Raw genomic sequence first — 223,754 nt, 5'->3', positions numbered from 1 at the left:
CACGAGCAGCCAGTCCCTGCAACGTCGTTTCTTCGGCCCCAAGCGAAGCTTCTCGGCGAAGGAGATCGATTTCTTCATGAACATCGATTTCACCAATCACGTCGCCTTGATCGCGCTTGCTGACGAGCACGATCACGAGGTGATCATCGGCGGCGGCCGCTACGTCGTCGCGAATCCCGGAACGGCCGAAATCGCCTTCGTGACCATCGACGACTATCAGGGACAGGGCGTCGGCACCTTGCTCATGCACCACCTTATTGTCCTGGCGCGCGCGGCCGGGCTCGAGCAGCTCGTCGCCGAAGTCCTGCCGGAGAACACGGCAATGCGAAAAGTTTTCACCAAGTTTGGCTTTCAGGTCCGAGGCGATGGGGATCCGCAGGTCATTTGTTTGGCTCTACCGCTGTAAACGCGGCTCTTCGCCCGGCGGTTGTAGCCTAACGATCGCCGCCCGCAAACTGCCCAGTGACCCAAAGGACCTAGCCATGAGGAAAGCACCTGCAGACGAACGAGCCACGAGCAGCCCCCTAAGCGTCCGCCGCGCCGAAAGACGCGACACATCGGAACCAAATGACGTTCAACCGAGCATCGAGATTTGGGACTGTGCGACCTTCAACTTGATTGACTGGCTCCGCAAGAACGGTACTTGGCAAGCCCTTCTCAAGAAACCGCGGGTCTAGCCCTTTATCTTCCGGCGCGTGCCATCAGTTCTTATCATTCGCGCCGGACGTTCAGACGCAGATGCAAGCAGATTTCCTGCACGAATGAGGCCAGTCAGCTGCGACCGCCGCGCTATTTTGACTCGAAGCAACGCGCTGCGAACTAGCACTACTTTGGCAGATTGTGTTTTCGCCACTGTTTTTCAAGGATTTGCTTTCGGCAATGTGGGCATTCCTGAGACGGTGGCCGCAGGATGAGATCGACGATGGCGTGACGTACGGCGGGCATGGTTGGTTGAGGCGGAGGCCCGTTGATTCTTTTTTTTCCGCCCCGCGTGTGCGAGGCGACGATGTTGCAGGAAGGCGTAGGCAATCATTGTCATCAGCGCGTGACGATGGAGACCTTGCCATGATCGCCCTTCGAAGTGATCAAGTCCAAGCTCCTCCTTCAACTGCTGATGCGCCTGCTCACAAATCCACCGTGCCTTGATGGTTGCGGCCAGCGTGCGCAGATCCGTCGCCGCCGGAAGGTTGGCCAGATAGTATTTCTTCTCCCCGGACGCACGTTGCTCGCCAATGAGCCAGGCTTCGTCGCCTGGGAGATGCTGCTGACCTTTATCCCATATCCGCTGCGGAGGGCCGTCGGCGGTCCGGACACGGAGAGCAGCAAATTGGGCTTTAAGCCGACCTTTCGTCCCGCTACGCCAACTCACGGTTTTCCATTTGGCGCTGGCGAGCATTTGTTCTGCGGCAATCGATAAGATATCGGGCACGTGGTGCTTTCGTGGTTTTCCGCGGACTTTGGTAATCGGCCAAATGAGCTTCACATCGACCGGATACACTTTCTGGTGCCGAGGGATGCCGACAGCCCAGGTCAGCCCGCGCTCTGTTAGCCCTTGTCGAAACGGTGCGCTGAGGCCGTATCCTGCATCCGCCAGCACACATCCAAAGCGCACGTTGGCTGCCATCGCGCGGTCAATCCCGGCTAGAGCAATCTCGGGCTTGGACCGTGCCGTTCGATGTTCGACTGGCACGCGAGCGCGCTTCAAACGAGATATGTCGCTTGTCCAACTGTCAGGCAGAAAGAGACGTAACGCGACCATCACGGGCACTTCGCCGCGAGCAAGCGTCAAAGACACCAGCGTTTGGCAATTTGCCGTTTTACCGAGAGCCGACGCGTATTGAGCCGCAACACCGACCGAGCGCTCACCCTTCTTGGGAAGTGAGGTGTCATCAATAACCAGCACCGCATCCCTGCCGCCGACAAGTCGGTCCGCCTGGTTGAGCAGCTCTGTCTCCAGCGGCGTCGCGTCCCAGACACCGTCCGCAATGAAATGGTGCAACTGGTCGTAGTTGCTCGTGGCAAGGCGTTCCGCCATCGGCTGAACGCTCTTGCGATCGCCCGGACCGATCAATCCCGCAACATACAGAGGACACATCCGCTGCCGGGTCTTATGACCCAGCCGGTCCAAGAACGGCATCAGCCAGCGTTCGAGTTCGTCTTCCCATCCCGGCATGGTCAGCCCTCCCAGAGCCGACCACCCATGAATCATTGAAAAATTGATTCGGGAATCCTATAAAACCCGGCAAAATCAACAATCTGCCAAAGTAGTGCTAGGCCGTGTACCCATAAGCATGGCGGCGTGATGCGAGGAGGCTATGGGCGCTTTGCTCCTAGAGCGACCATGTTCGTGCCGCAGCTCGAGACGTCGCGATGGGCCACAAGTGGTCCATCAAACGCGAAGTTCTGCCCTCTCGGTATTGGACCGGCCCGGCGTCGTGCGCAGTTGAACTTCGGGACATGATCTATGTCAAAGGCCTTCCATTTTAGCCAACTAGCTTTCGAAGTGGCAAGTTGAGGAGTAAGCGAGCCCCCGAACGTTTGCCGCGAATTCTTCTCTCATTGCGACTATTTCTCCCTGAGAACGGAGTAAGAAGGTGCTCAAGCGGCTTCTGATTCCTCTAATCCTGCTGACGTTTCTGCCGATACGTTCCCCGGCTGTAGAAGGTGTTGCTGGATCGCCAAAGATCCAGGAGGAAATCTGGGCGCTCCCCTTTCCATTGCCGGCGCTTGCCTTCGTAGTAAGACCAGTTGGCGATGGCCCGTTTCCGCTCGTGATCATGAACCACGGGATTGCGCTGGGCGTCCAAGAACGAACAATGTTTCCGGCGCTCGAATACCGCGCCGCCGCACAGTGGTTCGCGAGCCGGGGCTATTTCGTCATTTCCCCAATGAGGTATGGAGCCAGCAGCCTTGATTACAAAGATCAGGGAATTTTCGGCTCGGTGTTTGCGCATGTCGGTAGTTGCGATAACCCGAACTTCCGAGGACCCGGCCTCGCGATCGCCACTCTGAATGAGTGGGTCATCGACTACATGAGTAAGAAGAAGATCGTTCAGCCCGGCAGAGTCGTCGTTGTGGGGCAGTCGGGCGGGGGCTGGGGATCGATCGCTCTCGCGAGCCGCAACCCGTCATCGGTTCACGCCATCATCACCTTCGCGGCGGGACGTGGAGGCAGAGTAGACGGCAAGCCCAACAACAATTGTGCTCCCGATAAGCTCGTCGCGGCTACAGGCGAGTTCGGCCAGACAGCGCGCGTGCCGATGCTGTGGATATACGTGGAGAACGACAGCTATTTTGGGCCGGGGCTGGCGAAGCGGATGCATGACGCCTTCGTCGTGGCTGGAGGAAATGCGGAGTATCGCATGCTGCCGGCGTTCGGGAGCGACGGCCATTTCATGATCGACGCACCGGATGCGGTGCCGATCTGGTCCCCGCTCGTCAGCCAATTTCTCGAGAGGCATTCCGCAACCAGCAACGCTCAACAACAAGCGAGCAGCCGCTCCTCCGCAGAGAAGCTTCAGGCAAAGCCTCCGCGACTGAGTCTTCCTCAGACGATCCGGTACTCCGAGTGGCGAAAGGTTTGCTTTGACTCGTCCGACGGAACGACGATCTGCCGGACCACATCCAGCGGGACCGATGAGCTCGATCAGGTCGTGGCGCGTGTCGATCTGATCCAGCGCGCCGTCGACGGTCCGGCTCGCCTGCAATTGTTCGTGCCACAAGGAGCGGACCTGCGGCGTGGCGTCCGTGTATCGGTAGACCAGCGGCCGCCAACCCAAATCCCGTTCAATTGGTGCCTCACCAACATCTGCATCGCGGCGGCCCCGGTGGATGCGCGCCTGTTAGCGGAACTGGAATCCGGCAAGGATCTCAAGCTTGAACTGACCGATCTGACCTCTGCATCGGTTGCGTTGACTCTAACGCTCGATCAATTTGCCGCTGTGCGCAAGGGGGCAGCTGCTCAAACCTTTGAGTTCGGGTTGGATGAGGAATGAGAACCCCATTTGCGTTCATCGCGACATGGCCGCGGTCTACTACCATAGCGACGCGTTACGATAAGCTCGCCGCCAACTACCTTGCTTTCGTTCAACTCGCGTCAATCAGGATTTGGCTGCATTTTAAGGAGTCCACGTCCTAGCACTACTTTGGCAGATTGTTGATTTTGCCGCGTTTTATAGGATTCCCGAATCAATTTTTCAATGATTCATGGGTGGTCGGCTCTTGGAGGGCTGACCATGCCGAGATGGGAAGACGAACTCGAACGCTGGCTAATGCCGTTCTTGGACCGGCTGGGTCATAAGACCCGGCAGCGGATGTGTCCTCTGTATGTTGCGGGATTGATCGGTCCGGGCGATCGCAAGAGCGTTCAGCCGATGGCGGAACGCCTTGCCACGAGCAACTACGACCAGTTGCACCATTTCATTGCGGACGGTGTCTGGGATGCGACGCCGCTGGAGACGGAGCTGCTCAACCAGGCGGACCGACTTGTCGGCGGCAGGGATGCGATGCTGGTTATCGATGACACCTCACTTCCCAAGAAGGGTGAGCGATCGGTCGGTGTTGCGGCTCAATACGCGTCGGCTCTCGGTAAAACCGCAAATTGCCAAACGCTGGTGTCTTTAACGCTTGCACGCGGCGAAGTGCCAGTGATGGTCGCGTTACGTCTCTTTCTGCCTGACAGCTGGACAAGCGACATGTCTCGTTTGAAGCGCGCTCGCGTGCCAGTCGAACACCGAACGCCACGGTCCAAGCCGGAGATCGCTTTGGCCGAGATTGACCGCGCGATGGCAGCCAACATGCGCTTTGGATGTGTGCTGGCGGATGCAGGATACGGCCTCAGCGCACCGTTTCGACAAGGGCTAACAGAGCGCGGGCTGACCTGGGCTGTCGGTATCCCTCGGCACCAGAAAGTGTATCCGGTCGATGTGAAGCTCATTTGGCCGATCACCAAAGTCCGTGGCAAACCACGAAAGCACCACGTGCCCGATATCTTATCGATTGCGGCCGAACAAATGCTGGCCAGCGCCAAATGGAAAACCCTGAGTTGGCGTAGCGGGACGAAAGGTCGGCTCAAAGCTCGATTTGCTGCTCTCCGTGTCCGCACCGCCAACGGCCCTCCGCAGCGAATATGGGATAAAGGTCAGCAGCATCTGCCAGGCGACGAAGCCTGGCTCATTGGTGAGCAACGTGCCTCCGGGGAGAAGAAATACTATCTCGCCAATCTTCCGGCGGCGACGGATCTGCGCACGCTGGCCGCCACCATCAAGGCACGGTGGATTTGTGAGCAGGCGCATCAACAGCTGAAGGAGGAGCTTGGACTTGATCACTTCGAAGGGCGGTCATGGCAAGGTCTTCATCGCCACGCCTTGATGACAATGATTGCCTACGCCTTCCTGCAACATCGTCGCCTCGCATACGCGGGGCGGAAAAAAAAGAATCAACGGGCCTCCGCCTCAGCCAACCATGCCAGCCGTACGTCACGCCATCGTCGATCTCATCCTTCGGCCGCCGCCTCAGCAGTGCCCATATTGCCGAAAGGAAATCCCTGAAAAACAGCGGCGAAAACACAATCTGCCAAAGTAGTGCTAGTTGTAGTTCGGGCACACAACGGGCAATGGATGCCCACGCGTGCTCGGTGAGGAAGACCGCCGCAGAAATTCTTCGTGCAATCGGGGTTTTTCCCAGTCGTATCGGGAGGTCTGGAAATAAAGGAAGGCCGTGAGATATTCTGTCCGGCGGCTGGGCTAACCAAAAGTCCCAATAAAAGGAGAGCGGCACATACCTTCATGCGAGCACACTGCCTTTGAGGAAGTGGCTAGACTGCGTAGGCGCGCGAGCCGTTGGATTGATCAGATCAAAAAGTTGGGCGCGTGCAGGGCGCCGCCAGGCGCGGCGGCACATATGGCCCAATGCTTTACTGCACGAACATCGCGATGCCGATGATGACGAGCGGGCTTAGCCCAAAGAAAACAATACAAACGCTTTTCAGCAGGTCACTGCCCATGACCGCAACTCCCGCGTTGCAGTCGGCACTCTACACCCGATGGAACTCGGTTGCATAGTGCAATTTGTGTCACCGCAACTTTGAGAAACAAACTTGTCTGGATCAAACGCACATCTGCGAAATAAGAAGAACGAATTGTGACCCACAAGAATTTATACGCCTAGAACGGTGAAGAGGCCTTTCGATAGTCCTTGAGAACATCGGCCCTACTTTACTTGCCATAGGGTTAAACCCAAACCAGGCCACTCCAAAAATCAAGCCGGGCCGCTGTGGATGGAAAGAGGTCAGCACGTTCAAAGCCGGGGTCGCTGGTTGGTTCGGCCATCCAGCCCCCAGACCCGCTGGCTAGTTTAAGGCCAGTGAGCCCACGCTAGCGACCTACGGTCAGCCGGCCCGTGGGTGTGGTCTTCAGCGCGGCAGCCCCGCTGGTGTTCGGCAGCACGCCTCCGGACGCGGCCCAACCATCATATGACCGAAACTTGAGGCCGAGCCGGGAATAGTTGACGCGGAGATATCCGTCGCGGCCGCGTGTGACCGCGTCGGGTCTCACCGCCCCCACTTCCTGCGCGATCACTCCGACATAGGCCTTGTCGCTACCGTTGTATGCGAAGCGATAGTAACCGAGACCGTTGTCGAGCCGACCGAGCAGCACCACGTCATGCTTGAGGTTGATGTCGGATCGCCGCCCGCCGCCACGGCCGCCACCGCCCCTGAACCCGCCGCCACCGCCACCGCGAAACCCTCCCCCACCGCCGGCACGAAATCCCCCGCCTCCGCGACCACCGCCGCCTCGGAATGCTGCAGCGCGATGTCCACCGCCTGCGAACCGCGCACCGCCGCCGCGGCCCGCCGTGTGCCTGAAATGGGCAGCTCTGGAAACTCCACGGTGCGCCGCACCACGACCAACAGACCTTGCGTTCCTTGCCGCCGTCGAGCGGTTACGTGCTTGGCGGTTGCCGGCCGTCCTGCCCGCGCCAGCCTGCCTGTTTGTTGCTCGGCCGCGGTCGGAGCGTTGAGCGCGGTCGGCGCGCTGGGCCCGGTCACCGACATTCGGACGATCGGCGCCCGCCCGCACTCCCTGCCGATTGCCACCGGGCCCCTGATTGGCGCTGCCGAACCTCTGTTGCAGGCTCGAATTGTTGTAGCGTGCACCCTGTCGATGCCTTACGTCGTGTTGCCAGTGCTCAACGCGAGCGCCGCGATTGATGTCGATAGCTCCACCACCCCAGTTGACCCGGCTGCCGCCCCACCATCCGCCGCCGCCCCAGTAGCCACCGGTGGCCCACCGCCCCAGTGTGTAGGCTGTGCCGAAGGCTACGCCGGCTGTGATGATGCCGGCACCGATGTAGTCGGGATAGCCCCAATAATAGGGATAAGCGGGATAGTCGGAGTAAGGCCAATCGCCGAAAACCACCTGCGGTTCGTAATAAGGAACGTAGATGCTGTCAGCCACGGCGGGCTCAATGTAGATGAACTGCCGGTTCTGCTCTGCCTTTACCGTCACTGTCTGCTCTTTCGTGGTGACCAGCTTCTTCCGGTCGTAGGCTTTTGAACGCAACCGCTGCACGGCATCCATTACGTCCTGTTGCTGAGCCAAAAAAGCTTCGCCCAGCTTTTGCGTCCATTCGAGCCGCTCGTTCATCATCTGGAGTACAGACGGTGTCGCAATCAGCGCCTTGACGCTCGCGTCCCAATCCTGCTTCTCCGCAGCGGCCTTGAGGGCATCTCCCTTGAGGTTCTTGTTCTGCTTCATCCAGCGATCCGCGTGCACCACTTCCAGCGGATAGGTCGATGCCATCAGAACATTCGACATTAGCGTATCGGGATACAATGCAATGGGTGCTACCAGCGCCTCGAGCTCAGCTGGCTTTAGCACCGGCTGCTCGGGAACCGGCGCGGGTGCATTGCTCGGCGTTTGCGGCCCCTGGTCGTTTGTCTGGGCTCGCGCAGGAAGGCCGACAAGCAATAATCCGAGGAAGGCGCATATCCAGCATATTGTTCTGATGATCCGCATGTCGCGCGTCCCTCCTCATAACAACGGCGAACCAGCAACAGCATCCAGTGTCCCTGTCACGCGTTCTTGACTTAGATCAACGTAGCTGCCTGCCGCGCGTGTTCCCGAAGGGAACGGAGCGACGATCCGTTCCTCCACCTGCCTAGCGGCTCAGTTCATCCGCTCATAAGCGTCGGCAAGAAAATGGTCGAAGCTCTCGATTCGAATGAGACCGAGGCGCGGATACTCCATGTCCGTGACGATGTAGAGCGCGACCGTCAGGGTTCCTGCAAATATCACCATGTGTATCCAACTGCGCCCCGCGTTCGCCGCCATGCCGAAACCAGCGAGCAGTGAGCAACCGAGACCAAGCCCGAACAGCATGAAGTAGACGATCTGCGGCGGATGCTTTTCGGCTGCGCCAGCGCGCTGAAGCGCCACCTCGAAGAGACTATTCAACGCCGGGAGCGATAACGCGCATGCAGGCCGGTAGTTTGGCTGCGGGCAGGCCACGACCGCCGAACCCCACAACTGGTTCTTGAGGTCTCGTACCTTCTTTTCCTGTTGGTCTGAAAACTCTTCCGCTCGCTGCAGCACAAGAAAGTCATGCGGCATACGATACAGCTCGATCCGAGCGCTAACGTACTCCTTAAGGCTACCCTGGAGCCTGTGTCCATCGTCCCCGGCGAATAGGCTCAGCCTGTCGTACGCCGTGGTGGCCGCCGTCGCCTCCTGAATGACCAACTGACGGCGATCATCGAAGCGCTGCAGGGCACCCGAAATCGTGAATGCCAGCAGAAGGCCCATCAAGCCGAAGATTGCCCCCTCGACAGTCGCCAACCCTCCGGTTCCCTCGCTCCGTTCACGATAGCGCCAGCCCAGATGCTGACCCCAACGGAGCAAGGCGAGCGAGCCGACAAAAAACAGGGCGGCTATGGCTATAGCAAACAACATGAAGATCATCGCCGATCTCCAAGGGATGATCCTGACGGCGACAGTTTGGTTGCACATCGTGCAAGCAGTTTGACGAAGGCAATCGTCTCAAACCCCAAAGGAAATTGGTGACAGAACGGAAGCAATGCTGACGGTCTGCGGCCTAGCATGATGCCGGAGCCGCACGCCTGTCGACGTAAGCAAGGCCGAACGCACCGCTCGTTGCCGCGCGCGGTCATTTCCGGCCACCAAAAACAGTCAAGATCATCCCAGTGCCGGATGTAGCTTTGATTGCATTGCTGAAAACGCAAGGCGCGGCACGCGCCCCGACCGACCGGCACGGTAGAACCCAAGCCATGCCAATGGCTTGCGGTTCGACCGGCGAGCCCCTTTTATCTCGCCTTCCTAATCGGGCGTTCAAAGTCAACTCATTCCTACGCTTTTCCTCGACTCCTCGCACAACAAGCATCGCTGCTTCCCTCCATCAAAAACGCACAAGCTTCATCACAGCCGCGGACCGCGACATGCATTCTCCAGGCGGGGTCCATGCGTTCCTTCGCGTTCAGCACTTGGGCCGTCGCATGCTCTTCATCAGGCTCGTAAACAGGGCTGTCCAAGCAGTCAGACGCTCTCGTCCCCGAAGGGCGGCTGCAGGCAAGAGATAGCGGACATTCCCCATTTCGCGGCCCCGCCAGGGGACGCTCACCGCGCGCGCGGATCGCTAAGTTTGCTCCTCTTCAACATGCCGGATGCGATGCCAGCGCAAATTCCTCGTGATCCGTGCAGCGGTTACTGCACAGGCTTCAACCGCACCCGCTGCGTGACCTTGGCGCCAAAGCCCTACATGGAAGTCGGTCTCGCTGACCCGCATCCGGTGCAGAATGCTTGCGAGCTTGCGCGACCGCAGTGATCACGCACAGCATGCTCGACCGTTTGGCGATCCGCAGGCCCCACGCGCGCAAGGCTGACCATTTCCTCACTCGCAGCAGCGGGCTTGCAGCCGCCTCGCACAGCGCCCTACGCACGGCAAAATATCGCCTTGCTTGCTGATGCGCCCTTCATAGTCGATCGACGTGCCAGACTTGTGCAGCCTCGGCGCCAGGTCAAAAATGCGCGCCTACTGTTCGCGACCGCGCAAAACGACGGGGGTCATCGACGCCGACCTTGAACGAAAGAGCCGCAACGGGACCGACACCGGGAACCGTCATCAGGCGCCGGCAGACGGGATCATGCTCGGTGTAGCCGATCGTAGGCCTCGAGGATCGCGCGCCGCACGTCCAGCATGGCTTCGATTGTCATCGCGAAGATCGGATCGCTGCACTCGATCAGCTCGCGGACGCGTGCCTCATAGGCGCCTCGGGCGACAGCTCCAACCAGCAACCCATAGGCCCGCAGCGAGCCACGAATGTGGTTTTCGACGTCGATCAGCTTGCGCTTCAGAAGCTTCCTGTTGGCGAGAAGCGTGCGCATCTTCTGCATCTCGATGTACTTGACATGGACGGCACGACACCAGCCCAATTGTATCATCTGCGCGACGCCGCGGGCATCGTTTCGGTCGGTTTTGTTGCGCATTGTCGAGAGCGAGACGCGCATGTGACGCGCTTCGACAACAATGATCGGCATCCCAACTGGCTGCAATTCGCGATAGAGCCAAATGCCAAGCGATGACGCCTCGACTCCCACTCTATCGAGGCGATCCGCGTAGCCCTCAAGAGCGGAGCGGATCGCCCCATTCGCCGCGGATCTGGCGCGATCGGCTCGACGACTCCGGCGGCGAGATGGACTGGCGATTGTTGCTTTCATCCGAGTGCCCAGGCTCAATTGACCAGTGCTGCCAATTGCGCGCGACGCAGATACCGCTTGACGCCGGAAGCGCTGGACGGGCGGTCGAACCGGCGTCGGCTCAGCAATAAGCAGAAGCAGGCGGTCGTGCAGCAAATGGAGAGGTCCGACGTCAGCGTGGCGCAGCTTTGCCGGCCATGGCATCGCCACCAGCACGGTGTTCTGCTGGCGGGTCGAGTTCGGCCTGACCGCTCGCAAGGTACCGCAACTCGCGACGGTGACGCTCGCCGACGGCGCGGCCCATGAGTTGCCGGCGCTCACCGCCTCGCACAATCTGGTGCAGCATGATCGCGATCGAGCGGGCTAATGGACGGCGTATCTTCGCGCCGGCTGGCAAAACCGGATCACGAAATACGGGGCTGCCGTGCGCTCGTTCATCGCGTGCCAAGCCGCCGTGCCGCAAATGCGCGTTCTTCGAAACCACCGTCAAACGGCGGCTCGGCGGTACGAGTGCCGACGGCTGGCGGCTCATTCGACCAGATACGCTCGTCCACGGCGCAGATGCGCAGCACCGCGTGCCACCCGTCAGCGGCGCGGCTAACCTCGCCAGCCGCGAGATCGAGCAACGGCTGAGCGGCAGCGCAGTGCTAAGGGGCGACACGGCCAGTGCGACTGGTACAACGGTCGGGAGAAACCTCGGGCGCCCAAAAGATCGCCTGCTCGTTGAAGGACCTCAGCCGGCCAAGGGCGAAATCAGATGCCCCACCTCCTCCTAAATTCGGCGGTCATTTGGCCATGCAAACTGTTAGCGATCATTGCTTGGTAGTCGCGCCGGTAGTCCGCGTTACGACGAAGACATTCCCAGGCGATGCCGGTAATCTCTGCGTCCTGAAGACTCTCGTAATGTCCGGCGACCGCCAGTCGAACTCGGGCATCGCTTCCACCCATTCGCACGTAGCTAAATAATTGTGAACGAGTGGGTTACAGGAAGTCCCTAGTCTGGCACCACGTGGTGCTCCCGGGTGACCACGTATTGGCTCATGAAGACGATTCTAAATCGACGCCCTGACCGGGGAATTTCTTCTAGTTGCCGCCCCTGCCGCGCAGGAGACGCCCCTGTTCGGTTATCCACTTAGCGCGAGCGAGATGACTCTGGTATGCGTTCCGCGCGCGGTCTTGTTCACCCTCCGGATCGATGTGCAGGATTATTCGAGACGCTTCCCGCCAATCCGCTCCCTCGCCCTCGGCCTGCAGAAGGCGCATATAGGTCACCACGTGCAGCTCATCATAAGCCGTCATCGCTACGTCGGCCGGCGCGACGTCGGCAACCTCAGGATTGATCGGAAGTTTTGGCATGGCGCTTGTCGGTATCCTGCCTGATTGAAGGTTTGGGCAGCAACTAACCCCGCCAATCGAACAGGATGGCGTGGATACGGAGCGATGACGGCCACATCTCGTTTGACATTGCTGTTTCTCCTTCCGTTTGCCCTAGGTCGAGTTGAGCCTACTTAGCTCTCAAGTCCTGGCGCAGCCCATTATCTGGTCATCGTGAGACGAATGTCGGGTTAATCCGGTGGGTTTATATCAGACATAAGGCTTGGGTTAAAGACATGGATATTCGCCATGTCTTCGCAGCCAACTTGCGCCGGCTTCGGCATGAAAGAGGCTATTCTCAGGAAGACTTGGCTTACGAAGCCAACATCAATCGGACCTACATGAGTGCGCTGGAGAAAGGCAGCCATTATGTTGGACTGGAAATCATCGAGAAACTATCGAAGGTCCTGGCAGTCGAACCAGCAGACTTCCTTAAGCCCGCTGCCAAACCCTCTCGAAAGCGAAAAACCGCGTCGGTCTGACGTGGCCGGAATTATGCGACGTCTTGTGAGCATTCTTCGGTGACTTTTGGAGCTTTTAGGCCGCTTGAAGGTCTCGGTTCTGCTCGCTAATGGCGCCGCTTACCCGCCGATAGTCACGGGCGCTCCGCGCCTGCAACCTGCCCGTCGGCGAGACCTGGGGTACAAGGACGGGCGGAGCCGAGAGGACTCCCCACCTTTTGCATGCATAGAGTTCATACTGGCGGTTATTCCGAGACGCCGAGGCGCAGGCGTTCTGCAGAACTACCGTCCGATTTCCCCTCCAATCTAGCCGAATACACGACAATCAGCTTGTCGCTCTCGTGTGCAGCTTTCTCGACTTCCATATCGATACTCAGCCCGTCAGGGCGCGACGCACAGCGATGATCAGGGCCATGAGCGCCCGGCTGCTTTGGGGCTAACGGACATCGCGTGATGTTGGGGCGCTTCGTCTACTCGGTGCTGCTGAGTTTCGAACAATAGGAGAAGGACATGCCGCGACGTCCGGCCAAACTTACACAAGCAGACATCGCTCGCGCGATCCGCGCCGCCAGGCAAGCGGGCGCCAGCGCGGTCACGGTCGACGGCGACGGCGTTATTCGGATCGCGCTTACGGCAGGCGCTCCACCGATCAAGCCCCCAAACGTTCTCGACGAGACCTGGGTGCCGTCAGAAGCGTTGCAGCGCTACCTGAAACGCACTGAAAGCGGGTGAAACGCACCTTATGCAATTGATGCGGAGTCACCGCATCGTTAGACTCCAAGCATTGGTCCACGGAGACAGCCAATGCCTGGAACGGAAAAACGCGATCCCCGCGCGCCCGGGGATCGGCGAATGTATCTTTACTTCAACTACTCCGAGTCCGGCTCGCTGCGCTGGTACGTGAAGGTTAGCCGCAAGGGCCGCAGGATCGGGATCAGTGAGGAATACGGAACGCCAGCGTTCGACGCCGCCTATGGAGCTGGTGTCGCGACGCTTGGGGGAGTGATGCGTATGCGTCGCGTCAAGGCGACGACGAACCCGTGTCAACCGGAACGCCGCTACCTGCATGTCGACGTCAGTCAACGCGGGCAAATGCGGTATTATGTGCAACTACGAAACAAGCTGCCCAAGATCCGCATCAAGGCCGAATTCGACACAGCTGAGTTCAACGCCGAAGTCGACGGCGCGATCGCCGCCCAAATAGCGCAGTATGGCAACGAGGGCGACTACATCAACGCGCAGAAACAGCGCAACGAGGTGCGCCCTGCTCCGCCAGCGACGCCGGCGCAACCAGGCACACTCCGCTGGTACTGGAACGGCTACAAGCAAAGTGATCACTGGCTCGGCGATCTCAGTGTCGGCCACGAGGGTTTGGCGGAGTCGACCCGGCTCCAGCGCACGGGACTGATTGAGTTGCTACTGCCCGAGAATGGCGAGAAGCCGTTCGCGGTGTTGACACGCAAGGTTATCAAGGCGGAGATGAAGGCGCGCACGCCGTCACAGGCGGGCAACTTACTGTCGGCAGTGCGCGGCATGATCCGCTGGATGATCGACGAGAACCATCTCGATGAAGACGACGATCCAACCATTGGACTGAAATCCGGCAAAGCGAAAGCAAGCCGTGAGACCGGCGGCTTTCTGCCCTGGACCGAAGATGACATGGCCAAGTATCGAAAGAAGTGGCCGCTCGGCACCGAGGCGCGGCTGATGTTCGATATCCTCCACTACACGTTCCTGCGGCTCGGCGATGCGCACCGTTTCGGACCACCTCACCTGCGCCAGATCGTCCGGAAGATGGCGGTGCAGATTGCGACCGAGAAAAGCCAGGGCAACACCACCGTCACAGTACCCGTACATCCGGAGTTCGCCGAAAGCCTGCGGGCGGCTCGCGCCGCGGGCATCGTCGGCGCGGAGGTATTTACCGGCAAGATCGTACGTGGTCGCATCCAGCCGATGAACAAGAAAGCATGGGCAGCCAAGTTCAAGAAGTATGCGGTCCTGGCCGGCGTCAACGAACCGAAGAAGAGCTGCCACGGGGTCCGTAAGGCGCGCGCCGAAGTCGCCGCCTACGCCGACTGCACCGAAAGCCAGATGATGGCAATGTTCGGCTGGACGGATCCGAAGATGCCCGCGCACTACATCGCCCAAGCGAATCGAGAGAGGCTCGGAATCAGCGGAATGGAGAAGATCGTGACTTATGATCAGAACCAGCCGCTAGACGACCGCCTGGCGGGATCCGAGGCAAACAGAGCGCGAACACCGCGCCGGAACGGAGTGGTAACATTTCCGGGTAACACTTGGAAAAAAGCCTAACAATTTCAATATGAAATGTGGGTTTATGGTGCGCTCGGAGGGACTCGAACCCCCACGGTGTTACCCACTGCCACCTCAAGGCAGCGCGTCTACCAATTCCGCCACGAGCGCTTGGGATACCGGATGGAACCCCGAAGGCCCCGCCGGATCGACGGGGCCATGTAACAAATCACGGATGCAGGGACAAGGCGATTAATGCGGGAATTAGCCGCGAACCCCGGGAGATTTCGGCAGCATCTGCTTGACCTCGACCGCAATCCGGTTGCGGTCGACCAGGACCACGCCGCTGGCCACCGGCAGGTTGTTGGCGAGGATCTTGACCTCGTCGGCCTCGGTGGCATCCAGTTCGATGATGGCGCCGCGGGACAGCCGCATGACCTGGTGAATCGGCATCGTCGTGGTACCGAGGACCACCATGAGATCAACGCTGACTTTATCGAGGGTGGGCACTTCTGAGCCGCCGAACGGGAACTAGATTGTAGGTTCACCTGACCACGTTAGGGTTAGCTAATGGTTAACGACCGCCAAAGCCTCGATTTGACGACCTTTGCGCGCCCTCCGGGCGGCGAAGCGGTCGAATGGCGGATTTCCGACCGCGCGGTGCCCTACCCCGATTCGCTCGCCGCAATGGACGACCGGGTGGCGAAGATCGCGGCGGGCTCGGCCCCCGAACTGGTATGGCTGCTGGAGCACCCGCCACTGTATACCTCCGGCACCAGCGGCAAGGCCGACGATTTGCTCGCGCCGCGCTTTCCGACCTTCCAGAGCGGACGCGGCGGCCAGGTCACCTATCACGGCCCGGGCCAGCGCGTCGCCTATGTGATGCTCGATCTCAAGCGGCGCCGGCCCGATGTGCGCGCCTATGTCGCCTCGCTGGAAGAATGGATCATCCGCACCCTCGCCGCCTTCAACGTCCGCGGCGAGCGCCGCGAGGACCGCGTCGGGGTCTGGGTGCGGCGCCCGGACAAGGGACCGGACCATGAGGACAAGATCGCCGCGATCGGCGTGCGGCTGCGCCGCTGGGTCTCGTTCCACGGCATCGCGATCAATGTCGAGCCTGATCTTGCGCACTTCCAGGCCATCGTGCCCTGCGGCGTGGTCGATCCGCGCTATGGCGTCACCTCGCTGGTCGATCTCGGATTGCCGGTCACGATGGCCGATGTCGACGTCGCGCTCCGGCAGGCCTTTTCCGAGGTGTTCGGCGACACCGCAGCGCGCCTGCCGGAAGCGACGTCATAGGCTTCACGCCGCCTTCTGCGGCGCGACCTCGAGCTTGCTGGCGATGTAGCGGCGCTCCTGGGTGAGGCCGCCGAAGCCGTAGGCGTCGCCCTTCACCTCGTCGACATGGGCGTAGCTCTCGGTGTGGAGCGGCCCGAGCAATTCGCCCATCCGCTTGAACAGCGCCGCGAGATAGGCCGCCTTCTCGTCCTTGGTGTTGGTGCCCTCGGTGACGTGGATGTCGAGCCAGTAGCTCGCGAGCCCCTGCTCGGCGAGCGACTTGCCGCCCGCGAACCAGTCGGCCGCATCGGCGGACTTCACAATGATCGCGGTGACCTTGGGATCCTTGTGCAGAATCCCGGCGGTCAGGTCCGACACGGCGGCGGCGATGTCGGATTTCAGCGACGGCCTCTCGCGCGAGGTCGCGTAGGTGACGGTGATGAGCGGCATGATCGGTCTCCTTGAATCCGGTTGGCGCGGGTCAATCGCGCCTCCTCTAGCTAGACCTTCGCTCATCATCTTGGTATCTTATCTATATTGATAGCAATGATAGCGATCATTGATCATGACCGCCACGCTCGATATCGACACCGTGCAGGCCTTCCTCCTGGTCGCCGAGCTGCAAGGCTTCACCCGCGCCGCCGAGGCGCTTGGCACCACGCAAGCGGCGATCAGCATGAAGTTGCAGCGGCTCGAAACGGTGCTGGGCAAGCGGCTGGTCGAGCGCTCGCCGCGCGCGGTGCGGCTGACCGCCGACGGCGCGACCTTCCTGCAGCACGCCCGCGCGCTGATCGAGGTGCATGATCGCGCGCTGGCCGGCGAGAAACCCGCGCGGCAGCAGCTCACGCTCGGGATCAGCGATCACGCCGCGGGCCCGGAGCTGGTGCCGCTGCTGGAGCGGCTGCACGCGATGGCCTCCCAGCTTGCCCTATCCGTGACCATCGGCTTCTCGCGCGAAATGCTCGACGCTTATGATGGCGGCGAGCTCGACGCCGTGATCGTGCGCCAGGAAGGCAGCCGGCGCGGCGGCGAGAAGCTGACCGAGGACGAATTCGGCTGGTTCGCCGCCAAACGCTTCGTCTGGCCGCGCGGCGATGCGCTGCCGCTCGCGACCCTGGCGCCGCCCTGCGGCGTGCGCGCCCTCGCCGTGCGCGCGCTTGACAAGGCCGGCATCGCCTGGACCGAAAGCTTCGTCGGCGGCGGCGTCACCGCGGTGGTGGCGGCCGCGCTTGCAGGGCTTGCCGTCGCGCCCCTCGTCCGCCGCATCGCGCCGCCGGGCCTGGTCGATATCGGCCCTGCCCACAAGCTGCCGCGGCTCGGCACGTCGAAGGTGATGCTGCATTCGAAAGTCAGCGATCCCGCCAAGCTCGCGGCACTCAGGACGCTGGCTGCGACGTTTCGGAGCGTGGCGTCTGCGGCATAGGTTGAACATCGTAGCGGTTCACATCGAGTCTTCGCTTGCCGCCAGTTCGCACATGACGAACCAGTAGGTCAGGCCGGCGACAAACCCGGCCACGACGAACAGGCAAACCAGTCCGGATGTCCAGACAGCCGGGGATCGTAGAAGGACAGTGATGCTCAACGCACCGATCGCCGCGCCTGCGCAGGCGAAAAATCCCGCGGCCCTGATATGGAACTCCTCAGTGAACCAGACGACGATCGCAGTGGGAATTGCTGTGAGCAGACAGGTGATGATGAAGACCGCGGCCGACGGAAGCAGCATCATGACGATGCCGTAGAGCAGCCGCGCGACATCGCCGTGCGACGTCATCATCAGAACGGTCTGACCGACTGCGGAAATCACCGCGGTCGCGGCGCCACAGCCCGCAAGCCAGCCTCCGAATGCACGGGAACAGGTGCTGCACATCGAGGCCTCCTCACAGGATCGCATCGAACGCGCTGCGCAAGGTTTCGTGACGGAACACAAAGCCGTTGCTCAGCGCCTTGTTCGGCAGCACGCGCTGGCCGCCGAGCAAGAGCTCGTCGGCGAAGTCGCCGCCAACGGCGCGGAGCAGCGCCGCCGGCACGCGGAAGATCGCCGGCCGGTGCAGACGGCGTCCGAGCTCCTCGGTGAATTTCGTGTTGGTCACCGGGATCGGCGCGGTCGCGTTGACAGGACCGGACAGCTCAGGTCTCGCGATCACATGCGCGATCAGACGCACGAGGTCGTCGCGCTCGATCCACGACATCCACTGCTTGCCCGAGCCGAGCGGGCCGCCGAGGCCGAACTCGAACGGCGTCAGCATCCGCGTGATGAAGCCGCCATCGGTGCCGACCACGAGACCGATGCGCAAATATACCACCCGCACGCCGTGATCCGCGGCCGGCTTCGCCGCATTCTCCCAGGCCTCGCACAATTCGTGACTGAAGCAGGCGTGGGATTTCGCCGACTCCGTCAGCACCTGGTCCTGCCAGAGCCCGTACCAGCCGATCGCGGAGCCGCTCACGAGTACCGACGGCTTGCGTTCGAGGCGCGCGATCAGCTTGACCACATCAGACGTCATCTCGATGCGTGAGGCGACGATCTTGCGGCGCTTGGCCTCGGTCCACAGGCCGTTGCCGATCGGCTCGCCCGCGAGGTTGACGATGGCGTCGATCCCGGAGTCGGCGGGCAATTGGTCGAGGCTCGTGATCAGCGTCACCGGCGGCAGCAGCATGTCGGCCTTTGCCGGATTGCGGATCAACGCAATCACCTGATGGCCGGATGCGGTGAGGCTCGCGACCAGGCGGCTGCCGATGAAGCCGGTGGCGCCGGTGACGAGCACGGTCTGCCGCGCCGGCAATTTCTCGACCAGAGTCGCGGCCGGCACGCTGGCCATCCGTCCGAGGCGCCTCGTCGCGGCAAAGTCGCGCGCGCCGAACAGCGCGACGCCGAAGGCCGCAGCCGTCGCGAACAGACTTAACGGACCCGCATAGGCCGGCGCGACGGCGGTCGGCAGCATCGCCCAGCCGATCAGGACCGGCACCAGCAGCACGAGGATGGCGCCGTAATTGATCGCCAGCAGCGTGTGATTGATCCGCTCGCTCGGCGGCAGCTTTCGGCTCAGATCCTCCTCGACGAAATCCATCAAGGTGATGACGACCTCGACGACGAGGACGGCCATGATCGCGATCGCAAGGATGCCGTGCACTTGCAGCCAGCCGAGCACGAGGAACAGCAGCGCATAGAGCATGTTGCGCACGCTGTGCAGCTGCAGCTCGTGGCGCTGCGAGGGACGCCAGGCCAGCCGCTCGGTGAATTCGTGGTGATAGAACGTATCGAATGCGCCCATCGCAATCTGGATGGCGACAAGTGTCCAAAGCAGCGGCGTCATGGAGTGGCCTCCCTGAACACGGCGGACTGACGGATCAGCCTGCCGAAACGCGGGTGGATGATCTCCAGCGTGAAGCGGAAGTCACCGCAGCCGAGATCGGAATGGGTCACGGTGAGATCGCCCGGCGTAAGCCATTCGGGCAGCGGCAGGCGAAACGGACCGAGTTGCAGCGAATAGCCGACGCTGCGAAACACCAGCGCCTCGTGCTCGACCGCGATCCGCAGCGCCATGCTGACGCCGAAGCCGACATATTCCTCGAGCCCGGTCGAACCGGCAAAGCGCTTGGCGGAATGAATCACCTGCGGGAAGCCGTCGCGGCGCGCGCAGATGCGGGTCCAGACCTGGCCGCCGCTTGCCGCGTCCTCGGTGACGGTGACGATCATCGCCACGCGCGTTTCGGTGCCGGTCGGGAACGGTCCGCCGATCAGCCGTGCGGCCTGCGCCAGCCACCAGCCGATGCGGCTGCACGCCGCCTCCTCGACCTCGCCGACATAGACGACGGTGTTGCCGTCCTCGAACCGTTTCGAGAAGCGCCGCCAGATCGCAACCGGCAGGCGGCCCCAATCCTCGTCCGACAGCAATGCGCGGAAGCGATGGTCGTCGAGCAGCTTTGTATCGGAAGCCGGTGCTGTCTTTAAGGTGGATATCCTTGCTGACGCCATCGCACGCTCCCGTTACGCCGCCGCCTTTATTTGGCCCTGCTCGTGGGCAGGAAACTCACGATCTTCTCGCCGAGCTTGATCAGCGCGACCAGGCGCGGCCGCGGCACGTTCAGCATCTGCGTGTACCAGCGATCGACCAGCTCGGTGAATGTCAGCATCTCCTTCAGCCGCTTGCTGGCGAGCGGGCTGATCGCGGGATCGTCGGCCGCGTCGGAGACACAGGCGCGCAGCGCTGCGAGCGCGGGATCGATCTCGCGCTCCTTGCGTCCCGCCGCGATCTTGGCCGCGACCTCCCAGATGTCGGTCTCGGCCTCGAAGTGGTCGCGGCGATCGCCAAGGATCGGCACCCGCCGGATCAATCCCCAGGACAACAGCTCCTTGATCGAGTTGGAAACGTTGGAGCGCGCCATGCCGAGGGTGTCGGCGATGTCTTCCGCCGTCATCGGCGCTTCGGCAAGGTAGAGCAACCCGTGGATCTGGCTGACCGAACGGTTGACGCCCCATTCGTCGCCCATGTCGCCCCAATGCAGGATGAAGCGCTCGACGACGGCGGGAAGTTTTTTCTTGGCGGTTATTTCTGTCATGACAGAAATATCAGACGGTTCGGAGCAGAAGTCAAGGCTGGCCATGCTGTCCACGACGGCGCACGAGACATGGCAGGTCTCCTGACCTATCCGGCGCCTCGGCGAATGCCGTGCATCGGAGGTGAGGAGTTTTCCTTTGTGGCCCCCGAGCTCTTCGTCCAAGTTGATCCGGGTGGATGTTTTTGGGCCGTGCACCGGGTCGCCCGCGTCACGGCCGCAAGGGAGATTGCGCATGCCAGCGTCCGACAAGGAGTTCGTTGGGTCCATTCCAGAGCTTTACGACCGGCTCCTCGTGCCGATGATTTTCGAACCCTACGCACGCGATCTGGCGCAACGCGCCAAGGTGCTTGGCCCGCGCGACCTGCTTGAGACGGCAACCGGCACCGGCGCCGTCACCCGCGCGCTGGCGTCCGCGCTCGGCAGCGACGCCAGGATCGTGGCGACCGACCTGAATGAACCGATGCTCGAACGAGCGAAGTCACAGATGCCGGGCCGGACCGCAATCACCTGGCGGCAGGCCGATGCGCTGAACCTGCCGTTCGACAACGCGAGCTTCGACGTCGTCGCCTGCCAATTCGGCGCGATGTTCTTCCCCGACAAGCCCAAGGGTTATTCGGAGGCGCGCCGTGTGCTGAAGCCAGGCGGCCGTTTCCTGTTCAGCATGTGGGGTCGCATCGAAGACAACGAGTTTGCCGACGTGGTGACCCAGGCATTGGCGGAGGTCTTTCCGGCCGACCCGCCGCGCTTCCTGGCGCGCACGCCTTATGGCCACTACGCGGCCGACCCGATCCGGGCCGATCTTGCAGCCGCGGGCTTCAGCAAGATCGAGATCGACGACGTTCGGCTGCAAAGCCGGGCGAATGCGCCGCATGATCCTGCGATCGGCTTTTGCCAGGGATCACCGTTACGCGGCGAGATCGAGGCGCGCGGCGGTATCGGCCTTGATGCCGCGACCGAGCACGCCGCGTCGGCGATCGCGCGCCGCTTCGGCAACGGCGCGATCGAAGGCCGGATTCAGGCGCTGGTGATCTCAGCGGTCGCGTAACGACGCGCTTCAGATCGTGGGCAGGACCGAGAACCGCTCCCCTGCCCGGCGCTGGTTCAAAAGATCGGAACTGCCAGATGCGGCGTGCACGGCAGCGACGCGCGCCGAGAACGGACCGCGGCCACATGCCGTGATCATTTCAGTGACGACGTCGTCGGGGCCGGCGAACACCGCCTCGACGCTGCCGTCACGGCGGTTGCGGACCCAGCCTTCGAGGCCGCGCGCGTTTGCCTGCTCGTCGACCCAGGCGCGATAGCCGACGCCCTGGACGCGGCCGCTGATGGTGACGTGGCGGATCACACCGCTCATTTCTTCAGACCGAGAAACTCGCCGCTGCGCGCCTTGGTCTCCGCCTCGCGCATGACGCGGCCGGTCAGTTCGGACGAGGCGATACCCTTGAGGTTCTTCGGCGAGGTGCCTTCGCGCAGCGCCTTCAGCGTCTCGTAGACGGCCTGGGTTGCGGCCGCGAATGGCGCGTGGCCTTGCAGCGCGATCCTGACGCGCCGGCTTGCCAGATAGTCGAGCGCGGTCATCTCCTCCGGCGCGCCGCCGAGCACGATCGGCAGCGTCGTCGCGGCCGAGAGCGCCTCCAACTCGCCACGCGATTTGATGCCGGTGAAGAACAAGCCATCGACGCCGACCGCCTCATAGGCCCTGGCGCGTGCGATCGCATCGTCGAGACCGGTGATCGAGACGGCACCGGTCCGGCCCAGGATGACGAGCGACGGATCGCTGCGGCCGTCAAGCGCCGCCTTCATCTTGCCGACGCCTTCCTCCAGCGAGATCAGCTGGGTCTTGGCCTGGCCGAACGCCTGCGGCAGCAGCGTGTCCTCGATGGTGAGGCCGGCCGCGCCGGCGGCCTCCACCTCCTGAACCGTGCGGCGGACATTGAGCGCGTTGCCGTAACCGTGGTCGGCATCGACGAGCACTGGCAGCGTCGACGCACGCGACATGCGGCGTATCTGCTCGGCGAATTCGGTCAGCGTGATCAGCGCAATATCGGGATCGCCGAGCACGGCGAGCGACGCCACCGAGCCGCCGAACATGCCGAGCTCGAAGCCGAGATCCTCCGCAATCCGGATCGAGGTCGCGTCATAGACCGAGCCCGGGCGGATGCAGGTCGATCCGGTGAGAATCGATCGCAGGGCTTCGCGGCGTTTGCGGAAGGCCATTTGCTATGTCCTATTCTCCGTCATTCCGGGGCGGTGCGAAGCATCGAACCCGGAATCTCATCTCGCTCTCAATCTCGAGATTCCGGGTTCGCGCGTACCGCGCGCCCCAATATGACAGGGTTACGCGAACTCCAGGATCAGCGCGTCGACCGCGAGCGTGGCGCCGGCGGCGGCGTGGATCTTCTTGACCGTGCCGTCGCGCTCGGCGCGCAGCACGTTCTGCATCTTCATGGCTTCGACCACCGCCAGGGTCTCGCCGGCCTTGATCTCCTGCCCCTCGGTCACCGCGATCGACACGACGAGGCCCGGCATCGGGCACAGCAACTTCTTGCCGGTGTCGGCGGCCGAGACCACCGGCATCAGCCGCGCCGAGGTCGCTTCGGTCTCGGTGAAGACATAGACCGGCACCTCAAAACCCTGATGCGCGAGGCGGAAGCCGCTGTTGATCGCCCGCACCTGCACGGCAACAAAGTTGCCGTCGATGGTGCCCTGCCAAACCGGATCGCCCGGGACCCAGCTCGATACGAGGTTATGAGGGTTGCCCGGCAGCCCGTCGGCGCCGATGAAGCGCACTGCAATCGCGTCACCCTCGCGCGCCACGTCGAGCGCGATCTCGGCACGGTCGAGCCACACCGCGCGGCGGCGCTCGCGCAGCACCACGCGGCCGCCCATCTGGCCGGAGATCTGCCGCTTGCGCTCGCCCAGCACGTGATCGATGGCGGCACCGACCGCGGCCAGCCGCCGCGCGATCTCGCCCTCGGGCGCGCGCGCCGAAAACCCTTTCGGGAATTCCTCCGCAATGAAGCCGGTCGACAGCCGGCCCTCGCGCCAGCGCGGATGGTTCATCAAGGCCGACAGGAACGGAATGTTGTGCCGGATGCCGTCGACATAGAAGGCGTCGAGCGCGGTCGCCTGCGCCTCGATCGCCGCGGCGCGCGACGGGGCGTGGGTGACGAGCTTGGCGATCATCGGATCGTAATGGATCGAAATCTCGCCGCCTTCCTGCACGCCGGTGTCGTTGCGGATCGTGATGCCGTCATGGCTGGCCTCGGCCGGCGGACGGTATTTCACCAGGCGCCCGATCGACGGCAGGAAGTTGCGGAACGGATCCTCGGCATAGACGCGGGATTCCACCGCCCAGCCGGTCAGCGTCACGTCCTTCTGCGCGATCGCGAGCTTCTCGCCGGCGGCGACGCGGATCATCTGCTCGACGAGATCGATGCCGGTGATCAATTCGGTGACGGGATGCTCGACCTGCAGGCGGGTGTTCATCTCCAGGAAGTAGAAGCTCTTGTCCTGGCCTGCGACGAATTCCACGGTGCCGGCCGAATCGTAGTTCACGGCCTTCGCCAGCGCGACGGCCTGCTCGCCCATCTTGCGGCGGGTGGTCTCATCGAGCAGCGGCGACGGCGCCTCCTCGATGACCTTCTGGTTGCGGCGCTGGATCGAGCACTCGCGCTCGCCGAGATAGATCACATTGCCATGCTTGTCGCCGAGCACCTGGATCTCGATGTGCCGGGGATCGACGATGAATTTCTCGATGAAGACGCGGTCGTCGCCGAACGACGACTTCGCCTCGGCCTTGGCGAGGTTGAAGCCTTCGGCGACCTCCGCCTTCGAATGCGCGATGCGCATGCCCTTGCCGCCGCCGCCGGCGGAGGCCTTGATCATCACGGGGTAGCCGATCTCGTCGGCGATCTGGACGGCGTGCTTGTCGTCCTCGATGACGCCGAGATGACCCGGCACGGTCGAGACTTTCGCCTTCGCCGCGGCCTTCTTGGATTCGATCTTGTCGCCCATCGCGGCGATGGCGCCGGGGTTCGGACCGATGAAGACGATGCCGGCGGCTTCCAGCGCGCGCGGAAACGCCTCGCGCTCGGACAGGAAGCCGTAGCCGGGATGCACCGCCTGCGCGCCGGTCTTGCGGCAGGCCTCGACGATCTTGTCGATCAAAAGATAGCTCTCGGCCGCGGCGGGCGGTCCGATCAGCACGGCCTCATCGGCCATCTCGACATGCAGCGCGTCGCGGTCGGCCTCGGAATAGACGGCGACCGTCTCAACCCCCATACGGCGCGCAGTCTTGATGACCCGGCAGGCGATCTCGCCGCGGTTGGCGATCAGGATTCGTTTGAACATGCTCTTCTTGCTTGGGCTTTTTCGGACTTCGAATTGTCCATTTGGCAGGATTCCTCCCCGCGCAATCTGGCACGGGCGATTGGGCGTAACCACTCCGTTGGTACAGCAAATTGCCCCGGAGGCAACGGTCTAATGCAGACCCTGCCTACTGCCCGGCCAGTCCAAGGTCAGTCCTCGGCAGTAGCCCGATCGGTATTTCAGCCCGAATAGGTCTTGAAGCGGCCACGCGAATGAGCCTTCGCGACGGCCTTCATCAGCTCGCTGACCTCGTTCTCCAGGAATTCATTGGCCACGATCAGCGCCCGGATAGTGGCACGCAGATTCCCCCCGCAGGCGGAAATGGCCTGATCGACAGCGGCTTCCAGCCCGTCATCGTCGTCAGATTCGGGCCGTGCAGACATCATGGGGTATCCGGGATTCAGGTGGCGCATCATGTTCCTATTTTGTTCCCATCAAGTCAATTGGATCTTTGATCGGGCGCGGCCTCCTGGGCCGTCTTTCTCTTCCGCCGCCAGCGCGCGAAGCATTGCAGGCTCCAAATGCCGGTGATGATTTCGGCGGAGGACGTTGATAACGAAACTTGCCCATGCGCACCGCTTCAATGGCAATTGTCCGGCCGTTCTACGTCGCGGAATGCCGATCGGGACGTGACGGTGCGCACGCCCCCACTCGCGAACAGTCCTTGGTTGGATCGTACCGGCTTGTGCTAGAAGTTCGGCTGCCCGCCAAAGATCTGAAGTTGAGAAAATGCGGTTTCGAAATCCGGTCGCCACGACGCTTCTCCTGGCCTTCCTGTCTGCAACTACCAGCCTGACTGCAACCGCAGGCCCCACGGCCACTGCGGTCATCAAGGACGCCGGCACCATTCAGCTCGGCAACACGACCTATCGGCTCGACGGCATCGACGCGCCGGCGGTCGATCAGCTCTGCATCGACGAGCACGCCGACGCCTGGACCTGCGGGATCGAGGCGCGCGACCAGCTGACCAGGCTGATCGGCGGCAAGCCAATTCACTGCGACGATATCGGCGTCGATCCGACCTTCAAGAAGCGCCGCCTCGGCGTCTGCAAGATCGAGGGCGACCCGACCAGCCTCAGCCAGGTGCTGGTCCAGAAGGGCTACGCTCTCAATGTCGAAAACTCGGCCACTGGCCGATTCAAGCCGGATGAAGCCACCGCCAAGGACAATCGTGCCGGGCTCTGGAAGGGCTGCTTCGTGGCGCCACGCGATTTTCGTACGGCCAGGAAGGACGGCGCCCTGCTCGGCAACGCCTGCCCCGCCGACCGCGACCAGCAGATCCGCAACGCGCTCTTCCCCGACGACCTGCCGATGCCGGCCAGCTGCAACATCAAGGGCAAGTACGCCGTGCGGGCCCGCGTCACCGGCAATGTCGGCATCTACCACCTGCAGGCGTGCCGCAGTTATCCAGGCCTCGGCAATCCGGATCGCTGGTTCTGCTCCGAGGAGGATGCACAGGCCGCCGGGTTCCGCCGGGCCTATAATTGCCGGCCGCCCAAAGCCAAGTGAAGGGCAAGTGATCGCGATAAATCAAGCTGGCAAAGCCGCCGCGTCCTGTGTGAGACTGCACCGAGAGGTTGCCGGCGCGTATGACCCCATCCGATCCCGCTGATGTGCTTCCCGAAGCTGCGGCAGCCGAACGGCTGCGGCAGCATCTTGAGGAGATCGCGCGCGAACGCGATCGCGCCCATCGCGAGCTCCAGGAGCGCGAGGCGGAGCTGGCGCGGATCCAGCGCATCGCGCGGGTCGGCGGACTCGAGATCGATTTCCGCGACGGCGTGCGCAACCGCCGCTCTCCCGAATATCTCCTGGTGCATGGGTTGCCACCCGAAGAGGTCAACGAGACCTATGAGAACTGGGTCGCGCGCATCCACCCCGAGGATCGCGAGCGCACGATCCGGCACCTGTTCGGCGTGCTCAAGGCCGGCGGCGAAGACTACACGGCCGAATACCGCATCATCCGCCCGAACGACGGCGAGAGCCGCTGGATCCGCGTCGTCGCCAAGATCGAGCGCGACCGCAGCGGCCGTGCGCTGCGGCTGGTCGGCGCCGATCTCGACGTCACCGATCAGATGCTGGCACAGGAGACCCTGCGCGAGAGCGAAGAGCGCTTCCGCCTGATCGCCGACAGCGCGCCGGTGCCGATCTGGGTGACCAAGCTCGACCGCACCCGCTCCTTTGCCAACCAGGCCTATCTCGACTTCCTTGGACTGCCGTTTGAGGAAGCGATCGTGTTCGACTGGCGCAAGGCGCTGCATCCGGATGACCTGCCGCAAATCCTGCAGGAGCAGATCACCGGCGAGCTCTCGCTGAAGCCATTCGTGCTCGAGGCCCGCTATCGGAACGCCGCAGGCGATTGGCGCTGGCTGCGCTCGGAATCGCAGCCGCGCTGGGACCCGAACGGCAAGCACATCGGCTTCATCGGCGTCGCCCACGACATCACGGCGGCCAAGGAAGCCGAGATCGAGCTTCGCAAGCTCAACGAGTCGCTGGAGCGGCGCATCCTGGAGCGCACCGCGCAACTCGAATCCCGCGAAGCGCAGACGCGCGCGATCCTGGAAACCAGCCATCAATACCAGATGCTGCTCAACCGCAATGGCGGCCTGCTCTACAGCAACCAGACGGCGCTGGCCGGTATCTGTACCGATGCCGCCGACGTCGTCGGCAAGCCGTTCTGGGACACGCCGTGGTTCGCCGCGACCGAGGGCATGCCGCGCGTGATCCAGAATGCCTTCGCGACCGTGATGCGCGGCGAGGAAGTCAAGATCGAGATGCAGCTGCGCCTGCCGATCGGCGAGCGCTATTTCGATTTCGCGATGCGGCCGCTGCAGGACCAGCACGGCACCATCGTCGGCGCCGTTCCGGAGGCCGTCGATATCACCGAACGGCGCCGCGGCGAGGAAGCCCTGCGGCAATCGCAGAAGATGGAAGCCGTCGGCCAACTCACCGGCGGCGTCGCGCACGATTTCAACAACCTGCTCACCATCATCCGCTCCGCGACCGACTTCCTGCGCCGCCGCGATCTGCCGGATGACCGGCGCCGCCGCTATATCGATGCGATCTCCGAGACCGTGGAGCGGGCCCTCCAAGCTCACCGCCCAGCTATTGGCATTTGCGCGCAGGCAACCGCTCAATCCGGAAGTGTTCAATGTCGGCACGCAGGTCGACAGCGTGACGCAGCTGATCCGCCCGCTGGTCGGCGCGCGGATCCACATCGAGGTCAGGATCGAGGATCCCGACTGCTTTGCGATCGCCGACATCGGCCAGTTCGAGACCGCGCTACTCAATCTCGCGGTCAACGCCCGCGATGCCATGAGCGGCGAAGGCCAGCTGACGATCGGCGTCCGGAAGGTCAAGAATATCCCTGCCCTGCGCGCCCAGGCCTCGCGCAGCGGCGATTTCGTCACGGTCTCGATCCAGGACACCGGCACCGGCATCTCGCCGGAAAACCTCGACGCGATCTTCGAGCCGTTCTTCACGACCAAGGAGGTCGGCAAGGGAACGGGTCTCGGATTGAGCCAGGCCTTCGGCTTCGTCAAGCAATCCGATGGAGACATCGAGGTCACCTCTACGCCCGGGCACGGTGCGACCTTCACCATCTATCTGCCGCACGCGATGCGCCCGGCGGACGCCAAGGTCGCAGCCCGCGCGGGCACCGAGCAGGCTTCGATCGGCCGCGGCTATCGCGTCCTCGTGGTGGAGGACAACGACGATGTCGGCCAGTTCTCCACCGAGCTGCTCGAGGATCTCGGCTATTCGGTCAAGCGCGCGGCCAATGCCAATGCCGCGCTCTCGATCCTCTCGGAGAACGAGTTCTCCGCCGACTTGGTGTTCTCCGACGTGATCATGCCGGGCATGAACGGCGTCGAGCTCGCCGGAATCATCCGCGATCGCTTTCCTGGACTGCCGGTGGTGCTGACCAGCGGCTACAGCAACGTGCTCGCCGAGAACGCGCACAGCGGCTTCGAGCTGATCCAGAAACCCTATTCGGTCGAGGCGCTGTCACGGACGCTCCGCAAGGCGATCGCCGAACAGCGGGCGACTGCTTCCAGGCCCTGATCCTGCCGCCGGCCGCGCTCTACTGGATCACGACATGCGCGACGCCGAGCTGAAGGATGCCGAGCGCGCGGGCCGCCGTGGTCGACACATCGATGATCCGTCCACGAACGAACGGGCCCCGGTCGTTGACGCGGCACCGGATCGATTTTCCCAGATACGAGACGGTGATCATGCTGCCGAATGGCCGCTTGCGATGCGCGCAGGTCATCTCGCCACTCCTGCCGATGCCACGATAATAGGACGCAAGGCCACTCTCTGCGTTTGCCATGCACGAGGCAAACAGCAGCATGGCCGCGGACGTTGCTGCGGTTTTCATTGATCGCCTGCCGGTCGAGCCCCGCAAGGGAACGCGGTTCCACGGGTTCGGTTCCGCGCCTCAGCGTCGGCAGGTCGATTTTTAGGAACTTTTCGGCGGAAAGCGTCAGGCGGTCGCGGCTGGATCGATCAGGGCGATGCCGAGCTCGGATCGCTTCCGCCGGCGAAGCCTGGCGGGGGCTTCCGTGACCACAACCTCCAGCGTCGGCCGAACGATGCCGGCAAGCAGATGGCCGCCGCGTGTCGATCCATCCGACAGTCCGAGCACGATGTGAATATGCAGGCTGGCCTTGCCGTCGTCGCCGGTCGCGATATCGCCGATCGCGCACAGCAATTCGCATTGCTCGTTGATCTCGATCTTCCGGTAGCTCTTGGATGCGAAATCGAACCAGCCGACGGTTGCCCGCTCGAACGCGCCGATCGCAGTGAGCGACGCCGCCGTCACCTTCGCATCATTGGCGAACTTCGTCAGCGCGCCGAACGCTTCCTCGCCGCTGTCGAGCACGACGACGTGAACCTGCGCGCTCGGCGCATCGGACACGAGCTTGCTTTTCATGGACCGCCTCGCCTCTCAAGAGCTTCCACTCTCAATCGGAGACGGCGACGATTGTTCCTGACGGACCGGATCGGCAGGCGCTCAGGCGGCGACGCAATCGGCCGCGAGCAGCGTCCGCAGGTCCCGCGCAGGAACCGGCCTGCTGAACAGGTAGCCCTGCATCTGCGTGCAGCCGAGCATCTGCACGGTGTCGCGCTGCTGATCGGTCTCGACGCCCTCGGCAGTGGTGATCATGTTGCGGTCGGCTGCGATCGAAACCACGGCGCGGATGATCGAGGCCGAGCCGCTGTTGCGGGTCACTTCCTTGACGAAGCTGCGGTCGATCTTGATCTTGTCGAACGGGAAGCGTTGCAGATATTGCAGCGACGAGTATCCGGTGCCGAAATCGTCGAGCGCGATGTGGAGACCGAGCGCGCGGAGCTGGCCGAGCGTGACCAGCGCCGCATCGTCGTCGGCGATCAGCACCGCCTCGGTGATCTCGAGCTCGAGCCGGCGCGGGTCGAGCCCGCTGTCGGCAAGCGCATTCGCAACCTTCAGCGCCAGCGTCTCCGACTTGAACTGGATCGGCGAGACGTTGACCGCGACGCACACATGCGCCGGCCAGGCTGCCGCCTCGGTGCAGGCGGTGCGCAGCACCCACTGCCCGATCTCCTCGATCAGCCCGGTCTCTTCGGCAACCGGTATGAACTCCGCCGGCGAGATCATGCCGCGCACGGGATGCCGCCAGCGCAGCAACGCCTCGCAGCCGGTCACCTCGTCGCTGCGCAGGTCGACCAGCGGCTGGTAGTGCAGCTCGAAGCCGCCCTCGGCCAGCGCGATACGCAAATCGGCCTCCAGCACGCGGCGCAGATTGGCCTGCGCCTCCATCGCCGGATCGAAGAAGCGATGGGTCCTGCGGCCCGCCGCCTTGGCGGCGTACATCGCAAGGTCGGCACATTTGAGCAGGCGGAACAGATCGGAGCCGTGGCGCGGGGCGATCGCAATGCCGATGCTGGCGTCGCTCGACAAATGGTGGCCGAGGCAGTCGAACGGCGTGCGCAGCGACTGATAGATGCGTGCGACCAGGTCGCCGACGTCGTCGTTCGAGGTGATGTCGTGCTGGACGATCGCGAACTCGTCGCCGCCGAGCCGCGCGATGAAGTCGTTCGACCCGACCGACTGGCGCAACTTCTCGGCCACGCGCCGGAGAAACTCATCGCCGATCAGATGGCCTAGCGTGTCGTTGATCCGCTTGAACTCGTCGATATCGATGTAATGGATGGCGAACTCGCGCGTGGCGGCCTCGAGCAGCAGCCCTTCCGCGTGGCGCTGGAACAGCGTCCGGTTTGGCAGATTGGTCAGCGCGTCGTAATGCGCGAGATACTCGATCCGCGCCTGCGCACGCCGCCCGTCGGTGACGTCCTCGAGAGTGGTGGCCCAGCCGCCGTCGGGCGCACGCTTATAGATCAGGCGGATGCTGCGACCGTCAGGCGTCATGATCACGGAGTCCCGAACCTCATCGCCCCTCGGGTTGGTGAAGCGGGCGCAGTACTCGTCGACGTCGCCGACAAACGAGCCGATCGCCTGGCGATGCAGGATCAGCTCGCGCAGATGGCAGCCCGGCCTCGCGACATCAGGCGAGAGGCCGAACATGTCGATGTATTGCTGGTTGCAGATCACGAGCCGCGCCGAGGCGTCGAACAGCAGCAGCCCCTGCGTCATGGTGTTGATGGCGGTGTCGAGGTGCTGGCTCTTCTCGGACAGCCGGCGGCTTGCCGCATCGTGCTGCCGCTGCAATTGGCGGACGATCAGGAAGACCGCGAAGCTGATGATCAGTACCGCCAACACGGCCGCGCAGAATTGCAGTTTGGTCTGGGTGCGCCAGTCCTCCAGCGCGCTCGATGTCTTCGTGGTAGCGAGGATCAGGATCGGAAAATGCGACAGCGATCTGACCGCGCCGACGCTCTCCTCGCCCGAAGCGCCAACGAACCGTCCCGAGGTGTTGCCGCCAAAGCTGATGACCTTCTGGAACACCGGCAGGTTGATGATGTTGCGACCGATCACGCTGGCATCCTGCGGATAGCGCGCGATGATGGTGCCGTCGCGGTGGATCATCGAAATCACGGTGTCGCCGCTCAGTGCCAGCGAGGCGACGAAATCCTCGAAATGGCTCGGCTCGACACCGCGGCTCGCGAAGCCGATGATCTCGCCGTTGCGCCCGGTGATCTTGCGCGCAAAGATCGTGGTCCAGTTGCCGGTCACCTTGCTCATTGCGGGCTCGACGATCACGGGTGAGGTCGGACGCCCCGAAGTGAACTCGTGGAAATAGCGCCGGTCCGCAACGCTGATGTCGGGCACCGGCCACATCTCGGATGAGTTGATCAGCCATCCCTTGGCGTTGAACAGATTGAGCCCGCCGACATGCGGCAGCGCCGCCAACCGCGTGCGCAGCATCTCGTGCGCGCTCAAGAGCGACATATTCTTTTCGAATTGATCGGCGGTCTCGACCTGCTCGGCCCGCAGGTAATTCACGATGTCGTCGTGGACATGCTGGAGATCTGTAAGCTGCTGGTCGAAATGCCGCGACAGCAGCAGCGCAGTGTTGTTGAGCTCGCGCTCGGACATCTCCAGCGCGCGCTCGCGAAACTGCAGCGCGAGATAGCCGGTGCCGAGCGTGATGGCGAGCACCAACAGCGCGGCGCTCAAGACGAGCCACTGGATCGCGCCCATCCTGCTGGCGCGCAACACACCCTTGATCGACAGCCGCCGGTATTCCGGCACGCTGCTCGTTGAGACAACCGACATTTTCCTGCCCCTGTGGATGCCCTTGTACGGGAACACAACCCAAGGGGTGGTTAGGAAAATCAGTTATCGGACGGTTAAGGCCAACGTGGACTCGCGCAGAGCCGGCCCCTCGGCCGCTCCATACTCACGAGCTGCAGCAAGCCGAAGCCTCCGGCGGCGCGGCCTTGGGCTGTGGGGCGCAACACGCGCTCTGTTTGTCTTCCTGCTTCTCGTGCGCCACTCGCGCGGTCCGCTCGCCGGTGCCGTCGCCATAGACGATGCTCTCACAGGTCGTATGGAACGTCTCCCAGGCGATCCCCGCGGGATCGTCGATCCACGACTTCTCGGACTTGGCATAGCAGCACACCGTCTGGCCCTGCTCGATGACCTCGCCGCCGGCCTTGCGCAGCCGTCCGTACACCTCGCCGAGCTCTTCAGCGCTCTCGACCTGAATGCCGAGATGGTCGAGGCCCGGTTCGCGGCCGCGGCTCGAGATCGCGAAGTTGACGCGGGGATCGTCGAGCATCCATTTGGCATAGTCGGATTTCACGACCGTCGGCTCGGCCCCGAACAGCGCCGAGTAGAAGCCGACCGATTGCGGGATATCCTTGACCGCGACGTGAACATGCATGCGCTTCATGGGGCAGTCCTTTCAGGGCGGCGACGCTGGATGGATATTCCATCCCAAGCATGCTCAGATATCAACAGCGTTACAACAGGAGTTCTGCTGCGGAATGGATGCGCTGACGCTGTTCGGGTTATTCGCCGTGACCATGATGCTCGTCTGCTATGCGGCCGAAGATCGCAGCCCCTGGTTCATCCTGGCCTTCGCTGTCTCCTGCGCGCTCGGCTCGGCCTACGGTTTCCTGCAGGGCGCCTGGCCGTTCGGCCTCGTCGAAGCGATCTGGGCGGTCGTCGCGGCGCGCCGATGGCTGCTGCGCCGAACCGCAGACAGCGCGTAACGTTATAGTATCCACGGCCAATCTGTCGCGGACGCGAACTTGAATGCGCGCTAGCACGGCGCTAAGTAGGCCTCATGGACGCTTCGCGCACCATGATTCAGTCTTCCCCTCACGCGACGGGATCGCGCCGCTGGCGCAGCCTGCTTGCGGGACTGATTTCGCTTGCGCTGGTGCTGTCGTTCTTCCACGGCTGGACCTCCGACGGCGATGCCGACGCGGCTCCCGGTTTCTCGATCGCGCAGCCGATCAACGACGCCGGCGGCAAGGCTCCGGCGCATCCCGCCTCGCCTCACAGCGACCATTGCCTGACGCACGTCGCCTCCGTGGCTCCGCAGGAGGCCGCGTTCCCGATCGCCTATGCACCGCACAGCTACGGCGACACCAACATCGGGCTGCCGGCTTCGGCCGATCGCCGCTCGCCCTTCAAGCCACCCCGCGCCTGATCCGGTCGACATGACCGGCCGTGCGCTGCTGCCATTCGGCAGCGCGCACCCTTCCGCACAGATCGATGTCGCGACAGCGCAGGGCCATCGGCCTGCGCTGCGGAGAGGCGCATATGAAACGGGTTGTTCTATTTTTCGCCGGCGTGGCCGCCGGCATTGCACTGGTCGTTGTGGCGGCCGGATGGATCGGTTGGCCGGTCAGGTTCCCGGCCGCGATGCAGGAGACTGCGACGACAGACACAAAGGCCGAGGCCCGGCACGAGGCCCCCGGACATATCGAGCTGAGCGAAGACCAGGTTCGCGAAGCCGGCATCACGTTCGCGCAAGCCAGCGGCGGCATGCTGAAGCGGCATTTCCTCGCGCCGGGATCGCTGATCCCCGATGCGGATCACATCGGCCGGGTATCGGTGCGCGTGCTCGCGACGGTCACGGAACTGCGCAAGCGCCTCGGCGATGTCGTCGAGAAGGGCGAGATCGTCGCCGCGATCGAAAGCCGCGAGGTGGCCGACGCCAAGAGCGAATACCTCGCCGCACGGCTCACCAACGATCTGCAGCAGACCCTCTACGCGCGGCAGAAGACGCTGGTCGAGACCCGCATCGTGTCGGAAAACGAGTTCCTGCGCACGCGGCTGACCGCGAACGATGCCCAGATCAAGCTCGACGGCGCTCGGCAGAAGCTGTTTGCGCTTGGTCTCTCGGAGGCCGAGATCGCCGACCTGCCGAACCAGCCCCCGGAGAGCCTGCGGACGCAGTTCTTGCGCGCGCCGATCAGCGGCCGGGTGTCCGAGCGGCGCGTCGATCTCGGCGGATTGATCGGGCGCGAGGGCCAGGAGAGCGAGCTCTATGTCATCGTCAATCTCGATGACATCTGGGTCGACCTCGCGGTCTCACCCGAAGACATCGGCGCGGTCCGCGAAGGCGTTTCGGTAAGAATCCGGGCCATCGGCACCGAAGATGAAGCCAATGCCGGTGTGATCTTTGTCAGCCCCCTGCTCGACCGCGAGACCCGCAACGCGCGCGTGATCGCGACCATGCCCAACAAGGACCACCGCTGGAAGCCGGGTACCTTTGTCACCGCCGAGGTCCCGCTGTCAGGCGCGCCGTCGACCGTGATCGTCTCGAAGAAGGCGCTTCAAACCATCAAGGGAACGCCGACCGTGTTCGTGCGCGATGCCGACGGCTTCGAGGCGAGATCGGTGCGGACCGGCCGCGAGGACGACGACGATATCGAGATCGTTGCCGGCCTCACAGCCGGCGAGACCATCGCGGTACAGAACACCTTCACGCTGAAGGCGGAGTTCGAGAAGGACGAGGCGGAGCACGACCATGATTGAGCGCATCATCGGTCTTGCGATCCAACGGCGCTGGGTGGTCGTCACATTGGCGGCGATCGCGATGTTCCTCGGCGGCCTTGCGCTGACCAGGCTGCCGATCGACGCGGTGCCCGACATCACCAACAAGCAAGTCCAGATCAACACCGTGGCCCCGGCGCTGTCGCCGGCCGAAATCGAGAAGCAGATCACCTTCCCGATCGAGACGGCCCTGGCCGGCGCGCCGGGGCTCGAGAGCACGCGCTCGCTCTCCCGCAACGGCTTCTCGCAGATCACGGCGGTGTTCAGCGAGGCCACCGACATCTATTTTGCCCGCCAGCAGGTTGGCGAGCGCCTGACCGAGGTCCGCGCGCGGCTGCCGCAAGGCATCGAGCCGCGGATCGGCCCGACCTCGACCGGCCTCGGCGAAATCTACATGTGGACCGTCCATTATTCCGGGCAGAAAGTGCAGGCCGACGGCGCGCCGGGCCTGCAAAGCGACGGCCGCTTCCTGACGGCGGACGGCCAGATGCTGCAAAGCGAGGTCGAGAAGGACGCCTATCTGCGTACCGTGCAGGACTGGATCATCAAGCCGCAGATCAAGATGGTGCCTGGTGTCGCCGGCGTCGATACGATCGGCGGATACCTCAAGCAGTATCAGGTCCATCCCGATGCGGCGAAGCTGATCGCGCTCGGCCTCACCTTTGCCGACGTCGCCAAGGCGATCGAGACCAACAATGTCAGCCGCGGTGCGCGCTATATCGAGCGCAACGGCGAAGGCTTCGTCGTGCGCTCCGGCGGCCGGCTCGAGAACATCGACGAGCTCGGCGCCGTCGTCGTCACCACCCGCGGCGGCGTCCCGGTCCGGATCCGCGACCTCGCCACGCTTTCGATCGGCGGCGAGACGCGCACCGGCAGCGCCAGCGAGAACGGCCGCGAGGTCGTGGTCGGCACCGCGCTGATGCTGATCGGCGCCAACAGCCGCACCGTGTCGGCCGCGGTCGACGCCAAACTGCTGACAATCATGCCGTCCTTGCCGGCCGGCATCGAGGTCAAGACGGTGCTGGATCGGACCCAGCTGGTTGATGCAACGATCGGCACGGTGGCGCGCAACCTCAGCGAAGGCGCATTGCTCGTGATCGCCGTGCTGTTCGTGCTGCTCGGCAATTTCCGCGCGGCATTGATCACGGCGCTGGTGATCCCGGTCGCGATGCTGATGACCGCGATCGGCATGTGGCAAGGCCGGATCAGCGCCAATCTGATGAGCCTCGGCGCGCTGGATTTCGGCCTGATCGTCGACGGCGCCGTGATCATCACCGAAAACAGCCTGCGTCACCTCGCCGAGAAGCAGCATGCGCTCGGCCGCGTGCTGACGCGCGATGAACGGCTGGCGACGGTGCAGGCCTCCGCGGTGGAAATGGTGCAGCCGAGCCTCTACGGCCAGGCCATCATCCTCCTGGTCTATGTGCCACTGCTGACCTTCACCGGCGTCGAAGGCAAGATGTTCGAGCCGATGGCGCTGACCGTGATCCTTGCGCTCGCGGCCGCCTTCGTGCTGTCGCTGACACTGGTTCCGGCGCTGATCGCGATCGGCATCACCGGCCGCGTGCAGGAGCAGGAAAACCGGCTCGTTGCCGCCCTGAAGCGCTGCTACAGCCCGCTGCTCCGGCGCGCGGTTGCAACGCCGATCCCGGTCATCGCGGTGGCGGTCGTGCTGTTCGCGACCGCCCTGTTCGGGTTCTTCCGCCTCGGCCAGGAGTTCATCCCCTCGCTCGACGAGAAGAACATCGCCATGCACGCGCTCAGGATTCCGAGCACAGCACTGTCGCAGTCGCAGGCGATGCAGCTGTCGGTCGAGAAGGCCGTCAGCCGCTTTCCGCAGGTGTCGTTCGTCTTCTCCAAGACCGGCACCGCGGAGGTGGCGAGCGATCCGATGCCGCCGAACGCGTCCGACACCTTCATCATCCTGAAGCCGCGCGAACAGTGGCCGGATCCATCGCTGACCAAGGAGCAACTGATCGAGGACATCTCGAAGGCGGTTGGCCGGCTGCCCGGCAACGTCTATGAATTCACCCAGCCGATCCAGATGCGCTTCAACGAGCTGCTCGCCGGCGTTCGCGGCGACATCGCGGTCAAGGTGTTCGGTGACGAGTTCGGGCCGATGCAGAAAGCCGCCAACCAGATTGCATCAGCGCTGCGCAGCGTGCGCGGCGCGACCGACGTCAAGGTCGAACAGGCCGGCGGCCTGCCCGTGCTCGAGATCAAGGTCGACAAGGGGGCGATCGCCCGGCGCGGCCTCAGCGTCTCTGCCGTGCAGGACGTGATCGGTGCCGCGGTCGGCGGCCAGGATGCCGGCGTTGTGTACGAAGGCGACCGCAGCTTCGACATCGTGGTGCGATTGCCGGAGAGCGTGCGCTCCGATCTCGAGGCGCTGAGCAATTTGCCGGTCGCGTTGCCGAAGGCAACGCCGAGTTCGCCGGTGCAGAGCCTGCCGCTCAACCGCGTCGCCCAGTTCTCCTTCACCGAAGGGCCGAACCAGATCAGCCGCGAGAACGGCAAGCGCCGCATCGTGGTGACAGCCAATGTTCGCGGCCGCGATCTCGGCTCGGTGGTCGAGGAAGCCCAGGCAAAAGTCGCGCAATCGGTGCAGCTGCCGCCGGGCTATTGGATGACCTGGGGCGGCCAATCCGAGAATCTTGCCGCGGCGCGACAGCGCCTGGCCGTGGTGGTGCCGGCGTGTTTTGCGATGATCTTCCTGTTGCTGCTGGCGGCGATGGGCTCGGCCCGCGATGCGCTGCTGGTGTTCAGCGCGGTGCCGCTAGCGCTCACCGGCGGCATCGCCGCACTTTGGCTGCGCGGCATGCCGTTCTCGATCTCGGCGGCGGTCGGCTTCATCGCACTGTCGGGCGTTGCGGTGCTGAACGGGCTCGTGATGCTGAGCTTTATCAGGCAATTGCGCGAGCGCGGCGTGCCGATGCGGGAAGCCATCGAGCAAGGCGCCCTCACCCGCTTCCGCCCCGTGGTGATGACCGCATTGGTGGCCTCGCTCGGCTTCGTGCCGATGGCGTTCGCCACCGGCACCGGCGCCGAGGTGCAGAAGCCGCTCGCTACGGTCGTGATCGGCGGGCTGATCAGCGCGACCCTGCTGACGCTTGCCGTGCTGCCGGCGCTCTATGCCCGGTACGGGCATGCCGGCAGTGCTGCGCGCAATGGGAGAACCGCGATTCAGCCTGCCGAATGACGGTGTGTTGACCGACCGTCCGCGGGAGAAATCCGGCCGTTACAGCGCCGAACAAGCGCTGTAACATTTCTGTCATATGGCAAAACTAAACGAAGACTGCGGCGGGCTGCCGCGGGGCTTCATCAGGGGGAATAACAATATGCGTCGTGCCATTACCTTACTGTCCGCGAGCATGATCGCGCTTTCGGCGGGCGCCGCCTCGGCGCAGAACGCTAACCCCCGCAACCTCATCCTGTTCGTCCCCGACGGTCTGCGCGGCGGCATCGTGACGCCGGAGACGGCACCGGCCATGGCCGAGATCCGCGACAAGGGCGTCAATTTCAAGAATTCGCACTCGCTGTTCCCGACCTTCACGATGGCTAACAGCTCGGCGCTGTCGACCGGCCATTATCTCGGCGACACCGGCACCTTCTCCAACACGATCTATACCGGCTACACCTCGGTGCCCGCCGGCGACACCGTGGTCCCCTTCATCGAGAACGACGCGGTGCTCGCCGATGTCGACGATCACTTCAACGGCGACTACCTCAACGAGGAGACGCTGCTGAAGATGGCCCGCGGCCAGGGTTTCAGCACCGCCGCCATCGGCAAGGTCGGCCCGACCCTGCTGTTCGACCACACCGATCGCGGCAAGAACACGATTGTGATCGACGATTCCACCGGCGGCAAGACCGGCGTGCCGCTCTCCGACGAGATGAAGGAGGCGCTGACCAAAGCGGGCCTGCCGCTCGCCACCCCGAGCCGCGGCGACAACGCCAAGGCGGGCGACGCCAAGACACCCGGCACCACGGTCGCCAACGTGGCGCAGCAGGCCTACATGGCCGACGTCGCGACCAAGGTCGTGCTGCCGATGTTCAAGGCGCGCAACAAGCCGTTCGTGCTGGTGTTCTGGTCGCGCGATCCGGACGGCAGCCAGCACAACACCGGCGACAGCCTCAACACCATCACCCCCGGCATCAACGGCCCGACCTCGATGGCCGGCATCAAGAATGCCGACAACAACCTCGCGCAGCTGCGCAAGGCGCTCGACGAGCTCGGGCTTTCCGCCGACACCAACATCATGGTCTCCTCCGACCACGGCTTCTCGACGATCTCGAAGGAGAGCAAGACCAGCCCCTCGGCCAAGATCGTCTATGGCGACACGCCGAAGGATTTCCTGCCGATGGGCTTTCTGGCGATCGACCTCGCCAAGGCGCTGGACCTGCCGCTGTTCGACCCCAACGACAAGAACGCGAAGGTCGCCGACAATGCCCACCCGAAGGCCGGCAACGGCGTGCTCGGCCAGGATCCGGCCAAGCCTGACGTCGTGATCGCGACCAATGGCGGCTCGGATCTGATCTATCTGCCGAACCGCGACAAGAAGCTCGCCGACCGCGTCATCAAGGCGCTGCTCGAGCAGGACTATGTCAGCGGCCTGTTTGTCGACGACAAGCTCGGCACCTTCCCCGGCACGCTGCCGAATTCGAACCTCAATCTGAAGGGCAAGGCGGTGACGCCGAACCCGTCGATCGTGGTCAATTTCCGCTCCTGGTCGAGCGGTTGCGAGATCCCGACCAACTGCTCGGTGCAGGTCGCCGACACCGTGCTGCGCCAGGGCCAGGGCATGCATGGCAGCTTCAGCCGCGGCGACACCTTCAACTTCACCGCGGCGATCGGCCCCGACTTCAAGGCGGGCTATGTCGATCCGCTGCCGGTCAGCAACGCCGATGTCGGCATGACCGCGGCCCAGCTGCTCGGCCTGCGCGCGCCGAACAATGGCGGCTTGATCGGCCGGGTGATGTCGGAGGCGCTGCCGAACGGCATCGTGCCGAAGATGGCCGAGGGCACCATCATGTCGAAGAAGCCGTCGGCCAACGGCCTGCGCACCGTGCTGAAATTCCAACGCGTGCTTTCGACCCGCTATTTCGACGTCGCCGGGTTTCCGGGGCGGACGCTCGGGCTCGAGGAAACCGGTGGCAAACAGAAAACGGCGGGGAAGTAATCCCCGCCGCTCTGCTCGAATTCCAGTCACGCGGGATGATGGTTTACATCATTCCGATGTCGAACACGTTGGGGAGCTGCGCCGCGAGCGGCAGCGCAGTCGCGCCGACCAGCGTCGCCACCATCGCCGCCAGCGCGCGGCCGGTGCGGCGCTGACCGCGCATCTGGCCCGCGATCCACTCCAGAACCTTGGTGTCCATCTTGGCGCCCTGCCTCGGCGCCCAGCGATCGATCTCGGTGTCGGGCGACAGCGCCACCGTGCGCGGCGGCACCGGCAGGCCGGACTCGGAGGCGGCATGATGGGCGATCGCCTTGGCGAGCAGATCGTCGAACCGGCCGCCATCGCTGCGCTCGGCGGCGGCCTCGTTGATCGCGAACAGCGCCTCGATCTCGGCCCGGCTGACCGGCTGATGCTCAACCGCGGCCGCCGTCAGGATGCGCGCGCACCAGGCAGCGTCATCGGCATCGAGCGACCGGGAGAAATGGATGCGGCCCTTGGTGGTCGGGCCTTCGCCGGTGATCACGCCGTCGCGCACGATGGTGAGCGCATGGGCGGCAGTCTTGCGGCAGGACGGATGCAACGCACCGCTGAGAGGCTCAGCGGTCTTGGTACTTGGGGTAGACATTGTGGGAGCTTTCAATTCCTATCTCAGGCCAGCTTTTCCATGCGGGCGTAAACGAGTGGTTAATGATTCGGAACTTGCGTTCCGAGATTTTTAGATGGTTGCTATTTGGTCGCTTTAAACGTCGTCACGGTTCAGTCCTATAGCAGCCAGGGCCGGCGTGATGACTGCGATAAGCGGCATTATCTGGGCATTTCCAAGCCTTTGTGCCGCAGCTGATATTTCGCCGTAGGGATCCGGATCAAAACAAGTTGCTTGGAATTCCACCCTCAAGGAGAAATGTTTCACCTTTTTTCAGAACCCGTTCACTTAAGCCTTATCCCGTCCTATACTGGAACAGACAGCCTCAAATACAAATTCAATCGCAACTTCAAAGAGATGAGGTAAAATCATGGCACTTCAGATTGGCGCCGTCGCCCCCGACTTCGAAGCCGAGACCACCGAAGGAAAGATCAAGTTCCATGACTGGATCGGCAACAGCTGGGCGCTTTTGTTCTCCCATCCCAAGGACTTCACCCCGGTCTGCACCACCGAGCTCGGTGCGCTCGCCCGCCTGAAGCCTGAGTTCGACAAGCGCGGCGTCAAGCTGATGGGCTTGTCGGTCGACCCGGTGGACCGCCACGCCAAATGGTCCGACGACATCAAGGAAACCCAGGGCGCGGCGCCGAACTATCCGATGATCGGCGACACCGATTTCAACGTGTCGAAGCTCTACGACATGCTGCCGGCCTCGACCTCGGGCGATCCCCTCACCCGCACCCCTGCCGACAACCAGACCGTCCGCAACGTGTTCGTGATCGGACCGGACAAGAAGATCAAGCTGGTGATGGTCTATCCGATGACCACCGGCCGGAATTTCCAGGAGATCCTGCGCTCGATCGACTCGCTGCAGATGACCGCCAAGCATCGCGTCGCCACCCCTGCCGACTGGAAGCAGGGCGAGGACGTGATCATCGCGGGCTCGGTCAGCGACGACGAGGCCAAGACGATCTACCCGCAGGGCTGGAAGGCGCCGAAGCCTTACATCCGCATCGTGCCGCAGCCGAAGTAACGGCAGGCTCACTGCGTCCGGGTGACCCGCGCACAGCCGATCATCGTCTGGTTTCGCGACGATCTGCGGCTGTCGGATCACCCGGCGTTGCATGAGGCGGCGGCAAGCGGCGCGCCGGTCGTCGGCCTCTATGTGCGTGACGAAGAGAGCTGTGCATTGATGCCGCCGGCCGTACGTCGGCTCGGGGGTGCGACGCGCTGGTGGCTGGCGCAGTCGTTGCGCGCACTCGGCAAGAGCCTCACCATGGCAGGCGGATCGCTGGTGCTGCGCACCGGACCGGCCGCGTCGGTGATCGCCACGGTGGCGCGCGAAATCGGCGCACGCGCCGTATTCTGGAACGACATCGCGCAGGCACCGCATCAGGCCGTTGCCAGAGAAGTCGAAGCCGCGCTCGCAAGTGACAGCATCGACTCGCAAATTTTCCGCGGCGATCTGCTCGTCGAACCGAAGGCGATCCGCAACAAGGACAACCGGGCCTTGCGCGTGTTCACGCCGTTCTGGCGGCGCGTCCAAGGCCTCGGCGATCCGCCAAGGCCGTTGCCGGCGCCGAAGAGACTCACATCCATCGGCGGCATCGCGAGCGACGCCCTCGATGACTGGGGTCTCGAACCGACACGGCCGGATTGGGCCGGCGGCCTGCGCGAGACCTGGACACCGGGTGAAGCCGCGGCGCAGGCGCGGCTGAAGCGATTCCTCGATGAGGGGATCAGCGGTTACGCCGACGACCGCGATCGGCCCGACCGCGACGGCACCTCGCGCCTGTCGCCGCATCTGCGCTTCGGCGAGATCAGCCCGCGGCAGGTCTTTCACGCGGCCCGCTTCGCCGCCGCGGAAGACTCGCGCCTTGCCGGCGACATCGACAAGTTCCTCAGCGAGCTCGGCTGGCGCGAATTCTGCCGCCATCTGCTGTTCGACGTCCCCGATATGGCGGATCGGAACTTGCAGGAGCTGTTCGATGCCTTTCGGTGGAGGCGCAACGCTCTCGCCCTGGAGGCGTGGCAACGCGGACTCACCGGCTATCCGATCGTCGATGCCGGCATGCGCGAGCTCTGGCACAGCGGCGTGATGCACAACCGGGTGCGAATGGTGGCGGCCTCGTTCCTGGTCAAGCACCTCTTGATCGACTGGCGCACAGGCGAACAATGGTTCTGGGATACGCTGGTCGATGCCGATGCCGGCTCCAACCCCGCCAACTGGCAATGGGTCGCGGGCTGCGGCGCTGACGCCGCGCCCTATTTCCGCGTCTTCAATCCGGTCCTGCAGGGCGAGAAATTCGATCCCGACGGCGGCTATGTCAGGCGCTGGGTGCCGGAGCTCGCGCAGCTCTCCAACGAGCTGATCCATCAGCCCTGGACAGCGACACCGATCGAGCTGGCGAGCGCCGGCATCGAACTCGGCAAGACGTACCCGCCGCCGATCGTTGATCACAAGCAGGGGCGCGAACGCGCGCTTGCAGCTTACGCGAAGATCCGTCGCAAAGACTAAGCGCGGCGATTGACCAGCAGCACCGCCGCGGCGCAGGCGGCCATGCCGGCAATGGCGACATGATCCAGCCGCTCGTCGAACAGGACGTAGGCCATCAGCGCGGTCACCGCCGGCACCAGATAGAACAGGCTCGCGACCGAGGTCGCGGCATGGTGACGGATCAGCCAGTACAACAGCCCGATCGAACCGATCGACAGCGCGAACACGAGCCAGGCCAGCGCCAGCACGAACTCGCCGGTCCAATGCACCACATTGGTCTCGAACACGAAGGCGCCGATACCGAAGAAGATCGTCACCGCGATGTACTGCACCAGATTGCCGGCGCGCCAGTCGATCCGGTTGCAATAGCGCCGTTGGTAGAGCGTGCCCAAGGTGATGCTGATCAGCGAGACGCCGGAGGCGAGCCAGCCCCACCCCGCCTCGCTCGTCATCGGCCGGTTGTGCAGGATCAAGACGACGCCGGCGAGGCCGAGCACCAGTCCGCCCCATTGCAGCGGCGTGACGCGCTCGCCCAGCCAGCGGTTGGCAATGGTCGAGGTCAGGATCGGCTGCAGGCCCGGGATCAAGGCCGAGAGCCCCGCCGGAACCGAATGCGCGATCGCAATCGCGGTGCCGCCGAGATAGAAGCCGTGCACCAGGATGCCGGCGACCGCGCTGTGGAAAATACCAGTCCGGTCCGGCCAGTTCGGCCGCGCGATCGCGGCGATGACCGCCATCACCACCACCACGAACGCCATCCGGATTGCCAGATAGGTCAGCGGCTCCGCATTGTTGATGACGTATTTGGTGCCGATGAATCCGGTGCTCCACAGCACCACAAAGATCGCCGGCGCCAGACGAGCGGCAGTTTCCTCGAAGCTCTTGTTCATTGCAGGCTGTCATTGCCCGAAGATGAGGCAGCCAGCAATCGCGAATTTTGGCGGGGTGCCGCGCCCGTTTCCGCAAGCACACTTTCGTCCCGGCGCAAGCAGGGACCCATACTCCGCGGCGGTTGTTGTGAACGGGACCCGTCGTATCAGCATCGCGCAATAATCAGCATTCGTGGTTACGGGTCCCTGCTCCCGTGCGCAATTGCGCACTAGGCAGGGACGACACTGAGTGTGTTGCGCGGTCAGTGGTGTGCGCGAGGGGTTGCCCGTCGGGTCGACTTGCCGCGGTAACAGCGGCTCGCGAGCTCGCCGGCTCGTCAGCCCTCTCATGCGATGCGAAGCGCCGGCCGCACGCGCTGCCAATCACGACGATTTGTCCTCAGGGATGCCATGCGCGTTTGTCGGATGCGACATGCCGCCCTCGCCGATACGCTTCGGTAGAATCTCGCAGCCGTCGGTCGCGGCACGTTCCGGATTGCACTGGAATATACCGTCGCCGAATACCGGCGGCCAAAAACACTGCACAAGAAGAACCGGCCACGAGCCGGACAAGAAGAAAAACAATGGATCAAGTGGCGTTGGTCGTCGTTCGGGCGGTCGAGAGCGGCGCGACGACGACGAAAGATATTATCGGCGTGACCAGATTGTCGCGTCTCAAGGTCGAGCGTGCACTGAGCACGCTGGAGAAGCAGAAGCTGCTCCTCCGCGAACGGCAGGGCTCGTGGGCCCTCGGCTTTCCCGTGGCTCCGACGGTCAGGCAATGTGGATCATGCACCCTCTGCTGCAAGGTGCTTGAGGTGACCGATCTCGGCAAGCCGGTGAATACGGTCTGCAGCCACATCCTGGCGGGCGGCGGATGCGAGATCTACCACGAGCGTCCCCGGCAGTGCCGCTCATTCAGCTGTGCCTGGCTGCAAGGCCACCTCGATGATGATTGGTTTCCCGAGACCACGGGCATGGTGCCGCATTTCGGGCTCGACGCGCTGAATGTGCAGGTCGACCTCGATGATCCCGACCGCTGGCGCGAGGAACCCTATTTCAGCAAGCTGTGCGAACTTTCGTTGAAGGGCCTCAGGGTAAGTGAAGGGCGGCCGTATGCCACCCTCGTCATCGTCGGTCAGGATCGCTACCTGCTGCTCGGGCGGACCATCGTGCCCGATCCAACCCTGTTCGGCACCGCCTTCGTGCCGATTTCGCTCGACACCTTCCGCTACTGGAAGGCAACATCGCTTGAGCATCTGCAGCGGTTGAACGATCGGGTCATGGAGATCCAGCGCATCCAGCAGGAGTTCGGCCATTGCGCCATCCCTGACGACGACGATCCCTCCCCGCCTTACCGGCCGGCTCTGCTCCAACGGTCGAAGGAACTGGGCGTGATACGCACGACGTGACGACAGCCGGACACAGCGCAGGTCAGCTCGTCATCTCAGGTGATACTTCCTGCCGTTGGTGTTCGGGTCGGTGTTGTCGCTTGTCGAGAACATCAAGGCCGGGCCGAAGTAATTCCAGGTGTCCCGGTAAAATGCGAAGCGGCCGGCACCCTTGTCGATGATCTCTTGCTGGGTGGTGTTCGCGGGGCCGAGAAGCCGGTCGTCTTCGTACAATCGGGCAGTCTCGAGCGTGCCGTCCACGTATTTGACGGGGATGAGATACGCATATCCCTTGTAAAGACGGAAGGCGCCACGCAACAGGTTCCTGTCGATCGGACTCGGAGGAACCAGAAAAAGGAATGCGCTCGACGCCAAGGCAAAGAGCGTCGATCCGATCGCGATGCGCGTGCTGGCAGATGTCCTCAACGATACTTTTCCCTTGGCTCTTGCTTGCGAGGCTTCCCGCCTTCTGTAGCGCGCGCCTGCGGCGCAGACAACCGACCGCCCGCCGCCACGCCTTGTTGCGAGCCGGATCTGGCTCGCGATATTTCCGCATCGAAGGACAATCAGATTGTCGCCGCGCGGCCGGCTGATCGGCCCAGGACTGCCATCAACACCGTCGCGACGGCGCAGCACGCGAGCGCAACCTCCCAGCCTCCGGTCGCATCATGGGCAAGTCCGGCGAGCGGCGGGCCCGCGGCGGCGAGCGAGTAGCCGAGGCACTGCGCCATGCCCGACAGCACGGCCGCCTGCTGGCTGTGCGAGGTTCGCAGGCTGACGAATGTCAAGCCGAGGATGAAGGCTGCACCCGCCCCGAAGCCGAACAGCGCGACCCACAGCATTGCGAGCGACGGACACTGCCACAATCCCAGCAGCGAGAGGCAGGTCGCAAGCGACACGGTGATCGCAATCCCGCGCTGGTCCTTCATGCGCCGGACCATCGGCCCGAGGATCAGGCCGGGGACCGCGGTCGCCAATTGCAGCACACCGTGCAGCGTACCCGCCGTCGCCGCCGCGTAGCCTGCCTGAACGAGGATGGCGGGCAGCCATCCGACGATGATGTAGAACACCAGCGAGGTCAGGCCGAGGAAGCCGGTCACCTGCCAGGCGAGCAGCGAGTGCCAGATGCGCCCGCGATGCGGCGAGGAGGCCGGCTCGACTGTCGGGGCCGAGTGCGCCCCCAGCTGGGGTGCCCAGGCCATCAGCGCCACCAACGGAAAGATCAGCGTGCTGGCAAGCGAGAGATGCCAGTTCGATCCCAGCAATTGCGCGAGCGGGATGGCCACGACCGACGCGAGCGCCTGGGCCAATGCGGACGTGATCGCGTAAGCGCCGGTCAGGCTGGCGATACGGGTCGGAAAGTCCCGCTTGAGCAGGCTCGGCAGCAGCACATTTCCAACGGCGATTCCGGCACCAATGGTGGCGGTGCCCGCGAACAGCGCCCAGACCGGACCGGACGAGCGCAGCGCGATCCCGGCCGCGATGACAAGCAGCGCACCGAACAGCGACCGCTCGATGCCCCATTTGCGCCCGAGCACAGCTGCAACAGGTGAGATCGCGGCGAACGCCAGCAAGGGCAGCGTCGTCAGGATTCCGGCCTCGGCCGCGCTGATCCCGCTGGTCTCACCGATCATGCCGAGCATCGGCGCGACGCCGGTAATGGGCGCGCGGAGCGTCGAGGCGATCAGCAGGATCCCCGTCAACAACAGCCCCTGCCCGCCCAGCGTGCGCATCGGCGCTATCATCGTCATCGCATGCTCCTGCCCATCTGCATCGCCAGGCTATCGACTTGGCTGTCGGAAGAATTTACATATCTGTTCTATCGATCGCTAAATTCGGTCACTCGACGGGTTTCCGGCTCCCTTATGGGCTTTCAACTTCGCTATCCCTGGCCGGACCTTGATCCGGATGACGTCGCGGCGGCGGCCATCGCCGTGCGCCTCGACGTCACCGAAAACAAGGTCGAGGCGGCCGAGCATGCGCACCGGAAGGGACAGCTCGTCTTCGCGCTCGGCGGCGGCGTGATGTGCCGCGTTCCGAACGGGTTGTGGATGGTGCCGCCGCATTGCGGCGTCTGGCTTCCCGGCGGCACGCGCCACACCAATATCGCAACCGCCAATGCACGAATCTTCTTCGTCTTCATCGAGCCCGGTGCGGCCGACCTGCCCGACCGCTGCTCCACATTGTCGATCTCACCCTTGCTGCGAGAGCTGATCATCGCGCTTTCCGACCGTATGCAGCAGGACCACGGCACTGAAACCCTCGTTGCGCAATTGCTGCTGAGCGAATTGCCGCACATGCCGCTGCAGCAGCTGCATCTGCCGATCTCGCCCGAGCCACGCTTGCGACGGATCGCGGCAGCGCTCGCCGACGATCCGGCCGATCGCCGCACGATGGCCGAATGGGCCGAACGCGTGGCGCTGAGCGAGAGCAGTCTCGCGCGGCTCATCCTGAGGGAAACCGGCCTGACATTCGGACGCTGGCGTCAGCAACTGCATTTGATCGTCGCGTTGCGCGAACTCTCCGCCGGCGCGAGCGTTCAGCAGGTCTCGTCCGAACTCGGTTATGGATCCGTCACAGCCTTCATCACCATGTTCAAGAAGGCGCTCGGCAAGCCACCGGCGAAATATCTCAGCGATATCATGCAAGGGAGCGGCTCGGCGTTCGCGGCCGGCGGGCGAATTTAGGAACACCGGTCGGCAACGGACGTTTTCGACATATCGGGCGAACGACAAGCGAGCCGCCTGCGCCAAGCCAATGCAGCGAGGATGCCAGATGCCCTACGCGCTGTTCGATCGCGACAGACAGATCGACAAGGCTTTTCCGACGGAGAAGCAAGCGTGGGAACATGCACTGATCTGCGGGCTGGTCTTCGACGTTCCGGTCGCGGATGAAGCGCCGGGCCAGGTGCTGCCGACCGGCTATCACATGAAGCGAATTCCCGCCGATAGCGAAGTGTTCGAACCGGCGCCCGAATGGAAGTTACCGAACGAAATTTCGTGATCGGCCCGCGGCAGGGTTGCCGGTTGCGATCGTGACGTTGCGCGATAAGTAACGCCGAACCAGACCAACAATTCAGGATGAGCGCATGGCCGAAACCGGCAAGATTTTTCACGTTCGCTGCGTCGACAACACGTTGCAGCGGGATACGCTCTCGCTCGGGCGCGTCTACGAGGTGACAAGGGATATCGAACGTGACGGCTATTACGAGCTCAGCGGATTGGGCCGCTTCAGCCGATCCAGATTCGAGGTTGTCGAGACGAGCGACGACACGGCCGAAGTCCGGCAGACGTCTCGATCAAAATAGACAGGAGAGCGCGATGCCCAGAGGCGACAAGTCGAGCTATACCGACAAGCAGAAGCGGCAGGCCGAGCACATCGAGGAAGGCTACGAGACGCGTGGTGTTCCGGATCGCGAGGCCGAGCGGCGCGCATGGGCGACCGTCAACAAGGAGACCCACGGCGGCAAGAAGAGCGGCTCCGGCCGCGGCACGCGCGAGGATCATTCCCCGTCGCGCAAGGGCGGCAAGCTCGGCGGCAAGGCAGCCGCGAGCCGCCCCGCGGCGGAGCGGTCGCGTTCGGCGAAAAAGGCGGCACGCAGGCGCCGGGCCGCCTGACCGGCACGGACGTGGCCCCACAGACAGGAAGACAATACCGCAAGCCGGAGCATGATCCGGGAAATGCGCGGCGGTTTTCCGAAAAAATCATGCTCAAACAATGAGCTAGAGCGCGATGACGACGGCACACGATCTCATCGCGCGTTAGGCGACGGCTCGCAAATGCGTGATCGGGCGCCACCACCGGTTGCCTTCATTTCGGCACCTATCGGGAACAGGCTGTCGGCCCAGGAAGCAAAAGCGAAGCAAAGAAGCAAAGAAGCAAAAGCGAAGCAAAGGCGGCCGCCGCAGGGGGTGCCTGCAATTGACGTATCGGTCCCATAGCAGCTGGCAGGACGTGGATCTGCGCAATCTCGTCCGGGTCATATCGGCCTGCACCCTCGGGCTTTGGGCATTTGCGGCCGGCCTCCTGATCGGGACCTTCCTGCTTTGATGAATCGGCGCAGCACGCGCCGCCTTCCTACCCGCCGCTCAGGTGATGCGCGGCGACGAATAGGACGAGCGCGCTAAGCACCAATGCCGATGTGGCGCCGGCAACGCTACGCGCGAGTTCAGCCTTCGAAAGATTGGATCTGGTTGCCATTGCAGCCTCCCGTTCGCGCGAGCTGAGCCATAGCCGCTCCGGCGGTCAGGCTCGCTCATGGAGACATTCGCATCACCAGGATGAACGCATCATGAGCGAAACGAACCGCCGGTGCGTCCGTTCCAAAATCTGACCCAGTGGATCGCTTTCGGAACCCGGGCGTTGACCGCATGCGGCAAGCCGGCCGAGCCGCGCTGGAATTGGAAATCGGAGATGCCATGGTGATCCGCTGGGGGCGGCTTCAACCGGCGATTTGGGCGACCGTCATCCTGCTCGTGAGCATCACGGCAGCCGACGCTGCGGGCGACAAGGCGAGCAAGCCATCCGAGTTCATCCTGCTCGTCCAGATCGCGCTCCTGATCGCGGTCGGGCGCGGTCTCGGCGAATTGATGCAGCGGATCGGCCAGCCCTCCGTGGTCGGCGAACTGCTGGGCGGCCTGTTGCTCGGACCATCGCTGTTCGGCTGGCTGTGGCCATCGGCGCACGGCGTGATCTTTCCGCCATCCGGCGAGCAGAAGGCGCTGATCGACGGCATTGCGCAGTTCGGCATCCTGCTCCTGTTGCTGCTAACGGGCATGGACACCGACCTCAAGCTGGTGCGGAAGGTCGGCCGCGCCGCGACCACGATCTCGGTCGCGGGCATCGCGGTGCCATTCGTGTGCGGCTTCGTGCTCGCCGAATTCCTCCCCGACGGCCTGCTGCCGCATCCCGAAGCACGGCTGATCGCCTCGCTGTTTCTCGGCACGGCGCTGTCGATCTCCTCGGTGAAGATCGTCGCCGTCGTGGTGCGCGAAATGAACTTCATGCGCCGCAATGTCGGCCAGATCATCGTCGCCAGCGCGATCATCGACGACACCCTCGGCTGGATCATCATCGCTGTCATCTTCAGCCTCGCCTCGCGCGGCAGCCTCGACATCCTCTCGGTCGCGCAGGCGCTGTTCGGCACGCTCGCCTTCCTCGCGGTCAGCTTCACGATCGGCCGGCGGCTGGTGTTCCGGCTGATCCGCTGGGCCAACGACAATCTGGTCTCTTCGGCGGCGGTGATCACCGTGATCCTGCTGCTGATGTGCGGGATGGCGATGATCACGCATCTGATCGGCGTGCACACCGTGCTCGGCGCTTTCATCGCCGGCGTGCTGGTCGGGGAATCCCCGATCCTGACCCGGCAGATCGACGAACGGCTGCGCGGGCTGATCTCGAGCCTGTTCATGCCGGTATTCTTCGGGCTCGCCGGCCTCAGCGCCGACCTCACGGTGTTGAAGGATCCGTCGGTGCTGGGGCTGACCGCGGCGCTGGTGCTGATTGCGAGCATCGGCAAATTCGGCGGCGCCTTTGCCGGCGGTGCGCTCGGCGGGCTGACCCGGCAGGAGTCCTATGCGCTGGCGAGCGGCATGAATGCGCGCGGCTCGACCGAGGTGATCATCGCCACCATCGGCCTTTCGATGGGGGTACTGAGCCAGACCATGTTCTCGATGATCGTGACCATGGCGATCCTGACCACGATGGCGATGCCGCCGATGCTGCGCAGCGCGCTGGCGCGGCTGCCGCTCGGCCAGGACGAGAAGGATCGGCTGGAGCGCGAGGAATACGAGCAGCGCGGCTTCGTCGCCAATCTCGAGCGGCTGCTGGTCGCGGTCGACGAGAGCAGCAACGCGACATTCGCCGCGCATCTCGCCGGCCAGCTCGCCGGCGGGCGCGGTCTGCCGATCACGGTGCTGCATGTCGGCGCCAACGCCAAGCTGCAGGAGAAGAACCGTGCGGATGAGGAGAGCCCCGAGGCGGCGGTCATCAACGCGGCCAAGGCGAGCGCCGAAGCCGATGCCGACGGCGGCGGCAATGTCGACGTCATCAGCCGCGCCCGCGAGGAGACGGCGGCGGAGGCGATCGCCGAGGAAGCCAAAAAAGGTTTCGACCTGCTGGTGGTCGGCATGGACGCGGTCGCCGGCCCCGATGGCGGCTTCGACCGGCGGCTCGACGACCTGACCTCCGGCTTCGACGGTCCGCTGGCGATCGCGGCCGCCAAGGGCGTGCACGAGAAGGAGCCGACGGCGAATGCGCGGAAGATCCTGGTGCCGGTCTCGGGCAGCAACGTCTCGCGGCGCGGAGCCGAGGTCGCGATCGCGCTGGCGCGCCTCTCGAGCGAGCCGCTGCAGGTGGTCTACGTCTCGACCACGCGCGACAAGGGCGCCCGCCGCACCAGCCCCAGCATGTCGCTGGCGCATGAGGAAGCCATCCTGAAGGACATCGCGGCGACCGCGGCGCGCTACGACATCAACGTGACGACGCGGCTACGTGCCAACACCGCACCAGAGGTCGCGATCCTGCAGGAGATCGCGTCAAGCCGGGCCGACCTCGTCGTGATCGGTGTCGACCGCATCCAGGGCGACAGCCTGAATTTCGGCAGCGTCGCCGCGGCCGTGCTCGGCAAGTCGAAGGCGTCCGTGCTGCTGGTGTCGGATGGCGACGTCAGGCCCAAGACCTGAAACCCCACACCTGAATCTCCCAAGACTTGAAACAAAGACCTGAGCAAGGAGGTTCGAAGCGCGAGCGCGTCCGCGCCTACCACTCTTCCGGACAGGGATCGACGATCTTCCAGAGATCGACCCCGTTCTTGATCTTCTTCATCTCGGTGGTGAGCCCGCCATTGCGGCGGATCCAGTCCTTCACCGTATCGGGGTAGTAGGACATCAGATCGGAGGTGCCCTCGAGGCTGGTGACCTTGATGCCGAAGGTGAAGGCCTTGTCGTAATAGGCCTGGTGGAAGCCGATGCTGGCCCGCGGCGTGACGCAGATCTTGTTCAGCGGCACGATGCCGAACACCAGCGTGCAGGCCGAGTTGCAGATGCCGTCGATCACGACGCGCTCGCGGCGCTCGCGGATCTGCTTGTACTTGGCCTTGTACTCCTCGACATAGCCGCCATGGTCGCGCGTGATGTGCAGCACCGCCCGCGCAGGCGTCGCGGCCAGAACCGAGAGCAGCAAGGCGACAAGGGGCGTGATGCGCATGGATCGTTCGAAACCGCGGGAAAGGCCGGGCCCGGGCGGACCTGACCGCAAGACTCTGGCCGGACTGTGTTGGCAATCCGTTAAGCATCCGCAAAAAGGCAAAATTTGGCGCGCTGTGACTGATTTCCCGCAGCTTTTGGCCCCGATTCCGGGTTAGATGGGCCCCCGGGGCGGCCCACAATGCCGATTCCCGTAAATGCCCGGAGGCCGCCCATGACCAAGACCAAGCTTTTCGCCGCCCTCGCTGTTGCCGTGATGGCCCTGACCCCGGCGGTCGCGGCCGATCTCACGGCCCATCCGCGCCACCACAGGCATCACCACCACGCCCATTGGGGCCTGCCCTACCACATCAGCTATCTGCACAATTACGGCCCGGGCCCGACTGCCGGCAGCTTCGCCTATTACGACGGCTCCCCGCGCAACAAGTGCTACCAGAGTGCGGCCGCCTATATCGGCCAGGACCACCGCCGGCATCCCTGCTTCTGACGGCTGTAGGGGAGACGGCGGGACGTGCCGGCACCGCCGGGTGCCGCGCTCCGTGCCTGCTGGCCCTCCCCGCCCAAGTCTGATAATCGACCCGCGACGCGCTCGTAGCTCAGCTGGATAGAGCATCGGATTTCGATTCCGAGGGTCGGGAGTTCGAATCTCTCCGAGCGCGCCAAGCCCGCTTTTGCCGCCCTTCGCTCATCGTCGCCCGCGGCCTCCACCAACCAACTAAGCGCCTGTTTTACATCTCATTTTCGCGTCGCCGAGCGTCGTCGTCCGTCGCTCGTCGTCGCCGGCGATCCCGCGCCGGAACGCCCCTTTTGCTGTCCCTCGATCTGAGTTAGAATCTCCCATCGCCGAGAGCCGCATTATTTTGCGAGGGACAGGAGTTCGAATCTCCCATGCAGATTCCAACTGAAAAACCGGAGATCACCGCAAAGAACTACCTTTCCGTCGGTCCCGGCGAGTACCCGTGCGGCAACAACCTCTATCTGATCGTCACCCCCAGCGGCGGCCGGCGCTGGGCGTTCCGTTACCAGCGCAATGGCATCGTCAGAAAGATGGGTTTCGGCTCGGCCAAAGCTGCAGGCCTCAAGCCCTCAGAGGCCAAGGACAAGGCGATCGACGCCCTGCGGCTTCTTGCCAAAGGGACCGATCCGCGAGATCAGCGCGACGAGGACAGACGCCGCGAGCAAGGATCGCGTCTGTTTGGTGAATTCGCCGAGGAATGGCGGCAGACTTATGAGACCGGCCTGAAACACAAAGCTGCGCGCAACAAGCTTCGGCGCATCGTACAGGTTACCTGCCAACCGCTGCACAAGTTGCAACTCGACCAGATTGAAACCGAACATGTTAGCGGAGTCCTGCGGAAGGTCTGGCATCAGCGCGAGATCTCTCGCGATGCACGCCAGCGGATCAAAAAGATTCTGGACGCGGCGATAGCGCTGAATCCACGGCCGAAACACAACCCGGCGGACTGGGACAGCCGACTGAAGCCGATTATGCCGAAGCAGCGAAAGCGGGGCACGATCCGCGGCAGTCATAAGGCCATGGACTACCATGATCTGCCGGCATTCATGCAGAAGCTCAACGCTGATCCCGATCAAAGCGCGCGGGCCCTCGAGGTCGCAATCCTCACGCTGGCTCGAACCAATGAAGTGCAGAACATGCGCTGGCCGCAACTCGATCTCGAAGGCGGGCTTTGGGATCTGAACACGCTTGATACCAAAAACGAACGGCCCAAACGGACGCCGATGCCCCGACAGACCTTAGCCTATCTGCGCGAGGCCTATCAGAGCCGCGTTAGTGACGAGTTCGTATTTCCAGGTCGCAGCCTAAAGCAGCCGATCTCAAATATGACCATGCTCAAACATCTGAAGGAGATCACCGGAGACGAAACACTGACGGTCCACGGCTTCCGGACCACGTTCCGGACCTGGGCACAGGAGGAAACCGACTTCGAGGAGGAGATCGTCGAGCATTGCCTACATCACATCACCGGCGATGATGCTGAAAAAGCCTATAAGCGCGGTGAGGCGCTCAAGAAGCGTCGTGTCGTGATGCAGGCGTTTGCTGACTTCGCGACGCGACCACCAAAAAACAACGTCAAATCGATAAGGGCCGCCTAACTGGCTGTCTCCGCCCGCCGCTAGGTATCAGGCTTCTAAGCCATCGCGACCATCGGGTAGGTTCTCCAAGAAGGACGCCAGGTCGGCACGCGTGATGATGGTTCGTGTGCCGTACTTGCGAATTCGCAAGCGCCCTTCCCTAATCGCCTTATAGACCGACGTCTGGCCGAGTGAGGAAAGCACTGCAGCTTCTGCAACAGTAAGACCGAGTCTTTCCAAGGTAGGCCGGACGGGTGCGTCGCGTTTTGCTATCGTCATCGATCTTTGCTTTGAAAGCGGCTCGTCGGTCGCGTGTGTTCGCCTTACCGATGCATGAGACCTTCACTGCGGTCTCTTCAAGAGAAGCGGAACAGCCATAGATTCAAGGCGAGCGCTCGACAACGAACCGATACAAAACGGCGCAGTTTCGGACGCATTTGCGTACAATTCGGATGGTTATCAAAGGGTACTGCGATACGGTGCACGAGGACGCCGCTTGAAAGACGCCTCATAAGTCTCCCCATGGACGAGGTAGTTTCGCTTTGTCTTGAGAGCCCGCATGTCCGCGTAGATGCGCGTCAGCTCGCTCGCCGGCCGTTTGTGAACCAGTTCACAAATCGTCCCCCGTAAAACCACGGCATCGCACTCCCTTGCGCTCGACCAAGAGGTCTATCGATCGTTGTCGGCGTCGCCGCGAATGCGCGCGGTCGCAATGGAGCAGGATGGTTCATCCTTGCGTTAATCATCTCCCCACTGATCGCGCTTTTGCTGGTGTTGGTCATAGAGCGCAAGATGAGCTCAGGCAGTGACGCAGGGCGCAAAGACACGCCCAGCCGTTCTGAGGTGATCCGCCGGCTGGTCGAGATCAGTCTGGGGAAGGCCAAATGAGGCGCGCGCCCGCGGGTCACGCAAACTCGGGGTACCGTCCTAGTTAGGACACCCGCAGATCGGAACTAGGACACCCTTCGGTTGTTAATGGCCACAGCGGTCATTTTATCGCTGGGGAATTTCAATGCGGCTGTACTCTGATCTGATCGGATAGACAGCGTGGAGATCGCCCTCGCCAGCACTGTAGCAGTGTCATTCATTGCGCTTCTTGCCAGTATGGCGTGGCTTCTGTTTGGCTGACATGCTGATCGGTTCCGCTCCTCGGAACACCGTGCTCTCCCGGAATCCTCAAGCCTGTGGATAAGAGTAAAGTAGGTTCTTGCCGAGGTGAGAGCATTTCAGTGCGTGAGATTTTCGAGAATTTCCTTGGCTGGGGGCCGTAAGACGCGAACGGCCCCCTCTCGATTCAGCCGGCGCGGTGAGACGGCCCCAGCATTAAGCTCCAAGGGTGCTCGGGCCGTTTCTTTTGGAAAAAAGTGACGCGCGAACCGGAACGGCCCATGTACGCTCCCGGCAGTGAGCGACTTATCCCGCCCTTCAACACGCAACGCATTAACGATTTGGTACCAATTGGTGTCAGGCTAGGCTCACTGCAGACGACAGCGAATTCGGAAAGGCTTAACCGACTAGCCCAGTTGGCGGTCTCTCAATGGGGCCCACTATGATCAAAGGCTTCGCAATTGCAGCAATCGCGGTGCTAGGCACATCGCAAGTAGACCAGTATTTGACCCACGGTTTTTATACCGATGCCGTGCTAGCGATGCTGAGGCAGATGAGGCATTGGTTCGGAGTTTGAACCACGCGGATCGATTGGGCTTTCCAAGCGGCTTAAGATCGGTGTGAACTCAAGCCGCCGATTGATTATTCTCCGAATAATCGGTGTTGCAGGCCCTGAAATGCGCTGCAATTTCGGCCTCGGCGATCTGCTCCCAACGCTCAGCTTGGCAGAGCCACATCGATCTTTCGGTAGGACGCAATGCCGCTTTCTGGCGGCACAACGTGCTGAGTGCGCGGTAGCTCCGAATATTCTCCATTGCCACACTCCTCGCTGAGACCTTCGAGCATATTTCAGCTTAATACGTCACGGCGATTACAATTGTCGGACAGCCTTCCGTGCGCACCTTGAGGGTTTAGCGGGACCGCCTGCCTTGCTTTAAAATTCAGGCGGCCCCTACCGGCCACATCAATTATCCTGGCAGCGGCCATAGCCGGCCGACAAAAGTATGAGCAAAGCTATTTGACCCTCTTATGACAAAGGCAACGCATGGGCCCATGTGTCAGGGCTGCGGAATAGTATCGGACACCGAACAGACTGCTAGTTCTACATGTTGCAGCCTTAGCTGCCGGGATTTTGCAGAACCTTCCCGGGGCTGGACCAACGCCGCTCGCGATCATTTCAAGCGGGCGGCGTTGTTGTTTGAGTGAATCCGCATGTTGCCGATCGGCGGCTGATTGCCTCAGCCGGGCGGAAGGTAACCGCCGGGCTGCAGCTGCTTCACCATCGCAAGATTCTTGTCGATCGCCGCCAGCAGCTTGTCGTAACGCATTTGCAGGAACTCTGACCGGGCTGGACGGCTTACCTCCCGAAACTGCTCCCGGCTCGTCGGCTGACAGTTCACGAATGCTCGTCATCTTCATCTGCTCTCCCTCCTGTTGCCGGCGGCTCCATTGCGACCGGTGCAGGATGGATATGAACTCCAAGCGTCCATCGCTGTGACGTAAGCCGCGGAGGCCCCCGCTGAGTTGATGGGTGCGTCAGGGAGCCTTCGTCGTGGTGTTGGAGGGGCCAGCAACTAAGACCGACGTGAGGCGTTTCCAAGTCGCCCCTACCGCGGCGGCCGGTGTGCGCACTGGATCAAGGTCAAGAACCGAATTCACCCGGCCATGTATCGACAGCTCGAATAATGGAAATGGACCGGTCCTTCTATCTCGTGGGCTTTGCGCTCGTCCTGATCATCCTCGTCTATGGCCTGTGTGGCAGCCTCAGGAGAAGAAGAGCGCGGCGGGACGAGGAAATACGTCGGCTGATCGACGAACGCATCGACCGCATGGACATGAAGCGCGACAAAAAGCACGATTAATCGCATTAACGCATGTCAGTCAGCGCTGGTGTCTAATCTCCGCCAACTGAGACGGTTAATCTGGATTCTCATATCAGCGGTGACGCAGACCGCCGTGCACATTCTGAGAGTGGGCCGTGACCAAGTTTTTGCGGTGCTTCCGGGCCGCCGCTTCGGCCTCACGGGCCAGTCGTTCAGCCTTTAAGCGCTCGCGGTTTGCATGAAACGCCGCTTGGGTGCGTTGATACTCGGACATCGCCGGCTTGGCATCGGTTTCCTTGAAGACCTTTTGCGCCTCACGTTGGGCGGCAGTAGGCGGCCTCCATCCGGAATTATGAGCGGTCATTCCCTCCTCCTTCGGTGATAGCCGTGGGGCTTGTTGTGGGTTGATAGCGTGCGCCCTGCGTACCGCTAGGGCGCATGCGCAACTTCTAAAGCCGCGGGGACCATCAAATTCTCTGCCTGTTTTCCAGTTGCCGCAATCGAATATTTGCCTAGGGTTCGCAAATCCAGGGTCCGATAATTATCTGTCCAGACATGCCCATCCGGAGACCGCTGGAAATCCCGCCTGCGGTAGCCCGGCAGTTCGCCGCCAACATGCGGGCGTTTCATGTCGAGCACGATCCGCTCAAGCGGGACGAGATCGCAGCTGATACCAGTCATCTCCTCCTCGAGCAGATGCCCAAGGGCGCGAAGCTGCGGCTTGCCGACGTGCTTGAGCTGTTCAGGCTGATGCGATGACCTGAGCCGGCTCGCATCGTTTGGGACGCAGGTGGCGCTTAAAACTTTCGTCTGTCGGCTTCCATTTTTTTGTATTCCCCGTTGCAACATTCCTCGAGGTGAGTGCCACAGGGCCGTGCCCACAACGGCTGATCGCTTGCACCAACTACCTCCCGTGCTAGAACGCCGCCACGAAAGTGGATGAAGGATCGATGCCTTGGTCAAAAAGAAAAAGAGTGCTCGTCGTGAGTGGACGAAGGATGATGTTAAGACGCTGAAGTCGCTTGCCAAGCAAAAAGCTGGCGTCAAAAAAACTGCAAAGACGCTGAAGCGAACTCCCGCCGCCACAGCCGCGAAAGCGCATATCCTCGGGGTATCGCTCAGCACGCAGTAGGTGGACGCAGTGTGAATGGTTTGGCTGCACCGAGCCTTAGGGTGCTTAGAACCAGCCCTACATCCCTCAACATTGGTGCCCCGGAGACGGGACCACGGACGTGATTGGACAAGCTCAAATATTCAGCGCACCGGCTAATGATCGTCGGAGCCCCCAGGGCGGCATTGTGCTGAGCAGCAGGCCCAAAAAGGCCCTGGCGATGGGGCCGGGGCCAGTTGTTCCTATGCCGAATCGGGAGCGAGCCCCGACCGCCTACGCTACGTGACATAAAACCTTGGCACGTTTTGTGCTGAATGATCGGCACCGGGTTTTGCGTGACCCTCCCGGGGGCTGGGAAGCCGCCGCTCGCGATTTATTTCAAGCGAGCGGCGATTTTTTTGTCTCCAAAGCTCTTCACCGCGCCGCCGATCTCCCGAACGACAGCTCGCAAGATCAAGGCGACAAATTTGATTGACTGACCTCACTGCCAGCCCCTCGACTTGCCCCTCGAACAAAATCGAAGCAAAAATTCATTGGTGCCTGAACGACTTAGAGGGAAAATTCGAACCTCTCCGAGCGCGCCAGCGATTTTACCGATAGATCAATAATTTAAGCCGCGCTCATTTCGTTCTGAGTGAGCGTTTTCGCGTTGCGAGCCAGCTCAACTCGCTGCAAGTAAAATCAACGCGCTACCAGCCGCTACAAATCACTCCGCGCAACACGGGCGCAATACGGCGGTTTAGCGTCTGTTCTGAAGCGACGCTGCAAGATGAGAACGACCCCGACGCCACGCGCCGAGGCCGCCCCTGTGGCTCCCAGCCGGGTTGGGGGTATAGAGCCGGGAGCCGGAAGACACTACTTCCAAAACCACCGCTCGTTCCTGCCGCCAATAGCACCAATAGGGATTACCTCCCGGCCAGGCTCGCCGAAAAACGATATCGGAACTCGAGTGATGGTATCGGCCGCCCTGCCGACGAGAGGGACGGTTAGCAAATCGGCAACTAGATCGGCGCAGGCTTCTCTGAGGGACGGGACCGTTGGGGACGCAGCACGGTCACGTTTCGGAGGAGCTGACGTGTAGGCCCTGGCGTCGGCTCCTCTCTTAGAAGCTTGTGTGAGTTCGGCAACAGCCGTCTCTCCGCGGATCTGCTAAGGAAATGACACTGGGAATTTCAGGGCCCTAGCGCTGGGAATGACAGGGCGCCGCCGGGACAAACCATTTCGGGCCCGGCGGCGTAGCTTTTAGGTCGGCGTCACAGTATCGATGCCGAGCGATCCGAGCACCGCGCGAGCTCGATCCGGCAGCCGATCGTTGCAGCGATCCTGCCGCGAAACCATTTTCATCAGCGGACGAAACCGGGCGGAAACAATTGACCGGTACCACTTGTCCCAAACAATAATGGGGAAGTGTCATGATGGAAGCGACCATTGTCGCGCTGCTGCTCCTCAGCGCCGCTGTGTTTTTTGCCCACGCCTACGACGCCCTGCATACGCATTGACGGGATCGGCATCGTTTAGGTCTGCGTACCGTCCACCAGGGTCTGTGGACTTGCGCGAGCCAACAATCGCGCCCTAACCCCGCCCGTTCTTCTCGCCGAACCACCGCCGGCACGCCCGGCTGAAGCTCGTCGCATCGGTGTAGCCGAGCGCGGCCGCCATTTCGTCGCGCGATTGGGTGCCGGCCGCGAGCATGATCCTCGCGCGCTCGCGCAGCACGCCGTCGAGCAGCGGGCGGAAGGCGCTGCCGGTCTCGGCGAGCCGCCGCACCAGCGTTCGCCGCGAGGTGCCGATGAGGCGCGCGGCCTCCTCCTCACCAAGACGCTGCGGCAGGCGCGCCGCGATCAGGCGCTCGACGATCCCCGCCAGCGCCGTGGTGTCGGGCTGCGGATTCTCGATCGCCTCGAGCGCTTCGATGGCCTTGGCGTGCAATTGCGGATCGGCAAACGGCGACGGCCGCGCGCCAAGCGCTTTCGGCACCTCGAAGATGAAAGCGGCAGCGTTGAACTTCACCGCGCAGGAATAATGCTCGAGCAGCCGCGCCGCGCCCGCAGGCGGCGGCCAGGGAAATTGCAGCGTCGCCTGCCCGATCGAATCCTCGAGCAGCTGGACGTACACGGCGTGCACATTGAGGCTGACCGCCAGCGCCACGGCGTGCCACAGCGCTTCATCCATCGCGACGGCGGGAGAGATTTCAATCTGGATCGCTCGCGCGGTCTTGCGCAGCCGGTTACGGACGAAGGGCGCGCGGGTCGACCCGAAGCGCGCGCCGGTCGCCAGCGCGTCCGCGATGGTCGGCGCCGTCCTGGTCGCGACGTCGAGCGCGCCTTGCAGCGATGTCGACCACACCGCCGCGGCCGACAACGGCCACAGCTCGCCATGCCGGCGCGTGATGTTGGCCGCCAGCACCACCAGCGAGGATACCGGCATGTGAGCGCCGGGCTGGTCGAGCGCCTCGAGCCGAATTCCGGTGCCCTTCAGCAGCTCGTCGCGATCGCTTCGCGTCTGGCCAAACGCCCGCACCAGGGCCCGCGCATAGGCCGCGGAGACCGGCGAGCGAAGGGCATCGGATTCCGATCCGTGCATGGCGTCGGCGACCTCCCCCTCGTGAACGTCCGGCCGAACAAGCTTGGCGCAAAATGCCACAAAATTGGCCTGTTGTGAACTGGCGGCGCAGGCCCGCCTCGCGGCATGCTCGGCCCAACAATGGCGAACGCCGCCCTCGCAAGAGATGCTGGAGGGAATGCGATGATCTTCACGGGCACCAATGCTGCTGGCGAAACGATCACCTACCGGGACGGCAAACGCTATCTCTGGATGCTCTCGTTCATTCCGCCGCTGATCCCGCTGTTGTCCTACTGGCTCTTCCTGCGGACGCACAATCCGCTGGTGACGCTGATCCCGTTCGTCTTCATCTTCATCCTGATCCCGCTGCTCGACGTCGTGTTCGGCGAAGACACCCACAATCCGCCGGCGGAAGTGGTCGCCGCGATGGAGGCCGATCCCTATTACCTGCGGCTCGCACGCGTCACCGTGGTGTTTCCCTGGATCAACTACGTCGCGCTGATCGCCTTCTTCGGCACCCAGGATCTGCCGTGGTGGTCCTATGTCGCCTTGCTGCTCGGCGTCGGCACCATCAATGGCGGCGCGCTCCTGATCGGGCACGAGCTCGGCCACAAGCCGGACAGGCTCAACATCCTGTTCGGCATGCTCGCCAACTGCGCGGTGGGCTACGCGCATTTCCGCGTCGAGCACAATCGCGGCCATCACACTTGGGTCGCAACCCCCGAGGACCCCGCCAGCGCGCGCTTCGGTGAATCGATCTATGCGTTCGCAACGCGCGAGCTGCCCGGCGCGTTCAAGCGCGGCTGGCGCAATGAAGCCGAACGGCTGACCAGGCGCGGCGAGCCGGTCTGGTCGGTCAACAACGAGATCCTGCAGGGCTTTGCGCTGACGCTCGTCGTCGCGGCCGTGCTGATTGCGCTGTTCGGCTGGAAGGTCGCGCCGTTCATCGTCGCGCACCATTTCCTCGGCTGGTACGCGCTGACCCAGGCCAACTATGTCGAGCATTACGGGCTGCTGCGCGAGAAGCTGCCGAACGGCCGCTACCAGGCGGTCGAGCCGCGCCACTCATGGAATACCAACCACATCGTCTCGAACCTGATGACGTTCCACCTGCAACGTCACTCCGACCACCACGCCAACCCGATGCGCCCCTACCAGTCGCTGCGCGATTTCGACGACATCCCGCGGCTGCCGAACGGCTACACCGGCATGTTCGGGCTGGCGGCGATCCCGCCGCTCTGGTTCCGCGTGATGGACCCGAAGACCCTGGCCTGGGCCGGCGGCGACAAGAGCAAGCTGAACCTCCGCGATCGGCCCGCGAGCTCGTGATCGCGGCGATTGCCCGGCTCCCGGTCCTACATCTGGGCCGAGCGCCGCTTCATGGCGCCGATGCCGAGGAATGAGCCATTGATCGACAGATACTGGCTGGTGAATTCGAACGTATCGAAGCTCGGCGCCTCGAACTGCTTCAGCGCCTTCCAGAGCAGCGTGGTATCCGGACAGGCTTGGGAATGGATGTCATGATGCACGATGATGCGGGCGTGGGAACGCACCAGCAGATGATCCTGTAGCGCACCGCGCAGGCTGTGATCGCCATCGATAAAGACGAAGTCCGGCTTCAGCCGGTCGACATGCGCACCGACCAGCGGCGAGGTCGAAAAATCCTGGATGTAGATCGGCTCGATAGCGGCCTGCTGCTGCAGCAGATCGAAATAGGTCGAGATAAAGGGCGTCGGCGCGATCGGATCGAGTGCAATCACGGTCTTGAGGTCGGCGCCGCTGTTCCTGAGCCACTCCGTAACCAGGACGAACATGCCGCCCCAGCGGCAGCCGATTTCCATGTACGAGGAAACGCCGGACGAATTGCGCGCAAGCCAGGCGAGGTATGGCGCAAGCTGGTTCGGGTATTGCCAAAGGTGGAGGCCCTTGCCGAAGTTCGGCGCCAGCTCCGGCGGCTGCTCATGAAGCAGTTCGTCATTGAGCCCCAGCGCCGGGATGAATTCGCGTTCGAGGAAGTCCACGTCTGTACGCTGAGCCGGATTCAACCCGGCGATCGCATTGATCGCGTCACCGACGGTGACAGCGAGATCGGCGAAACGCTGGTATCGGTCGGCTTGGTATCGGTCGGTTTGGGCTGGCTGGGCGTTGAGCATCGGCGCAATCAGATCGGTGGGCTGAAGAGGACACAGAGAGGCCGCAGGTCGTCGCGCCCCGATGATTGAACGGATGGGACATCCGTCTCGGGCGCGAAATCTTGCGTTCGGTCGCGAATAGTCCGCCTTCCCCCACCGGAAGAGCGAGCCGCTTCGGCATGGCGCGCCCGGCGTGCAGCCGGCATTCCTTTCAGCCACTCGGAATCTTCCGACGCACGGCCTCCACGCCGGCATCGGTCACGTTGTATCTGCGCCCCATCTCCGGGACGATCCAGCCCTTCTCGATCATTCCGGCAATGGTGCTCGGGCCGACGCCCGCGGGAAACGGACGGCGGTTGCGGATCGCGTCGATCGCGACCCGCTCGAGATGGGTGGCGACATGCGAGGGGCGCGCGCGAAACGCCTTTGCCATGATCAGGACCGACAGGACCTCGGCGCGCCGGCGCACCGCCGAAGCGCTGCGGGTCAGTTCGTTGCTGATCTCGAGAGCGTTCTTGCCGGCCCTGGCGAGTTCTCTGAGCTTCTCGTCCTCGTCAGGGCTCCAGCGCCGCACGATCCCCATCTGCCCCTCACCGCCTGGATACCCATCTCAAACCGATGCATACGCAGGCGGCGCTGATTTGCCATGTGACTTTCGGCACCTCTTGATGCGACGTCGGGGCTGTCGCCATCAGGACGGCCGATCGCGGTGTCGCACGATGCAGCACAAAGAGCACGATCCGATTGAATCGGATCATGCTCTCAATCCCCTTGCTTGGTGGCGTTTTGGTTGCGCGAACCGGTATTCACTTCGCGCTGGAACGCTTCAGTGCTTGCTGGGTTCAAGCGCGATGAGCACGCCGGTCGGCTCGGGCTCGTGCGGCCGAAGCGAGGTCAGCTCCGGATCGCTCCACTCGGCGAGACTGACGACTTCGCCGGTCTGCCCCGGCATGTCGGAGGTCTGGGCCGGTTCAAGCACCTTGAGCCCGCTGGTGTCGACGAAGAACGTGTGCTCACCGAACACGCTGTTCAGTTGCGCCACGGCCGGGTGATCGTCCGGAAGCACCTGGGCATTCAGTTGCGTCATGGTCTGCTTGACTTGCGTGGAATTGAGTTTCATCCGCTGCTCCTTCTCGTTGGTTCCGGCCGCGATGGTTTCCTTGACAGGTTTCCTTGACAAGTTTCCTTGGCTGGTTCCTCCCCGCCCGCACCCCACATCGGGGGCTTCAAGGTCTCGAACCAATCAGGCAACGAAACGTTCCGCACGCGCGACGCATTGACCGCCTGCGCAGCGGTTCCCCGCGTATCAGATGTGAAGTGCGACTCTGATGTCACGCCCATCGCTACGAGACGGGAGGCTTCTTCCTTGCGAGCCCTTCCAGGTGCACGCGGCGCGCGGCGGATTTGCGCGCGCGCTCCCTGGTGCGGCAGGCCCGGCAGCGCACTGCCGCGGTAAATACATCGCCCTTGGCGGTCTCGTACCACCATTTCTGCTGCAACGGCGTCCAGACCTCGGCAACGCCGCAGTCCTTGCAGATAAAGGGCTCCGGTCGATAGGTTCCGCGCAGCACGAAATCGGGAGTCGAATAGCTGTTCGATGGCGCGAGCCGCGTCGTATCCACGGCAACCTCGTCGCGCGCCAGCGCAATCTTGTAGTCGCGGAGACGTTGCCGTTCAGCGGCGCGTTGCGCCTGGATGCGGCGCCATTCCTCGGCCTTGCGCCGCCTGGCTTCGATCTCTCCGTTCGTCTGCTTGCTGCGTTTCACGGCGGCACATCCGTCTGGGTCGAATGCCTTCGGCGCATCGACGAAGTAAATACCGGGCAGCACGACCTCGTCGATGATGACGTCATTGATGCGCTGCCGTTCTGCCGCCGGCTTGTCATAATTGCCGCAACATTGCGCGACGACAAGGTCCCGTGCGGGGAACACGTAGAGGCGCTGACGGCCGTCCGAGGCGGATGACTTCGGGATGCCCCTCAGGCCGCGCCTATACCGGCCCCTGCTCCGCCGGCCGCATGCGGATCAGCGCGTCGAGCACGAGGACAAGAACCGGGCGCTGCTCGTCGTTGACCAGCTCCGTCTTGAAGATCACAACAGCGTCGCGCCGCTCCGGCCTGATGGTGATCTTCTGGATCTGGGATTGGCCGGTGAGCGTGGCGCCGGGCCGAACCGGGCTCGGCAGGCGGATCTCGAAGCTCCGCCCGACGATCCCCGCCACCTTGGTCCAGATCGCCTCCACGACGAGCCGCTGATAGATCGCAATGGTGTTGAAGCCGCTTGCGATCAGTCCGCCGAACGGGCCTGCCGCAGCCGCGACGGGATCGGCATGGATTGGCACCGGATCGTATTTGCCGGCGAACTCCAGGATCTCGGCCTCGCCGATCGTGTAGCTGCCAAGCCTGAACGTCTGGCCCTCGGTGAGATCTTCCGCATACAGCATCGCGCGCCTCCATCTGTCGCGCGACGATAGACGAATGGTGCGGGCTTTCCATTACCCCGGACGTCATGAACTTCGCGCGTGATGCGCGAGCGACACCCACCGCTCGCATATCGCCGCAGGTATCCCGCGCTAATGCAGCCGCGCCGCCCTCGCCTTTGCCGCCTTCAGCGTGTTCTCCATCAGGCAGGCGATCGTCATCGGGCCGACGCCGCGCGGCACCGGCGTGATGGCGCCGGCGACCTGCACCGCCTCGTCGAACGAGACGTCGCCGCACACCGCATAGCCGCCGTCCGGCCTCTCGACGCGCGTGGTGCCGACGTCGATGACGATGGCCTGGGGCTTGATCCAGTCGCCGCGCACGAGGCCGGCCTTGCCCACCGCACTCACCAGGATGTCGGCCTCGCGGCAGATCCTGCTGATGCCGCGGGTGTGGATATGGGTCTGCGTCACGGTCGCGTGCTCCTGCAGCAGCAACGCGGCCATCGGCTTGCCGACGATGTTGGAGCTGCCGATCACCACGGCATGGGCGCCGGTGAGGTCTGATCGGACCGACTTGATCAGCCGGAGACAGCCGAGCGGCGTGCACGGCACCAGCGCGTCATCGCCGTGAAACAGCCGGCCGGCGTTCAGGGCGTGCAGGCCGTCGACATCCTTGGCGGGATCGACCGCCGCCATCACGCGCAAGGCGTCGATATGCGCCGGCAACGGCAGCTGCACCAGGATGCCGTCGATATCGTCGCGCGCATTGAGCGCCTCTACTCCGGCAAGCAGATCGGACTCGCTGGCATCATCCGGCAGGCGTGCGACCTCGCCGCGCAGGCCGAGCCGCTCGGCCATCCTGACCTTGCTCTGCACATAGATCTGGCTCGCCGGGTCGCAGCCGACCAGCACGACCGCAAGCCCCGGCGCGCGGGGCAGCCGGTCGAGTTCGCCAGCAATCTTGTCGATGACAATTTGGGCATGTGCATGCCCATCGAGAATGTTCGCCGTCATGGCACCTCCGTTTCGAAGCGGTGCCCAGGCGCGCGGCGTTCAGTCTCTACGCTCCCCGATGGTGGTCCATCCAAGCGCCAGTCGCGCAGATGGCGTGGTCATAGCCGCCCCGCCGGGCAAAGGCAATTCACGCTCTCCCCGCGGGTCGAACGGCGACGAATTGCCCTCACTTTTGCCGGTGGATCGGTGCCGGGCGGGTCACCTCTGGGGGTAGGATTCGGGCAAGACTTGCGTTAAGTCTCGGCGCTTGCCGGGCTTTTCCGATCCCCGGCGCCATCCCTTCCGGTCATCACGCCATTTCGGACATTTTCGACATGAGACATATCATCCTCGCGCTGGCGCTCTTCTGCCCGGCTGCCGCGCTCGCCCAGGGCACCACGCCGGCCCCCGCCGACGCCGACAAGCCGGCAGCGACCTCGCAGCCGATGGTCGGCGACAAGCCGCTGGTCCAGGTCGGCAAGAAGTCGGCCGCCAAGAAGGGCGAGAAGCCTGCCGCGCCCGGCAAGCCGCAATCGGTCGCCCAGAAGCTTCAGGCCTGTCAGGACATCGACGATGCCACCAAGGAACGGCTGATCTGCTACGACGAGATCTTCAAGCCGCAGCCGAAGCCGAAGGCCGCCCCGGCCAAGGGCGTCAACGATTGCCGCTTCGTGAAGGAAGAGGACGAGCGGCTGACCTGCTACAACGGCTTCGCGGACAAGATCCCGCGCCTGCCGCGCTAAAGGTAGCGGGCGGCGCTCGGACGCCTTCCCGCATCCGGCGACGTGCCTGATCGCGGACATGAAAATGCCGCCGCAAGTGTTTGCGGCGGCGGATCGATTGCCGGCTGCGGCAGCCTTTTCTTACCAGGTCCCGAAGCCGCCGAAGAAGCCCATGCGCGGCTGCTGCTGCGCGACGCGGTAAGGCTGATACATGCCGGGCTGCGCCAGCCGCATCGGCTGCTGGGGATGGGCATGGTAGCGCGCGACCTTGCGCTTCTTCGGCTGCTGAGGCTGGGCCTGCGCCGGTTGTTCAGCCGATTTTGCCTCAGCCGCGACCTTCTGCGCGTCAGCCTTCTCCGGCGGAATGAACTGGGCGAACGTATTGCGGACGCGGGCTTGCGCCGACGCATCGCCCGTAGCCGACGGGATGGCCGCGGCGACCGCGTTGACCTGCGCCGGAACAATGGTCGGCAAATTGGTGTCGTAGACCACCCGCTCGGGCAATTTCTGGGTCGACTTGATGCGCACCATGGTCTTGTCGACGCCCGGCGACGACAGTCCCTGGTTCTGGCCGGCGACCACGGCCTCCTGCGGCACGATGGCATTGACGACGAAGAGCAGCGCGAGCAGCACTCCACCAACGAACAGGAAATAACGCGCCACAGGCATTTTGGTAGCTCCCCCCGCGCAGCAGGGCGCGGCTCATCTCGGCGCGACGACATCAGTCATCGCGCGGGCGATTTCATCGTCTGCGCATGATCACCCGGACGCTATCCGCGCTCCCGGGTCGTTCATCAACGGCTGGTTTATTAGTTAGTTCCTGTCCGGCCGTTACGGTTCACCCGGCAGGTCAATTCGCGGTCACTTTTTCGAGATGCCGGGAATTAGAGGCGGCTCGCCGTCACGACCGAACATTTCGCCTTGTTTGCGTTAACGTTGACGAACCCGACCAACATTTGCGAGTAGGTCTTGCGGCTTTTCATGGCGATAGTGTCGGAGATCAGCCGCTTGCGCTCGGTCAGCGGCCGACCGTCGCGGCGGATGAAGGCGCAGGCGATCTCGATATCCTTGACGGCGAAATCATTGGCATTGCGCAGCGTCAGGGTGACCAGCGCCTTCGAACCCAACCCGCCGCGCCGCCACGATTGCGAGGCGATCCGCAGCTTGTCCAGCGGCGGCCTTTCAGCGCCGGGCCCGAACGGCTTGGCCTCCTCTGCCCCCTGTGGGGCGATGGCCACGCCGACGGTGGTCGGCTCGTCCGCCGGTGCGGCTAGCGCATCCCTCGCGGTCTGATTTGTGATTTGGGCTGGTTGCGCGCCGGTCGGGGCATTCTGCGCGGTGCGGATCATGGACGACACCGGCCAGGCATCCTGGTCTCCGGCGTCGCTCGGCTCGGGGAGCATGAACCATGCGGCGATCCCGGCGAGCGCAATCAGCGGCAGCAGCAGGCTGGCGTAGAAGCCCCCTTCACCGAGACGTCCGGCGGCCAACCTCCGAAACGACGCCAAGCCGATCCGCATCGTCGTGCCCTCACCCTGGCGGCCTGATCGGGCCGCCCCCCACACAGAGAGGAAGCCGCACCGCGCGGCTTCCGGGACGGCCGCAGGTCGAGCGGCCACGCGAAGACAATCGCTGACGGCCGCAATGGTTTCATTCCGGGACGACAATCTTGGGCAGGCATAACGGAGGGATGGTATCCCAGCAGACCGCTCGCTAGATTTGCGCCGCCCGGGAGCGAGTGCCGCGCACCGAACAGCAGCACGACAACAACAAGGAGATCGCAATGCCTGTCGTCACCTGGGACCACGTCCACCTGCGCAGTCCCGATCCCGAGGCTACCGCGACCTGGCTGCGCGACATTCTCGGCGGCGAGATCATCCGCGGCCCCGGCCGCATCGACGTCCAGCTCGGCGGCGCCAAGGTGTTCATTGCGGAGGTGGCCCAGGGCGACGGCGTCAACGCCGCGCCGGTGACGCCCTATCAGGGGCTCGATCATTTCGGGCTCACGGTGAAGGACATCGACGCGGTCGCCGCCGAGATCAAGGCCAAGGGCGTCGAATTCACCAAGGAGCCGACCACGATCCGTCCGGGCGTGCGGATCTGCTTCATCCGCGGCCCGCAGGGCATCTCGATCGAACTGCTCGAGCGCGACCAGAAATACGTCTGAGCCACGCGTGCGGCGCTAAGTCATGCTGCCAGGCATGAAGCAGCGGATCGTCACGCCCATGTAGCTGGGAATCGGCCAGACCATAGCGCGGCCGACCCGGTTGGGCTCGGTGACCACGGCCTCGTCGGGGACATCGATCCACGCCCCGTCGAGGCGCACACGATAGTGCCCGTCCTTGGATTCCCAGTCGACATCGCTGACCGCTGTGCCGTCGGCATCCGAACAGCACGGCCCTTTGCCGCTGCGCAGGCCGTCGAACCATTCCTTCAGCGGCGAATTGGCGTAGCGGCCGTCGGGATCGCGCGCCTGCGCGATTCGCATGGCCGCGACCAACACCAGCGTTATCAGCACGAGGGATACGATCATGTGGCCCGTATAGCGGGCCGGAGTTCCATTGAGCCTGCGAGGGCGTGCCCAATGGCCGCCGGATTCAATCCAGTCAGACATGTGTTTGCTCCAGCACTCACCGGCCAGTGCAACCAGAGCCATGCATTTCGCGGGCCACTTTGATTCGCGCGTACGGTCCGCTGTCATTGCGCCGTCACACTGCCTGGCAGGAACCGAGGGTCACCCGAACGCGGGACACCCGGGAATCAACCTGCCGCATTGCACGAGGTTGCTCGCTTTGGCATAAAAAACCAACTGGCTTGCCGTGGGCGTGGCGGCCAGCAATCGGGACGTCATGAAGAACGGACTTTACTCAATTCACGTCACCCTGCTGGACGGTCGCGTCGGCAAGGGCAGCGGCGTCATTCTCTTCCGCGACGGCCAGATACTGGGCGGCGACGCCTATCTTTACTACACCGGCAGCTACTCGGTGAAGGGCGATGCCTTCAAGGGCGAAATCCTTGTGCAACGCCACACGACGCCGCGCGACACCGACAACCCGCTGTTCGGCGGGCCCGCGCCCGTCGGCATCGGCGTCTCCGGCACCTTCACCGACACCCGCGGCACCATGAGCGGGACCGCGCTGGTCGGCAAGGCGAGCCTGATCTTCGGCGCCACGCTGCACAAGCTCGCGGATATCAATTAGCGGTTTGAAACTCGCTGCTAGATCCGTCACCCCCGCGCAAGGGCTTCGCCTTTGCGCGGGGATGACGGATCGAGAGCAAACGCGTGGTTGGCCACTACGCTTCGCGCTACTCCGCGGCCTGCTCCAGCGGCGCGACGCGCGGCAGGATCATCTGGATGCGTGTGCCGTTGCCCGGCGCGGAATCCAGCGAGAGCCGGCCGCCGAGCCGCGTGGTGACGATGCTGTAGACGATGTGCAGGCCGAGCCCGGTGCCGCCCTGATCGCGCCGCGTCGTGAAGAACGGATCGAAGGCGCGGCGGCGCACGTCGAGGCTCATGCCGCAGCCATTGTCGGCGAAGATCACCTCGACATTGTCGCCGCCGGCGGCATGGACCTGGATCTCGACCTCGCCGGCCTTGCCGTCCGGGAACGCATGCGCGACCGCGTTGAGAAACAGATTGGTCAGCACCTGGCCATACGGTCCCGGATAGGAATTCATGATCAGGTTCGGCTCGCAATCGACATTGAGCGTCAGATTGTGCTTGCGCAGGCCGGGCCTCAGACTCATCACCACCTGCTCGGTGAGATCGCCGAGGTCGAAGGTGCGCTGGTCCGAATAGTTGCGGTCGGCGGCGACCTGCTTGAACGACTGGATCAGCTCCGCGGCGCGGTTGAGATTGGCGACGAGTTGCGAGGAGGCATCGCGCGCCGTGTTCAGGAAATCGTTGAGGCTGGAGCGGCGCAAGTCGCCGCGCTCGACCTGGGTGGCGAAATTCGCGGTCTTGCGCTCCAGCGCGGACGCCACCGTCAGGCTGATGCCGACGGGATTGTTGACCTCATGGGCGACGCCGGCCACCAGGCGGCCGAGCGCGGCGAGCTTTTCGGCCTCGATCAGCGAATTCTGGGTTTCCCGCAGATTGCGCAACGCGGCCTCCGCGGAATCCCTCGCCTTGCGCATCTCCTGCTCGGAGCGCTTGCGCTCGCCAATGTCGAGCGCGACCGTGACGATGTTCTCGATCTCGCCTTGCGCGTCGAGGATCGGCAGCTTGTTGACCAGCCATTGCCGCATGTTGCCGGCGACGTCCTTGTACTCCTCTTCATAGAAGCCGAGCTCGCGCCGCGCCGACAGGACGCGCTTGTCGTTCTCATCGGTCTTCGCCGCGCCATAGCGCGACATCAGCTCGCCGGTGGTCTGGCCGATCGCGTCCTGCGGCTCGATGCCGAAGATTCCCGCCATGTAGCGGTTCATCAGCACGTAGCGCAGGTCGCGGTCCTTGACGTTGATGACGGCGGGCACGGTGTCGATGACCATCTGCAACAGCCGACGGCCTTCGGCGATCGCGTCTTCGGCGCGCTTCTGGTCGGTGATGTCGCGCACCGTGCCCTCGTAGCGGATCACTTCGCCCTCGTCGTTGCGGACGACGGTCGCCGAATCGGACAGCCATAGCACGGTGCCGTCGCTCGCGCGCACCTGGTACTCGTAGTCGCGCACCGTGCCGTCGCGCTGCATCAGCTGCTGGTACTGCTCGCGCGCCGCCGGATCCACGTAGACGGTGGTGGCGATGTCGTCGATGCCCTTGATCAGGTCCTGCGGCGCGGCATAGCCCATCATCCGCGCCAGCGCCGGATTGGCGTTGAGCAGCGCGCCGCCCGGCGTCGTGACGTAGATGCCCTCGACCGACGCCTCGAACAGCTTGTGGTAGCTCTCCTCGGCAAGCCGCTGCTCGGCGAGCGCGCGCAGCGCAGCCTCGCGCGCGCTGTCGGCGTCGACCAGGGTCTGGCGGAACACTTCGGCGGCGCGTGCGATGTCGCCGATCTCGTTGTCGAGGTCGGCGCCGGGAATGAACGCGCTCTTCTCGCCGCCGGCGACCTTGCGGATCGAGCCCGCGATCCTGGCCAGCGGGCGGACGGTGCGGCGAACCACCAGCACCGACGCGAACAGGCCGATCAGCACGCCCGCCGTGCCGAGCACGATGCTCTGCCATTTTGCTTCAGCCAGCGTCCGGGCAAAATCGCGCGACAGCACATGGCCGCGGCGCGAGCTGAGCTCGCGCAGCAGCTCGGTGACCTTCTGGATCAGCCGGCCTTCGGCGCCGAGCACCTCCTTGTCGATGTCGGCGATCTGGCCCTCACGCACCGAGACCGCGATGATCGCCTCGGCATAATTGTCGACGGCGCCGCGCAGCGCGGGATCGGAGATGGTCATCGCCCGCATGCTCTGCGCGGCCTGCTCGGCGGCGGACGTGTTGTGCGCCAGCAACGCGGTGGCAATCCGGCTCTGGGATTGCGACAGCGCATTGGCCAACGCCGCATCGTTGCTCGCGGCGACCGCCTTGTCGAAGGCGTCGCGCAGCGGCGGCAGCCCGGCGACCAGCTCGGCGCGGCGGCTGAGCAGCGCCGAGATGCGCTCGATACCGTTGCGATAGGTCGCCAGCCGCTGGGTGACGCCGTCGATCATGTCCTGCTGCTCGGGCGCCAGCTTGATGCGGGTCTTTTTCAGGATCTCGCTCAGCGACTGGGCCGCCTCCGCGACCTGGACCGACTGGCTGCCCGGCTCGGTGACGAAATCGCGCGCCGCCAGCCGCAGCTCGTTCATGCGGCGGTCGATATCCTCGGCGATGTCGCCGACGCTCTGCAGCCGCTGCAGCTCGGCGAAGGTCGTATCGATGTGACGGATCGCGATCACGCTGGCGGTGGATGTGATGATGATCACAGCCAGGACCAGCAGGAAGCTGCCGAACGTGAGCTGGCCAATGGAGAGGGAGAACGCACGCGGCGCTTGCGAATTCGGCGGCAATTCAGCGGTCATGTCATCAAGGGCCGGGGTCCAATGCGCCCTAATATACGGGAAATTACGGGCTTTGGGGAAACATGCTGCACGGCCCAACCCGCCGGAGGTGTGACCGGCGTCACCCCGGGCGGGTGCCGGTGGCCGATTCCGGCACAGGGCGGCGGGGCTCCGTCCGGCGGGATGCCGGCCTCCTTGACCACCCTGGCCCAGAGCGCAACGTCCGCCTTGATGATATCGGCGAACTGCCTCAGCGGCGCGCTACGGGCGTCGCAACCGGCGACATCTAGCTTCTTCCGCACCTCAGCGGAGGCCAGCGCCGTCTCCAGCGCGGCGCTGATGCGTTCGACCACCGGCTGCGGCGTGCCTGCCGGCACCACGAAGCCGAACCATGGCGTCACCTGCGCTTCGGCAAAGCCTTGCTCGGCCATGGTCGGCACGTCGGGGAAATACTTCGAGCGGCCGTCGCTGATCGCCCCGATGATCCGGATGCTGCCGGACTGCACCTGGGCCAGCGCCTGGTTGGCCGACAGGAAGCTCGAGGTGATCAGGCCGCTCGCGATATCGGGCACCATCTGCGGATAGCCGCGATAGCCGATCGCGGTGACGTCGATGCCGGCGAGCCGCTTGAACAGCTCGAAGCCGAGATGGCCGGTCGAGCCCTTGCCGGGATGGCTGTAGTTCAGCGTCCCCGGCTTGGCCTTGGCCAGCGCGACATAGTCGGCGACGGTCTTCACCGGCAGCGAGGTCGGCACGATGAAGAAGTTCGGGGCGAGACAGATCTGCCCGACCGGCACGAAATCCTTCACGGGATCCCAGCGCAGCTGCGTGTTCAGCGCCGGGCTTGCGGTAAAGAAGGTCGTCACCAACAGCCATGTGTAACCATCGGGAGCGGCGCGTGCGACCTCCTCGGCCGCGATCGAGCCATTGGCGCCGGATTTGGCCTCGACGACGATCGTCCCCTTCCACTGCTCCTGCATGTCCTGCGCCATGATGCGCGCGAACACGTCGGCGACGCTGCCCGGCGCGTAGGGAATGACGATGCGGATCGGCCGGCTCGGGAAGTCCTGTGCGCGCACCGTGCCGGCCATCGCCAGCAACGCCATGCACGCACCGGCAATGAGGCTGACCCGCCGCAACATCGTCCGTTTCCCGCCCAGTGATCTCGTTGCGGGCAGCATGCAGGCATTGGCCGGCGGCAGCAAGGCGCCGGTTTCAGCGGGCGAAACTTCAGGCTGTAGCGATCTTACGCGCAGGAATCGTCATCGCGGCGATGACGTCAGGCTGTGGCGATCCTTCGTGCAGGAATCGTCATCGCGGCGACGCCGATCACGACGCAGGCGAGGCCGATCCACGCCGTCGGGCTCAGCCGTTCGCCCAGCACCATGACGCTGAGCGCCACCCCGATCGGCACCCGCAAGTAAGCTTGCGCGGTGGTGCCGACCGAGCCGAGGGTCTGGATCAGGCGGAAGTAGATCACGAACGCGATCGCGGTCGAGAACACGGCAAGCGCCAGCAATGCGGTGAGCGATGTCGTCGACGGCGAAAGCGTCCAGGGCCGCTCGACGACAAGGCTGAGCGGAACGAGGATCGCGGCGCCCGCGAGCAGCGAACCCGCCGCCGGCGCCATCGGATCGAGCTCCTTGAAGCCGCGGCTGAAGATCGCGGCACAGGCGTAGCAGATGGTGGCGGCGACGATCGCGACCTCGGCCACGATCCCCTGCCCGAGATCGCGGAACGCATCGACGCCGACGATCAGGCAGATGCCGGCCATGCCTGATATCACCCCGAACAGCTTGCGCGGGCTCGCCCCCTCATGGCGGGTGATCGCGGCGGTGAACAGGAAGGTGAAGATCGGCGAGGCCGAATTGAGGATGGTGGCGAGCCCGGCATCGACGAAGCGCTCGCCCCAGGCGATCAGCGTCCACGGGATCACGCTGTTGAGGCAGGCCTGAAAGATGAAGCGGCGCCAGGTCGCGCGATCGGCCGGCATCGATACGCCGCGCATCCGCATGATGACGAGCAGCAGCAGCCCCGCGATCGTGGTGCGCGCCGCGATCAGCGTGATCGGCGGGATGGTCGCGACGCCAAGCTTGATGAAGGTATAGGAGCCGCCCCACAGGGTGGCGAGCGCGAGCAGCAAGGCGAGCTCGAAGGCCATGCTCGGCTGTCGTGGGGCGGTGGTCATTGGCGGGATTCCGTCTCGATGGTTGAGACGGAAGCTACATCGCTGCGAGGTGATGATATTTCGATATAAGCCGAAATGTGGAGAAGCGACTCTCCTTCCCCCGTCGTCCCGGCGAAGGCCGGGACCCATTACCACAGGGTTGTGTTGTTGGAAAAAGCTGCAGCCTCGGCGTCGCGCAGCAATGCAGTTCGGTGGTTATGGGTCCCGGCCTTCGCCGGGACGACATAGCGCTGCCTGTGAGTCACGCACTCGCCGTCTCTCAGGACGACGGACCTACCCCAGCGTCCCGACGTCGAACACCTCGCCATCGTACCCCGCTTCCTTGGGGATGCGGAGCTGGCGGCCGGTGGCGGTCTTGGTCATCATGGGCATTACGGCGACAATCGACTTGCCCTTGCTGTCGGCGAGCGCGGCGCTGACGTTCGGCTGCTTGCCGAGCCTGATCAAATTGCGCGTGGTCGGGAACGGCAGCTTGAAGCGGCCGCTCTCGCCGCCCTCCAGCGCCTCGCGCGTCGACACCCAGATCGAGTCGGTCGATTCCTTGCCGTCATGGGCGCCGAGCTGCTCGGGCGGCGCGGCGGCCAGGAAGAACCAGGTGTCGAAGCGCTTCGGCATGCCCTCCGGCGTGATCCAGTGCGCATACGGCACGAGTTCATCGAGCGCGAGCACCATGCCGTTGTCGGTCAGCACCTTGAGGAAGCTGATCTTGCCTTCGTTCAGCGCCGTGCGATGCGCGGTCGCGATCTCGTTCGCGCGCTTCGCATCGACCAGGTCTTTCGAGCCTACCGGCCGCGCCAGCAGGATGCCGCTCTCCTCGAAGGTCTCGCGGATCGCCGCGATGCGGAAGCCGAGCGCGTCGCCGTCGAGCCCTTCGCCGCCGGAATAGAGCGCGGGATCGGCGGCGATCTCCTTGTCGTTCTTGTCGACGCTGCCGCCCGGAAACACCAGCGCACCCGAGTTGAACTCGATCTGGTGATGGCGGACCATCATGAAGACTTCGATTTCGCCCGATGAGCTGCCGTCACGCAGCAGCAGCACGGTCGACGCAAGGCGCGGGGCAACGATCTCGGTCATGATTAGCCTGCTGCACTGGATTGCGGTTGCAGATTGGCGCGGCGGTCGACGCGCGCCACACGGGACAAGAGATAGTCGACCTCCGCCCTTGCCTGCGGCGTGATGACAGCTCCGGGCTTGCGCTGCGCGCTGGAGGAGATGATGCCGCGCTTCTGCAGCACGTATTTGCGCACGGTGAGACCGACGCCGGGCTGCTGCTCGTAGCGGATCAGCGGCAGATGCGCGTCGAACAGATCATGCGCCGCATCGCGTTTTCCCGCCTTGGACAGGTTGACGACGTCGATCAGCAGTTCGGGGAAGGCATAGCCGGTCATCGCACCATCGGCGCCGCGCTCCATCTCGAAATCGAGGAAAAGGCCGCCATTGCCGACCAGGATCGACAGCGGCCGCAGCGAGCCGTCCTTCTGGAAGTTGCGCAAGGTCGAAATCTTCTCCAGGCCCGGCCAGTCCTCGTGCTTGAGCATCACGCAGGACGGCGAATCCATCACGATCTTGCGGATCACGGCCGGCGTGAACACGACGGTCAGCGTCAGCGGATAGTCCTGCAGCACCCAGGGAATATCGTCGCCGATCGCTTCCTGCGCCTGCTTGAAATAGCCGATGATCTGGTCGTCGGTACGCAGATGCGGCGGCGGCGCGATCATGACGCCGGCGGCGCCCGCATCCATCGACTTCTTCGCCAGCGAGCGCATCGTGGCAAAGCCCGGCGCCGAGACACCGACGATGACCTGGAGCTTCTTGGCGCGCTTGACGAAGCGCAGCGCGACCTGCTCGGCCTCCGCGGCGTCGAGCTTCGGCGCCTCGCCCAGGATGCCGAGCACGGTGACGCCGTCGCAGCCGACATCGGTATAGAAATCGGTCAGCCGGTCGATCGATGCCTCGTCGATGCGGCCGTCGTCGTGGAACGGGGTCGGCGCGATCGCAAAGGTTCCGGCGGCCTGGGCGGTGAGTTTGGTCATGGGTGCCTCGTCTGTTTCCGCCCTCTATACAGCGTCATTTCCCGATGCGCCATTGCGCATCGGGAAGCCGTCCCCGCAGTCGCGGGTGCCAATCCTTACTTGAACCGCCGCGCCGACTTCTTGATCTCTTCCTCGGAGAAGAAGATCTCCTTGGCGTGGGTGACGATGTCCTCCGCCTTCCATCCCGTGAATGGCGGCGTCCAGCCCTCCATTTCCATCATCCGCATCTCGCGGACGCCGCGCGGGCCGGAGACGCCAAGCACCTTGCCGGTCTGGTCGCCCGAGAGATCGCTGACCATGTAGAGCACGGCCGGCGCGATGCCATCGGGCCCGAGCGCCGCACCCGGGTTCTCCTTGTAGCGCGGCAGGTCCGCGGTCATGCGGGTCAGCGCGCCCGGCGCCAGGGTCCAGATCCGGATGTTGTACTTGCGGCCCTCGATCGCCAGCACGTTGGAGAGGCCCCAGATGCCGCCCTTGGCGGCGCCGTAATTGGTCTGGCCGAAATTGCCGATCAGGCCCGAGGTCGAGGACGTGTTGACGATGACGCCGCCGCCATTGTCACGCATCCATTTGAACACCGGCTGGGTGCAGCAGAAGGTGCCCTTGAGGTGCACCTTCATCACCTTGTCCCAGTTCGCTTCCTTGGCCTTGTGGAAGGTCTCGTCGAGCAGGATGCCGGCATTGTTGACCAAGATGTCGGCGCGGCCGAAATGCTTGATGGCGTCGTCGAACACCGACTGGCCGCCGGCGAGCGTCGAGATGTCGGCGCCGTTGGCGACGGCGCGGCCGCCCTCGGCCTTGATCGCGTCGACCACCTTGTCGGCCATCGACTTGTCGGAGCCCGAGCCGTCGCGCGGGCCGCCGAGATCGTTGACCACCACGGCCGCGCCCTCGCGCGCAAACAGCTTCGCATAGGCTTCACCAAGCCCGCCGCCGGCGCCCGTGATCAGCGCAACCTTGCCGTCGAGTAATCCCATGGTTGTTTTCTCCGTTTTGTTCTTGATTGCCGTCATTCCGGGGCGCGCGCAGCGCGAACCCGGAACCCAGAAGTTGTGGCGCGAGATTCCGGGTTCGATGCTTCGCATCGCCCCGGAATGACGGAAAACTACGCCAGCACCGTCTTGCCGCTCTTGATCACGGTGACGCCGCGCGACTTCACCTTGGCCTCGAACGACACCACATTGCCGTCCTTCCACAGCTCCATGGTCACGGTCTCACCGGGGAACACCGGCGAGGAGAACCGCGCCACGTGCTGCTTGAAGGCGGACGGATCGTAGTCGGCATAGGTCTGCAGCACGCCGCGGCAGGTGATGCCGTAGGTGCACATGCCGTGCAGGATCGGCCGCGGGAAGCCGGCCTTCTTGGCGAACTCCGGATCGGAATGCAGCGGGTTGCGGTCGCCGCACAACCGATAGACCAGCGCCTGGTCGGGCCGCGTCGTGATGTCGACGACCTTGTCCGGCGCGCGCTCCGGCACCTTGTGCGGCTCGGGCTGGCCGTCGGACGGGCCGCCGAAGCCGCCATCGCCGCGGGCGAAGCGCGAGGCGACCAGCGTCGCGAGCTTCTCGCCCTTTTCGTCCTTCAGCACGGTCTGGTGGCGGATCACCGCGCCCTTGTCCTTGCCCTTGTCGAACACGTCGAGCACGGTCGAGTCGGCCGTGATGTGCGCGGCGGTCGCGAACGGCTTGTGGAAGGTGATGTCGCGCTCGCCGTCGACCACCATGACGCGGTTGAGATTCATCTCGCCGGGACCGGCGCCCCAGGCCGCGACCGAGGCAAACGTCGGCACCACCTTGAGCGGGCGCGGCGTCAGCACGCCCTCATTGACGAAGGCGAGCTCGTTCTCGTCCATCGGATCGGCCCCCAAGCCGATGCCATAGGCATAGAGCATCACGTCGCGGTCGCTGTAGCTGTATTTCTGGCCGAGATTCTTCAGGGTCATCAGCTGTTCGTACACGATCGGCATTGTTGTCTTCTCCCCGAATGTATTCTTAACGGCACGGTGCCCATTGCTGCGCCCTCTCCCCTTGTGGGAGAGGGCAGCACCGGCAGTCGTCTCAAACTCGTTTCGGTGAGGGGTTCGCGCCACAGAGAGATTCTCTACGCGGAGAGAGACCCCTCACCCGCCTTCGCTTTCAGCGAAGGCACCCTCTCCCACAAGGGAGAGGGTAAAATCAGGCCGGCGTGAAGAACGGCAGCGGGGCGCCGTCGGTCGGCTTCCACACCACCTTCACCTTCTGGCCGATCTTCACCTTCTCCAGATCGCAATCGACGATGTTGGTCTGCAGCGACGGACCTTCCTTCAGCGTCACATAGGCGATCGCATAGGGACCGGTCGGCGATTTGCGCATCAGGCTGTAGGTGTAGACCGTGGCCTCGCCGCTCGACTCTTCCCACACCGTCTTGTCGGAGAAACAGAACGGGCAGATCGCGCGCGGGAAGTAGTGCGCCTCGCCGCAGGTGTTGCAGCGCTTGATCATGAACTTGCCCGCCTTCGCCGCTTCCCAGAACGGCGCGGTCTCCGGATTGGTCACCGGGGCATTGTACTTCTTCGCTTCAGACATCACGCACGCTCCAGAATGCAGGTTGAGGCGGCGTGGCGAACGCCGAGCAGACCGCCGGTGCCGTGGGCGATCGCGAGGTCGCAGTTCTTCACCTGCACCTTCGGATGCGCCTCGCCGCGCAACTGGCGCACAGCCTCGAGGATCTTCGTCATGCCGCCGCGATTGACGGGATGGTTGCTGCACAGGCCGCCGCCATCGGTGTTGAACGGCAGCTTGCCGACGCCCGAGATCAGATTGCCGTCGGCGACGAACTTGCCGCCCTCGCCCTTCTTGCAGAAGCCGAGATCCTCGAGCTGCATCAGCACCGTGATGGTGAAGCTGTCATAGATCGAGGCGTATTTGATGTCCTTCGGCGTCACGCCCGCTTCCTCGAAGGCGCGCGGACCGGACCACACGCCGGCGGAATAAGTCAGGTCGAGATCCTTGCCGCCACGCGGGCCCTTCATCGCCTCGCCATGGCCGATCAGGCGCACCAGCGGCTTCTTCAGGCTCTTGGCGATCTCGGGCGTCGTGACGATCATCGCGCCGCCGCCGTCGGTGACGACGCAGCAATCCATGCGATGCAGCGGATCGGAGATCATCGGCGAGTTCAGCACGTCCTCGACGGTGACGACCTCCTTCAGCATCGCATGCGGATTGTATTGCGCGTGATGCGAGGCGGCGACCTTGATCCAGGCGAGCTGTTCGGAGGTGGTGCCGTAGTCGTGCATATGGCGCATGGCACACATGCCATAGGCATTGTGCGTGGTAGCCCCGTAGGCGGATTCGAAATCGGCCTCGGCGCCCGACGCGCGCGGCGGCATCGGGCCGGTGCGCGGTTTGCCCGCCAGCGTGACCAGCGCGACCGAGCATTTGCCCGCGGCGATCGCCTCGGCGGCGTGGCCGAGATGGATCAGATAGGAACAGCCACCGGTCTCGGTGGAGTCGACATGACGCAGCTTCTTGGTGTTGAGGCCGAGATAATCGACCATCGGCCACAGCCCGCCCGGCGCGTCGCCGGCGCAGAAATAGCCGTCGATATCGTCCTTGGTGAGCCCGGCATCCTCGATCGCGCCCTTGGCGACCTCGGCGTGCAGCTGTGCTGTTGATTTATCGGGTGCGTGCCGGGTGGGATGTTCGTAGATCCCGGCAATGTAGGCCTTGCCCTTGATGGTCAAATCGCTCTCCGCTGGCGTTTCTTCGCTCGAGCGTTTTTCTGAACCGACGACGCGACCTTGGCAAGCGCGGAAATATTCCGTCAGGCGAGACTGCAGCATGTGCACAGTGCGCGCGCCAAAAACACAGTTGTCGTCCCGGCGAAGGCCGGGACCCATAACCACAGGATTGTGTGGTGAGAGTGCGCTGTGGCCCCATCGTCGCGCAACAGCGAACGACGGTGGTTATGGGTCCCGGCCTTCGCCGGGACGACACCGAATTTGTGGCACGCTATCGATCGCGCAGCCCGGACCGATTGCCAGCGGTCAAGTCCGGCTGCGCCGACCTAAACTCGTCCGATGACCCCGGCGCCCACGGAAACTCTCCGCCTCGATCCGGGAATATGATCTGGTGGCATTCAAAGTTGTCGTTTCCGTAAAACCATCTGCTCCACCCGAGATGGGATCGATAATGCTCGACAGCGACCGGGAGCAGCACCGCGGAGGCATTCTCGAATATCTCTTCCGTTAGCTCGCCAACGGGAAACCGTCGTCCAGCCTCGAGTTCGCGATAGATGTGCCAGAATGTATCCTGGGCGTTCTCCATCGACATTGAGAACAGGATCAATTCCGGAAGCTTGAATTTCAGCCAAAATCCGGTGGTGTACGAGAAGCCCGGGCCTACGTCGTCCGATGCGACATGCGTACCGAACCAACCATGTCGTCGGATCCGCTCGACGAAGTTCTGCTCGTGTTTGTCGAGCCGCTCCGGAGCAGCATCGAGCGCTGTGAACACCCCCTACTCCGCCGCCATCTGCCGCGGCGCGGGCGGCGGGTTGGCGAGGTCGGCGGCGAGTTGCGCGTAGCGAACCTTCGCTTCCTTGATCGCCATGTCCTTCACCGGACCGTAGCCGCGGATGCGATCGGGCAGCGCCAGCAATTCGACCGCAATATCGTGGTTGAGTGGCGACAGCAGGTTCAGCACGGTCGCGACATCCTTCTCGTAGCCCGCGATCAGATCGCGCTCCAGCTTGCGGTCGGCGTTGTAGCCGAAGATGTCGAGCGGCGTGCCGCGCAGGAAGCGGAATCTTGCCAGCACCCTGAAGGCCGACATCATCCACGAACCGAAGGCGCGCTTCTTCGGCCGGCCCTGCGCGTCGAGGCCGCCGCCGAGGATCGGCGGCGCCAGATTGAAGTTGAACTTGAACTCGCCCTCGAACTGATCGCGCAGCTGCTTCTCGAAGCGGCCGTCGGTGAACAGGCGCGCCACCTCATACTCGTCCTTGTAGGCGAGCAGCTTTGCGTAGTTGATCGCGACCGCGCGCGGCAGCGCCTCGCCATAGCCGCCCTTGGTGGCGGCATCGCGCACCTGGTCGACCAGCTTGCGGTAGCGTTTTGCCAAACGCGCGCTCTGATAGTCCGTCAGAAGCGCGATACGGTGAGTAATGATCTCGTCGAGCGACATCGCATCCAGCGACTTGACCGGGGCTACGTCGTCATCCTGCCCCTTCATCATCGCGGCGAGGCGCGCCGGATCGGCCGCGGCCAGGCGACCGAGCTGGAACGCCTGCGTGTTCATCTTGATCGAGACGCCGTTAACCTCGATCGCCTGCAGAATCGCCTCCGCCGACAGCGGCAGCAACCCGCGCTGATAGGCAAAGCCCATCATCATGATGTTGGTGGCGATGGAGTCACCGAGCAGCGCCTCGGCCGGCTTGGTGAAGTCGAAGAAGGCGGAGTCCTTGCGCAGCTCGGTCTCCAGCACGGTGTTGACCTTGCGGCTCTGGAAGTTGAAGTCGCGGTTCAGGATGAAGTCCGCGGTCGGGATCACGTGGCTGTTGATGATGCCGACGGTGCGGCTCGCATCGCACAGCGTGATGGTGTCCTTCGACGCCGCCACGACCTCGTCGGCCGCAAGCACCAGATCGGCCGTTCCGGTCACGATGCGCGAGCAGGTCACGTCGGCGGTGTGCTCGGAGAGCCGGACGTGGCTCAGCACCGCGCCGCCCTTTTGCGCGAGACCTGACATGTCGAGGATCATCGAGGCCTTGCCCTCGATATGGGCCGCCATGCCGAGCAGCGCGCCGATCGTCAGCACGCCGGTGCCGCCGACGCCGCCGACCGCGATGTTGTAGGGCCGGTCGAGCGCGGGCTTGGAGGCCGGCTCGGGCAGATTATCGATGCTGCCGAGCTCGGGCGGCGCGCGCCGCCTGAGCTTGCCGCCGTCGACCGTGACGAAGGACGGGCAAAAACCCTTCAGGCAGGAATAGTCCTTGTTGCAGGTCGACTGGTTGATGGTGCGCTTGCGCCCGAGCTCCGTCTCCAGCGGCTCGACCGAGATGCAGTTCGACTGCACCGAGCAGTCGCCGCAGCCTTCGCAGACCGCGGGATTGATCAGCACGCGGCGCCGCGGATCCTCCATCAGGCCGCGCTTGCGGCGACGGCGCTTTTCGGCGGCGCAGGTCTGCACGAACACGATCGCCGACGTGCCCTTGGTGTCGCGGCACATCTTCTGGACGTTCTCGAGCTCGTCGCGGTGATACAGCTTGACGCCGGGCGCGATCGTATCGGCCGGATAGGCGTCCGGATTCTCCGAGACCAGATAGATCTCGCGGATGCCTTCGGCATGGAGCTGGAAGGTGATCTGCTGCGGCGAGAGATCGCCGTCGTGGCGCTGGCCGCCGGTCATGGCGACCGCGTCGTTGTACAGGATCTTGTAGGTGATGTTGGCCTTGGAAGCGATCGACTGGCGGATCGCGAGAATGCCGGAGTGGAAATAGGTGCCGTCGCCGAGATTGGCGAAGATGTGGTTCTCGTTGGTGAACGGCGCGATGCCGACCCACGGCACGCCCTCGCCGCCCATATGGGTGAAGGTCTCGGTTGACCGGTTCATCCACAGTGCCATGAAGTGGCAGCCGATGCCTGCCAGCGCGCGGCTGCCTTCCGGCACCTTGGTCGAGGTGTTGTGCGGGCAGCCCGAGCAGAAATACGGCGTGCGGCTGACAGGCGCGGTCGCCTGCATCTGCGTCGACTGACGGCCGTTGAACCAGTCGGCCTTGGCGCGCAGCATCTCGGCGATTTCAGGATTGAGATTAAGTCGAAGCAGCCGTTCGGTGAGCGAGCTCGCAAGCGAGGCCACGCTGAGCTCGGCGGCGAAGGTCAGGAAGCGCTTGTCGTGATCGTCCATCTTGCCGACGATGCGCGGACGCACGTCGTCGCGCCAGTTGAACAGCTCCTGCTTGACCTGGTTCTCGACGATCTCGCGGCGTTCCTCGACAATGAAGATCTCCTCGAGGCCGACCGCGAAGTTGCGCACGCCTTCCGGCTCCAGCGGCCAGGGCATGCCGATCTTGTAGAGGCGGATGCCGATCTTGGCGGCGATCTCGGGCGTGATGCCGAGCTCGCGCAACGCCTGGCGGATGTCCTCGTAGCTCTTGCCCGAGGCCATGATGCCGTAGCGCGCGTTCGGCGAATCCATCGTGACGCGGTTGACCTTGTTGGCGCGGGCGAAGGCGATCGCGGCAAAGCCCTTGTAGTCCTGCAACCGCCGGTCCTGCTCGAAGCGGTCGTCGGGCCAGCGGATGTTGAGGCCGCCCGGCGGCAATTCGAAATCGGTCGGAATGATGAACGGCGTCATCTCGTCGGTGAGGTCGATCTCGGCGGTCGTCTCGACCGTCTCGGTGATCACCTTCATGCCGACCCAGCAGCCGGAGTAGCGCGACATCGCGATACCCAGGAGGCCCATCTCGATCATTTCATGGATGCTGGAGGGGTAGAGGTAGGGCATCAGCGCGGAGATGAAGGCGTGGTCGGACTGATGCGGGACGGTGGAGGATTTCGCGCCATGGTCATCGCCGGCAAGGCAGAGCACGCCGCCATGCTTGGCGGAGCCGGCCGCATTGCCGTGGCGGAACACGTCGCCGCAGCGGTCGACGCCGGGGCCCTTGCCGTACCAAATGCCGACCGCGCCATCATATTTGGCGCCCGGCGACAGGGCGAGCTGCTGCGAGCCCCAGATCGCGGTGGCCGCGAGGTCCTCGTTCACGCCGGGCTGGAATTTAATGTTGTACTGCTCGAGATGCTTGCGGGCGGCGAACAGCTGCTGGTCGTAGCCGCCGAGGGGGGAACCGCGATAGCCGGAGATGAAGCCTGCCGTGTTGAGGCCCGCGGCGCGGTCGCGCCTGATCTGCGCCATCGGCAGGCGGACCAGCGCCTGGATGCCGGTCATGAAAACGTGGCCGGTGTCCTGGGTGTATTTCTGGTCGAGGCTGATAGGCCCTTGGTTGATTCCCATTTAGCCCTCTTTTCGCTGGTCGCGACGACTGCTTTTAGCTAGTCATCCGAGCTTGTTAGAACCAGTCTATGTCGGATTTTCCGGCCCGCGCAGCACAATTCTGGGCGACCAGGCCCATCGCTCAAAAATCGCAATTTCGTGCCGGGAATATTGCAGGGCCGTTTCGGTTTCTGTCGCAGGACAGGCCCGTGGCGAAATGGCGTGACGCGTCTTGTGGACCGGAAGGTGATCGGATGCGGCGACGATTTCGAACGACGGGTGCGATTCTGGTTGCAGCGCTGTTGTGCGGCGCGCTCGCGACCCGCGAATGTGCCGCCGCGCCGACCGACGACGTCATCGCCCGCGGCAAGGCGCTCACGATCGCCGGCGACTGCGCCAGCTGCCACACGGCCGATCCGGCAAAGCCTTTTGCCGGGGGGAAGCGGATCGACACGCCGTTCGGTGCGGTGTTCTCGCCGAACCTCACCCCCGACCGCGATACCGGCATCGGCGGCTGGAGCGACGACGATTTCCTGCGCGCGCTGCGGATCGGCGTCGCGCCGAGCGGCGCGCATTATTATCCCGCCTTCCCCTACCCCTATTTCACGAAGCTGATCCGCGACGACATCCTGGCGATCCGTGCCTATCTCGCGACGCTGGCGCCGGTCAGCAACAAGGCGCCGCCGCCGGAGCTGTGCTGGCCATTGAACTACCGCGTGCTGATGCGGGCGTGGAACGCACTGTTCTTCACGCCGGGCATCATCCAGCCGGACCAGGGCAAGGGTACGGAATGGAATCGCGGACGCTATCTCGTCGAGGCCCTCGCCCATTGCGGCGCCTGCCACACGCCCAAGAACGCCTTCGGCGCCGACAGGCGTGACCAGGCGCTCAGTGGCAGCACGGTGCAAGGCATGTTCGCGCCAAGGCTCCATGGCGCAGCGCGCAGCGGGCTGAAATCATGGAGCGTCGCTGACATCGCCGAATATCTGCAGAGCGGCCGCAACGTGCACAGCCATGCCGGCCCCCTGATGTCCGAGGTGGTGCTCAATTCGACCTCGAAGATGAGCGACGCCGACGTGCGCGCCATTGCGGTCTATCTGAAGGACCTGCCCGCCGGCGCGCCGGAGCCGGAGGTCACCCCGCCCTCGCCGGCGCAGATGAGCAATGGCGAACGCATCTACCGCGGGGCCTGCATCGCCTGCCATGAGCTCGACGGCTCCGGCGCGCCGCGGATCTATCCGCCGCTGCCCGGCAACGCCAATCTGCAATCGGCCAATCCGGCAAGCACGCTGCGCATCATCCTCGACGGCGCACAGACCGTGACCACGCTGCGCGCCCCGAACGGCGGCTCGATGCCGGCCTATCCCAAGCTCACCGACCAGGAGGTCGCGGACGTTGCGACCTACATCCGCAATGCCTGGGGCAACGCGGCGCCGGCCGTCACCGCGGACGAGGTCGCCAAGGCGCGGACGGCGAAATAGCCGTTCAGCGCTCCTCGTCGCTGAACACGAATTTCGGCATCTCCCATCGGTAGCGGATCGCGAGCATGCGGAACGTCAGCCCGAGTGCGAAGGTCAGCGCGGTCCAGAGCTGGGCGTTCACCTGCAGCCCGGAGCCGGTCACATAAAACAGTCCGGTCACCACGGAGACGCTGGCGTAGAGCTCGCTGCGAAACAACAGCGGCACCTCGTTGCAGAGGATGTCGCGCAGCACGCCGCCGGCGCAGCCGGTGATCATGCCGGCGACGATCACGATCGGCAGCGGGACGTCGATTTGCGAGGCCACGTCGCAACCGGCCATGGTGAACACCACAAGTCCGATCGCATCGAGCACCAGGAATGCGAGGTTGAGCCGGTGCACCAGCCGCGCCAGGAGGATGGTGGCGAAGGCGCCCGCCGCGGCGACCGCAAGGTAGATCGGGTGCGCGACCCAGAGCAGCGGATAATGTCCGAGCAGCACGTCGCGGATGGTGCCGCCGCCGAGCGCGGTGATCGCGCCGAGCATGCAGACGCCGGCCCAGTCCATGCTGCGCCTGCCTGCCGCCAGCGCCGCCGTCATCGACTGCGCCGCAACCGCAATGAACGAGAGCAAGTGCAGCACCGAATCGGTGGGCGGCATGGTCCACATTGAAAAGGCCTCATGAAACAGGTTGGAACCCGAGGAATCGGCGGTTCCTGCATGAACAGGTTGCAACATTGGCGCGGAACATCCTCGCGCGCCAGCCATTGTCCTCTGCGTTTAGCTTTCAGGTGCTAACGGAGGAACTTTGCAATGACCCATCAACCTGACGATCCGTATCGCGCCAACCTGACCGAGGACGAAATGCGCCGTCAGGCGCGCTTCAACAGCCTGGACAACGAGCTGCAGCCGGACCCGGAACTCCAGGAGGGACCGGCCAGCACCACCAAGATCGCGATGTTCGCAGTCGCGGTGGCCGTGGTGCTCGGTGCGTTGTTCTACGGCTTGAACAATACCTCGGTGCATGAGGCGGGTACCACGCCGTCAGCGCAGACCGCGCAGCAGCAGCCGGCCAATCCGGCCGCGCCGCCTCCGGGCATGCGCGACGTGACGCCGAAGCCGAACAGCCAGCCCGGCACGACCACGGGCGCGGCACCTGCGCAGCCGGCCTCTCCGTCGGCCAACAAGCCGACCGGACAGGACATCGACCGCTCGGCGGCGCCGTCCGACTCGACCGGCGACAAGAACAAGTAATCCGCTCGCTATCGTGAGCGACGAAGCAGCGGGCCCCGGCGGCCCGCTGCTTTTTTGCGTGTGAGTCTACTTGAACATCTTGTTGAGCTCGCCGCCGGGATAGCCGTTGGCGAATTCCGTGAAGGTGCCCTTCTCGGCCATCTCCTTGGCCGCCTTCATCACGCCGGTCCAGGCCATCCGAGCAAGCGCTCCGCCGACGCTGATCCGGCGCACGCCGAGATCGGCGACCGATTGCAGCGTCAGCTCCGACGCGCCGCCGATCAACAGATTGACCGGCTTTGGCGCCACCGCCTTCACAACCGCGGAAATCTCCTCCTTGGTCGCGATGCCCGGCGAATAAAGGACGTCCGCTCCTGCTTCCGAATAGGCCTGCAGCCGTTCGATCACCAGATTGAGGTCCTTCTTGCCCCACAGGAATGCCTCACAGCGGCCGGTGAGCAACACACCGCTGTTGTCGGCATCGATGGCCTTGCGCGCCGCCTTGATGCGCTCCACCGCAAGCTTGTGCTCGAACAGCGGGTTGGCGGCGTCTCCGGTGGAATCCTCAATGGAAAGCCCGGCGACGCCGGTCTTGACGCCGCGCGCGACATTGGCGGCAACCCTGTCGGGCTCGACCGCGAAGCCGCCCTCGAAATCCGCATTGACGGGAATATCGACCGCCGCGCACAGTGCGGTCAGGTGGTCGCAGACGTCATCGACGGTGACGCGGTTGTCGGCCTTGGCGATGGTCCATGCAAAGCCCGCGCTGGTCGACGCCAGCGCCTTGAAGCCGAGATGCTGCAAGGCGCGGGCGCTGCCGACATCGAACGGATTCGGAATGATGAAGCAGCCGCTCTCATGCAGCTTCCTGAAGGCGGCGCGTTTGTCAGCAGTTGGCAGTGGCATTGGTCGCTCCCTAGAGTCATTGGCCGCGCACAGATAGGCACCCACGCATCCGCTCGCTAGTGCGGCTCATGCGCCGCGCGGCTGTCCTTCGGCGCCTGATCGCGTTCGTTCAGGCCGTAATCACGGATCACGCTTGCCACCCGCAGCCGGTAGTTCTCGAAAATCCGCGCGCGGCCCTTGGCCTGGGTCCGGCGATGTTCGATCGTGTTGCGCCAGGCGTCCACCGCAGCCTCGTCGCGAAAGAATGACAGCGACACGAACTTGCCCTTCTCGGTAATGCTCTCGAACCGCTCGACCGAGATGAAGCCGTCGATCTCCTGCAGGATCGGCTTCAGCTCGGCGGCGAGGTCGAAATAGAGATCCCGTTGCTCAGGCTTGGGCCAGACTTCGAAGATCACTGCGATCATGGGCGCCTCCCGCACATTGCTGTTGTGGCCCTACTATACCTCGACCTTGCGGAGAAATGTCCGTTCCTCGGCGAGGATGAAGCGGTTTTCTTCCGCGAAGTTGAAGTTCGCCACGCCCTCCTTGTCCTGGCGCAGCCGTGCGCGATAGGCCTCATAGGCGGCAAGGCTGTCGAACGAGATCAGCGCGAAGGCGATGTTGTTGGTTCCCTCATGCGGCATCCAGTAGCCGATGAGGTCGCCGCCGCAGCGCGGGATGATCGAGAGCCAGTTTCTCGAATACTCCTCGAACATCGCGCGCTTGAATGGATCGAGCTGGTAGCGGATGAAAACGGTGACGGTCATTGATGGCCTCCGGTCATGTTTCCGTTGTTGCGAGCGTCAGCGAAGCAATCCTCGCAATGACGGCACGGTGAACAATAGCGGCTTGTCCGACCTCGATGCTTCGTCTATCATCGAACTATGAAAGCAGGACCCGATATCTCCCGGATCGCCGCTCTGGTCGGCGATCCCGCACGCTGCAACATGCTGACCGCGCTGATGACCGGCCGCGCGCTGACCGCGAGCGAGCTGGCGCAGGAGGCCGGCATCACGCCGCAGACGGCGAGCTCGCATCTCTCCAAGCTCGAGGTCGGCGGGCTGATCGAGCCCGAGAAGCAGGGCCGCCACCGCTACTACCGCCTCTCCGACCCCGACGTCGCCGACGTGCTGGAAGGCCTGCAGGGCATTGCCGCTCGCGCCGGCCATATGCGGGTGCGCACCGGGCCGAAGGATCCGGCGCTGCGCCGCGCCCGCATCTGCTACGACCATCTCGCCGGCGATCTCGGCGTGCAGATGCTCGACAGCATGAAGCGGCAGAAGCTGGTCCGCCAGAGCAAGCAAGCGATCGAGCTCACCGGCGAAGGCAAGCGCTTCATGGCCGAGGAGCTGCAGATCGACGCCGATGCGCTGACGCATCCGCGCCGGCCGGTGTGCAAGGCCTGCCTCGACTGGAGCGAGCGACGGCATCATCTCGCCGGCACGCTCGGTGCTGCCATGATGGACCGCTTCACCGAACTGAAATGGGCCGCACGCGACCCTGCGCCGGGCAGCCGCGTGGTCAATTTTTCGCGCAACGGCGAGAAGCGATTCGCTGCGCTGTTCGGCCCGGACCAATAGCGGCGCGCCTTCGGGCAAGCGTCGATGAACCGCCGGTCTCGCTTGCCTCGCCTTCCGATGTATTTTCGTACGCTCGCCATGAGCGCGCGGCTGCCCGCGTCCGCGAAATATTTCGAAGTGATGCTGAGCCGGCTTGCGGCGTGCTGACGCAGCTGTGAGCTGCAACATTCATGTCGCATTCAGGCCGCAACATTATGGTCGGCGACATCGGGCACGCCTTCTGCAATGATCCGGCCGGGCGAATCGGTAGACGAAAGTTTGTTGCGGTGCCGCAGCGCGGCCCAAAATAAAAAAGGAGAAGACATGAAGTATCTTTTTGCTGCAGCAGTTCTGGTGACGACCGCATTCGCCGGCATCAGCGCCGCTGATGCGGCCGGTGGCTGCGGCCCCGGCTGGCACCGTGGCCCCTATGGCGGCTGCGTCAGGAATCGCGGCGTCGTCGTCGCGCCGGGGGCCGTTGTCGTGCGCCCGCCGGTCGTGGTCGAGCGCCCCGTCGTGGTGGCGCCGCGTGTCCGCGCCTGCCCGTACGGCTTTGTCTGGCGCTACGGCCGTTGCCGCCCGATCTGATCGCGGCAGATTCCGAACTAACAAAACCCCGCCTGGCGCGGGGTTTTTCTTTTCGTCATGGAGTCGACATCACCAGCGGCGCCAGTGATGACGGCGCCAATGGTGGCGACGCCAGCCCCAATGCCTGCGGTGCCAGTGCCGGTGACGCCAACCCCAATGGCGATGATGCCAGCGTACCTCCTCGGGCTTCATGCGGCCGACCTCGTCACCCGTGGTGACGGCCGGATGCGCGTCGCCAGCCGCCGGCGCGCGTGCATCCTGGTTGAGAGGAAGCGGCGCGAGCGGCGCCGCCTGCGCCGGCGCTGCGAAGGTGACGGCTCCGGCGGCGACACCGAAGGCCATCTTCAGAAAATCCCGGCGTTCCATGAGCGTTCCCTTTGTTGCTGAGTTGGACCAACTGCAGCAGCGAGTTTTTGCCTCGCGAGCTGAACGCTCGCTGAACCGCGCGTTCACGTTTCATGGAACTCGAGGGTTGTCGACGTCGTGACGTCACGCAACCATCATGCCGCCGTCGCCTCCTCCGCCAGCACCAGGAGATCGCGCGTGCGCGTCACCTCCGGCCAGTCACGGTTGAAGTCGGCGACCAGCCGCTTCATGTCCTCACTGCTCACCGCGCGCTCGAGCGCCTTCTCGTCGGCGAACTGACTGGTCGCCTGGTGCAGCGAGGGATCGCTCAGGCTCCAGCATCGCCAGGCGCGCTCGGCGCCGAACGATTTCATCGCGTCCGGCAGATGCGCGCGCGAATACCAGGCGTCGAAGGCGGCACGCCGGGCGGCGTCCGTGACGGTGGCGCGGACGACGAAATAGGCTGCCGGCATTGGTTTTCCTCTCCATGGTTTCATTTCGCACAGGCGGCCGGCACATGCTCCGTGATATGTCGGCCTGCTGACAATGCCCAATCAGCGGGATCACCCATGCTTGCCCGTCACCGCACCGCGCTGCTCTCGTTCCTGCTCGCCCTCGGCGCCGCGCTGCCGGCTGCCGCCGGGGAGATCGCGCTACCGCGCGACGCACAGCTCGGGCCGCGCCCGTTCTATCTGGTCGACAGGATGAAGGACGGGCCCCTGAAGCAGCAGCTCAGCCAATGCACCGGGCCGTTCCACAAGACCGACTTTTCGATCGGCCACCGCGGCGCCGCGCTGCAATTCCCCGAGCATAGCCGGGAATCCTATCTCGCCGCCGCGCGGATGGGCGCCGGCGTGATCGAATGCGACGTCACCTTCACGCGGGATCGCCAGCTGGTGTGCCGGCACTCGCAATGCGACCTGCACACCACGACCAACATCCTGACGGTGCCGGATCTCGCCGCAAAATGCACGCAACCCTTCAGCCCGGCCGATCCGGCCGCCGGCAGGAAGGCCTCGGCGAAATGCTGCACCAGCGACATCACGCTCGCCGAATTCAAGCGGCTCACCGCGAAAATGGACGGCTTCAATCCGGATGCGAGGACGCCCGAGGGGTACCAGAACGGCACGCCGCGCTGGCGCACCGACCTCTACGCCAATTCCGGCACGCTGATGAGCCATGACGAGAGCATCGCCTTGATCAAAAGTCTCGGCGCAAAATTCACGCCCGAGCTGAAGGCGCCGGAGGTGGCGATGCCGTTCGACGGCGACTACACCCAGGAAACATATGCGAGCCAGATGCTCGCCGCCTACAAGGCCGCCGGCATTCCGCCGAGCGACGTGTTCCCGCAGAGCTTCAGCCTCAAGGACATCCTCTATTGGGTGAAGACCGAACCCGACTTTGCCGGCCAGGCGCTCTATCTCGAGGACCGCTACGAGAAAGCAGGCCTCGATCCGAACCGGCCGGAGACCTGGAAGCCGTCGATGCAGGAATTGAAGGCCTCCGGCGTCGCGATCCTGGGGCCGCCGATCTTCGCGATGCTGGCGCTGAACGACAAGGGCGAGATCGTCCCGTCGGCTTACGCCAGGGCGGCAAAGGCCGCCGGCCTCGATCTGATCGGCTGGTCGCTGGAGCGCGACGGGCCGCTCAACCGAGGCGGTGCGTTCTACCACAAGTCGGTGAAGGCTGCGATCGACCGCGACGGCGACACGCTGACCGTGCTCGACGTGCTGGCAAGACAGGTCGGCGTCCGCGCGATGTTCTCCGACTGGCCGGCGACGACCACATTCTATGCGAACTGCATGGGGATGAAGTGAGGTCTTGCCGGGCGGCGCGTTACGGCTGTCCCGCCCTACGCACCGTGCGCGCCCGCCATAACCATTCCGGCCGTTCCGCGCGCGGCAGAACAGGACTAGCATCATCGCCTTCCCGCCCGACGGGACAACACCACAGGGAGGCCGCCATGAAGCCAGGACAACCGGTCAAGGACGCCAGCCATCTCTACGAAGTCGAGCGCCGCGCCCAGCACGCCGCCCGACCCGGCTTCCGCATCATGGAGCTGCAACTCTCGCCGACCCAGAAGGTGCCGTGGCACACCCACAGCAACATCTCCGACACCTTCTATGTGCTGGAGGGCCAGATGCGGCTGTTCCTGCAGGAGCCCAAGGAGGAAGTGAACCTGAAGGTCGGCGAAGTCTACGCCGTCCGCCCGACCCGCCCTCACCTCGTCACCAATGCCGGCACGACGTCGCTGACCTTTTTGATCCTGCAAGGCGTCGGCGAATACGACTACGTGCCGCTGGCGGCAGGCTGAGGACACGCGTCGCTTGCTCCGCCGTCGTCCCTGCGGAAGCAGGGACCCATAACCACCGCGTTGCGTTGTTGAAGCAAGCTGTGGCCCCAACGTCGTGCAACAAGATCGAGCTGTGGTTATGGGTCCCGGGTCGCGCTGCGCTTGGCCGGGACGACCCAAGGATAGAAGCCGATTCACATATCAAACAGCATGAGGATATGCGCGCCCGCTTTCTCGCGACATGATTTGTCCGAGTTTGCATTCGTCCGGATTTGATTTGCGCCCCGGCCAAATCAAAACATGGTCCGCGCCAGCGGATCGTTCAATAAATGTGCGCCCCGATGATAGACGTCGCGATACCGAGTTGTGTCGCGCGGATCAAGTCTCGGGCGCCGCGCGATCTAATTCCTATCGCAGCGTCTGGCCAGGAAGTAACCTGACCGGTGCTTGGCGTTGCAGCAGAGTGTTCAAGTTGGGATTACTGAAAGTACGCGTCGCCGATGAACTTATTCGAGATGCGGCTCCGACCTTGTGCGTTGTGTCACCAACAATGATTACTTTTTGAGGACCCACATGAGGAGACAGCCCTACTACGAGCTGGTTGGTTTTCGTGCCTTGAACAGAGGCGCCGACATCCAAATTGATCGGAGCGAACACCCAGCCAAATCGCGCTCCTGCGTTCGCCTGCAATTCCAGAATTTTTGTATAAGTAAGACCGCCATTGCTGTCTCTGGGAATCGCCGTAAACACCGTTTCAATCCAAGCGGCCAGACCAAGCCCAGTACCCGATGGATCGATATCCTTGGGCTGGCACCAAGCGGGCGGCGGCGTCGACAAGACCGCTGCGAGGTCCGTCGAGAACGCAAGGTGCGCCGTGATCGTATCCTGAGCATGCCCGCCAACGCTCGGCGTCAGCGAATAGTCGACTGGAATAGCCCAGGAGACCTTGCCGTCAGCATCGACCCGACTGACTAACGTCAAGTCGAGCGTCGAGCCAATGTCCCACACGTCCGGAATTTTCGGGTTCACCTCCGCTGGAAGGAAACGGCGAACTGCTCGCAATTCGCATTCGACTATCTCTACAAAGTGCCTAACTTCGACGACACGCTCCCGATTGATGGTCGGATACGCGCACGCCGACGCGAAAATGCAGGCTGACAAAATCAGCAAACCACGATGAAAATTCATTGATTATATCCACCCCAGGTTGAGCAGATCAAACCACGCAGCCTAAGTAAAGATATGGCATGAACGGGAAGCCGGTTATTCAGCGAGCCGTTGCACAACTGCAACAATTGGCCCGTTGTATCGAACAAGCAGGGCCGGCGTCGCTGCCCAGGCTCGCAGGGCATCTAAACGGGCGCGCGATCCCGTCGACAATTAGGAGAGATCGATACTCCGTCACATCAGCTTCAGCGGCGCGTCGTGAACCAGCCGCAGGTCGATATTGCCGATCAAACGCGCGCGCCGCGCCTCGGCGGTGCTGATCGCAGCCTCGGTCTGCCGCAACGTGCTGACATTCGATCCGAGCGACACGATACCGCCGAGCACCAGCGCGATCGATCCGAGTGCCGCGGTCTGACCGGCCCCGAACAGGCCGAGCAGCGCAATGAGTAACAATCCGAACCCGCCTGCGATCGCGATCTTCGAGCCGAGAATGATCCGCCGCGATCGCTCGGCGCTCTCGGCAAGCTCCTCGATCTGCGCCTCGATCTCGGAGATCTCGTCGGTCGGCTCGTCTTCGGTCATCAGGTTCGGACCTGTCGGGCGGGTCAGGCCCGCCACGGATCGTGCGGAGCGAACGCGGCGGGTCACGCTTGCGCTAACCCACCCTACGCTCTCCTCACAACGGCAGATTGTCGTGCTTCTTCGCGGGGATCTCGACCTTCTTGTCCTTCAGCATCGCCAGTGCCCGCGCGATCCGCCGCCTGGTCGAATGCGGCATGATGACGTCGTCAATGTAGCCGCGTTCGGCGGCGATGAAGGGGGACAGGAAGCGGTCTTCGTATTCCTTGGTGCGCGCGGCGATCTTGTCGGGGTCGCCGATGTCAGAGCGGAAGATGATCTCCACCGCGCCCTTGGCGCCCATCACGGCGATCTGGGCGGTCGGCCAAGCGTAGTTCATGTCGGCGCCGATTTCCTTCGAGGCCATGACGTCGAAGGCGCCGCCATAGGCCTTGCGGGTGATGATGGTGACGAGCGGCACCGTGCACTGCGAATAGGCGAACAGCAGCTTTGCGCCGTGCTTGATCAGGCCGCCATATTCCTGCGCGGTGCCCGGCAGGAAGCCCGGCACGTCGACGAAGGTGACGATCGGGATGTTGAAGGCATCGCAGAACCGGACGAAGCGCGCGGCCTTGCGTGAGGCGTCGCTGTCGAGCACGCCCGCCAGCACCATCGGCTGGTTGGCGACGAAGCCGACGGTGCGGCCGGCGATGCGGCCGAAGCCGGTGACGATGTTTTTCGCAAAGGTCTCCGAGATCTCGAAGAAGTCGCCCTCGTCGACGACCTTCAGGATCAATTCCTTCATGTCGTAGGGCTTGTTCGGATTGTCGGGGATCAGCGTGTCGAGCGACATGTCGACCCGGCCGATATCGTCGAAGCTCGGCCATTCCGGCACGCCGTCGGTGTTGTTCGAGGGCAGGAAGTCGATCAGGCGGCGCATCTGCAGCAGCGCGTCGACGTCGTTCTCGAACGCGCCGTCGGCGATCGAGGAGCGCGTGGCGTGCACCGAGGCGCCGCCGAGTTCTTCCGCGGTCACCACCTCGTTGGTGACGGTCTTCACCACGTCGGGGCCGGTGACGAACATGTAGCTGGTGTTCTTCACCATGAAGATGAAGTCGGTCATCGCGGGCGAATAGACGTCGCCGCCGGCACAGGGGCCCATGATGACAGAGATCTGCGGGATCACGCCCGAGGCCTGCACGTTGCGGCGGAACACGTAGGAATAGCCCGCCAGAGCAGCGACGCCCTCCTGGATACGCGCGCCGCCGGCGTCATAGAGACCGATGATCGGCGCCCTCGCCTTCATCGCCATGTCCTGAAGTTTCGTGATTTTCAGCGCGTGGGTTTCGGAAAGCGAGCCGCCGAACACCGTAAAATCCTTGGCAAAGACGAACGTCTTGCGGCCGTTGACCGTGCCCCAACCGGTGACGACACCGTCGCCGGGGATCCTGGTCTTCTCCATGCCGAATTCGATCGAGCGGTGCTCGACGAACATGTCGAACTCCTCGAACGAGCCCTTGTCCAGCAAGAGCTCGATCCGCTCGCGGGCGGTCAGCTTGCCGCGGGCGTGCTGCGCCTCGATGCGCTTTTCGCCGCCGCCCAGCTTGGCGCCGGCGCGCCGCTCTTCGAGGGTATCGAGGATATCTTTCATTTGTTTCCGCCCGTGTTAGCTACAGTCCGCGTCCCGGCGCGAGCCGAGGTCCGCTTCGTTCGGAAATGGCTTAGCACGGCCATTTCGGAACCGGAAAGGCGGTTGTGGACGGGTTCGGGCGCAAAAACGGTAGGATTTTCCGATATCTGGGGAGATGGCGATGACCGACACGAGCACGGCCACGGTCGAGACCGGCGCACCGACCGGCGGGGTGCGCACCCTGCTCCGGCTGGAGGGCCTCGTGCTGTTCCTCGGCATGACCGTGCTCTATGCCCAATGGGAGGGCTCGTGGCTGGTCTATGTCCTGCTGTTCCTGGTGCCGGATTTGAGTTTCGCGGCCTATCTCGCCGGCCCGCGGGTCGGCGCCATCGTCTACAACGCCGCCCACAGCTATCTGGCGCCGGTCGCGCTGATGACGCTGGGCTTTGCCGCCGCGGCGCCGCTGGTGCTGTCGATCGCGATGATCTGGCTCGCCCATATCGGGATCGACTCCGCGCGCTCGGCTACGGGCTGAAGTATTCGAAAGGCTTTGGCTTCACCCATCTCGGGCGGATCGGGAAAGCGCAGGAGCCCGCCTAGCACCCGCTTCCTGACGTCACGCACGGCCGGTCAAATTGACAGCGTGCGCGTCGATTGCTGGCGTCTCGAAGGATGCAGGCCCGCCTGTGGCCTCATGGTTCGAGACGCGCGTTCCGCGCTCCTCTCCGTGAGGAGAGACAGACGTCAAGCAAAGCGGCGCGCGAACACCACGCAGACGACGACGAGCATGGTCGCCACGATCATCGACCACGGCACCTGCTCGTGCAGCAACAGGCCGGCCAGCGCGAGGCCGAAGAACGGTTGCAGCAGCTGCAATTGGCCGACGCTGGCGATGCCGCCGATCGCAAGGCCGCGATACCAGAACACGAAGCCGACCAGCATGCTGAAGATCGAGACATAAGCGAGCCCGAGCCAGGCCGGCGCACCGATGCCCTGCCAGCTCGGCGGCAGCGTCATGATCGTCATCAAGAGCACCACCGGCGCCGACAGCACCAGTGCCCAGGAGATCACCTGCCAGCCGCCGAGCCGCCGCGACAGCGCCGCGCCTTCGGCATAGCCGAGGCCGCAGACGATGATGGCGGCGACCATCAGGAGGTCGCCGGTCAGCGACGCCGATCCGTCGCTCGACAAGGCGAACGCGCCGACCGTCGCGCTGCCGATGCAGGAGAACAGCCAGAACAGCGGCTGCGGCCGCTCGCCGCCGCGCAGCACGCCGAACACGGCGGTCGACAGCGGCAGCAGCCCGATGAACACGATCGAATGCGCCGAGGTGATGTGCTGGAGCGCGAGCGCGGTGAGCAGCGGAAAGCCGATCACGACGCCGAGTGCGACGATGGTCAGCGACACCAGATCCTTGCGCTGCGGCCAGGGCTGGCGCAGCACCGCCAGCAGCGCGGCGCCGAGCAGCGCCGCGATCGCCGCCCGCGCCGAAGTCAAGAACAGCGGCGAGAACCCTGCCACGGCCACGCGGGTCGCCGGCAGCGAGCCGCTGAAGATAATCACGCCGAGCAGGCCACTGCCCCAGCCGTCGATCGAAGCCTTGTCCATCGTACTTTGCTTCCCAAAACGTAACTGCGCCCCCTCACCCCGCTCTTGCGGGGCCGAGACGAGCGAAGCTCGCTCTTAGAGGGTTAGGGTGAGGGGCGGCTCCGCATACTCGGTAACGGCCGAACTCGTGGAGACTCCCCCTCACCCGGAACGCATCTGGCGATGCGTTCCGACCTCTCCCCGCAGGCGGGGCGAGGTGAAGCCGAGTCCGACCTCGCACCGACCATAGCCGGCGGAGGCTCGCCAAGGCAGCTACAGATCGGTACAATATCGTAAAACTGTATGGGCAAAGGTAGGCATACACTTGCAACAGCAATCCGATGCGCCAAAGGCGATGCGGACCACCGAGGTGATGAACGCGATCCGCGCCAAGGTGGCGAGCCGCGCGCTGGTCGCCGACGACCGCCTGCCCTCGATCCGCGGCCTCGCCGCGACCATGGGCGTCTCGCCCTCCACCGTCGTCGAGGCCTATGACCGCCTCGTCGCCGAGGGCCTGATCCGGGCCCGGCCCGGCTCCGGCTTCTATGTCTCGTCCGCGGCGCTGCCGCCGCTCGCGCTCGCAAAGGACCAGCCGCAGCGCGACCGCGCGGTGGATCCGTTCTGGGTGTCGCGGCAATCGCTCGATGCCGAGACCGGCGCGCTCAAACCCGGCTGCGGCTGGCTGCCCGCCGAGTGGATGCCGACCGAGGCGCTGCGGCGCGCGCTGCGCGGCCTCGCGCGGGCCGACGACGCCGTGCTCTCCGACTATGGCGCGACGCGCGGCTCGCTCACGCTGCGCCGGATCCTGATGGCGCGGTTTGCCGACGAGGGCCTCGAGGTGCCGCCCGAGCAACTCTTGCTGACCGCGTCCGGCACGCAGGCGATTGATCTCGTCTGCCGCTTCCTGCTGCGGCCGGGCGACACTGTGCTGGTCGACGATCCCTGCTATTTCAATTTCCGGGCGCTGCTGCGCGCGCATCAGGTTCGCATCGTCAGCGTGCCCTACACGGCATCGGGCCCCGATGTCGCCAGCTTCGAGGCGACACTCGCCGCCGAGCGGCCGCGGCTCTATGTCACCAACTCGGCGCTGCATAATCCGACCGGTGCGACGCTGTCGCCGCAGACCGCGCACCGCGTGCTGAATGCTGCGACAGCCTACGATCTCACCATCGTCGAGGACGACATCTTTGCGGACTTCGAGCCGGGGCCTTCGGCGCGGCTCGCCGCGCTCGATGGCCTGAGCCGCGTGATCCGGATCGGCAGCTTCTCCAAGACGCTGTCGGCATCGGTGCGCTCCGGCTTCATCGCGGCGCGAGCGGACTGGATCGAGGATCTCGTCGATCTCCAGGTCGCGACCGGTTTCGGCGGCCCCAGCGCGGTCGCCACCGAGATCATCGCCGGCGTGCTGTCGAGCGGTTTCTATCGCAAGCATGTCGAGGAGTTGCGCCGGCGCCTTGCCCGCGCCCGCCGCGACGTCGGCGACAAACTGCAGCGCATCGGCGTTACACCCTGGCTGATGCCGCGCGGCGGCTTCTATCTGTGGTGCCATCTGCCCGACGGGTGCGACTCCGCCGATGTGGCGCGGCTGGCGCTCGCGGACAATGTCGTGCTGGCGCCGGGCAACGTGTTCAGCGCCTCGCAGACGGCCGCCGCCTTCATGCGCTTCAACGTCGCGCAATGCCGCGACCCGAAACTGATGTCGACCTTGCAGCGGGCGATCGGGCGCCAATAGCGACGGCGCCCTACTCCCTCTCCCCGTTCTTACGGGGAGAGGGTTGGGGTGAGGGGCTGCTTCCTCTTGCACGGTGATAGCTGTGCCTGAGGAGAGTCCCCTCACCCGGAACGCATCTGCGATGCGTTCCGACCTCTCCCCGCACGCGCAGGGGTGTCCGGGGAATGATTCACTGTGTCGCGGTGCATGCTCGGCAGGACCGAGGCAAATCGGTCTTTTCTGGTTGTCGAGACACAGAGGGCCGAGCATGCGATATCGCGGTAGCATTTTTGGAAGGCTGCTTGAACCGATCAATCGACGGCAGTTTCAGACGGTTGTGGATCGTCTGGACGGGGATGCCTACGACAAGTCGTTCAGGAGCTGGGATCATCTGGTGGCGCTGATCTATGCCCAGCTTAGCGGCAACAGCAGTCTGCGCGGGGTGGTGACTGGCTTCAACGCCAATTCGCAGCATCACTATCACTTGGGAACCGGCAAGCTGTCGCGCTCGACGTTGTCCGATGCCAATGCCCGCCGTCCGATCGGCATTTTCGCGCAAACCTTTGCGGCGCTGTCGGCGATGGCGCGTCGCCAGCTGCGGAGTGAAGGCATGGAGATGGTGCGTCTGATCGACGCCAGTCCGATCCCGCTCGGCAAGGTCTGCAGTTGGGCGACGTGGAACGGCCGCATCCGCGGCATGAAGCTGCATGTCGTCTACGACCCAAGGAGCGATGTCCCGACCTGCGTCGAGATGACGGCCGCGAACGTCAATGACATCGAGATCGGCCGACAGACCCCAATCCAGCCCGCCACCACCTATGTGTTTGACAAGGGCTATTGCCGTTTCGACTGGTGGCAGAAGATCAATGATAGCAAGGCTTTCTTCGTTACCCGGGCGAAGACGAGCATCCGTCTTCGCTCGCTCAGGCATCGCGCCATCCGCAAGCGTAACGGGGATGGCTTCGAAATCCTTGCCGATGACGAGGTGAAGCTCACCAGCAAGGGCGATTCGCGCCTTCCAATCCCGCTCCGCCGCATCAAGATCAGACGCGAGAAAGGCGGCAAGATCACACTCCTGACCAACGACCTTGTCCGTAGCGCCGTCGAGATCGCCGCCCTCTACAAGAGCCGATGGCAAATCGAGCTGCTGTTCCGCTGGATCAAGCAGCATCTCGATATTCGCAAGTTCCTCGGCGCCAACGACAACGCGATCCGCCTTCAGGTGCTCGCTGCGATGATTGCCTACCTGCTGCTGCGCATCGCCGCTCACACCAACTGCATCAAAATGCTCCCGCTCAGGTTCGCCGAACTCGTCGGCCAGCTCCTGCTCACGCGTCGATCCCTCGCTGCCATCGACAAACCTCCGCCCATCAACCCCAGCCGTCGGAAATCAACCATCTCACCTGACCAGATGGAGCTCCGCTATGCCTGAATTTCCCCGGACACCCCTGCCGCACGCGGGGCGAGGTGAACGGAGTCCGCGCCGCCCCTACTTCTCTCCCACCTTGAACGGCTCCTCCTTGCCCGGCGGCACCGTCTCTTCGGCCATCGCCAGGATCATCGCCACCATCACGTAATTGCCGGCGACCGCGGTGAGGTCGACGATCTGCTGATCGTTGAAAATCTTCCTGGCCCGCGCATAGGTCTCGTCGGAGACCTTCTTGGTCGTGGTGAGCTCGGTGACGAAGTCGTACACGACCGCCTCGTCGTCGGCCATCTTCGACGGCCGGTTGCCGGCCTTGAGCTCGGCGATGACGTCGGGCGGCAGGCCGGCCTTGGCAGCGAGCGGCGCGTGCGCGAACCACTCGACCTGCGAGCGCCACTGCCGGCCGATGATCAGGATCGCGAACTCGTTCAGCCTGGTCGGTACCGAGGTCTGCCAGCGCAGATAATAGAACAGATCGTAGAGGCGCTGGCCGAGCACCGGGCTCCGGATCATCGGATTGTAGGGACCACCGATGCCGACGCTCGACACCTTCATGATCTGCTCGCCGAGCGGTTTTTGCAGGTCGCTGAGCTGCTCCATCGTGAGCTGCGGGAAGCGCGGCTCCTTGCTGGTGGCCGGCGCTGAAAACACCGTTGCCGCAAGCCAGCCGCCGGCCGCGGCCAGCGTGAGCGACGAGAGCCAGACTGTTGCTGAATGCATGATTCCTCCGCTTTGATTTATCGGAGGATGCTAGAGCATGGCGTCGCGCGCGACAAACGCAAAGCGTTTGCGCGGAGGTCAGCCCGTCACAGCGCGACGATATCGGTGAGGCATTGCTGCGTGACGCTCATCCGCGCGTCGGTCTGCGCCTGCGTCTTGCAGTCCATGTTCATCGCGAACACGGTGATGTCGGTGCCCTTCTCGGCCCAGCCGACCAGCCAGCCGAGCGAGCCGTGCTCCTTGTCGGTGAGGCCGGTCTTGGCGCGGATGACGGTCTCGCCGACTTTCGTCACCGGGAGAATGTCGCACACCAGCTGCTGGCTGCGCTTGCCGACCGGCAGCACGCCGCGGCGCAGCCGGTCGAGGAAATCGATCTGCTGCACCGGATCGATCCGCAAATTGCCGGTCACCCAGAACTGGTCGATGCCGCCGCCGATGTCGCGGTTGCCGTAGTCGATGATCTCGAGATATTTCTTCATCCGCTCCTCGCCGATGCGGCGGGCGATCTCCTGGAACACCGGAAACGCCGACACCGCGAGCGCGGAGCGCAGCGTGTGGTCCTTGTTCCAGGCCTCGATGCTGCGGGTTGTGCCGTCCCACTTGAAGACGTCCTTGTCGGGGTCCTGCACCACGCCGGTATCGAGCGCAATCAGCGCGTTCGCGATCTTGAAGGTCGAGGCCGGCAATTTGCCCTCGCCCGAGCGGACCTTGTCGCTGGCGATGATCAGATAGTCCTCGACCTTGTAGCCGACGAAGGTGCCCTCGGTTCCGAGCTCGAAGAAGCGCTTTTGCAGCTCCTCGCGAAACTCGCTGCGCTGATAGGACACGTTGGCGAAGCTGCGCGACGGCAGGATCGTGGCGGCAGCAAGCAGACCGAGCGCATGACGGCGATGGATCACGACAAGTCCTGGGCAGGTTCGCGTTGACGACGATGGTGGATGCCATCGTGGTGAAAGGATGGCAAGAAGACTCACTTGTCTGTCGCGTTTTCTTCACGCGAACCGGTGCCCGCTTCGCTCGAAAACGCGCCCGCTAGCGCGCCCGGCCCGACATCCGCAGCACGAACACCAGCACCTCGGCGACGGCCTTGTAGAGCTCGGCCGGAATCTCGTCGCCGAGCTCGACATTGGAGAGCGCGCCGGCGAGCACCTCGTTCTCCTCGATCGGGATGTCGTTGGCCTTGGCAACCTCGATGATCTTGGCGCCGATCGCGCCCTTGCCTTTTGCCACCACGCGGGGCGCGCCGGCGTGGTCGTAATGCAGCGCGACCGCGAGCTGGTTGTTGGCGTCGCTCACGATGCGCGGTCCAGGAAATGGCCGGCGCGCGCGGGCGCAGGTTGCGGCGGAGTGCCGTCGCGGATCTCGATATCGCCGGGCGCGAGCTCGGCCCTGGTCAGCGCCTGGCTCAGCTCGGAGACGCCGGCGCGCAGTTGCGCGGCGGTCGAGGGACGCTCGGCCCACATCCGCACCGAGGTGCGCTCGCCGTTCAGCGAGACCAACGCGTGCACCGGGCCGGCCGGCTCGACATCGAGCGTGAAGCGCGCGCGCCACACCCGCTTGGCGGCTTCGACCTCATTGCCGCCGCCATCGCGGGAAATCTCGAACTGCGCCATCGCCGTGCCCTGCGGGGTCAGGAACGGGATCTCGAAATTCCAGCGCGGCAGCATGGCGTCGAGCTGCGGGCGCGACCCGTCGCCGCGGTCCGGCAGCGAGGCGACCTGCAGCAGCGTCTGCCGCGCCAGCGCGGCGTCGGTGTTTTCCAGCAGGCGATGCGCGGCGGTCGCGAGCGGCGTGTTTGGCGCGATCGACGGCCCGGCGACGGCCTGCGCCGACGGCAACGCGCCGTGAAACGGCGGTGGCGGTGTGTTGCCGCGTACGGACACCTCGCCCGGCAGCAGCTCCCTCGGCACAGCGCCCTGCCGTGCGGGGTTGCCGAGCTCGTGCAGCGCTTCCTGAATGAGATTGAGCGCGCCGCCGGAGGACGGGCCGGCATCGAGCGCATCGGCGAGCGCCCCTGCGAGCCCTGTGGTGCCGCGGCCGACATCCTCGGCGACCGGCAGGCGAGCCTGCGGCAGCAGGATCTCCTGAACGTCGAGGTCTGGCGTGCCGGATGGCACGAGGCTCGGCGCCGTGGCGGCGCTGGCCTGCGCCGGTTGCTGGAGCGATGTGGTGGACGCCGGTCTGCCGGCATCACCGGCGCCAAGCGAGGTCAGCGCCTGGCGCAGCACGATCAGCGCGGCCTTCAGATCGGGCGCGCTGCCGCTCGCGGGTGCAATGCCCGCCGCGAGCGTCGCCTCGAACATCAGGCCGGATTTCTGGAAGCCGGCTTTCACGGCATCACCGCTCAGACCGTCGTCGAGGCCGGTCTGCTGCGCCAGTACCTGCGCGATCGCAGCTTGCAGCTTCGGCGGCAGATTGGCGGAGGCGACCGCGGCGAGATTGGCGAACAGCGGCGCCTGGCTGCCCTGCGCCGCAGCCGCGGTCTGGGCCGTCGCGGTGATGGTGACGCGCTCCAGCGGCGTCAGCACCGCCTTCGGTGCCGTGGCGATCGGCTGGGCGGCATCGATGGTGTTGGCCGCTGCCGGCGACAGCCGTACGGCATCGCCGGTGTCAGGGCCCTGCCCGACCAGCTGCAGGCGGATGCCGTCATTGGTCTGCGACACCGCGAGCTGCAGGTTCTGGCCCTGCTGCAGCGGCACTTCGGTCTGGACGTCGATCGACAGGCTCGCGATCGCGATCCGCACCAGATCGGCGGACAGCACCTTCAGCACCCGCGCATTGACGACGCTGCCGGCCTCAAGCGTGAGGTCCGGCGCAACGCTGTCCGCCTCCTTCGAGGCGAGCACCGGCAGCACGGGATTGATGGCGAGTGCCATGTCGGAGGTCTCGGCCCTGCGCGAGGAACGTGCCGCAGGCTAGCCCGGCGCCGTAAACCCCTCGTTAACCGGCGGCCGGCTTGAGCTCCCTGAGCACGCCGGCGGCGGCCTTGAAATCGAGCTGGCGGGCGGCGCGGCGGGCGGCGACCTCCTCGTCGACGCCCCATTTCTCGATGTTCCAGTCCTCGTCGACATGGGCGGCGGCCCAGACCTGGTCCTCGTCGCGGACGCCATGCGCCAGCGCCAGCGCCAGCAGCGCCGAGCCGGTCAGCGTCGTCACCACATGGAGCGCCGCGACCGACCATGGGTCGGTCGGGAACGCCGCCCGCGCCGCCTTGATCGCAGGCTCGGGCTGGCCGACATGCATCACCCCCTCGGCCATCACGAAATGGGCGCCGAGCGCGTCGGCGGCCCAGAACAGGATCGGATCCCAGTGTTGGGCCTCGCGCGCCACCAGCGTCTCGGGATGGCCGGCGCGATAGAACAAGAGGTCGCTGCCGAGGAACTTGGCCGCATCGTCGGCGACCTCGTCGACGCGATCGATCACCCCCTCGATCACGCTGTTGGCAAGCCGCGTCAGCGGCATGGTCATGGGATCGATGGTCTCGCCCTGCGCATTCCATTCCGCCGCAACCGCGTCCGCAATGGCCCGCGTCGGCACCGCGATCGGCTTGCCGGACGGCGTGCGGATCGGCTTGCCGTCGAGGGTGATCGAAAATCCGCCATCGGCCTCGGCGACGCCGGCGCTGGTGTAGAACCGCTTGCGCTGGGGCGTGCGGATGTGGCGCCGCACCGCCTCCTGCGGATCGAACGGAGATTGTTCTGGGACATCGTCGAAAAGTTCGCGCATCGCGCCGGGTAGCTTTCGTTCAAAGGGATTTCCCTGCAAGATATGTCAGGGGCAACGGCAAATAAAGCTGATGGGACGCGGCAAATTCCTTGCGGGTTTTTCGCTCGTTGCGGCGGTTTTCGCCGCCGCCACAGCCTGCGCCGGGTTCCGTTCGCCGGAATCCCTGATCCGCAACGTCTACGCCCATTATGGGCGAGGCAGCGCCGAATATTCCAACGGCCTGCCGCGCGACGAGGAAACCGCTCGCCGATTCTTCGATCCCACCCTGCGCGGTGCCTGGACCGCGCTGCACGATGCGCCCTACGATTTTCTGGTGCAGAGCCCGACCTGGCGGCTCGGCCCGATCTCGATCGCAATCCCGCGCCGGCAGTTCGACAAGGCCGACGTGACGGTGACATTCGACAATGAAGGCCGCGCCGTCACGCTCAACTTCATCGTCGTCAACGGTCCCGACGGCTGGGTGATTTCGGATGTCGAGAGCCCGCACGATTCCTTGCGGACGTTTCTGACGCAGTTTCGGCGGTAGTAGACTGCCCTTGCCCTTCCGGCGATCGCTGCTCCACCGGGCACGTCGGCAGCCATATCGGCTACGAGCCGATGCTTTGATGCTGCCGCTTGGCCCGCCTTGTGACCATGTCCGCCTACCTGTTCCGGTCACCACCGAGAAGATTCTTGTAGACCTTCCCATCTTTCATGATGACCAGGAAGTTCTTCGCCGGATCCTCTATCAGCTTGATGTTGTCGATTGGATTGCCGTCGACCAGCAGAAGGTCGGCGAGCGCACCTTCCTCCACCACGCCCAGCTTGCCTGGATATGGGTTTCGAAGCCCGGACAGACTGAGCAATTCGGCATTCGTCGATGTAGCCATGATGAGCGCTTCAGCCGGCGTGTACCATCGCGTGAGGGTCGTCAGCATGGCTCCTTGCCGGTCAGCAAGCGCCTTCGAGAACAAGACGTCGGTACCGAATGCCGTCTTCAACTTGTACTTCTTCGCAAAGCCGTAGACCCTGTCGGTGCCGGCAACAACCTGCCGCATCTTGTCCTGCTCCGCAGGTCCAAGGGCGCTGGCGCCCGACATATCGAGGAAGGGCTGGGTGCTCAGCCAAATTCCCTTCTCGGCCATCAGGCGGGCCGACGCGTCGTCCATCAAATGACCATGCTCGATACACTTGACCCCCGCTGCGATCGATCGCTGGATCGCGACCGGCGTGTAGGCGTGTACGACGGCATAAGTACCCCAGTTCTCGGCAGCCTCGACCGCGGCGCGCAACTCCGGTTCAGTGAACGTGGACACATCGAGCGGGCTGAACGGCGACGCCACCCCACCGCCCGCCGTGAGCTTGACCTGCGTAGCCCCTTGCATGAGCTGCTCGCGCGCGCGCACGCGAACTTCATCCGGGCTGTCCGCGACCATGGCGCCGCCTATCCTCTCCATGCGGCTGAGCATGCCGCCGATCGTTCTGGGCAGATCGGACAGCGGCCGGAAGTCGCCATGGCCGCCGGTGATGGTGATCATGGCACCGGATGGGTAGATGCGAGGACCGGCGACGAGACCTTCGTCAATCGCCCGCTTGAGGGAAAAGGCCGGCCCGCCCATGTCGCGAATGGTGGTGAAGCCGCGCATGAGCGTGGCCGTTGCCTCGGCGGCCGCAAGAAGGTTGGTGTAACCGATGTCGCTGGCCATCACGGCCGCCGGCGTCGGGCGTACCAGCAATGCATGCCAGTGCGCGTCGATCAGCCCGGGCATCAGCACCCGTCCGTCGCCGGCGATCACCTGAGCGTCGGCCGTGATCGCCGCAGTCGAAATCTTCTCGATCTTGTTGTTCCGGATCAGCACATTGGACGGCCCGGACAGCGCGCCATTCCTGCCATCGAAAATGCGCACGTTCTGAAACAGTACGCCACCATCCTGCTGAGCTTGCGCTGGCAGCAAGGCGATGAGGCTCATCACAATCGACGCAACCAGCGCCGAAACTCTCACGCCCTTCCTCAAACCTGACATGTCCACTCTCCGCCGATGGCTCATCGCGCGAGACCGTCATTGATCTCGCGAGGAGCCGACTTGATTTCAGACGATTAATGAGAGTTCTGCTGCTCCCTGGAGGATCGACGGCCTATTGAGCCGCTCTGGCGGCAGGCTGTAAAGCGTAAGTCAGCCATCCGATGCCATGAGACAGCAGATCGATCCCCAGCAGCAGCCCGAGCACCCACAGCCCGGTCGCCGGAAATCCCGTCAGAATGACGAGGCCGGCCAGAACGCCAAACAGCCCGGATGCGAGCATGATCCAGCCGGACTGCTGCCAATGGCCGATGCCGACCAGCATGCGCACAATCCCGGAGACTAAAAGCATGAGACCGAGGGCATAGGTCAGGAGCAGCGCGCTCGCCACCGGTTGACTGAGCAGAACGATTCCGCAGGCAAGGTAGAGCACCCCCAGCACAAGCTGCCACACGAATCCACCCCAGCCCTTGGTCCAGAAGGCGTGCAGGATTTCGAACCCGCCGGCAACAATGGCCGTCCAGCCGATAAAGATGGCGCTGATCACGGTGAAAAGCACGACATCTCCCAGGACCAGAAGGCCCGCGGCGATCATAACGAGGCCCAGCAGCACGCAGACCCATAAGGGCGGGCCAGGCAGGCCGCGGAGCATCGTGGAACTGTTCTCATAGGTAGCCATGTCGTCCTCCTTGATCCCAGGCAGCCATGGCCCGGTCGCGCGCAACCGGGCCACTCGAGCTGCCGGAGCTTGTGCCTGCCCTCACCAGCGCCATCCACAGCGGCGGCGACCTCTGTGCCACCAACAGACCCAGCGGCGCCGGCGATGCCAGCGGCGGCGCGGTGGCGGAGGACGCGGGCGCGGTGGTGGTCGGGCGACGACCATATGAAGCGGCCGCACGGGACCACCCGTCTTCGCGACGAGGGCATCTTCAGGGACGAGTGGCAGCGCCTTGGCCGCCTGCGTCAGCAAGCCGGTTCCGAGACCAACGGCTGCGACGCCGCCGAGCATTTTCCTGAGCACGATGCGACGATCGAGTTCATCCATATCTGGCACCTCGTTCTTGCAGAGACCTTCTGGCCCCGCGGCGCCCGACATCCGATCAGGTCGATCGCTCGCGCTCGCCGGTCGCTCCGTCGTCCGGTATTTCGCCTGGCCGATAATTCGGCAGCCGTCCCGCGGGAATGACCGCAAGCAGTGCGAGGCCGGCCATGATCAGCAACCCGATCTTCAAAGCGCGCAGGCGCGCTTCGGTGTTGACCCGGACGGCTTCCTCGACCTGCTGTGGCGTACCGCTCGTGCCTTCGAGTACGCTGCGCAGCCGGTCATTGCTGACGAAAGTGATGTTGCCGAGATCAACCTGGCTCTGAAGCTCCTTGGTCAGCACCGGACTGGCCGCAATCCTGCCGAGCGCGATCGTGCTCAAAAGACCGACCAGAAGAGCTCCGGCCACCGCGGTGCCGACGGCAGCCGCCAGATTCTGCGTGGTTCCGCGCAAGGACCCGACATCCCCCGCCAACGCCTTGGGTGAGGCCGTGACCAGAACGTTGAACAGCAGTGTCACCAGCGAGCCCTGGCCGATGCCGAACAGCACCAGCCCGAGGAGAACGGGAATCTCGCTCCAGTCGTTGCGCACGACGAAGGCGAGCCACAACAACGCGACGGTGCAGAGGCCAAAGCCGAAGCGTCCGATCTGGCGAGGCGTCAGTTTTTCGTAGAGATTGACGATCATCATCGCCGAGAGGAAAACGGTCAGATTGAAGGGCATCATCGCGATCGCCGTCGCAATTGGCGAACGTCCCTGCACGATCTGGATGTAGAGCGGCACCGTGAAGTTCAGCGATGCCTCGAGCGCCACGACCGCGAACAGCGCGTAGACGGCGCACCTCTCCTCCGGCGAATCGATCACCTCCAACGCCAGCAAAGGCGTCCTCCCCGCGGCCTGCTGGCGATGCGTCCACATCAGGAATGCCTGCCCGAGCACTATGCCAAGCACGATCAGGACCGGTGCCGGCGAGACGCCCAGCAAGTCGAATGGCGCGTTAGGGGTCGCCAGGATCACGCCCCAACTGTTCAGATTATTGAATCCGAAGCTGATGAAGATGATCGCGCTCGCGGCAAGAGCGACCCCGATCAGGTCGATCTGGACATCCGCGCGACCGCGGTCCGGCCGCAGGCGGAAACTCAGAGCGAAAGCGATCGCCGAGGCAACGATGAGAACTCCAAACGCGGGGCGCCAGCCGATATAGGTGCCGAGCAACCCGCCGACGACGAATGCCAGCACGCCGGCGGCAGCCCGCGCCGAGCCCAACGCGCCAAGGGCCGTCGCCTGCTGGCGTCCGGCATAATTCTCGGCAATCAACGCGACGAGCGAGGGCACGATCACCGCGCCCGCAGCGCCGCAAAGCGCCTGAGCGGAAATCATGACGGAGGCCGTGGGGCTGAACGTCATCGCGATCTGCGCTATCAGAAAAAGCACGACGGCAGCACGAAACACCTGCACCGCCCCGAATCGTTGGGCGAGCTTGGCGCCAAGCATCACGAACCCGGCGACAAGCATCGAGTAAGCCACGATTCCAGTCGCGACGGTGGTCGGCGGCACGCCGAAGCTGGCCACCATTCCCCCCATCGCAACCGGCAACGACGCGACGTTGAACGACATGATCATCTGGCCGAACGCAATCGCGACCATGGGCACCCATGATGCGCGCTCTTCCTGATGAATGTCGCCGATCGAGATTGCTTGCGTTGCCATCGCGTCCTCCAACCTGCCCGACGTTGCGATCGATCGGGCCACGGCTCGACCGATCTTCAGTGCCTCTTGTTCACTCGTCCGGTTGGGACACGAACAGATCCATGCCCAGTCTTTGCGACAGGAACTTCGCGGCGAGCTGCCCTCGCACGCTGTTGCCGGCCGCATCCAGTGGCGGCCCGAAAGTGCCGAAACCACCCTTTCCCGGAGACACCGCGACGATGCCTCCACCAATGCCGCTTTTGCCGGGCAGACCGATGTCGTACAGCCAGTCGCCCGACGTCTCGTACAGTCCGGCAGTGACCATGACCGCCAATGCATAGTGGCACACGGCCGCATCGACCACCCGCTGCCGGGTCACCGGATTCACGCCACCATCGGCCAGCGTCGCACCCATCACGGCGAGATCCCTGGCGCTCACATTCAGCGAACACTGCCGGGTGTAGAGATCGGTCGCCTGCCTGGCGTCGCAGTAGATCCGGTCGTAGCTCTCCAGCAACCGCGCGATGCTTCGATTGCGAAAATTGGTCTTGGATGCCGATGCGTAGACTTCCTCGTTGAGCGAAAGCTTGCGGCCCGCGAAACGCGAGAGACCGTCATGGATGAACCGCCATTGCTCGTCAGCGCTCGAGCCCGGCACAAGGCTTGTGGTCGCGATCGCGCCTGCGTTCACCATGGGGTTGGTGCGCCCGGCTCCATGCTCGATCGCCGCCAGTGAATTGAACGGCAGCCCGGTCGCATTCGCGCCCAGTTTTGCACGAGCCTCTTCAGGGCCGATGGCCTCGCACACCAATGCGAATACGAATGGCTTCGATACACTCATGATCGAGAATTCGTATTCGGTATCGCCCGCGCCGTAGACACGTCCGCTGGTGCCGGCCACGCAGACGCCGAACAGTTCACTCCGCACCCTGGCCAGGGCCGGATAAACCTGCGAATTGGTCCCTTCGCTGTTCGACTTGAAGCGCTGATGCGCTTGAGACACGAGCTCCTGCACCATCTCGGGTTCGGGCAAGTGCCCGGTCGAGATGTAGGGCCGCTCCGCTTGTTCCGCGATCGAAGGCGGCCGCATTGGCTGTCCTTCCGGATTTCGACCTTATTGCTTCAGGTCTTCTAGTCGGCAACCAGAAGTAGGCGCCCAAAAAACCACGGAGTCAACGATCCACTCCCACAGCCTTTGCAATGCTTGCGTTGGTCCAGAACACTTTACGACAAATGCGCTGAACGCATTGCGTATCGCGGAATCGCAGCGCCGTTGCGCGATGCACATTCGATACAGTCATGCGACGTTTCGGCGCGGCTAGGTAAGCAAGATTGTCCAATCGCCCGCGGCGCAATTGAATCAAAAGAGAAGTCATCATGGCAGCAACGAGCGATTTCCATCATTGGCACGCGAGAGTACGATCATCGTGTGCGGATGTGAGCCCGCCGCTTGTCCAAGCAACACCGGCCCGCGGCGACGGTGGAATGACCGCATCACTTGCAGAGTGAGGTTGATCATGGTGGCGCGCGCAAGCGACGGACAGCTTCTGTTGGTAAAGAAGCTTGGTGGGCTTATTGCTATCGTTGTAGGCTGCTTGTTGACAGCAGTCGGTGTGACATTCGAATCGACAAGCACAACTGTCGTCGGTGTCTTGCTTCTTGTGCTCGGGGCGGCCCTGCTCACGCTCAAGATCATGAGACGAAATCAAAGCGGTCCGTTTGGATAGCCAGACAGATTCGCACGGTCGACAGCCTTGAACCGGATCGCCGCGGCTCCGCCGGCCGATGCCGCTTGCCTGTTCGACAACGTGCTCGCGCCGGCGCGACGACAATTTCCTCCGTTTTGTTCGGCGGACTGTTCGCCTTCGTGAGGTGAATGCAGGACCGTCACAACGTGAGGCCCTGCCGTCGTGAACGACGACGAGAGTTCCGCAGGTTGCCGTGGCCCGCACGTCTCGTGCATCGACACGGCGTGTCCATCACACCATGCCCTGCTTTGGTCCCGGCCGTTGGCGCATGACCGCGAACAGGCGATAGGATCGGCGCACCGAAAAAATTCTTGTCGATTGCCTGCGCGTCGCCGTATCTCCGCAATTCAGTCGGTGAATGCCCCATCCGATTGATCGCTCAGCAGGTTTGAACGTCGCGCCCATTTCTGCGTCGAAGTGCCGCAAGTTTCTGTCATCTGCGTGTTAAAAACCTGCCAGATTCCGGCAACAACGCACCGCTAGCCTCACGGCACCAAACAGAAGCATTTGCCGACCCTTGCGGTCGCAAGACGTGGACCGACGTCACGCGTGGCGCCGGTAGCGCGCTTGCGCGCCTGTGGCGGCGTATTGGCGGGGCGGCGTGGCACGACGACTTTCGACCGTTTGTTGTGTCATCGTCGCGGCCTGCCTCGGGCTCGCCGCGAGCGGCATGACGGCATGGCTCGGCGCGACGGGCTTGCAGGATGCGCCGCGCATGCAGCAGGACGTGTGTGCGCGGCCCGAACCCGGAAGCGCGATCGCGGAGCCGGCGGAATTGCGCAGCCGCGACGGCGTGCTCGAAACCGGCCTCACGATCCACGATCAGAAACTGCCGGATGGCACGAGCCGCTACTGCTATTTGACGCCGGACGGCAAACCGTCGCCGACGCTGCGCGTGAGGCCCGGCGATCAGCTGGTCATTCATTTCAAGAACGACCTCGTCGACCTCGACACGGCAACGCCTGCGATCGACCGCCCGCTCGCCGGCGCGCCGATCTGCACGGCGAAAAAGCCGGCAGACATTTGCGAGAGCGGCGCGATGACGTCAGTCTCGACCAATCTGCACTTCCACGGGCTGACCGTGCCGCCGGTCTGCCACCAGGATGAGGTGCTGAACACCTCGATCCAGCCTGATGATGCGCCGTTCGACTATCGCCTGCGCATTCCGGGCGACGCGCCGCCCGGCCTCTATTGGTATCACCCGCATCTGCACGGCCTCAGCAAGACGCAGGTGCTCGGCGGCGCTTCCGGCGCCATCATCGTCGAAGGCATCGAGCGCGCCGATCCACAGCTCGCCGGCCTGCCCGAGCGCGTGCTCGTGATCCGCGACCAGGATCTGGTCAGTCCCGACGCGCCGCCGTCAAAATTCGAGCCGGTTATGACCAAGAGCCAGCTCGACAATGATGGCGACGTCGCCAATTCCGGCACCGGCTTCGGCAAGCCGTCGAAGGATCTCTCCGTCAATTTCGTGCCGGTGCCCTATCCGAACTATCCGCCCGCCAGGCTCACGATGAAGCCCGGCGAGCGGCAGCTCTGGCGCGTGCTGAACGCGTCCGCGATCACCTATCTCAACCTCGCGCTGCTGGTCGGCCGCGCGCCGCAGCAAATCGGCATCGTCGGGCTCGATGGCGTGCCGTTGCAGTTCGACGGCAGCCCACCGCCGTCGGTGCAATGGGTCAACCATATCGGCCTGCCGCCGGGCTCGCGCGCCGAGTTCATCGTCGAAGGACCGCCGGCCGGCGCACAGGCCTTGCTGGTGACGCGCGCGGTCGACACCGGGCCCGCCGGCGAAAACGACCCCAACCGCGCGCTGGTGGCGATCACGGCATCAGCCGATGCAAGCGAACCGCAGGCCGCACTGCCCGCGCACGCTGAGCCGCAGCCCCGCCCCGAGCGGCCGTGGCTTGGAAACGTCGCCCCGGTGCGCGTCAGGAAACTGTTCTTCTCCGAGCAGCCGGAGAACCCGAACGATCCGAACAGCCCGACCAGGTTCTTCGTGACCCTCGACGGCGAGACGCCGAAGCCGTTCGATCCGCGTTCCGACGTGCCCGACATCACTGTGCGGCAGGGCGACGTCGAGGACTGGATCATCGAGAACCGCTCGATGGAGCTGCACGATTTCCATATCCATCAGCTTCACTTCCAGCTGCTCGACTGGTCCGGCGTCGCCGTCAACGAGCCGTTCCTGCGCGATACCGTCAATGTGCCGTACTACAACAGCCGGATGCTGAAATATCCGAGCGTGCGCCTGCGCATGGATTTCCGCGATCCCAACATCGTCGGCACCTTCGTCTACCACTGCCACGTCCTCGAGCATGAGGACGGCGGCATGATGGGACGGATCAAGGTCGTGCCGCGAGACGCCGCAAGTTCCATCAAGCCGCCCAATCAGCAAAAAGGAGAGCTCTAATGCGCGACAGGCACAAGTCACGTTGGCTGCAAGGTTGCCGCCTTACCCTCAGCGCGCTTGCGCTAGGCCAGTTCACCGCCGGCCCGGTGCTTGCGGAGGATTGGAATCATCACGGTGGACACGAGGCGCGGTCGCCGATCAAGCACGTGATCGTCATCATCGGCGAGAACCGCAGCTTCGACCACGTGTTCGCGACCTACGTGCCTGAACGGCGCGGCGAAAGCGTGTTCAACCTGCTGTCGCAGGGCATCGTCAAGCTCGATGCCAACAAGAACGCGATCCCCGGGCCCAACTTCGAAAAGGCGCATCAGCAGGCCGCGACCGATACCGGCCTGAACGATGCGTTCCTGCTGAGCCCGCCGAAGCAGGACTTCCCCAGGGATCAATTACCGGCTCCGCTGGTCGGCGGCCCCAAGGTCTCCTACATCCCGAACCAATGCGGCAGCTCGCCGATCACCACGTGCGAGGCATCGCTGGCGCTGGCGCAGCAGTCAGAATCCGGCCTGCCGTCCGAATACTACCAGTACCTGCTGACCGGCGGCACCGGCCAGACCTCGCAGACCCCCGACCAGCGCATCACCAATGTCAGCGCGCTGCCGGCCGGTCCGTTCCAGCTCACCAACAGCGATGCCATGCCCTACGACGCCTATGCGGCGAGCCCGGTGCATCGCTTCTACCAGATGTGGCAGCAGCTGAACTGCAACCACTCGGCGGCCAGCCGCGACAATCCGTCGGGCTGCGGCAACAATCTGTTCGCCTGGGTTGAAGTCACCGTCGGCGCTGGCGCCAACGGCGCGGCGCAGCCCTCCAACTTCTCCACCGACTATTCGCCGACGGCAACGACCACGGGCGAGGGTTCGACCGCGCTCGGCTTCTACAATGTGCAGAAGGGCGACGCGCCCTACTTCACCTCGCTCGCGCAGAAATACGCGATGAGCGACAACTTCCACCAGTCCGTCAACGGCGGCACCGGTGCCAACCACATCATGTTCGGCCATGCCGACATGCTTTACTTCAGCGACACCTACGGCAACGCCGCCGTGCCGCCGAGCGGCGTGCAGGTGTTCGGCGGCACGCCCGACGCCGGCATCGTGCATCAGATCGAGAACCCGAATCCGGCCATGGGCACCAACAACTGGTACACCGAGGACGGTTACGGCGCTGGCGGCAATGGCGGCTTCGCGCCGCCCTACCAGACCAATCCGGTGTCCGGCGGCGGCTCCTACAGCGACTGCTCGGATCCGGGCCAGCCGGGCGTCAAGCCGATCCTCGACTATCTGAAGGGGCTCCGGATCAATCCGAATTGCGAATCTGGCCACTATTATCTCTTGAACAACTACAACCCGGGCTATTTCGGCAACGGCAAGAACGCCTACACCGACACCAATCCGTCCAACACGCCGTTCACGATCCCGCCGTCGACCCGCAAGAGCATCGGCGACAGCCTGAACGAGCGGAACGTCTCCTGGAAGTATTACGGCGACCAGTGGAACAACTACGTCAACGACCCCTACCAGCTCAACTGGGGTGTGGCCGGACCGAACGCCGACGAGTACTGCAATATCTGCAATCCATTCCAGTACGACACCTCGATCATGTCGCACCCGGAGCAGGTCGCGGCCCATATCAAGGACTCGGTTGATCTGTACTCCGACCTCTCCAAGCACGCGCTGCCGGAGGTCTCCATCGTCAAGCCGAGCGGCTTCACCGACGGCCACCCGGCGTCGTCCAAGCTCAACCTGTTTGAAGGCTTCGTGAAGAAGATCGTCGACCAGGTCGAGGGCTCCGACTACGCCAAGGACACCGCGATCTTCATCACCTTCGACGAAGGCGGCGGCTACTTCGACTCAGGCTATGTGCAGCCGCTCGATTACTTCGGCGACGGCACGCGCATTCCGCTGATCGTGGTGTCGCCGTTCGCGCGGCAGGGCCACGTCTCGCATGAATATTCCGATCACGTCTCGATCATCAAATTCATCGAGCGGAACTGGGACCTGCAGCCGATCACGCATCGCAGCCGCGACAACTTCCCGAATCCCGTTGCGGCACCCGGCAATCCCTATGTCCCGGTCAACAGCCCGGCGATCAGCGATCTGTTCGACTTCTTCGACTTCGACGGTGGCGGCCATCATCATGATGGCGGCAACGATCAGGGCGGCAACTGGAACCACTGAAGACGTACCTCGCCACACAACAATCCGCCGGCCCAAAGGCCGGCGGATTTCATTTTGCGCCAAGCAGGATGTCAGATGTTCGGATCAGGACCGATATCGGTCCAAGCGGCATCGGGTGCCGCCCTATTCCGCTGTCGAGGTTCTAATCGCGGTGGTTGGCGCAGGATCGCGAATAGGCTGCACGCTCGGCCTGGTTCAGGCCGGCGGCGGCGGCCTCGTCGAGGCACCGGCTGACGCGGTCGCCGAACGAGCTGCGCGGCCGCGAACGCAGGCTCGGCTGCGTCGGCGCGTCCATCCTGGGGATCGCCGGCACCTCGATCCGCGGCGGAGGCGGAGGCTGAGGGACCGGCGGATCCCACGTCGAGCGGCCGGGCGCAAGAATTTGCGCGCTTGCCGTGCCGATGGCCCAGAGCAGAATGCCGGCAACAATCAGGGATCGCTTCATAGCCTATATGTCGTGACGCGGCAGCAACGGTTCAAGTGAACGCACCAAGCGTCAATGCTGTCCCCGAAATGCGAGTTCCCCGCCATCGTTACGGCTTCTGGTAGATCACGTGACCGGCACGGATCGTGCTGCTCACTTTCGCAAGATTGCCGACGTCGCCGAGCGGATCGCCGTCGAGCACCACGAGATCGGCGTCGAAGCCCTGCTCGACCCGTCCCTTCTTCGCGGCCTTGAAGAACCGCGCCGGATTGGTCGTCAGCGAGGCCAGCACCTGCCGCTCCGACAACACGCGGTGCATCAGCTGAAATTCCTGCGTGGTGTCGTACAGCGTGGTGAAACCGACATCGGTGCCGAACAGCACCGTGCCGCCATTCTCAGAAAATTGCTTGAGCTGGTTGACGGTCGAAGCCACCAGACGGTTGGCGACATTCTGATCGAGCACCACCGTGGTGAACAGCGACAGTGTGGGAACGAGCGCAGTCCCCTGTGCCTTGAACCGCGCCAGCTGATCCGCGGTGTAGCTGGGTTCGCCGGGCGTGGTGTGCGCGAGCACGTCGACGCCGGCCTCGATCACCGTCTCGACACCGATCTTGTTCTGCGGATGCGCGAACACCGGCCTGCCCTGCGCATGCGCGACGTCGACAGCCGCTTTGGCGATTGCAGGGTCCATGTTGACGACGGGCTTGTCCCCCATGAACGCGCCGGTGAACAGCTTGATGCCGTCCTCACCCATGCCGAGCCAGTCGCGCGCCCATTTCGTGGCCTCCTCCGGCGTTGCGACTTCAGGAAGCTGCACTTCGCGCGGGATGTAGACGGGGTGCCCACCCTTCGGGAAGATGTTGCCGGCGAGCAGGATGTTGGGGCCGGCGACTTCGCCCGCGGCGATGCGCTTGCGCAGCGGCAACGTGTCGCTCGGATCGGAGCCGAGATCCCAGACCGTGGTAAAACCCCAGCGCGTCAGCATCTCCTGCATGTGCTGCGTCAGCGCCGCGGCCGGCGCTGCGCCGGCATTGCGCCAGACTTTCTGCGTGAAATGGACATGGCTGTTCCAGAAGCCGGCGACGATGGTCTTGCCGCTGCAATCGATCACGCGGGCATCCGGCGGCGCCTGGATGTCGCCGGACTTGCCGACCGCGCTGATGACGCCGTCGGTCATCACGATCATCGCATCCGGCAGCGCCTGCGCATCGGCCGACGCGTAGAGCGTGCCGCCGCGAAGCACGATGGTCTCGGCCTGTGCCGTCACCGAGGCGACAGCCGAGCCGATCAGGAAAAGCGTGACGCGCAGCCAGGTGCCGACCATGGAGAGTCTCCGTTGCAGGCCGGCAAAGGCCGGCGCGCGAAGATAACCGCAAAGCGCGGAGCCGTTTGATCGTTCTTGCTGTCCGCGCCGGATATCGGCGCCCCGTCCGTCACTCCTCGGGCGCGTTCTCGATCGGGTCGAAGCGGTCGGCCTCGAGCCCGAGCAGATTCCAGGATTGCAGCATGTGCGGCGGCAGCGGCGCGGTGGCATCGATCACGCCGCCCCTCGGGTGCGGAATCACGATGCGGCGGGCAAGCAGATGCAACCGGTTCTGCAGGCCACCGGGCAGCTGCCAGTTCTCCTTGTTGAAATATTTGGGATCACCGACGATCGCGTGATCGATATGCGCCATGTGGGCGCGCAATTGATGGGTGCGGCCGGTCACCGGCTTGAGCGAGACCCAGGCGAGCTTGGTCGCCGAGGTCTCGACCACGGCATAATAGGTCACCGCGTGGCTCGCGCCCTCGTCACCATGCTCGGCGATCCGCATGATGCTGTCCTCCTCGCTCTCCTCCTTGGCAAGATAGGTCGAGATGCGGCCCTGCTTCGGCTTCGGCACGCCGGCGACCAGCGCCCAGTAGATCTTGCGCGCGGAGCGATGGCGGAATGCGCCGGTGAGGTGCGTGGCAGCGAAACGCGTCTTGGCGACCAGAAGGCAGCCGGAGGTCTCCCGGTCGAGCCGATGCACCAGCCGCGGCTTCTGCCCCTTGGCGTCGCGCATCACCTCGAGCATCTGGTCGACATGGCGCGTCATGCCGGAGCCGCCCTGCACGGCGAGACCGGCCGGCTTGTTCAGCACCAGCACGTCGTCGTCCTCGTACAGCGTCATGTCCTTCAGCGCCTGCAGCGTCTTCGCCTCGGCCTCGGAGAGCGTGCCTGATGTCTTCGGCGTGTCGAGCCGCAACGGCGGGATGCGCACGCTCTGGCCCTCCTCCAGCCGGTCCTTGGAATCGGCGCGCTTGCCGTTGACCCTGAGTTCGCCCTTCCGGACGATGCGCTGGATGTGGGAGAACGACAGGCCGGGAAAGCGTGCCTCGAGGAAACGGTCGACGCGCATGCCGTTCTCGTCGGCGGTGACGACGACGGTCTGTACCTTGGTCGGCAGCGGCTGCTCGGCCGCGGGCTTCGTAGCGGCGGGCTCAGCCCGCTCCTGCCGGTCGCGACGCGACTCGGCAAAGCGCGGCGGCTTTCCGGCCGCACGATGCGCGAACGGACGCTCTCCAGACTTGCGCTCACCGAACTTGCGATCGTCCGGCTTGCGGGTGCGCTCCGCCGATCCGCTCTTGCCACGATCCTTACCACGATCCTTGCCGCGATCGCCGGCGCGGTCCCGGTCGCGGCCCTTGTCGCGCCCTTTGGCGCGGTCGCCCGGCGATGTGGTTCTCTTGATGCGGCGGCTCATGGTGATTTTTCGGCTCCAGACCTGCATTGTGCCTAGCGCAAATGCCGCGAATCGTCACGGCGAAATCGGTGTGAATCCGGTGCAACATCGGCCATGTTCGGCCGCATACGGCAATCGACGGGGGCCCTGGAATGAGACTGGCGATATCGGCTTTGGCGGCGGCCCTGATGCTCACGGACCCTGCGCTCGCCCAGCAAAGCCCGATGCCCGAAGCCGCGATGCCGGAAGATCTGGCCTGGAAGCTCCTGGAACTCGGCCGCGTCATCGACCCACCCAAGACCGCTGCACTCTACGCGCCGCTGCAACAGAAGGAGCCCTATCAGGGCGTCAAGGTCGAGCGCGACCTCAAATACGGCTCCGCCGACCGGCATCTGCTCGACGTGTTCACGCCGGAGACGGCGGCGCCGGCACGGCCCGTGCTGATCTACATCCATGGCGGCAGCCTCATTGCCGGCAACAAGCGCGCGCCCGGCAGCCCGTTCTACGACAACATCATGCTGTGGGCGGTGAAGAACGGCTTCGTCGGCGTCAATGCCACCTATCGCCTGGCGCCGGCCTTTCCGTGGCCGGCAGGCCCGGAGGACATCGGTGCGATCGTGCAGTGGGTTGCGGAAAACATCGCCTCCCGCGGCGGCGAGCCCAGGCGCACCTTCCTGATGGGCCAATCGGCCGGCGCGATCCATGTCGCGAGCTATGTCTCCCATGGCGAATTCCACAAGGTGAAGGGCGGCGGACTTGCCGGCGCGATCATGGTGTCGGGCATCTATGATCTGACGGCCTCGCCGGCCGGCGACGCCGAGCTCGCCTATTACGGCTCCGACCCCTCGCGCTATGCCGAACGCTCCTCGCTGCAAGGGCTGGTCGCGAGCCCGATCCCGTTCCTGATCACCGCAGCCGAGCTCGATCCGCCGCGCTTCGTCGAGCAGTTCGAGCTCATGAAGCAGGCGAGCTGCAAGCGGCCGAGCGGCTGCGCCCGCAGCTTCATGCTGCCGCAGCACAGCCACATGTCGGAGGTCTACGCGATCAACACACCGGACACGCGGCTGACGGACGAGATCCTGGAATTCGCAAAGAGCGTCAAGTGACGCGCCAGAGCAGTATGAAGTTATGAGCCGTTGCAGCGGGCGCTGCCAAAATATCGAGAACAACCCCATGCAAAGTAGCCGGCGGCGATCGGCGTGGCACCAAGCAACGTGGCACCAAGCAACTTGACACGTCGGGCAAATCAGGAATATATTTCTAATATTCCGAAGTTGCGTAAGTATTCCTCGCCTGAAGGTGTTGCATATGGCATTGACGAGCCTCCGCAACTGACGCTTCCACGCCGCAGGTGGAAACGGGAACGTGCGTTATTCGCGGCCACGGCCCAATCTCGTCTTGCGCTAGCTCCCGCCCCGTTCCTTGCGCAGCTGCTGCCAGTAATCCAGCCGCTTGCGGATCTCGCGTTCGAAGCCGCGGTCGGGCGGATCGTAGAAGGTCTGGCGGCCCAGCGCTTCCGGGAAATAGTCCTGGCCGGAGAATGCGTCCGGCATGTCGTGATCATATTGATAGCCGGAGCCGTAGCCCTCCGACTTCATCAGCTTGGTCGGCGAATTCAAAATGTGCTTGGGCGGCAGCAGCGAGCCGCCCTGCTTCGCGGTCTGCATCGCCGCGCCGAACGCGGTGTAGACCGCGTTCGATTTCGGCGCGGTGGCGAGATAGACCACGGCCTGCGCGATCGCGAGCTCACCCTCCGGCGAGCCGAGGAAGTCGTAAGCATCCTTGGCGGCGTTGCAGACCGCCAGCGCCTGCGGATCGGCAAGGCCGATGTCCTCGACCGCCATGCGCACCACGCGCCGCGCCAGGAACAGCGGATCCTCGCCGGCATCGAACATGCGCGCCAGATAATACAGCGCCGCATCCGGATCGGAGCCGCGCACTGACTTGTGCAGCGCCGAGATCAGATTGTAATGGCCGTCGGCCGATTTGTCGTAGATCGGCGCCCGGCGTTGCAGGATGGCCTGCAACTGCTCGGCGTTGAACACCTCGCCCTTGCGGGCGGCGCGCCAGACCTCTTCGGCCAATGTCAGCGAGGCGCGGCCATCGCCATCGGCCATCCGCACCAGCACGGCGCGGGCTTCGGCATCGAGCGGCAGCGGCTTGCCCTCGATCTTCTCGGCATTGGCGAACAGTTTCTCGATCGCCGCCGTATCGAGCGAGTGAAACACCAGCACGCGGGCGCGCGACAGCAACGCCGCGTTGAGCTCGAAGGACGGGTTCTCCGTGGTGGCGCCGACCAGCACCACCGTGCCGTCCTCCATCACGGGCAGGAAGGAATCCTGCTGCGCGCGGTTGAAACGATGCACCTCGTCGACGAACAGGAGCGTGCCCTTGCCGGTCTCGCGGCGTGCACGCGCGGCATCGAACGCCTTCTTGAGATCGGCGACGCCGGAGAACACCGCGGAGATCTGCTCGAAATGCAGCTCGGTGGCGTCGGCCAGAAGCCGCGCCACCGTGGTCTTGCCGGTGCCGGGCGGTCCCCAGAACACCAGCGAGCCCAGCGTGCGCGTCTCCAGCATCCGCGTCAGCGCGCCGTCAGGGCCGAGGATGTGATCCTGGCCGACGACATCGGCCAGCGTGCGCGGACGCAGCCGGTCCGGCAGCGGGTGCGGCGCGTCCTGCTCCATCCCCGCCGCAGCAAAGAGGTTGCCGGCCTCTCGCGGTTGCTTGGGGCTCATCCGCCGAGCGTCACGTTGATCTGCTGGCCGCCGCGCACCAGCGTGATGCGCCAGACCCGCGTCCCCGTCTTCGATGCCTTCTCGAGGTCGCTGGTCCGCACGATCTTCTCGTTGTTGACCGCGAGGATGATGTCGCCCTTCTGGAAGCCGACATTGGCCGCGGTGCCGTCACCGGCGAGATCAGTCACCACCACGCCCTCGGCACCGGCGTCGAGATGCAGTTCGTCGGCCAGCGCCGGCGAGATGTTGGCGACCCTCGCGCCCTGGAACGGCGAGCGCGCGGTCAGCACGATCTCGTCGCGGTTGGTGTCGGGCGCGGTCTCCAGCGGTATGGTGAGCTTCACCGGCTTGCCGGCGCGCTGCACCTCGATCTCCGCGTTGCCGCCGAGCGGACGGGTCGCGAAGCGGTAGTCGAACGCGTTGGGATCGTCGATCGGCGTGCCGTCGATCCCGACGATCAGGTCGGAGAGCTTCAGGCCCGCCTTCGCCGCCGGGCTGTTCGGCGCGACGTTGGCGACCAGCGCGCCAGACGGCAGCTTCAGCCCGAGCGTCTCGGCAATCTCCGGCGTCACCGCCTGCAGCCGCGCGCCGAGCCATGGCCGCTTCACATTCTTGCCGCCGCTCTTGGCGGAGGCCACCACGACGCGCACCATGTTGGCGGGGATCGCAAAGCCGATGCCCTGCGAGCCGCCGGAGCGCGAGAAGATCGCAGTGTTGATGCCGGCGAGCCGGCCCGTCATGTCGACCAGCGCGCCGCCGGAATTGCCGGGATTGATCGCGGCGTCGGTCTGAATGAAGAATTGATAATCCGTGATCCCGACTTGAGTGCGCGCCAGGGCCGAGATGATGCCGTGCGTCACGGTCTGGCCGACGCCGAACGGATTGCCGATCGCGAGCACGACGTCACCGACCTGCAGTTGGTCGGAATTGGCGAAGTCGAGGGTCGCGAACTTCTCCTTGTTGGTGTCCTTCAGGCGCAGCACCGCGAGGTCGGTACGGCTGTCCTTCAGCACGATCTCGGCCTCGTATTCGCGCTTGTCGGCGAGCGAGACCTTCACCTGATCGGCGCCCTCGATCACGTGATTGTTTGTGACTACGAGGCCGGAGCCGTCGACCATCACGCCGGAGCCGAGCGAGCGCTGCATCTGCTCGGGCTGCTGTCCCGGCACGCCGAAGAAGCGGCGAAAAATCGGGTCATCCAGAAATGGATTGCGGTTTTGCACGGTCTTGGCGGCGTAAACATTGACCACCGCCGGCTGCACCCGCTGCACGATCGGCGCATAGGACAATTGCAGCTCGGCCTGCGAGGACGGCACGCGGCGGTCCTGGGCCGCGGCTGCGGAAAGATTCCCCATGAAGGCCAACGTGCACAGAGCGGATACGGCAGCAAAGCGGACAGGTCGGAGCATTCTCACCTCTCGTGGAAACGCCGGAATATAGGCGTGTTCGCCGGGCAATTGAAGGGCGCCCGGCCGGATAACTGGCCCCCCGCCGTACCGGTGCACAACCCGCAGCGGCCGCGTTGAAGCGCGCCGCCAAGCTTCTATGATGGCTGTCATCTCACTGCGCCGCTCCGCTTGTTGCCTGCGGACCACAAGCGGAACTGCGATGCCCGGAAGCACTGTCGTGCGTCAGTCACGATACGCTCCTAGGACCGTTCAGTGAGTGAGTGGGGAATTCAAACACAACAGGGGTGCACAATGGGTGCAACAAAAGTCAGTGCAATCGCCATAGGCCTGGCAGGGGCGCTTGCCGCCTCGCCGGCCTATTCGCAATCGGCCGGAGGCGGCAGCGATGCGGAGATCGCGCTGCTGAAGCAGCAGCTGAAGATGCTCGAGCAGAAGCTCGACAAACTGCAGAAGCAGACCAACGCCAATACCGCAAGCGCAGCCAGCGCAAACGCCAATGCGAAGGCGGCGGATGCCAAGGCCGCGCGGGTGGCGAGCGCCAACGCCGCGATCCCGGTGAAGGGCCCGGTCGCGCCGTCCGGCGTCGTGGTGACGATGCCGAACAACCGGCCGACGATCTGCACCGCGGACGAACAGAACTGCGTTGCGATCACGAGCCGCGTGCACTGGGATGTCGGCGGCTACGACTATCGCCCGAACACCGCAGGCACCTCACCGCAGAAGCTCGACAGCGGCGAGAACGTCCGCCGCGCGCGCATCGGCATCGTCGGCAAGTTCTTCGGTGACTGGAATTACTCGCTGATCTACGATTTCGGCGGCTCGTCCGACGGCTTCGGCGGCGCGGCTCCGGGATCGCTGCCCGGCGGCGGCACCTCGGGCATCGAGAATGCGTATTTGAGCTACACCGGCTTCAAGCCGTTCGGCGGCAAGATGGCGATCGAAGGCGGCATCATGGACGTGCCGTGGACGCTCGACGAAGCGACCAGCTCCAACGACATCCTGTTCATGGAGCGCGCCTCGGTCGGCATCATCGCCCAGAACATCGCCGCCGGTGACTTCCGTTCGGCCGCCGGCACCCGCTGGTGGAACGACCAGTTCTGGATCGGCGGCTATGTCACCGGACCGACGTCGGGCGCCATCCACTCCGCGTCCTCCGCCTCGCCGGCCGGCACGTCCGAGCAGTATGGCGGGGTCATCCGCGTCGCCGGCAATCCGATCAGCGGCAAGAATTATTCGGTGCACATTGGCGCCGATGCGGAATGGCTGGTGCAGCCGCCGCGCAACCAGCTCACGCAGGCGCAGACGCTCACGCTCAGCGACCGGCCCGAGCTGCGCATCGATCCGACGACGCTGATCTCGACCGGTGCGATCGCCAACGTCTCCGGCGCGCAGGTCTACGGCGTCGAGGCGGCAGCGACCTATGGCCCGTTCATCGCACAGGGCGAATATTACTGGTTCAATGTCGATCGCTCCGCGAACACCGGACTGCCGCCGTTCGGCGCGCCGAGCCTGAAGTTCGACGGCGGTTACGCGCAGGTCGGCTATGTGCTGACCGGCGAGAATCACGCCTACAACCCGGCGACGGCCTCCTACAGCGGGATCAAGCCGCATGATCCGTTCTCGCTCGCGGGCGGCGGCTGGGGCGCCTGGGAAATCGCCGGCCGCGTCAGCACGATGGACCTCAACGATCAGATCGCGCAGGCGGTCGGCATCGCGGGTGGACGGCAGACCGTCTACACCGCCGCACTGAACTGGTACGTCAACAACAACGTCCGCTTCATGCTGAACTATCTGCACGGCGATATCGCCAAGCAGGCCTCGGCGACCTCGGCTGCGGACGTCGGCTCGAAGTTCGACGCGGTCGCGCTGCGTACGCAGGTTGCGTTCTGATCTGATCGGAGCTGAGACCAACTCATAGACGGCCGGGGCATCGCTCCGGCCGTTTTCATCGAGCGTTTGGTTCACGCGTTTCTAGCTGAATGAGATCGGTCGAATATTGACCAGGACGGCGCCGCGCTCCCTCTCCCCGTTCTTACGGGGAGAGGGTTGGGGTGAGGGGCCCTCTCCGCGTATTCGGCAGCAGCTGCGCTTGCTGAGGCTCCCCCTCACCCGGAACGCATCTGACGATGCGTCATAGCCGAAGCACCGCTTCGGCGTTCTTGAGAACGGCCGCCGTAGGCGGCCTATGCCTCTCCCCGCACGCAGGGCGAGGTGAAGCGGAGCGCGTCGCGCGAACATGCTTTCAGGCCGCGCGCTTCGACTTCTTCACAACAACCTCCGGCGCCGGCGCGCAGGACAGCCGCTCCTGATGGCCCTCGCCCCAGGCTTTCAGAATATCGATCACCGGGCGCAGGCTCTCGCCGAGTTCGGAAAGCGTGTATTCGACCCGTGGCGGCACCTCGGCATAGACCTTGCGGATCACGAGGCCATCGTCCTCGAGCGCGCGCAGCTGCTTGGTCAGCATGCGCTGGGTGATGCCGGGCATCCGCCGCCGCAACTCGCCGAAGCGCTGGGTGCCGGCCTGCAAGTGGTAGAGGATCACGCCCTTCCACTTGCCGTCGATCAGGTCGAGCGCGGCCTCGACCGCGCAGCCCGGCCGGCGCGCGAAATTCTTCCGTTTCATGCAGTATTTTCCCAATAGTATACAAACAGGGACTAGTTCCCTGTTTTTACAGTACTTGCCAAATGGACGCCAGCGCGACAGTTAATCGGCAGGCAATCGCCCACCACGGAGACCAGGCATGAAGGCCGTCGGATACCAAAAATCGCTGCCAATCGAGGCGGCGGATTCGCTCGTCGATTTCGAGATCGCCAAGCCCGAGCCGAAGGGGCGCGACATCCGCGTCGCGGTGAAGGCCATCTCGGCCAATCCGGTCGACTACAAGGTGCGCAAGCGCGCGGCGCCGACCGACGGCGGATACAAGATCCTCGGCTTCGACGCGGCCGGCGTGGTCGACGCGGTCGGGCCCGACGTCTCGCTCTTCAAGCCCGGCGACGAGGTGTTTTACGCGGGCTCGATCCTGCGCCAGGGCACCAATTCGGAATTTCATCTGGTCGATGAACGCATCGTCGGCAACAAGCCGGCGTCGCTGTCCTTCGCGCAGGCTGCCGCCCTGCCCCTGACCTCGATCACCGCGTGGGAGCTGCTGTTCGACCGGCTCGGCGCGGCGCCGGGCAAGAGCCTCGATCCGCGCACGCTGCTGATCATCGGCGGCGCCGGCGGTGTCGGCTCGATCCTGATCCAGCTTGCGCGCCGCCTCACCGGACTGACCGTGGTTGCGACCGCAACGCGGCCGGAGTCGCAAAAGTGGTGCCGCGATCTCGGCGCCCATGCGGTGATCGATCACTCGCAGCCGATGAAGGAGCAGATCGAGAGCTTGAGGCTGCCGCCGGTCGGCCTCGTCGCCAGCCTCACCTTCACCGACCAGCACTACAAATCGATCGCCGACTTCATCGCGCCGCAGGGCAAGTTCGGCCTGATCGACGATCCGCCGGAATTCAACGTCGCCGCGTTCAAGGGCAAGGCCGTGTCGGTGCACTGGGAATCGATGTTCACGCGCTCCTCGTTCCAGACACCCGACATGATCGCGCAGCATCATCTGCTCAACGATGTCGCCGACCTGATCGACAAGGGCGTGCTGCGCACCACGCTCGACCAGACCTTCGGTACTATCAACGCCGCCAACCTCAAGCGCGCCCACGCTTTGCTGGAAAGCGGCAAGTCACGCGGCAAGATCGTGCTCGAAGGCTGGTAAGGCTCCTCACGTCCGCTTCCTCATGCCCGGGCAACATCCCGGGCATGATATCCCCACAGGCCGGCGGGTGGCTTTTGCCAAAGCCGCCAGCGCCTGTATGATTTGCGCAACGATCACCCCGTCCTCAATCCGGCCGCGCAGGACGCGGCCGGAGCGGTGGTGACGCCCACGGGGATGGGAGGAAACCGATGAGTTTGCTCACGGCCGATCCGTCGCGGATCGATCCGGAGTGGATGACGCGGGCGCTGCGCGAAGCCGGTGTGATCGACCAGGTCAGGGTCGTCGATCTCGCCTGCAAGCCGGTCGGCAATGGCCTCGTCGGCGACAGCTATCGATTTCGTGTGACCTATGACGGTGACGAGCCGAACGCTCCTTTGAGCGTCGTCGGCAAATTCCCGGCCGCAGATCCCGACAGCCGCCGCTCCGGTTCCGCGCACACGCTTTACGTCCGCGAGGTCGCATTCTATCGCGAGCTGGCCGCCACCGTCGCCATTCACACCCCCCGGCCGATTCTTGCCGAGATTGATCCGGCGACCGACGACTTCACCCTGATCCTGGAGGACCTCGCGCCCGCACGTCCGGGCGATCAGCTCGCCGGATGCTCGATCGCCGACTGCCAGATCGCCATGACCGAGGCCGCGGCGTTGCATGCGCCGCGATGGAATGACCCGAGCCTCGATGCGGTGCAATGCTTCGTGATGGCCGCAAGCCGGCGCAGAGACCTTCGCTCGGTGCTGCCCGGCATCATCGGTCACTACAAGGAGCGATATCGCGGCGTGATCGAGCCTGAATTCCTTGATCTGATCGACCGGCTTCCGGACGCGCTATTGCGCTACCAGTCCGATCGATCGGCGCCGCGAACCCTCCAGCACGCGGATTTCCGGCTCGACAACATGCTGTTCGACGTCCGCGGCAATACCCATCCGATGGCGACGCTGGACTGGCAGACGCTGACAGTGGGCCCAGGAATCGTCGACGTCGCCTATTTCCTCTCGGCCGGCATCGACCCGATCGAACGGCGGCTTCATGAAGCCGACCTGGTGCGGTTCTATCATTCGGAACTGATCCGGCGCGGCGTGCGGGACTACGACTGGGATCGTTGCTGGCAGGATTACCGGCGCTACACGCTGCACGGCATCATGATGGGCGTGGTCTCCGCGCTCAGCGTCCAGCGCTCCGAGCGAGGCGACGCACTGTTCCTGAAAATGACCCGCGGCGCCTGCGCGCAAGCCCTGGACCACGACAGTTTTTCATACTGGCAGGACTGACGCGCTATCGAGCAAAGTGGATACAACGCGTCAGGACATCGAAAGGGATCGGCGTGCTCAACAAACTGGACGATTTCCCCATCCACCAGACGCCGGAGCCGATCGCGGTTCCCTCGACCAGCGACCGCAATGTCTATGACCGGACCTGGTTCAACGGCTACACCGCCGACGGCGCGTATTATTTCGGGATCGGCATTGCGATCTACCCGCACCGCAAGATCCTCGATTGTGCCTTCAGCGTCGTGGAACGCGGGGGACGGCAGCACTGCTTTTACGGTTCGCGGCGCGCCCCGATCGAGCGCACCGAGATGCAGGTCGGTCCGTTCAGGCTCGAAGTGCTCGAGCCGATGCTGCGGACCCGGGTCGTGCTCGACGACAATGCGACGGGCCTCGCCTGCGACCTGACCTTCTCCGCGCGCACCGCCGCGATCCAGGAAGCGCGCCAGACGCTTTGGTCGGGCGACCGCCGCGCGATGGATTCGACCCGGTTCGACCAGTTCGGCCGCTGGAGCGGCGTCATCAGCCACCCCGACGGCGGGATCAAGGTCGACGATCGCACCTGCTACGGCACCAAGGATCGCTCCTGGGGCGTGCGCAATGTCGGCGAACGCGACGTCGGAGGCGCGCCGATGCCGCCGCCGAGCGTGTTCTTCCTCTGGGCGCCGCTGGTCTGGGACGACCACATCTCGCACGCGATCTTCTTCGACGGGACGCAGGGCGAGGCGCTGGTCCGCGAGGGCATCACCGCGCCGCTCTACCGATGCGAGGCCGAGATTCCCGGCGTGGTCGACGGCCTCGACCGCCGCATGGCGACCGCGCGGCATCGCGTCAAATACGTGCCGCACACCCGGCTCGCGCAGTCGGCTGAAATCGACCTCGTCGATATCGACGGCCACACCACGACCATCGCGCTCGACCCGATCCTCAAATTCCAGATGAAGGGGCTCGGCTACGGCCATCCGCAGTGGGGCCAGGGCATGTGGAAGGGCGAGCTCGAGATCGGCGGCGAGTCGTTCGATCCATCGACGCTCGACCCGCTGGCCCGCGAGAATGTGCACGTCCAGCAGGTGGTCCGCGCCCGCCAGGGCGGCCAGACCGGAATTGGCGTGCTGGAGCAGGTTTGCTTCGGTCCCTACCGTCCCGCAGGCTTCAGCGAATTCCTGGACGGCGCGAAGGGATAGCTAGATCGCCGGCACGCCCTCGACGAATAGCAGGCGTCGCTCCAGCGCGGTTGCGCGAAGCGTCAACGCTTCGGCATATTCCGGTGACGCATACCATTCGCGCAGGCGCGCCATGGTCGGAAATTCGATGATGACGATCGCGTTCGGTGGTGGACCGCCCTCCACCACCTCGACTGTGCCGCCGCGCACGACGTAGCGCCCGCCAAATTGTGCGATGGTGTTCGCCGCCAGCGTCCGATAGGCCTCGAACGCCGCGGCGTCGCGCATCTCGACCTCGGAGATCACATAGGCCGGCATGCGGCCTCATGCGATCGTGTTGACGATGCCGCCTTCGGCGCGCAACGCGGCGCCGTTGGTCGCCGATGCCTGCCTGGAGCAGACATAGACCACGAGATTGGCGATCTCCTCGGTGCTGGCAAAGCGCTGCAGCAGCGAGGTCGGCCGGTGCTGCTTGACGAAGTTGGAGGCCGCCTCCTCGACCGATTGGCCGTTCTGCTTGGCGAGATCCTTGACGAAGGTCTCGACGCCTTCGGACATGGTCGGTCCGGGCAGCACCGAGTTGACGGTCACGGCGGTGCCTTTGGTCAGCTCGGCGAGCCCGCGCGCGATCGCAAGCTGCGCGGTCTTGGTCATGCCGTAATGGATCATCTCGGTCGGAATGTTGAGGCCGGACTCCGAGGAGATGAAGACGATGCGGCCCCAGTTGCGCTTCAGCATGCCCTGCATGTAGCCGCGCGACAGCCGGACGCCCGACATCACATTGACCTCGTAGAAGCGGCTCCAGTCCTCGTCGGGAATGTCGAAGAACGGCTTCGGCTCGAAGATGCCGGCATTGTTGACGAGGATGTCGACGTCCGGCAGCGCCGCGAGCAGCGCCTTGCAGCCCGCCTCGGTCGAGACGTCGGCGGCAATGCCGCGGAGCTTTGCGTCCGGTACTGCCTTCGTGATCGCGGCAATCGCGGCATCGACCTTGGCCTGACCGCGGCCGTTGACGACGACCTCGGCGCCGGTCTCGGCCAGCCCCCTTGCGATGGCATTGCCAATGCCCGCGGTCGAGCCGGTCACCAGCGCAGTCTTTCCGGAAAGGTCGATTTTCATCTGTCATCTCCATTGATGTCGACGGACATATCGGGCGCGGCGTGCAGCGCCGCAATTGCATCTCACCGATGCGTGAGGAAGCAGAACACACCTCGTCGTCCTGGCGAAAGCCAGGACCCATTACCACCGCAGGTGATTATGAGAAGGATTTGAGCCCCAGCGTCGCGCAACAATATAGATTTGGGGTAATGGGTCCTGGCTTTCGCCAGGACGACGGGGATGGAGCGTGGCCACCAAATAAAAACGGCGCCCGAAGGCGCCGCTTTCAAAACCTGGCTCGAAGCGGGGCTTACGCCGCCTCGGCTTCCTTGTCCTGCGCCGGACCGGAGTCCTGGCCCTTGGCGTCAACGTCGCGGTCGACGAACTCGATCACGGCCATCGCCGCGTTGTCGCCGTAGCGGAAGCCGGCCTTGATGATGCGGGTGTAGCCGCCCTGGCGGTCCTTGTAGCGGGTCGCCAGCGTGTCGAACAGCTTCTTGACCTGGTCGACGTCGCGCAGCTCCGAGATCGCCTGACGGCGCAGGGCAAGGCCGCCCTTCTTGCCGAGGGTGACGAGCTTCTCGACGATCGGCCGCAGCTCCTTGGCCTTCGGCAGCGTGGTGACGATCTGCTCGTGCTTGATCAGCGCGGCCGCCATGTTGGCGAACATCGCACGCCGGTGTTCGGCGGTGCGGTTGAGCTTCCGATGAACCTTGCCGTGACGCATTGACTTCTTCCTTCTTCAATTCTGCCGCGGTGGTTCAGCGACAAGTTTTGCAGGTGGGCATCCTGCGTTCGCCCGGACGTCATTCCGGGGCGACTCGCAGAGCCGAACCCGGAATCTCGAGATTCCGGATCGCCGCTTCGCGACGTCCGGAATGACTAAAGCTTAGTAGTGATCCTCGAAGCGCTTGGCGAGCTCGTCGATGTTCTCCGGCGGCCAGCCCGGCACTTCCATGCCGAGGTGCAGACCCATCTGGGCCAGCACTTCCTTGATTTCGTTCAGCGACTTGCGGCCGAAGTTCGGAGTACGGAGCATTTCCGCTTCCGACTTCTGCACGAGGTCGCCGATGTAGACGATGTTGTCGTTCTTCAGGCAGTTTGCCGAACGCACCGACAGCTCGAGCTCGTCGACCTTCTTGAGGAACGCCGGGTTGAACGCGAGATCGGGGATGATCTCCTGCGTGACTTCCTTGCGCGGCTCTTCGAAGTTGACGAACACGTTGAGCTGATCCTGCAGGATGCGCGCGGCGTAGGCCACCGCGTCCTCCGGCGTGATCGCGCCGTTGGTCTCGATCGTCATGGTCAGCTTGTCGTAGTCGAGGATCTGGCCCTCGCGGGTGTTCTCGACCTTGTAGGAGACCTTGCGGACCGGCGAGAACAAGCTGTCGACCGGGATCAGGCCGATCGGAGCATCCTCGGGACGGTTGCGCTCGGCGGCGACATAGCCCTTGCCGGTCGTGACCGTGAACTCCATGCGGATCTCGGCGCCGTCGTCCAGCGTGCAGAGCTGCAGGTCGGGGTTGAGCACCGTGACATCGCCGACGGTCTGGATGTCGCCGGCGGTGACGGCGCCCGGGCCCTGCTTCTTCACGACCATGCGCTTCGGGCCTTCGCCCTGCATCTTGATCGAGATGTCCTTGATGTTGAGGACGATGTCGGTGACGTCTTCACGGACACCGGCGATCGAGGAGAACTCGTGCAACACGCCGTCGATATGCACCGACTGCACCGCCGCGCCCTGCAGCGAGGACAACAGGATGCGGCGCAGCGCGTTGCCGAGCGTCTGGCCGAAGCCACGCTCGAGCGGTTCGGCGACTACGGTGGCGAACCGGCTCGCGTCCGAGCCCGGCGTCACCTGCAGCTTGTTCGGTCGAATGAGTTCTTGCCAATTTTTCTGGATCGTCACTGTTTCACCCATTTGCCGGTCACAGGGCCAAATCGAATGGCCGAACCCGGCGTTGGAGATCGCGGATCAGTCCGCGCGGTCAATTCCAAAAACCATCGCAGGGCGGCCAGAGGCCGCCCACGACTTACAGATCAAACGCGCCGACGCTTGCGCGGACGGCAGCCATTGTGCGGGATGGTGGTCACGTCGCGGATCGAGGTGACGGTGAAGCCCGCAGCCTGCAGCGCACGGAGCGCCGACTCACGGCCCGAACCCGGGCCGGCCACTTCAACCTCCAGCGTGCGCATGCCGTGTTCCTGCGCCTTCTTGGAGACGTCTTCCGCCGCGACCTGCGCGGCATAGGGGGTCGACTTGCGTGAGCCCTTGAAGCCCATGGTGCCGGCCGATGACCAGGCAATGGTGTTGCCCTGCGCGTCGGTGATGGTGATGGTCGTGTTGTTGAACGACGAATTCACGTGCGCGATGCCGGAGGCGATGTTCTTGCGTTCGCGGCGGCGTACGCGGGTGGCTTCCTTGCCCATTTCAAACCTTTCCTGTGATCTCGACGCCGCCGTAGTGCCAGCGGCTACACCTCAAAACGCAAATGGCGAGTAGCGAATTTCCATTCGCTACTCCCCACCTGCAATTCGCAAAACTTACTTCTTCTTGCCGGCGATCGCCTTGGCCGGCCCCTTGCGTGTGCGCGCATTGGTGTGGGTGCGCTGGCCGCGCACCGGCAGACCGCGGCGATGACGCAGGCCGCGGTAGCAGCCGAGGTCCATCAGCCGCTTGATGTTGATGCCGACCTCGCGACGGAGGTCGCCCTCGACCAGGTAGTCGCGGTCGATCACTTCGCGGATCTGCAGGACTTCCTGGTCGGTCAACTGGTTGACGCGACGGTCCAGCGGGATCTTGACCTTCTCGATGATGTCGGCCGCGTTCTTCTGGCCGATGCCATGGATGTACTGAAGCGCGATCAGGACGCGCTTGTTGGTAGGAATGTTGACGCCGGCAATACGGGCCACGGACTTCTCTCCTGTCGCCGATCCATCACGGATACGGGCTTCTCAAGTGCTTGCTCTCTCGGGCTTGTGTCCACAAACGCGAACACGACGCCCTCCCCTCATGTCCTTCGGGGCCCGGCATCGTCATCAAACTATCCAACTTGGATGCGGGGCTTATTAAAGGATTCATGTCGGTTTCGTCAACCGCTCCTAGCGTTTAGCTCGCTTTTTCGTGAGCTTTTTTGCCGCCTTTTTGGCGGTCTTTGCTCCCTTGCGGGCTTTCGCGGCGCGGGCGGCCTTCTTTACCGCCTTCTTCGCGGTTTTCTTGGCCGCTTTGGCCTTGGAGGGCGCCTTGGCAGCCTTCCGGGCCGATTTAGCGGCCTTTTGGGCTGGTTTAGCTGCCTTCTTGCTGGCCTTCATGGCCGCCTTGGCGGCCTTTTTAGCCGTCTTGGGGACGTGATCCTCGTGTTCCCTGGGTTCCAGCGCGCCGAGCGCGGTCAGGATCCGGTTGATCTCGCGGGTGACGTGCTCGATGGTCATCATGCCATCGACCGTCAGGAGCTTCCGCCGCTCCGAATAATAGTGAATCAGCGGCTCCGTCAGCGAACGGTACTGCGCCAAGCGCTTGGTCAGCACTTCCGGCGTGTCGTCGAGGCGGACTTCCTCGCCGCGCGCGCGGGTTTCCTCGGCACGCTTCTCAACGCGGGCGAGCAGCGCGCTCTCGTTGACGCGGAGCTCAACCACCGCGTCGAGCTTGAGGTGCTTTTTCCGGAGCAGATCGTCGAGCGCCTCGGCCTGCGGCACAGTGCGCGGGAAGCCGTCGAGAATGAACCCCTTCTTGGCATCGGGCTGCTCGATCCGGTCGGCGATGATTCCCACCACCACCTCGTCTGGAACCAGGCCGCCATTGGCCATGATCTCCTTGGCCTGTAGGCCGACCGGCGTGCCCGCGGCGACCGCAGCGCGCAGCATCTCACCGGTCGAGAGCTGGACGATGCCGTGCTTGTGCACCAGCCGCTGCGCCTGGGTTCCCTTGCCCGAGCCCGGCGGCCCCAAAAGGATCAATCTCATATCTGTTTCGCCCCCCGGCTAGGTGGGCGACGTTCGCACACCTGTGTTTTGAGTTCGAAGCCGAGCCGCGATCAGCGGCGGCGGCCTCCCCTGAGCTTCGACTTCCTGATCAACCCCTCATACTGATGAGCGAGCAGATAGCCCTGCACCTGCGACACCGTATCCATCGTCACGCTGACGACGATCAACAGCGAGGTGCCGCCAAAGTAGAACGGGACCGATGCGTAGGAAATCAGAATTTCAGGAATCAGGCAGACGATCGCGAGATAGACCGCGCCGAGCACCGTGATGCGCGACAGCACATAGTCGATGTACTCGGCGGTGCGCTCGCCGGGCCGGATGCCCGGGATGAAGCCGCCATGCTTCTTCAGGTTGTCCGCAGTCTCGGTCGGATTGAACACGATCGCGGTGTAGAAGAACGCGAAGAACACGATCAGCGCGAGATACATGAACAGGAACAGCGGCCGGCCGTGGCTGAGCTGGGTCGTGATCCACTGGAACCATTCCGGCCCCTTGCCGGCGTTGAAGTTCGCGACCGTGGTCGGCAGCAGCAGCAGCGACGAGGCGAAGATCGGCGGAATCACGCCCGAGGTGTTGAGCTTGAGCGGCAGATGCGAGGACTGGCCCTCGAACATCTTGTTGCCGACCTGGCGCTTCGGATACTGGATCAAAAGCCGGCGCTGCGCGCGCTCCATGAACACGATGAAGGCGATCACGGCGACCGCCATCACGATGACGATCAGGATCAGCCCGGTCGACATCGCGCCCTGGCGGCCCAGTTCCAGCATGTTGGCGAGCGCCGACGGCAGCTCGGCGACGATGCCGGCGAGGATGATCAGCGAGATACCGTTGCCGATGCCGCGCGAGGTGATCTGCTCGCCGAGCCACATCAGGAACATGGTGCCGCCGGTCAGCGTGATCGCGGTCGAGATCCGGAAGAACATGCCGGGGTCGCTGACGACATTACCGGCGCCTTCGAGGCCGATCGCGATGCCATAGGACTGGAACAGCGCCAGGATCACGGTCAGATAGCGGGTGTACTGGTTCAGCGTCTTGCGGCCCGCCTCGCCTTCCTTCTTGAGCGCCTCGAGCTGCGGCGACACGGTGGTCAGCAGCTGCACGATGATCGATGCCGAGATGTACGGCATGATGTTGAGCGCGAAGATCGCCATGCGGTGGATGCCGCCGCCGGCGAACATGTTGAACATGCCGAGGATGCCGCCGGACTGGCTGCGGAACACCTGCTCCCAGATGTTGGGATCGATGCCGGGCAGCGGGATGTAGGTGCCGAGCCGATAAACAAGCAGCGCACCCAGGGTGAACCAGATGCGCTTCTTCAGCTCGTCGGCTTTCGCCAGCTGTCCGAAATTGAGGTTGGCGGCAAGTTGTTCGGCTGCTGAGACCATGTTTCGGCTTTCTCCCGGAGCCCCATTCGCCGGCGCCCCCAAAGAGATCAATTCCCTGGGCGCCGGCAGACACCGGACATTATCTGGTGCTCGGCCTCGATAAGTCCATCATTCGATCTGCGGATTGCCCGCGCGTCGCGGGCAATGACGCAGATGTTACGCCGCCTCGCCGTCTTCCTTGGCGGGGGCCAGGATCTTGACCGAGCCACCGGCCTTCTCGACCGCGGCAATGGCCGACTTGGAAGCGCCGTGCACCTCGATGGTCAGCTTGGTCTTGATCTCGCCGCGGCCGAGCAGCCGCAGGCCGTCCTTGGCGCGGCGCAGCACGCCGGCCTTGACCAGCGATTCGGCGTTCACCGTCGCGCTCGCATCGACCAGCTTGTTGTCGATCGCTTCCTGCAGACGGTCGAGATTGATCTCGGCGAAGTCGAGCCGGAAGATGTTGTTGAAGCCGCGCTTCGGCAGACGGCGATGCATCGGCATCTGGCCGCCTTCGAAACCCTTGATGCGGACGCCCGAACGCGCGGTCTGGCCCTTGCCGCCGCGGCCCGAGGTCTTGCCCTTGCCGGAACCGATGCCACGGCCGACACGCATGCGCTTCTTGCGCGAGCCGGCGTTGTCGGCGATATCGCTGAGCTTCATCGCCCTTCTCCTTATCTCTGCTTACTCGCCGACGACGCGGACGAGATGCTGAACCTTGCTGATCATGCCGCGAACTTCAGGGGTATCCTGCAGCTCGGCAACCCGGCCGATCTTGTTGAGCTTGAGGCCGATCAGCGTCGAACGCTGCGAGTGATGGCGGCGGATTGCGCTGCCGATCTGCTCGACCTTGATGGTCTTGCTGGCCTTGGCCATGACAGTAACTCCGAATAGCGCTTCGAGAAGCGCGCGTTGTTATTCCGCCACCACTTCGGCGTCGCCGCCGACGCGGCGCGACTGCAGGGTGGAGACCTTGATGTTGCGGCGTGCCGCCACCGAGCGCGGCGAATCCTGATGCTTCAGCGCATCGAACGTCGCGCGAACCATGTTGTAGGGATTCGACGAGCCGATCGACTTCGCCACCACGTCCTGGATGCCGAGCGTCTCAAACACCGCGCGCATCGGGCCGCCGGCGATGATGCCGGTACCGGCCGGAGCGGCACGCAGGTAGACGCGGCCGGCGCCGTGACGGCCGGCGATGTCGTGATGCAGCGTGCGGCCTTCGCGAAGCGCGACGCGCGTCAGGTTGCGCTTCGCCGATTCGGTCGCCTTGCGGATCGCTTCCGGAACTTCGCGCGCCTTGCCGTGGCCGAACCCGACCCGGCCCTTCTGGTCGCCGATCACGACCAGCGCCGCAAAGCCGAAGCGCTTGCCGCCCTTGACGACCTTCGCCACGCGATTGATGTGGACGAGCTTGTCGACGAACTCGCTGTCGCGCTCCTCGCGCTCCCTGCTCCGTTCGCGTCCGCCGCGTTCGCGTTCACCTGCCATGGTGTTTTCCAATCTCTAGGAGGCCTTGCGCCTCTTTCCTCGTAATCGTTCGTAAAGTTTAGAAGCTCAATCCGCCTTCGCGCGCCGCATCCGCGAGCGCCTTGACGCGCCCGTGATAGATGTAGGCGCCGCGATCGAACACGACTTCCTTGACACCCTTCTGCGCCGCGCGCTCGGCGAGCAGCTTGCCGACCGCCTTCGCCGCATCGATGTCGGCGCCGGTCTTGCCGCCGTCGCGCATGGTCTTCTCCAGCGACGAGGCGGAAGCGAGCGTCTCGCCCTTCTGGTCGTCGATGACCTGGGCGTAGATGTGCTTGGACGAGCGGAACACCGACAGCCGCGGACGGCCGCCTGCCGAGCGGCGAAGCGCAAGGCGCACGCGCTGCTTGCGCCGGGCATTCGTAACCTTGAGTGACATGACCGGCTCCGTTACTTCTTCTTGCCTTCCTTGCGGAAGATGAATTCGTTGGCGTACTTCACGCCCTTGCCCTTGTAGGGCTCCGGCGGACGGTAGGCGCGGATCTCGGCGGCGACCTGGCCGACGCGCTGCGGATCGTTGCCGGTGATCGTGATCTCGGTCGGCTTCGGCACCGCGATGGTGATGCCTTCCGGGATCGCGTACACCACGTCGTGGCTGTAGCCGAGCGCGAGCTGCAGGTTCTTGCCCTGCATCGCGGCGCGGTAGCCGACGCCGGTGATCTCGAGCTTCTTCTCGAAGCCCTTGGTGACGCCCTCGACGAGGTTGGCGACCTGCGCGCGCGCGGTGCCGTACATCGCCTGCGCGCGGTTGGTCTTGATCCGCGGAGCGACCTTGACCTGGCCGTTCTCGAACTTCACCTCGACGTCGTCATGCACGACGAACTGAAGCTGGCCCTTCGGCCCCTTCACCTTGACGGTCTGGCCCTCGACGGTCGCCGTCACACCCGACGGGATCGCCACCGGCCTTTTGCCGATACGTGACATCGTAAAATCCTTCCTCAGAACACCGTGAAGAGAACTTCGCCGCCCACGTTGGCGTCGCGCGCCTGGTGGTCAGCCATGATTCCCTTCGGCGTCGACAACACCGAAATGCCGAGACCGTTGTTCACGCGCGGCAGGTTCTTCACCGAGGCGTAAACGCGGCGGCCCGGCTTCGACACCCGCTCGATCTCGCGGATGACGGGCTCGCCGTCGAAATACTTCAGTTCGATCTCGAGCTCGCTGCGGCCCGAGGCATGCTCGACGCTGGCGTAGCCGCGGATGTAACCCTCGGACTTCAGCACCTCGAGCACGTTGGCGCGCATCTTCGAGCCGGGGGTCGAGACCTTGGACTTGGAGCGCATCTGCGCGTTGCGGATGCGGGTGATGAGATCGCTGATCGGATCGTGCGTAGACATGGTTCCGACCCTCCTTACCAGCTCGACTTCACGAGGCCGGGAACCAGGCCCTTGGAGCCGAGTTCACGCAGCGCGATGCGCGAGAGCTTGTTCTTGCGATAGTTCGAGCGCGGGCGCCCGGTCAGCTCGCAACGGTTGCGGATGCGCGTCGCCGACGAGTTGCGCGGCATCTCGGCGAGCTTCAGCGTCGCGGCGAAGCGCTCTTCCATCGGCTTGGTCTTGTCGGCGATGATCGCCTTCAGCTTCGCGCGCTGCGGAGCAGCGTTCTTCGCCATCCGCTTGCGCCGGTTGTTCTTCTCGACTGAACTCTTCTTTGCCATGCTTGGCTCCTGGGTATCCGCGTTTGAGTGGCTTTGGTTCAGCTACTCACTGCCGGAACGGGAAATTGAAAGCGGTCAACAAGGCGCGCGCCTCGTCGTCGGTCTTGGCGGTGGTGCAGACCGTGATGTCCATGCCACGCGCTTCCGAGACCTTGTCGAAGTCGATCTCGGGGAAAATGATGTGCTCCTTGATGCCGAGCGAATAGTTGCCGCGGCCGTCGAAGCTCTTCGGGTTCAGGCCGCGGAAGTCACGGACGCGGGGCAGCGCCACGTTCACCAGGCGGTCGATGAACTCGTACATGTGGGTCTTGCGCAGCGTGACCTTGCAGCCGATCGGCTGGTTCTCACGCAGCTTGAAGGTCGCGATCGCGATCCGCGAATAGGTCACGATCGCCTTCTGGCCGGCGATCTGGGTCAGCTCGGCAGCGGCGGTCTCGGCCTTCTTGCGGTCGTTGACCGAATCGCCGACGCCCATGTTGAGCACGACCTTGTCGAGGCGCGGCACCTGCATCACGTTGGCATAACCGAACTTCTCGGTCATCATGCCGCGGATCTTCTTGTCATACTCCGCGCGCAGACGCGGCGTGTAAGCTGTATCAGCCATCGATCTCTGCTCCCGAGCTCTTGGCAACACGAACCTTCTTGCCATCGGCCTGAATCTTGAACCCGATGCGGGTCGGCTTTCCGTCCTTGCCGACATACGCAATGTTCGAAAGGTCGATCGGCATCTCCTTGGAGATGATGCCGCCTTCCTGGGTCTGGGTCTGCTTCTGGTGACGCTTCACCATGTTGATGCCGCGAACGAGCGCCTTGTTCTCGTCCGGACGCACCTCGAACACCTCGCCGGTGCGACCCTTGTCGCGGCCGGTGAGCACCATCACCTTGTCGCCCTTGCGGATCTTGGCAGCCATCACAGCACCTCCGGCGCGAGCGAAATGATCTTCATGTGGTTCTTGGCGCGCAGCTCGCGCGGCACCGGCCCGAAGATACGGGTGCCGACCGGCTCGGACTGATTGTTGATCAGCACGGCGGCGTTGCGGTCGAAGCGGATGACCGAACCGTCGGCGCGGCGGATGTCCTTGCGGACCCGGACCACGACGGCCTTCATCACGTCGCCCTTCTTCACCTTGCCACGCGGAATGGCTTCCTTGATCGACACAACGATAACGTCGCCCACGGTGGCATAGCGGCGCTTGGAACCTCCAAGAACCTTGATGCACATGACACGGCGTGCGCCTGAATTATCGGCCACGTCGAGGTTGGTCTGCATCTGAATCATTGATGCACCTCGTCCTCTTTCTGCGCTTTAGCGCGCTCAAAATTTCCCTGAATTTCCTCGGCCAGGCCGAAGTAATCAGGCCGTTTTCTTGTGTTCGCCCCGGACCACGGTCCAGCGCTTCAGCTTCGAGATCGGCTTCGATTCCTCGATCCAGACCATGTCGCCCGGCTTGAACTGGTTGTTCTCGTCGTGCGCGTGGTAGTTCTTGGAACGGCGGATCGTCTTCTTGTAGATCGGGTGGGTGAAGCGGCGATCGACGCGCACCACGATGGTCTTGGCTTGCTTGTCGCTGACGACCACGCCCTGCAGAGTACGTTTCGGCATAGCTGGCCCCTTACTTCTTCTTCGCGCGCTGCTGGGCAGCGATGGTCTTGATACGAGCGATATCGCGGCGGGCTTCCCGCATCCGCGAGGTGTTCTCCAGCTGCCCGGTGGCGCGCTGGAAACGCAGGTTGAAGCGTTCCTTCTTCAGATTCAGGATCGCGTCTTCCCGCTGGTCGTCGCTCATCGCGCGAATGTCTTCAACTTTCATCTCGGCCATGGCGATTACTCCGCAATGCGCGCAACGAAGCGCGTCTTGATCGGCAGCTTGGCGGCGGCGAGCGACAGCGCTTCCTTCGCGGTCTGCACCGGCACGCCGTCGATCTCGAACATCACGCGGCCCGGCTTGATCCGGACCACCCACAATTCCGGGGCACCCTTGCCGGAGCCCATGCGGACTTCGGCGGGCTTCTTCGACACCGGCACGTCCGGGAACACGCGGATCCAGACGCGGCCGGCGCGCTTCATGTGACGGGTCAGCGCGCGGCGGGCGGCTTCGATCTGACGGGCGGTGACGCGCTCAGGCTCCATCGCCTTCAGGCCGAACTGGCCGAACGCCAACGTCGCGCCAGAGGTCGCAACGCCGTGGATACGGCCCTTATGCGCCTTCCGGAACTTCGTTTTCTTAGGTTGCATCATGGCTTTAAGCCCTCAAATTCCTGCTTTGCCTCAAGCGGCGTCGCGGCGCGAACGCGGCGTGCTGTCGCCTTCGGCCATCTTCTTGTCCTGGGCCATCGGATCGTGCTCGAGGATCTCGCCCTTGAAGATCCAGACCTTGACGCCGCAGGTGCCGAAGGTCGTGAACGCGGTGGCAACGCCGTAGTCGACGTCGGCGCGCAGCGTGTGCAGCGGCACGCGACCTTCGCGGTACCACTCCATGCGCGCGATTTCGGCGCCGCCGAGACGGCCCGAGCAGTTGATGCGGATGCCACCGGCACCGAGACGCATCGCCGACTGCACGGCGCGCTTCATGGCGCGGCGGAACGCGACGCGGCGCTCGAGCTGCTGGGCGATCGATTCAGCGACCAGGGTCGCGTCGAGCTCCGGCTTGCGGATTTCGACGATGTTGATCACGACGTCCGACGAGGTGATGTCGGCAACCTTCTTGCGCAGCTTGTCGATGTCGGCGCCCTTCTTGCCGATCACGACGCCCGGACGGGCCGAATGGATCGTCACGCGGCACTTCTTGTGCGGGCGCTCGATCACGATGCGGGCGACGGCCGCCTGCTTGAGCTCCTTGTGCAGGATCTCGCGGATCTTGACGTCCTCGTGCAGCAGCTTGCCGTATTCCTGCTTGCCGGCGAACCAACGGGAGTCCCAGGTCCGGTTGATGCCGAGACGCAGCCCGATTGGATTGATCTTTTGACCCATCGTCTTCTCCTGCGCCCTTCTTAGGCGCTTGCCTCGGCCTCGACCTGACGAACCACGATGGTCAGGTGCGAGAACGGTTTGAACACACGGCCCGAACGGCCACGGCCGCGCGGAGCAAAACGCTTCATCACGATGCCATTGCCGACATGCGCCTCGGCGACGACCAGATCGTCAACCTCAAGGTCATGGTTGTTCTCGGCGTTCGCGATCGCCGATTCCAGGCACTTCTTGACATCGACCGCGATCCGCTTACGCGAGAACTGCAGGTCGGCGAGCGCAGCGGACGCCTTGCGGCCGCGGATCAGCTGCGCCACCAGGTTGAGCTTCTGCGGGCTGACGCGCAGCATGCGGGCGACGGCCTTGGCCTCATTGTCCGCGAGGCTACGTTCGCGCTTTGGTTTGCTCATCGGTTAATCCTCAAGCCTTCTTGGCTTTCTTGTCGCCCGAATGGCCGTGGAAGGTCCGGGTCGGCGAGAACTCGCCGAACTTGTGACCCACCATTTCCTCGTTGATTGCCACCGGCACGTGCTTGTGGCCGTTATAGACGCCGAACGTCAGGCCGACGAACTGCGGCAGGATGGTCGAGCGGCGGCTCCAGATCTTGATGACGTCGTGACGGCCGGACGAGCGCGCGGCATCTGCCTTCTTGAGCAGAGAACCCTCGACGAACGGGCCTTTCCAGACTGAACGAACCATGTCCGGCGTTCCTTACTTCTTCCGCTTGTGGCGGCTGAGGAGAATGAATTTGTTGGTCGACTTGTTGGTGCGGGTCTTCTTGCCCTTGGTCGGTTTGCCCCACGGAGTAACCGGGTGGCGACCGCCCGAGGTACGACCTTCACCACCGCCGTGCGGGTGATCGATCGGGTTCATGACAACGCCGCGGTTGTGCGGACGCCAGCCGAGCCAGCGGGTACGACCGGCCTTGCCGATCGAGATGTTCATGTGATCCGGGTTGGAGACCGCGCCGATCGTGCCGCGGCAACGGCCGTGCACCAGACGCTGCTCGCCCGAGTTCAGGCGGACGATCACGTAGTCTTGGTCGCGGCCGACGATCTGGGCGTAGGTGCCGGCGGAGCGCGCCAGCTGACCGCCCTTGCCGATCTTCAGCTCGATGTTGTGCACGATCGTGCCGACCGGCATGTTGCCGAGCGGCATGACGTTGCCCGGCTTGACGTCGACATAGTTGCCGGCGACGACGGTGTCGCCCGCCGCCAGACGCTGCGGCGCCAGGATGTAGGCCAGCTCACCGTCCTGATACTTGATCAGCGCGATGAACGCGGTGCGGTTCGGATCATACTCGAGCCGCTCCACGACCGCCGGCATGTCCACCTTGTCGCGGCGGAAGTCGACGGTGCGGTAGGCCTTCTTGTGGCCGCCGCCGCGGAAACGCACGGTGATGCGACCGGTGTTGTTGCGACCGCCGTTGCCGAGCTTGCCCTCGGTCAGGGTCTTCACCGGCTTGCCCTTGTAGAGCGCCGAACGATCGACCATGACCAGCTGGCGCTGGCCCGGCGTCGTGGGATTGTAGGTTTTCAATGCCATCGTCGTTGCGCCTTATAGTCCGGTAGTCACGTCGATGCGGTGGCCCTCTTCCAGGGTCACGATCGCGCGCTTGGTGTCCGACTGCGAGCCGAGATTGCCGCGGAACACCTTGGTCTTGCCCTTGCGAACGAGAGTGTTGACGCTCTTCACCTTGACGTCGAACAGCTTCTCGACCGCTTCCTTGATCTGCGGCTTGGTCGCCTTGCCGGCGACCTTGAACATCACCTTGTTGTGCTCGGAGGCGAGCGTCGCCTTTTCCGTCACGACGGGAGAGATGATGACGTCGTAGTGGCGCGGATCGATGTTCTTCATTTGAAGCGCGCCTCCAGCGCATCAACCGCAGCCTTGGTCAGCACCAGCTTCTGGCGGCGGAGAATGTCGTAGACGTTGATGCCCTGGATCGGCAGCACGTCGATGTTCGGAATGTTCCGGGCCGCGGTCGCGAAACCGGCGTTCAGCTCGGCGCCGTCGATGATCAGCGCGTTGGTCAGTCCGAGGCCGGAGAAGTGGCCGAGGAGCGCCTTGGTCTTGGCGGCCTCGAGCTGCGCATTGTCGATCACGATCAGCCCGCCGTCCTTGGCCTTGGCCGAGAGCGCATGCTTGAGCGCGAGCGCGCGCACCTTCTTCGGAAGGTCGGTCGCATGGGAGCGAACGACCGGACCGAACGCACGGCCACCGCCGCGGAACTGCGGCACGCGGGCCGAGCCGTGACGGGCGCCGCCGGTGCCCTTCTGCTTGTACATCTTCTTGCCGGTGCGCCAGATCTCGGCGCGGCCCTTGGCCTTGTGGGTGCCGGCCTGACGCTTGTTCAGCTGCCACTGCACGCAGCGCTGGATGATGTCGGCGCGCGGCTCGAGACCGAAGATCGCGTCCGAGAGCTCGACGGATCCGGCGTCCTTGCCTTCAAGGGTCGTGACTTTCAATTCCATCTCACACGCCCTCCTTCTCGGCCACAGCCTCGGCAGCTTCGCCACCTGCAACCTTGAACTTGCCGGGCTTCGGGGCGTCCTTCGGCAGCGGCTTCTTGACCGCGTCGCGCACCGAGATCCAGCCGCCCTTGGAGCCGGGAACGGCGCCTTCGACGAGGATAAGGCCGCGCTCGACGTCGGTCGAAACCACGCGCAGATTGAGCGTGGTGATGCGGTCGACGCCCATGTGACCGGGCATCTTCTTGTTCTTGAAGGTCTTGCCGGGGTCCTGACGGCCACCGGTCGAACCGATCGAACGGTGCGAGATCGACACACCGTGGGTGGCGCGCAGACCGCCGAAATTCCAGCGCTTCATGCCGCCGGCGAAGCCCTTACCGATCGAGGTACCGGTCACGTCGACGAACTGGCCGACCACGAAATGGTCCGCCTGGATTTCCGCGCCGACCGGGATCAGCGCGTCCTCGGACACGCGGAACTCGGCGACCTTGCGCTTCGGCTCGACCTTGGAGACCGCGAACTGGCCACGTTCGGCCTTGGGCATGTACACGGTCTTGCGGGCGCCCGAGCCGAGCTGAAGAGCGACATAGCCGTTCTTCTCGGTCGTGCGGTGGCCCAGCACCTGGCAGTTGCCCAACTTCAGCACGGTCACAGGGATATGCTCGCCGGTCTCCGTAAAGACCCGCGTCATCCCGACCTTTTGTGCGATCACTCCGGAGCGCATCGGCGTGCTTCCTGTCTTTCTGTCCGCAAGCGGCGGACGTAAAAATCCAAAACCTTAGAGCTTGATCTCGACGTCGACACCGGCGGCCAGGTCGAGCTTCATCAGCGCATCGACGGTCTGCGGGGTCGGGTCGACAATGTCGAGGAGGCGCTTGTGGGTGCGCATCTCGAATTGCTCGCGGCTCTTCTTGTCAACGTGCGGCGAACGGTTGACGGTGAACTTCTCGATGCGGGTCGGCAGCGGAATCGGTCCGCGAACCTGCGCACCGGTGCGCTTCGCCGTGTTCACGATCTCGCGGGTCGACGTATCGAGGATTCGATGGTCGAACGCCTTGAGACGGATGCGAATATTTTGGCCGTTCATTGCCGTATTCTTTCTTTAGTGAGTGGCGAGTAGCGAATAGCGAATGGAGTGACCCACTCGCTACTCGCCATTCCCTATTCGCGTAGTTACTCGATGATCGCGGCGACGACGCCGGCGCCGACGGTGCGGCCGCCTTCGCGGATCGCGAAGCGCAGCTTCTCTTCCATCGCGATCGGCACGATCAGGTGCACTTCCATCGCGATGTTGTCGCCCGGCATCACCATCTCGGTGCCTTCCGGCAGGTGCACGACACCGGTCACGTCGGTGGTGCGGAAGTAGAACTGCGGACGGTAGTTGGTGAAGAACGGGGTGTGGCGACCGCCCTCTTCCTTGGTGAGGATGTAAGCCTCAGCCTTGAACTTGGTGTGCGGCTTGACCGAACCGGGCTTGCACAGCACCTGGCCACGCTCGACTTCCTCGCGCTTGGTGCCGCGGAGCAGTGCACCGATGTTGTCGCCGGCCTGGCCCTGATCGAGCAGCTTGCGGAACATTTCGACGCCGGTGACGATGGTCTTCTGGGTGTCGCGGATACCGACGATTTCGATTTCCTCGCCGACCTTGATCACGCCGCGCTCGACACGGCCGGTGACGACGGTGCCGCGGCCCGAGATCGAGAACACGTCTTCAACCGGCATCAGGAACGGCTGGTCGATCGGACGCTCCGGCTGCGGGATGTACTCGTCGACGTTGCGCATCAGCTCGAGGATGGCGTCGTGGCCGAGCTTCTTGTCCTTGTCTTCGAGGGCGGCGAGCGCCGAGCCCTTGATGATCGGGATCTTGTCGCCCGGGAATTCGTACTTCGAGAGCAGCTCGCGGACTTCGAGCTCGACGAGCTCGAGCAGCTCCGGATCGTCGACCATGTCGCACTTGTTGAGGAACACGACGAGCGCGGGCACGCCGACCTGGCGGGCGAGCAGGATGTGCTCGCGGGTCTGCGGCATCGGGCCGTCAGCAGCCGACACGACCAGGATCGCGCCGTCCATCTGGGCGGCACCGGTGATCATGTTCTTCACGTAGTCGGCGTGGCCGGGGCAGTCGACGTGGGCGTAGTGGCGGTTGGTCGTCTCGTACTCGACGTGAGCGGTCGAGATCGTGATGCCGCGGGCCTTCTCTTCCGGCGCCTTGTCGATCTGGTCGTAGGCGGTGAACGTCGCGCCGCCGGTTTCTGCGAGCACCTTGGTGATCGCTGCGGTCAGCGAGGTCTTGCCATGGTCGACGTGACCGATGGTGCCGATGTTGCAGTGGGGCTTGTTACGTTCGAATTTAGCTTTGGCCATTTGACTCTCCGTTCAATCGTTGACTGCCATCAACGACAATCAGGCAAACTTCTTCTGGACTTCAGCCGACACGTTCGCCGGAGCTTCGGCGTAGTGATCGAACTGCATGGTGAAGGTCGCGCGACCCTGGCTCATCGAGCGCAGGTTGTTCACGTAACCGAACATGTTCATGAGCGGCACCATCGCGTTGATGACGTTGGCGTTGCCGCGCATGTCTTGGCCCTGGATTTGGCCACGCCGGGAATTCAGGTCGCCGATGACCGAACCGGTGTAGTCTTCCGGGGTCACCACCTCGACCTTCATGATCGGCTCGAGCAGAACGGACTTGCCCTTCGTCAACGCTTCGCGGAACGCAGCCCGCGATGCGATTTCGAACGCCAGTGCCGACGAGTCGACGTCGTGATACTTGCCGTCGACCAGCTGCACCTTGACGTCCACCACCGGGAAGCCGGCAACGACACCGGAGCCCATCACGCTGTTGAGGCCCTTTTCGACGCCGGGGATGTATTCCTTCGGCACCGCGCCGCCGACGATCTTCGATTCGAACTCATAGCCCTTGCCGGGCTCGTTCGGCTCGACGACGATCGACACTTCGGCGAACTGACCGGTACCGCCGGTCTGCTTCTTGTGCGTGTACTTGACTTCAGCCTTCTTGGTCACGCGCTCGCGGAACGCCACCTGCGGCGCGCCGATGTTGGCGTCGACCTTGTAGGTGCGCTTGAGGATGTCGACCTTGATGTCGAGATGTAGTTCGCCCATGCCCTTGAGAATGGTCTGGCCGGACTCCTGGTCGGTCGACACGCGGAACGACGGATCTTCCGCGGCGAGCTTGGCAAGCGCCACGCCGAGCTTTTCCTGGTCGGCCTTCGACTTCGGCTCGATCGCGATCTCGATCACCGGCTCCGGGAATTCCATCTTCTCGAGGATCACCGGCTTGTCGGGATCGCACAGCGTGTCACCGGTGCGCGCTTCCTTCAGGCCGGCCAGCGCGACGATGTCGCCGGCATAGGCTTCCTTGATGTCTTCGCGGTTGTTCGCATGCATCAGCAGCATGCGGCCGATACGCTCTTTCTTCTCGCGGGTCGAGTTCACCACGCCGGTGCCCGACTGCAGGATGCCGGAGTAGATGCGGCAGAAGGTGATGGTGCCGACGAACGGGTCGTCCATGATCTTGAACGCGAGCAGCGCCAGCGGCTCCTTGTCGTCAGCCTTGCGCACGACTTCGTTGCCGTCATCGTCGGTACCCTTGATCGCGGGCACGTCGATCGGCGACGGCAGATAGTCGACGACGGCGTCGAGCAGCGGCTGCACGCCCTTGTTCTTGAACGCGGAGCCGCACAGCACCGGATAGAACGCGCCGGTCAGCACGGCCTTGCGGATCAGGCGCTTCAGGGTCGCCTCGTCCGGCTCCTTGCCGTCGAGGAAGGCAGCCAAAGCGTCGTCGTCGAGCTCGACGGCGGCTTCCACCATCTTCTCGCGATACTCCTTGGCCTGCTCGACCAGATCTTCCGGAATGTCGACATAGTCGAACTTGGCGCCGAGCGATTCATCGTTCCAGATGACGCCCTTCATCTTCACGAGGTCGACGAGACCCTTGAAGTTGTTCTCGGCACCGATCGGCAGCTGGATCGCGATCGGCTTGGCGCCGAGGCGGTCGACGATGTCGGACAGGCACTTGAAGAAGTCGGCGCCGGTCTTGTCCATCTTGTTGGCGAAGACGATGCGCGGAACCTTGTACTTGTCGCCCTGGCGCCAGACGGTCTCGGTCTGCGGCTCGACGCCCTGGTTGGAGTCGAGGACGCAAACGGCGCCGTCGAGCACGCGCAGCGAACGCTCGACCTCGATGGTGAAGTCGACGTGGCCGGGGGTGTCGATGATGTTCAGGCGCTTGCCGTTCCAGAACGCGGTGGTCGCAGCCGAGGTGATCGTGATGCCACGCTCCTGCTCCTGCTCCATCCAGTCCATCGTCGCGGCACCTTCGTGCACTTCGCCGATCTTGTGGCTCTTGCCGGTGTAATACAGGATGCGCTCGGTGGTCGTGGTCTTGCCGGCGTCGATATGCGCCATGATACCGAAGTTACGGTAGTCCTCGATGGCATGTTGGCGGGGCATGAGACTGTTCCTTAAATTCCGTTGTTCGCCTTACCAGCGATAGTGCGAGAACGCGCGGTTGGCTTCCGCCATCCGGTGCACGTCTTCCCGCTTCTTGACGGCGTTGCCGCGATTGTTCGAGGCGTCGAGCAGCTCAGCCGAGAGACGCTCCGTCATGGTCTTCTCGTTGCGCTCGCGAGCGGCCGAGATCAGCCAGCGGATGCCGAGCGCCTGACGGCGCACCGAACGGACTTCGACCGGAACCTGGTAGGTCGCGCCGCCGACGCGGCGGGAACGAACCTCGATGGTCGGCATCACGTTCTCGAGCGCCTGCTCGAACACGCCGAGCGGGTTCTGCTTGGTCTTGGCCTCGATCATGCCGAGCGCACCGTAGACGATGTTTTCGGCAACCGACTTCTTCCCGGCGTACATCACCGAGTTCATGAACTTCGTAATGATGATGTTCCCGAACTTCGGATCCGGAAGAACTTCACGCTTCTCGGCAGAATGGCGACGCGACATCTGATCGGTTCCCGCTTACTTCGGACGCTTCGCGCCGTACTTCGAACGACGCTGCTTACGGTTCTTGACGCCCTGGGTATCCAGCACGCCGCGGAGGATGTGGTAGCGCACACCGGGCAAGTCCTTGACGCGGCCGCCGCGGATCATGACCACCGAGTGCTCCTGCAGGTTATGGCCCTCACCGGGGATGTAGCCGATCACCTCGAAGCCGTTGGTCAGGCGCACCTTGGCGACCTTACGAAGCGCCGAGTTCGGCTTCTTCGGGGTCGTGGTGTAGACGCGCGTGCACACGCCGCGCTTCTGCGGCGACTGCTGCAGCGCCGGCACCTTCTTACGCGACTTCTGCACTTCACGCGGATTTGCGATCAGCTGGTTGATCGTCGGCATGCAGCCTTCACCCTTTAGTTCGCGCGAAAACCTTGAATGGCTCCGCAAATTTCTTCTCAGGACTAGCCGTCCCGCACGGCCCGCTCGACACGGAACAAACAACCGCGCAAAGCGAAATCGCGCCAACCACTCATCGCTGAGCGGAAAGCGCATCGACGCCACAGAGGACCGCGATCCCGAACCGTTCAGCGTTCGCTGTTCGGTCCGCCACCGAGGTCATGCATCCGAATTCACTCTCAAGAGGACGTGCTCAAGAGAACTAATATCGTCCTGGCATTGCCTAGCTATCATCGACAGCGTTTGAGCGGCATTCGTCGAGGTTGGTGCCCGTCCGGCTCCTCAAAAAGGACCTTCGGGTGTTCCGTTCCGACGCTGGCGTAGCTCACCGCCTGTCGTTAAGTGGGCGCCTTGTATAATCGAGAGATAGTGAAGTCAAGCAAAACGACAAGCGAAGAAACGCCTCTGGCACTTGCGGATTTCGCATTTCGCCGAGGTTCGGCGCAAGGCGAAATGTGACGGCCGACCGACCTCCCCGCGCACTTCATCCGAATCTTCGGGCGCGTGCGGAATCATATTACATCCGGGTAAAATATGAATAGAAACAACTCTCCCCAAGTTAGTCCCGAAGGCAAACTTCGAAACTAAGCCTTTATTTGCCATTCGCAGCGCAAAAATCGGGGTCACAGCCACGGAATTCTCATGCGGTACACCGACATCGCGATCATCGGCGGCGGTCTTGCGGGCTCGACCGCAACCGCCATGCTCGGCCGTGCCGGGATACCGACGATCCTGATCGACCCCCACCGGGTCTACCCGTTCGATTTCCGTGTCGAAAAGATCGGCGGCGACCTCCAGCTCGAGCGATTCGCCAGGACCGGCCTCGCCGAGTCGGTGCTCCGCTCGGCGACGCTGGACGGCGAGAACTGGATCGCGCGATTCGGCCGGTTGCTCGACCGGCAGCCGAGCCGGCAATACGGCATCATGTACGACGCGCTGATTGCGGCGATTCGGAACGAAATCGCCGGGCCGGCGGAATTCATCTGCGACAAGGTGATCAATGTCGCGACCAGTTCCGAGCGGCAGCGGCTCGTGCTTGCCAATGGCGAGGAGATCTCGGCGCGCCTTGTGGTGCTTGCCAACGGCCTGAACGTCGGGTTGCGCCGGATGCTCGGCATCGAGCGGCTGGTCACGAGCTTCTGCCACTCGATCTCGCTCGGCTTCGATTTCGTCCCCGTCGGCCGCCCCGCCTTCCCGTTCGCGGCCATGACCTACTTCTCGGAGCGGCCGAGCGATCGCATCCCCTACATCACGCTGTTTCCGGTCGGAAACCGGATGCGCGCCAACCTCTTCACCTATCGCAAGGCCGACGATCCCTGGCTGCGGGCGATGCGGCGCAATCCAGTGGAGACGCTGAACGCCGCGCTGCCGCGGCTGCGCCGGCTCACCGGCGAGTTCGACATCGCCGGCGATATCAAGATCAGGCCCGCCGACATCTTTGTCAGTACCGGCTATCGGCAGGCCGGCGTGGTGCTGGTCGGTGATGCCTTCGCCAGCACCTGCCCCGTCACCGGCACCGGTACCGACAAGGTGTTCACCGACGTCGCCCAGCTCTGCAACGTCCACATCCCGGCCTGGCTGTCGACCGACGGCATGGGCGAGGAGAAGATCACCGCGTTCTACGACGATCCGGTCAAGACCGCCTGCGACGCCTGGTCGAACGCCAAGGCATTCAGCTTCCGCGAGGTGTCGGTCGGCAGCGGGCCCACGTGGCAGGCCCAGCGCTGGGCGCGCTTTTTCGGCTATCTCGGCCGCGGCTGGCTGCGCCGGCTGCACAACCCTGCGGCGGCGGCGTCAACGACGCAGCCGGCCAACCACTTCCGGCAACGTCCGCACGCCGCGGACCGGGCGTAACGAAAAATCTGGCGCTCGACCATCGCCCGCGACGCGGGCCTCACGCCTCCTCATCCTCGTCTTCGTCCTCATCTTCATCATCGTCATCATCGTCATCATCCGCGTCGTCGGCGTCCTCGTCGTGATTCAGATGTCCCTGGTCGTCCCACAGCTTGCGATAGACGCCATTGCGGGCCAGCAGCTCCTCGTGCGAGCCGCGTTCGATCGCCCTGCCGCCGGAGATCACGATGATCTCGTCCATCTCGACCACCGAAGTCAGGCGATGCGTCGACCAGATCATGGTGCGGCCCTCGGCGACCTTGAGCAGCGTGCGATTGATCGCAGCCTCCGTGGTCTGGTCGAGCGCCGAAGTCGCCTCGTCGAGCAGCAGCACGGACGGGTTACGGATGATCGCGCGCGCGATCGCGATGCGCTGGCGCTGGCCGCCCGACAAGGTATCGCCGCGCTCGCCGACCGGCGTGTCGTAGCGCTGCGGCAGGCTCATGATGTAGCGATGGATCTCGGCCTTGCGGGCAGCGTCCTCGACCTCCGCGTCGGTCGCGCCTTCCTTGCCGAGCCGGATGTTCTCGCGGATCGACATGTTGAACAGCATGTTCTCCTGGAACACGACCGCCATGTTGGCCCGCAGCGACTCGCGCGTCACCCGGCGGATATCGACGCCGTCGACGGCGACGCGGCCCTCGTCCGGCACGTAGAGCCGCAGGATCAGGTTGATCAGCGTGCTCTTGCCCGAGCCGCTGGGACCGACGATCGCAATGCTCTTGCCGGCATTGAGCTTGAGGCTGAGATTGTCGAGCACCGGCGTCTGTGCCCCCTCATACTGGAAGGTGACGCGATCGAAGGAGATGTCGTTGGTGATGCGCGGCAGATCCGGCGCGCCGGGACGGTCGGCGCCGCGGGTCGGCTCGTCGAGCAGTTCCTGGATGTGCCGCACCGCCGCCGCCGACTGGATCGACACCGGGATGAAATGCATCAGATGGGCGATGTTGTACGACACCTCCCAGAACGCACTCTCGAAGGTCACGAAGGTGCCGACGGTGATCTGCCCCTTGGTGGCGAGATAGGCGCCGATCGCCAGCACCACGAGGTGGAGCAGCAGCACCGCGATGGTGACGGTGCGCTCCACCATGGTCGACAGGAACATGGCTGACGCGGCCTTGGCCCGGACGTCGCGGTTGCGCATCGTGAACCAGCCGAGCGCCCGGCGCTGCAGATTGAACGCCTTCACCACCGCCTGCGCGGCGACGTTCTCCTGCACGGTTCCGAGCAGCGCGGCCTCGTTCTGCTTCTGCTCGTAATTGGCCTGCACCGCCTTCGGCGTCAGGATGCGCGGCCCGATCAGGGTGATCGGAAACACCAGCAAGGCGACCACGGCAAGCTGCCAGTTCAGGAACAGCATCAGGATGATGCCCGCGACCAGCTCGAGGCCCGGCAGCGCCGCGCTGTTGGCGAAGGTCTTGACCGAGCCCTCGAACGCCGACAGATCGATCGAGAAGCGCGACAGGATCTCGCCGCGCTTGGTGCGCGCGAAATAGGCCGACGGCAGGTTCTGGACATGGTCGAACAGCCGCGTCCGCACGTCGGCGATGATGCCGGCGCCCAGCCGCGCATCCCAGCGCTCGTACCAGACCGCGATGATCGAGGTGACGATGCCGGCAACCGCGAGCACGCCGAGGATCTTGTAGAGGGCCCCGAAATCCTCCTCGCCGAGCGCGTCGTCGATCAGGAATTTCAGGCTGAGCGGCATGATGACGTTGAACAACGTCTCGACCAGCACGCCGAAGGCGACGCAGGCGAACGGCTTCCTGTAGTTCGCCAGGATCGGCCTGACGAAGCCAAAGATCGTGGAGAGCGCGCCGGCGGCTTCCTTGGCGGTGAAGACGACGAGGTCCTCGTCATCATCGACGTCATCGAGCTCGAACTCGTCGTCCGCGTCGTCTTCCTCTTCGTCGTCAGCCGGCGCCGCGGACGGCTTCGTGGAGGCGGCCGCCGCGGGCGGACCGGACGCGGGCTTCTTCTTCAGCTCGGGATCGTCGGCCGCCGCTCTCGTCGGATCGTCTGATGCAGGAGGTCTTGGCGCCATGAAACCAACCGATGCTCCACGGCCGGCATGACCGCAAATCGAAACCGCAGCTGATAACACTGCGCCCGTAATCCTATGCGATCACGACGAATTCGGCAAAGCGTTTGGAACGGCCGACGCGCCGCGGCGCGCTCGCGCGGATTCGCGGAGCAAAGCATTGCCGCCGTTTGACAGCTGGTTGACACGAGGCCGGTCGGCTCGCGGCAAAAGCTTCCGGTCGGTCCCGCTAGTCGTCGAGGTCGGCTTCGACCTTGTCGAAGAAGGAATAGCGCAGGCTGTCGGAGTCGGCGTACCACTGCCCTGGCCCCTTGTTGGCGGCCAGCGTCAATGTCCACAGCGCATCGGTGCAGTCGCGGCGGTGCATCGACAGATCGAAGCCGTTGCCGAAGAACAATTCCGACCACTCCCACCAGGTGCCGAGCTTCTTCACCCCGCGCAGCAGGTCGTAGCGATCGATCACTGCCGCCGCCATGTCGGAGGTCACCGACGCGAACACGACGCCGGTCTTGACCACGCGGTTGAGCTCGCGCACCCCGCGCACGACCTGCTTCTCGCCGAGATGGCACAGCGAGGTCTCGAACACGAAGTCGAACTCGTTGGCCTTGAACGGCATGTCGGCGATCGAGCCGAGCTTGTTGTACTTCTTGAGCGCCTTCGGCGTCTTGCCGTGGATGTAGCGGTTGTTCTCGATGCCCCAGGCATCGATGCCACGTTCGCGCAGCGCGCCGACCAGTTCGCCGCTGGCGGAGCCGGCGATCAGCAGCTTGTAGCCCTTCGCCCTGCCCCAGACCGTCTTGATCAGGTCCGTCAGATAGGCCGGGTCGGTGAAGTTGCGCCAGACCTCGCTGTAGGGGCCGACGCCGCGATAATTGTCGAAATAGCTGCGGTCGATCTTGTCGGACAGCGAGCTCTCGTCCTGCGCGCGGCTACGGCGCAGCCGCATCATCTCGGTGACGATGATGTCGGTCGCGGCATCGGAGGAATCGAGCAGTCCATTCAGCGTCGAATCGAACAGATAGTCGCCGACCACCACGATGCCGGGATGCTCCTTCGGCTCGGGCCGGTGGTTGGTCATGACGTCGCGCACCGGCAGGCCGCCCGGCAGCGCGTTGACCGACGACAGCCAGCGATGGATCTTGCCTTCCAGGAAATGCTCGCGCGCATCGCCGAGCGAGACCGGCAGCGACTTCAACGCGGCATCGATCAGCTCCTGGTCGCTGAGATTGGCGAAGGCCAGCGCATCCGAGCCCGCGATCAGCCAGTTCAGCACGCCGTGCTTGCCAACATCGTGGCGCGCGCCCTCGTTGTAGACGCAGCAGCCGCCGAACGCTTCCGACATGAACCAGGCGCCCGGGATCTTCTCGCCCCAGAACGGCTCGTCGAACAGGATCGAGACCCGCAGATAATGCGCGGGCCGGTCGAAATAGGCGACGTGCTTGACCATCGACTTGCGCAGCTGTTCGCCGTCCCAGCGCATGGTCGCGAGCCAGGAGTGCGGCAGGCAGACCAGCACGAGATCGAAGTCGCGCATCTCCGGCCCCTTGCCGTTCATCATGTTGAGCTGGTAGCGGCCGCCAGCTGTCTTGCCGACCTTGAGCACACGATGGTTGAGCTGGATGTCGGCGCTGACTTCCGAGCGCAGACAATCGATCAGCTGCTCGTTGCCGTTCTGGATCGAATACAGGCCGATATAGCCGTCGACGTCCATCACGTAGTTCTTCAGCGCGTTGAGGCCGTTGGTGTTGTGGCTCTCGGTCGCGATGTCGGAACGCGCCATCACCTTGAAGAAGCGCTTCGCGGTCGCGTCCTCGACCTCCTCGTCGAGGACCTGCTCGGCGGTCTTGTAGGCCCACGGGTGTTCGTTGTCGTGGGCGCCGACGCCCTCGTAATATTCGATCGGCGACACCAGGTCGCTGCAGCGCTTGCGGAACGCCTCGATCGCGGCCGCGGTCTTCGCCCCGTATTTGCGGCGCATGCCGGGAACGTCGGCGAGCAGCTCGCCGTCGAGCTGCACCTGCTCGGCATCCATCGGGATCGTCTGCAGGCCGAAATGCTGGATCAGCTCGCGCAGCGGGTCCGGCCCCGTCATCGAGTAATCATAGATCTCGGCGACGCCGGCCTCATACATCGCGGGCGCAGTGTCGAATTTGCGCGTGACGATCTTGCCGCCGAGGCGGTTCGACGCCTCGAAGATGGTAACGCGGCAGAGGTCGCCGAGTTTGCGCTTCAAATACCAGGCGCTCATCAGCCCCCCGGGGCCGCCGCCTACGATAGCCAAGTCGAGCATATGGATTCCGTCGTCTCCGGCGCGAGCCAAACAGCCGGTCTAAGTCACCCCAGCAAAGGCACTTTTTTGCCTGAAGGAAAGATGAACAAACTGCGTCCTTGCACCGCAGCAAGCAAAGAAAGCAGCAAAAAGGCCGGCTAAACGCCGGCCTTCTCGCCATACCCGTAGTCTTGCGGATGCCTATTCCGCGGGCGGCAGCGCCAGCGGCTCCGCTTCCGGAGCCGTCGGCACGATCGCCGCCTGCTGCTTCTCGCGCTCGTCGAGGATCAGCTTGTCGCGCTTGACCGCGACTTCGCGGATCCGCGCCATCGAGGCGCCGGTGCCGGCCGGGATCAGGCGGCCGACAATGACGTTCTCCTTGAGGCCCTCGAGCGGGTCCACCTTGCCGTTGACGGCAGCTTCGGTGAGCACGCGCGTGGTCTCCTGGAACGACGCCGCCGAGAAGAAGGAGCGGGTCTGCAAGCTCGCCTTGGTGATGCCGAGCAGAACCGGCGTACCCGTGGCGGGCTTCTTGCCCTCCTCCTTGGCCTTGGTGTTGAGCGCGTCGAACTCGATCTTGTCGACCTGCTCGCCCGAGATCATGTCGGTGTCGCCCTGATCGGTGACCTCGACCTTCTGCAGCATCTGACGGACAATCACCTCGATGTGCTTGTCGTTGATGAGCACGCCCTGCAACCGGTAGACCTCCTGGATTTCGTTGACCAGATAGGCAGCGAGCTCCTCGATGCCCTTGATCGCCAGGATGTCGTGCGGCGCCGGATTGCCTTCGACGATGAAATCGCCCTTTTCGACGATGTCGCCGTCCTGAAGGTGGATGTGCTTGCCCTTCGGGATCAGGTACTCGCGCGGCTCCTCGGTCTTGTCCATCGGCTCGATCGAGATGCGGCGCTTGTTCTTGTAGTCGCGGCCGAAGCGGATCGTTCCCGCGGTCTCCGCGATGATCGCCGCATCCTTCGGCTTGCGAGCCTCGAACAGTTCCGCCACCCGCGGCAGACCGCCGGTGATGTCACGCGTCTTGGCGCTCTCGGTCGAGATACGCGCCAGGATGTCGCCCGGCATCACCTTCCCGCCGGTGTCGACCGACAGAATGGCGTCGACCGACAGCATGTAGCGGGCATCGCCGCCACGCGCGAGCTTCATCACCTTGCCGTCCTTGCCCTTGACCACGATGGCCGGACGCAGGTCCGAACCGCCGCGCGTCGTGCGCCAGTCGATGACCACGCGCTTGGCGATACCGGTCGACTCGTCGAGCGTTTCCGAGATCGACTGTCCCTCGACCAGATCCTCGAAACCGATCGTGCCCTCGACCTCGCTCAGCACCGGGCGGGTATAGGGATCCCACTCGGCGATGCGCTGGCCGCGCTTGACCATATCGCCTTCGTCGACGTGCATCTTCGAACCGTACTGAATACGGTGGGTCGCACGCTCGGTGCCGTCGGCATCGACGATCGCAACGACCATGTTGCGCACCATCGCGATCAGGCTGCCTTCGCTGTTGCGGGCGATCGCCTTGTTCTTAATCACGATCTTGCCGTCGAAGTTCGATTCGACGAACGACTGCTCGTTGAGCTGCGCGGCACCGCCGATGTGGAACGTGCGCATCGTCAGCTGCGTGCCGGGCTCACCGATCGATTGTGCCGCGATGACGCCGACGGCCTCACCGTGGTTGACCGGGGTGCCGCGGGCCAGGTCGCGGCCGTAGCACTTGGCGCAGATGCCGTTGATCAGCTCGCAGGTCAGCGCCGAGCGGATCTTCACTTCCTGGATGCCGGCCTGCTGGATCGCGTCGACATGGCTCTCCTCCATCAAGGTGTCACGCTTGATGACGACCTCGTTGGTGGCGGGATCGCGCACGTCATCGCAGGCCACGCGGCCCAGGATGCGCGAGCCGAGCGAGGCGACCACGGTGCCGGCGTCGACGATGGCGCGCATCTTGATGCCGAGCGTGGTGCCGCAGTCGGTCTGCGTGATGATGCAGTCCTGCGCGACGTCGACCAGACGGCGGGTCAGGTAGCCCGAGTTCGCGGTCTTCAACGCGGTGTCCGCGAGGCCCTTGCGGGCGCCGTGGGTCGAGTTGAAGTACTCGAGCACCGACAGACCTTCCTTGAAGTTGGAAATGATCGGCGTCTCGATGATCTCGCCCGACGGCTTGGCCATCAGGCCGCGCATGCCGGCGAGCTGGCGCATCTGGGCCGGCGAACCACGCGCACCGGAGTGCGCCATCATGTAGATCGAGTTGATGTCGGCATCCGCGCCCGCCGCCGTCTTCTTGGTGGACGAGATCTCCTTCATCATCGCCTTGGCGACTTCTTCACCGGCCTTCGACCATGCGTCGACGACCTTGTTGTACTTCTCGCCATGGGTGATCAGGCCGTCATTGTACTGCTGCTCGAAATCCTTCGCCAGCGTACGGGTCTGATCCACGATCTTCCACTTCGACGCCGGCACGACCATGTCGTCCTTGCCGAACGAGATGCCCGCCTTGAAGGCGTTGTAGAAGCCGAGCGCCATGATGCGGTCGCAGAAGATCACCGTCTCCTTCTGACCGCAGTGCCGGTAGACCTGATCGATCACGCCGGAAATCTCGCGCTTGGTCATCAGCTTGTTGATGATGTCGTACGAGATCTTCGGGTTCTTCGGCAGCAGGTTGCCGAGCATGACGCGGCCCGCGGTGGTTTCGATCCAGCGCTTGGAGTGCTTGCCTTCCTCGTCGAGGCCTTCCCACCGGTACTTGATCTTGGTGTGGAGGTGGATGACCTTCGAATGCAGGGCGTGCTCGAGCTCGGCCATGTCGCCGAAGATCTTGCCCTCGCCGGGCAGGCCTTCGCGCATGATCGAGACGTAGTAGAGGCCGAGCACGATGTCCTGCGACGGCACGATGATCGGCTGGCCGTTCGCCGGATGCAGGATGTTGTTGGTCGACATCATCAGGACGCGCGCTTCCAGCTGCGCTTCGAGCGACAGCGGAACGTGCACGGCCATCTGGTCGCCGTCGAAGTCGGCGTTGAAGGCGGCGCAGACCAGCGGATGCAGCTGGATCGCCTTGCCTTCGATCAGCACCGGCTCGAACGCCTGGATGCCCAGGCGATGCAGCGTCGGCGCGCGGTTGAGCAGCACCGGATGCTCGCGGATCACCTCGTCGAGGATATCCCAGACCTCCGGACGCTCCTTCTCGACCAGCTTCTTGGCCTGCTTCACCGTGGTGGACAGACCCTTGGCGTCGAGCCGCGAGTAGATGAACGGCTTGAACAGCTCGAGCGCCATCTTCTTCGGCAGGCCGCACTGATGCAGGCGCAGCTCGGGACCGACCACGATCACCGAACGGCCGGAATAGTCGACGCGCTTGCCGAGCAGGTTCTGGCGGAACCGGCCCTGCTTGCCCTTCAGCATGTCGGCGAGCGACTTCAGCGGACGCTTGTTGGCGCCGGTGATGACGCGGCCGCGGCGGCCGTTGTCGAACAGTGCGTCGACGGCCTCCTGCAGCATGCGCTTTTCGTTGCGGATGATGATGTCGGGCGCACGCAGCTCCATCAGCCGCTTCAGGCGGTTGTTGCGGTTGATGACGCGGCGGTACAGGTCGTTGAGGTCCGAGGTCGCAAACCGGCCACCGTCGAGCGGCACCAGCGGACGCAGGTCCGGCGGAATCACCGGCACGACCGTCATGATCATCCATTCCGGCTTGTTGCCGGAAACGCGGAAAGCCTCGACGATCTTCAGACGCTTGGCGAGCTTCTTGTGCTTGATGTCGGAGTCGGTCTCCGCCATGTCGGCACGCAGCGTCGCCTCGAGCTTCTCGAGCTCGAGCCCCTTGAGCAGCTCGCGGATCGCCTCCGCGCCGATCATGGCGGTGAAGGAATCCTGGCCGTACTCGTCCTGCGCCTTCAGATACTCGTCTTCCGACAGCAGCTGACGGTCCTTCAGCGCGGTGAGACCCGGCTCGAGCACAACGTAGTATTCGAAGTACAGGATCCGCTCGAGATCCTTCAGCGTCATGTCGAGCAGGAGGCCGATGCGCGAGGGCAGCGACTTCAGGAACCAGATGTGGGCGACCGGCGCCGCCAGCTCGATATGGCCCATGCGCTCGCGCCGGACGCGCGACAGCGTCACCTCGACCGAGCACTTCTCGCAGATGATGCCCTTGTACTTCATCCGCTTGTACTTGCCGCACAAGCACTCGTAGTCCTTGATCGGCCCGAAGATGCGCGCGCAGAACAGGCCGTCACGCTCCGGCTTGAAGGTGCGGTAGTTGATGGTCTCCGGCTTCTTGATCTCGCCGTAGGACCAGGACAGAATCTTCTCCGGAGACGCGATCGAAATCCGGATCTGGTCGAAGACCTGGGCCGGGGTCGTCGGATTGAAAAGATTCATAATCTCTTGATTCATGGTCTTCTCCTCGCGTGCCGATCGTCACCGGCAGCAAATTCGAAACTTTTATTCAGCGCGCGCCCCGCCCAACGTCCGAGCGGGGTGCGGAGGCCCGGCGCGTTTGGCGCCGGGCATGATCACAGCGTTACTCGGCCGCTTCCGACGTCGACGCCGGTCCCACCTTGGAATTGTGCAGGTCGACGTTGAGGCCGAGCGAGCGCATTTCCTTGACCAGCACGTTGAACGATTCCGGAATACCGGCCTCGAAGGTGTCGTCGCCGCGCACGATCGCCTCGTACACCTTGGTACGGCCGGCGACGTCGTCCGACTTCACGGTCAGCATCTCCTGCAGCGTGTAGGCGGCGCCGTAGGCTTCCAGCGCCCAGACCTCCATTTCGCCGAAGCGCTGGCCGCCGAACTGCGCCTTGCCGCCCAGCGGCTGCTGGGTGACGAGCGAGTACGGACCGATCGAACGCGCGTGGATCTTGTCGTCCACGAGATGGTGCAGCTTGAGCATGTAGATGTAGCCCATCGTCACCTTACGATCGAACTGATCACCGGTACGGCCGTCATAAACGGTCGACTGGCCGGAGGCGTCGAAGCCCGCGAGCTTCAGCATCTCCTCGATGTCGGCTTCCTTGGCGCCGTCGAACACCGGCGTTGCGATCGGCACGCCGTGGCTCAGATTGCGGCCGAGTTCGACCAGCTCGTTGTCGTTCAGCGACTTGATAGTTTCATCCTCGCCGTAGATCTTCTTCAGGGTCTCGCGCAGCGGCTTGAGATCCTGCTTGTGATAATAGGCGTCGATGGTCTGCCCGATGCGCTTGCCGAGGCCGGCGCAGGCCCAACCGAGATGGGTCTCAAGGATCTGACCGACGTTCATGCGCGACGGCACGCCGAGCGGATTGAGCACGATGTCGGCGTGCGTTCCGTCCTCGAGGAACGGCATGTCCTCAATCGGAACGATCTTCGACACCACACCCTTGTTGCCGTGACGGCCGGCCATCTTGTCGCCGGGCTGGATCTTGCGCTTCACCGCGACGAAGACCTTGACCATCTTCATCACGCCGGGCGGCAGCTCGTCGCCACGCTGCAGCTTCTCGACCTTGTCGAGGAAGCGCTGCTCGAGGCCCTTCTTCGACTCGTCGTACTGCTTCCGCATGGCCTCGATCTCGGCCATCAGCTTGTCGTTCGGCGAGGCGAACAGCCACCACTGCGACTTCGGATACTCGTCGAGCACCGCGCGGGTGATCTTGGTATCCTTCTTGAAGCCCTTCGGGCCGGCGATGCCCTGGCGGTTCTCCAGCAGCTCGGCGAGGCGGTTGTAGACGTTGCGGTCTAGGATCGCCTGCTCGTCGTCGCGGTCCTTGGCGAGACGCTCGATCTCCTCGCGCTCGATCGCCAGCGCGCGCTCGTCCTTGTCGACGCCGTGGCGGTTGAACACGCGGACTTCCACGATGGTGCCCTGCACGCCCGGAGGCACGCGCAGCGAGGTGTCGCGGACGTCGGAGGCCTTCTCGCCGAAGATGGCGCGCAGCAGCTTCTCTTCCGGCGTCATCGGGCTCTCGCCCTTCGGCGTGATCTTGCCGACCAGGATGTCGCCGGCGCGGACTTCCGCACCGATGTAGACGATACCGGCTTCGTCGAGGTTCTTCAGCGCTTCTTCCGAGACGTTCGGAATGTCGCGGGTGATTTCCTCAGGACCGAGCTTGGTGTCGCGGGCCATCACCTCGAACTCCTCGATGTGAATCGAGGTGAAGACGTCGTCCTTCACGATCCGCTCGGAGAGCAGGATCGAGTCTTCGAAGTTGTAGCCGTTCCACGGCATGAACGCGACCAGCACGTTGCGGCCGAGCGCGAGCTCGCCGAGATCGGTCGACGGACCGTCGGCGATGATGTCGCCCTTCTTGACGATGTCGCCGACCTTCACCAGCGGACGCTGGTTGATGCAGGTCGACTGGTTGGAGCGCTGGTACTTCATCAGCCGGTAGATATCGACGCCCGACTTGGTCGGATCGAGATCCTCGGTGGCGCGGATCACGACGCGGGTGGCGTCGATCTGGTCGATCACGCCGGAGCGGCGCGCGGCAATCGCCGCGCCCGAGTCACGGGCGACCACGCCTTCCATGCCGGTGCCGACGAACGGCGCCTCGGCGCGAACCAGCGGCACCGCCTGGCGCTGCATGTTCGAGCCCATCAGCGCGCGGTTGGCGTCGTCGTTCTCGAGGAACGGGATCAGCGCCGCGGCGACCGAAACCAGCTGCTTCGGCGACACGTCCATGTAGTCGACCTTGTCCGGCGTCACCGGCAGCACTTCGCCGGCGTGACGGCAGACCACGAGGTCGTCGGTGAAGCGGCCCTTGGCATCGAGCGGCACGTTGGCCTGCGCGACGCGGTAGCGACCCTCTTCCATCGCCGACAGATAGATCACCTCGTCGGTGACCCGGCCGTCCTTGATCTTGCGATAGGGCGTCTCGACGAAGCCGTACTTGTTGACGCGCGCGAACGTCGCCAGCGAGTTGATCAGGCCGATGTTCGGACCTTCCGGCGTTTCGATCGGGCAGATGCGGCCGTAGTGCGTCGGATGCACGTCGCGGACTTCGAAGCCGGCGCGCTCGCGGGTCAGGCCGCCCGGGCCAAGCGCCGACAGGCGCCGCTTGTGGGTGATCTCCGACAGCGGGTTGGTCTGGTCCATGAACTGCGACAGCTGCGAGGAGCCGAAGAACTCGCGCACCGCGGCAGCCGCGGGCTTGGCGTTGATCAGGTCCTGCGGCATCACGGTGTCGATATCGACGCTCGACATGCGCTCCTTGATCGCGCGCTCCATGCGGAGCAGGCCGATCCGGTACTGGTTCTCCATGAGCTCGCCGACCGAGCGCACCCGGCGGTTGCCGAGGTGGTCGATGTCGTCGATCTCGCCCTTGCCGTCGCGCAGGTCGACCAGCGTCTTGATGACCGCCAAGATGTCTTCCTTGCGCAGCGTGCGATGGGTATCGGGCGCATCGAGCTCGAGGCGCATGTTCATCTTGACGCGGCCGACCGCGGAGAGGTCGTAGCGCTCGGCGTCGAAGAACAGCGACTGGAACATCGCCTGCGCCGAATCCAGCGTCGGCGGCTCGCCCGGACGCATCACGCGGTAGATGTCGAACAGCGCGTCCTCGCGCGTCATGTTCTTGTCGGCAGACAGCGTGTTGCGGATGTAGGCGCCGACATTGACGTGGTCGATGTCGAGCAGCGGGGCAGGTCCTTGTAACCCTGCTCGTTCAGCACCTTGAGCGACTTCTCGGTGATCTCCTCGCCGGCTTCGGCGTAGATCTCACCGGTCTTCGGGTTGACGAGATCCTCGGCGAGATAGTTGCCGACGAGTTCCTCGTCCGACATGCGCAGCGCCTTCAGGCCCTTCTCCTGAAGCTGGCGCGCCTGGCGCACGGTCAGCTTCTTGCCGGCCTCGAGCACCACCTTGCCGGTGTCGGCGTCGATCAGGTCGTTGACGGTCGAATAGCCGCGGAAGCGGTTGGCATCGAACGGCACGCGCCATCCGTCCTTGGTCCGCTTGTAGGTGATCTTCTTGTAGAAGGTCGACAGGATCTGCTCGCCGTCGAGACCGAGCGCGTACATCAGCGAGGTCACGGGCAGCTTGCGGCGGCGGTCGATGCGCGCGAACACGATGTCCTTGGCGTCGAACTCGATGTCGAGCCAGGAACCGCGATACGGAATCACGCGCGCGGCAAACAGCAGCTTGCCGGACGAATGGGTCTTGCCCTTGTCGTGGTCGAAGAACACGCCCGGCGAACGGTGCATCTGCGAGACGATGACGCGCTCGGTGCCGTTGACGACGAAGGTGCCGTTCATCGTCATGAGCGGGATATCGCCCATGTAGACGTCCTGCTCCTTGATGTCCTTCACCGACTTGGCGCCGGTTTCCTCGTCGATATCGAACACGATGAGGCGCAGCGTCACCTTGAGCGGCGCAGCGAAGGTCATACCGCGCTGGCGGCACTCATCGACGTCATATTTCGGCTGTTCGAACTCGTAGCGGACGAATTCGAGCATCGAGGTGCCGGAGAAATCCGAGATCGGGAACACCGAGCGGAACACCGCCTGCAGGCCCTCGTCGAGCCGACCGCCGGTCGGCTCGTCGACCATCAGGAACTGGTCATAGGACGCCTTCTGAACCTCGATGAGGTTCGGCATCTCGGCGACTTCCTTGATGTGACCGAAAAACTTGCGTACGCGTTTGCGACCGGTGAATGTCTGCTGCGCCATCGTGGCCTCTCATTTTCGTCGCCTTTGTGGGGCGAACCTTCCGGGAGCGACTGCCATCGGCCCCGGGTTGAATTTCGAATCGTCTCGAAGGAACGAAGCGCAAGGTTAGGAATTAAATCCCCGTCCCGGCCCCGACCACCTCCAAAACGCAAAACAACGCGCGGGGCGCATCACTGCACCCGCTCGTCCAAACGCTCCGCTTTACGGACTGAAAAAGCCCGAAATCTGACTGTCTCCCAACGGCTTCCGCCAGGGACCCTGCCGTCCCCGCCGCCTACCGTGTTTTTCCGCTGCCAACCCGATATGGGATGGCAATAAAGGAGATTCGAGGGTTAAGTCCACGGATCCCCACACTTTTTTGTGTCCGACGCGCCACGCGACAACCTGTCGCACGCCGTTTGCATGGCCCGGGAGCGCCCTGCGGCGCTCCCGGATCGCGCATTACTTGAGCTCGACCTTGGCGCCAGCCTTCTCGAGCTGGGCCTTGATCTTGTCGGCTTCTTCCTTGTTGACGCCTTCCTTGACGGGCTTCGGAGCGCCTTCGACGAGGTCCTTGGCTTCCTTCAGGCCCAGGCCGGTGATGGCGCGGACTTCCTTGATGACTTCGATCTTCTTGTCGCCGGCCCCAGCCAGCACGACGGTGAAGTCGGTCTTCTCTTCAGCCGGAGCAGCGGCACCGCCACCACCAGCAGCCGGGCCGGCAACCGCAACGGCGGCAGCGGCGGACACGCCCCACTTTTCTTCGAGGAGCTTGGCGAGTTCGGCCGCTTCGAGCACGGTGAGGCTTGAGAGGTCGTCGACGATTTTCTGCAAGTCAGCCATTGTTCAGTTCCTTAAACGTTTGGTTCGAACCAGGTTTGAGATTAGCGAAGGGTCAGGCCGCTTCGCCCTTTGAGGCATGAGCCTGAATGACGCGTGCGAGCTTGGCCGCGGGCGCGTTGGAGAGCTGAGCAAGCTTGGTCGCCGGCGCCACGAGGAGGCCAACGATCTTGCCGCGCAGTTCGTCGAGCGACGGCAGTGAGGCAAGCGCCTTCACGCTGTCGACATTCAGGACGGTTTTACCCATCGAGCCGCCGAGGATGACGAACTTCTCGTTCGCCTTGGCGAATTCGATGGCAACCTTTGGCGCCGCAACCGGATCGTTCGAAGTAGCGATCACGGTCGGCCCCTTCAGCAGGGAGCCGATGGCAGCGACGTCAGTGCCTTCAAGAGCAATTTTGGCGAGACGGTTCTTCGAGACCTTCACCGACGCGCCCGCCTGCTTCATCTGCATGCGCAGCTTCTGCATCTGGGCCACGGTGAGGCCGGAATAGTGAGCAACGATCGCAACCGACGTGGTCTTGAAGACCTCGTTAAGTTGTTCGACCGACTCTTTTTTTGCCGCTCGTTCCACAGCAAGCTCTTTCCGGTTGGCGGCCTTTCCGCGAAGGCAGGACCGCCGGGTTGCACCCATCGTCCCGCCCTAAACCTGATCCTTGGGGCGCAAGACCCTTCGGACATGCCGGGCAAGACGACATCTAGAAGCCTGCCCTCCCAAAGCCTTGCGGCCATGGGCTGTCGAGGTTCGAACCAAACCAGCCTCCCGGCCGCGAACTGATCGCGACGTGGAGTGCAAAATCCGGTCTTCACCCGTCTATGCAGGCCATGCGATTAAGCCGTTGAAAACACGAAGTTCTCGCGGGCGCCTGCAGTCTTGGACAGGATCGAGGCACTTCAGCACGCTGAAGGCCCCTGCTCTCATTCCTCTGAAGGCGATGGGTCTCCTTCCTTTCGAGCATCCTTGCGGGCATGCGGAAAGGAATGATCTCCTATCATCTCAGGTTTTCGGATTGCGAGCACGGACATGCCAGCAAGTGCCAGCACGCCCGGAAGGCGCTATGTAGCCGGTCCTGCCCTGCTTGCCAAGAGCAAATTTCAGACCAGTTCGGCGACCTGCCCGGCCCAGCGAAAAATTTCTTCCCGGACGGCGTCACGCTCCAATGCCGCCGCTCGTCTGGGCGCTGGAGGCTCGCATGAAACGATGGATTGCAGGAATTCTCGCCCTCTTCAACCTCGCCAATGGGCTGGTGATGCTGTCGGCCGGTTCCCTCTGGTGGTCGCTGGTGCCCGGCGCCGCCGATACCGGTCCGTTCAACTCTCATTTGGTCCAGGACGTCGGCATTGCCTTCATCGCGGCCGGGCTCGGCCTGGCGGCGCGAGCCTTGTGGCCGGCCTGGTGGCCGGCAGCGGTCGCGGGCGCCGCGTTCCTGGCCGGCCACGGCCTGCTGCATCTCGTGATGATCGCCGGCGGCCACGACCGCCATGCCGCATCCGATCTGGTGGCGGTCGTCCTGCCCGCGGCGCTCGCCCTCTATTCCGCCCTGCGGCATTCTGCAAGGCCGCGGCCAGCGGCGACGTCTCCGCCCTCGCCAACCTGCTGCGCGAGGACGCCATCGCGATCACCGACGGCGGCGGCCGCAAGCTGGCGGCGCTGAAGCCGATCAAGGGGGCAGAGAAGATCGTCCGCTTCATCACCGGCATCGCCGGCAAGAACGCCGGCAGCGAGGTTCGCGTCGAACCGATGATGGTCAATGGCAGCGTGGGCGCGCTGATCTTCCTCGATGGCGAAGTCGACCACACATTGAGCATGGCGATCGACGGCGAGACTGGCCGGATTGCGGCGATCTACATCGTCCGCAACCCGGACAAGCTGCGCCACGCGCCGCGCCGGAGCTGAAGCTCCGGTCAGGGCGCGGTCGTCACCGGATAGGCGAGCGGCTTGCCGGCAAAGAACGCGTCGAGATTGGCCAGCACGCAATCCTGCATCGCGACGTGCGATTCCAGCGTGTGGCCGCCGAGATGCGGCGACAGCACCACATTCGGCAGCGCGGTCAGCGCATCGGGCGCATGTGGCTCCCTCGCGAACACGTCGAGGCCGGCGCCGGCGATCACGCCGTCGGTCAACGCTGCGACCAGCGCCTTCTCGTCGATGACCGAGCCGCGCGCGATGTTGACGACGAACCCGTCGCTGCCGAGCCGGCGCAGGATGTCGGCATTGACCGCATGCTCGGTCTCGGCGCCGGCGCGGACGGCCACCAGCAGCACGCAGCACCAATCGGCGAGCGCCTCCAGCGTCGGAAAGTATTGATAGGGCACGTCCTGCTTCGAGCGGCTGAAATAGCCGACCTCGGTCTCGAAGGCCGCGACGCGGGCGGCGATCTTGCGGCCGATCTCGCCCATGCCGTAGACGCCGACCTTGCGGCCGCGCATGCCGGCCTGCGGCCGCATCATCGGCGACGGCTTTGCACCGGCCCAGTCGCCGCTCCGCACGTAATTGTCAGCCACCAGCAGCCGCCGCACCGACGCCAGCATCAAGGTCACCGCCGTGTCGGCGACGGAGGCCGCATTGGCCCCCGGGCTGTGGCCGACCGCGATGCCGCGCCTGGCGGCCGCGGCGAGATCGACGCCGTCATAACCGGTGCCGTAGCAGACGATTGCGCCGAGCTTCGGCAGCATGTCCATGGCCTCCGTGCCGAGCGCCGTGCCGCCCGCGGTGATCATGGCGCGGATATCGGCGAGCTCGGCCGCCGGGAACGCTTCATCCAATCGCTTGCCCGCCGCGTTCAGCAGCTCATAGCGCTCGCCGAAGCGGATCAGCTGGGCCTTGGGAAAGCGTGAATAGACCAGGACCTTATCGGGCATTGTTGTTCTTTCTTGCGAGAGGCTTCAGATCTTGTCTTGGCGCGTTTTCTTCACGCGAACCGGTAGCCACTTCGCTCGAAAACGCTTTGGCAAAACAAAGGGCGGAACCGGTTGCCCGGTCCCGCCCCTCTTTATCTCGTCACGGCCAGAGACCTCAGCCGAGGATTGTGCCCGGCTCGACCTTCACGCCCGGGCCCATGGTGGAGGAAACCGCCACGCGCTGGATGTAGGTGCCCTTGGAGCCCGCCGGCTTCGCCTTGGAGACCGCGTCCGCGAGCGCCTTGACGTTCTCGACCAGCTTGTCCTCGGAGAACGAGGCCTTGCCGATGCCGGCCTGCACGATGCCGGCCTTCTCGACGCGGAACTCGACCGAGCCGCCCTTGGCGCCCTTCACGGCGTTGGTGACGTCCATGGTCACGGTGCCGATCTTCGGGTTCGGCATCATGCCGCGCGGACCGAGCACCTTACCGAGGCGGCCGACCAGGGGCATCATGTCGGGCGTGGCGATACAACGATCGAAATCGATCGCGCCGCCCTGCACCTTCTCGACCAGGTCTTCCGCACCGACGACGTCGGCACCGGCGGCCTTGGCTTCCTCAGCCTTGGCGCCGCGCGCGAACACGCCGACACGAAGCGTACGGCCGGTTCCGTTCGGCAGGTTGACGACGCCGCGGACCATCTGGTCGGCGTGGCGCGGGTCGACGCCGAGATTGATCGCGATCTCGATCGTCTCGTCGAACTTCGACTTGGCGCGCTCCTTGACCATCTTGATGGCATCCGCGAGCGGATAGAGCTTCTCGCGATCGACGCCCTCGCGGGCCTTCTTCAAACGCTTTCCGATTGACATGGCCCGTTACCCCGCAACTTCCAGACCCATCGAACGGGCAGAGCCCTCGACCATCTTCATGGCCGATTCGATGGTGTCGCAATTCAAGTCCTTCATCTTCTTCTCGGCGATCTCGCGCACTTGCGCCTTGGTCACCTGGCCGGCCTTGTCACGGCCCGGCGCCTTCGATCCGGACTGGATCTTGGCGGCCTGCTTGAGGAAGTAGGACATCGGAGGGGTCTTCATCTCGAAGGTGAAGGACCGGTCCGCATAGATGGTGATGATCACCGGGATCGGGGTGTTCTTCTCTTCCTTCTGGGTCTGCGCGTTGAACGCCTTGCAGAACTCCATGATGTTGAGACCGCGCTGACCAAGCGCGGGGCCGATCGGGGGCGAAGGATTCGCCGCACCGGCCGGGACCTGAAGCTTCAGGTATCCGGTCACTTTCTTTGCCATTTATCACTCCTGTTGTGCCGGACGGGCCGGCGGTTTCAGGTTCCGTGGTTCGGTTGAAGGGGCTGGCGACCGCCTCCTCCCTCCCACGGCCTCTCGACTTGACGCGAGGCATATACCCCGCGCCGTCCGGTCAGACCACCTTTTCGACCTGACCGAATTCCAGTTCCACGGGCGTCGCGCGGCCGAAGATCGACACCGCGACCTTGACGCGCGAGCGCGCCTCGTCGATTTCTTCCACCACGCCGGAGAACGAAGCGAACGGGCCGTCGGCCACGCGTACGTTCTCCCCGATCTCGAACGACACCGACGCCTTCGGACGCTCCACGCCCTCCTGCACCTGGTGCAGGATCCGCATCGCCTCCGCTTCCGAGATCGGCATCGGCTTGTTTTCCGCGCCGAGGAAGCCGGTCACCTTCGGGGTGTTCTTGATCAGATGGAACGCCTCGTCGGTCAGCTTCATCTTCACCAGCACATAGCCCGGGAAGAACTTGCGCTCGGCGTCGATCTTGCGGCCGCGGCGCACCTCTGTGACCTTCTCGGTCGGCACTAGAATCTGCTCGAACAGTTCTTCCAGCCCACGCTGCTTGGCCTGCTCGCGGATCGATTCCTGAACCTTCTTCTCGAAGTTCGAATAGGCGTGGACGATGTACCAGCGCTTGTCCATCAATTGAGTTCCCATGCTCATCAGTGGATGCCCAGTATCAGGGTAATCAGATAGCGGATGATCTGATCTGCGGCGAAGAAGAAGACCGAGGCCAGCGCCACCATCACGAACACCATGATGGTGGTGATGGTCGTCTCGCGGCGCGTCGGCCAGGTGACCTTGGCGGTCTCCGAGCGCACTTCCTGCAGGAATTTGAACGGGCTGAAAGCCATCGTGAGATCCGCGTCCGTCTCCGGACGATTGCAACGTTTCAAGGAATCCGAACAGCCGACCTTGCGGACCCAGCCCTCGTTTGGAAGGTTGAGCCGATAAACGAGCTCGAATGTTCGGGGAATTAGGCCGCGCCGGATATCCGCCATCAAAGCGGGCCGGCTGCGAGTGGCGAGTATCTACTGCGAGACCGGCCAAACGTCAAGGTCGGCGGGGTCGGGTCCGGCTCCCGCCCGGTTCGGGCAGATCGGGCATTGGTCTCTCCAAATCAAGGGCTTAGCCGGCGCCCTGCGATCCCCTGGCGTCCTGGCGGGATCAGCGTCGTTCGTCTCGCCCCTCTAGGCCAGGCCGGGTTTTGGCGGCAGCAGCATCGATACGAGCAGTCCGCTCGGCTCCCGCAGCCTCAACGCGATGCTGCCGCCATGGCGCTTGGCGATATCCTGCGCGATCGATAGCCCCAGCCCGAAGCCCCCCTCCTGCCGGGCGCTGTCGGCCTTGAAGAAGGGCTCGAACACCTTGTCGTGCAGCGCAGGTGGGATGCCCGGACCGTCATCCGCCACCTCGATCTCGATGTGGCCGGCCTCCATGGGGCGAAGCGTCACCGCGACCTTGCTGCCGTGCTTGACCGCATTCTCCACGATATTGGTGACGGCGCGCGACAGCGCGCGGGGCCGGCAGGCATAAGGCAGACGCGCCGGCCCGGCATAGGATACCGCGTGGCCCATGTCGGCGAAGTCCGAACAGATGGTCTGCAGGAAGCTCGGCAGGTCGATGAACGACGCCGCCTCCGAGCGGGCATCCTCGCGCAGATACTCCAGGGTCTCGTTGATCATGCGCGTCATCTTGGCGATATCGCCCAGCATCGCCGGGCGCAGGGTGTCGTCGCCGACGCGCTCGGTGCGCAGCCTGAGCCGGGTCAGCGGCGTCCGCAGGTCATGACTGATGGCGGCGAGCATGCGGGTGCGGTCGTCGAGCAGCGCTGCGATACGTGTGCGCATGTCGTTCAGCGCGTCGGCGACCTGGGCGATCTCGAGCGGACCGCGCCGGCGCAACACCTCGGGAGCCCGCGGCGAGCGGCCGAACGAGGTCGCGGCACGCGCGACATCGGCCAGCGGCGCGATCACCCAACGCACCGCATAGACCGACAGCAGCAGCATCGAGATCAGCACGATGATCGTGCCCCCGGCCAGCGGGCGGAGCAAAGTGGACCAAAGGCCGCCTTTGACCGCAACGTCGGCCATCAGCGCGTGGCCATCGTCGAGTCTCACGATCACCTGTGACGACGAGCCTGCGGGATGGCGCAGATCCTCCATCAATTCAATTCCGGGCTCGGCAGCCAGTTGCCGGAACGCTCGCATGGAAAACGACCGCGTCTCTGCGGCTGTTCGAGGCACCAGTTCGCCCAAGGCGACGCGCCTGACGTCGAGACCGCCGCGCCTGGCTGCGGCCAGCAGTTCATCCGCGTCTGCCGGCGTCTTCGTGGAACGCACAAGCTGCGTGAGCTCCGCGACCCGCCCGGCAAGAAACTTCTGCGTGTCGGTGATCGAGGGAGAATCGAACAGAAAAATGATGGTCACCGCCGCGAGCGTGATGCCGATCAGTTCCGAGAGCGCGACGAGGCTCATGAGTTGCGCAGCAGCGACGCTGCGCGGCATCAGCCGCTGCGCCCATCCCATCATATCTGCTCGACCGCAGGCGTGAAGAGGTAGCCGCCGAGCCGCACCGTCTTGATCATCGAGCGGTCCTTCGGATCCGGTTCGATCTTCTGCCTGATGCGGCTGATATGAACGTCGACGCTGCGCTCGACTGAGGCGATCAGGCCGCCGAAGGCCTGCTCGATCAATTGCTCGCGTGACAGCACCTGCCCAGGATTGCGGCAGAACGCCAGCAGCAGATCGAACTCGGCACCGGTCAGCGTGATCCGGACGCCCGCGGGGTCATGCAGCTCACGGGTGGTGGGGTTGATGCGCCATCCGGCAAAGGTCAGCGGACGCGGCCGTGACCGCGACGTGGCGCCGCTCTCGACGCGGCGCAGCAGCGCCCGGATGCGGGCGACCAGTTCGCGCGAATTGAACGGCTTGGTGACGTAGTCATCGGCACCGAGCTCGAGGCCGAGGATGCGGTCGATGTCCTCGCCCCGCGCGGTGACCATGATGATCGGAATCGAAGACGACATGCGCAGGCGCCGGCAGATGCTCAGCCCATCCTCGCCCGGCAGCATCACGTCGAGTACGACGAGATCAAAGCTCTCGCGCTTGAGCAGCGCATCCATCTCCACGGCCGAGCCGACCAGCACCGGCCTGAAGCCGTTGTCCTCAAGCACCTCGGCCAGCATGCGCGCGATATCGGCATCGTCCTCGACGCAGAGGATGCGTGCGTTGGTGACGGGGAAAGCCACGAGGTCGTATTCCAGGATTTGCATCACGGCATTTTAGAGGCCTCGGCCCCGGATGCGCAGTGCGCAAATATAGCGTTTTGTTAAGCCTGCACGGCCAAATGTGGCTCAAATAGGTCGCGCGGTTTCGCGAGCTACATCTGACTTAATATCTCTTAATCCCGACCCGGGCGGCCCTGCCCTATCGTGACGTGCGATCGTTCGTGGGGTGAGCGGTCGTTCGAGGGGTACATGAGAATCGAATTTCTGCCGGGCGCTGCGGTTGTGGTGGCGTTGTTGTCGGGCTGTGCCAGCGCACCGATGACGCGGGGCGGGTCACTGGCATCCTACGACAATCTCACGCCGTCCGACGGCGTGCTGGCGAAATCGCTGGTTCGCGTCAACAAGGACGAGGTCCTCGCTGCGAAGACGGTGCGGATCGTCCCGACGACCTTCTCGCAGGCAGCGTCGCCGACGCTGTCCCAGGAGCAGCGGCACCTGGTGGCCAACGCGATCGATCGTTCGCTGTGCGTCGGCCTAAGCGAGCGGCTTCAGGTCGTTGGTGCCGATCAGCCTGCGGATCTGTCCGTGCACGCGCTTGTCACCCAGGCGGCGCCCACCGACGAGGTCGCGGCGGGCACTTCCAAGGTGGTCAGCTTCCTGCCGAGCGCGCTCGGCGCAGGCGTGCCGGTGCCGGTGCCGCGGTTGCCAGTCGGGCTTGGCAGCCTGACCGTCGAAGCCGAGGTGCGCGATCAGGCCAGCCGCCAGCAGGCGGCGATGATCTGGGCCCGCGGGGCGAATTCGTTCACCAACTCGCCGATGGTCTCGAGCGCCGGTGACGCCTACGATCTCGCCCCTTCCTTCAGCGACGACTTCAGCAAGCTCGTCGTCACCGGCAGCACGCCATTCGGAAAGGCACCGGAGCTGCCGTCGTTCGACAAGATTGGCGCAACGCTCGGCGGCAAGCCGAAATACGCGGCCTGCGAGGCGTTCGGCCGCAATCCCGGCCTGGTCGGAATGGCCGCCGGCAAGCTCGGCTTGCCGCCGGAATGGTCGGACAAGGCGCCGGCGACAGCTGGCCAATAGACAGCCTAGCCGGCGAAGCTCTTCTGCACCGCCTGGTCGAGCGTGGCGCCGCCGAGATAGCGCTGGCGCAGCTCGCGCTTGAGCAGCTTGCCGCTCGGATTCTTCGGCAAGGCATCCACGAAGATGACCTGCTTCGGCACCTTGAAATGGGCCATCGACGCCGCGCAATGCTTGATGACGGCGTCGGCATCGAGGCTCTGGCCGGCCTTGACCACGACGATCGCGGTCACCGCCTCGATCCAGCGCGGATCAGGCAGCCCGACCACCGCGACCTCCGACACCGAAGGCAACCGGTAGATCATCTCCTCGACCTCGCGGCTCGCGACATTCTCGCCGCCGCTCTTGATCATGTCCTTCACGCGATCGACGACGGTGATGTAGCCGTCGGCATCGATGGTCGCGAGATCGCCGGAATGAAACCAGCCGCCGGCGAACGCGGCCGCAGTCTTGACCGGATCGTTGTAATAGCCTGACAACAGATGCGGCGAGCGATGCACGATCTCGCCGACCTCCCCCACCCCGACGTCGGTCATATCAGGCCTGACCACCCGCGTCTCGACATTGATCGCGGGCTTGCCGGCCGAGCCGGCCTTCGGCAGCTGGTCCTCCGGCGACAGCACGGTCGCGAGCGGTGCGATCTCGGTCTGGCCGTAGAAATTCCAGAACTTCACGTCGGGCAGCCGGCGCTGCAACTCGAGCAGCACCTCGACCGGCATGATCGAAGCGCCGTAATAGCCCTTGCGCAGGGTCGACAGGTCGGTGCGGTCGAACGCGCCCGAGCGCAGCATCGCGATCCAGATCGTCGGCGGAGCGAAGAACGAATTGATCTTGTGGGCCGCGATCAGCGCCAGGACATTGTCAGGCACCGGCTTGCCGGTAATGAGGCTGGTGGCGCCGAGATAGATCGCGGGCCCCAGAAAGACGTCGAGCTGCGCACAGTGATAGAGCGGCAGCGCGTGCAGCACCGTGTCGTCCGTCGCCATGCCGCCGTCGATGATGCAGCTGACATACTGCCACATGACGGCTTCGTGGGTGAGGATCGCGCCCTTCGGCAGCGACTCGGTGCCGCTGGTGTAGATGATCTGCGCGGGATCGAGGCTGTCCACCGACGCCTCCGGCGCCGACGCGTCGCTGTGCAACAGGCTGTCGAACGTCGTGATGCCGTTGGGCGCGGTGGCCGGATCCTCGCCGGGCAGCCAGACCAGGGTCTCGACCGCCGAGCCCTTGGCGGCCGCAGCGTGCGCCGTCTCCACGAAATCGGGGCCGACCGCGAGCAGCCTGGCGCCGGAATTGGCGAGGATGAAATTGATCTCGTCCGGATTGAGCATGAAGTTGATCGGCACCAGGATGGCGCCGATCCGGGCCACCGCAAAGCGTAGCGCGGCGAAGCCGTGCGAGTTGCGCGACAGCACCGCGACGCGATCGCCCTTCGCAACGCCGAGCGCGAGCAAGCCGCGGCCGAGCCGATTGCAGATCGCGTCCATCTCCGCAAAGCTCCAGCTCACCGCGCCGCAGATCAGCGCGGTCTTGCCGGGGTAGCGCTTCGCCGACCGGCGCAGCAGATCGCCGATGCTGTGCTCGCGGGCGCGCTGGATGGTTGCTGCGATGTCTCCGCTCATTTGTCCCTCCCGAATGTGCTTGTTGTCGTTGTCTTCGTCTTGTCTCGGCCGCGCCGTCGCTATTGCCGCGCGGCGTAAGCGTGTTCCATGTAGGTGTGCTCGACCGAGCGATCGAGCGAGGCGATCTTCTCGAAACCGCGCCGCCAGTCCTGCAGGTGCCGCCGCGTCCACAGCACGCCGGCCTCCTTGTCGCGCCGCTTGATCGCGTCGAGCAGATGATGGTGCGCCTCGACCAGCCGCGCGCCGCCCTCAGGCACGCCGCCCACGATCATCTCGGTGGTCGGAAAGAACAGTTGCGCGGCGGGCTCGCGCGCCAGCTGCAGCACGCGGTTCTGCGAGGCCTTGGCCATCAGCACATGGAATTCCGCATCGAGCTCGGCAAGCGCAGCGGGATTGCCGACGACAGCTGCGCTGCGCTCGAGATTGCCGGCGAGCTCGGCGATGTTCTCCTCGGTCGCGCGCTCCACCGCGCCCTCGACGCTCGCGACCTCCAGCGTCATCGAGGTCTCGAACAATTCGCGGAACGTCACCTCGTGCAGGATCAGCGCGCGGGACAGTCGCGTCGCGAGCTTGTTGTAGCGCGGCAGGCAGGCCTGCAGCCGGCGGCTGGAATCGCGGCGGATCAGTCCGCCCTCCTCGAGCACGCGAATGCCTTCGCGCACCGTCGAGCGGTTGACGCCGAACTGCGCAACCAGCTGCTGCTCGGTGCCGATCGGCTCGCCCGGCTTGATCCGCCCGTTGATGATCTCGCGTTCGATCGCGTCGGCGACCTTCTGATAGGCCGGCGCGACATCGATGCGCCGGAACAGCGGCGTGGTGGGCATCTTCAGCTCCCCGGGGCTCCCGATTGTCGTTTGTCGGACAAAGGATAGGCGAAGGCCTTTGGGGCGTCAAATGAGCGATATCCAGCCTGATTGTCGCACCCAGGCGGCCGGAACCCAGGCGGCCGGAATTGACACCGGAACCGGGCAAATGTAGCTTTGTCGGACAAACTGATAAGAGCACCTCGGGGAGGCACACCATCATGAAATCCATCGTCACGAGTCTGTCCGCCGCCGGCCTGATCGCGGCTGTGCTGGCAGGGCCGGCGCTCGCCCAGCAGGCGCCGCTCAAGATCGGCGTGCTCACGGATTTCCAGTCGGTCTATTCGGACATCGGCGGCGCCGGCAATGTCGAGGCCACCAAGATGGCGATCGAGGAGTTCGGCGGGTCGATGTTCGGCAAGCCGATCGAGCTCGTCACCGCCGACGCCCTCAACAAGGCCGACGTCGCCGCCACCATCACCCGCAAATGGTACGAGGCCGAGAATGTCGACATGATCATCGACATGCCGACCTCGGCGACCGCGCTCGCCGGCATGGAGATGTCGAAGCAGTTCGAGAAGATCATGATCGTGACGGATGCGGCGAGCTCCGACATCACCGGCAAGTCCTGCTCGCCCTACACGCTGCACTGGACTTACGACACCTACGCCAACGCCCACACCGTCGGCAGCGCGATCGTGAAGAACGGCGGCGATACCTGGTTCTTCATCACCGCCGACTATCTGTTCGGTCATTCGATCGAACGCGACACCGGCGACGTGGTCCGCGCCGCCGGCGGCAAGGTGCTCGGCAGTGCGCGGCATCCGCTCAACACGCCGGACTTCTCGTCCTTCCTGCTGCAGGCGCAGGCCTCGAAGGCCAAGATCATTGGCATGGCCAATGGCGGCGCCGACACCATCAACACCATCAAGCAGGCCTCCGAATTCGGCATCGTCGCGGGCGGCCAGAACCTCGCCGGCATCGTGATGTTCATCTCGGATATCCACAGCCTCGGGCTCAAGCTCGCGCAGGGCCTGATCATCACCGAGGCCTACTACTGGGACCTCAACGACCGCACCCGCGCCTTCGGCAAGCGCTTCTTCGAGCGCATGAAGCGGATGCCGACGATGAACCAGGCCGCGACCTACAGCGCCACCCTGCACTACCTCAACGCGGTGAAGGCCGCCGGCACCAAGGAGACCAGGCCGGTGCTGGCCAAGATGCGCGCGACCCCGGTCCGCGACGCCTTCACCGACAACGGCGTGGTGCGCGAGGACGGCCGCATGGTGCACTCGATGTTCCTGTTCGAGGTCAAGAAGCCCGAGGAATCGAAGGCGCCGTGGGATTACTACAAGGTGCTCGCCGAAGTGCCCGGCGACCAGGCGTTCCGGCCGCTGAAGGACGGCGGCTGCCCGCTGATCAAGTAGGCAAACATGATCATGGCCGGGGTCCGGGACCTCGGCCAAGACATTCAAATGATTGGGAAAAGGCTGGCAGGAGTGGCAGGGCTCGAACCTGCGACCCCCGGTTTTGGAGACCGGTGCTCTACCAATTGAGCTACACTCCTGCAGGGAACCGGCGTCGCCGCCGGTTCGCGCCGTTTCAAGCACAGGGCATGGCCGGTTTGCAAGGGCGAAGCGGTGAAGCTTCTGTTCATTGCAAAACTTCTGCGCCAGACTTCGGCGATCACCCCGTGTCGGCACCTCGCCGCAAGAATCAAGAACCAGGGAGAGACCATGAACGCCCAAACCGCCACCAAGCACGCCGCCAGCCCGACCACCCCCTCTCTTCCCCTCGCCAAGCCCGAATCGATCGGATTGTCGAGCGCGCGGCTGCAGGCGATGTCCGACACCTTCCGCCGCGAGGTCGACAAGGGAACCGTGCCCGGCGTGACGGTGCTGGTGGCGCGGCGCGGCCAGATCGGCTGGTTCGACGCGATCGGCCGGCAAAGCCCGAGCGCCTCGGCGCCAATGGCCCATGACACGATCTTCCGCATCTTCTCGATGACCAAGCCGATCGTCTCGGTCGGCATCATGCAGCTGCTGGAGGACGGCCACTTCCTGCTCAACGACCCCGTCGCGAAATTCATCCCCGAATTCGCCGAGACCAAGGTCGGCGTCGACAACAACGGCAAGCTCGAGCTGGTACCCGTGCAGCGGCAGATGACGATCCAGGACCTGCTTCGTCACACGTCTGGGCTTACTTATGACCACACCGGCAACGGCCCGGTGCAGCAGCTCTACCAGCAGTCGCGGCTGCGCAGCCGCAAGATCACCAACGCCGAGCACGCCACCCTGCTCGCCGGCATGCCGCTGGTCTGCCAGCCCGGCGCCGAGTGGAACTACAGCCGCTCCACCGACATCCTCGGCCGCATCATCGAGGTCGTCAGCGGCAAGACGCTCGGCGCGTACCTCACTGAGCACATCCTCTCGCCGCTGCAGATGACCGAGACCGCCTTCCACACCGGGGAAGCCAATGCCGGCCGCCTCGCCGAGGCCTTTGCCAACGATCCCTGGACCAACGAGAAGGTGCAGCTGTTCAACATGCTGGAGAAGCCGGCGATGGAATCCGGCGGCGGCGGCCTGGTTTCGACCACGATGGACTATGCCCGCTTCGCGCAGATGCTGCTGAACGGCGGCTCGCTCGACGGCACCAGGATCATCGGCCGCAAGACGCTCGAATTCATGGCCTCCGATCACCTCGGCGCCGGCGTGGCAATCCAGGGCACGTTGGTGTCGCCCGGCCACAGTTTTGGCCTCGGCTTCGCCGTGCGCATGCAGCAGGGCATCGCGCCGTTCTCCGGCTCGGTCGGCCAGTACTTCTGGAGCGGCATGGCCGGCACATTCTTCTGGATCGATCCGAGCGAAGACCTGATCGCGGTCTTCATGATGCAGGGCCCGGGCCAGCGCGAATATACCCGCTCGCTGGTGCGCAACGGGGTGTACGCGGCGGTGGAGTAGTCCGTCATTCCGGGGCGCGAACCTAAGATGCGCAATCGCGCATCGGGGAATCTCGCGCAACAACATCGAGATTCCGGGTTCAGCCCTGCGGGCTGCCCCGGAATGACGAGTGATGCTCAGCTGATCGTCGCGCCGCCGTCGATCACGATGGTCTGGCCGGTCATGAAGTCGCCGGCCCGCGAGCCCATCATCACGGCGGCGCCCGCGATCTCATCCGGCACGCCGATCCGCAGCAGCGGCGAGCGCGCGGTCGAGGCCTTCAGATTGTCCGGATTGTCCCACAGCGCCTTCGCAAAGTCGGTCTTGATCAGGCCCGGCGCGATGCAGTTCACGCGGATATTGTGCTTGCCGTATTCGCAGGCGAGGTTGCGCGCGAGCTGCATGTCGGCGGCCTTGGAGATCGCGTAGGCGCCGAGGATGGTCGAGCCCTTCAGGCCGCCGATCGAGGACACGATGATGATCGAGCCGTCCTTGCGCTCGATCATCTGCGGCACCACCATCGAGATCAGCCAGTTGTTGGCGACGATGTTGTTGTCGAGGATCTTGCGGAACTGATCGTCGGAGATGCCGGCGAGCGGACCGTAGTAAGGATTGGACGCCGCGTTGCAGACCAGCACGTCGATCTTGCCGAAGGCGCGGTTGCTCTCGTCGACCAGGTTCTGCAGATTTTCCTTCGACGAGATGTTTGCCGCGATCGCAACCGCGGTGCCCTTGCCGTAGCTGTCGTTGATCTCCTTCGCCACCTGCTCGCAGACGTCAGCCTTGCGCGAGGAGATCACGACCTTGGCGCCGTGCTCGGCCATGCGCTCGGCGATCGCGCGTCCGATGCCGCGCGTCGAGCCGGTGATGACGGCGACTTTTCCCTTCATGTCGAACAAGGTCATGTTTCTCTCCCTGATGTTAAGTGTTCGTCTTAGCGTCATTCCGGGGCGACGCACCAGCGTCGACCCGGGATCTCGAGATTCCCCGATGCGCAATTGCGCATCTGCGGTCTGGTCCTTCGGACCATCCCGGTATGACGATCACGCAAGCTTGCTCGCCGGCCTGACTTCAGGCCCGGACGGCTGATGCATCGCGGCGTGGCGCGGATCGGCAATCCACGGCTGCTGGTTCACCATCGGCAAGCGCCAGGTCGACAGGCCGGCGCTCGCGATGTGATCGAGCCGCGTCACCGAGATATTATCGATATCGAACGACAGCCCCCTGTCCGGCTGGCCGCCGAGCGCCAGCCCGACCGCGGCCTTGATCACGCCGCCATGGCCGACGGCGATGATATTCCTGCCCGCTTCCGCGGCGGTGATCCGCACAATGGTGCGGCAGACGCGGGTGTAGAGATCCATGTAGCTCTCGCCGCCGGGCGCGGGATCGTTGACGTCGGCGAACCAGGCCGTACCCGGCGGACGACTGGCTAGAAACGCGGCGCGGTTCATACCCTGCCATTGGCCGAGATGCTGCTCGGCGAAGTCGCGTTCCTGCGTCATGCTTTCAGGCTTTGGAAACCCGGCAGCCCAGATCGCGTCCGCAGTCTTGTGTGTGCGCTTCAAATTGCTCGAATACCAGACCGCATCGCGCGGCAGCATCTTGGCGACCGCCTCGAACACCTCGACATCGCCGGTGTCGCAGTCGATATCCTCTTGTCCGTAGATGTTGCCGCCGTCGCTGCGCACCGGCGCGTGACGAACCCACCACCACCGCGTCACCGTCACCTCAGGCTTGTCTGGATTGGACATCGGATGAGCCCTTCAATAGTGTCCCGTCTCGCTGTACGTCACGCCGCACACCGTCTCAAGTGCTTCGGACGTTTGAAATTTTGTTTGAATTCCGTCGCGCGGCAGACGCGCCAAGGACCACCCGAACTAATCACGTGAACAGGGAGAAACTCATGGGCCGCCTCGAAGGCAAATCCGTCATCATCACCGGCGCTGGCAGCGGCATCGGCCGCGCCGCCTCGCTGCTGTTCACCAGGGAAGGCGCCAAGCTGATCGCGGTCGATCGCACCGAGGGCGTCAACGAGACCGCCAAGCTGGTGCGCGATGCCGGCGGCACTGTCGAGGCCGTCACCGCCGATGCCGGCTCGGAGAGCGACGTGAAGGCCTTCATCGAGAAGGCGGTCTCGAAGTACGGCAAGCTCGATGCGATCTGGGCCAATGCCGGCGTCAGCGGCGGTCTCGTCCCACTCGCCGACCAGACCGTCGAACACTGGCAGGAGGTGCTGCGCGTCAATCTGATCGGCCCATTCCTCGCGATCAAGCATTCGATTCCGCATATGACGAAGCAAGGTTCCGGCTCGATCGTCTGCACCGCCTCCGTCGCGGGCCTGAAGTCGGGTGCCAGCGGACATCCCTATGGTGCGAGCAAGGCCGGCGTCATCAGCCTGGTGCAGACCACCGCCTACTCGCTCTCCGGCACCGGCGTGCGCATCAATGCGGTGTGCCCGGGCCTGATCGAAACCGGCATGACCAAGCCGGTGTTCGATCGCGCCAAGGAGCGCGGCACCCAGGACAAGATCGGCCAGCTCAATCCGCTCAAGCGCGCCGGCCAGCCGCACGAGCTCGCCGCGATGGGATTGTTTTTGGCGAGCGATGAAGCGTCCTACGTCAACGGCCAGGCCATCCCGGTCGACGGCGGCCTCACCGCATCGATGCCGTATACGGGCAAGCCGATCTAGCGAGGGCAGTCTCCGTGGTTATCCCGGCTGCGGCCCCGATGGCTCCACATTCACGACCGTCGTCCCGGCGAAGGCCGGGACCCATAACCACAGGGTCGAGTAGTTGAAGAAGGCTGTTGCCCCAGCGTCGCGCATTCATTGGCATTTGGGGTAATGGGTCCCGGCCTTCGCCGGGACGACGCTGGAGATGGTTCGCATTCAAGGTGCCAAACAATGCGGTGTCATCACCTGCGCATACGCATGCGGGCGATCCAGTATTCCAGAGACCTCTGTGCTTGAGCCGAGAGGCCGCGGCGTACTGGATCGCCCGGTCCGAGCCGGGCGATGACAGCCGAGAATGGGGATACAGTTTCGCATTCTCGCGACATGAATCGCCCGAGTCTTGCCTTTCGTTCCGCTCTAGGTCCGCGCAACGCGCGACCCGATGATAAACTCCACGAAACCCATCATCTCACCGCGCGGATATATTCGATGGGTTTCGCTTCGCTCTACCCAACCCATCCCACACGCCTGGACCGCAATAACCGCCGGCAACGGTCCGAATATTGCTTGGCCTCGGCAGGCCAACCAGCTGTTATACTTCGCTGGCAGGATCGCTCGCACACTCGTCATTCCTCGCACAATCCCTCGCAAACGAACAGGCAATGCAAAATCAACGTTCCGACCGCATCCGCAAGCTATTGGCCGACCTCGTCGCGTTCGACACCGTCAGCGACCGCAGCAATCTGCCCCTGATCGACTACATCGAGCGCTACCTCGCCTCGCTTGGCCTCGCGGGGCAACGCATCGTCGATGAAACCGGGCAGAAATCCTCGTTGTGGGTCACTGTCGGCCCTGAGGACAAGGCCGGGCTGGTGCTGTCGGGGCATACCGATGTCGTGCCAGTTGTGGGACAGGACTGGAGCCACAACCCGTTCGAGCTCGTCGAGCGCGACGGCCGGCTGTACGGCCGCGGCACCACCGACATGAAGGGCTTTGTCGCCGTCTGCCTCGCGATGGTTCCCGAGATGCTCGCGGCCGATCTGAAGACGCCGATCAATCTTGCCATCTCCTATGACGAGGAGATCGGTTGCGTCGGCGTACGTCCGATGCTGCGCGAGGTCGCGCGCAAGCCGATCAAGCCGCTCGGTTGTTTCGTCGGCGAGCCGACCCAGATGCAGGTCATCATCGGGCACAAGGGCAAGCACGGCGTGCGCGCCACGTTCCGCGGGCTTGCCCGCCATTCCTCGATTGCGCCCGACGGCGTCAACGCCATCGAATATGCCGCTGACCTGATCACCGAGATCCGCCGCCGCGCCGCGTTGCTGACCGCGGATGCCGAACAAGGCAGCCTCTACGATGTCCCGCACTCGACCCTGCTCACCAGCATCGTGCATGGCGGCGCCGCGCTGAACATCGTGCCCGACCAATGCGTGGTGGAATTCGAGTGCCGCGGCATCGGCATCACCGAGTCGAGAGAGGTGACCGATGCGATCATCGCCTGGGCCAAGGCCGAGATCGAGCCTGACATGCGCAAGCGACATCCCGAATGCGGCATCGAATTCGAGGAGATCCTCGACTACCCCGCGCTCGACACCGCCGCCGACGCCGCCATCGTCACGCTCGCCAAGCAATTTGCCGGCCGCAACGACCACGCCAAGGTCGCCTTCGGCACCGAGGCCAGCTTGTTCGTCAGCATGGCGGACGTGCCGTCCGTTGTGATCGGCCCCGGCTCGATCGCACAGGCGCATACGCCGGATGAGTTCGTCGAGATGTCGCAGCTCGAGGCGTGCGGCGCATTCGTCGCACGGCTGATCGCACATTGCGCCAAGTGATTTGCAAATGATTGCGTAGGATCACGGATGCCTCACAACCCGTCCGGCGGTAGCCCCGGTCCCGTTGCGGCGGGACGGAGCTTGTCGCGCTTGCGCTCGCGGTAGAAGGCATAGAGGCCGGAGGCCACGATGATCGCGGCACCCGCGAGCATCGGACCGTCGGGCTTGTGGCCGAAGGCGAGATAGCCCGTCAGCATCGCCCACGGCAGCGCGGTATAGCGGAACGGCGCCACCGCCGAGATGTCGCCTGTGCGCAGCGACACGATGATGCACTGATAACCGATCAGGATCAGGACCGCGGCCAATATGAGCAGGCCGAGCGCGGTGCCGGACGGCGGCCGCCAGCCGCCGAGCGGGACAAGGACGACAGCACCCGCCGTCGTCACGGTCACGGTGGTGAGCAGCGTGATGAACACGGTCGGCAGCTCTTTCGGGATACGGCGGGTGGCGAGATCGCGCACCGCGCAGAAGCCGACCGACGCCAGCGCCAAGAGTGCAGCCTGGCTAAAGCCTTCCGCACCGGGCCGAACGATGACAAGCACCCCGATGAAGCCGGCCGCGATCGCAAGCCAGCGCCGCCAGCCGACCGGCTCGCCGAACACCAGCGCCGCACCGAGCGTGATGACCAGCGGCAGCGCCTGGAAGATCGCCGAGGCGTTGGCGAGCGGGATCTGCGCGATCGCGGAGAGATAGGTTAGCGTGCCGCCGATCTCGCCAAGGACGCGCAGCCCGACCGGCCAGATCAGCAGCACGCTGAAACTGCGCAGCGCGTCACGGTACCAGGCGAGCGCCGCGACCAGCACCATCGCAACCAGGCCGCGCACCAGCAGGATCTCGCCGATGTTGAGCTCCGCCGACACCGCCTTGGTGATGGTGTCGTTGACCGTGAAGCTGGCCATGGCCGCAGCCATGAACAGGCTGCCGCGAAGATTGGAGGAAAGAGCCAAAATGAAAATGTCCGATCAGGACCAGGGCGGGCGTTGACCGGACTGACTTGCCAAAGCGGCAGCGCGAACTCAAGTCACAGATGGCTACAATGCGGAAACATGCCGCACCTTGCAGCGGCGGCGCGAGCCTTTGGAATCGCGATCGGCCTGCTGCTCCCTCGCGCCGCTCTTGCCGGGTCAAGACGAGCGCAGCTCGCTCTTAGTGGGTTGAGTGAAGGGCTTGCTCCGCACAGACGGCGGCAAACGAGTTGCGGAGACTCCCCCTCACCCGGATCGCACTTCGCTTCGCTGCATGCGATCCGACCTCTCCCCGCAAGCGGGGCGAGGTAAAAAGAAAAGCGGCGCGAGCCCTGTTGGATCGCGCCGCATTCTTGGATCAGGTTGCGCCGGCCTTCTGCGCGTATTCCCATGACGCCTGCGACAGCGGCACGGTGCGCTTGGCCGACTCGAGGGCCTTGGCATTCGCCGCGGTGCCGTCGCGAACCCGGCCCGCGATGCCCTGCGTGATGCCGGCAAGGCGGAACAGGTTGTAGGAGAAATACCAGTTCAGGTCCGGCACCGGGATGCCGGTCACGTCGCAATAGATCTGCGCCGCTTCATCCTGGCTCGGAATGTTCAATGCCTTGAGGTCGGCATTGACGAGGCCCGGCATGGTCCACTGCATCAACAGGTAGGTGAAGTCGGCCATGGGATCGCCGAGCGTCGACAATTCCCAGTCGAGCACCGCCTGCACCCGCGGCTCGGTGGCGTGGAAGATCATGTTGTCGAGGCGATAGTCGCCATGCACGATCGAGACGCGCTTCTGCTCCGGAACGGTTTTCGGCAGCCACTCGGCGAGCTTCTCGAATTCGGGAATGTGCTGCGTTTCGGAGGCGCGGTACTGCTTGGTCCAACGATCGACCTGTCGCGCAAAATAATTGCCGGGCTTGCCGAAATCGCCGAGGCCGATCGCCTCGGGATTGAACAGATGAAGCTTGGCCAGCGTCTCGATCTTGCTGGCGAAGATCTTTCGGCGCGCGTCGGGCTCCTGGGTCGGCAGCGTCGGATCCCAGAACACCCGCCCCTCTTCCATCGACATGATGTAGAAGGCCGAGCCGATCACCGCGTCGTCGGTGCACAGCGCGTAGGCTTTCGCAACCGGGAAATTCTGCTTGCCGAGCGCCGCGATCACGCGGAACTCGCGATCGACCGCATGCGCCGACGGCAATAATTTACCGAACGGCTTGCGCCGCATCACGTAGTTGCGGCCGGGGGTCTCGAGCTTGTAGGTCGGGTTGGACTGGCCACCCTTGAACTGCAGGACCGTGAGCGGCCCCTGATAGCCTTCGACGTGTTCCCTCATCCAGGCGTCGAGACTAGCCTCGTTGATACGATGGCGCTCCTCGACTTCCCTTGTGCCGGAAAATTCTTCGTCTTTCCTGACGCCGTCCGCCACGATGACGCTCCCTCAACTCGATTTTTCAAAGAGCGCGTCGGGGCGCTCCCTCAATCAGGCTGGCACGCCAGCCTGATCTCTCTTTTTCATTCTGAGCACGATGTGCGCGCGAACGCCATGCGTTCCGCATCATGCTCAGTGCGACGTGTTTGCATACTTCCGAAGTTCAAGTCTGGCAATGGCGCGATTGTGCACCTCGTCCGGACCGTCCGCCAGGCGCAGCGTGCGGATGTGGGCATAGGCGCGGGCGAGCCCTGCTTCGTCGGAGACGCCGCCGCCGCCAAAGGCCTGGATCGCCTGGTCGATGATCTTGAGCGCCATGTTGGGAGCTGCGACCTTGATCATCGCGATCTCGGCCTGTGCGGTCTTGTTGCCGACCTTGTCCATCATGTCGGCGGCCTTGAGGCAGAGCAGACGGTTCATCTCGATGTCGGTGCGGGCATCGCCGATGCGCTGCTCCCAGACCGAATGCTCGATGATCTTCTTGCCGAACGCGGTGCGCGAGGCGAGCCGCTTCACCATCTTCTCCAGCGCCTCCTCGGCCTGGCCGATGGTGCGCATGCAGTGATGGATGCGGCCCGGACCGAGACGGCCCTGGGCGATCTCGAAGCCGCGGCCTTCGCCGAGCAGGATGTTTTCCTTCGGCACGCGGACGTTCTCGAGCAGCACCTGGGCGTGGCCGTGCGGCGCATCGTCGAAGCCGAACACCGGCAGCATCTTCTCGACCTTGATGCCGGGGGTATCGAGCGGCACCAGGATCTGCGACTGCTGCTGATGCTTGGCGGCGTTGAAGTCGGTCTTGCCCATCAAGATCGCGATCTTGCAACGAGGATCGCCGACGCCCGACGACCACCATTTGCGGCCATTGATGACGTAGTGATTGCCGTCCTTCTCGATCCGGGTCTCGATGTTGGTGGCGTCGGACGAAGCGACCGCCGGCTCGGTCATCAGGAAGGCGGAGCGGATCTCGCCGTCCATCAGCGGGCGCAGCCATTTGCGCTTCTGCTCCTTGGTGCCGTAGCGGATGAACACTTCCATGTTGCCGGTATCGGGAGCGGAGCAGTTGAACACTTCCGAAGCCCAGGAGATGCGACCCATCTCTTCCGACAGCAGCGCGTATTCGAGATTGGTCAATCCCGCGCCGTGGAATTCATCGTCCTCATGCGAGGACGGCGGCATGAACATGTTCCAGAGGCCTTCGGCCTTCGCCTTCTTCTTCAGATCCTCGAGGATCGGGATCACCTTCCAGCGCGGGCCCTCGGCATCCTGCTTGTCGTAGATCGGCACGGCGGGCCGAACGTGCGTTTTCATGAAGGCCTGAACGCGCTCCAGCCACTCCTTCTGCTTGGGCGACATCGTGAAATCCATGGGACGCTCCTCGTTTCCTAGACTTGGGCCGCTGACCTGGGCCGATGACCTGGGCCGATGACCTGGGCCGTAGCCATTTGCCGACATTGTTGACCCCGCCTCCGCGGCTCGCAAGGGCGTTCGCGAAAGGGCGGCGGCGGTGTGCCAGAATGCTGCCCCGCGATCCGCGGATTGACATTTCCGACCGTTCAAACGATAGTTTCATACAAATGTTTGAAATGCAACCTTGCGTTCGTCATTCCGGGGCAGCCCGCAGGGCTGAACCCGGAATCCGGAAATTGTGGAGCGAGATTCCGGGTTCGATGCTGCGCATCGCCCCGGAATGACCGGAGGCTCTCAGCCATGGCCAGCGACCAGACCCGATCCGCCATTCTCGCCGCCGCCGAGCGGCTCTATGCCGACCGCGGCTTCGGCGACGTCACGCTGCGCGACATCGTCGCGGAAGCGAACGTCAACCTCGCGGCGGTGAACTATCATTTCGGCTCCAAGGACGAATTGATCGCGGAGCTGTTCGTCACCCGCAGCATCCAGACCAACCGCGAGCGCCTCAACGAATTGCGGGCGGCGGAGGAAAAAGGCGGCGGCCGCGCCGCGATCGAGGACATCATGCGCGCCCTCGTCGGCCCCACCCTGCGCGGCTGCCTCGGGCCGGATCGCGAGGGCTCGACCGCGGCGCGGTTCATGATCCGCGCCTCGATCGAATCCGTGCCGCCGATCCGCCGCATCAAGAATCGCGAGGTCGATCACCTGCGCAAGTTCGCCGCGGCGATGCGCCGCGCGATGCCGGCCAGCAGCGACACCGAGCTCTATTGGGGCCTGCACTTCGCGCTCGCGATGGCGCACCACACCATCCGCGAGAAGGAACGCCTGCTGCGGCTGTCGGAAGGCAAATGCGATCTGGACGACGTCCGCGGCATCATCGATCGCGTGGTCACGGTCTCGGTGATGGCGCTGACGATGGGCGACGTGCCGAGCAAGCCGGCGCCGCGACCGGTCGCGATGCACGGGCGGCTGACGCGGCAGGATTTGTGAAGCGAGGGCGCCGCTGCGGCGCCCTGCCCTTACACCATCGCGATGCAGTCGATCTCGACGTCGAACGGCCCGGTCCATTCCGGGATGCAGACGAAGATCCGCGCCGGCGGCTGGTGCGGGAAGTACCTTGCATAGACTGCATTGAAGGTTGTGAAGTGCTTTGCCGAAGTGCAGAACACGTTGCACTTCATCACATTGTCGAGCGTGGCGCCGGCCGCCTCGAGGCATTGCTTGAGCTGCTCCATGAGCAGCTCGCTTTGCCGCTCGATCGACGCGCCGGCGGCGAACTCGCCGGTCGCGGGATCGAACGGCGGCAGGCCGGAGACGAACACCATGTTGCCGGCCCGGGTCACCGGCGATGCCGGCGCCTTCCAGCGCTCCAGCCAACTCGAGATCGGTTCGACGCGGACCACTTCCCGTTTCATGATTGGCACCTTCGATGAGGATCGATGGCGCCAACTTAGCAGGCGGATGTCAATGATGCTTCGATGCTGGTCGAAGTGTTGTTGCGGAATGACGACCCTGGTCCCGTCACCCTGAGGAGCGCGCCCTTGCGCGCGTCTCGAAGGGTCGACGGCCACCAGCGGGGCCGTTCATCCTTCGAGGCTCGCAAGAGCTCGCACCTCAGGATGACGGAGAAACTCCACCGCCCGCGGCCTCGAAGTCAGTGCCTACAGAATCCCCTGCGCCTTCAGTCCCTCGACCTTGGCGTCGTCATAGCCGATGGTCGCCAGGATCTCCTTGGTGTCGGCCCCCAACAGCGGCGGGGCGCGGTATTCGGTGATCGGCGTGCCCGAGAAGGTCAGCGCGTTCCGGATCAGCGACAGGTTCGGCTCGAACGGATGATCGACCTTGACCCGCATGCCGCGCGACTGCACGTGCGGATCGCTGAACACCTGCTCGAAATTGTTGATCGGGCCCGACGGCACGCCGGCCTCCTCGAGCTTCTCCAGCCAGTAGGCCACCGGATGCTTCAGGAACAGCCCGGCGAAGATCGCCATGATCTCCTTGCCGTGCACGACGCGGTCGTTGTTCTTGACGAAGCGCTTGTCGTTCGCGAGCTCGGGCTCGCCGAGCACGGCGCAGGTGCGCTGGAACTGGCCGTCATTGCCGACCACCAGCATCAGCTCGCCATCAGTGCAGCGGAACACGCCGGCCGGCATGCCGCCATTGCCCCAGGTGCCGCGGCGCGGCGGGGTCTTGCCATTGACGAGGTAGATCTGCAGCCAGTGCGACAGCGATGCGATCACCGTGTCGAACAGGCAGACGTCGATGTGCTGCCCTTCCCCGTTGTTGGCGTCGCGATGGTAGAGCGCCGAGAGGATGCCGATCGAGGTGTTCATGCCGGTCATGTAGTCGACGATCGAGGGGCCGACCTTCATCGGGCCCTCGCCCGGCTCGCCGTCGATATGGCCGGTGACGCTCATCAGGCCGCCCATCGCCTGCAGGATCGCATCATAGCCCGCGCGCGGCGCGTAAGGTCCGGTCTGGCCGAAACCCGTCACCGAGCAATAGATGATACCGGGGTTGAGCTGCTTGATGGTCTCGTAGTCGAGACCGTAACGCTTGAGGTCGCCGACCTTGTAGTTCTCCATCATCACGTCGGCCGTCTTGGCGAGCTCGCGGATGATCGCCTGCCCTTCCGGCTTGGCGATGTTGACGGTGACCGACTTCTTGTTGCGGTTGGCGCAGAGGTAGAACGAGTTGTTGTTGTTCTGCTTGCCTTCGGGATCGGTGAGATAGGGCGGGCCGAAGGCGCGGGCATCGTCGCCGCCGCCGGGCCGCTCGATCTTGATCACCTCGGCGCCGAGATCCGCCAGCATCTGGGCCGACAGCGGGCCCGCGAGCACCCGCGTCAGGTCGAGAATCTTGATGCCCGAGAGTGGCAGAGCCGACATGAACCTTCCTCCAAATCTTGCGATATCTTGATTGTGTCGCACCGGGCCGCTGCCCGCGCGCGCTCAAGCCTGCCGATACACCATTTTGGTGTGACGAGCACTGCATTGTCGGCATGAAGCCATCCCCGGGCGGCCTATGTGCGGCGCACCGGCGGTATTTGGCCGGAACCGGCCGGCCCCTGCCCCGATTGCCGCCACGCGAAATTGTGAAGATGGCCGACACCCATTTGCCTCAGCGTCAGCGGTATTTTGCCGCGACGAGGAGGAAAACATGCGGACGATCACGACGGTCGGGTTGCTGCTGACGCTGCTTGCGGCCGCGATGCCGCCGGTGGACGCGCGCGGCAGCCACGGCCATGGCGGCGGGCACGCGATGCACGGCATGCACGTGGGCGGCGCCACTGGCGCCGGCAGTTTTGCCGACGACAAGCGCCACGGCAACGACCCCTACACCAAGGCGGCCTCCGACGAAGAGGACCGCCTGCTCAACAGCAAGCTGAAGAGCATCTGCCGCGGCTGCTAGGACGACGTCCAGCGAAGCCGCGCCAGGATCGCGCGGCCCATGATCCAGTCCTTGTCGCTTTCGCTGAGGAACGGAAGCTCCTCCGTGAATTGCGTCACGCGCTGCCGGTAAGTGGCCCGGGCGAATGAGTTGGTTAGATCGGTCCCCCAGTGGCAGCGCTCCGGGCCGTAGGCGTCGAACAGGCGGTGGATGTGCGGGATCACGTCGCGGAATGGATATCGCTCAGTCGAAATCAGCGGGACCGACGACAACTTCACCGATACATTCGCATATTTTGCGAGCGCGGCCGCCTGGACGATAGCCTCCGGCACCATGTTGTTTTCCGATGAGCCGGGACGAGGGCGAAGTCCCGCGCCGACGCCCATGTGATCGATGATGAGCGTAAGTTGCGGGTGCCGCTCGGCGATGCGGGCGAACAGCGACGTCTGCCCCTCAGTGAGAAACATCACCGGCAGGCGGGCCTTCTCCGCCGCCGGCCAGAACCAGTCCGCGGTTCCGTCTGTCAGCCACGCCGCTTCGCCGGGGCCGACGTTCAACCTCACGCCCAGTACGCCGGGCTGGTCGCGCCAAGTCGCAAGCCGTGCCGCGCGGTCGGGCTTGTCGAGGGCGACACGCGCCATGATGGCGAAGCGGCCCGGGTACCGTCTGACTGCCTCCTGGGCATAATCGATGCGCTCACCTTCAAGCGACACTGGCGGAACGATGACAACGCGATCGACGCCAGCCTCGTCCATCAGTGGAATGACTCGCTCGATGGTGAAGGGCTCCGGGAGCTGCGGCTTGGCACCGGGGAGCCAGGGTCTCTCCGGAGTGCTTGCCGGCCACAGGTGAACCTGCGAATCGACGATCACTCGTTTTTGCTGCGCGACTGCTACAGTGGCGCGTTGCATTGACAGCGCGACACCGGTCGCGACGGCGCCGGTCAGAAGATGACGGCGTGAAGGCATGTAATGTCCTTCCTGTTCTATGGCTTTGGTCACGACATGATGGTGATCGGCACGGCGCGCCTCAGCAGGGGTAACCGCAAACTGGCTCGCAATATTGAAGATCACATCAGGAAATTGCGGCCGTAGAAATAGGGCTCACGGTCAATTTGCGCCGCAACAATCTTGAATCGCGCATTTCTCGGCTGGGCCCTGGCGCGGCGACCTACGACGCGATCGCCTGCCGCGGCTGCGCGGTGGCGCCGATCAGCTTGCCGATCTCGGGCTTGCAGCCGCCGCAATTGGTGCCGGCCTTCAGACAGCGGCCGATCGCATCGACGCTGTCGGCGCCCTTTTTGATCTCGGCGGTGATCTGGTGCCGTCCGACGCTGAAACAGGAGCAGACGATCGGGCCGACATCCTCGCCCGCGCCGAACGGCCTTCCCGCGAGCAGCGACATCCGCGCATTGGCCGACAATTGCTGCTCGGCGAACAGCCCGGTCAGCCAGGCCCGCGACGGCAGCGCGTGATCGGGCGCGATGAACACGCAGCCCTCGAGCCGGCCGTCGCGCACCGCCGCGTAGCGGAAGCGTCCCGCCGCCGGATCGCGATAGGCGATCCACTCGATCTCGACACCTTCGAGGCCGAGCTGCGCCCTCGCCCAGTCGCGCCAGCTCTCCGGGCGAGTGTCGAGCGCGAGCTCCAGCCGCGTGCAATCGCCGGCCTTGCCGTAGACCCAATAGCCGCTTGCCGGACGCCTGATCGCGTCGCGGCTCAGGATGAAGGCGTGCCATTTCGGCGTATAGGGATCGGCCTTGACCGGCGTGTGCTTGGACTCCGGCTGGCCGGACACTGGATCTGTCGCCGGATTGACCAGCGCGTTGACGCGCCCCTCGCCGGCGAACTCCGCGTTCCAGTGCATCGGCACGAACACGCAGCCGCGGCGCTGGTCGGCGCTGACCACGACGCGCGCGATCATCTCGCCCCAGCTGCTGGTCAGCCGCACCAATCCCTCGTTTTGCAGCCCGGCCTGCCGCGCATCCTCGGGGTGAAACTCGGCATAGGGCTCGAACACATGTGCCAGCAGCCGGCCGGTTTTGCCGGTCCGGGTCATGGTGTGCCACTGATCGCGCACGCGGCCGGTGTTGAGCACCAGCGGAAAGTCGCGGCTGGTCGCGTGGCGCGCCGCGCGCGGCGCCACCGGCACGAAGCGCGCCTTGCGGTCGGGCGTGAAGAATTGCTGGCTCTCGAACATCCGCGGCGTGCCGGCCGGATAGTCTGACGTCACCGGCCACTGCACCGGCGCCAGCGCGTCATAGGCGGTATCGTCCAGCGCCGCCAGCGCCGAGATGTCGAAATCGCGCCGGCCGCTATTCTCGAAGCCCGACAGTTCGGCGTGCTCGCGGAACACCTCGGCGGCCGAGGCATAGTCGAAGCCGGAATATCCCATGCGACTGGCGACGTCGCAGATGATGCTCCAGTCGGCGCGCGCCTCGCCCGGCGCTGCGAGAAACGGCCGCTGCCGCGAGATCCGGCGCTCGGAATTGGTGACGGTGCCGTCCTTCTCGCCCCACGCCAGCGCCGGCAGCAGCACGTCGGCGTGGCGCGTGGTGTCGGTGTCGCGCATGCAATCCGTCACCACGACGAGCTCGCAGGCCTCGAGCGCGGCGCGGGCGCGATCGGCATCCGGCAGGCTCACCACCGGATTGGTCGAGATGATCCACACCGCCTTGATGCGGCCGTCGGCGATCGCGTCGAACATGTCGACCGCCTTCAGCCCGGCCTTCTCTGCGATCACAGGCGCACGCCAGAACCGCTGCACCAGCTCGCGATGCGCGGGATTCTCGATCTCCATATGCGCGGCGAGCTGGTTGGCGAGCCCGCCGACCTCGCGGCCGCCCATCGCGTTGGGCTGGCCGGTCAGCGAGAACGGCCCCATGCCGGGACGGCCGATGCGCCCGGTCAAAAGATGACAATTGATGATGGCGTTGACCTTGTCGACGCCGCTCGACGACTGGTTGATGCCCTGCGAATACAGCGTGACGACGCGCTCGGTCCGGGTGAACCAGTCGAAGAACAGGCCGACCGCGCCTTCGGTCAGGCCGCAGGTCGCCGCGGTCTGCGCCACGGTCTGGCCGCCGACCTGCTTCAGCGCGTCGACGACACCCGTCGTGCAATTGCCGACAAAGCCGCGGTCGACCGCGTTGCTGCCGGCGAGGAAGGCGAACAGCCCGTTGAACAGCACGGAGTCGCTGCCCGAGCGCAGCGGCAGATGCAGATCGGCGCCCTCGCAGGTCGCGGTGCGGCGCGGATCGATCACCACGATCTTGCAGGCCGGATTCTTCTCCTTCGCCGCCAGCATGCGCTGGTGCAGGATCGGATGGCACCAGGCGGCGTTGGAGCCCACCAGCACGAGTAAGTCCGCCTGCTCGAGATCCTCATAGCAGCCTGGCACGGTGTCGCTGCCGAAGGCGCGCTTGTGCCCCGCGACGCTGGAGGCCATGCACAGCCGCGAATTGGTGTCGATATTGGCGGTGCCGACGAAGCCCTTGGCGAGCTTGTTGATGACGTAATAGTCCTCGGTCAGCAGTTGGCCGGAAACATAGAACGCGACCGCGTCGGGCCCGTGCTCCCTGATGATCCTGCTAAAGCCATCGGCGACACGATCGAGCGCGTCGTCCCACGTCGCCGGCGCGCCGTCCACCATCGGCTCGAGCAGACGCCCATCGAGATCGATGGTCTCGGCGAGCGCCGAACCCTTGCTGCAGAGCCGGCCGAAATTGGCCGGATGCTGCTTGTCGCCCTCGACCTGGACGGCGCCCGCCGCGTCCTTCGACACGATGACGCCACAGCCGACACCGCAATAGGGACACGTGGTCTTGACGGACATTGCCTGACCGCTCAGCTCACCGCCGCCGCCTGCCGCACCGACAGCCAGACAACGCCGTTCTCGACCTTGGCCGGGTGGGTATACGTGCAGCCTTCGTCGGGCGCGACCGCCTGCCCGCTCGCCAGCTCGATGACGAAGTTATGCAGCGGACAGGTCACGCGCTTGTTGTGCACGATGCCCTGCGACAGCGGCCCGCCCTTGTGCGGGCAGCGGTCGTCGAGCGCGAACACCTCGTCGCTCTCGGTCCGGAACACCGCGATGTTGCCGCCCGGCGTGCGCACCACGCGCGAGCCGAGCCGCGGAATGTCGGTCAATGCGCCGATTTCGATCCACTGGGTCATGCGAGCTCCAATTCGGCGAGAGGCGCGAACTCGTTGCGATCGACGCCGCGGCTGGCACGCTCGGCCCACGGATCGGTCTGCGCGAACTGCTGTGAATAGGCAAAGCGAGCGAACAGCGCCTTGCGGTTCGCAACGTCATCGACCACCCGCTTCCTGATCTGCTCGAGACCGACGCGGTCGCACCATTTGTACATGCGCTCGAGATACCAGCCCTCCTCGCGGTAGAGCTGGGTCAGCGCCACGATCACCTCGAGGCATTCGTCCTCGGTCTCGACCTTGGTCAGGAACTCGGTGCCCTTGATGTGCAGTCCGGCGGCACCGGCGAAATGGATCTCGTAACCGGAATCGACGCAGACCACACCGACGTCCTTGCAGGTCGCCTCCGCACAGTTGCGCGGGCAGCCGGAGACGCCGAGCTTGACCTTGGCCGGCGTCCACGAGCCCCACATGAACTTCTCGAGCTTGACGCCGAGGCCGGTGGAATCCTGGGTGCCGAAGCGACACCATTCGGAGCCGACGCAGGTCTTCACCGTGCGCAGGCCCTTGGCGTAGGCATGGCCCGACACCATGCCGGCGTCGTTGAGGTCGGCCCACACCGCCGGCAGGTCCTCCTTCTTGACGCCGAGCAGGTCGATGCGCTGGCCGCCGGTGACCTTTACCGTCGGGATGCTGAACTTCTCGGCGACGTCGGCGATCGCGCGCAGCTCGCTCGGCGTCGTGACGCCGCCCCACATCCGCGGCACCACCGAATAGGTGCCGTCCTTCTGGATGTTGGCGTGGACGCGCTCATTGATGAAGCGCGACTGCTGATCGTCGCGATATTCGCCGGGCCAGGTCGCGAGCAGATAGTAATTCAACGCCGGACGGCAGGAGTGGCAGCCGTTCAGGGTCTTCCACTCCATGAAGCGCATGACCGCGGGAATGGTCTTGAGCTGCTGCTCGACGATCACGCGGCGAACGTCGTCGTGGCTGTGATCGGTGCATTTGCACAGCGGCTTGACCTTCGGCGCCGCCGAATAGTCGCCGCCGAGCGTGAACGCCAGCACCTGCTCGACAAGGCCGGTGCAGGACCCGCAGGACGACGATGCCTTGGTGTGAGCGCGGACATCATCGAGCGTGAACAGCTTCTTCTCGCTGATCGCCTTGACGATGGCACCCTTGCAGACGCCGTTGCAGCCGCAGATTTCGGTCTCGTCGCTCATCGCGGCAACCGAGCTCTGGCCGCTGACGCCGCCATCGCCGAGATTGGCGGCGCCGAACACCAGGCGCTCGCGCATATGCGAGACGTCGGTGCCGTCACGCAGGTGCTGGAAGTACCAGGGACCGTCGATGGTGTCGCCATAGAGCACGGCGCCGACGATCTTCTTGTCCTTCAGGATGATGCGCTTGTAGACGCCGCGGTTGGCGTCCTGCAGCACGATCTCCTCCTTGTCCGGCCCCGGCGCGAAGTCGCCGGCGGAGAACAGGTCGATGCCGGTGACCTTCAGCTTGGTCGAGGTGACCGAGCCGTCATAGGTGGCAAACCCCTTCATCGCGAGGTGGTTGGCGCAGACCTTGGCCTGGTCGAACAGCGGCGCGACGAGACCGTAGGTCTGGCGGCGGTGCTGCACGCACTCGCCGACCGCGTAGATGCGGCCGTCATAGGTCTGCATGGTGTCTGAGACGACGATGCCGCGCTCGCAGTACAGCCCGGCCTTCTTGGCGAGCTCGAAATTCGGGCGGATGCCAACCGCCATCACCACGAGATCGGCCGGCAGCTCCGTGCCGTCGCCGAACCGCACGCCGGTGACGCGGTCCTCGCCCAGGATGGCCTGGGTCTGCGCCGGCATCTTGAACACCATGCCGCGCTCTTCCAGCGACTTGCGCAACAGGCCGCCGGCCACCGGATCGAGCTGACGCTCCATCAGCGTGTCGAGCAGATGCACGACCGTGACGTTCATGCCGCGCTTCATCAGCCCGTTGGCGGCCTCGAGACCCAACAGGCCGCCGCCGATCACGACCGCGTTGCGATAGTCGGTCGAGGCCTTGATCATGCGATCAACGTCATAGATGTCGCGGAAGCCGATCACGCCCGGCAGGTCCTTGCCCGGCAGCGGCAGCATGATCGGGTTTGAGCCCGTCGCGATCAAGAGGCGGTCATAGGGCACGCGCTCGCCGGCTTCGGTGACGACCTCGCAGGTGCGACGGTCGATCATGGTGATCGTCTCGCCCTTGCGCAGCGTGATGTTGTTGTCCTCGTACCAGTCGACGGTGTTGAGCATGATGTCGTCGACGGTCTTCTCGCCGGCGAGCACCGGCGACAGCAGGATGCGGTTGTAATTGCCGTAGGGCTCGGAGCCGAACACCGTGATGTCGTAGAGATCGGGCGCGCGCTCCAGCAGCGCCTCGACCGTCCGGATGCCGGCCATCCCGTTGCCGATCACCACGAGCTTCTGCTTGGTCACTTTGTCGAGCATGGTCCGCCTTTCAATTCCGACGGCGCTGCGCAGCGACGCGGCGTGCGTCGTTGATGGGCACCGATAAAGGTTTGGAGTTGTAGGAAGCCCAGCCGCGGGCGCAGACCGTCTTCGATGACGACCGATGTTCCGTTATAGATTGATATTCAAAACGCGTGCCAACTGGTGGCGGTCGAATCCGGCCGCAAAATCAATAGGTTTCCGGCCGATCAAAATCCACCGGTCCGCGCGCCGCGCCGACAGCCGGCCGAAATTTTAGCCACGCCGATGATCTCTTGTGCATCACAGCATCGCGGGCCGCGATGGCGATCGCGAAATCGTATTTGATGCGCGATCGCGCGGACTTGGCGCATCGCACAAAAAAGCACCAGCGTGCGCGTTTGCGCGGCGGCACTTGCCGCAAGCCACGCCACGCGCGGCGGCGGAACGCTGTTCGCGATTGCGCGGCAACGTCTTGCGACTGCACGGCAAAGCGACGCGACGTGATCGATGGCACGGTAATTGCTGACCCCAGCTGTTGACGGAGTGCGTCTCAACGACGAGCGCACTCCCATTCACCAACATTCCATTTGTCTGCGCCTGAGATGGCCGCGCTTTCGCGGCTGCCTCCGCCGCATCAACGCGAGATGCTTGCGATGAAGCTAGCCGAGTTCAAGAAGGCAGGTCACTGGCCGACACTGCTTGCCGCGTTCCTGTACTTCGACATCAGTTTCATGGCGTGGGTCGCGCTCGGACCGCTGATCGTCTACATCGCGCGAGACATGAATCTGGCCGTGAACGAGAAGTTCACCCTGGTCGCCATTCCCGTGCTGGCCGGCGCGCTGCTGCGCGTGCCGATGGGCATTCTCGCCGACATCATCGGCGCCAAGCGCACCGGCATCATCGCCCAGCTCGTCGTGATCGCCGCGACTGCTGCGGTGTGGCACTTCGGGCTGACCAGCAAGCTCGCGATCGAGCTGTTCGGGCTTGCGCTCGGCGTCGGCGGCGCCTCGTTCGCCGTCGCCCTGCCCCAGGCGAGCCGCTGGTATCCGCCGCAATATCAGGGCGTGGTGATGGGGATTGCCGGTGCCGGCAATATGGGCGTCGTGCTCGACACGCTGCTCGCGCCGACCATTGCCGAGCATTGGGGCTGGCAGGCCGTGTTCGGCTGCCTGCTTATTCCGATGCTGATGGTGCTCGCCTATTACGCGGTCGCAGCCAAGGACGCGCCGGGCGAGCGCAAGAAGGTCTCGCTGCAGGCCTACGGCGCACTGCTGAAGGATTCCGACAGCCGCTGGTTCATGTTCTTCTACTTCATCACCTTCGGCGGCTTCGTCGGCCTCGCCAACGCGCTGCCGCTCTATTTCACCGTGCAGTATCATGTCTCCGGCGTCGCGGCCGGCATGCTGGTCGCGCTGATCGTCGCGTTCGGCTCGGGATTCCGTCCCGTCGGCGGCATGATCGCCGACCGGATCGGCGGCATCCGTTCGCTGTCGATCCTGTTCGGTGTCGTGGTCGCGGCCTATCTCGTCATTGCCTTCATGCCGGAGGGCCCGACGGCGCCGACGCAGGCCGGCTGGGCGTTGACGGAACTGCCGCGCATCGCCTGGATCTCGGTGCTGCTGTTCTCGATCGGCGTGCTGGCGCTCGGCATGGGCAACGGCGCGGTGTTCCAGCTAATCCCGCTGCGCTTCCGTCACGAGATCGGCCTGATGACCGGGCTGGTCGGCTGCGCCGGCGGCGTCGGCGGCTTCTTCCTCGCCCAGACGCTCGGCGCCGCCAAGGGCATGACCGGCGGCTTCGGCGCCGGCTTCCTGTTCTTCGGCGGGCTGGCGTTGCTTGGCTTCATCGGACTTGCCATGGTCAAGGTTCGCTGGCGCACCACCTGGGGCGCGGTATCGGGAGCGCGCGTCTGAGGACTCCGCTCCGCAACATGACGGGGCCCGGACGTGGCGAACGGTTCGCAACGGGACTTGGGGGTGCGCGTCGGCTTCGCCAGCGAGACCGGCAAGCGCGCCGCCAATGAGGACTATGTCGCGGCCTGCTTGGGCCAGCCGGGCACGCTGCATCGCGACGTGGTTGCCGCGGTCGCCGACGGCGTCGGCGGCCACAAGGGCGGACGCGAGGCCGCGGAGGTTGCGGTCCGCAGCTTCATCGACGCCTATTATTCGTTGCCCGAGACGCTCGGCGTCCGCCGCCGCGCCGCGCGGGCGCTGGAAGCCGCCAACAGCTGGATCTACGGCCAGGGCCGCGTCGATGCCGCGCGCAGCGGCATGGCCTGCGCGTTCTCCTCGATCATCCTGTCACGGCGGCAATGCCATGTGATCCATATCGGCGACACCCGTGCCTATCGCCTGAGCGATGGCCGGCTGGAACGCCTGACGCAGGACCATATCGCCGGCCGCGGCGACCTCGCCCACATGCTGAGCCGCGCTATCGGTTTCGAGGAGTTCGCCCGCTTCGACTACACGTCCCTTGGGCTCCGGCAGCATGATCGCCTGCTGATCTGCAGCGACGGGGTTCACGGCGCGCTCGGCGATTTGCGCCTCCAGCAATTGCTGGAGGAACGCACGCCGCCCGACGAGTCCGCGCGCAGCATCGTCGACGCCGCCCTCGCGGCCGGCAGCAGCGACAACACGACCGCACTGGTGCTCGACGTCGTCGACCTGCCGCCGGCGGACCGCGACGATCTCACCCACGCGATCGCGACGCTGCCGATCCTCGATTTGCCGGTGACTGGCGATACGATCGACGATTTCAGCCTCGGCGACGTCTTGTCCGACGGGCGCTACAGCCGCCTGTTCAAGGCGATCGACAAGCGCGCCAGCCGCGAAGTGGTGCTGAAGTTTCCCCATCCACGGGTCGCGAGCGAAGGCTCCTACCGCCTCGCCTTCGTGCGCGAGGCCTGGGTCGCCGCGCGCGTGCGCAGCCTCTGGATCGGCGAGATCATCGAGGTGCCGGCGGAGCGGCAGACCAGGCTCTATTCGGCGATGCCGCTCTACGAGGGCGAAACACTGGAGCAACGGCTTGGTCGCGCGCCGCGGCTGTCGCTCACCGACGGCATCGCGATCGCAACCAAGCTGGTGCGTGCGGTCACCGCGCTGCACCGCGCCGGCATCATCCATCGCGACATCAAGCCGGACAACGTGATCCTGCTGAAGGACGGCGGGTTGCGCCTTGTCGATCTCGGCGTCGCGCGGGTGCCGCTCTTGGAGGATTTTCCCGCCGAGGACATTCCGGGCACCGCGAGCTACATGGCGCCCGAACTGTTCGGCGGCAAGGCCGGCGACGAGGCCTCCGACCTGTTCGCGCTCGGCGTCACGGTCTACCGCATGTTCACGGCGAACTATCCGTTCGGCGAGATCGAGCCGTTCTCGCGGCCGCGCTTCGGCAAGCCCGCGCCGCTGTCGCGCTACCGGCCGGATCTGCCGGCCTGGCTCGACGCGGTGATCGGCAAAGCGCTCAGCGTCGACCCGGCACAACGCTTCGGCGATGCCATCGAATTCGCGCACGAACTGGAAAACGGCGCGACCTGGGCCGGCCCTGCCGTCACCACCCGCAAATCGCTGCACGACCGCGATCCCGTGACCTTCTGGAAGGTGCTGTGCGCGATCCTGGCCCTGATCGTCGTGGTGCTGCTGGCTCGGCATTAGACTAGCTCCGTCATGCCCGGCCTTGTGCCGGGCATCCACGTCTTTTCTGCAATCGCGTAAGAAAAGACGTGGATGGCCGGGACAAGCCCGGCCATGACGAAAAGAAAGAGAGTCATTTTAGATCAGTTAGGCAGCTGAAATTTGGCTATTTCAGTTTGCAGCTCAGGACCCGGCGCGGCGGATCGTGATGCGGGTCTCGTCGGTCATGTCCTTGAGCTCCTTGTTCGGCTCGCGGTAGAGATGGCGCTCGATCTCGACCGTGCGGCCGTCGATCGTCTTGGTGCATTTCTCGTCGACAAATACGCCGCCGACCTCCTGCTTGTCGGCGCCCGGCTGTGCCTTGGAACAGGTCCAGCCGTCCTCGCCATAGCGCGACCTCGCCTGCAGGCCGAGCAGGAAGGCCTTCTTGCGCAGATAGAGCCGCGCCTTCGGATCGGTCTCGATCATCAGCGCCGCGATCTTGGCGTCCTTGTCGATCATGACGGTGAGGATCGCGGGATGGCCGCCGACCATGGTGCCTTCCCGCCCACTCTCGCGATCGTATTCGAAGCGGATGCCGCGCAGCTGGTCCGGTCCGGCCTGGCAAGCCTGCCATTGCGCCCAGTCAGCCAATCTGTGGGTCTTCTCGCCGACGCAAGTCAGGTTGATGTAGCCCGCGTCCGGCACGCTGCTGATCGCCATTCCGACGCTGATGTCGCGCAGGTCTCCCGCGGTCGCCATCGCCGGCACCGCTGCCGTGACGGTGACAGCGAAGACCAAGCCACGGATTGCCGATCCTTGCTTGCTCATGGCTTTGCCTTCTCGCTCTGATCGGACGGCGCGGCGGCGTGGCCGGCCTCCTTGTAGATGTTGCAGACCCGCGAGCCATCGCCGAAGAACGCGATGCATTCATCGTAGGTCGGCTCGCCCTTGCCCTTGACGCGGGCGAGCACGTAGTCGGCGACGGCCTCGATCTCGTTCGGCCGCAGGAACACATTCGCTTCGGGCGGCATGCGGTCCGCGACGTCCCGCCGGGTCATCTCGTAGCATTTCGTGGTGTCGTAGGAGCCGCGCACGAAGAACGGCATGCCGGTGCCCGGCCGGCCGCACGTCACGGTCTCGATGATCTGCTCGCGGGTCAGCTCGGTCTTGCGCAGCGACAGCGCGTCGCCGCCATAGCCGCCGCCGCCATTGCCGTGCCATTTGTGGCAGCCGACGCAATTGCCGCGCTTGAACACCGCCTTGCCCGCATCGGTCGGATCGCTCGCCGACTGCGCTTGCGCGGTACCGATAAATCCCATCACCAGCGCGCAGCCGAGCCACGCGCCAACCAGCGATATTTTTTTCATTTGTCTTGTTTCTTGTCTTTTTTCTTGTCTTTCTCGGCCAAATCGACGCGGGAGGCCTCGGTGAGAGGCCTCCCGCGCTTGCGACGTCAAAGGGCGAACACGTAGAGCATCGAGCCCGGCTGCATCCGCTTCAGCTCGGGCGTGGCATCGATGAACCACTTGTCCCAGGCACCGCCGAGGCCGACCAGGATCGCGACATACTGCTTGCCGTCCACCGAGAACGTCATCGGAGGCGCATTGACGCCGCCGCCGGTGTTGAACTGCCAGAGCTGCTGCAGCGATTTCGCGTCGTAGGCGATCACCTCGCCGGACGGCTGTCCGGAGAACACGAGGTCGGGCGTCGCCAGGATGCCGCCGAGATTCGGGAATTCGGTCTCCGCCTTCCCTGCCACCTTGCCGGTGGTGACGTCGATCGCGGTGACGCTGCCGGTGATCTTGACCGGCTGGCTCGGTCCGCCGCCCGTGAAGAACTCGCGCTTCTTCAACTTGTCCGGCGTCGTCTCCTCAACCGTGATCCGGTTGCAGCTCTCGATCACCGGGATGTACCAGAGCTTCAGGTTCGGATTATACGCGGTCGGCGGCCAGTTCTTGCCGCCCATGTTGCCGGGGCAGATGTCCGTCACCTTGTTGGTGCGGCTTGGCGTCACCGCCGCGTTGTAGCGCTGCACGCCCTGCTTCGGATCATACTCCACCGGCTTGCCGGATTCGGGGTCGAGACCCTTGGTCCAGGTCACCTTCTTGACGAACGGCAGACCCCAGATGAACTTGCCGCTGTTGCGGTCGATCGCATAGGCAAAGCCGTTGCGGTCGGCCTCGAGCGCGAGCTTCTGCGTCGTGTTGTTCGGACCGGGGACGTCGACCAGCACGTTCTCCGCCACGCTATCATAGTCGTAGGGATCGTTCGGCGTGTGCTGGTAGTGCCATTTGATCTTGCCGGTGTCGGCATCGAGACCAAGCGAGGAGTCGGTGTAGAGGTTGTCGCCGGGCCGGTACTCGTTGTCCCAGTCCGGTCCGGGATTGCCGACGCCCCAGACGATGGTGTTGGTCGAGGGGTCGAAGCTGCCGGTGACCCAGGTCGATCCGCCGCCGCTCGCCTTGGCGTCCTTGTCGTCCTTCCAGGTCTCGTGACCCGCCTCGTCCTTGCCCGGGATGGTGTGGGTGCGCCACACTTCCTTCTGGCTCTTCAGGTCGGTCGCCGCGATCCAGCCGCGAATGCCGTATTCGGCGCCGGCCACGCCCGTGATCGCCATGTCCTTGACGATCAGCGGTGCGCCGGTGATCACCTCGCCCTTGTCGGGATCGGCGACCTGGCGCTGCCAGGCGACCTGCCCGGTCTCCTTGTTGGTCGCGATCAGGCGGCCGTCGAGCGTGTGCGAGACGACGAGGTTGCCCCACAATGCGACGCCGCGGTTGTCGACGCCGCAGCAGGCGACTGCACCGGCCCAGTCATGGTCGGTCTTCGGATCCATCTTCCAGAGCAGCACGCCTTTGCCGCCATGCGCATCGATCTTGTAGACCGAACCCCAGCCGTCGGTGACATACATGAAGCCGTTCTCGACGATCGGCGTCCCCTCCAGGCCGCCATGCGACCAGATTCCGCCGCCCTCGACGCCGCCGAGATGCATGGTCCAGGCGACCTTGAGATTCTTGACGTTGTCCTTGTTGATATCGGCCAGCGACGAGAAGCGCGTCGCCGAATAGTTCTTGTGGTGGTGCAGCCAGTTGCCTGCTTCCTTGTCAGCATTGAGCAGACGGTCCTGGCCGACATCGTCGGCGAGCGCGAAAGAGCCCGCGAACGTCGCTGCGGATGCTACTGCCGCGGCGAGCATATGCGACTTTACCCAATTCAACCTTGTCATGAGTTCATTTCCTCCGGATCTAGCATTCTTCATTGATCGAACCGCCCGTCACACACGGGCGATCACGCGAGAAGCCTTGAGTCCCGGCGCATGGCTGTGCACCACCCGCCGTCTTGTTGAGTCACTTGTGTGAGGTCACTTCTGGACCTGTACCTCCGTCTCGATGGTGCCTGCTTTCTGAAAAACGATCGCGCATTTGAAGGTCTCGCCCGGCGTGAGCGCCTGACGCATCTGCAGCAGCATGACGTGATAACCGTCACGCTTCAGCTCGAGCATTGCCTTTGCCGGTACTGGTATATTGGATATCGAGCGCATCGCCGGTGCGCCCTCGCCGCGATCCACAGTATGACGCTCGGAAAAATTCGCAACCGGGCAGCGGACACGAAGCAGCGCATCGGCGCTGTCGGCCTCGTTCTTGATCGTCATCGTCAAGGGAAGGTCCCCGCCCGCTTTGTCGACCGCCGGCACGCGCGCGTCCACAATCTGCAAGGACTCGTTCGCGGCGGCGTTATGCATCACTCCGAACGTGCTGATCAGGCAGAATAATGGCAACGCGATCCATGATCGGCACGCAACGGCGCAATGCAACTCCCGCTCGAACGACATCAAGTTCTCTCCCAACATGATTTTTGCAGCATTGTTTCATGCTTCGTCGTGCGCTGCCAGCAATAGATCGCGAACGCTGCATTAACGCGATTTTGGGCACGCATAGCGGCCATGCTAGCTTCTTGCGCATGAGTGCTCTCGATAAACTTCCGCCGGCACAGCGCGACGCAGCACATGCCGCACTGCGTCAGGTGATCGGCACCGCGGCGATCGACGCGGTCACATCGGTCTCGGGCGGCGCAACGTCGGCGCAATTGTTCCGGATCGATGCAGGCGGCGAGAATTATTTGCTCCGAATCGAAGGAATGCCGAGCCCGCTGCGCAATCCGTTTCAGTATGTGTCGCTCAGGATCGCCGCCGAGGCCAGCATCGCGCCGCGACTCCATTATGTCGACGAGGCCTCGCGCGTCGCGGTGATGGATTTTGTGCAGCGGCAGCCGCTCGGCCGCTATCCCGGCGGCCTGCCGGCGCTGGCGAAGGCGCTCGGCGAATTGCTGGCGCGCCTGCAGGCGACGCCGACCTTTCCCGCTTTCGTGCGCTACCCCGACATCGTGGCCCGGCTCTGGGCCCATGTCGGCCGCACCGGCCTGTTCGCGCCCGGCGTGCTTGAGCGCTGCAACGAGCACCTCGCGCGCATCCGCGCGGCCTATGCCTGGGATGAGGCCAACTCGGTGTCGAGCCACAACGACTCGCTCCCCGCCAACATCCTGTTCGACGGCAACAGGCTCTGGATGATCGACTGGGAATCCGCCTATCGCACCGATCCGCTGGTCGACCTCGCGATTGTCGGCGACAGCCTGGCGCGGACGCCGGAGCTGGAAAGCATTTTGCATCGTGCCTGGCTCGGCCGCCGGCTCGACGAGGCGCGGCGCGCACGGCTCGCACATGTCCGCGCGCTCACCCGGCTCTACTATGCCGGCGTGCTGCTCAGCGCATCCGCGACGGCGCCGCGCACCGTACCCGATACGAGCCTTGCGGCACCGACGCTTGCCGAGCTCGCAGAGGCCACACGCGCCGGCCGGCTCAAGGCCGGCACGCCGGCGGCCAAGCATGTGCTGGGCAAGATGTTCGTCGCCGCGTTCCTGACCGAAATCGCGACGCCCGGCTTCGATCTTTCGGTCTGACGTTCACCCCGGCGGATTGAACGTCGACGGAAAGAACTGCAGCGCAGCTCACTGCGGCACCGGGTGCAGCCTTGCGAGCTGGTCGAGCGACAATTCGGCCTCGCGATCGCTCAGGGGAAAACGCACGATCACGTCCTGACGCGCCAGCTGGCCCCACAGCGCATCCGACGACCATTTCTGCGGCTCGGGTCCGCGCGGACCGTCGACCCAGATGAAATACCATTCCGGCATGGACGCGACCAAAGCTCCTCGCCGGAACATTGGTCCTTCGCCGGCCAATCCGCAACGCCCGATTTCGTGCGCGGCGCGACAGGTGGGGCTATTCGTACGGCGTGCCGTCCTTGTGCAGGAAGCGGCCGTCGGAGCTCGGGCTCATCATGTCGATGTCGGAGCAGGTGATGACGTCGGCGCGCGAGCGCGAGCCGACCTCGAGATAGGTCGCCGTCATCTGCGACCTGTTGATCAGATGATGCCCGTTGCCGGAGTTTTTCGGGAACGCCGCGCAATCGCCGGCCCGCAGCACCGTCTCGCCGCCGTCCTCCACCAGAACCACCTCGCCCGCGAGCACATAGACGAACTCGTCCTCATCCGAATGCCAGTGGCGCTGGCTCGACCAGTTGCCGGGCGGCAGCCGCATCAGGTTGACGCCGAAGTCGGCGAGCCCGCCGGCATCACCGAGACGCTGTCGCACCCGCTCGGCGCACGGCGCGGCGAACTCCGCCGGATAGCCGGTCCCCTTGCGCTCCGGCACGTTTGCAAGGTCGACCTTGGGCATGGCGTCTCTCCGGCGGTTGGCGGGCGAACGAGCGATCGGGCCGACTGCAATTGGTTTCATGGAAGGCGGCAGCGAGGAGGTTCCGCGGTCAGCCGCCAAATCGCTTCACCAGTTTTGAACCTTTGGCCGTGCTGATCTGCTGACCGGTCAAATCGCTTCCCACGCTCAATCCCTTCGTCATCAAGTTGCTGCGCAGGGCGGCCTGCTTCTCATCGGCGTAATCTACGTCGACGTGGTCGAGACTCATCAAATGCCCAAGTTCATGAGCCCACGCGCGTCCGTTGGCAAAGTCATTGCCATACCATTGGACAAAGCTTGCCGGCTCGGGATCGCTATGAAGATACGAGCCGCCACCGGCCGAGAGATTGACTATCGGATTGACGAGATAGATGTGGACCGCATTGTCGGGAGCATGCCGGAAACTGAGAACATCCAGCACGCGCTGGTCATTGTTGCGCGCGCTCTTCGCCATATCGAGCGGTTTATCTTCCACGTAATCATTGATCACGAACCCGATCTTGGCCTTCGCCCAGATCTTATTGACCACATCCAGTGCCTTCTTGGCGGCCTCGCCACTCCATTTTTGCGGCTCGGCGACACCTTTCTCGGCAAATGGCGTAATGTAGATTTTCAGTGGAATAGACATGTGCGTCTCCAGAGATTTCGACGACACCTGCGGTGGGCGTCCACACGTCGACGTCCGGATCCCGAGGACGCAGATTTCGATTCTTTCGGGACTCGCACGTCTCAGCTCGAACGGATCGGCGTTGCTTCCAGATAGACGCAGTTCGCGCTCCTATGGAAGAGGCCCGAGGCTGCGACAAACGGCCGAGACGAACGGGCTGAACCCTGTCGACGCCACCGAGACTAACGACGCGGCCGTCACACGCTGACGATCCGGCACGAGCATCGCTTGAGCATGCGAGTTCAATTCCGAGATCACTATCGAGAGATGGAACTTCGCTTGGCGAAGCCCAGGCGGATGCCGGCACTGCCAGCCATTCCGGCGCTAACGATAAAAGACAGATATTTCAATATCTTACAGGTCAATTGACATTTGTTCGGCCGTGCACCACCGGCCCTACACGCTTCGGTGTATCCTTGAACAATCTCGCTGTCCCGGACGACAACATCAGGAATGGATTGGACTCAAGTTTGTTCTCTACGGAGGTATGCCGGCGCCCGTAACGCTTGACGCAGTGGAGTTTGCGCGCGGCCACCTTCGATAAAGCTGCCGTTGTTTCGAGCCGATTTTTGGACGTTCGCCATGCGCTACACGCTCCTCCGAGTTCTTGTTGTTCTTGCTGCTTCGGTTCTCCTGGCGTCTCAGCCAGCCTGGGCAACGAAGCGAGTGGCTTTGGTGGTCGGCAATTCGAACTATCAAAATGCGCCATTACTTCCGAATCCTGCCAATGATGCCACCGCTATCGCCGCGACCTTGAAGGGCGCCGGGTTCGATTTGGTGGAGTCTCGGCTGAACCTGACCTCGAGCGACATGCGGCGGGCACTGAGGGATTTCGCCGATCAAGCTCGCGATGCAGACATCGCCATCGTCTACTATGCAGGTCACGGAATCGAGATCGACGGGACGAATTATCTGATCCCGACGGATGCCAGACTTGAACGCGACACCGATATCTATGACGAGGCCTTCTCGCTCGATCGTGTCCTGCTGGCCATCGAGCCCGCCAAGCAGCTCCGCGTCGTGATCGTTGATGCCTGCCGCAACAATCCTTTTGCCGACACCATGAAGCGAACCGTCGCTTCGCGCGCGATCAGCCGCGGGCTCGCCCGGGTAGAACCCGCCGTATCCAATACGCTGATCGCGTTTGCGGCGAAGGCCGGACTGACCGCGCTCGACGGCAACAGCACGAACAGTCCCTACGCGACGGCGCTGGTGAAATATATCGCAAAGCCTGGACTGGACCTGCGCAGGGCTTTCGGCTTCGTCCGCGATGATGTCTTGCAAGCGACCGGCAACCGGCAGGAGCCTTACGTTTACGGCTCACTGGGCGGTGAGGACGTTGCGCTCGTGCCAAAGGCAGAAGGGCCGGCGCCGCCGGCGGTTAACGCCTCGTCGGAGATCCGTCGCGACTACGAATTGGCCCTGCAGGTCGGCAATAAGGCCGCCATGAGCGCGTTCCTCGCCCAGCATCCCGACGGCTATTATGCAAATCTGGCTAAGCTTCAGCTCAACCAGATCGACGCGGAGGACGCGCGCGTTACCGCCACCAGGAAAGCGCAGGAAGCGGAGCAGCAGAAGGCGCGGCTTGCGTCCGAAGGTGCCCAGCGAGCGGAGCAGGAAAGGGCGGCCGCAGAATTCAAGGCCGCGGAGGATGCCCGTATCGCGGCAGAAAGAACAAAGCAGGCGGCGCAGGACCAAGCTGCTGAGGCTGAACGGAAGCGGACCGCATCCCAAACCTCAACGGTCGCCATGCTTTCCGCGAACGGACCCGCGCCCGACAGCGCCAAGCCGGATAATATTGCAACCGCTACCCCATCGCAGAATAGCGAGGGCGCGAAGGTTGCCGCCCTGAACACGGCGCCGCCGCAGGAAGATCTTGCCAAATCGGTGCAGAGCGAATTGAGCCGGGTTGGTTGTTTCACAGGCTCCATCGACGGTGAGTGGAACGCGGCCTCGCGTCGCTCCCTGACCTTGTTCAACCGGCACGCCGGAACCAAATTTGACGTCAAGCTTGCAAGCCTCGATGCGCTCGATGCGATCAAGCTGAAGCCGGCCCGGGTTTGCCCGCTGATCTGCGAACATGGCTACAAGGCCGACGGCGACCAGTGCCGCAAGATCACCTGCGCCGAGGGCTCGTTCCTGAACGAGGATAACGAATGCGAGAAGCGGCGCGGGAAAAAGCCGGTGGCGAAGCGCAACACGGATGAGCGGCCGTCGCGCGCCGATCGTCCGGTCCGTGAGAGGCCCGAGCCGCAAGCCGACGTTCCCCGACGACAGGCGACGGCCAGACCCTCTGGTGGCAGCGGCCAGATCGTGTGTGATGCTTATCTATGCCGCCCGGTCCGTCGCGGGTGTCATCTCGATTACCGTGGCGGCGGAGGTCCCGGCGGCGGTACCGGCAATGTTGAGGTCTGCAACTAGGACGGCATGCAAGGCGGCACGCTCGAGATCGGGCCGCCGTCTCCTCCCCGCAATCGGCAATGCCGGGGGCAAGGGAGCCAAACCGCGGGGCCCTGCACGCAAGACGCCGGACAGCAGCTTCGGCCACAAGAATATTCACCACATGATCGCGCGGGACGGTCTCCTCGACCGCCCGGGCAGCCTGAGCAATGCGATCGCTGACCTACTTGATGGAGTATGATTTGATGTCGAACGACCAATTGTTCGGCAACAGTCTTCCGCCGCCGCTGTCCGGTATCCGCAGCTGACTGGTCCAATCCGACAGATAGCTCAACGTGTCGGCCGGCCCCTGAAGCTTGCGCTGAATGTCCGGCAAATCGAGCAATTGCACACGTCGCTCGCTCAGGATCGCAACGATCACGGCGGACCCGGCCGGCGGCGCGACGACATATTCAAATCCACGTTGCTGTGCCGCCGGGGTCGGAACGATGAATTGGACGCCAGGCTTGACAAGATTCATGTCGGGTCCGACCGACTGCGCCAATAGCTCGGCAGTCGGGAAGATCTGGCTCATCCGCCCTTCCGCATCAACATCCACCAGCATCAGATAGCCGGGCTTCCTGGCGGTTACGCCGAATGACACCTTGCCGCCAATGTTGACGGTTGGACCCGGCAGGATTTCAAGCGCCACGCCGGCGGCATTTGCCGGGCCGCGCGGGGCCTGTACGCGCCAGAGCAACGGAGCATTCGTCGCACCCGCCGATGGAGCGGCCGATGGCGGCGGCGTCGCCGACGCGGCCCCGCTTCCTGCCAGCAGCACGATCGCGAACCAGGACTGCTTGCGGGAAACCAGTTTCGCTGACGACATGACCGGCTGTCACAGCTTCGTCAGGGAACGCTGAAAAAGCCGATTGACGCGATCCGCGCATCCGCCGGCAGGTAGCGCTCCAGACTCTTGATCACCTGCCCCGAAGCACGGCGCCGGTTGAGCTGCATCAGGACCGTCTCCAGATCAACCATCCGCTGCTGCGAGGTTACCGCGACGATCTGCTCGGCGCCGAACGGCTCGCCTACCCGAAGCGGCAACCGCAGATTTGCTGATCGAGCCATCGCGGCATCGGAACCCACCGGATACAGCATCTGGATGGTTCCATCACCGGACACGTTGAATAGCAGCACCGCCCGCGAACCAACGTCGGACAATTCGACCTCGACGGTCTGTCCGCTGCGCTGCTGTCGATCATCCGGCCAAATACGCATCAGCTGCGGCGACTGCGTCGCCATGCGCTTCAGCTCCCGAATTGCCGCGGTTCGGTTGACCACTGTCGTCAAACCGCCAACGTCGACGCCATAGGCGACCACGTCGCCCCAGGCGATCACATCATGGGATACGGGGTCCCAGATCAGGTCGGGATTATCAGTCGGTTGAACGGCCTGCACGCTGGCGTCCTGCGGCTTGACGCTGGTGAAATAGCTCATCTTGCCGTCAAGCGCGGCCAAGCGGATCGGCGTGGTGAGGCGGAAGGGTGGCAGTGCGGCACTGGGCGCAGCCGGGGCGGTCGCAGCGGCACTGGTTGGAGCGGTTTGCGACTTGGCCGTAACGGCCGGCGGCGCAGGGGTCTGCTTCTCGGCGGACGCGACGGTAGCGACCTGGCCGGAGGCAGCTCTCGCCGCCGTCCCCTGGATCAGCACCACGCCGCGGGTCAGTTCGAACGCGACCTCGGTTTCCGGCATCTGTGCCGGCGACGATACCGTCACGATATTCTGGCGCTGGTCGGACAGTTGATAGACCACCTGCCGAACATTGCTGAAAAGCTCTTTCAGGGTCACCTTGCCGTCATGATTGATGTCCGCGTTGCCCTCCACGGCGCGCGCAACGGCATAACTCAGGGCGCCGCGCAGGCCATCGATCCCCGGAATCCGCACTTCCGGCGCCTTGGTGTGCCGATCGACCGCGGCGATGAACGCGGTGTGGTCGAGATCGAGTTCGGACTTCGGGTCGTCGCTGCTCGACACCGGCTTCAATTCATCGACCAGCAGCGTGTAGCGGGGCACCTGCCGAAAACTCATCTCAGCCGCCCGCGGATCGATATCGCGCACCATTCCGCCGCCATGGCAGGTATCCGCGACGAAAATCACCCTTGCGCCGCGCAATTCGAACTGCCGGATGAAATGGTTGAATTCGCTTCCCAGAATGCGCTCGACCGACCCGGCGGGCGTGGTCGCGAATTCAGGCAGCAGGAACACGTTCTCCATTCCGTCCGGTTCCGAGCCCTTGATCCGCTCCGGCTCCTGCGTGCCGTGACCTGCGATCGACAGGAAGACGAGATCGTTGCTCTTGGTCCGCTCCACCAGTGAGCTGATTTCGCGCAGCACGCTCGCCCTGTCCGCCTGTGCATTGGTCAGCTCGACCACATCGCTGACACCCATGGTTCTCAAGCTGGACACGATGTCATTGGCGTCGGCGACCGCGCCCTTCAACTTGCGTACATGCTGGTAGTCGTCGATGCCGATGACGAGGGCCCGGAGAGCCGCACCGTCGGGATTGCTTATCGACAGTTCACCCGCCGCATGCGCGCGCTGGAGTGGCAGGCCGATCAACGCGGCGAGCAGGATGGCGGCACACAGCCAACCGGTCCTTCGATCAAAGCCCCTGAGCGTTCGCATCGCGATCCACCTCGATATCAAGCAGGTCCGCCCTGGAACCGCACCGGTAAGGCAGAAAGGCAAATGCCGTCCGGACCTCCGGAAACCGGCGCGCAGGCGGTGATCCATGTTCATCTGTAGCCTTGGCAAGACCTCAGGTTCAGCGCCGTTTGTTCGCCGTCTTGCGGCCTGTCGGCGCCTCGGTCTCCTGATAGGCGTTCGCGGAAACGGTCGTCTGATCGTCTGCGAACGCCCGAAAGCGGACCGGAACGTAACCGCGCGCAAGCAGGCTCGCGAGCGGGTAGACGTTGCGGCAGACCCGACCGTTGCAGCCACCCGTCGAGGATTCCATGACCTCGGCCTTGCGATCCGGGGTGAACCGCAGGAACAACATCACGTGGGAACCCGGTTTGTTCAGGGCGTCACCAGGCTTGAGGTCCCAGGGATTGGTCACGGGCGCGGCGATCGCGGGGATGGCGGCGGTCGTGTAGTGGACGGAAAGTCCCCACGTGGCACTGACGAACGCCGAACAGTCGACACCGGCCACATCCGGCCGTGGCTCGTTACGGGTGCAGACATTGCCCGCCAGGGTCCCGCTGTCGATCCGCTGCCGGAAATTCGCAAGCGAACCGTGGCAGCCCCAGCAATAGGGCACGCCGCGCACTTCCTGGTTTACCTTGCCCTGCAGATACCACGGCCGGCGAATACGACTGAAACCGGAGCATTGGCTGTCGGGATCGCTACCGTAGTTCGCCGGTGTCAGCTTCCACTGGATGCCCTCAAAGGCGAAGGCCGTCTCGATCGCCTGCTGACGATTGGACGGCCGCACGGCGGCGGTCGCATTGAACTTGACATCCGGCCGCGCCGCCGCCGGCGCGGCCGCCGTGCGCGACGGCCTGACGTCAATGACGGATACCTTGCCCAGGGGGCGGAAGCCGACACCAACCACCTCGACGCCATCCGGCTTGGTACGCAGAAAATAGACGTCGCCGTCGCCCGAGACGGTGACGAACCGCCGGGTCACGGGCGTGTTCTCCAGCGGCAGCTCGTAGATACCCTCAAGGCGTCCGTTCGCGGCATAGCGTGCGACGAAGGTGGAGGCATTCTTGCCCGACGGAGGAATGTCCTCGGCCAGCACGTAGAAGCGGTCGCTGTTGTCGATCTCGAGAAACTCCACGGTGCCGAGCTGGTTGCGGACGCGCAGGCCGAGCTGACCGATGGTCTCGTTGGAGACCATGGTCTGGATTTCGACCCGAACGCCGGCATTGCCCTTGTCGGGAATGATATCGGCGATCACCGATCCCTTGCTGCGCGAGGCGATATATTGCCGGTCGGGCTGTCGCGTCGTCCTCACGATGGCCGCGCGCGTATTCTGATCCAGCAAGTCGGTCGGGCTGCTCAGCGCCTGCGAGCCCATCTGTGCGAAGGCCGAAATGGCGACCTGGTCGTCGGTTCCGCGGGATGAGACTTCCTCCAGTTGGATCTCGTCGCCGCCCAGCCCGCGTGTGGACTGTCCTGGTGCCGCCTTCAGCATCCGCACGCCGCCGTCCCAAACCATGATGTCGTCGTTATGGACGACGAGGTCGGTGGGCTGGACGTCGCCAGGCATCTTCAGGATGCCGGGAGCAGTGTTCGGTTGCTTGGGGTCGAACTGCAGAATGCGGCCATTGATTTGATCGAGCACAAACAGATTTCCCTGTCCGTCAGCGCTGAGCGCTTGCGGGCCCGCGAGTTCGACGTCCTGGCTGGCCGCGACGATCCCCACCATGGATGCAGCCGAACCGCCGGCAAAGCTTCGCACGACCGCGTCGTCGGCCCTAGCCCCGGTGGCAGCTATGGCCGCGCCGACGATAGAGAGCCAGATCCAGCTAGATCGACGAAGCATATCCGCCTCAATGTAACCGAACCGAATGCGGCGTCAGTCCGACTAATCCAAGACTGCCTAATCCAAGACTGCGCGAGTGCAGCGTCAATTAGTGGCGAGCAACCCCGATCCCGTTCAACTCTTTCACTGGACGGTGATAGTCCGAACTCCTTCAGCTTGCAGTGCAAAATCATGGCCAGAAACAGATTTGAGCAAGTCAGTGAAATCCAGCCCGACGCGATTACTCTGGTTTTGAGACGCGACAATGCCGGCGCCTCCGGGTCAATCGTGTTGCCGGCCGCCGCAAGCGGGGGACGCCTGAGCAGCGACCAGGTCAGCGCCCATATGCCGGCCCAGGATGCCTTTCGCGGCGCAATCCGTCTCGCCAATGACATGAAGCTCGCGATCGTGGTTTGCGACCCCGATGGCGTCTGGAAACCGGAATGGGGCGACCTTTACCAGGCGATCGATTGACCCACACGGGCAGACGCTGGGGCGCCGCATGGAGGCCGGCATGGCAAATGGAGCGTTAAGCGGGCAGTCGTTGAGGTCGCGAGCCTTGATGATCGCCCTGTTGGCCGCAACCGGCTGGCCTGCGCGGGCGAACGATTCGGCGGCCGAATTGTCCATCGGCGGGCTGCAATTCGTCCGCACCAAGGACGTGGCCATGGCGAGCGAGGAGCTTCGTATCGGGCTGGACCGGGTCAGCGTTCGCTACCAATTCGTCAACCAGACGAGCAAGCCGGTTGCACTCACGGTCGCCTTTCCGCTGCCCGACATCGACCTGTCCGAAGCCGAGAGCATTGCGCTTCCATCGAGCGATCCAGTCAACTTCGTCGCGTTCGAGACGAGGATCGACGGCAACCCGGTGCCGCTGGCCATCGACCAGCGCGCCATGGTCGGCAACAAGGATGTCACCGCCCTCCTCCGTCAGTTCAAGCTGCCTTTGCTGCCGCTCGGTGATCGGGAGATACGGGTGGCCGACCTGCCGGCGACAACCCGCACGAAGCTGATCGATGATGGCCTTCTGATGCCTGCCGGCATGAGCGACAACGGTCGCCAGCAATACACGCCCGGCTGGATAACCAGGACGTCGGCTGTTCGCGAGCAAGTGTTCCCAGCGGCGCGTACCGTCACGGTCGAACATCAATATCGCCCGAGCGTCGGCTCCAGCCCCGACACGGTCCTGCGCTCCGGTCTGCGTCACAGCGCGGCGCTAGGCCCGGAAGTCGAGCGATACCGGAGAGATTATTGCGTTACGGATGCCTTCCTTGCCGAATTGGACAAGCGCACAGGTGACAGCCAGGCTAACACCGCAAAGCTGCAGGAGCGGCGTATTTCCTACGTGCTCAAGACGGGTGCGAACTGGGCGGGTCCAATCCGGTCCTTCACGTTGACGATCGATCCGGGCGGCGACGACCGTCTGGTCAGTTTTTGTCCAGGGCGGCTCAAGCCGTCATCTGCCGACAACGCGCGGCAGTTCACGGCGAGCGACTTCAAGCCGGATGCCGACCTGAAGATCCTGATGATCGGCAAGTTCTGAACGGCAGCTCAATTGGTGAGCATCACATAGCGTCCAGCCGCGGTGATGGTCACGTTGCCGCGTTGAGCTTCGCTGGTTGCCTGCAGGAAGAATGTGTCGGCAGCCATCGGTCGCGGCTGGCGCAATGAATCCAGGACCCGCGGGGCTGCGACGGCCAACAGGAGTTGCGGACCGGTCGTACGCTCCATCGGCAGGGCAAAGGAAAGCGAGTCGACGCCCGGCTTCAGGAGGTAGGACAAACTCCGCACCTCGCCGCGATCCGAGACCATGAGCAGTTCCACCACCCGGTTGGCAAAATTCTCGACGGTCCCATTGAGGGTCTCGCCGGCCTTCAGCTCCGTCGCCGACAGGTTGATGCGCGGCGCCCGCGCTTGATCGCTTCCGACCTGACTGAGGAATTTGACGGCCGGACATTGTGCCTGATTCACCTGCCTGACGCCGACCGAAGCCTCAAATCCCTGCTCCTTTCGAAACGCCTTGTCGAAGGTATCGAACGGGGCGGTCGAAGCGCCGAAGCCTTCAATGACGGCTGCGCTTGAGCTCACGGCAACAGGCAGGATGAAGAAGCAGTCGCCGCCCGCATACTGGGCAACATATTTGCGGATGCGCTCGGCTCGACCCGGCCCGTCGAGGGACGGAGACGGCGTCAACGTCGGCTGAGACGGCAGCTTCACCGGCTCCTGACGTGCCGGCGGTGGCGGAGCAGGCTCGCTCGTCGGCGCGGATGTCCCGGCGAGTTTCGGAGGCGGCGGCAAGGCCGCCAAGCCCGATGTCTTCCAGACAAATTTATAGAAGGTGTACCCACCGCCGCCCAGCAGAAGCAGCAGCCCCGCGACGCAAGCGCTGAGCCAGATGCGGCGAGAGTTCCGTGTGGTTGATGGCACCCGCTCCTGCCGCGCAGACGTCCCGGCTTCCGGCTTCCCCAATGGATCGAAGCCGTAGAGCGGTGCCGCGGACGGCTGCGCCGAACCCGCCGGCGTCCCGTTGGCGACCTCCGCCATGGTCGGGCGCAAGGCCGGGTCCGGCTGCAGCATCCTCTCGAGAAGCGGCCTGATGCGCATGTCCACTGCGCCGAGATCGGGCACGCGCCGACGCTTCTCGACCAGTTGAAACTGGCTCCCGCCCATATCGAGCTTCTGTCCGGTCAGGGCATGGAACAGCACGAGACCAAAGCTGTAGACGTCGGATTTCGCGGTGACATCATTGCCGTACAAGCCGACCTGTTCCGGCGACGCGTAATTGTCCTTGCCGGCGAAGCCGGAGCCGATGATGGTCTTGTCGCCCATCTGCGTCGATCGGGCGATCCCGAAGTCGATGATCTTCGCCCGCCTTACATCGTCGAGCGGCACGATGATGTTATCGGGGGAGACATCGCGATGGATAATGCCGTGCTCGTGAGCGGCCTGAAGGCCCGATGCGACCCGCCGCATCAATTTGATCAGCGCTTCGAAGGTCAGCGGCCCATCGTCGAGCATGTTCGACAGCGAGCGTCCGTTCACAAACTCCATCGCCAGATACGGGCGCTGCAGTGCGGGCTCGACCGTGAACAGGAAGTAGCGAACGATTGCTTCGTGCGGAAGATTGTGAAGCGCCGCCGCCTCCCGGCGGAACAGCGCAAGCGCCGCCTCGTTGTCGACCATGTCGGGGAGCAGCATCTTGACCGCGACGGGCGATCCGGTCTGGATCTCGCGGCATCGGTAGACCTCCCCCATGCCGCCTGCCCCGATCATCGCCTCGATCTCGTAAATGCCGTTGAGCCGGGTGCCGGCCGGCACACCGCGGTAGGATGACCGAAACGGATCGTTCGCGGTCATGGTCGCGGCTCCTGATCAAGCGGCGTCCTCGTCGGCTCTGAGGATCGTGGCGCGAGCAATCGCACGATCACGATCGTGACGTTGTCGAGTCCGCCGCGATCAAGTGCGAGCGCGAGCATGTCGTCGCAGGCGGTCTGGGCAAGGCGGGTGGCCGCGTGCTGCTCGATCTCGTCGTCCCGCACGTGCCGTGTCAAGCCGTCACTGCAAATCACGAAGATATCTTCCGGTTCGGCCGGACCGGTCACCACCTCGAGCTCGGGGTCGGCGACGACACCGACAGCACGGGTGATGGCATTGCTCGGCCAGTCCTGGACCTCTTCGCGCGACAGCGCGCCATCGGCGATCAGCTCCTCCAACTCGCTGTGATCGTGCGACACCTGTGTGATGCCGTGGCGGTTGATCAGGTACACCCGGCTGTCACCCGCCCAGATGCAGGCATAATGGCCGTCGCGCACCAGCAGGACTGCCGTCGTGGTCCCGACAATGGCACCCTGCCTTTCATGGCTGAGTGCCAGGATCTGCTGGTTGGCGCTGAACAGACGCGCCTCGCATTGCGCCAGCAGGTCCGCCGCGGAGTCCGGCGCGCCGATGGAATCAAGCGACTCCACCACGATGCGGCTGGCAAGATCGCCCGCCTCGTGACCGCCCATACCGTCAGCGACGGCCCACAGGCCGACGTCGGTTCTTACCAGGCACGCATCCTCGTTCCGCGCCCGCACCCGTCCGGCGTGAGTGACGCTACCGACATCGAACAAGGAGGGGACGTGTGCCATCGCGCGTCATCCCGTCCCGGATACTTCGCGGCCAACGTCGCCGGTCAGCAACGTGGAATAGCGAAACGGATCCGGCAATCCGCGGCAACACAGTGCGGTCGGCGAGAACCCTTCGCCCCCGGCGGTCCACCAGAAACTAGCCGCGGCATAGACTTGAGGGTTGGCGCCGCAGAGCGTGCCGAACGACTCGGCAAACCCATCGACCGTCGAAACCATTCCCAGCGTCGCATCACTCAGCGACACGACCGGCGGTCGATCGGTCCCCGGCGTCCGCAGACGGGGAAGCGCGAGACGATCCAGTGCATCGGAGATCTGCTCGAACGTCGCAGCCCGGTCCAGGGTCGAGAGCAGGAACGTCTCCACTTGCCCATACCACTCGTCCTGCGGGTCGATCTGCGGCGGCGACAGCGCGGCGTCACCATCCGGCACCGCATGCAGCGTCAACGGATAGTATCGCCCCACACCGTCGAGCGAGGGCATGATCGCTCCCGCGACGGTGGTGCCGCAGATCGCGGCGCCAAGCCAGAATCGCCAAATCGGCGCGGTCAGGAACGCTTCCTGCCAGCCGGCGCCGAGTTGATGGCGGCTTGCGGAGATGGCGGCCTGCACCCACGGCTCCCAGACTTCGAGGAAGCTGCGCGGCGTCGCGATCGCGATGAAATCACGCTTCGCGCCGATCTTGCCGAATAAGCCGCATCGCATGGTCATATTCCGGTCGGGCAACGAAACTCGCGGAGCACTGACAGGTTTAGCGGATTGCGCAGCGATCCGGTCGAAATCTGATAGTTGAGCTCGCGCCCGGCAACAATGAAAGTTGCGCTGGCGGATTCCGCCTTGGCGACCAGCGAGCCAGCCTCCAGCATTCGGAACAACGACCAGGGGCCGATGCGCTCGAGTACGGATGGCGAGCCGGTCTCGTTGCTGACCGAAATTGCCGTCCGCGGCGATGGGCCGGGCCAGAGCACCGTCGTCGGTGAATTGCTCTGCGGTGGCGGCGGCGGAGGAGCGGGTTGCGGCGCGCCAAACATGGAGGGGGTTGTGGCTGGTCCTGGTGTGGTCGGGCTGGTGATCGTCGTGCCGCCGATCTCGGTCTTGACTGTGATGCCGGGTCCGGCCGCGGCCGGCGGCCGGATCGCAAAGGACACCGCCGGCACACCGCCGCCAGTCTGGAAAAAGGCGTCGCGGATATAAGCGGCATTCTGGAACTGCTTTAGCGTATCGGGCGAGAACGACCGGCCGACGGGGCTCTCCTTCCGCCAGACCCATTCGGATCGCGACGTATCCGCATAAGGCGCCAGGAACTGAGTGAAGAACTTATCCATGACACCGTTCGGGCTGAACAGTTTGGCAAAGTCCGCGAGCGGGACTTCCTGACCGCTGCTCCGTACGAACGGGTAGCGGTTGGTCACCGTCTGCTGACAGACCGGCGTGACCTGATCGCGCAACGACTGCAGGATCTGACCGGCCGTGGAGGCGGCGATGCTGCCTTCGAACTCCCCAGCCGCCGCCCGCAGCATATCGGAAAATGGCGGCGGCATACGCGAGGCATTGTTGCGCAGCGCCGCAACCTGGGTCTGAAGCCCCGCCGTTGCTTGCGCCGTCAGCTGCGGATTCTCGACCATCAGCGTCAGATTCTGCGCGATGTCGTTCAGGTTTGCGATCGTCGAGTCGATCGGCCGGCGGGTGCTCTCCCCTTCAAGCACCGCATGGTAGGGTTTGAACTGCGACTCGATCGCCGCGCCGGGCGTACCATCCTGGGCATTGTTGAACAGCGCTGGCGTGGTCACCGCGGGCGGCGCGGGTGGCGTGCCGCCGCTCGCCGGCTTCGGGCGTTCCTTGGTCAGCATCGTCTCATCGCGCACCGACTCCAGGATTTGCCGCATCGGCGAGGTCGGCGCCGAAAGCGCCCTCAGCACCTCGTATTTCGGCTTGTCCGCGAGCAATTTCTTCAAACGCAGACTGCCGAGCGCGGTCCGCCACGTCGTCACGAACTCATTGGAGTAGATGCTGAGCAGATCGCCAGCCAGATTGTCATACTGCTGGTCGATTGCCGACTGCTGGCCGGCGTCACCCAAGACCCACCGCTCCCGCTTCATGCGCTCCGACAATCCGGGCAGTCGAGCGATGAACTTCTGATTGAAGCCGTTGTAGGTGAAGAACTCGGGCACCCGCACGTTGTCCAGGGGCTGCCCAGTCGTGGTTTCGAAGACAACTGCCACGTCCGGACCGCCTCGGCGGCTGGCGATCCAGTCGCCGGCGGTCGATCCTCGAGCCTCCGACTTCAGGAACTCGTAGGCGCGTTGCGAGACGCTGAGGCGCGCCAATGAATTCTGGGCCTGCTTGATCAGCCGTCCGTCAAGCTCGACCAGCGGCGGCTGCTCGGTTTCGAGGTCGAACATGGCGACGAGATTTTCGTCGAGCAGACGCCGCCCTTCCGCATTGGTCGCGCCAGGATAGAGGTTGTCCGCCCAGTCGCGCTGCATCCAGGAACGGATGAGCTCGCGGTCCGGGGATTGCAGGCCGCCGAGCATCAGGTAGACCTTCAGCGCCTCATAGACGAAGGCAGGCTCGTTGATGCGCGCATTGAGCTGCTCTTCCAAACGGTAC

The 223,754-nt window shown here is 64.1% G+C and carries 216 protein-coding genes, 3 tRNA genes, 4 pseudogenes and 1 riboswitch (2 of these 224 only partly in view); of the genes and pseudogenes, 71 read left to right on the top strand and 152 right to left on the bottom strand.

From position 1 onward, the window contains the following. Positions 1-406, top strand: the 3' portion of a protein-coding gene (locus ACVIYL_RS29645) for an N-acetyltransferase family protein (RefSeq protein ID WP_456780414.1). 113 nt of this gene lie to the left of the window's left edge; only the last 406 of its 519 coding nucleotides appear in the window; its start codon lies beyond the left edge, outside the window; it ends in the stop codon at positions 404-406. Positions 407-859: 453 nt separating this feature from the next. On the opposite strand, the gene ACVIYL_RS29640 is transcribed toward ACVIYL_RS29645, so the two are convergent. After that, positions 860-2,209, bottom strand: a complete 1,350-nt coding sequence (locus tag ACVIYL_RS29640; RefSeq protein ID WP_456780413.1) for an IS701 family transposase — start codon at positions 2,207-2,209, stop codon at positions 860-862. Between the two features lie 385 nt (positions 2,210-2,594). On the opposite strand from ACVIYL_RS29640, the gene ACVIYL_RS29635 reads away from it, so the two are divergent. The 3 genes and pseudogenes from ACVIYL_RS29635 to ACVIYL_RS29625 all read left to right on the top strand — a co-directional run bounded on the left by ACVIYL_RS29635 (position 2,595) and on the right by ACVIYL_RS29625 (position 5,549). Then, positions 2,595-3,995 (top strand): invasion associated locus B family protein, encoded by a 1,401-nt coding sequence (locus tag ACVIYL_RS29635; RefSeq protein WP_456780412.1) that lies wholly within the window; start codon positions 2,595-2,597, stop codon positions 3,993-3,995. A 44-nt stretch (positions 3,996-4,039) separates the two neighbouring features. Then, positions 4,040-4,138 (top strand): annotated as a pseudogene (locus ACVIYL_RS29630) (IS5/IS1182 family transposase); the annotation flags it as partial. A gap of 61 nt (positions 4,139-4,199) precedes the next feature. Then, entirely contained in the window at positions 4,200-5,549 is a 1,350-nt protein-coding gene (locus ACVIYL_RS29625; protein WP_456778199.1) for an IS701 family transposase, read from the top strand. Positions 5,550-6,374: 825 nt separating this feature from the next. On the opposite strand, the gene ACVIYL_RS29620 is transcribed toward ACVIYL_RS29625, so the two are convergent. The 7 genes from ACVIYL_RS29620 to ACVIYL_RS29590 all read right to left on the bottom strand — a co-directional run bounded on the left by ACVIYL_RS29620 (position 6,375) and on the right by ACVIYL_RS29590 (position 12,068). Next, a complete protein-coding gene (locus tag ACVIYL_RS29620; protein ID WP_456780411.1) occupies positions 6,375-8,018 on the bottom strand; it encodes a DUF3300 domain-containing protein in 1,644 nt (547 codons plus the stop codon). A gap of 150 nt (positions 8,019-8,168) precedes the next feature. Continuing rightward, positions 8,169-8,960, bottom strand: coding sequence for a bestrophin-like domain (locus tag ACVIYL_RS29615; RefSeq protein ID WP_456780410.1), 792 nt, complete (start codon positions 8,958-8,960; stop codon positions 8,169-8,171). A gap of 1,073 nt (positions 8,961-10,033) precedes the next feature. Further along, entirely contained in the window at positions 10,034-10,138 is a 105-nt protein-coding gene (locus ACVIYL_RS29610; protein ID WP_456780409.1) for a hypothetical protein, read from the bottom strand. A gap of 19 nt (positions 10,139-10,157) precedes the next feature. Next, positions 10,158-10,928, bottom strand: coding sequence for an IS110 family transposase (locus ACVIYL_RS29605; RefSeq protein WP_456780408.1), 771 nt, complete (start codon positions 10,926-10,928; stop codon positions 10,158-10,160). Further along, on the bottom strand, positions 10,885-11,202 hold the full coding sequence (locus ACVIYL_RS29600) for a hypothetical protein (protein ID WP_456780407.1): 318 nt from the start codon (positions 11,200-11,202) through the stop codon (positions 10,885-10,887). The genes ACVIYL_RS29605 and ACVIYL_RS29600 overlap by 44 nt, the downstream gene beginning before the upstream one ends. A 263-nt stretch (positions 11,203-11,465) precedes the next feature. Beyond that, positions 11,466-11,660, bottom strand: a complete 195-nt coding sequence (locus ACVIYL_RS29595; protein ID WP_456780406.1) for a transcriptional regulator domain-containing protein — start codon at positions 11,658-11,660, stop codon at positions 11,466-11,468. Between the two features lie 135 nt (positions 11,661-11,795). Beyond that, entirely contained in the window at positions 11,796-12,068 is a 273-nt protein-coding gene (locus ACVIYL_RS29590; RefSeq protein WP_456780405.1) for a DUF2285 domain-containing protein, read from the bottom strand. Between the two features lie 254 nt (positions 12,069-12,322). Here ACVIYL_RS29590 and ACVIYL_RS29585 point away from each other — a divergent pair, with 254 nt between their 5' ends. The 3 genes from ACVIYL_RS29585 (at position 12,323) to ACVIYL_RS29575 (ending at position 14,860) form a co-directional block, all read left to right on the top strand. Beyond that, the gene (locus tag ACVIYL_RS29585; RefSeq protein WP_456780404.1) at positions 12,323-12,568 is read left to right on the top strand and encodes a helix-turn-helix domain-containing protein; all 246 of its coding nucleotides are present in this window, start codon (positions 12,323-12,325) and stop codon (positions 12,566-12,568) included. A gap of 489 nt (positions 12,569-13,057) precedes the next feature. After that, positions 13,058-13,279 carry a hypothetical protein gene (locus ACVIYL_RS29580; RefSeq protein ID WP_456780403.1) on the top strand — a complete coding sequence of 74 codons (222 nt, stop codon included), beginning with the start codon at positions 13,058-13,060 and terminating at the stop codon, positions 13,277-13,279. A gap of 120 nt (positions 13,280-13,399) precedes the next feature. Continuing rightward, a complete protein-coding gene (locus ACVIYL_RS29575) occupies positions 13,400-14,860 on the top strand; it encodes a tyrosine-type recombinase/integrase (protein ID WP_456780402.1) in 1,461 nt (486 codons plus the stop codon). Between the two features lie 26 nt (positions 14,861-14,886). Here the strand turns inward: ACVIYL_RS29575 and ACVIYL_RS29570 are convergent. Both ACVIYL_RS29570 and ACVIYL_RS29565 read right to left on the bottom strand, forming a co-directional pair. After that, positions 14,887-14,971: transfer RNA gene (locus ACVIYL_RS29570), tRNA-Leu, on the bottom strand. A gap of 93 nt (positions 14,972-15,064) precedes the next feature. After that, positions 15,065-15,310, bottom strand: coding sequence for a FliM/FliN family flagellar motor switch protein (locus tag ACVIYL_RS29565; protein WP_076831216.1), 246 nt, complete (start codon positions 15,308-15,310; stop codon positions 15,065-15,067). A gap of 60 nt (positions 15,311-15,370) precedes the next feature. Here ACVIYL_RS29565 and lipB point away from each other — a divergent pair, with 60 nt between their 5' ends. Beyond that, positions 15,371-16,099, top strand: coding sequence for a lipoyl(octanoyl) transferase LipB (lipB, locus tag ACVIYL_RS29560; protein WP_253608293.1), 729 nt, complete (start codon positions 15,371-15,373; stop codon positions 16,097-16,099). A 3-nt stretch (positions 16,100-16,102) separates the two neighbouring features. On the opposite strand, the gene ACVIYL_RS29555 is transcribed toward lipB, so the two are convergent. Then, entirely contained in the window at positions 16,103-16,528 is a 426-nt protein-coding gene (locus ACVIYL_RS29555) for a tautomerase family protein (protein WP_253608292.1), read from the bottom strand. A 115-nt stretch (positions 16,529-16,643) separates the two neighbouring features. Between ACVIYL_RS29555 and ACVIYL_RS29550 the strand changes: the two genes are divergently transcribed. Beyond that, complete coding sequence (locus ACVIYL_RS29550; protein WP_253608291.1) at positions 16,644-17,501, top strand: LysR family transcriptional regulator; 858 nt, start codon at positions 16,644-16,646, stop codon at positions 17,499-17,501. Between the two features lie 18 nt (positions 17,502-17,519). Here the strand turns inward: ACVIYL_RS29550 and ACVIYL_RS29545 are convergent, their stop codons facing one another. The 4 genes from ACVIYL_RS29545 to ACVIYL_RS29530 are packed head-to-tail and all read right to left on the bottom strand — an operon-like array spanning position 17,520 to position 20,638. Then, positions 17,520-17,945: a hypothetical protein gene (locus ACVIYL_RS29545; protein WP_253608290.1), complete on the bottom strand. Its 426-nt coding sequence runs from the start codon at positions 17,943-17,945 to the stop codon at positions 17,520-17,522. Between the two features lie 10 nt (positions 17,946-17,955). Further along, positions 17,956-19,392, bottom strand: a complete 1,437-nt coding sequence (locus tag ACVIYL_RS29540; RefSeq protein WP_253608289.1) for a TIGR01777 family oxidoreductase — start codon at positions 19,390-19,392, stop codon at positions 17,956-17,958. Then, the gene (locus ACVIYL_RS29535; protein WP_253608288.1) at positions 19,389-20,054 is read right to left on the bottom strand and encodes a DUF4166 domain-containing protein; all 666 of its coding nucleotides are present in this window, start codon (positions 20,052-20,054) and stop codon (positions 19,389-19,391) included. Before ACVIYL_RS29535 ends, ACVIYL_RS29540 begins: the two co-directional genes overlap by 4 nt. A 26-nt stretch (positions 20,055-20,080) precedes the next feature. Then, a complete protein-coding gene (locus ACVIYL_RS29530) occupies positions 20,081-20,638 on the bottom strand; it encodes a GbsR/MarR family transcriptional regulator (RefSeq protein WP_253608287.1) in 558 nt (185 codons plus the stop codon). Between the two features lie 232 nt (positions 20,639-20,870). On the opposite strand from ACVIYL_RS29530, the gene ACVIYL_RS29525 reads away from it, so the two are divergent. Next, positions 20,871-21,683, top strand: coding sequence for a class I SAM-dependent methyltransferase (locus ACVIYL_RS29525; protein ID WP_253608286.1), 813 nt, complete (start codon positions 20,871-20,873; stop codon positions 21,681-21,683). Positions 21,684-21,692: 9 nt separating this feature from the next. Here the strand turns inward: ACVIYL_RS29525 and ACVIYL_RS29520 are convergent, their stop codons facing one another. The 4 genes from ACVIYL_RS29520 to ACVIYL_RS29505 form a co-directional block, all read right to left on the bottom strand. Next, entirely contained in the window at positions 21,693-21,992 is a 300-nt protein-coding gene (locus tag ACVIYL_RS29520; RefSeq protein WP_253608285.1) for an acylphosphatase, read from the bottom strand. Further along, complete coding sequence (locus tag ACVIYL_RS29515) at positions 21,989-22,855, bottom strand: isocitrate lyase/PEP mutase family protein (RefSeq protein WP_253608284.1); 867 nt, start codon at positions 22,853-22,855, stop codon at positions 21,989-21,991. Before ACVIYL_RS29515 ends, ACVIYL_RS29520 begins: the two co-directional genes overlap by 4 nt. A gap of 120 nt (positions 22,856-22,975) precedes the next feature. Continuing rightward, positions 22,976-24,991 carry an acetyl-CoA carboxylase biotin carboxylase subunit gene (locus ACVIYL_RS29510; protein ID WP_253608283.1) on the bottom strand — a complete coding sequence of 672 codons (2,016 nt, stop codon included), beginning with the start codon at positions 24,989-24,991 and terminating at the stop codon, positions 22,976-22,978. Between the two features lie 197 nt (positions 24,992-25,188). Continuing rightward, positions 25,189-25,395: a hypothetical protein gene (locus tag ACVIYL_RS29505; protein WP_016840474.1), complete on the bottom strand. Its 207-nt coding sequence runs from the start codon at positions 25,393-25,395 to the stop codon at positions 25,189-25,191. A 343-nt stretch (positions 25,396-25,738) separates the two neighbouring features. On the opposite strand from ACVIYL_RS29505, the gene ACVIYL_RS29500 reads away from it, so the two are divergent. Continuing rightward, positions 25,739-26,518, top strand: a complete 780-nt coding sequence (locus tag ACVIYL_RS29500; RefSeq protein ID WP_253608282.1) for a thermonuclease family protein — start codon at positions 25,739-25,741, stop codon at positions 26,516-26,518. A gap of 80 nt (positions 26,519-26,598) precedes the next feature. Continuing rightward, positions 26,599-29,068: pseudogene (locus tag ACVIYL_RS29495) on the top strand (PAS domain-containing protein). 19 nt (positions 29,069-29,087) lie between these two features. On the opposite strand, the gene ACVIYL_RS29490 reads toward ACVIYL_RS29495, so the two are convergent. The 4 genes from ACVIYL_RS29490 to ACVIYL_RS29475 form a co-directional block, all read right to left on the bottom strand. Next, the gene (locus ACVIYL_RS29490) at positions 29,088-29,336 is read right to left on the bottom strand and encodes a septal ring lytic transglycosylase RlpA family protein (protein ID WP_245467148.1); all 249 of its coding nucleotides are present in this window, start codon (positions 29,334-29,336) and stop codon (positions 29,088-29,090) included. 153 nt (positions 29,337-29,489) lie between these two features. After that, positions 29,490-29,939: a PPC domain-containing DNA-binding protein gene (locus ACVIYL_RS29485; protein ID WP_253608280.1), complete on the bottom strand. Its 450-nt coding sequence runs from the start codon at positions 29,937-29,939 to the stop codon at positions 29,490-29,492. 81 nt (positions 29,940-30,020) lie between these two features. Then, positions 30,021-32,723, bottom strand: a complete 2,703-nt coding sequence (locus ACVIYL_RS29480) for a bifunctional diguanylate cyclase/phosphodiesterase (protein ID WP_253608279.1) — start codon at positions 32,721-32,723, stop codon at positions 30,021-30,023. Between the two features lie 124 nt (positions 32,724-32,847). Next, a complete protein-coding gene (locus tag ACVIYL_RS29475; protein ID WP_253608278.1) occupies positions 32,848-33,342 on the bottom strand; it encodes an ArsI/CadI family heavy metal resistance metalloenzyme in 495 nt (164 codons plus the stop codon). A 94-nt stretch (positions 33,343-33,436) separates the two neighbouring features. Between ACVIYL_RS29475 and ACVIYL_RS29470 the strand changes: the two genes are divergently transcribed. The 5 genes from ACVIYL_RS29470 (at position 33,437) to ACVIYL_RS29450 (ending at position 40,639) form a co-directional block, all read left to right on the top strand. Continuing rightward, positions 33,437-33,664 carry a hypothetical protein gene (locus ACVIYL_RS29470; protein WP_018272058.1) on the top strand — a complete coding sequence of 76 codons (228 nt, stop codon included), beginning with the start codon at positions 33,437-33,439 and terminating at the stop codon, positions 33,662-33,664. A 92-nt stretch (positions 33,665-33,756) separates the two neighbouring features. Further along, positions 33,757-34,107 (top strand): hypothetical protein, encoded by a 351-nt coding sequence (locus ACVIYL_RS29465; RefSeq protein WP_143029738.1) that lies wholly within the window; start codon positions 33,757-33,759, stop codon positions 34,105-34,107. Positions 34,108-34,220: 113 nt separating this feature from the next. Then, the gene (locus ACVIYL_RS29460) at positions 34,221-35,441 is read left to right on the top strand and encodes an efflux RND transporter periplasmic adaptor subunit (RefSeq protein ID WP_253608277.1); all 1,221 of its coding nucleotides are present in this window, start codon (positions 34,221-34,223) and stop codon (positions 35,439-35,441) included. Continuing rightward, positions 35,434-38,658: an efflux RND transporter permease subunit gene (locus ACVIYL_RS29455; RefSeq protein ID WP_456780401.1), complete on the top strand. Its 3,225-nt coding sequence runs from the start codon at positions 35,434-35,436 to the stop codon at positions 38,656-38,658. The genes ACVIYL_RS29460 and ACVIYL_RS29455 overlap by 8 nt, the downstream gene beginning before the upstream one ends. A gap of 139 nt (positions 38,659-38,797) precedes the next feature. After that, on the top strand, positions 38,798-40,639 hold the full coding sequence (locus ACVIYL_RS29450) for an alkaline phosphatase family protein (RefSeq protein ID WP_253608275.1): 1,842 nt from the start codon (positions 38,798-38,800) through the stop codon (positions 40,637-40,639). 43 nt (positions 40,640-40,682) lie between these two features. Here the strand turns inward: ACVIYL_RS29450 and ACVIYL_RS29445 are convergent, their stop codons facing one another. Further along, entirely contained in the window at positions 40,683-41,264 is a 582-nt protein-coding gene (locus ACVIYL_RS29445) for a hypothetical protein (protein ID WP_026192875.1), read from the bottom strand. A 388-nt stretch (positions 41,265-41,652) separates the two neighbouring features. Here ACVIYL_RS29445 and ACVIYL_RS29440 point away from each other — a divergent pair, with 388 nt between their 5' ends. Beyond that, positions 41,653-42,312, top strand: a complete 660-nt coding sequence (locus tag ACVIYL_RS29440; protein WP_092088955.1) for a peroxiredoxin — start codon at positions 41,653-41,655, stop codon at positions 42,310-42,312. Positions 42,313-42,333: 21 nt separating this feature from the next. Further along, complete coding sequence (locus tag ACVIYL_RS29435; RefSeq protein WP_253608274.1) at positions 42,334-43,797, top strand: cryptochrome/photolyase family protein; 1,464 nt, start codon at positions 42,334-42,336, stop codon at positions 43,795-43,797. On the opposite strand, the gene ACVIYL_RS29430 is transcribed toward ACVIYL_RS29435, so the two are convergent. Next, entirely contained in the window at positions 43,794-44,666 is an 873-nt protein-coding gene (locus ACVIYL_RS29430; RefSeq protein ID WP_253608273.1) for a DMT family transporter, read from the bottom strand. The genes ACVIYL_RS29435 and ACVIYL_RS29430 overlap by 4 nt on opposite strands. Before the next feature lie 563 nt (positions 44,667-45,229). Between ACVIYL_RS29430 and ACVIYL_RS29425 the strand changes: the two genes are divergently transcribed. After that, positions 45,230-46,057, top strand: coding sequence for a YkgJ family cysteine cluster protein (locus tag ACVIYL_RS29425; RefSeq protein ID WP_253608272.1), 828 nt, complete (start codon positions 45,230-45,232; stop codon positions 46,055-46,057). 30 nt (positions 46,058-46,087) lie between these two features. Here ACVIYL_RS29425 and ACVIYL_RS29420 read toward each other — a convergent pair whose 3' ends face one another. Together ACVIYL_RS29420 and ACVIYL_RS29415 are read right to left on the bottom strand one after the other, a co-directional pair. Next, a complete protein-coding gene (locus ACVIYL_RS29420; protein WP_253608271.1) occupies positions 46,088-46,462 on the bottom strand; it encodes a hypothetical protein in 375 nt (124 codons plus the stop codon). A 140-nt stretch (positions 46,463-46,602) separates the two neighbouring features. Continuing rightward, a complete protein-coding gene (locus ACVIYL_RS29415) occupies positions 46,603-47,787 on the bottom strand; it encodes an MFS transporter (RefSeq protein ID WP_253608270.1) in 1,185 nt (394 codons plus the stop codon). A gap of 114 nt (positions 47,788-47,901) precedes the next feature. Between ACVIYL_RS29415 and ACVIYL_RS29410 the strand changes: the two genes are divergently transcribed. The 5 genes from ACVIYL_RS29410 (at position 47,902) to ACVIYL_RS29390 (ending at position 52,719) form a co-directional block, all read left to right on the top strand. Continuing rightward, a complete protein-coding gene (locus ACVIYL_RS29410) occupies positions 47,902-48,723 on the top strand; it encodes an AraC family transcriptional regulator (protein ID WP_253608269.1) in 822 nt (273 codons plus the stop codon). Positions 48,724-48,811: 88 nt separating this feature from the next. Next, the gene (locus ACVIYL_RS29405; RefSeq protein WP_253608268.1) at positions 48,812-49,039 is read left to right on the top strand and encodes a hypothetical protein; all 228 of its coding nucleotides are present in this window, start codon (positions 48,812-48,814) and stop codon (positions 49,037-49,039) included. A gap of 85 nt (positions 49,040-49,124) precedes the next feature. Further along, positions 49,125-49,343 carry a hypothetical protein gene (locus tag ACVIYL_RS29400; RefSeq protein WP_028337636.1) on the top strand — a complete coding sequence of 73 codons (219 nt, stop codon included), beginning with the start codon at positions 49,125-49,127 and terminating at the stop codon, positions 49,341-49,343. Between the two features lie 13 nt (positions 49,344-49,356). Continuing rightward, positions 49,357-49,653, top strand: coding sequence for a plasmid stabilization protein (locus tag ACVIYL_RS29395; RefSeq protein ID WP_253608267.1), 297 nt, complete (start codon positions 49,357-49,359; stop codon positions 49,651-49,653). Positions 49,654-50,454: 801 nt separating this feature from the next. Beyond that, positions 50,455-52,719, top strand: coding sequence for a cation:proton antiporter domain-containing protein (locus ACVIYL_RS29390; protein WP_253608266.1), 2,265 nt, complete (start codon positions 50,455-50,457; stop codon positions 52,717-52,719). 76 nt (positions 52,720-52,795) lie between these two features. Here the strand turns inward: ACVIYL_RS29390 and ACVIYL_RS29385 are convergent, their stop codons facing one another. Next, the gene (locus ACVIYL_RS29385) at positions 52,796-53,242 is read right to left on the bottom strand and encodes a hypothetical protein (RefSeq protein WP_018272072.1); all 447 of its coding nucleotides are present in this window, start codon (positions 53,240-53,242) and stop codon (positions 52,796-52,798) included. Positions 53,243-53,455: 213 nt separating this feature from the next. On the opposite strand from ACVIYL_RS29385, the gene ACVIYL_RS29380 reads away from it, so the two are divergent. The 3 genes from ACVIYL_RS29380 (at position 53,456) to ACVIYL_RS29370 (ending at position 55,356) form a co-directional block, all read left to right on the top strand. Beyond that, positions 53,456-53,728 carry a hypothetical protein gene (locus ACVIYL_RS29380; RefSeq protein ID WP_253608265.1) on the top strand — a complete coding sequence of 91 codons (273 nt, stop codon included), beginning with the start codon at positions 53,456-53,458 and terminating at the stop codon, positions 53,726-53,728. 98 nt (positions 53,729-53,826) lie between these two features. Further along, positions 53,827-53,903, top strand: a tRNA-Arg gene (locus tag ACVIYL_RS29375). 226 nt (positions 53,904-54,129) lie between these two features. After that, positions 54,130-55,356 (top strand): tyrosine-type recombinase/integrase, encoded by a 1,227-nt coding sequence (locus ACVIYL_RS29370; protein ID WP_253608264.1) that lies wholly within the window; start codon positions 54,130-54,132, stop codon positions 55,354-55,356. A 27-nt stretch (positions 55,357-55,383) separates the two neighbouring features. Here the strand turns inward: ACVIYL_RS29370 and ACVIYL_RS29365 are convergent, their stop codons facing one another. Next, positions 55,384-55,614, bottom strand: coding sequence for a helix-turn-helix domain-containing protein (locus tag ACVIYL_RS29365; protein WP_456780400.1), 231 nt, complete (start codon positions 55,612-55,614; stop codon positions 55,384-55,386). Between the two features lie 1,454 nt (positions 55,615-57,068). Next, on the bottom strand, positions 57,069-57,257 hold the full coding sequence (locus ACVIYL_RS29360) for a hypothetical protein (protein WP_253608262.1): 189 nt from the start codon (positions 57,255-57,257) through the stop codon (positions 57,069-57,071). Positions 57,258-58,133: 876 nt separating this feature from the next. Here ACVIYL_RS29360 and ACVIYL_RS29355 point away from each other — a divergent pair. Then, entirely contained in the window at positions 58,134-58,304 is a 171-nt protein-coding gene (locus ACVIYL_RS29355; protein ID WP_253608261.1) for a hypothetical protein, read from the top strand. Positions 58,305-58,377: 73 nt separating this feature from the next. On the opposite strand, the gene ACVIYL_RS29350 is transcribed toward ACVIYL_RS29355, so the two are convergent. After that, a complete protein-coding gene (locus ACVIYL_RS29350) occupies positions 58,378-58,629 on the bottom strand; it encodes a hypothetical protein (RefSeq protein WP_253608260.1) in 252 nt (83 codons plus the stop codon). A 191-nt stretch (positions 58,630-58,820) separates the two neighbouring features. Here ACVIYL_RS29350 and ACVIYL_RS29345 point away from each other — a divergent pair, with 191 nt between their 5' ends. The 3 genes from ACVIYL_RS29345 to ACVIYL_RS29335 all read left to right on the top strand — a co-directional run bounded on the left by ACVIYL_RS29345 (position 58,821) and on the right by ACVIYL_RS29335 (position 59,851). Next, complete coding sequence (locus ACVIYL_RS29345) at positions 58,821-59,024, top strand: hypothetical protein (RefSeq protein ID WP_253608259.1); 204 nt, start codon at positions 58,821-58,823, stop codon at positions 59,022-59,024. A 196-nt stretch (positions 59,025-59,220) separates the two neighbouring features. Then, the gene (locus ACVIYL_RS29340; protein ID WP_253608258.1) at positions 59,221-59,397 is read left to right on the top strand and encodes a hypothetical protein; all 177 of its coding nucleotides are present in this window, start codon (positions 59,221-59,223) and stop codon (positions 59,395-59,397) included. A gap of 274 nt (positions 59,398-59,671) precedes the next feature. Beyond that, complete coding sequence (locus ACVIYL_RS29335; protein WP_253608257.1) at positions 59,672-59,851, top strand: hypothetical protein; 180 nt, start codon at positions 59,672-59,674, stop codon at positions 59,849-59,851. A gap of 1,097 nt (positions 59,852-60,948) precedes the next feature. On the opposite strand, the gene ACVIYL_RS29330 is transcribed toward ACVIYL_RS29335, so the two are convergent. Next, positions 60,949-61,959, bottom strand: a complete 1,011-nt coding sequence (locus ACVIYL_RS29330) for a helix-turn-helix domain-containing protein (protein ID WP_253608256.1) — start codon at positions 61,957-61,959, stop codon at positions 60,949-60,951. A 162-nt stretch (positions 61,960-62,121) separates the two neighbouring features. On the opposite strand from ACVIYL_RS29330, the gene ACVIYL_RS29325 reads away from it, so the two are divergent. Beyond that, entirely contained in the window at positions 62,122-63,267 is a 1,146-nt protein-coding gene (locus ACVIYL_RS29325; RefSeq protein WP_253608255.1) for an alkane 1-monooxygenase, read from the top strand. Between the two features lie 26 nt (positions 63,268-63,293). Here the strand turns inward: ACVIYL_RS29325 and ACVIYL_RS29320 are convergent, their stop codons facing one another. The 6 genes from ACVIYL_RS29320 to ACVIYL_RS29295 form a co-directional block, all read right to left on the bottom strand. Next, positions 63,294-64,091: a class I SAM-dependent methyltransferase gene (locus tag ACVIYL_RS29320; RefSeq protein WP_253608254.1), complete on the bottom strand. Its 798-nt coding sequence runs from the start codon at positions 64,089-64,091 to the stop codon at positions 63,294-63,296. Positions 64,092-64,281: 190 nt separating this feature from the next. Further along, on the bottom strand, positions 64,282-64,653 hold the full coding sequence (locus ACVIYL_RS29315; RefSeq protein WP_016846479.1) for an SANT/Myb-like DNA-binding domain-containing protein: 372 nt from the start codon (positions 64,651-64,653) through the stop codon (positions 64,282-64,284). Between the two features lie 243 nt (positions 64,654-64,896). Continuing rightward, complete coding sequence (locus ACVIYL_RS29310) at positions 64,897-65,190, bottom strand: hypothetical protein (protein WP_016846480.1); 294 nt, start codon at positions 65,188-65,190, stop codon at positions 64,897-64,899. Between the two features lie 223 nt (positions 65,191-65,413). Continuing rightward, on the bottom strand, positions 65,414-66,001 hold the full coding sequence (locus tag ACVIYL_RS29305; RefSeq protein ID WP_253608253.1) for a zinc-ribbon domain containing protein: 588 nt from the start codon (positions 65,999-66,001) through the stop codon (positions 65,414-65,416). Between the two features lie 58 nt (positions 66,002-66,059). Continuing rightward, a complete protein-coding gene (locus ACVIYL_RS29300) occupies positions 66,060-66,512 on the bottom strand; it encodes a MaoC/PaaZ C-terminal domain-containing protein (protein WP_253608252.1) in 453 nt (150 codons plus the stop codon). 129 nt (positions 66,513-66,641) lie between these two features. Beyond that, the gene (locus ACVIYL_RS29295; protein ID WP_253608251.1) at positions 66,642-67,505 is read right to left on the bottom strand and encodes a bifunctional 5,10-methylenetetrahydrofolate dehydrogenase/5,10-methenyltetrahydrofolate cyclohydrolase; all 864 of its coding nucleotides are present in this window, start codon (positions 67,503-67,505) and stop codon (positions 66,642-66,644) included. Between the two features lie 15 nt (positions 67,506-67,520). Continuing rightward, positions 67,521-67,600: riboswitch (ZMP/ZTP riboswitch) on the bottom strand. A gap of 219 nt (positions 67,601-67,819) precedes the next feature. Here ACVIYL_RS29295 and ACVIYL_RS29290 point away from each other — a divergent pair. After that, a complete protein-coding gene (locus ACVIYL_RS29290) occupies positions 67,820-68,227 on the top strand; it encodes a hypothetical protein (RefSeq protein ID WP_028337625.1) in 408 nt (135 codons plus the stop codon). Between the two features lie 120 nt (positions 68,228-68,347). Here ACVIYL_RS29290 and ACVIYL_RS29285 read toward each other — a convergent pair whose 3' ends face one another. Further along, entirely contained in the window at positions 68,348-68,875 is a 528-nt protein-coding gene (locus ACVIYL_RS29285) for a hypothetical protein (protein ID WP_253608250.1), read from the bottom strand. A gap of 215 nt (positions 68,876-69,090) precedes the next feature. Then, a complete protein-coding gene (locus ACVIYL_RS29280; RefSeq protein WP_253608249.1) occupies positions 69,091-69,726 on the bottom strand; it encodes a hypothetical protein in 636 nt (211 codons plus the stop codon). 263 nt (positions 69,727-69,989) lie between these two features. Here ACVIYL_RS29280 and ACVIYL_RS29275 point away from each other — a divergent pair, with 263 nt between their 5' ends. Beyond that, on the top strand, positions 69,990-70,373 hold the full coding sequence (locus ACVIYL_RS29275) for a VOC family protein (protein ID WP_028339253.1): 384 nt from the start codon (positions 69,990-69,992) through the stop codon (positions 70,371-70,373). A gap of 15 nt (positions 70,374-70,388) precedes the next feature. Here ACVIYL_RS29275 and ACVIYL_RS29270 read toward each other — a convergent pair whose 3' ends face one another. Beyond that, the gene (locus ACVIYL_RS29270; protein WP_375167080.1) at positions 70,389-70,820 is read right to left on the bottom strand and encodes a hypothetical protein; all 432 of its coding nucleotides are present in this window, start codon (positions 70,818-70,820) and stop codon (positions 70,389-70,391) included. 235 nt (positions 70,821-71,055) lie between these two features. Here ACVIYL_RS29270 and ACVIYL_RS29265 point away from each other — a divergent pair, with 235 nt between their 5' ends. Then, a complete protein-coding gene (locus tag ACVIYL_RS29265; RefSeq protein WP_253608248.1) occupies positions 71,056-71,406 on the top strand; it encodes a GrlR family regulatory protein in 351 nt (116 codons plus the stop codon). A 106-nt stretch (positions 71,407-71,512) separates the two neighbouring features. Here ACVIYL_RS29265 and ACVIYL_RS29260 read toward each other — a convergent pair whose 3' ends face one another. The 6 genes from ACVIYL_RS29260 to ACVIYL_RS29235 all read right to left on the bottom strand — a co-directional run bounded on the left by ACVIYL_RS29260 (position 71,513) and on the right by ACVIYL_RS29235 (position 79,371). Beyond that, the gene (locus ACVIYL_RS29260) at positions 71,513-74,194 is read right to left on the bottom strand and encodes a PAS domain S-box protein (RefSeq protein ID WP_057015976.1); all 2,682 of its coding nucleotides are present in this window, start codon (positions 74,192-74,194) and stop codon (positions 71,513-71,515) included. Continuing rightward, positions 74,191-75,315 carry a Bug family tripartite tricarboxylate transporter substrate binding protein gene (locus ACVIYL_RS29255; protein WP_456780399.1) on the bottom strand — a complete coding sequence of 375 codons (1,125 nt, stop codon included), beginning with the start codon at positions 75,313-75,315 and terminating at the stop codon, positions 74,191-74,193. Before ACVIYL_RS29255 ends, ACVIYL_RS29260 begins: the two co-directional genes overlap by 4 nt. Before the next feature lie 137 nt (positions 75,316-75,452). Beyond that, on the bottom strand, positions 75,453-76,361 hold the full coding sequence (locus ACVIYL_RS29250; RefSeq protein WP_229158986.1) for a DMT family transporter: 909 nt from the start codon (positions 76,359-76,361) through the stop codon (positions 75,453-75,455). Positions 76,362-76,634: 273 nt separating this feature from the next. Then, the gene (locus ACVIYL_RS29245) at positions 76,635-77,435 is read right to left on the bottom strand and encodes an NUDIX hydrolase (RefSeq protein WP_253608245.1); all 801 of its coding nucleotides are present in this window, start codon (positions 77,433-77,435) and stop codon (positions 76,635-76,637) included. Positions 77,436-77,437: 2 nt separating this feature from the next. Continuing rightward, positions 77,438-78,394 carry a dihydrodipicolinate synthase family protein gene (locus tag ACVIYL_RS29240; protein ID WP_018272087.1) on the bottom strand — a complete coding sequence of 319 codons (957 nt, stop codon included), beginning with the start codon at positions 78,392-78,394 and terminating at the stop codon, positions 77,438-77,440. A 95-nt stretch (positions 78,395-78,489) separates the two neighbouring features. Next, positions 78,490-79,371 (bottom strand): SDR family oxidoreductase, encoded by an 882-nt coding sequence (locus ACVIYL_RS29235; protein ID WP_076831307.1) that lies wholly within the window; start codon positions 79,369-79,371, stop codon positions 78,490-78,492. Between ACVIYL_RS29235 and ACVIYL_RS29230 the strand changes: the two genes are divergently transcribed. Further along, complete coding sequence (locus tag ACVIYL_RS29230; RefSeq protein WP_256558704.1) at positions 79,370-79,492, top strand: hypothetical protein; 123 nt, start codon at positions 79,370-79,372, stop codon at positions 79,490-79,492. The two genes, ACVIYL_RS29235 and ACVIYL_RS29230, sit on opposite strands and share 2 nt — an antisense overlap. A gap of 7 nt (positions 79,493-79,499) precedes the next feature. Here the strand turns inward: ACVIYL_RS29230 and ACVIYL_RS29225 are convergent, their stop codons facing one another. The 5 genes from ACVIYL_RS29225 to ACVIYL_RS29205 form a co-directional block, all read right to left on the bottom strand. Further along, complete coding sequence (locus tag ACVIYL_RS29225; protein ID WP_229158984.1) at positions 79,500-80,360, bottom strand: MaoC family dehydratase; 861 nt, start codon at positions 80,358-80,360, stop codon at positions 79,500-79,502. 208 nt (positions 80,361-80,568) lie between these two features. Further along, on the bottom strand, positions 80,569-80,958 hold the full coding sequence (locus ACVIYL_RS29220; protein WP_076831312.1) for a Zn-ribbon domain-containing OB-fold protein: 390 nt from the start codon (positions 80,956-80,958) through the stop codon (positions 80,569-80,571). Further along, positions 80,958-82,115, bottom strand: a complete 1,158-nt coding sequence (locus tag ACVIYL_RS29215) for a thiolase domain-containing protein (RefSeq protein ID WP_225646197.1) — start codon at positions 82,113-82,115, stop codon at positions 80,958-80,960. Before ACVIYL_RS29215 ends, ACVIYL_RS29220 begins: the two co-directional genes overlap by 1 nt. Before the next feature lie 268 nt (positions 82,116-82,383). Continuing rightward, positions 82,384-82,887 (bottom strand): DUF4262 domain-containing protein, encoded by a 504-nt coding sequence (locus ACVIYL_RS29210; protein ID WP_253608244.1) that lies wholly within the window; start codon positions 82,885-82,887, stop codon positions 82,384-82,386. Positions 82,888-82,890: 3 nt separating this feature from the next. Then, positions 82,891-86,385: an indolepyruvate ferredoxin oxidoreductase family protein gene (locus ACVIYL_RS29205; protein WP_253608243.1), complete on the bottom strand. Its 3,495-nt coding sequence runs from the start codon at positions 86,383-86,385 to the stop codon at positions 82,891-82,893. 233 nt (positions 86,386-86,618) lie between these two features. Between ACVIYL_RS29205 and ACVIYL_RS29200 the strand changes: the two genes are divergently transcribed. Then, positions 86,619-87,845 carry a c-type cytochrome gene (locus ACVIYL_RS29200; RefSeq protein ID WP_456780398.1) on the top strand — a complete coding sequence of 409 codons (1,227 nt, stop codon included), beginning with the start codon at positions 86,619-86,621 and terminating at the stop codon, positions 87,843-87,845. 4 nt (positions 87,846-87,849) lie between these two features. On the opposite strand, the gene ACVIYL_RS29195 is transcribed toward ACVIYL_RS29200, so the two are convergent. Continuing rightward, positions 87,850-88,491, bottom strand: coding sequence for a trimeric intracellular cation channel family protein (locus ACVIYL_RS29195; RefSeq protein WP_225646193.1), 642 nt, complete (start codon positions 88,489-88,491; stop codon positions 87,850-87,852). 144 nt (positions 88,492-88,635) lie between these two features. Between ACVIYL_RS29195 and ACVIYL_RS29190 the strand changes: the two genes are divergently transcribed. Further along, entirely contained in the window at positions 88,636-89,076 is a 441-nt protein-coding gene (locus ACVIYL_RS29190) for a hypothetical protein (RefSeq protein ID WP_229158975.1), read from the top strand. 66 nt (positions 89,077-89,142) lie between these two features. Here ACVIYL_RS29190 and ACVIYL_RS29185 read toward each other — a convergent pair whose 3' ends face one another. Genes ACVIYL_RS29185 through ACVIYL_RS29175 form a run of 3 tightly spaced genes read right to left on the bottom strand, consistent with a single transcriptional unit; the run spans position 89,143 to position 90,710 of the window. Then, a complete protein-coding gene (locus ACVIYL_RS29185) occupies positions 89,143-89,961 on the bottom strand; it encodes an isocitrate lyase/PEP mutase family protein (RefSeq protein WP_253608242.1) in 819 nt (272 codons plus the stop codon). 56 nt (positions 89,962-90,017) lie between these two features. Beyond that, positions 90,018-90,368 (bottom strand): antibiotic biosynthesis monooxygenase family protein, encoded by a 351-nt coding sequence (locus tag ACVIYL_RS29180; RefSeq protein WP_253608241.1) that lies wholly within the window; start codon positions 90,366-90,368, stop codon positions 90,018-90,020. 33 nt (positions 90,369-90,401) lie between these two features. Then, positions 90,402-90,710 carry an NIPSNAP family protein gene (locus ACVIYL_RS29175; RefSeq protein ID WP_050384507.1) on the bottom strand — a complete coding sequence of 103 codons (309 nt, stop codon included), beginning with the start codon at positions 90,708-90,710 and terminating at the stop codon, positions 90,402-90,404. A 117-nt stretch (positions 90,711-90,827) separates the two neighbouring features. On the opposite strand from ACVIYL_RS29175, the gene ACVIYL_RS29170 reads away from it, so the two are divergent. After that, entirely contained in the window at positions 90,828-91,523 is a 696-nt protein-coding gene (locus ACVIYL_RS29170) for an ArsR/SmtB family transcription factor (protein WP_253608240.1), read from the top strand. Between the two features lie 179 nt (positions 91,524-91,702). On the opposite strand, the gene ACVIYL_RS29165 is transcribed toward ACVIYL_RS29170, so the two are convergent. Next, entirely contained in the window at positions 91,703-91,828 is a 126-nt protein-coding gene (locus ACVIYL_RS29165) for a hypothetical protein (RefSeq protein ID WP_256520351.1), read from the bottom strand. On the opposite strand from ACVIYL_RS29165, the gene ACVIYL_RS29160 reads away from it, so the two are divergent. After that, positions 91,827-92,090 carry a GCG_CRPN prefix-to-repeats domain-containing protein gene (locus tag ACVIYL_RS29160; RefSeq protein ID WP_028338226.1) on the top strand — a complete coding sequence of 88 codons (264 nt, stop codon included), beginning with the start codon at positions 91,827-91,829 and terminating at the stop codon, positions 92,088-92,090. The two genes, ACVIYL_RS29165 and ACVIYL_RS29160, sit on opposite strands and share 2 nt — an antisense overlap. A 69-nt stretch (positions 92,091-92,159) precedes the next feature. Here ACVIYL_RS29160 and ACVIYL_RS29155 read toward each other — a convergent pair whose 3' ends face one another. Both ACVIYL_RS29155 and ACVIYL_RS29150 read right to left on the bottom strand, forming a co-directional pair. After that, positions 92,160-92,456 carry a twin-arginine translocation signal domain-containing protein gene (locus ACVIYL_RS29155; RefSeq protein WP_253608239.1) on the bottom strand — a complete coding sequence of 99 codons (297 nt, stop codon included), beginning with the start codon at positions 92,454-92,456 and terminating at the stop codon, positions 92,160-92,162. Between the two features lie 134 nt (positions 92,457-92,590). Further along, positions 92,591-92,908 (bottom strand): hypothetical protein, encoded by a 318-nt coding sequence (locus tag ACVIYL_RS29150; protein WP_253608238.1) that lies wholly within the window; start codon positions 92,906-92,908, stop codon positions 92,591-92,593. A 96-nt stretch (positions 92,909-93,004) separates the two neighbouring features. Here ACVIYL_RS29150 and ACVIYL_RS29145 point away from each other — a divergent pair, with 96 nt between their 5' ends. Next, entirely contained in the window at positions 93,005-94,252 is a 1,248-nt protein-coding gene (locus ACVIYL_RS29145; RefSeq protein ID WP_253608237.1) for a glycerophosphodiester phosphodiesterase family protein, read from the top strand. A 146-nt stretch (positions 94,253-94,398) separates the two neighbouring features. Beyond that, the gene (locus tag ACVIYL_RS29140; protein WP_253608236.1) at positions 94,399-94,749 is read left to right on the top strand and encodes a cupin domain-containing protein; all 351 of its coding nucleotides are present in this window, start codon (positions 94,399-94,401) and stop codon (positions 94,747-94,749) included. 387 nt (positions 94,750-95,136) lie between these two features. Here ACVIYL_RS29140 and ACVIYL_RS29135 read toward each other — a convergent pair whose 3' ends face one another. The 3 genes from ACVIYL_RS29135 to ACVIYL_RS29125 all read right to left on the bottom strand — a co-directional run bounded on the left by ACVIYL_RS29135 (position 95,137) and on the right by ACVIYL_RS29125 (position 98,104). Next, positions 95,137-95,916 carry a hypothetical protein gene (locus ACVIYL_RS29135; RefSeq protein WP_253608235.1) on the bottom strand — a complete coding sequence of 260 codons (780 nt, stop codon included), beginning with the start codon at positions 95,914-95,916 and terminating at the stop codon, positions 95,137-95,139. Between the two features lie 213 nt (positions 95,917-96,129). Further along, positions 96,130-96,477: a hypothetical protein gene (locus ACVIYL_RS29130; RefSeq protein ID WP_092090159.1), complete on the bottom strand. Its 348-nt coding sequence runs from the start codon at positions 96,475-96,477 to the stop codon at positions 96,130-96,132. A 94-nt stretch (positions 96,478-96,571) separates the two neighbouring features. Continuing rightward, a complete protein-coding gene (locus ACVIYL_RS29125; protein ID WP_253608234.1) occupies positions 96,572-98,104 on the bottom strand; it encodes an acyl-CoA carboxylase subunit beta in 1,533 nt (510 codons plus the stop codon). A gap of 160 nt (positions 98,105-98,264) precedes the next feature. Between ACVIYL_RS29125 and ACVIYL_RS29120 the strand changes: the two are divergent. Further along, a pseudogene (locus tag ACVIYL_RS29120) lies at positions 98,265-98,683 on the top strand (DUF4260 domain-containing protein). 144 nt (positions 98,684-98,827) lie between these two features. Here the strand turns inward: ACVIYL_RS29120 and ACVIYL_RS29115 are convergent. Then, a complete protein-coding gene (locus ACVIYL_RS29115; protein WP_253608233.1) occupies positions 98,828-99,691 on the bottom strand; it encodes a DMT family transporter in 864 nt (287 codons plus the stop codon). 352 nt (positions 99,692-100,043) lie between these two features. Between ACVIYL_RS29115 and ACVIYL_RS29110 the strand changes: the two genes are divergently transcribed. Further along, positions 100,044-101,402: an aminotransferase-like domain-containing protein gene (locus ACVIYL_RS29110; RefSeq protein ID WP_253609990.1), complete on the top strand. Its 1,359-nt coding sequence runs from the start codon at positions 100,044-100,046 to the stop codon at positions 101,400-101,402. A gap of 247 nt (positions 101,403-101,649) precedes the next feature. Beyond that, entirely contained in the window at positions 101,650-102,813 is a 1,164-nt protein-coding gene (locus ACVIYL_RS29105) for an IS4 family transposase (RefSeq protein ID WP_253605569.1), read from the top strand. Between the two features lie 57 nt (positions 102,814-102,870). On the opposite strand, the gene ACVIYL_RS29100 is transcribed toward ACVIYL_RS29105, so the two are convergent. From ACVIYL_RS29100 to ACVIYL_RS29080, 5 genes are all read right to left on the bottom strand, one after another. Continuing rightward, complete coding sequence (locus tag ACVIYL_RS29100) at positions 102,871-103,527, bottom strand: carboxymuconolactone decarboxylase family protein (protein WP_225646182.1); 657 nt, start codon at positions 103,525-103,527, stop codon at positions 102,871-102,873. Positions 103,528-103,613: 86 nt separating this feature from the next. Then, on the bottom strand, positions 103,614-104,426 hold the full coding sequence (gene blaOXA, locus ACVIYL_RS29095; RefSeq protein ID WP_253608232.1) for a class D beta-lactamase: 813 nt from the start codon (positions 104,424-104,426) through the stop codon (positions 103,614-103,616). Positions 104,427-104,559: 133 nt separating this feature from the next. Continuing rightward, complete coding sequence (locus ACVIYL_RS29090) at positions 104,560-104,823, bottom strand: EscU/YscU/HrcU family type III secretion system export apparatus switch protein (RefSeq protein ID WP_253608231.1); 264 nt, start codon at positions 104,821-104,823, stop codon at positions 104,560-104,562. After that, positions 104,820-106,403, bottom strand: a complete 1,584-nt coding sequence (gene fliK / locus ACVIYL_RS29085; protein ID WP_253608230.1) for a flagellar hook-length control protein FliK — start codon at positions 106,401-106,403, stop codon at positions 104,820-104,822. The genes ACVIYL_RS29090 and fliK overlap by 4 nt, the downstream gene beginning before the upstream one ends. A 64-nt stretch (positions 106,404-106,467) precedes the next feature. After that, on the bottom strand, positions 106,468-107,253 hold the full coding sequence (locus tag ACVIYL_RS29080; protein WP_253608229.1) for an ATP12 family chaperone protein: 786 nt from the start codon (positions 107,251-107,253) through the stop codon (positions 106,468-106,470). Positions 107,254-107,323: 70 nt separating this feature from the next. Between ACVIYL_RS29080 and ACVIYL_RS29075 the strand changes: the two genes are divergently transcribed. Continuing rightward, positions 107,324-107,779 (top strand): hypothetical protein, encoded by a 456-nt coding sequence (locus ACVIYL_RS29075; RefSeq protein ID WP_225160318.1) that lies wholly within the window; start codon positions 107,324-107,326, stop codon positions 107,777-107,779. 115 nt (positions 107,780-107,894) lie between these two features. Here ACVIYL_RS29075 and ACVIYL_RS29070 read toward each other — a convergent pair whose 3' ends face one another. The 4 genes from ACVIYL_RS29070 to glsA all read right to left on the bottom strand — a co-directional run bounded on the left by ACVIYL_RS29070 (position 107,895) and on the right by glsA (position 113,075). Further along, on the bottom strand, positions 107,895-109,202 hold the full coding sequence (locus tag ACVIYL_RS29070; RefSeq protein WP_456781902.1) for an amidohydrolase family protein: 1,308 nt from the start codon (positions 109,200-109,202) through the stop codon (positions 107,895-107,897). Positions 109,203-109,368: 166 nt separating this feature from the next. Further along, the gene (locus ACVIYL_RS29065) at positions 109,369-109,932 is read right to left on the bottom strand and encodes an HdeD family acid-resistance protein (protein ID WP_253608227.1); all 564 of its coding nucleotides are present in this window, start codon (positions 109,930-109,932) and stop codon (positions 109,369-109,371) included. A gap of 421 nt (positions 109,933-110,353) precedes the next feature. After that, positions 110,354-112,006: an MFS transporter gene (locus tag ACVIYL_RS29060; RefSeq protein ID WP_456780397.1), complete on the bottom strand. Its 1,653-nt coding sequence runs from the start codon at positions 112,004-112,006 to the stop codon at positions 110,354-110,356. Positions 112,007-112,076: 70 nt separating this feature from the next. Then, positions 112,077-113,075, bottom strand: coding sequence for a glutaminase A (glsA, locus tag ACVIYL_RS29055; protein ID WP_253623756.1), 999 nt, complete (start codon positions 113,073-113,075; stop codon positions 112,077-112,079). A 1,259-nt stretch (positions 113,076-114,334) separates the two neighbouring features. On the opposite strand from glsA, the gene ACVIYL_RS29050 reads away from it, so the two are divergent. Both ACVIYL_RS29050 and ACVIYL_RS29045 read left to right on the top strand, forming a co-directional pair. After that, positions 114,335-116,143, top strand: coding sequence for a multicopper oxidase family protein (locus tag ACVIYL_RS29050; RefSeq protein WP_456780396.1), 1,809 nt, complete (start codon positions 114,335-114,337; stop codon positions 116,141-116,143). Continuing rightward, positions 116,143-118,317: an alkaline phosphatase family protein gene (locus ACVIYL_RS29045; protein WP_456780395.1), complete on the top strand. Its 2,175-nt coding sequence runs from the start codon at positions 116,143-116,145 to the stop codon at positions 118,315-118,317. Before ACVIYL_RS29050 ends, ACVIYL_RS29045 begins: the two co-directional genes overlap by 1 nt. Positions 118,318-118,459: 142 nt before the next feature. Here ACVIYL_RS29045 and ACVIYL_RS29040 read toward each other — a convergent pair whose 3' ends face one another. From ACVIYL_RS29040 to ACVIYL_RS29030, 3 genes are all read right to left on the bottom strand, one after another. Then, positions 118,460-118,762, bottom strand: a complete 303-nt coding sequence (locus tag ACVIYL_RS29040; RefSeq protein WP_456780394.1) for a hypothetical protein — start codon at positions 118,760-118,762, stop codon at positions 118,460-118,462. Positions 118,763-118,850: 88 nt separating this feature from the next. Further along, complete coding sequence (locus tag ACVIYL_RS29035; protein ID WP_456780393.1) at positions 118,851-120,065, bottom strand: amidohydrolase family protein; 1,215 nt, start codon at positions 120,063-120,065, stop codon at positions 118,851-118,853. Positions 120,066-120,174: 109 nt separating this feature from the next. Then, complete coding sequence (locus tag ACVIYL_RS29030; RefSeq protein ID WP_253608223.1) at positions 120,175-121,467, bottom strand: RluA family pseudouridine synthase; 1,293 nt, start codon at positions 121,465-121,467, stop codon at positions 120,175-120,177. Positions 121,468-121,634: 167 nt separating this feature from the next. On the opposite strand from ACVIYL_RS29030, the gene ACVIYL_RS29025 reads away from it, so the two are divergent. Then, positions 121,635-122,552, top strand: coding sequence for an alpha/beta hydrolase (locus tag ACVIYL_RS29025; RefSeq protein WP_456780392.1), 918 nt, complete (start codon positions 121,635-121,637; stop codon positions 122,550-122,552). A 297-nt stretch (positions 122,553-122,849) separates the two neighbouring features. On the opposite strand, the gene ACVIYL_RS29020 is transcribed toward ACVIYL_RS29025, so the two are convergent. Together ACVIYL_RS29020 and ACVIYL_RS29015 are read right to left on the bottom strand one after the other, a co-directional pair. Further along, a complete protein-coding gene (locus tag ACVIYL_RS29020) occupies positions 122,850-124,184 on the bottom strand; it encodes a replication-associated recombination protein A (RefSeq protein ID WP_456780391.1) in 1,335 nt (444 codons plus the stop codon). Continuing rightward, a complete protein-coding gene (locus ACVIYL_RS29015) occupies positions 124,181-125,539 on the bottom strand; it encodes a DegQ family serine endoprotease (RefSeq protein WP_092090135.1) in 1,359 nt (452 codons plus the stop codon). Before ACVIYL_RS29015 ends, ACVIYL_RS29020 begins: the two co-directional genes overlap by 4 nt. A 345-nt stretch (positions 125,540-125,884) precedes the next feature. On the opposite strand from ACVIYL_RS29015, the gene ACVIYL_RS29010 reads away from it, so the two are divergent. Continuing rightward, positions 125,885-127,483, top strand: a complete 1,599-nt coding sequence (locus ACVIYL_RS29010; RefSeq protein ID WP_456780390.1) for an OprO/OprP family phosphate-selective porin — start codon at positions 125,885-125,887, stop codon at positions 127,481-127,483. Between the two features lie 352 nt (positions 127,484-127,835). Here the strand turns inward: ACVIYL_RS29010 and ACVIYL_RS29005 are convergent, their stop codons facing one another. Next, positions 127,836-128,216, bottom strand: a complete 381-nt coding sequence (locus ACVIYL_RS29005) for a winged helix-turn-helix transcriptional regulator (RefSeq protein ID WP_166205903.1) — start codon at positions 128,214-128,216, stop codon at positions 127,836-127,838. Between the two features lie 118 nt (positions 128,217-128,334). On the opposite strand from ACVIYL_RS29005, the gene ACVIYL_RS29000 reads away from it, so the two are divergent. From ACVIYL_RS29000 to ACVIYL_RS28990, 3 genes are all read left to right on the top strand, one after another. After that, positions 128,335-129,348 (top strand): zinc-binding alcohol dehydrogenase family protein, encoded by a 1,014-nt coding sequence (locus tag ACVIYL_RS29000; protein WP_456780389.1) that lies wholly within the window; start codon positions 128,335-128,337, stop codon positions 129,346-129,348. A gap of 188 nt (positions 129,349-129,536) precedes the next feature. After that, positions 129,537-130,616 carry a phosphotransferase gene (locus tag ACVIYL_RS28995; protein WP_456780388.1) on the top strand — a complete coding sequence of 360 codons (1,080 nt, stop codon included), beginning with the start codon at positions 129,537-129,539 and terminating at the stop codon, positions 130,614-130,616. 53 nt (positions 130,617-130,669) lie between these two features. Continuing rightward, the gene (locus ACVIYL_RS28990) at positions 130,670-131,797 is read left to right on the top strand and encodes a hypothetical protein (protein WP_456780387.1); all 1,128 of its coding nucleotides are present in this window, start codon (positions 130,670-130,672) and stop codon (positions 131,795-131,797) included. Here the strand turns inward: ACVIYL_RS28990 and ACVIYL_RS28985 are convergent, their stop codons facing one another. The 33 genes from ACVIYL_RS28985 to rpsL all read right to left on the bottom strand — a co-directional run bounded on the left by ACVIYL_RS28985 (position 131,798) and on the right by rpsL (position 152,212). Continuing rightward, the gene (locus tag ACVIYL_RS28985; RefSeq protein ID WP_456780386.1) at positions 131,798-132,094 is read right to left on the bottom strand and encodes a DUF1330 domain-containing protein; all 297 of its coding nucleotides are present in this window, start codon (positions 132,092-132,094) and stop codon (positions 131,798-131,800) included. Positions 132,095-132,100: 6 nt separating this feature from the next. Continuing rightward, positions 132,101-132,895, bottom strand: a complete 795-nt coding sequence (locus ACVIYL_RS28980; protein WP_456780385.1) for an SDR family NAD(P)-dependent oxidoreductase — start codon at positions 132,893-132,895, stop codon at positions 132,101-132,103. Positions 132,896-133,184: 289 nt separating this feature from the next. Next, positions 133,185-133,601, bottom strand: a complete 417-nt coding sequence (gene rplQ, locus ACVIYL_RS28975) for a 50S ribosomal protein L17 (protein ID WP_016843769.1) — start codon at positions 133,599-133,601, stop codon at positions 133,185-133,187. Between the two features lie 162 nt (positions 133,602-133,763). After that, positions 133,764-134,795, bottom strand: a complete 1,032-nt coding sequence (locus ACVIYL_RS28970) for a DNA-directed RNA polymerase subunit alpha (RefSeq protein ID WP_035631062.1) — start codon at positions 134,793-134,795, stop codon at positions 133,764-133,766. Positions 134,796-134,914: 119 nt separating this feature from the next. Further along, entirely contained in the window at positions 134,915-135,304 is a 390-nt protein-coding gene (rpsK, locus tag ACVIYL_RS28965; protein ID WP_006021048.1) for a 30S ribosomal protein S11, read from the bottom strand. Positions 135,305-135,418: 114 nt separating this feature from the next. Further along, on the bottom strand, positions 135,419-135,787 hold the full coding sequence (gene rpsM, locus ACVIYL_RS28960; RefSeq protein ID WP_057019544.1) for a 30S ribosomal protein S13: 369 nt from the start codon (positions 135,785-135,787) through the stop codon (positions 135,419-135,421). A gap of 189 nt (positions 135,788-135,976) precedes the next feature. Beyond that, positions 135,977-136,837 carry an adenylate kinase gene (locus ACVIYL_RS28955; protein ID WP_456780384.1) on the bottom strand — a complete coding sequence of 287 codons (861 nt, stop codon included), beginning with the start codon at positions 136,835-136,837 and terminating at the stop codon, positions 135,977-135,979. Between the two features lie 71 nt (positions 136,838-136,908). After that, complete coding sequence (secY, locus tag ACVIYL_RS28950) at positions 136,909-138,243, bottom strand: preprotein translocase subunit SecY (protein WP_016843764.1); 1,335 nt, start codon at positions 138,241-138,243, stop codon at positions 136,909-136,911. Positions 138,244-138,399: 156 nt separating this feature from the next. Beyond that, a complete protein-coding gene (rplO, locus tag ACVIYL_RS28945; RefSeq protein ID WP_456780383.1) occupies positions 138,400-138,885 on the bottom strand; it encodes a 50S ribosomal protein L15 in 486 nt (161 codons plus the stop codon). Positions 138,886-138,906: 21 nt separating this feature from the next. Further along, positions 138,907-139,098: a 50S ribosomal protein L30 gene (rpmD, locus tag ACVIYL_RS28940; protein WP_028335461.1), complete on the bottom strand. Its 192-nt coding sequence runs from the start codon at positions 139,096-139,098 to the stop codon at positions 138,907-138,909. Between the two features lie 39 nt (positions 139,099-139,137). After that, on the bottom strand, positions 139,138-139,713 hold the full coding sequence (gene rpsE, locus ACVIYL_RS28935) for a 30S ribosomal protein S5 (protein WP_016843761.1): 576 nt from the start codon (positions 139,711-139,713) through the stop codon (positions 139,138-139,140). A gap of 58 nt (positions 139,714-139,771) precedes the next feature. Next, the gene (gene rplR, locus ACVIYL_RS28930; protein WP_050625744.1) at positions 139,772-140,131 is read right to left on the bottom strand and encodes a 50S ribosomal protein L18; all 360 of its coding nucleotides are present in this window, start codon (positions 140,129-140,131) and stop codon (positions 139,772-139,774) included. A gap of 11 nt (positions 140,132-140,142) precedes the next feature. After that, positions 140,143-140,676 (bottom strand): 50S ribosomal protein L6, encoded by a 534-nt coding sequence (rplF, locus tag ACVIYL_RS28925; protein WP_028339311.1) that lies wholly within the window; start codon positions 140,674-140,676, stop codon positions 140,143-140,145. Between the two features lie 14 nt (positions 140,677-140,690). Next, entirely contained in the window at positions 140,691-141,089 is a 399-nt protein-coding gene (rpsH, locus tag ACVIYL_RS28920; RefSeq protein WP_024578580.1) for a 30S ribosomal protein S8, read from the bottom strand. Between the two features lie 14 nt (positions 141,090-141,103). Next, positions 141,104-141,409: a 30S ribosomal protein S14 gene (gene rpsN, locus ACVIYL_RS28915; RefSeq protein ID WP_168857041.1), complete on the bottom strand. Its 306-nt coding sequence runs from the start codon at positions 141,407-141,409 to the stop codon at positions 141,104-141,106. Positions 141,410-141,455: 46 nt separating this feature from the next. Continuing rightward, the gene (rplE, locus tag ACVIYL_RS28910; protein WP_016843756.1) at positions 141,456-142,013 is read right to left on the bottom strand and encodes a 50S ribosomal protein L5; all 558 of its coding nucleotides are present in this window, start codon (positions 142,011-142,013) and stop codon (positions 141,456-141,458) included. Further along, entirely contained in the window at positions 142,006-142,320 is a 315-nt protein-coding gene (rplX, locus tag ACVIYL_RS28905) for a 50S ribosomal protein L24 (protein WP_016843755.1), read from the bottom strand. Before rplX ends, rplE begins: the two co-directional genes overlap by 8 nt. Further along, positions 142,320-142,688, bottom strand: coding sequence for a 50S ribosomal protein L14 (rplN, locus tag ACVIYL_RS28900; protein ID WP_011473865.1), 369 nt, complete (start codon positions 142,686-142,688; stop codon positions 142,320-142,322). The genes rplX and rplN overlap by 1 nt, the downstream gene beginning before the upstream one ends. Positions 142,689-142,763: 75 nt before the next feature. Beyond that, complete coding sequence (rpsQ, locus tag ACVIYL_RS28895; RefSeq protein ID WP_016843754.1) at positions 142,764-143,012, bottom strand: 30S ribosomal protein S17; 249 nt, start codon at positions 143,010-143,012, stop codon at positions 142,764-142,766. Positions 143,013-143,022: 10 nt separating this feature from the next. Next, positions 143,023-143,229 (bottom strand): 50S ribosomal protein L29, encoded by a 207-nt coding sequence (gene rpmC / locus ACVIYL_RS28890; RefSeq protein ID WP_016843753.1) that lies wholly within the window; start codon positions 143,227-143,229, stop codon positions 143,023-143,025. A 5-nt stretch (positions 143,230-143,234) separates the two neighbouring features. Further along, a complete protein-coding gene (gene rplP, locus ACVIYL_RS28885; protein WP_016843752.1) occupies positions 143,235-143,648 on the bottom strand; it encodes a 50S ribosomal protein L16 in 414 nt (137 codons plus the stop codon). A gap of 30 nt (positions 143,649-143,678) precedes the next feature. Further along, positions 143,679-144,380: a 30S ribosomal protein S3 gene (gene rpsC, locus ACVIYL_RS28880; RefSeq protein ID WP_016843751.1), complete on the bottom strand. Its 702-nt coding sequence runs from the start codon at positions 144,378-144,380 to the stop codon at positions 143,679-143,681. 20 nt (positions 144,381-144,400) lie between these two features. Continuing rightward, positions 144,401-144,787: a 50S ribosomal protein L22 gene (rplV, locus tag ACVIYL_RS28875; RefSeq protein ID WP_016843750.1), complete on the bottom strand. Its 387-nt coding sequence runs from the start codon at positions 144,785-144,787 to the stop codon at positions 144,401-144,403. Positions 144,788-144,797: 10 nt separating this feature from the next. Beyond that, positions 144,798-145,076: a 30S ribosomal protein S19 gene (gene rpsS, locus ACVIYL_RS28870; RefSeq protein WP_028335459.1), complete on the bottom strand. Its 279-nt coding sequence runs from the start codon at positions 145,074-145,076 to the stop codon at positions 144,798-144,800. 12 nt (positions 145,077-145,088) lie between these two features. Then, a complete protein-coding gene (gene rplB, locus ACVIYL_RS28865) occupies positions 145,089-145,922 on the bottom strand; it encodes a 50S ribosomal protein L2 (protein ID WP_021081655.1) in 834 nt (277 codons plus the stop codon). A gap of 12 nt (positions 145,923-145,934) precedes the next feature. Next, positions 145,935-146,234, bottom strand: a complete 300-nt coding sequence (locus ACVIYL_RS28860; protein ID WP_028339313.1) for a 50S ribosomal protein L23 — start codon at positions 146,232-146,234, stop codon at positions 145,935-145,937. Continuing rightward, complete coding sequence (rplD, locus tag ACVIYL_RS28855) at positions 146,231-146,851, bottom strand: 50S ribosomal protein L4 (RefSeq protein WP_016843745.1); 621 nt, start codon at positions 146,849-146,851, stop codon at positions 146,231-146,233. Before rplD ends, ACVIYL_RS28860 begins: the two co-directional genes overlap by 4 nt. Position 146,852: 1 nt before the next feature. Beyond that, entirely contained in the window at positions 146,853-147,572 is a 720-nt protein-coding gene (gene rplC / locus ACVIYL_RS28850; protein WP_057019547.1) for a 50S ribosomal protein L3, read from the bottom strand. A 54-nt stretch (positions 147,573-147,626) separates the two neighbouring features. After that, the gene (gene rpsJ, locus ACVIYL_RS28845) at positions 147,627-147,935 is read right to left on the bottom strand and encodes a 30S ribosomal protein S10 (RefSeq protein ID WP_002712302.1); all 309 of its coding nucleotides are present in this window, start codon (positions 147,933-147,935) and stop codon (positions 147,627-147,629) included. Between the two features lie 86 nt (positions 147,936-148,021). Beyond that, the gene (gene tuf / locus ACVIYL_RS28840) at positions 148,022-149,212 is read right to left on the bottom strand and encodes an elongation factor Tu (RefSeq protein WP_018272140.1); all 1,191 of its coding nucleotides are present in this window, start codon (positions 149,210-149,212) and stop codon (positions 148,022-148,024) included. Positions 149,213-149,251: 39 nt separating this feature from the next. After that, positions 149,252-151,324: an elongation factor G gene (fusA, locus tag ACVIYL_RS28835; RefSeq protein WP_092082422.1), complete on the bottom strand. Its 2,073-nt coding sequence runs from the start codon at positions 151,322-151,324 to the stop codon at positions 149,252-149,254. A 30-nt stretch (positions 151,325-151,354) separates the two neighbouring features. Next, a complete protein-coding gene (gene rpsG, locus ACVIYL_RS28830) occupies positions 151,355-151,825 on the bottom strand; it encodes a 30S ribosomal protein S7 (protein ID WP_016843741.1) in 471 nt (156 codons plus the stop codon). Between the two features lie 15 nt (positions 151,826-151,840). Beyond that, positions 151,841-152,212, bottom strand: a complete 372-nt coding sequence (gene rpsL / locus ACVIYL_RS28825; RefSeq protein ID WP_006611834.1) for a 30S ribosomal protein S12 — start codon at positions 152,210-152,212, stop codon at positions 151,841-151,843. 699 nt (positions 152,213-152,911) lie between these two features. Between rpsL and ACVIYL_RS28820 the strand changes: the two genes are divergently transcribed. Further along, positions 152,912-154,123, top strand: coding sequence for an FAD-dependent monooxygenase (locus tag ACVIYL_RS28820; RefSeq protein ID WP_456780382.1), 1,212 nt, complete (start codon positions 152,912-152,914; stop codon positions 154,121-154,123). Between the two features lie 40 nt (positions 154,124-154,163). Here ACVIYL_RS28820 and ACVIYL_RS28815 read toward each other — a convergent pair whose 3' ends face one another. The 6 genes and pseudogenes from ACVIYL_RS28815 to rplJ form a co-directional block, all read right to left on the bottom strand. Further along, positions 154,164-156,206, bottom strand: coding sequence for an ABC transporter ATP-binding protein (locus tag ACVIYL_RS28815; protein WP_456780381.1), 2,043 nt, complete (start codon positions 156,204-156,206; stop codon positions 154,164-154,166). Between the two features lie 226 nt (positions 156,207-156,432). Continuing rightward, positions 156,433-158,493, bottom strand: coding sequence for an FAD-dependent oxidoreductase (locus tag ACVIYL_RS28810; protein ID WP_456780380.1), 2,061 nt, complete (start codon positions 158,491-158,493; stop codon positions 156,433-156,435). Between the two features lie 180 nt (positions 158,494-158,673). Further along, a complete protein-coding gene (gene rpoC / locus ACVIYL_RS28805; protein WP_057019552.1) occupies positions 158,674-162,876 on the bottom strand; it encodes a DNA-directed RNA polymerase subunit beta' in 4,203 nt (1,400 codons plus the stop codon). 127 nt (positions 162,877-163,003) lie between these two features. Beyond that, positions 163,004-167,124, bottom strand: a pseudogene (gene rpoB, locus ACVIYL_RS28800) (DNA-directed RNA polymerase subunit beta). Positions 167,125-167,565: 441 nt separating this feature from the next. Beyond that, positions 167,566-167,946, bottom strand: a complete 381-nt coding sequence (gene rplL, locus ACVIYL_RS28795; RefSeq protein WP_028335453.1) for a 50S ribosomal protein L7/L12 — start codon at positions 167,944-167,946, stop codon at positions 167,566-167,568. A gap of 52 nt (positions 167,947-167,998) precedes the next feature. Next, entirely contained in the window at positions 167,999-168,517 is a 519-nt protein-coding gene (gene rplJ, locus ACVIYL_RS28790; RefSeq protein ID WP_028335452.1) for a 50S ribosomal protein L10, read from the bottom strand. 619 nt (positions 168,518-169,136) lie between these two features. Between rplJ and ACVIYL_RS28785 the strand changes: the two genes are divergently transcribed. Beyond that, complete coding sequence (locus tag ACVIYL_RS28785; protein ID WP_456780379.1) at positions 169,137-169,598, top strand: hypothetical protein; 462 nt, start codon at positions 169,137-169,139, stop codon at positions 169,596-169,598. Between the two features lie 89 nt (positions 169,599-169,687). Beyond that, positions 169,688-169,840, top strand: a complete 153-nt coding sequence (locus ACVIYL_RS28780) for a hypothetical protein (protein WP_456780378.1) — start codon at positions 169,688-169,690, stop codon at positions 169,838-169,840. Between the two features lie 8 nt (positions 169,841-169,848). Here the strand turns inward: ACVIYL_RS28780 and ACVIYL_RS28775 are convergent, their stop codons facing one another. The 7 genes from ACVIYL_RS28775 to ACVIYL_RS28745 all read right to left on the bottom strand — a co-directional run bounded on the left by ACVIYL_RS28775 (position 169,849) and on the right by ACVIYL_RS28745 (position 175,383). Then, positions 169,849-170,805: a 2-hydroxyacid dehydrogenase gene (locus tag ACVIYL_RS28775; protein ID WP_456780377.1), complete on the bottom strand. Its 957-nt coding sequence runs from the start codon at positions 170,803-170,805 to the stop codon at positions 169,849-169,851. Between the two features lie 154 nt (positions 170,806-170,959). Beyond that, positions 170,960-171,652 carry a 50S ribosomal protein L1 gene (rplA, locus tag ACVIYL_RS28770; RefSeq protein ID WP_018272150.1) on the bottom strand — a complete coding sequence of 231 codons (693 nt, stop codon included), beginning with the start codon at positions 171,650-171,652 and terminating at the stop codon, positions 170,960-170,962. 6 nt (positions 171,653-171,658) lie between these two features. Then, positions 171,659-172,087 (bottom strand): 50S ribosomal protein L11, encoded by a 429-nt coding sequence (gene rplK / locus ACVIYL_RS28765; RefSeq protein WP_016840552.1) that lies wholly within the window; start codon positions 172,085-172,087, stop codon positions 171,659-171,661. A gap of 130 nt (positions 172,088-172,217) precedes the next feature. After that, positions 172,218-172,751, bottom strand: a complete 534-nt coding sequence (gene nusG / locus ACVIYL_RS28760) for a transcription termination/antitermination protein NusG (RefSeq protein ID WP_021081670.1) — start codon at positions 172,749-172,751, stop codon at positions 172,218-172,220. A 20-nt stretch (positions 172,752-172,771) separates the two neighbouring features. Further along, a complete protein-coding gene (gene secE, locus ACVIYL_RS28755; protein WP_028335448.1) occupies positions 172,772-172,963 on the bottom strand; it encodes a preprotein translocase subunit SecE in 192 nt (63 codons plus the stop codon). Between the two features lie 336 nt (positions 172,964-173,299). Then, positions 173,300-174,616 (bottom strand): ATP-binding protein, encoded by a 1,317-nt coding sequence (locus tag ACVIYL_RS28750; protein ID WP_456780376.1) that lies wholly within the window; start codon positions 174,614-174,616, stop codon positions 173,300-173,302. A gap of 20 nt (positions 174,617-174,636) precedes the next feature. Continuing rightward, entirely contained in the window at positions 174,637-175,383 is a 747-nt protein-coding gene (locus ACVIYL_RS28745; protein ID WP_057019557.1) for a response regulator, read from the bottom strand. A 204-nt stretch (positions 175,384-175,587) separates the two neighbouring features. Here ACVIYL_RS28745 and ACVIYL_RS28740 point away from each other — a divergent pair, with 204 nt between their 5' ends. Further along, positions 175,588-176,421: a DUF3313 domain-containing protein gene (locus ACVIYL_RS28740; protein WP_456780375.1), complete on the top strand. Its 834-nt coding sequence runs from the start codon at positions 175,588-175,590 to the stop codon at positions 176,419-176,421. A gap of 5 nt (positions 176,422-176,426) precedes the next feature. On the opposite strand, the gene ACVIYL_RS28735 is transcribed toward ACVIYL_RS28740, so the two are convergent. Continuing rightward, positions 176,427-178,040 (bottom strand): acyl-CoA synthetase, encoded by a 1,614-nt coding sequence (locus ACVIYL_RS28735; protein WP_253608202.1) that lies wholly within the window; start codon positions 178,038-178,040, stop codon positions 176,427-176,429. A gap of 59 nt (positions 178,041-178,099) precedes the next feature. Continuing rightward, complete coding sequence (locus ACVIYL_RS28730) at positions 178,100-178,864, bottom strand: FadR/GntR family transcriptional regulator (RefSeq protein ID WP_018272155.1); 765 nt, start codon at positions 178,862-178,864, stop codon at positions 178,100-178,102. A gap of 200 nt (positions 178,865-179,064) precedes the next feature. Between ACVIYL_RS28730 and ACVIYL_RS28725 the strand changes: the two genes are divergently transcribed. Beyond that, the gene (locus ACVIYL_RS28725; protein ID WP_253608200.1) at positions 179,065-180,270 is read left to right on the top strand and encodes an ABC transporter substrate-binding protein; all 1,206 of its coding nucleotides are present in this window, start codon (positions 179,065-179,067) and stop codon (positions 180,268-180,270) included. A gap of 64 nt (positions 180,271-180,334) precedes the next feature. Here the strand turns inward: ACVIYL_RS28725 and ACVIYL_RS28720 are convergent. After that, positions 180,335-180,410, bottom strand: a tRNA-Trp gene (locus tag ACVIYL_RS28720). A gap of 169 nt (positions 180,411-180,579) precedes the next feature. On the opposite strand from ACVIYL_RS28720, the gene ACVIYL_RS28715 reads away from it, so the two are divergent. Next, positions 180,580-181,803 carry a serine hydrolase domain-containing protein gene (locus ACVIYL_RS28715; protein ID WP_456780374.1) on the top strand — a complete coding sequence of 408 codons (1,224 nt, stop codon included), beginning with the start codon at positions 180,580-180,582 and terminating at the stop codon, positions 181,801-181,803. Positions 181,804-181,919: 116 nt separating this feature from the next. On the opposite strand, the gene ACVIYL_RS28710 is transcribed toward ACVIYL_RS28715, so the two are convergent. Both ACVIYL_RS28710 and ACVIYL_RS28705 read right to left on the bottom strand, forming a co-directional pair. Next, a complete protein-coding gene (locus ACVIYL_RS28710) occupies positions 181,920-182,687 on the bottom strand; it encodes an SDR family NAD(P)-dependent oxidoreductase (RefSeq protein ID WP_026192903.1) in 768 nt (255 codons plus the stop codon). Between the two features lie 138 nt (positions 182,688-182,825). After that, on the bottom strand, positions 182,826-183,533 hold the full coding sequence (locus ACVIYL_RS28705; protein ID WP_456780373.1) for a histidine phosphatase family protein: 708 nt from the start codon (positions 183,531-183,533) through the stop codon (positions 182,826-182,828). Positions 183,534-183,685: 152 nt separating this feature from the next. Here ACVIYL_RS28705 and ACVIYL_RS28700 point away from each other — a divergent pair, with 152 nt between their 5' ends. Both ACVIYL_RS28700 and argE read left to right on the top strand, forming a co-directional pair. Further along, the gene (locus ACVIYL_RS28700) at positions 183,686-184,471 is read left to right on the top strand and encodes an SDR family NAD(P)-dependent oxidoreductase (protein WP_038380474.1); all 786 of its coding nucleotides are present in this window, start codon (positions 183,686-183,688) and stop codon (positions 184,469-184,471) included. 644 nt (positions 184,472-185,115) lie between these two features. Beyond that, the gene (gene argE / locus ACVIYL_RS28695) at positions 185,116-186,285 is read left to right on the top strand and encodes an acetylornithine deacetylase (RefSeq protein ID WP_253608197.1); all 1,170 of its coding nucleotides are present in this window, start codon (positions 185,116-185,118) and stop codon (positions 186,283-186,285) included. Positions 186,286-186,317: 32 nt separating this feature from the next. On the opposite strand, the gene ACVIYL_RS28690 is transcribed toward argE, so the two are convergent. The 3 genes from ACVIYL_RS28690 to ACVIYL_RS28680 all read right to left on the bottom strand — a co-directional run bounded on the left by ACVIYL_RS28690 (position 186,318) and on the right by ACVIYL_RS28680 (position 190,035). Next, positions 186,318-187,232 (bottom strand): DMT family transporter, encoded by a 915-nt coding sequence (locus tag ACVIYL_RS28690; protein ID WP_092082390.1) that lies wholly within the window; start codon positions 187,230-187,232, stop codon positions 186,318-186,320. Between the two features lie 376 nt (positions 187,233-187,608). Continuing rightward, the gene (locus tag ACVIYL_RS28685; RefSeq protein WP_092082388.1) at positions 187,609-188,667 is read right to left on the bottom strand and encodes a phosphotransferase family protein; all 1,059 of its coding nucleotides are present in this window, start codon (positions 188,665-188,667) and stop codon (positions 187,609-187,611) included. Between the two features lie 135 nt (positions 188,668-188,802). Beyond that, positions 188,803-190,035, bottom strand: coding sequence for an acyl-CoA dehydrogenase family protein (locus ACVIYL_RS28680; protein WP_456780372.1), 1,233 nt, complete (start codon positions 190,033-190,035; stop codon positions 188,803-188,805). Between the two features lie 342 nt (positions 190,036-190,377). Here ACVIYL_RS28680 and ACVIYL_RS28675 point away from each other — a divergent pair, with 342 nt between their 5' ends. Beyond that, a complete protein-coding gene (locus ACVIYL_RS28675; protein WP_057019566.1) occupies positions 190,378-191,067 on the top strand; it encodes a TetR/AcrR family transcriptional regulator in 690 nt (229 codons plus the stop codon). A gap of 29 nt (positions 191,068-191,096) precedes the next feature. Here ACVIYL_RS28675 and ACVIYL_RS28670 read toward each other — a convergent pair whose 3' ends face one another. Both ACVIYL_RS28670 and ACVIYL_RS28665 read right to left on the bottom strand, forming a co-directional pair. Next, positions 191,097-191,492, bottom strand: a complete 396-nt coding sequence (locus tag ACVIYL_RS28670) for a RidA family protein (RefSeq protein WP_456780371.1) — start codon at positions 191,490-191,492, stop codon at positions 191,097-191,099. 246 nt (positions 191,493-191,738) lie between these two features. After that, a complete protein-coding gene (locus ACVIYL_RS28665; RefSeq protein ID WP_229189315.1) occupies positions 191,739-192,965 on the bottom strand; it encodes a CaiB/BaiF CoA transferase family protein in 1,227 nt (408 codons plus the stop codon). Positions 192,966-193,236: 271 nt separating this feature from the next. Between ACVIYL_RS28665 and ACVIYL_RS28660 the strand changes: the two genes are divergently transcribed. Beyond that, positions 193,237-193,488 (top strand): hypothetical protein, encoded by a 252-nt coding sequence (locus ACVIYL_RS28660; protein ID WP_141339650.1) that lies wholly within the window; start codon positions 193,237-193,239, stop codon positions 193,486-193,488. Here the strand turns inward: ACVIYL_RS28660 and ACVIYL_RS28655 are convergent. Next, positions 193,485-194,435, bottom strand: coding sequence for an amidohydrolase family protein (locus ACVIYL_RS28655; protein WP_057019679.1), 951 nt, complete (start codon positions 194,433-194,435; stop codon positions 193,485-193,487). The genes ACVIYL_RS28660 and ACVIYL_RS28655 overlap by 4 nt on opposite strands. 3 nt (positions 194,436-194,438) lie before the next feature. On the opposite strand from ACVIYL_RS28655, the gene ACVIYL_RS28650 reads away from it, so the two are divergent. Further along, entirely contained in the window at positions 194,439-194,561 is a 123-nt protein-coding gene (locus ACVIYL_RS28650) for a hypothetical protein (protein WP_456780370.1), read from the top strand. 76 nt (positions 194,562-194,637) lie between these two features. Here ACVIYL_RS28650 and ACVIYL_RS28645 read toward each other — a convergent pair whose 3' ends face one another. Genes ACVIYL_RS28645 through nirB form a run of 3 tightly spaced genes read right to left on the bottom strand, consistent with a single transcriptional unit; the run spans position 194,638 to position 200,098 of the window. Continuing rightward, entirely contained in the window at positions 194,638-197,301 is a 2,664-nt protein-coding gene (locus ACVIYL_RS28645; protein WP_456780369.1) for a nitrate reductase, read from the bottom strand. An 11-nt stretch (positions 197,302-197,312) separates the two neighbouring features. After that, entirely contained in the window at positions 197,313-197,642 is a 330-nt protein-coding gene (gene nirD / locus ACVIYL_RS28640; RefSeq protein WP_253639611.1) for a nitrite reductase small subunit NirD, read from the bottom strand. After that, complete coding sequence (nirB, locus tag ACVIYL_RS28635; RefSeq protein WP_456780368.1) at positions 197,639-200,098, bottom strand: nitrite reductase large subunit NirB; 2,460 nt, start codon at positions 200,096-200,098, stop codon at positions 197,639-197,641. The genes nirD and nirB overlap by 4 nt, the downstream gene beginning before the upstream one ends. Positions 200,099-200,733: 635 nt before the next feature. Between nirB and ACVIYL_RS28630 the strand changes: the two genes are divergently transcribed. Together ACVIYL_RS28630 and ACVIYL_RS28625 are read left to right on the top strand one after the other, a co-directional pair. After that, on the top strand, positions 200,734-201,993 hold the full coding sequence (locus tag ACVIYL_RS28630; protein ID WP_076831717.1) for an MFS transporter: 1,260 nt from the start codon (positions 200,734-200,736) through the stop codon (positions 201,991-201,993). A 63-nt stretch (positions 201,994-202,056) separates the two neighbouring features. Further along, complete coding sequence (locus ACVIYL_RS28625) at positions 202,057-203,730, top strand: protein kinase domain-containing protein (RefSeq protein ID WP_456780367.1); 1,674 nt, start codon at positions 202,057-202,059, stop codon at positions 203,728-203,730. Between the two features lie 162 nt (positions 203,731-203,892). Here ACVIYL_RS28625 and ACVIYL_RS28620 read toward each other — a convergent pair whose 3' ends face one another. From ACVIYL_RS28620 to ACVIYL_RS28605, 4 genes are all read right to left on the bottom strand, one after another. After that, entirely contained in the window at positions 203,893-204,519 is a 627-nt protein-coding gene (locus ACVIYL_RS28620) for a hypothetical protein (protein ID WP_063709654.1), read from the bottom strand. Next, positions 204,516-205,010, bottom strand: a complete 495-nt coding sequence (locus tag ACVIYL_RS28615; protein ID WP_456781901.1) for a c-type cytochrome — start codon at positions 205,008-205,010, stop codon at positions 204,516-204,518. Before ACVIYL_RS28615 ends, ACVIYL_RS28620 begins: the two co-directional genes overlap by 4 nt. A 134-nt stretch (positions 205,011-205,144) precedes the next feature. Then, a complete protein-coding gene (locus ACVIYL_RS28610; RefSeq protein WP_129965109.1) occupies positions 205,145-206,917 on the bottom strand; it encodes a PQQ-dependent dehydrogenase, methanol/ethanol family in 1,773 nt (590 codons plus the stop codon). Positions 206,918-207,052: 135 nt separating this feature from the next. After that, positions 207,053-207,523, bottom strand: a complete 471-nt coding sequence (locus ACVIYL_RS28605) for a copper chaperone PCu(A)C (protein WP_307720401.1) — start codon at positions 207,521-207,523, stop codon at positions 207,053-207,055. 128 nt (positions 207,524-207,651) lie between these two features. Between ACVIYL_RS28605 and ACVIYL_RS28600 the strand changes: the two genes are divergently transcribed. Further along, positions 207,652-208,647, top strand: a complete 996-nt coding sequence (locus ACVIYL_RS28600) for a phosphotransferase (RefSeq protein WP_253608188.1) — start codon at positions 207,652-207,654, stop codon at positions 208,645-208,647. Between the two features lie 48 nt (positions 208,648-208,695). Here ACVIYL_RS28600 and ACVIYL_RS28595 read toward each other — a convergent pair whose 3' ends face one another. From ACVIYL_RS28595 to ACVIYL_RS28585, 3 genes are all read right to left on the bottom strand, one after another. Continuing rightward, on the bottom strand, positions 208,696-208,878 hold the full coding sequence (locus ACVIYL_RS28595) for a hypothetical protein (RefSeq protein WP_229158945.1): 183 nt from the start codon (positions 208,876-208,878) through the stop codon (positions 208,696-208,698). An 88-nt stretch (positions 208,879-208,966) separates the two neighbouring features. Beyond that, positions 208,967-209,422, bottom strand: a complete 456-nt coding sequence (locus ACVIYL_RS28590; protein WP_253608187.1) for a cupin domain-containing protein — start codon at positions 209,420-209,422, stop codon at positions 208,967-208,969. An 88-nt stretch (positions 209,423-209,510) separates the two neighbouring features. Beyond that, positions 209,511-210,068 (bottom strand): zinc-dependent metalloprotease, encoded by a 558-nt coding sequence (locus ACVIYL_RS28585; RefSeq protein ID WP_253608186.1) that lies wholly within the window; start codon positions 210,066-210,068, stop codon positions 209,511-209,513. A gap of 621 nt (positions 210,069-210,689) precedes the next feature. Between ACVIYL_RS28585 and ACVIYL_RS28580 the strand changes: the two genes are divergently transcribed. Beyond that, positions 210,690-212,528 (top strand): caspase family protein, encoded by a 1,839-nt coding sequence (locus ACVIYL_RS28580; RefSeq protein ID WP_456780366.1) that lies wholly within the window; start codon positions 210,690-210,692, stop codon positions 212,526-212,528. Between the two features lie 202 nt (positions 212,529-212,730). Here the strand turns inward: ACVIYL_RS28580 and ACVIYL_RS28575 are convergent, their stop codons facing one another. The 3 genes from ACVIYL_RS28575 to ACVIYL_RS28565 form a co-directional block, all read right to left on the bottom strand. After that, on the bottom strand, positions 212,731-213,375 hold the full coding sequence (locus ACVIYL_RS28575; protein WP_456780365.1) for a DUF4384 domain-containing protein: 645 nt from the start codon (positions 213,373-213,375) through the stop codon (positions 212,731-212,733). Between the two features lie 20 nt (positions 213,376-213,395). Further along, a complete protein-coding gene (locus tag ACVIYL_RS28570; protein WP_253609989.1) occupies positions 213,396-215,174 on the bottom strand; it encodes a caspase family protein in 1,779 nt (592 codons plus the stop codon). Between the two features lie 139 nt (positions 215,175-215,313). Further along, positions 215,314-217,038 (bottom strand): hypothetical protein, encoded by a 1,725-nt coding sequence (locus ACVIYL_RS28565; RefSeq protein WP_456780364.1) that lies wholly within the window; start codon positions 217,036-217,038, stop codon positions 215,314-215,316. A 156-nt stretch (positions 217,039-217,194) separates the two neighbouring features. On the opposite strand from ACVIYL_RS28565, the gene ACVIYL_RS28560 reads away from it, so the two are divergent. Next, positions 217,195-217,491 (top strand): hypothetical protein, encoded by a 297-nt coding sequence (locus ACVIYL_RS28560; RefSeq protein ID WP_253608182.1) that lies wholly within the window; start codon positions 217,195-217,197, stop codon positions 217,489-217,491. A gap of 88 nt (positions 217,492-217,579) precedes the next feature. Then, positions 217,580-218,560 (top strand): DUF4424 domain-containing protein, encoded by a 981-nt coding sequence (locus ACVIYL_RS28555; RefSeq protein ID WP_253608177.1) that lies wholly within the window; start codon positions 217,580-217,582, stop codon positions 218,558-218,560. 8 nt (positions 218,561-218,568) lie between these two features. On the opposite strand, the gene ACVIYL_RS28550 is transcribed toward ACVIYL_RS28555, so the two are convergent. The 4 genes in view from ACVIYL_RS28550 to tssM are tightly spaced (at most 6 nt apart) and all read right to left on the bottom strand, a layout consistent with a single transcriptional unit that may run on beyond the window. Beyond that, positions 218,569-220,374, bottom strand: a complete 1,806-nt coding sequence (locus ACVIYL_RS28550) for a serine/threonine-protein kinase (protein WP_253608175.1) — start codon at positions 220,372-220,374, stop codon at positions 218,569-218,571. Beyond that, a complete protein-coding gene (locus ACVIYL_RS28545) occupies positions 220,371-221,147 on the bottom strand; it encodes a PP2C family protein-serine/threonine phosphatase (protein ID WP_253608172.1) in 777 nt (258 codons plus the stop codon). Before ACVIYL_RS28545 ends, ACVIYL_RS28550 begins: the two co-directional genes overlap by 4 nt. A gap of 6 nt (positions 221,148-221,153) precedes the next feature. Further along, positions 221,154-221,855, bottom strand: a complete 702-nt coding sequence (gene tagF, locus ACVIYL_RS28540; RefSeq protein WP_309145026.1) for a type VI secretion system-associated protein TagF — start codon at positions 221,853-221,855, stop codon at positions 221,154-221,156. Next, on the bottom strand, positions 221,852-223,754 hold the 3' portion of the coding sequence (gene tssM, locus ACVIYL_RS28535; RefSeq protein WP_456780363.1) for a type VI secretion system membrane subunit TssM. The gene runs 1,649 nt beyond the window's last position; 1,903 of the gene's 3,552 nt are visible here — the last part of the coding sequence; the start codon falls outside the window, past its right edge — the gene reads right to left on this strand; it ends in the stop codon at positions 221,852-221,854. Before tssM ends, tagF begins: the two co-directional genes overlap by 4 nt.

Source organism: Bradyrhizobium sp. USDA 3315 (assembly GCF_054056795.1).
Note: the sequence above shows the minus strand (reverse complement) of the source record. Positions and strands in the feature narration are given on the sequence as shown.

Excerpts from the sequence above, each read along its gene's own strand:
- rplP (WP_016843752.1), bottom strand. The coding sequence starts at position 143,648 with ATGATGCAACCTAAGAAAACGAAGTTCCGGAAGGCGCATAAGGGCCGT.
- rpsH (WP_024578580.1), bottom strand. The coding sequence starts at position 141,089 with ATGTCTACGCACGATCCGATCAGCGATCTCATCACCCGCATCCGCAAC.
- ACVIYL_RS29240 (WP_018272087.1), bottom strand. The coding sequence starts at position 78,394 with ATGACCAAACTCACCGCCCAGGCCGCCGGAACCTTTGCGATCGCGCCG.
- ACVIYL_RS28750 (WP_456780376.1), bottom strand. The coding sequence starts at position 174,616 with ATGCCGCGCAGCGTCGCTGCTGCGCAACTCATGAGCCTCGTCGCGCTC.
- ACVIYL_RS28810 (WP_456780380.1), bottom strand. The coding sequence starts at position 158,493 with ATGCTCGACTTGGCTATCGTAGGCGGCGGCCCCGGGGGGCTGATGAGC.
- ACVIYL_RS28605 (WP_307720401.1), bottom strand. The coding sequence starts at position 207,523 with ATGTCGTTCGAGCGGGAGTTGCATTGCGCCGTTGCGTGCCGATCATGG.
- ACVIYL_RS29065 (WP_253608227.1), bottom strand. The coding sequence starts at position 109,932 with ATGGCTACCTATGAGAACAGTTCCACGATGCTCCGCGGCCTGCCTGGC.
- ACVIYL_RS28735 (WP_253608202.1), bottom strand. The coding sequence starts at position 178,040 with ATGAGCGGAGACATCGCAGCAACCATCCAGCGCGCCCGCGAGCACAGC.
- ACVIYL_RS29455 (WP_456780401.1), top strand. The coding sequence starts at position 35,434 with ATGATTGAGCGCATCATCGGTCTTGCGATCCAACGGCGCTGGGTGGTC.
- ACVIYL_RS28580 (WP_456780366.1), top strand. The coding sequence starts at position 210,690 with ATGCGCTACACGCTCCTCCGAGTTCTTGTTGTTCTTGCTGCTTCGGTT.
- rpsQ (WP_016843754.1), bottom strand. The coding sequence starts at position 143,012 with ATGCCGAAACGTACTCTGCAGGGCGTGGTCGTCAGCGACAAGCAAGCC.
- ACVIYL_RS29620 (WP_456780411.1), bottom strand. The coding sequence starts at position 8,018 with ATGCGGATCATCAGAACAATATGCTGGATATGCGCCTTCCTCGGATTA.
- ACVIYL_RS29290 (WP_028337625.1), top strand. The coding sequence starts at position 67,820 with ATGAGACATATCATCCTCGCGCTGGCGCTCTTCTGCCCGGCTGCCGCG.
- ACVIYL_RS28575 (WP_456780365.1), bottom strand. The coding sequence starts at position 213,375 with ATGTCGTCAGCGAAACTGGTTTCCCGCAAGCAGTCCTGGTTCGCGATC.
- ACVIYL_RS29020 (WP_456780391.1), bottom strand. The coding sequence starts at position 124,184 with ATGAGCCCCAAGCAACCGCGAGAGGCCGGCAACCTCTTTGCTGCGGCG.
- ACVIYL_RS28860 (WP_028339313.1), bottom strand. The coding sequence starts at position 146,234 with ATGAAGAACATCGATCCGCGCCACTACGACGTCATCATCTCTCCCGTC.
- ACVIYL_RS28610 (WP_129965109.1), bottom strand. The coding sequence starts at position 206,917 with ATGACAAGGTTGAATTGGGTAAAGTCGCATATGCTCGCCGCGGCAGTA.
- ACVIYL_RS29505 (WP_016840474.1), bottom strand. The coding sequence starts at position 25,395 with ATGATGTCTGCACGGCCCGAATCTGACGACGATGACGGGCTGGAAGCC.
- ACVIYL_RS28665 (WP_229189315.1), bottom strand. The coding sequence starts at position 192,965 with ATGTCGGCTCTGCCACTCTCGGGCATCAAGATTCTCGACCTGACGCGG.
- ACVIYL_RS29480 (WP_253608279.1), bottom strand. The coding sequence starts at position 32,723 with ATGTCGGTTGTCTCAACGAGCAGCGTGCCGGAATACCGGCGGCTGTCG.
- fusA (WP_092082422.1), bottom strand. The coding sequence starts at position 151,324 with ATGCCCCGCCAACATGCCATCGAGGACTACCGTAACTTCGGTATCATG.
- ACVIYL_RS29100 (WP_225646182.1), bottom strand. The coding sequence starts at position 103,527 with ATGCATTCAGCAACAGTCTGGCTCTCGTCGCTCACGCTGGCCGCGGCC.
- ACVIYL_RS29070 (WP_456781902.1), bottom strand. The coding sequence starts at position 109,202 with ATGAGCCTCATCGCCTTGCTGCCAGCGCAAGCTCAGCAGGATGGTGGC.
- rpoC (WP_057019552.1), bottom strand. The coding sequence starts at position 162,876 with ATGAATCAAGAGATTATGAATCTTTTCAATCCGACGACCCCGGCCCAG.
- rplF (WP_028339311.1), bottom strand. The coding sequence starts at position 140,676 with ATGTCACGTATCGGCAAAAGGCCGGTGGCGATCCCGTCGGGTGTGACG.
- ACVIYL_RS29540 (WP_253608289.1), bottom strand. The coding sequence starts at position 19,392 with ATGACGCCGCTGCTTTGGACACTTGTCGCCATCCAGATTGCGATGGGC.
- ACVIYL_RS29040 (WP_456780394.1), bottom strand. The coding sequence starts at position 118,762 with ATGAAGCGATCCCTGATTGTTGCCGGCATTCTGCTCTGGGCCATCGGC.
- ACVIYL_RS29445 (WP_026192875.1), bottom strand. The coding sequence starts at position 41,264 with ATGTCTACCCCAAGTACCAAGACCGCTGAGCCTCTCAGCGGTGCGTTG.
- ACVIYL_RS29025 (WP_456780392.1), top strand. The coding sequence starts at position 121,635 with ATGCTCACGGACCCTGCGCTCGCCCAGCAAAGCCCGATGCCCGAAGCC.
- ACVIYL_RS29545 (WP_253608290.1), bottom strand. The coding sequence starts at position 17,945 with ATGTGCAGCACCTGTTCCCGTGCATTCGGAGGCTGGCTTGCGGGCTGT.
- ACVIYL_RS29380 (WP_253608265.1), top strand. The coding sequence starts at position 53,456 with ATGACCAAGACCAAGCTTTTCGCCGCCCTCGCTGTTGCCGTGATGGCC.
- rplX (WP_016843755.1), bottom strand. The coding sequence starts at position 142,320 with ATGGCTGCCAAGATCCGCAAGGGCGACAAGGTGATGGTGCTCACCGGC.
- rpsJ (WP_002712302.1), bottom strand. The coding sequence starts at position 147,935 with ATGAACGGCCAAAATATTCGCATCCGTCTCAAGGCGTTCGACCATCGA.
- ACVIYL_RS29530 (WP_253608287.1), bottom strand. The coding sequence starts at position 20,638 with ATGACAGAAATAACCGCCAAGAAAAAACTTCCCGCCGTCGTCGAGCGC.
- ACVIYL_RS29520 (WP_253608285.1), bottom strand. The coding sequence starts at position 21,992 with ATGAGCGGTGTGATCCGCCACGTCACCATCAGCGGCCGCGTCCAGGGC.
- ACVIYL_RS29160 (WP_028338226.1), top strand. The coding sequence starts at position 91,827 with ATGAAGTATCTTTTTGCTGCAGCAGTTCTGGTGACGACCGCATTCGCC.
- ACVIYL_RS29270 (WP_375167080.1), bottom strand. The coding sequence starts at position 70,820 with ATGTCTGACTGGATTGAATCCGGCGGCCATTGGGCACGCCCTCGCAGG.
- ACVIYL_RS29350 (WP_253608260.1), bottom strand. The coding sequence starts at position 58,629 with ATGACCGCTCATAATTCCGGATGGAGGCCGCCTACTGCCGCCCAACGT.
- lipB (WP_253608293.1), top strand. The coding sequence starts at position 15,371 with ATGGTTAACGACCGCCAAAGCCTCGATTTGACGACCTTTGCGCGCCCT.
- ACVIYL_RS29130 (WP_092090159.1), bottom strand. The coding sequence starts at position 96,477 with ATGACCGAAGACGAGCCGACCGACGAGATCTCCGAGATCGAGGCGCAG.
- ACVIYL_RS29345 (WP_253608259.1), top strand. The coding sequence starts at position 58,821 with ATGCCCATCCGGAGACCGCTGGAAATCCCGCCTGCGGTAGCCCGGCAG.
- ACVIYL_RS29280 (WP_253608249.1), bottom strand. The coding sequence starts at position 69,726 with ATGCGGATCGGCTTGGCGTCGTTTCGGAGGTTGGCCGCCGGACGTCTC.
- ACVIYL_RS28590 (WP_253608187.1), bottom strand. The coding sequence starts at position 209,422 with ATGCCCAAGGTCGACCTTGCAAACGTGCCGGAGCGCAAGGGGACCGGC.
- ACVIYL_RS29195 (WP_225646193.1), bottom strand. The coding sequence starts at position 88,491 with ATGTGGACCATGCCGCCCACCGATTCGGTGCTGCACTTGCTCTCGTTC.
- tagF (WP_309145026.1), bottom strand. The coding sequence starts at position 221,855 with ATGACCATGCGATGCGGCTTATTCGGCAAGATCGGCGCGAAGCGTGAT.
- ACVIYL_RS29390 (WP_253608266.1), top strand. The coding sequence starts at position 50,455 with ATGGTGATCCGCTGGGGGCGGCTTCAACCGGCGATTTGGGCGACCGTC.
- ACVIYL_RS28600 (WP_253608188.1), top strand. The coding sequence starts at position 207,652 with ATGAGTGCTCTCGATAAACTTCCGCCGGCACAGCGCGACGCAGCACAT.
- ACVIYL_RS29235 (WP_076831307.1), bottom strand. The coding sequence starts at position 79,371 with ATGGGATTACTCGACGGCAAGGTTGCGCTGATCACGGGCGCCGGCGGC.
- ACVIYL_RS28985 (WP_456780386.1), bottom strand. The coding sequence starts at position 132,094 with ATGCCGGCCTATGTGATCTCCGAGGTCGAGATGCGCGACGCCGCGGCG.
- rpmD (WP_028335461.1), bottom strand. The coding sequence starts at position 139,098 with ATGGCCAAGGCCAGCAAGACCATCAAGGTCGAGCAGATCGGCAGCGCA.
- ACVIYL_RS28550 (WP_253608175.1), bottom strand. The coding sequence starts at position 220,374 with ATGACCGCGAACGATCCGTTTCGGTCATCCTACCGCGGTGTGCCGGCC.
- ACVIYL_RS29220 (WP_076831312.1), bottom strand. The coding sequence starts at position 80,958 with ATGTCTGAAGCGAAGAAGTACAATGCCCCGGTGACCAATCCGGAGACC.
- ACVIYL_RS29080 (WP_253608229.1), bottom strand. The coding sequence starts at position 107,253 with ATGCGCGAACTTTTCGACGATGTCCCAGAACAATCTCCGTTCGATCCG.
- ACVIYL_RS29295 (WP_253608251.1), bottom strand. The coding sequence starts at position 67,505 with ATGACGGCGAACATTCTCGATGGGCATGCACATGCCCAAATTGTCATC.
- ACVIYL_RS29250 (WP_229158986.1), bottom strand. The coding sequence starts at position 76,361 with ATGACCACCGCCCCACGACAGCCGAGCATGGCCTTCGAGCTCGCCTTG.
- nirD (WP_253639611.1), bottom strand. The coding sequence starts at position 197,642 with ATGACCCAGTGGATCGAAATCGGCGCATTGACCGACATTCCGCGGCTC.
- ACVIYL_RS28615 (WP_456781901.1), bottom strand. The coding sequence starts at position 205,010 with ATGGGATTTATCGGTACCGCGCAAGCGCAGTCGGCGAGCGATCCGACC.
- ACVIYL_RS29515 (WP_253608284.1), bottom strand. The coding sequence starts at position 22,855 with ATGGCCTTCCGCAAACGCCGCGAAGCCCTGCGATCGATTCTCACCGGA.
- ACVIYL_RS29525 (WP_253608286.1), top strand. The coding sequence starts at position 20,871 with ATGCCAGCGTCCGACAAGGAGTTCGTTGGGTCCATTCCAGAGCTTTAC.
- ACVIYL_RS29365 (WP_456780400.1), bottom strand. The coding sequence starts at position 55,614 with ATGACGATAGCAAAACGCGACGCACCCGTCCGGCCTACCTTGGAAAGA.
- ACVIYL_RS29460 (WP_253608277.1), top strand. The coding sequence starts at position 34,221 with ATGAAACGGGTTGTTCTATTTTTCGCCGGCGTGGCCGCCGGCATTGCA.
- ACVIYL_RS29180 (WP_253608241.1), bottom strand. The coding sequence starts at position 90,368 with ATGATCGCAGTGATCTTCGAAGTCTGGCCCAAGCCTGAGCAACGGGAT.
- ACVIYL_RS28655 (WP_057019679.1), bottom strand. The coding sequence starts at position 194,435 with ATGCCTTCACGCCGTCATCTTCTGACCGGCGCCGTCGCGACCGGTGTC.
- ACVIYL_RS28780 (WP_456780378.1), top strand. The coding sequence starts at position 169,688 with ATGGTCAATGGCAGCGTGGGCGCGCTGATCTTCCTCGATGGCGAAGTC.
- rpmC (WP_016843753.1), bottom strand. The coding sequence starts at position 143,229 with ATGGCCGAGATGAAAGTTGAAGACATTCGCGCGATGAGCGACGACCAG.
- rpsN (WP_168857041.1), bottom strand. The coding sequence starts at position 141,409 with ATGGCAAAGAAGAGTTCAGTCGAGAAGAACAACCGGCGCAAGCGGATG.
- ACVIYL_RS29165 (WP_256520351.1), bottom strand. The coding sequence starts at position 91,828 with ATGTCTTCTCCTTTTTTATTTTGGGCCGCGCTGCGGCACCGCAACAAA.
- ACVIYL_RS29265 (WP_253608248.1), top strand. The coding sequence starts at position 71,056 with ATGAAGAACGGACTTTACTCAATTCACGTCACCCTGCTGGACGGTCGC.
- ACVIYL_RS28715 (WP_456780374.1), top strand. The coding sequence starts at position 180,580 with ATGAACGCCCAAACCGCCACCAAGCACGCCGCCAGCCCGACCACCCCC.
- ACVIYL_RS28645 (WP_456780369.1), bottom strand. The coding sequence starts at position 197,301 with ATGTCCGTCAAGACCACGTGTCCCTATTGCGGTGTCGGCTGTGGCGTC.
- ACVIYL_RS29580 (WP_456780403.1), top strand. The coding sequence starts at position 13,058 with ATGCCGCGACGTCCGGCCAAACTTACACAAGCAGACATCGCTCGCGCG.
- ACVIYL_RS29310 (WP_016846480.1), bottom strand. The coding sequence starts at position 65,190 with ATGAAACTCAATTCCACGCAAGTCAAGCAGACCATGACGCAACTGAAT.
- ACVIYL_RS29485 (WP_253608280.1), bottom strand. The coding sequence starts at position 29,939 with ATGAAAAGCAAGCTCGTGTCCGATGCGCCGAGCGCGCAGGTTCACGTC.
- ACVIYL_RS29425 (WP_253608272.1), top strand. The coding sequence starts at position 45,230 with ATGGATCAAGTGGCGTTGGTCGTCGTTCGGGCGGTCGAGAGCGGCGCG.
- ACVIYL_RS29145 (WP_253608237.1), top strand. The coding sequence starts at position 93,005 with ATGCTTGCCCGTCACCGCACCGCGCTGCTCTCGTTCCTGCTCGCCCTC.
- ACVIYL_RS28650 (WP_456780370.1), top strand. The coding sequence starts at position 194,439 with ATGTCCTTCCTGTTCTATGGCTTTGGTCACGACATGATGGTGATCGGC.
- rplC (WP_057019547.1), bottom strand. The coding sequence starts at position 147,572 with ATGCGCTCCGGAGTGATCGCACAAAAGGTCGGGATGACGCGGGTCTTT.
- ACVIYL_RS28555 (WP_253608177.1), top strand. The coding sequence starts at position 217,580 with ATGATCGCCCTGTTGGCCGCAACCGGCTGGCCTGCGCGGGCGAACGAT.
- ACVIYL_RS28700 (WP_038380474.1), top strand. The coding sequence starts at position 183,686 with ATGGGCCGCCTCGAAGGCAAATCCGTCATCATCACCGGCGCTGGCAGC.
- ACVIYL_RS28995 (WP_456780388.1), top strand. The coding sequence starts at position 129,537 with ATGAGTTTGCTCACGGCCGATCCGTCGCGGATCGATCCGGAGTGGATG.
- rplA (WP_018272150.1), bottom strand. The coding sequence starts at position 171,652 with ATGTCAATCGGAAAGCGTTTGAAGAAGGCCCGCGAGGGCGTCGATCGC.
- ACVIYL_RS29300 (WP_253608252.1), bottom strand. The coding sequence starts at position 66,512 with ATGCTGTATGCGGAAGATCTCACCGAGGGCCAGACGTTCAGGCTTGGC.
- rplR (WP_050625744.1), bottom strand. The coding sequence starts at position 140,131 with ATGTCACTCAAGGTTACGAATGCCCGGCGCAAGCAGCGCGTGCGCCTT.
- ACVIYL_RS29225 (WP_229158984.1), bottom strand. The coding sequence starts at position 80,360 with ATGCCGATCGTGTACGAACAGCTGATGACCCTGAAGAATCTCGGCCAG.
- ACVIYL_RS29315 (WP_016846479.1), bottom strand. The coding sequence starts at position 64,653 with ATGGGGATCGTGCGGCGCTGGAGCCCTGACGAGGACGAGAAGCTCAGA.
- ACVIYL_RS29200 (WP_456780398.1), top strand. The coding sequence starts at position 86,619 with ATGCGGCGACGATTTCGAACGACGGGTGCGATTCTGGTTGCAGCGCTG.
- ACVIYL_RS29045 (WP_456780395.1), top strand. The coding sequence starts at position 116,143 with ATGCGCGACAGGCACAAGTCACGTTGGCTGCAAGGTTGCCGCCTTACC.
- rpsG (WP_016843741.1), bottom strand. The coding sequence starts at position 151,825 with ATGTCGCGTCGCCATTCTGCCGAGAAGCGTGAAGTTCTTCCGGATCCG.
- fliK (WP_253608230.1), bottom strand. The coding sequence starts at position 106,403 with ATGGCACTCGCCATCAATCCCGTGCTGCCGGTGCTCGCCTCGAAGGAG.
- ACVIYL_RS29205 (WP_253608243.1), bottom strand. The coding sequence starts at position 86,385 with ATGGGAATCAACCAAGGGCCTATCAGCCTCGACCAGAAATACACCCAG.
- ACVIYL_RS28785 (WP_456780379.1), top strand. The coding sequence starts at position 169,137 with ATGAAACGATGGATTGCAGGAATTCTCGCCCTCTTCAACCTCGCCAAT.
- ACVIYL_RS29535 (WP_253608288.1), bottom strand. The coding sequence starts at position 20,054 with ATGGCGTCAGCAAGGATATCCACCTTAAAGACAGCACCGGCTTCCGAT.
- ACVIYL_RS29000 (WP_456780389.1), top strand. The coding sequence starts at position 128,335 with ATGAAGGCCGTCGGATACCAAAAATCGCTGCCAATCGAGGCGGCGGAT.
- ACVIYL_RS28745 (WP_057019557.1), bottom strand. The coding sequence starts at position 175,383 with ATGCAAATCCTGGAATACGACCTCGTGGCTTTCCCCGTCACCAACGCA.
- ACVIYL_RS28660 (WP_141339650.1), top strand. The coding sequence starts at position 193,237 with ATGCGGACGATCACGACGGTCGGGTTGCTGCTGACGCTGCTTGCGGCC.
- ACVIYL_RS29475 (WP_253608278.1), bottom strand. The coding sequence starts at position 33,342 with ATGAAGCGCATGCATGTTCACGTCGCGGTCAAGGATATCCCGCAATCG.
- ACVIYL_RS29500 (WP_253608282.1), top strand. The coding sequence starts at position 25,739 with ATGCGGTTTCGAAATCCGGTCGCCACGACGCTTCTCCTGGCCTTCCTG.
- ACVIYL_RS29415 (WP_253608270.1), bottom strand. The coding sequence starts at position 47,787 with ATGACGATGATAGCGCCGATGCGCACGCTGGGCGGGCAGGGGCTGTTG.
- ACVIYL_RS29170 (WP_253608240.1), top strand. The coding sequence starts at position 90,828 with ATGAAAGCAGGACCCGATATCTCCCGGATCGCCGCTCTGGTCGGCGAT.
- ACVIYL_RS29450 (WP_253608275.1), top strand. The coding sequence starts at position 38,798 with ATGCGTCGTGCCATTACCTTACTGTCCGCGAGCATGATCGCGCTTTCG.
- ACVIYL_RS29230 (WP_256558704.1), top strand. The coding sequence starts at position 79,370 with ATGGTTGTTTTCTCCGTTTTGTTCTTGATTGCCGTCATTCCGGGGCGC.
- ACVIYL_RS29410 (WP_253608269.1), top strand. The coding sequence starts at position 47,902 with ATGGGCTTTCAACTTCGCTATCCCTGGCCGGACCTTGATCCGGATGAC.
- ACVIYL_RS29190 (WP_229158975.1), top strand. The coding sequence starts at position 88,636 with ATGACCCATCAACCTGACGATCCGTATCGCGCCAACCTGACCGAGGAC.
- nirB (WP_456780368.1), bottom strand. The coding sequence starts at position 200,098 with ATGCTCGACAAAGTGACCAAGCAGAAGCTCGTGGTGATCGGCAACGGG.
- ACVIYL_RS29110 (WP_253609990.1), top strand. The coding sequence starts at position 100,044 with ATGAACGCGATCCGCGCCAAGGTGGCGAGCCGCGCGCTGGTCGCCGAC.
- ACVIYL_RS29325 (WP_253608255.1), top strand. The coding sequence starts at position 62,122 with ATGATCTTCACGGGCACCAATGCTGCTGGCGAAACGATCACCTACCGG.
- ACVIYL_RS29370 (WP_253608264.1), top strand. The coding sequence starts at position 54,130 with ATGCAGATTCCAACTGAAAAACCGGAGATCACCGCAAAGAACTACCTT.
- ACVIYL_RS28815 (WP_456780381.1), bottom strand. The coding sequence starts at position 156,206 with ATGGCGCCAAGACCTCCTGCATCAGACGATCCGACGAGAGCGGCGGCC.
- ACVIYL_RS29610 (WP_456780409.1), bottom strand. The coding sequence starts at position 10,138 with ATGACGGTTCCCGGTGTCGGTCCCGTTGCGGCTCTTTCGTTCAAGGTC.
- ACVIYL_RS29035 (WP_456780393.1), bottom strand. The coding sequence starts at position 120,065 with ATGGTCGGCACCTGGCTGCGCGTCACGCTTTTCCTGATCGGCTCGGCT.
- nusG (WP_021081670.1), bottom strand. The coding sequence starts at position 172,751 with ATGGACAAGCGCTGGTACATCGTCCACGCCTATTCGAACTTCGAGAAG.
- ACVIYL_RS28710 (WP_026192903.1), bottom strand. The coding sequence starts at position 182,687 with ATGACCTTGTTCGACATGAAGGGAAAAGTCGCCGTCATCACCGGCTCG.
- ACVIYL_RS29135 (WP_253608235.1), bottom strand. The coding sequence starts at position 95,916 with ATGAATTTTCATCGTGGTTTGCTGATTTTGTCAGCCTGCATTTTCGCG.
- ACVIYL_RS29355 (WP_253608261.1), top strand. The coding sequence starts at position 58,134 with ATGGACCGGTCCTTCTATCTCGTGGGCTTTGCGCTCGTCCTGATCATC.
- ACVIYL_RS28675 (WP_057019566.1), top strand. The coding sequence starts at position 190,378 with ATGGCCAGCGACCAGACCCGATCCGCCATTCTCGCCGCCGCCGAGCGG.
- ACVIYL_RS29320 (WP_253608254.1), bottom strand. The coding sequence starts at position 64,091 with ATGCTCAACGCCCAGCCAGCCCAAACCGACCGATACCAAGCCGACCGA.
- rplQ (WP_016843769.1), bottom strand. The coding sequence starts at position 133,601 with ATGCGTCACGGCAAGGTTCATCGGAAGCTCAACCGCACCGCCGAACAC.
- ACVIYL_RS29360 (WP_253608262.1), bottom strand. The coding sequence starts at position 57,257 with ATGGAGAATATTCGGAGCTACCGCGCACTCAGCACGTTGTGCCGCCAG.
- ACVIYL_RS28595 (WP_229158945.1), bottom strand. The coding sequence starts at position 208,878 with ATGCCGGAATGGTATTTCATCTGGGTCGACGGTCCGCGCGGACCCGAG.
- ACVIYL_RS29440 (WP_092088955.1), top strand. The coding sequence starts at position 41,653 with ATGGCACTTCAGATTGGCGCCGTCGCCCCCGACTTCGAAGCCGAGACC.
- ACVIYL_RS29150 (WP_253608238.1), bottom strand. The coding sequence starts at position 92,908 with ATGCCGGCAGCCTATTTCGTCGTCCGCGCCACCGTCACGGACGCCGCC.
- ACVIYL_RS28585 (WP_253608186.1), bottom strand. The coding sequence starts at position 210,068 with ATGTCTATTCCACTGAAAATCTACATTACGCCATTTGCCGAGAAAGGT.
- ACVIYL_RS29330 (WP_253608256.1), bottom strand. The coding sequence starts at position 61,959 with ATGCACGGATCGGAATCCGATGCCCTTCGCTCGCCGGTCTCCGCGGCC.
- ACVIYL_RS29400 (WP_028337636.1), top strand. The coding sequence starts at position 49,125 with ATGGCCGAAACCGGCAAGATTTTTCACGTTCGCTGCGTCGACAACACG.
- rpsC (WP_016843751.1), bottom strand. The coding sequence starts at position 144,380 with ATGGGTCAAAAGATCAATCCAATCGGGCTGCGTCTCGGCATCAACCGG.
- ACVIYL_RS29405 (WP_253608268.1), top strand. The coding sequence starts at position 48,812 with ATGCCCTACGCGCTGTTCGATCGCGACAGACAGATCGACAAGGCTTTT.
- ACVIYL_RS29255 (WP_456780399.1), bottom strand. The coding sequence starts at position 75,315 with ATGTTGCGGCGGGTCAGCCTCATTGCCGGTGCGTGCATGGCGTTGCTG.
- ACVIYL_RS28545 (WP_253608172.1), bottom strand. The coding sequence starts at position 221,147 with ATGGCACACGTCCCCTCCTTGTTCGATGTCGGTAGCGTCACTCACGCC.
- ACVIYL_RS29140 (WP_253608236.1), top strand. The coding sequence starts at position 94,399 with ATGAAGCCAGGACAACCGGTCAAGGACGCCAGCCATCTCTACGAAGTC.
- rplL (WP_028335453.1), bottom strand. The coding sequence starts at position 167,946 with ATGGCTGACTTGCAGAAAATCGTCGACGACCTCTCAAGCCTCACCGTG.
- ACVIYL_RS28680 (WP_456780372.1), bottom strand. The coding sequence starts at position 190,035 with ATGGATTTCACGATGTCGCCCAAGCAGAAGGAGTGGCTGGAGCGCGTT.
- ACVIYL_RS29550 (WP_253608291.1), top strand. The coding sequence starts at position 16,644 with ATGACCGCCACGCTCGATATCGACACCGTGCAGGCCTTCCTCCTGGTC.
- ACVIYL_RS29185 (WP_253608242.1), bottom strand. The coding sequence starts at position 89,961 with ATGCCACTGCCAACTGCTGACAAACGCGCCGCCTTCAGGAAGCTGCAT.
- tuf (WP_018272140.1), bottom strand. The coding sequence starts at position 149,212 with ATGGCCAAAGCTAAATTCGAACGTAACAAGCCCCACTGCAACATCGGC.
- ACVIYL_RS29625 (WP_456778199.1), top strand. The coding sequence starts at position 4,200 with ATGATTCATGGGTGGTCGGCTCTTGGAGGGCTGACCATGCCGAGATGG.
- ACVIYL_RS29595 (WP_456780406.1), bottom strand. The coding sequence starts at position 11,660 with ATGGGTGGAAGCGATGCCCGAGTTCGACTGGCGGTCGCCGGACATTAC.
- ACVIYL_RS29285 (WP_253608250.1), bottom strand. The coding sequence starts at position 68,875 with ATGCCTGTGGCGCGTTATTTCCTGTTCGTTGGTGGAGTGCTGCTCGCG.
- ACVIYL_RS28955 (WP_456780384.1), bottom strand. The coding sequence starts at position 136,837 with ATGAGATTGATCCTTTTGGGGCCGCCGGGCTCGGGCAAGGGAACCCAG.
- ACVIYL_RS29125 (WP_253608234.1), bottom strand. The coding sequence starts at position 98,104 with ATGAAAGATATCCTCGATACCCTCGAAGAGCGGCGCGCCGGCGCCAAG.
- ACVIYL_RS29060 (WP_456780397.1), bottom strand. The coding sequence starts at position 112,006 with ATGGCAACGCAAGCAATCTCGATCGGCGACATTCATCAGGAAGAGCGC.
- ACVIYL_RS29385 (WP_018272072.1), bottom strand. The coding sequence starts at position 53,242 with ATGCGCATCACGCCCCTTGTCGCCTTGCTGCTCTCGGTTCTGGCCGCG.
- ACVIYL_RS29640 (WP_456780413.1), bottom strand. The coding sequence starts at position 2,209 with ATGATTCATGGGTGGTCGGCTCTGGGAGGGCTGACCATGCCGGGATGG.
- ACVIYL_RS29155 (WP_253608239.1), bottom strand. The coding sequence starts at position 92,456 with ATGGAACGCCGGGATTTTCTGAAGATGGCCTTCGGTGTCGCCGCCGGA.
- ACVIYL_RS29465 (WP_143029738.1), top strand. The coding sequence starts at position 33,757 with ATGATTCAGTCTTCCCCTCACGCGACGGGATCGCGCCGCTGGCGCAGC.
- rplD (WP_016843745.1), bottom strand. The coding sequence starts at position 146,851 with ATGGAATTGAAAGTCACGACCCTTGAAGGCAAGGACGCCGGATCCGTC.
- ACVIYL_RS29395 (WP_253608267.1), top strand. The coding sequence starts at position 49,357 with ATGCCCAGAGGCGACAAGTCGAGCTATACCGACAAGCAGAAGCGGCAG.
- secE (WP_028335448.1), bottom strand. The coding sequence starts at position 172,963 with ATGGCTTTCAGCCCGTTCAAATTCCTGCAGGAAGTGCGCTCGGAGACC.
- ACVIYL_RS28730 (WP_018272155.1), bottom strand. The coding sequence starts at position 178,864 with ATGCCCACCACGCCGCTGTTCCGGCGCATCGATGTCGCGCCGGCCTAT.
- ACVIYL_RS29260 (WP_057015976.1), bottom strand. The coding sequence starts at position 74,194 with ATGACCGCTGAATTGCCGCCGAATTCGCAAGCGCCGCGTGCGTTCTCC.
- ACVIYL_RS28725 (WP_253608200.1), top strand. The coding sequence starts at position 179,065 with ATGAAATCCATCGTCACGAGTCTGTCCGCCGCCGGCCTGATCGCGGCT.
- ACVIYL_RS29430 (WP_253608273.1), bottom strand. The coding sequence starts at position 44,666 with ATGAACAAGAGCTTCGAGGAAACTGCCGCTCGTCTGGCGCCGGCGATC.
- ACVIYL_RS29590 (WP_456780405.1), bottom strand. The coding sequence starts at position 12,068 with ATGCCAAAACTTCCGATCAATCCTGAGGTTGCCGACGTCGCGCCGGCC.
- rpsK (WP_006021048.1), bottom strand. The coding sequence starts at position 135,304 with ATGGGCAAGGAAGCCACCCGCGTACGCCGCCGCGAACGCAAGAACATC.
- ACVIYL_RS29510 (WP_253608283.1), bottom strand. The coding sequence starts at position 24,991 with ATGTTCAAACGAATCCTGATCGCCAACCGCGGCGAGATCGCCTGCCGG.
- ACVIYL_RS29005 (WP_166205903.1), bottom strand. The coding sequence starts at position 128,216 with ATGAAACGGAAGAATTTCGCGCGCCGGCCGGGCTGCGCGGTCGAGGCC.
- rplB (WP_021081655.1), bottom strand. The coding sequence starts at position 145,922 with ATGGCATTGAAAACCTACAATCCCACGACGCCGGGCCAGCGCCAGCTG.
- rplV (WP_016843750.1), bottom strand. The coding sequence starts at position 144,787 with ATGAGCAAACCAAAGCGCGAACGTAGCCTCGCGGACAATGAGGCCAAG.
- ACVIYL_RS29015 (WP_092090135.1), bottom strand. The coding sequence starts at position 125,539 with ATGGGGAATCTTTCCGCAGCCGCGGCCCAGGACCGCCGCGTGCCGTCC.
- ACVIYL_RS29115 (WP_253608233.1), bottom strand. The coding sequence starts at position 99,691 with ATGGACAAGGCTTCGATCGACGGCTGGGGCAGTGGCCTGCTCGGCGTG.
- ACVIYL_RS29175 (WP_050384507.1), bottom strand. The coding sequence starts at position 90,710 with ATGACCGTCACCGTTTTCATCCGCTACCAGCTCGATCCATTCAAGCGC.
- ACVIYL_RS29030 (WP_253608223.1), bottom strand. The coding sequence starts at position 121,467 with ATGAGCCGCCGCATCAAGAGAACCACATCGCCGGGCGACCGCGCCAAA.
- ACVIYL_RS29470 (WP_018272058.1), top strand. The coding sequence starts at position 33,437 with ATGGATGCGCTGACGCTGTTCGGGTTATTCGCCGTGACCATGATGCTC.
- ACVIYL_RS29275 (WP_028339253.1), top strand. The coding sequence starts at position 69,990 with ATGCCTGTCGTCACCTGGGACCACGTCCACCTGCGCAGTCCCGATCCC.
- rplO (WP_456780383.1), bottom strand. The coding sequence starts at position 138,885 with ATGAAGCTCAGCGATATCGCCGACAACGCCGGCTCGCGCAAGAAGCGC.
- ACVIYL_RS28570 (WP_253609989.1), bottom strand. The coding sequence starts at position 215,174 with ATGCGAACGCTCAGGGGCTTTGATCGAAGGACCGGTTGGCTGTGTGCC.
- rplN (WP_011473865.1), bottom strand. The coding sequence starts at position 142,688 with ATGATTCAGATGCAGACCAACCTCGACGTGGCCGATAATTCAGGCGCA.
- ACVIYL_RS28670 (WP_456780371.1), bottom strand. The coding sequence starts at position 191,492 with ATGAAACGGGAAGTGGTCCGCGTCGAACCGATCTCGAGTTGGCTGGAG.
- ACVIYL_RS29245 (WP_253608245.1), bottom strand. The coding sequence starts at position 77,435 with ATGACCGAGATCGTTGCCCCGCGCCTTGCGTCGACCGTGCTGCTGCTG.
- ACVIYL_RS28980 (WP_456780385.1), bottom strand. The coding sequence starts at position 132,895 with ATGAAAATCGACCTTTCCGGAAAGACTGCGCTGGTGACCGGCTCGACC.
- ACVIYL_RS28630 (WP_076831717.1), top strand. The coding sequence starts at position 200,734 with ATGAAGCTAGCCGAGTTCAAGAAGGCAGGTCACTGGCCGACACTGCTT.
- rpsL (WP_006611834.1), bottom strand. The coding sequence starts at position 152,212 with ATGCCGACGATCAACCAGCTGATCGCAAATCCGCGTGAAGTGCAGAAG.
- rpsE (WP_016843761.1), bottom strand. The coding sequence starts at position 139,713 with ATGGCAGGTGAACGCGAACGCGGCGGACGCGAACGGAGCAGGGAGCGC.
- rplK (WP_016840552.1), bottom strand. The coding sequence starts at position 172,087 with ATGGCAAAGAAAGTGACCGGATACCTGAAGCTTCAGGTCCCGGCCGGT.
- rpsS (WP_028335459.1), bottom strand. The coding sequence starts at position 145,076 with ATGGTTCGTTCAGTCTGGAAAGGCCCGTTCGTCGAGGGTTCTCTGCTC.
- ACVIYL_RS28620 (WP_063709654.1), bottom strand. The coding sequence starts at position 204,519 with ATGAGCAAGCAAGGATCGGCAATCCGTGGCTTGGTCTTCGCTGTCACC.
- glsA (WP_253623756.1), bottom strand. The coding sequence starts at position 113,075 with ATGCGGCCGCCTTCGATCGCGGAACAAGCGGAGCGGCCCTACATCTCG.
- ACVIYL_RS29585 (WP_456780404.1), top strand. The coding sequence starts at position 12,323 with ATGGATATTCGCCATGTCTTCGCAGCCAACTTGCGCCGGCTTCGGCAT.
- ACVIYL_RS29555 (WP_253608292.1), bottom strand. The coding sequence starts at position 16,528 with ATGCCGCTCATCACCGTCACCTACGCGACCTCGCGCGAGAGGCCGTCG.
- ACVIYL_RS28740 (WP_456780375.1), top strand. The coding sequence starts at position 175,588 with ATGAGAATCGAATTTCTGCCGGGCGCTGCGGTTGTGGTGGCGTTGTTG.
- ACVIYL_RS29105 (WP_253605569.1), top strand. The coding sequence starts at position 101,650 with ATGCGATATCGCGGTAGCATTTTTGGAAGGCTGCTTGAACCGATCAAT.
- ACVIYL_RS28705 (WP_456780373.1), bottom strand. The coding sequence starts at position 183,533 with ATGTCCAATCCAGACAAGCCTGAGGTGACGGTGACGCGGTGGTGGTGG.
- ACVIYL_RS28775 (WP_456780377.1), bottom strand. The coding sequence starts at position 170,805 with ATGCCCGATAAGGTCCTGGTCTATTCACGCTTTCCCAAGGCCCAGCTG.
- ACVIYL_RS29075 (WP_225160318.1), top strand. The coding sequence starts at position 107,324 with ATGGGACGCGGCAAATTCCTTGCGGGTTTTTCGCTCGTTGCGGCGGTT.
- ACVIYL_RS28970 (WP_035631062.1), bottom strand. The coding sequence starts at position 134,795 with ATGGGTGAAACAGTGACGATCCAGAAAAATTGGCAAGAACTCATTCGA.
- ACVIYL_RS28820 (WP_456780382.1), top strand. The coding sequence starts at position 152,912 with ATGCGGTACACCGACATCGCGATCATCGGCGGCGGTCTTGCGGGCTCG.
- rplE (WP_016843756.1), bottom strand. The coding sequence starts at position 142,013 with ATGGCTGATACAGCTTACACGCCGCGTCTGCGCGCGGAGTATGACAAG.
- ACVIYL_RS28565 (WP_456780364.1), bottom strand. The coding sequence starts at position 217,038 with ATGCTTCGTCGATCTAGCTGGATCTGGCTCTCTATCGTCGGCGCGGCC.
- ACVIYL_RS29575 (WP_456780402.1), top strand. The coding sequence starts at position 13,400 with ATGTATCTTTACTTCAACTACTCCGAGTCCGGCTCGCTGCGCTGGTAC.
- ACVIYL_RS29010 (WP_456780390.1), top strand. The coding sequence starts at position 125,885 with ATGGGTGCAACAAAAGTCAGTGCAATCGCCATAGGCCTGGCAGGGGCG.
- ACVIYL_RS29615 (WP_456780410.1), bottom strand. The coding sequence starts at position 8,960 with ATGATCTTCATGTTGTTTGCTATAGCCATAGCCGCCCTGTTTTTTGTC.
- argE (WP_253608197.1), top strand. The coding sequence starts at position 185,116 with ATGCAAAATCAACGTTCCGACCGCATCCGCAAGCTATTGGCCGACCTC.
- ACVIYL_RS29490 (WP_245467148.1), bottom strand. The coding sequence starts at position 29,336 with ATGGCAAACGCAGAGAGTGGCCTTGCGTCCTATTATCGTGGCATCGGC.
- secY (WP_016843764.1), bottom strand. The coding sequence starts at position 138,243 with ATGGTCTCAGCAGCCGAACAACTTGCCGCCAACCTCAATTTCGGACAG.